We start from the raw sequence: 230,686 nt of genomic DNA on the forward strand, positions 1-230,686 counted from the left end.
GTGGCGTGGCCGATTACTCGCTGGATGTCGAGGTCGGCCTGCGCTACAAGGTCACCGACTGGGCATCGCTGAACGTCAAGGCCGGGCGCGACATCATCAGCGGATCCAACGACGGTGATATCAACAAGACCCGCTACACCGCAGGTTTTGGGGTGACCTGGTAATACATCATTCGGGCGATGCCGGTGTCAGATCCGCATTGCCCCATCCACCTCCAGCACCCGCCCGCTGAAATAGTCATTTTCCAGAATGAACGCCACTGAGCGGGCGATCTCTTCGGGCTTGCCCATCCGCTTGAGCGGGATGGCCGAGGTCATCTTCTCCAGGGCCTCGGGTTTCATGCTGGCAGTCATTTCAGTCTCGATAAAGCCCGGCGCCACTGCGGCAACGCGAATACCGAAACGCGCCAGTTCCCTGGCCCAGGTCACGGTGGCGGCCACCACGCCGGCTTTGGAGGCGGCATAATTGGTCTGGCCAATGTTGCCGGCACGCGAGATTGAAGAAATATTCACGATCGCGCCCTGGCTCTGCTGTTCGACCATTTTTGCCGCCACCTCGCGGGTGCACAGGAATACACCGGTCAGGTTGACGTCGATCACCGATTGCCACTGGGCCAGGCTCATGGTGCTGATCTGTCCGTCCTTGACCTTGAGTAGCATGCCGTCGCGCAAAATCCCGGCGTTGTTCACCAGGCCATGAATCGGGCCGAAGTCTTCTGCAATCCGCGCGACGGTGTCGATGACCTGCGCCTCGTTGGCGACGTTACACAGGTAAGCGCGGACCTGCACGCCTTGGGTCGTGAGGCTGGTGACTGCCTGATCGAGTTTGGCCTGATCCAGATCCAGCAGCGCCAGATTCGCGCCGCGCCCGGCCAGGTCGCGGGCCATGGCCAGTCCCAGACCCTGGCATCCACCGGTAATAATGATTAACTTGCCTTTCAGTTCCATAAACGTGCTCACTAGCAAATCATAGTGATGGCATGTCGGCCATGCCGGGGCTCGTGACAGGTATAGCAGCCCTTCGGCACTGCTGACTACCGGACCCGTAATAACTGATAGAGGAGTCATGATGAGCGGCAAAGCATCCAGGTCGGCGCGTGAGCTGTTGTTGCGCGAGTACCGCGGCGTGTTGTCCACGCATTCGAAGTCGATGCCCGGTTTTCCGTTCGGCTCGGTCGTCCCGTATTGCCTGGACGAGCAGGGCAGGCCGCTGATCCTGATCAGCCGCATCGCTCAGCACACTCACAACCTGCTTCAGGACCCCAAGTGTTCGTTGCTGGTGGGCGAGCGTGAGGCGGCCAACGTTCAGGCCGTGGGGCGCATTACCTTGATGGCTGAAGGACACAAGCTGACCGACCCGGCCGCTATCGAGGCGGCCGCGCAGCGCTACTACCGTTACTTCCCGGAGTCGCAGAATTACCATAGCGCCCACGATTTCGATTTCTGGCTGCTGACGCCGGTCCGCTATCGCTATATTGGTGGTTTCGGTGCCATCCACTGGCTCGATGAGGTCGCGCTGGCCAACCCGTTCGCCGGGGCTAGCGAGACCGGTATGGTCGAGCACATGAATCAGGACCATGCGCAGGCCATTGCCCATTATGTGCAACTGGCCGGCCTGCCGCAGACCGAGCCGGCGCAGATGGTCGGCCTGGACAGTGAGGGCATGCACTTGCGCATCGGTCAGGCGCTGTACTGGTTGCCCTTTGCACAGGTTTGCAACACACCGACACAGGTTCGCGAAGCCTTGGTTTATCTGGCCCGCGCGGCAGAATGGCCGGTTCCCGAGTCGCCTGTGGCTTGATTTAACGACTTTCCGACATCACTTAAGGTCTACAGCAAGACGTTCTTGCGTAGAGGAAACTATTCGATGCGTGCTTTTCTGCTGCTGTTTTTATTGTTCCCGGTGCTTGAGCTGTTCGTTCTGGTAAAAGTCGGCATGTCCATTGGTTTTCTGTGGACATTCCTGCTGGTGCTGGCGACCTCGGCACTTGGGTTCTTTGTGATGCGTGTCGCCGGTCTGGCCACCGCCCTGAGTGCGCGTGAGAGCCTGGCTCGCGGTGAATTGCCCGCACAGCAGATGCTGGAGGGGCTGACTGTCGCGGTCGGCGGTGGTCTGTTGCTGCTGCCGGGGTTCATCAGTGACGTGCTGGGCGTGCTGTGTCTGTTGCCGTTCACCCGTCGCCTGCTGATCGGCAAGCTGCGCAAGCGGGCCGAAGACCAGGCCATGCGCCAGCGTGCGTTTGCTGACGACCTGCGTCATCACCAGCATCCCGGCGCCGGCCAGCATGGGGCTATTCATCAGCCAACCCGTGAGCCCGATGTCATCGAAGGTGAGTTCGAGCATCGCGACAAGTAATCCCCCGTGTTCGCTCGATACGGCACCTTCGGGTGCCGTATGCGTTTGAGGCCGTTGTAAAATTTTTTTCGGGCTGCACTTGTAATCACCTGCGGCGCCCTTATCTATGTGTCACCGCAAGGTTTCTGGCTCAGACGCCAGACCGTTTTCTGCGGTTCGCCTATCGAACCGTAACCGGCAAGGCCGGATTTTTAACTCGCCGGTGCCTTCACCGGACTTACAAACACAATCAGGAGATCGACAATGAAGCTTCGTCCTCTGCATGACCGCGTCGTAATCCGTCGCAGCGAAGAAGAAACGAAAACTGCCGGTGGCATCGTGCTGCCAGGTTCGGCTGCCGAGAAGCCAAACCGTGGCGAAATCGTCGCTGCAGGTACCGGCCGTGTTCTGGACAACGGTGAAGTCCGTGCGCTGGCCGTGAAAGTGGGTGACAAAGTCGTATTTGGCCCTTACTCCGGCAGCAACACCGTGAAAGTAGACGGCGAAGACCTGCTGGTAATGAGCGAGAACGAGATTCTCGCGGTTATCGAAGGCTGAGTCTTCCCCGCTCAATTTCCCGCTACTACACAGTATTCAAGGAATAACGATCATGGCTGCTAAAGAAGTTAAATTCGGCGATGCCGGCCGTAAAAAAATGCTCGCAGGCGTTAACGTCCTGGCTGACGCAGTAAAAGCTACCCTGGGCCCGAAAGGCCGTAACGTGATCATCGAGAAGAGCTTCGGTGCTCCTCTGATCACCAAGGACGGCGTATCGGTCGCCAAAGAAATCGAACTGAAAGACCGCTTCGAAAACATGGGCGCGCAACTGGTCAAGGACGTAGCGTCCCGCGCCAACGACGACGCCGGTGACGGTACCACCACCGCTACCGTACTGGCCCAGGCCATCGTCAACGAAGGCCTGAAAGCCGTCGCTGCCGGCATGAACCCGATGGACCTCAAGCGCGGCATCGACAAGGCCACTGCGGCCATCGTTGTTCAGCTCAAGGCGCTGTCCAAGCCTTGCACTGACACCAAGGCAATTGCCCAGGTGGGTACCATCTCGGCCAACTCCGACACTTCCATCGGCGACATCATTGCTGAAGCCATGGAAAAAGTGACCAAAGACGGCGTTATCACCGTCGAGGAAGGCTCGGGCCTGGAAAACGAACTGTCCGTCGTGGAAGGCATGCAGTTCGACCGTGGCTACCTGTCGCCGTACTTCATCAACAAGCCCGACACCATGGTTGCCGAGCTCGACAGCCCGCTGCTGCTGCTGGTTGACAAGAAGATCTCCAACATCCGCGAAATGCTGCCAGTGCTGGAAGCCGTTGCCAAAGCCGGCCGTCCGCTGCTGATCGTTGCTGAAGACGTCGAAGGCGAAGCCCTGGCGACTCTGGTTGTCAACAACATGCGCGGTATCGTCAAGGTTGCTGCGGTCAAGGCCCCAGGCTTCGGCGATCGCCGCAAGGCCATGCTGCAGGACATCGCGGTCCTGACCGGTGGCACCGTGATCTCCGAAGAGATCGGCCTGAGCCTGGAAAGCACCACTCTGGAGCACCTGGGTAACGCCAAGCGCGTTGTACTGAACAAAGAAAATACCACCATCATCGACGGCTCGGGCAACAAGACCGACATCGATGCGCGTATCGCCCAGATCCGTCAGCAGATCGGCGACACCAGCTCCGACTACGACAAAGAGAAACTGCAAGAGCGTCTGGCCAAGCTGTCCGGCGGTGTTGCGGTGATCAAGGTCGGCGCCGGTTCCGAAGTCGAAATGAAAGAGAAGAAAGCCCGCGTTGAAGACGCCCTGCACGCTACCCGTGCAGCCGTTGAAGAAGGCGTGGTTCCTGGCGGTGGCGTGGCACTGGTCCGCTCCCTGCAGGCTATCGAAGGTCTGCAAGGCGACAACGCCGACCAGAACGTCGGTATCGCTCTGCTGCGTCGTGCCGTTGAAGCGCCTCTGCGTCAGATCGTTGCCAACTCCGGCGACGAGCCAAGCGTGGTGGTCGACAAGGTCAAGCAAGGTTCGGGTAACTTCGGTTACAACGCTGCGACCGGTGAATACGGCGACATGATCGACCTGGGTATCCTGGACCCGGCCAAAGTGACTCGTTCGGCTCTGCAAGCGGCTTCGTCGATTGCCAGCCTGATGATCACCACTGAAGCGATGATTGCCGATATCGCTGAAGACAAGCCTGCTGCAGGCGGTATGCCTGACATGGGCGGCATGGGTGGCATGGGCGGCATGATGTAAGCCAGCCTTACCCCTTTGCGTCACCGCAGAACCCCGCCTTGTGCGGGGTTCTTCATTTCTGCTGGCTGAGCCGAAAGCGTTTCAGCAGATTAATCGATACCCGGTGGCGGCTTGCACCGCGTTGGGGTATCTGCCTAAGCTGCGCCAGCCTTAATTGCATGCGGAGAGCCCTATGCGAATTCTTCTGGTCGAGGACAACCGCGATATTCTGGCGAACCTGGCCGACTACCTGAGTATGAAGGGATACACAGTCGATTGTGCCCAGGACGGCCTCTCGGGACTGCATCTGGCGGCGACCGAACACTATGACCTGATCGTGCTGGACATCATGCTTCCGGGCATTGATGGCTACACGCTGTGCAAGCGCCTGCGTGAAGATGCCCGCCGTGATACTCCGGTGATCATGCTCACCGCTCGCGATCAACTGGATGACCGTCTGCAAGGTTTCCGTTCGGGGGCCGACGATTATCTGCTCAAACCTTTTGCCTTGTCTGAACTGGCAGCCCGTATCGAAGCGGTGCTGCGTCGTGCCCAGGGGGGCGGTCGGCGTACCCTCCAGGTCGCTGACCTGGTCTACGACCTTGATACCCTGGAAGTCACCCGCGACGGGCGGATGCTCAAGCTCAACCCGGTGGGCCTCAAGCTGCTGGCGGTGTTGATGCAAAAGAGCCCGCACGTGTTACGTCGGGAAATTCTTGAAGAGGCACTGTGGGGCGACGACTGCCCGGACAGCGACAGCCTGCGCAGCCATGTTCACCAGTTACGCCAGGTGATCGACAAACCCTTTCCTAAAGCCTTGTTGCAGACTGTGCACGGTGTAGGCTATCGGTTGGCCGAGGGCCGGGATGGAGTTTAAGCAAAGTCTTGCCCAACGGATCATCATCGCCTTTGCGCTGATGAGTGCACTGGTGGCCGGATCCTTCGCCGTGGGCATTATCTCCACGGTTCACCTGGTCGAAGAAAAACTCATTTCCGCCGGCCTGGGCGGTGATCTCAATCGGCTGTTGCTGGCCGACAGCGTCAGCGACTGGAGCCATCGTCCGAAACAGGACCAACTGTTCTATTTCAGCAATGGTCCGGGCGATTTCGACCTGCCACAGGACATTCGTCATCTGGAGCCAGGCTTTCACGAAGTGTTTCGCGGACCGTCTTCCTATCACGCGATGATCGAAGTGGTCGACGGTCGGCATTATGCGCTGCTGCAGGACCAGAGCGATTTTGAAGAGCGCGAGCGCGTGCTGTTTGCCGTGGTGCTGGTGGGCTTCGTGCTGGCCCTGGCCCTGGCGGTATTCCTTGGCTGGGTGCTGGCCCGTCGGGTAATGGCACCGGTGGTGCGCCTGGCGCGTCAGGTGCGCCACCGCGACCAGTTGCTGGGCCTGGCTCCGCCGTTGGCACCCGATTATGCCGCCGATGAAGTGGGTGAGCTGGCGGGTGCGTTCGACGCCACACTGGGGCGTTTGCGTCAGGCTCTGACCCGCGAGCGGATGTTCACCAGTGATGTCAGCCATGAATTGCGCACGCCACTGATGGTCCTGGCCAGCTCCTGCGAATTGTTACTGGAGAATCCGGCGCTGGACCAGCGTGCCCGGCGTCAGGTTGAGCGTATCGCACGGGCCTGTGAAGAAATGCGCGACCTGGTGCAGACGTTCCTGATGCTGGCGCGTACCCAGCGTGAAGATCCGACCATGACGCCAAGGGCCACGTTGACCGGCACCGCCGAGCAGCTGATTGCCCAGTGGCGCGGGCCAATCGAAAGCAAAGGGCTGCAACTGATCTACAACCCGCCCGAGCCCGACCAGGTTTCTGATATCAGCTACAACGCGACCTTTCTGTTGGCGGTGATGGGCAACCTGTTGCGTAATGCGCTGCACTACACCGATCAGGGGTTCATCGCTTTGACCCTGCAGGGTGAAGGCTTTATGGTCGAAGACAGCGGCGTGGGCATTCCGGAAGAGAAGCGTGAGGCCATGTTCGAGCCGTTCGTACGGGGCAATGAGCAGCGCGGTGAAGGCCTGGGGCTGGGGTTGTCGCTGGTTCAGCGCATTTGCGCGAACCAGGGCTGGACCGTCAGCCTGAGCCCGATGGAGCCCAACGGCTGCCGGTTCAAGGTCAGCCTGGAGACTGCCAGGCCCTGAGGGACTGGCAGTGTTCTTCAGAGGCTCGTAACTACCTGTAATCTATAGAAACATTCCATGGGCTTGCGCGACTTTTTTTTCACATAAACATGACCTGATGCAGACGGACGGGCACCTATCGTGGCGCCATCTGAATCGGAGACGTTTATGAACAAGCGCATCGAACTGGAGTTTTCCAACAAATACGACGACAGCCACGCCCGCCAATATCTGGAAAAACATCGGAACGGTTTGTGGCGTCGCTTGTCCCATCAGCGCGACGAGCAGTTGGCCCGCAAGGCATTGCGCCTTGCCGGTGACCCTGGTCTGGTTCTGGATTTGCCTTGTGGCGCAGGGCGCTTCTGGCCATTGCTGGCCGAAAAACCAGAGCGTTTGATCATCGGTGCGGACAATTCGGCCGATATGCTCAGAACCGCGCGTCATGCTCAGCCGGAAGATGTCGTACAACGGGTACAACCTTTGCAGACATCAGCCTTTGCCATCGACCTGCCGGACAATGCAGTAGACAGCATCTTTTGCATGCGCTTGTTGCACCATGTTGGTCAGGCGCAGCATCGGGCTGCTCTATTACGGGAGTTTCACCGGGTCTCGCGAGACAGTGTCATCGTCTCGCTGTGGGTCGACGGCAATTTCAAGGCCTGGAAACGCAAGCGTCTTGAGCGCAAGCGCAATGGTTCCGGTACCCCGCAAAGTGGGGCCGACGGTTACCAGAACCGTTTTGTGTTACCGGCAGCAACGGTCGAGAAAGAATTTGAACAGGCAGGTTTCAACATCCAGAAGCGTCTGGACTTCCTGCCGATGTATGCGATGTGGCGAGTCTATCTACTACGCAAACAATAAAAGGATGGGCAGGTAATGGCCGGACAGATGACACTGGAAGTAGCTGACAGCAGCTTCGGACGCTTTTGGGGGCTGCATGGCGAATGGGTTGAGCAGCCCAACGTGCGCCGCGGTGGCGAAAGCGGGGTGCAGCGGGTATGGGCCGATAACGGTCAGCTGTTGTATGTCAAACGTCAGGCCGGGCATGTCTATCGCAGTTGGCGCTACCCTCTGGGCCGGCCTACAGTCCTGCGCGAGCAGGATGCTCTGGAAGGGTTGCGTAGCCTGGGCGTCAGTGTGCCGAACATTGTCTTTTGTGGCGCCGAACGCGACCAACAGGGGCAGTGGCGGGCGCTGCTGGTCACCGAGGCCTTGAACGGATTCGAAGAAATCGATCACTGGTACGCCTCAGGTGGTCGTGAGCGACACGGTGAACAAGTGCACGACCGCCTGCTCCAGGTACTGGCTGAAAGCCTGGCGCGGATGCACCGCGGGCGTTGGCAACATAGTTGCCTGTACAGCAAGCATGTTTTCGTGAAGGTCACCGGCGAAGGCGAGCAGGCCGAGGTCCAGGTGGCCTTGCTTGATCTGGAAAAAGCCCGCAAGCGCCTGACGGCTGGCCGGGCGGCGCGGCATGATCTGCGGCAATTACGACGCCATTCGTCATTTAGCCTCTGCGACTGGGATAAGTTGATCTACTTTTACCAGACAGCGTTTGGCAGCGCTCTCAAGGGGTTAGGTTAATGAAACTAGAAATGGCTAGAGGTTTGTTTCTGGTTGCAGCCTTGGCGACTACCACCATGGCGGTCGCTGCATGGGAGCAACCCTCAACCAGGATACTCAGTACGCCTCATGGTGAAGGCTATTGCCCGTTGCCACGGGCCGCCAAGCCGCTGCAAACGGCGCAGCCCGATCATGACTTTCTGCTGTTGCTGTACAGCTTGCTGCAAGGGACTGGTACGAAAAGCTGAACGCGCAGCTCTAAACACCTGGGCTCTGCGGCGCTACGCGCGCCATCGTAGCGATGCCAATGCAGGTGGTTTTTATAGGGGCCCTCCGAGCCTGTTTTGCGGGACCGTAATCGGTATTACGCTGGCGGTCTCGCCCTGGTTTTTAAAAGTGCTTTCTACTGAGTATTTCACCGGGGTGGTGCTGACTCCGGTGTTTGCCTTGCCTGCCTGCCCCTCATTCTCCGAGTTTTCTTGAAAACCCTCATTGATACGCTGATAGAACGTGTCAAGTTTCCAGTGTCGAGTAAATAACTTTTTACTCTGTGGAATATTCCTACAAATATAAATACTGTTTCTTGCATATTAATAAATTTAAATATGCCATCGTCTTGTCCGGGTTAGTTGCTGATTCCTTTCTTATCTATTGTGTCAGAGCACAAGGAAACTCTCATGGGCCGGATCTGGACGAAACTGCTGATCGCGTTGCGCGGCGGCGCCAATGATACTGCCGAAGCCGTTATGGCTCGTCAGGCATTGCGTATCCTCGATCAGGAAATCTGCGCAGCAGAAGAGCAAGTCGGGGTCGGGCGCTCGAACTTTGCCAATCTGATGACCAAACAGATACTGGCCGCCAGGGAAGCCGAACAGACCCGTGAGCAACTGAACGAACGCACCAGGGTGGTCGGCAACGCGCTGGCAACCGGCGATAAGAATCTGGCCATGGATGTTGCCGGGCAGGTCGGCCGGCTTGAACTGTTGCTGATTGAAGACACCCGGATTGCCAACGAATATGCCAGAAGCGTTGATAATCTGCGTCAGGCACTTGAAATGAATGAAAGCAAACTTCGGGCGCTGAAAAAACAGATCGAACTCTTGCGCGACACCGACTTTGTCCAGCAGGCCCAGACCAGCCTGTCCACATCACGTCGTGAACCGGCAGCACGCCTTCAGGTCGTGGCTGATACCCTCGATTCCATCCGTCAGCAGCAGCAGGAAACCGCAGCCCAGCTTCAGGCAGAAGAGATGCTGTGTTTGCGCGATCAGGATCTGGAGCGCCGCCTGCGCGACGCTTCGGTAATTTACGACCGTAGCAGTGCCAGCGCAGTGCTTGAGCGCATCAAGGCGGGTGCCGGTTTTCAGGTGTCCTGACAGCAGCCTGGATGTTTCGGGGCGGTACGACGCTGCTATCAAGCCAGGTGCAGGTGGTTATCCCAGAACGCGCCAGGCAGCTCCAGTGGCTTGGGCTGCAAGGTTGCCTGACGGCAATCATAGAAACGGCAACGCCCCTGGCCAGAGGTCACCACAAAGCCGTCCTGTACGGCGCCCACGCCAGCACAGTCCGGCATTGAGGCATCCAGCTTCAGGGCGGCGCTGTCCAGGTCCCAGATAAACAGCCGGTTGGCCCGCGGCGCGGTCAGGGCGACCAGCCGCAGTTCGTTATGAATCGCGACACTGGCGGTGTAGTGGTTCATGGCGCGCAATTGCTGTTCGGCCACGGCAAAGGGTTCGAACGGCTGTCCGGGCCGCTTGATCGCCAGCAACTCGGCCAACTCCTGAGAGTCCCCCATGAACTGCTGGCCGGCAACGATGGTGCCATCGCTGGCTACGGCCAGGTGCCGTACGCTGTTCATCTGCTGGCTCAGGGTTTCCTTGCTCAGCAGGGTGCCGTCACGCTGCATCAGCACCAGGCTCGGTTGCATGGCATCGAGGTTCATCTCGACCCGGCTTTCGGCTTCGGTGCGGATACCACCATTGGCGACGATCAGGGTTTCGCCATCCGGCATCCACGAAACCTGATGCGGACCAATACCATGAGTGGAAATTTCGCCACTGTGTTCCAGGCGCTGATTGACGAAACGATAGACCCCCAGCACACCCCGACCAGGATCACGCGTGTCGTTTTCCGTGGCGTACAGCCATTCACCGCTGCTGTGGATCACCGCATGGCCATAGAAGTGCCGGTTCGGCTGTGCGGTGATGGTTTGCAGCAATTTGCCGTCACGCAGGTCAATCAGGTAGCTCTGCGTGCCGGGGCGGCGGGCAATGAACACTGCCAGCGGCAGCTCGGGATGATTGATGATGTCGTGGCAGCGCTGGGCGACTTCAGTGGCGAACACCTGCTTGCCATCAAGCCGATAGCCCACGGCGTAGTGCTTGCCGTCGGCGTCATCGCGGGCGGACAGCAGCAAGGGGCTGCTGCCGTTTTGCCGGAACAGACTCCAGCCACCGAGTGTGAATGCACTGAGCAGCAGGCTGCCTAGCGCCAGAGCCTGGCGTCGCAACATCATCTATCCCCTCTGCGTCAGTCGCCGTCGTTGGCGTTGAAGCCCAACTGAATGCCTAAAGCCTTGGCCAGCTCACCTTCATGCAGACGATGCACGACATTCAAGCTGTCGTAGAACGCATTGAGCTGCTGGCGCCCGGCCTCACTGTCGAGCAGGTCAGCCAGTGGCGGAGTGAGTGCCGAGAGCAGTTTGCGGCTGTTCGCATAGGCAGCGTCGATCTTGTCGGCCAGCGGTTTCTGGTTGGCGGGCAGCAGGCCACGCAAGCCTTTGTTGTCCACCCCGGTCCAGACGCTTTCAGCGCTCAGCAGGCTGGCTTCCAGGCTGCTTAACGAGGCCTTGCTGCGCCACGAGTCGGCCTGGAATGGCTGCGGCACGCCCTTGGACTGACGGCCCAGCGGCGTACCGAGTTTCTTCTTCAGGGTATCGAGGGCTGTGACCTGCACGCGCAGTAGCTCGGCGATCGCCTCGTGGGAGTCGGCATAGCGGTTGTTGGGGAACTTGCTCAACTGCGCGAGCATGCCGTCGTTGCTGTTCCAGCCGTTGAGGATTTCTTCGGCGAGCAGTTTCTGCCGGGCACCAATGGCGGTCAGCAGCGGGCAATAACGGGCTTTGTGTTCGGCGCTGGCCATGTCGATGCCTGCATCGAACAAAATGTATTCATAGGCAGACAGACCCTGAACCACAACGCTGGCCTTGGTCAGCTCTTCAACGCTGACCGACGGCTGCGCAGTGACCAGTTGTTCAACCTGCCGGCCGACCAGGTTTTTCTTGTCAGGCCAGAATTGAACCTGCCAGGAGCGGTTGCCTTCAGCCAGCGGGCCGATCAACAACGGTTGCAGTTCGGCCCAGGTTTTCTGCGCTTTGAGGAAGTCAGCACGGGCAGTCTGCAAATCGGTCTTGCCTTCGCAGAACGCCAAAGCGCTGCTCGCCAGTTGGCGGTCGGCGTCTACCCAGCGACTGTAGGTCGGCAGGATCACCTGTTTGGCGATCGCAGCCGAAGTCACCGCCTGTGGATCGGCAGGTGTACAGGCGCCCAGTGCCAGGGCGGCGAGGCTGGTGAACAACAACTTGGGACGGAACATCTCCGGCTCCTTGAATTAAATTGACACAATCATAATGAATTAAGGAACGCCAGCAAGGCCGCACGTTGTTCTGCGTCGAAAGCCAGCACCTGACGCTGGGCTGCCTGAGCCTCGCCACCGTGCCAGAGAATCGCCTCCAGCACATTGCGGGCACGGCCATCATGCAGCAATTGGGTATGGCCACTGACCGCCTGAGTCAGGCCCAGCCCCCACAATGGTGGGGTGCGCCATTCGCGACCGGTGGCCTGGAACTCGGTACGGTTATCGGCCAGGCCTTCGCCCATGTCATGCAGCAACAGGTCGCTGTACGGGCGAATGACCTGGTTGGCCAACTCCGGCTCGGCGGCATCGGCACGGGTGGTGAATTGCGGGGTGTGGCATTGGTCGCAGCCGGCCTTGAAGAACAGGTTCTTGCCAGCCAGCACCTGCGCATCTTCGACGTCACGCCGGGCCGGTACGCCGAGGTTGCGGGTATAGAACTCCACCAGACGCAGTATGTTGTCGCTGACTTCCGGCTCGCCGTTCGGGCCATTGCCATTTGGCGCCTCCTTGCAGGCAGTTTGCGCCGTTGTACAGTCATCCATGGGACGCAGGTTTGTGGTCAGCCCCAGGTCACCGGAAAACGCATGCACATTCTGTTGGTTCAGGTTGGGCTGGCCGGCTTTCCAGCCGAAACGGCCCAGCGCGACTTGCTGACGGGCATCGTCCCAGACCCAGTTGGGGCGCCCGGAAATGCCGTCGCCATTTTTGTCGTCAGGGTCGGCACCAGCCAGGATCGCCGCCTCGGGGATGGCTTCGAGCAGACCCAGGCCGATCATGGGCGGCGCTATGCGTGCGGAAACATGCGTGTCCGGATGCAACGGGCCGTAGCCCAGATGGGTGATGCTCAGGGTCGGCTGGCGCAGCTCGACCTCGGTGCCGTCACGAAACCTGACTACCAGCGGCTCGTACTTGACCCGGACTTTACCTTCCGGCGGTACACCGGGCACCGCCATATCTTGCAACTGGGTGCCATACACCGGCTCCGGCACTACCCCACCACGCTGCAGCTGCTCTGCAGAGCCTGCGCTGTTGGGGATCGACAGCCTGACCAGCATTGACACCGCATTGCTGTCACCAGGCTCGGGCGGATGACCGCGACCATCGCGAATATGGCAGTTCTGGCAACCATTGGTATTGAATAACGGCCCGAGTCCATCGCGGGCGGTGGTGGTCGACGGTGCGATTACCCAAGGGTTGCGGAAGAAACTGTTGCCAACGCTGAAATCCAGCCGGCGTACCGGTGGCAGGTTGGCCGACGGCAGGGAAAAGGCATTCTGGTCGCTGCGATGCACCGTCGCCGCCCCCCCCGACAACGCCTCGCCGGGCTCCGCCTGAGTGAAACGCGGCGCCTCATCGCACCCGCTCAGAGTCAGGGTCAACAGCAGAGCCAGAGATGTACGCAGTGGCGCAGTCATGTGAAATCTTTAAACAGCCGAAATTCAAGGCGAGCAAGCTTAACAGTCCTGTGGGGCAGGAATAAGAGGAGTTATCGTTAACGAGGGCTGGTGCAATTTGCTGTTACGAATTCTTTGCCGAATGTTGTTTGCGCTTCGTCGGTGCTGGCGCGGACAAGCCTTCAAAGTAATCAACCAATGTCTTGCCCCAGCGCAGCACTTTTTGAACCTCCTGACTCTGCTCCAGCAGTTCAGCACTGGGCTGTTGCCATTGCTCCGGCGGCAACGGCCTGGACCATTGCGCGACCTCACGCGGCAGGCTTTTCCTCGGCAGGCCGTTGATCCAGGCTGCCAGGCGGCAGGGCAGGTGCCAGCCGCTGACGCCCTGGATCAGCACGAAGCCGAGCAGGTAAACGAGGTAATTGTGGTCTCTGCGGTAGACATAGCGGCACAGCTCAAAGTATTCCACCGTCCCTTCTTCGTACTTGGGGTCGATAAAGCGTCCCGGCAAGGCTTCGGGGCCTTCTTCCATATAGACCCGAATCGCCTCCCACTCGGCGATGGCAAAGGCGGGGCTGTAGCAGGCAATGTTGATCCACTTCTGCTGGGTCGCTTCGCTATTGCGCAGGCAAAGCAGCAGTTCGTGGTTTTGCTGAGTGCCATATTTGCTCGGCACGAGACGGCTGCTGAGACAGGCAATCACACTTTCCCAAGGGATGATGCAGGGTTTTTCGCCGCGCTTGGCCACATAGGCCACTTCGCGACGCTGACGGTTGAAGCGGATAGGCGGGATACGGGACAGGACCCAGATGGCGTGGAGGATGGGGAGGCCGGTGATTGATGCTATAAGTGTCAAAATAATCGGAAGGAAATTGCCTCCGGTGAACATAACTACAATGACTTCAAAAAAGGGACGATCCAATGCTATAACGCCGACCAAATCTAAACCCAGCGCAGTCAAGAAATAGAGAAGGCTTACTCCTAAAACGCTGCCTATGAAAAATCTGATGGAAAGCTCAAAAGAAGCTTTGCCTAGAATAAAGTCCATGTAGGTTTGGTTAGCGTTCTTTTGCAGTTCCCTGCCACTGAAAGGTTTGACTCCAGTCGGTAATGGCAGTGGCGCCAGATAAAAAACTTGCTGGTCTGGCTCGTGCTCAGTATCACCGGCACGCGGGAGGCGGTCGTATTTATTATCGGTTGTCATTGATGGGCTTTTCGCGGCTATCTTGGGGGAGATAATCAGGGGCGAGGACGATCGTTATTTGCTTTTTGCGTGACTTCTTTGACGAAGATTTTTTGCTCTTGGTCTCGGGCGGTGCGGACAGTTCTTTAAAGTAATCAACCAAGGTCTTGCCCCGATGCAGCACCTTGTGCACCTCTTTGCTCTGTTCAAGCAGCTCAGCACTGGGCTGTTGCCATTGCTCGGGCGGCAACGGCTTTGACCATTGCGCAACCTCACGCGGCAGGCTTTTCCTCGGCAGGCCGTTGATCCAGGCTGCCAGGCGGCAGGGCAGGTGCCAGCCGCTGACACCCTGGATCAGCACGAAGCCGAGCAGGTAAACGAGGTAGTTGTGGTCTCTGCGGTAGACATGGCGGCACAGCTTAAAGTATTCCACCGTCCCTTCTTCGTACTTGGGGTCGATAAAGCGTCCCGGCAAGGCTTCGGGGCCTTCTTCCATATAGACCCGAATCGCCTCCCACTCGGCGATGGCAAAGGCTGGGCTGTAGCAGGCAATGTTTACCCACATTTGCTGGGTCGCTTCGCTATTGCGCAGGCAAAGCAGCAGTTCGTGGCTTTGCTGAGTGCCATATTTGGTTGGCACGAGACGGCTGCTGAGACAGGCAATCACACTTTCCCAAGGGATGATGCAGGGTTTGTCACCGCGCTTGGCCACATAGGCCACTTCGCGACGCTGACGGTTGAAGCGGATGGGCGGGATACGGGACAGAACCCAGATGGCGTGGAGGATGGGGAGACCGGTGATTGACGCTATAAGTGCCAAAATAATTGGAAGGAAATTCCCTCCAGTAAACGCGATAATGATGACCTCAGAGAAAGTTCGATCCCATGCTAAAGAGATGTATAAGTCCAAGACGAGTGCAGTCAAGAAATAGAGCAGGCTTATTCCTAAAATGCTGCCTATGAAAAATCTGATAGAAAGCTCAAAAGAAGCTTTGCCTAGCATAAAGTCCATGTAGGTTTGGTTAGCGTTCTTTTGCAGTTCCCTGCCACTGAACGGTTTGACTCCAGTCGGTAATGGCAGTGGGGCCAGATAAAAAACTTTCTGGCCTGGCTCGTCCTCCGTATCGCCGGCGCGAGGGAGCCGGTCGTATTTATTATCGGTTGTCATTGATAAATTTTCTGGTGATCTGGGTAGGAGGAAGTTCAGCGGTAATACTGGGCGGCACAATCAGTGGGGTGATCGATTTATTGGGCATATCCTGAGTGAGCGTAACGCGATAATTCAGGTAGCCGGTGTCCGCATTAAGGAAGTCTTCGGCCAGCGCAGGCTTTACCGCCAGGCATAACTCCAGAGTTACTTGATGTCCCTGAAGCTCCGTGGGAATGCTGAGTTGTAGAGTCAGTGGCATGACGCCTGCAATGCTCAGCATTTCCCGGAAAAACTCGCTGAACTCTCGTTTGTCCGGGCCGTTCAGCCAGGTGACTCTCCAGCGCAGCGAGTCGCTGTCCAGCATGCCGGGTGTCATTGCTGGCAGGATTAACTGCAAGACCCTGGCCGACTCTTGCGTGGCAGGGTCTTCTGCGATGCCTTTGTCGATGATCGTTGGGCGCAGGGTCGACTCTGCCAGTTTCTGCCGTGATTGAGCATCGCTCCATCCCTGAGGTTGTGTGCCCCATACGCAGCCGACCAGCCAGCGTTGCAAGTGGTCCAGATGGTAGAAGTTATAGAGCGTCTCACCGGCCAGCTGTAGAGCCAGAGCGGCCAGCCCCCAAAGATTCAAGCGAGCAGAGATGCTTAAGAATCTGGTCCCTCGGGTAGCCCACGCCTGATTGGCCACCAGTTTTCGCTGTGACGGATCGGCTTTGAGGACTTCCCTCAGTAATCCCCCAAATTCTTTAACCGCAGCGCCACTTTGAGTTACAGCGACTCCTGAGGCGATCAGGTCGCCACTCAAGCCGATAAACGCAGCGGTGCGTTCTTCCCATGTGCCTGTGGATATTGCATCGCGCCACTTGCTCATATTTTTGCCGAGTATGTAGGCGGAAGGCATGACGTTCAATATGGCCACGCCGCCACCGAGACCCAAGCCAAGTTTGCCTATCTTGACCGCAGGCAGAGCGCCTGCTGAGTGGCTGGCAAGCGTCGCTACTCTTGCCATTGTTCTGTCCAGCATCGCAATCTTGGCCAGTTGGTAGACGGTCAGGCTGCTATTGGTAAAGCTGATAAGCGCGACAAAGATAGGAAGGAAAATTTCATAAGAAAAGCCCTCTTTTTTCGAATCTTTCAGCCCTGTTTCCACGGCCGACTTCAAGTTCATCAGTTGAAAAACGCTCAGTATCGAAGGCACCAACCCACTCTTGAACGCCGCCCGATAAGTTCCCGAAGTACCATATCCGCCAAGCGCCCCCGCCTGTACTCGACGAACCTCATCCTGCAAGGCCATGCGTTGTGACTCTGGCATATCCAGCCTGACCCCTATATACCCACTTGGTAAGGTATTGGTCGGTGATGTCGAGCTGTCGATCAAACGCCCCAACGCCCTTCGTTGATGGCGGACAGTTGAAAGTTTCTGCTGAACAAGGTGCCTTTCCTGTTTTATTTCATACCGCTCTTCAGGTGTCAGTCTTCGGCTCTGGGCGCGTTTTCTCAGACGGTTGGCCGTTCGGCGCAATTGCGTCTCTTCCTCCGTCCACTGATGAAAGCGCACCAAGCGCTGTTTGAACTCTGCGATATCCGACTCGTTGGCGATTTGCAGATGCAGGCCTTCGGTTTGCAGCGCGACCAGCATGCCCAGCCGTTGAGCGCGGTTGGTGGCCTGGGCCATCTTGTCCAGATGCGCTTTCAGGTCCTGGCTGTCGAGCAGTGACTGGGTTTGCGCGTGCCAGTCATTCAGGCTGTTGGCAATGGCGGGGATGTAGCTGGCCAGAACCCCCTGATGCAGCGCCTGCAACTGCGGTGGCAGGTTCAGGCTGGTGGACCAGTGGTTGTTCATGATCCGTTCGATTTGCGCGAGCCGGCTGCTGGCGTCGGCCAGGCCGGAGGTGAAGTTGCGCGTGTCGTCCAGCCACTTGGTCAGGTCGCCCACCTTGGTTTTCAGGTAGCTGACATCCAGCCGGGTCTGAAAAGCCGGCAAGATGAAATGCGGATTGTTGTCAAAGAATTCGCCCACCTTGCGCAGGCCTTCGTCAGTGCGGCACAGGTCGCGCATGCAGTTTTGTTCGAGGCTCAGCGCGTGGTGCAGTTGCCCTTTGCGTTCTGCGGGGTTGAAGTACCAGGCGCTGCGATGAAATTCGCCGCTGGCAAACAGTTCGACACGATCTTCGCTCACCTCATCCAGACGCTGCTGCCAGCGCTTGAGGTGGGCACGTTCCTGTTGCAGATAGCTCTGCATCTCTTCATGGCGAACAAGGTCGTGAATACCTCTGGCGCCGATCCCAACACCATTCAAGACGCCCTGACTGGTGTCGTTGAGTGCCTCTATTTCACTTTTCAGGTCCTCATAACGCTGCTTGCCCAGCGCCTTGATCATCTCTTGCTGACGCAGGTCCATGGTTTGTCTGGCCAACTGCGTAGCAGGTGTCTGCATGGGAATGACTTCTCCCCGGTTTGAGTAAGTAATGCCGTGCCGATAGGGCGGTGTCAGGTCCTGGCGGTGTTCCCAGAGCCATTTGTTGCGGGCATTGACCCAGGCATAGATCCGCGTGCGCTCCTGTTCGGTGGTGGCGTGCAGCAGGAGGGGAAGGTCGGCCGGGGTCTTGCGCGCGGTGTGTTCACCCACGGTCATCAGGGTGTCGATGTAGCTGGCGGTGATGTAACGCAGTTCGTTGTCGTGCTCTTCGCGCCAATTGCTGATCCAATCGACGATCGTGTCTTGCTCCTGGGCCAGGTCCTGCAGAATGCCCAGGCTGTCTTCGAGCACCAGGTAGAGATGGTCGTGCTCGTAGCGGCTCACCAGAATCTGCTTCAGCTCACCGATATGGGCCTCACGAAACAGCCTCTGGTGCTCCCAGCAGTAGTCTTCACGCTCCTGTTCAGGCGTACCGGGTACGGCGCACTGGGCCGCAGGTGGTTCAGCGACTTCTGCCAATTGCAGCGCAACCTGCATCTCGACCCGTAGATGCTTGCCGCCATGCTGGCAGTCGGCCTTGGCCAGATGGATTTGTTGCATGAAGTAGTAGCGGTCTGCTGTGCTGTGCAGCACCTGTGAGCACTTGGCGGCGCTCCATTGCAGCTCGGCGTACGCCACATGCAACATGGCGTCTTTGGCGAAAATCAGCTCGGGTTCGCCAACCGGTGTCTGGCGCAGATCCTGAGTGACTTCGCCACCCCGCCACAGACATTCCTCCAATAGCCCGTCGGCAAGGCGGTATTCATGCAGCAGGCGGCTGCTTTCTTCAATGATGTACAGGTAGCCGTCGCGGACCAGGCGCAGACCCAGCGGCCTTTTGAGGTTTCGATAACGCTCGCCGTCGGGTTTGCTGTGCAGGCGCTCCACTCGCCCGTAACGAAGCGGGATCAGTTGCACCTTGTCCCCCGTCAGCGGGCAGGCACTGACGTTGTTCATCACTTCCAGATGACTTTTTGCCCGCGCCTCCCAGTAGGCTTTTTCCAGCGGGCTCAAGGTGGTTTTGCGACTCATGAGAGGGCTCCAGTACGCGCTCGTTCCACCACCAGGGCGTTGGCCTGCTGAATACGTTGGGAGTGAGTCAATGACGACACGTTGAGCACCAGTTGGCGGATATCGGCATGAGCTTCGGGTGGCTGGCGGTCGAGAAACTGGCTGACGTTGGCGTAATGAAACAGATCAATCTCGGTGCTGAAGCCCATTTCGCAGGCTTGCCGGGCAAGCCTGTACAAGTGCTGGTAGCGGTGCGCCAGGCTGGCGTCGGGCAAATAGTCGGGAAAGAACCGGTGCATGTGCTGCTCCAGTTCGACGACCTTGATGCGCAGGTCGGCGTCACCCAAGGCCTGGGTCTGGGCCGGGTTGAGGCAGTACAAGGCAGCGTTATGATCAGATGCCGCGCAGCCCTCACGTATGTGGCGTATCCAGCGCTGATCGATGACGTCGACGGCGTACAACTGGTCGATTGGGCCGAACAGGCGGTTATCCGTGTGCCGGGGATACAGGCCAAACAGGGCGTTGGCGACGAGCGGGTCAGAGATATTCAGATAGGTCGGCTTACGTCCAGGCTCATCGACAAACAGCAGCCAGCGCAGATGCTGGAGCAGGGTGTCTGTCGTTGCCTGGCTGAACAGCAGTAAGCCCCACTCTTTGTCTGCCTGTTCGAGAAACAACTGATAGACCGGATCATGGCTGTCTGTAATCGCCACCAGGTAGGGGGACTTGTCTACCAGGTCCTTGAAGCGGGTCATCAGAAACACCGGATGCGCATCAATATCGCCCCGACACTGGTAAAGCGTTTTGGCCAGTTGTGGGACGTTGACCGCGTTGAACAGCACAAAGGCGTTACAGCTTGACCAGGGAAGATTGGCGGGGCCGGATTCGAGTTCGGACATGGGCGCGGCTTCAAAAAATGCGAGAAGCGCGATAGTCGTCAGGGATGCGCAGGCGGGCAATGGGCTGTAGGTGCTTTAGGAATAGCCCTACAGTATTTGCAGAAAGGTCGCAGCCTGACGCGGCCAGTAAGCGTGTTCACAAACAAAAATGCCGGTCAGCGAACTGACCGGCATTGGATGACGCACCTTGCAACGTGATCAGAATTCGTGATCGGCGTTATCCGGGTTCAGGTCGGTGATGCCCAGCTTGCCAGCGGCTTGCTCGATGGCACCGGTCTGTTTGACCAAGGCTGCGATGGCGTCACGCACCACTTGGTTGCCTTCGGTGTTGCCGGCAGCGATCAACTGGTCGAAATGCTCGCCCTTGTTCGCGCGGTCAACCAGGACCTGCAGTTTGGCCTGGGTGCTGTCCAGGTCGGCGCGCAGGGTGGTGTCGGTGGCTGAATCGGCCTTGGCGACCAGCGACGACAGGCTCGGGCCGCTGATCTTGGTGCCGTCGGTACGGGTGTATTCGCCCAGGTAGACGTTACGGATACCCAGACCATTGTAGTAATGCGAGTTGTGGGTGTTGTCGCTGAAGCAGTCGTGCTCGTCTTCGCTGGAGTTGGCTTCCAGCGCGACTTTCATGCGCTCGCCGGCCAGTTCGCCGAGCGACAGGCTGCCCATGCCGAACAGGATCTTGCGCAGACCGTTTTCGCCGGACTCGCCTTCCAGGGTTGCACGGTAGTTGTCAGCAACGCCCGGCTTCCAGTTGTTGACCATCTCTTCGAGGTCGGTTACCAGCAGCTCGGTCACCGCCTTCAGGTAGGCGCGGCGACGCTCATTGTGGCCGCCGGTGGCGCCAGCGCCTTCGAGGTAATCAGTGGCCGGACGCTCACCGGCACCAGGGCCGTTACCGTGCAGATCCTGACCCCACAGAAGGAATTCGATGGCATGGTAGCCGGTGGCAACGTTGGCCTCCGAACCGCCCAGTTCATTGAGGCTGGCCAGCGTCTCGGCAGTGATTTCCTTGACGTCTACCTTGTCTTCGCCTACCTGAATCTCGGTATTGGCGATGATGTTGGCGGTGGCGCCCGGGTTGCCCAGCGCGTGCTGGTAATCCTTGGCGACGTAGTCGATCAGGCCTTCGTCCAGCGGCCAGGCGTTAACCTGACCCTCCCAGTCATCAATGATGGTGTTGCCGAAGCGGAACACTTCGCTCTGCATGTAAGGCACCCGCGCAGCCAGCCACGCATCGCGAGCGGCCTTGAGGGTCTTGTCGTTCGGGGTGGCGAGGAATTCGTCGATTGCCGTCTGCAGCTTCTTGGCACCGGCTTCGGCGTCGCTGAACACCGCATAAACGATACCGGCGTAGTTGGCGACTACGGCTTTGGCAGCGGTTTCGTCCAGTTGCGAGGCAGAAGCGGCTGCCGGCGCGGCAGCAGGAGTCGCTGCGGCCGGTGCAGTGGCTGGAGCGGGGCTGGCGGCTGGCGCTGCTGCTTTGTCCTTGCCTTCGCCGCAACCGGCGAGAGAGATAGCGATGGCCAGCAGACTGGCATAAGCCAGGGGCGTACGAATCATGACGAAATCCTGCGTCTGGGAAAGGGGGGGAGGGCGCCGGGCGCCCTGAAAACTGCGACATGATGCGAAAGATTTGCATTCGGTGTAAAGGCATAACGCCGGTAAACATTCGTGTTGGTCGCAAACGGATGTAACTAATGTTTACAGGATGGCGGGATACAGTGTGCCAGAGGTGTCTATCAGCGGGACTCAGAACGCTGGCGCACTGCTGCGTCTGGCCTGCTTCAGATAAGCCAGCAACTCACGACTTGGCAGCGGCTTGCTGTAGTAGTAGCCCTGGCCTTCATGGCAACCCTCGGAGATGACGTAAGCTTCCTGCTCGGCGGTTTCCACCCCCTCGGCGATGACCTGCATGCCCAGGCTCTTGCCCAGCTGGATGATGGCGCGCACGATGGTCGCATCATCATCGTCATCGATCAGGTCTTGCACGAAGCTCTTGTCGATCTTGATCTTGTCCAGCGGCAGGCTCTTGAGGTAACTCAGTGATGAGTAACCGGTGCCGAAATCGTCGATGGCAATCAGGGCGCCGGAGCGGCGCAGGCTTAGCAGGTGTTGTGCGGCAGTGTTGATGTCTTCCATCAGGCCGGTTTCGGTGACCTCCAGCTCCAGGCTGCGTGGCGGCAGGCGGTAGATTTGCAGCAGGTTGTTGACCACCCGCGGCAGCTCGCTGTGGTGCAACTGTACGGTCGACAGATTGACTGCCATGCGCAGTTCGCAGAAGCCTTGATCGTGCCATTCACGCAACTGACGGCAGGCCTGGTCGAGCACCCATTCACCGATGGCGATGATCGTGCCGTTCTGTTCCGCCAGCGGAATGAACACATCAGGCGGGACCATGCCGTGTTCCGGGTGCTGCCAGCGGATCAGGGCTTCAACGCCCATGATCGAATGATCGCGATAGCTGACCTGTGGCTGATAGACCAGATACAGCTGGTTGCGCGGCAAGGCTTCGCGCAGGTCTTTTTCCAGTTCGCGGCGACGGCGCATTTCGCTGTCGACACTGGCGATATAGAACTGATAGCGGTTGCGCGAGCGGGTCTTGGCGAGGGTCATGGTCTGTTCGGCTTTTTGCAGCAGCTTTTCAGTGCTGTCGCCATCCTCTGGATAGAGGGTGATGCCGATGGTGGCGCGCAGGCGGATTTCCTGCTGTTCCAGCGCAAAGGGAGCTTCCAGGCCATCGAGAATGTTCTGGGCCAGCTCGGCGGCCTCATAGGGCTGTTCAATATCCGCCTGGACCAGTGCGAACTGGTCGCCGCCCAGCCTGGCCAGTGCCCCCAGCCGACCGCTGTGGGTCCGCAGACGATCAGCCAGGGCCAGCAGTAACTGGTCGCCAGCCTGATAGCTGAATTGCTCGTTGATACCCTTGAAGTCATCCAGGCCGACACAGAGCACCGCCACGCGGTGCTGCTGGCGGCCGGCGGCGTCCAGAATCTGATCCAGTTGCTGCTGCAATTGCAGGCGGTTGGGCAGCCCGGTGAGAAAGTCGTACTGGGCCATGCGTTGCAGGCTGTTTTCCGCCTCATGGCGCAGATGAGTATTGCGCTCTATGGAGGCCAGCAACTGGTTGGCGGTATTGATCCACAGGCCCAGCTCGTTTCTTTCGTGGCCTTTTAATTGAGGAAGCTGATGTTCGCTTGGCCGGTCAGGGTTGATCTCGGTCAGTGCCTCGATAATCTTCGATAGCGGTTTGGTTAGCATCCAGTGATAGACCAGATACAGCACCAACCCCATGGCCAGTGCGCGCAACGTCCCGGAGAGGAAGATGATCAAGGCGCTGGTCAGGAAGCTTTCACCATAGTGGGCGGTGTCAAGGGTGATGCGCAGGTCGCCGTAGTATTCACTGTACGGTGCACGGCCGGTCAGTTGGGTGGTGAAGCTGCGTTCCTGGCCAAGAATCAGGTCAGTCAGCCAACGGCTGGACGAACTTTTGAGGGGGCGTTCCTTTTCGGCCAGCAAGGTCTCGTTGGGGTGGCCGATTGAGGCCTGGCGCACCGAAGCGTCCTGAAACAGACCTTCAATGACCTGCATGCCCATTTCCCGGTCCAGGCTGTACACCGCCTGGGTCGACGGGTCGCGAAACATATCAAGGATGCGTTCGGCATCGGCGGCGACCGTCTGCCGCGTCTTGTAGGCATCGAAGACAATCTGGGCGCAACTCAACACAACGCCTACCAGCAGCGCTGAAAGCAGTACGACGCGCAAGAGCTTCACTGACAGGCTGTGTTTGAGTTCCAGCTTCAAGTGGTCATTCCTTAATCCGTTTCGGGAACCTAGCGTTCTTCGATAACCATTCGAACTGCCTGTGGTTCAAGGAGCGACTCATCAGGCTCGCCCACTCGCGACGTATGCCGACCGGTTTGCGGGAGTCGGGCATATCACTGTGTCGGACACACAGGTATGGAACTTGAGCGGGAACCAGCAAAATACAAAAAGTGACATTACTACGCCATCGCTTTCTGATGAGCTAAAAAGTGTGCCTCTATTCTAGTCTGTGACGGGCTGCTCAATCTTTTTCCCGTTTTTTTCATAACCCGCCTGCCAGAGCGTCCGGCGGTCACCGGTGTGCGCCAAGGCGCAAAAAAGGGTGCCAAAATGCGGACAACAAAAAACCCGGACGCGCCGGGTTTTTTGTTGGGGGAGCGGGGAATCAGGCAGCGTACTGCTGAGCCACGAAGTCCCAGTTGACCAGGTTCCAGAACGCTTCAACGTACTTTGGACGCAGGTTGCGGTAGTCAATGTAGTAAGCGTGTTCCCAGACGTCGCAGGTCAGCAGCGGGGTGTCGCCGTTGGTCAGCGGGTTGCCGGCACCGATGGTGCTGGCCAGCGCCAGGCTGCCGTCGGCTTTCTTGACCAGCCAGCCCCAGCCGGAACCGAAGGTGCCGATGGTGACCTTGCTGAACTCTTCCTTGAATTTTTCGAAAGAGCCGAACGAGCTGTTGATGGCATCGGCCAGTGCGCCGGTAGGCTCGCCGCCGCCATTTGGCGACAGGCATTCCCAGTAGAAAGTATGGTTCCAGACCTGGGCCGCGTTGTTGAAGATACCGCCCGAAGAAGTCTTGATGATTTCTTCCAGGGTCTTGCCTTCGAACTCGGTACCAGGGACCAGGTTGTTCAGGTTCACGACGTAGGTGTTGTGGTGCTTGTCGTGGTGAATTTCCAGGGTTTCAGCGGAAATGTGCGGCAGCAGTGCGTCTTTGGCATACGGCAGCGGCGGCAATTCAAAAGCCATGGTCTATCTCCTTTCAGGTCGAGTGCGTCAATCGCTGGGCCGCTCACGGTGCGGCCGTTCAACAACGTTGCGCCGGGAGTTTTCCACTCTTATGCGGCGCAGGTCCCGGATCATAGCACCGGGCCTGCGGCTTAACCACGTAACAACTGTATGGAATAGAGGTTCCGCTGGCGTATCCAACGCACCCTTTAATCGATTCAAACATTGCGTATCAGTTGTATGGCGACACTGAACATCATCACCGCGACCATCAGGTCGACCAGCCGCCAGGTCGTTGGGCGGGCCAGCCAGGGCGCCAGCCATGCAGCCCCGATCGCCAGTGCGGAAAACCACATCAGCGATGCGCTGGCAGCGCCGGCAACATAAGCGCCCGGCACACTCTGCTGGGCCCCTAGCGAGCCGATCAACAGTACGGTATCGAGATACACATGGGGGTTAAGCAGTGTCACGGCCAGCGCGCTGAGCAGCACTGCCCGCCGCGAGCGCGTCCCCTGACCGGCACCGTGCGCCAGGCTCTGTCGGGCGCAGGCGCGGCGCAAGGCTTGCAAACCATACCAGGTGAGAAACAACACCCCGCCCCAACGGGCGACGGTCAGCAGGGTGGGGTTCTGCATCAGTACGCTGGCCAGACCGAATACGCCGACGGCGACCAGCACCGCATCGCAGAAGATGCACAGCAATGCCACCGGCACATGGTGCTCACGGCGCAATCCCTGGGCCAGAACAAAGGCATTCTGGGTGCCGATCGCCATGATCAGGCCGAGGGCGACCAGCAGGCCGTTAAAATAGCTTTGCCACATGATGAGAGTGTCCAGATCCGGGTTTTGACTGGCGATTCTGCGCAGATTGCCTGTATAAGAAAAATCAATCATCGTCATCACTCATTAGGAAAAATGATGTTCGATTACAAGCTTCTCGCGGCGCTGGCAGCAGTGGTCGAACAAGCCGGCTTCGAGCGCGCAGCGCAGGTGTTGGGGTTATCCCAGTCAGCTGTTTCACAACGCATCAAGCTGCTGGAGGCGCGCGTCGGTCAGCCGGTGCTGGTGCGCACTACGCCGCCGGGGCCAACCGATATAGGCCGGCGCCTGCTCAACCATGTCCAGCAGGTGCGCTTGCTGGAGCGCGACCTGCAAGGCCAGGTTCCCAGCCTGGATGAAGACGGCCTGCCCGAGCGGCTGCGTATCGCACTCAATGCCGATAGCCTGGCCACCTGGTGGGCGGCGGCGGTTGGTGAGTTCTGTATCGCCCATCGGTTGATGCTGGACCTGGTGGTCGAGGACCAGGAGGTGGGCCTCAAACGCATGCGCGCCGGCGAAGTGGCAGCCTGTGTGTGTGCCAGCGAGCGGCCGGTGGCCGGTGCCCGCAGCCTGCGGCTGGGTTCAATGCGCTACCTGGCGTTGGCCAGCCCGCGCTTTATCGCCCGGCATTTTCCCGATGGCATCGAAGCGGCGAAGCTGATTCAGGCACCGGTGCTGGTCTTCGGCCCTGACGATACCTTGCAGCATCGCTATCTGGCCTCACTTGGTCTGCACGACAGTTTCGAGCATCATTTGTGCCCGTCCTCGGAAGGCTTCGTGCGTATGCTGGAGGCCGGACTGGGGTGGGGGCTGGTGCCTGATCTGCAAGTGGTCGAACAGTTGCGCGGCGGGCAACTGGTGGATCTGTTGCCCGGGCACAGTATCGAAGTGCCGCTGTACTGGCATCACTGGCGCAATGGCGGCCAGTTTCTGAACCGGCTTACCGAGCATCTGGCCCGACAGTCTGGCCAGTGGCTGGTGCCGTGATGGCGTTATAGAGCGTCACTGCACCCTTGTTTGAGGTTTCTCTCCAGGTTTGGGTTGAAAGGATAGGTAGATGAAGATTCTGGTCACCGGCGCGGGCGGCTTCATTGGCGGGCGCTTTGCGCGGTTCGCTCTGGAGCAGGGGCTCGACGTACGGGTCACTGCCAGGCGCAGTGAGGCCGTTGAGCAACTGATCAGCCTGGGGGCCGAGTTCATGCCCGCTGATCTGGCTGATGCCGAGCGGGTCAGGGCGCTGTGCAAGGAGGTCGATAGCGTTGTGCATTGCGCCGGTGCGGTGGGCTTCTGGGGGCGGCGCCAGGCGTTCATGCAGGCCAACGTGCAATTGACCGAAAATGTGGTCGAAGCCTGCCTGAAAGAAAAAGTCCGGCGGCTGGTCCATCTGTCTTCGCCGTCGATCTGTTTTGATGGGCGCTCGCACCGCGGTCTCAAGGAAGATCAGGTGCCGCGGCGGTTTGCCAATGCCTATGCCGCCACCAAGTACCTGGCGGAGCAAAAGGTCTTCGGCGCCCAAGAGTTTGGTTTGCAGACCATCGCCCTGCGTCCCCGGCTGGTGACGGGCGCTGGCGATCACAGTATCTTTGCGCGACTGATAAAAATGCAGGCCAAGAACCGCCTGGCGATCGTCGGTAACGGTTTGAACGTGGCGGATTTCACCAGCATCGGCAACCTCAACCAGGCATTGCTGCGTTGCCTTGAGGTCGGCAATGCGGCCCTGGGGCAGGTCTACAACATCAGCAACGGTCAGCCGGTGCCGCTCTGGGATGCGATCAACTACGTCATGCGCCAGATGCAGTTACCGCAGGTCAGGCGCTACCGCGCTGTCTGCCTTGCCAGCAGTATGGCGATGCTCAACGAGGCCGTGTGCCTGCTTTGGCCTGGCCAGCCGGAACCCACGATGTCACGTCTGGGGGTGCAGATGATGAGCAAGGATTTCACCCTGGATATCAGCCGTGCCCGGCATTATCTGGGTTATGACCCGCAGATCAGCCTGTGGTCGGCGCTCGATGAGTTCTGTGCCTGGTCAAAGGCGGGGCATCTGTATCAAGGCTATTAACCGTAGCGCCGTATTCGGGCATTTATACTGCCTCGGGCTGGACCACTTTAAGGATTGAGTATGCGTAACGATCCACACGACGACATCGATGACATCCCCAGCCTGAGTGCCAGGGATGATGACGATGACGACTTCGTAACGGCCAAAGGCGCCCGTGAGCGCACCACGGTGTATTCCCGCGACACGCCAGTGGTCAAGGTCAGGCCCGCCAGCACCGGTGCGCTTTGGGCGCTGATCGGCGCGCTGGTGATTGCTTTTTGTGGCCTGGGTTGGTGGAGCTTTCAGCAGATTTCGCTGATGGAGCAGCAACTGGTGGCAACCCAGGAGAGCTTTGCCAGGATCAGCGAAGACGCGGCAGGCCGCCTGCAGGACATCTCCGGCAAGATGGTGGCCACCGAAGCGCTGAGCAGCGATGGCGAAGTCCTCAAGCAGCGTCTGGGCCTGCTGGAAGCGCAACTGCAAGACCAGGAAAAACAGCGCGAAAGCACCGAGGGCCAGCAGGGCAGCCTGGACAAGCGCCTTGAGCAGCTAGGTGGCCAAGCGACCCAGCAGCAGAGCGAACTGAGCCAGTTGCAGGAGCAGCTCAAGACGTTGCTGGCCGAACTCAACGCGTTCAAAACGGCCCTGCCTGAACAGCTCAAGGCGGCGCAGGGCGAGCAGGGTAAGCTCGATACCCAGCTCAAGGCGTTGGCTGCCGACGTTGCGGCGTTGAAGAAGCAGGGCAATTCCACGGCTGCCATCGAGCGTCTGGAGCAGGAACTGCTGGTGCTCAAGAGCGAGCAGGAAAACCGTCCGGCGCCGAGCGCTGGCAATGGTCCGAATAACGCCGAGTTCGATGCGTTCCGCACCCAGGTCACCCGTAACATCAATGCCTTGACCAGCCAGGTGCAGAATCTGTCGCAGCGCATCGGGTCCAGCCAGTGATGGGCCCGCAGGCGTTGAATTGATTGCAGTAATTGGCGGTGCGTTACATATGTAGCGCACCGTGTCAGACAGGGTGTTTTATCGTGCGGCCATCCTCAACCAGATGGAGTTTCACGATGAAAGGACCCAGTGCAATCAATAGCTTCAATAAACGCCTCGCCCCGCGCATACCACCTGGCAAGCCCAAACCGTCTGTTTCGCCGACGCCTGCGCCGCCCAAACCCGGGGCTGCGACCGGCCAGCCGCCCAGGCCCCTGCCGCCAGGGGGCAGGCCAACCCCAGGCACTCAGCGTCCTGGTATCCAGACGCCAGGTCCAGGTTCCGTTACTGCCGGTACCCGCCCTGTGATCCCGCCAAAACCTGCCGCAAAGGCCCCTGAGCCTGCCCCGCGCAAGCCATCACCTGGCGCGGTTACCGCACCGGGCATGCTGCCCATGCTCAGCGGTACGCCGCGTAACCGGCTGGATGCCTCGACGCTGCCTGAATTGCCTGCCCGCCCGGCGCCGCTGGAAAACGTTCTGAACGTTACCGGTATCCTGGCCAATGTAGCGACAGTGGGCGGCGTGTTGTATCCGGTTGGCAGTGTCTTTCCTGACCGCGACACCGCGGTGTTACCCGATGGTGTCGTCATCGACAAGCAGGCTCAGGCCGCCATCCACCCCAATGGGGCGGTGCAGTATGCCGACGGCACCCTCCTGCACCCCGACGGGGTCAGGCAGTACCCCAATGGTGATATCGAAAATCCGGACGGTTCCTGGCGCAAGCAGGACGGGCCGATCTTTTACCCGGATGCCAATGGCCAGGAGCGCTGGCTGTACCCGGACGGCACCGTGACCGATACCGAGGGCAATGAGCTGGGGGTGATCGACCCTACCCAGGTGGCAGCCCTGTTCGAGGCTGTCGTGTGATCAAAGGCGCGGGTAGTCGATATAGCCAACCGGCCCTTTACCGTAGAAAGTCTGCGGGTTGGCCTGGTTTAGCGGGGCATCCTGCGCCAGCCGCTCGGTCAGGTCCGGGTTGGCGATAAACGGCACACCAAAGGCCACGGCATCCGCCTTGCCGCTTTCGAGCCAGGCGGTGGCGCTGGCTTTGGTGAATTTCTCATTGGCGATGTACACCCCGCCAAAATCCTTTTTCAGGCGCGGCCCCAGGCTGTCGGCAGCTTCGTGCTCGCGCGAGCAGATAAAGGCGATGCCGCGCTTGCCCAGTTCTTTCGCCACATAGCTGAAGGTTTCGGTCAGGTTGTCATCGCCCATGTCGTGAGCATCGGCACGCGGTGCCAGATGCACACCGACCCGGCCTGCGCCCCAGACTTCGATCAGCGCATCGGTGACTTCCAGCAGCAGGCGTGCACGATTTTCCAGCGAACCGCCGTAGCGATCAGTGCGCAGGTTGGTTCTGGTTTGCAGGAACTGGTCGATCAGGTAACCGTTGGCGGCATGCAGTTCGACACCGTCAAAGCCTGCGGCCTTGGCGTTCTCTGCACCACTGCGATAGGCGTCGATGATGTCGCCGATTTCGGCCAGTTCCAGGGCGCGCGGTGTCGGGTAGTCTGCCTGCGGGCGTAACAGGCTCACATGGCCGGCTGGCTGAACCGCGCTGGGCGCCACCGGGGCTTCACCATTCAGATAAGAGGGGTGCGAGATGCGCCCGACATGCCACAACTGCACCACGATACGGCCACCGGCGCCGTGCACCGCTTTGGTGATATTGCTCCAGCCGCGCACCTGGTCGCTGGACCAGATGCCGGGGGTGTCAGGGTAGCCCACGCCCATCGGCGTTACGGAAGTGGCTTCGCTGATGATCAGGCCCGCCGAGGCCCGCTGCACGTAATACTCGGCCATCATTGCATTGGGTACCCGGCCTTCGTCGGCGCGGCAACGGGTCAATGGGGCCATGATGATGCGGTTGGGCAGTTGCAGCTCGCCCACGGTGATCGGGTCAAAGAGTGTAGTCATGCACGAAACCCTCTAATGGTTAATCTGTTGGTTTTTCAAAACACGCTGTTCAGCACGGGTTGTCGAGCTCTTGAACCAACGCGGCAATGAACGCCTGGATGGTGTCTTCATTGCGTTTGAAGAAATGCCACTGGCCGGCCTTTTTGCTGATGATCAGGCCGGCGCGTTGCAAGGTGGCAAGGTGCGCAGACACGGTCGATTGCGAAAGCCCGGTGCGCTGATCGATTTGCCCGGCGCATACGCCATGCTCATGGCAATGTTGCTGGGACGGAAAAAACGCCTCGGGGGTCTTGAGCCACACGAGAATGTCGCGGCGGACCGGGTGGGCCAGGGCTTTGATGATTTCGTCGAGGTCGATGTTCAGGGTCATTTTGAGAGTGCTGCGGTGCGTCTCGGTAGCGAGAACCATATATCGTTGTATCGCGATGTACAAATATCCAGAGTGACTAAGTACGGCATAAATCGGTATATCGGGTTATGACGATATAGAGGTGACCCTGGCGCTAAACCGGCGTAGGCTTGCAGCCATGAACTACCTGGCACATCTTCATGTTGGCGGTCAGCGTCCAGCGCAACTGCTTGGCAGCCTGTACGGTGATTTCGTCAAAGGAACCCTGGCCGGGCGTTTTGCTCCGGAGCTGGAGGCTTCGATTCGCCTGCATCGACGCATCGATGTCTTTACTGACCAGCACCCTTTGATCAAGGCAGCATTGGCCCGGTTCACTGAAGGCAATCGGCGCTATGCCGGGATCGCGCTGGATGTGTTCTTCGACCATTGCCTGGCCCGCGATTGGGCTCAGTATGCCGATGAGTCGCTGGATGACTTTACCGGCAAGGTCTATGGTCTGTTGGCTGCCGAGCCTGACTTGCCAGAGCGGCTGGCGTTGGTGGCACCGCGCATGGCGGCGCAGGACTGGCTGGGGTCATATCGCGATTATGAGGTCGTTGAGGCGGCCTTGAGTGGCATCGCCCGGCGCCTGTCGCGGCCTGCGGGCCTTTACGAAGCCATGCGTGAGTTGCCTGGCTTGTACCGGCCCTTGAGCGCCGACTTCAAGACCTTCTACCCATACTTGCAGGCATTTGCTCAGGCCGCTTTGGCCGACGAGGCGGCGACGGTGACGTCTTCGCTGGTCGTACCGAACAGCGCGTGCTGAACCGCCTGTTGCGCCTGGTAGGCCAGGGCGGCACGTTCCTGGCCGCTACTGGCAATCGGCTTGAGCAGGTGAATATGCACGTCGCTCTGTGGGTTGGCGAACAGGCGGCGGATGTGTGACAGCAGGTCATCATCACCGATAAACGGCGCAATCGGATCGGGTTGGCCATCGCGGCGGTATTCAATGGCCACCGGCTGCAGAGCCACTTCAGCTTCTATGGCACTGGCCAGCAAACGACCATGGAAGGTGCGCAAGGCGCGGCCATCGGTGGTGGTGCCCTCCGGGAAAATCATCAGCGGGCTGCCTTGTTGCAGCAAGCCGCTCATCTGGCGTTGCACCAGGCGGCTGTCACCGGCGCCGCGGCGGATGAACAGGGTGCCGGCCTTGAGCGCCAGCCAGCCGGCGATGGGCCAGGTGCGTACCTCGGCCTTGGACAGAAACGACAGCGGGGTCAGTTGGCCCAGCAGTGGAATATCGGTCCATGACACGTGATTGCAGACCCACAGCATCGGCTCGCGGGGCAACTCACCGTGTACCGTCACGCGAAACGGCAGGGCGTTGCTCAGACGTGCCATGAACCAGCGGCTGCAGTTCTGCCGCAGACGCATGGAGCCGCCGAGCCTGAGGCGTTCGAGTGTCGCCACCAGCGTTGCCAGCAGCAGGCCGGCGCCGATCACCAGCAACACCCGGGCCACGCGCGCAAGGCTGCGCAGCCGGCTCATTACACGGCCGCCTTGAAATGGCGGGCGTAGCGCGGGCAGAGCTCATCGCGCTTGAGCAGGATGAACACGTCGGCCACCTGGAAATCCTGATCCCAGCATGGCTCGCCGCAGATCTTCGCGCCCAGCCGCATATAGGCCTTGAGCAAGGGCGGCATTTCGCAGATCACGTTGCCAGGTACATCCATGCTCGGCAGCGGGGTCTTGGGTTCGGCGCGCAGGTGTTCGGTGCACAGGTAGCGCTCGCGCAGCCGCTGCATGATCGCGTGGGCCTGTACGCCGCCGTCCTGCATCGGGATGCTGGCACACCCCATCAGGTAGCTGTAGCCGCCTTCGTTGAGCACTTCGGCCAGTTCGCTCCACAGCACGGCAATAGTGCCGCCGTTGCGGTAGGCCGGGTCGACACAGGTGCGCCCCAGTTCCAGGATCGGGCCTTGCAGATGGGCCAGGCCATGCAGGCTGAATTCTTCTTCGCTGTAGAAGCGTCCCAGCGTGCTGGCGGCTTTGTGATCCAGCAGGCGGGTGGTGGCCACCAGGCGCCCGGTGTTCAAGTCGCGTACGCCGATGTGCATGCAGTGGACATCATAGTCATCAACGTCCAGGCCCTGTTCGGCGCCTTTGAGCCGGGCGTTGAACTCTTCGCTGAATACGCTGAAGCGCAGTGCCTGGGCTTCGAGCAGGGCGCGTGGCCCGGCCAGGCGTTCGGCCTGCAGACGACGTTCGGAACTGTTGTCACGGATGCGGGCGATCTGGGTCATGCGAACTCTCCGGGAGCCAGCCATGCAAGGGGCCGGTCGACTGATTTGTCCAAGCGCATTGCTGTACTTGCAGGCTAGGGAGGTGCCGTGTCATGCCCGTGAAGATTTGGTGATGCTTGTGTTACGGCGCATTTCCTTGTCTTGACGAATCGGTTTTGTCATCAAAAGTTGCTAACGTCGCGCAAACCTCCAGTGGAACATTCCCTCATGGCAGCTCGCCTGGTCAGGCTCGGCCTGCTTCTTGTCTTGAATGTCGCCTGCGCCTTCAGCCATGCCGAGCAGTGGCCAGATGCGCAGTGGAGCCGCGCGCCTGTGGTGGCAACGCCGGCCCTTGGGATGCTTGAGAGCTACGCGTTCCCTGCACGTGACGAGGTTGAGCGCAAAGGCGTGCGCAGCGATGCCTTGCTGGTCATCCGTGACGGGCAGATCGTCTACGAACGTTATGCCGGGGTGACCGGCGTGAACACACCACACCTGACCTGGTCGGTGAGCAAGAGCGTGCTGGCCACCTTGCTGGGCGTGGCATTCGGTGAAGGCCGGTTGCGCTTGCAGGACCCTGTCGCGAGGTTTTATCCGCCGTTCAAGGCGCACCCGGATGTCACGATTGCCGACCTGCTGCATTGGTCATCCGGGCTCGACTGGCAGGAAGACTACGAATACGCGCCGCTCAACTCTTCGGTGGTGGCGATGCTCTACACCCGTGGCCGGCAAGACATGGCCGGTTTTACCGCCAGCCATGCCAAGGCCTGGACGCCAGGCACTGCATGGCGCTACTCCAGTGGTGACAGCAATGTGCTGGCGGCCGCCTTGAAGGGCGTGGTCGGCGAGCAGGCTTACCCCGACTACCCGTGGACGGCGCTGTTCGAGCCGCTGGGCATTAGCAGTGCGGTGTGGGAGCGCGATGCCAGCGGCACCTTTGTCGGTTCGTCCTACCTGTACATGACCGCCCGTGACCTGGCCCGGATCGGCTTGCTGATGCAGCGGTCCGGGCGCTGGCAGCAGCGGCAGCTGGTGCCCCTGGCCTGGGTCGATTTTGTCCTGGCGCCCTTCGCCGGTCACAACGCCGAGGCGGGCAGCGAAGTCATTGGCGGGCACTGGTGGCTCAACCGCACCGCGTCCGGTGCCGCCGGGCCGTGGCCACAGGCACCGGCTGATACCTTTGCCGCGCTGGGGCATTGGGGGCAGGCCTTGTATGTGATCCCCAGTGCCGGGCTGGTAGTGGTGCGTTATGGCGACGACCGGGACGGCAGCTATCAGCACGCTGAACTCTTGAACCATGTACTGGCCGCGTTTGGCCCGCAGGCCCGCCCATGAGCCGTCAGAAAAACCTGATCCGCCGCCATCCGTTATTGAGCATGGTGCTGCCGGTGCTGATCGTGCTGGCGATCTGGGCATGGCAGCATCGGGTCGCGCTCCAGGTGTTTCCCGACATCATCAGTGCCTACACCGCCAAGGAGTACTGTTCGTGCCGCTATGTCACGGGCAACCCTGCGCAATACTGTCGCAGCTACGTGAAACAGTACCTGCCCGCCACCTTGCAGGAAGATCAGGCAACCCGTACCGTGACCGCCAGCGGCCTGGGGCGTAGCAGTCGGGCCATGTGGCTGGGGCAGCGACAGGGCTGTCGTCTGCTGTAGTCCTGCGAACCGGGCGGTTTGCCTGTGGTCTGACAGGCACAGACAAGCCACCTTGTGGTGGCTGTCACTGCCTTTCATTGCGGAGTCTGCATGCTCGAACGCCTTTGCCTTTTGCCCGCCCAGGCCAACGGGTATCCAGACAATCAATCCTTACCGTGGTCATTTACCGCAGGCCTCGATGCGCCGCGTTTCACGATGCCGGTGGGCGCCGTGCTGATGTTCGCGGCGCACTGAGCATGGGCGGTGCGATTTTTCCGTGGCGCAAGGACAATCAGTTCGAACTGCTGATCGACGGTCCGGTATTTTTCCCGCGCATGCTGGCCGCCATCGACAGCGCTGTGCAACAGGTCGATCTGGAGTTGTATCTGGTCGAGTCGGGCGCGTGTGCCGAAACCGTGGTACAGGCGCTGACGGCTGCCGCGCAGCGTGGGGTTATCGTCCGCTGTCTGTTCGATGGCTATGGTGCCCAGGCGTTTGGTAACGGCTTGCGCCAGCGTCTGGAGAGTGCCGGGGTTATCCTGCGCTTTTACAACCCGATCCGCTGGCAGCGCGGTTTGCGTAACCTCTACCGTGATCACCGCAAATTGCTGTTGGTCGACAAGCGTCTGGCGGTAGTCGGTGGGACCGGGGTCACTGATGAGTTCTGGGAGCCGCACAAACCGGTCAGCCAGTGGCATGAGGTGATGGTGCAGGTTCAGGGGCCGCTGGTGATCGACTGGCAGGCGTTGTTCGACCGGCAGTTTCACGTCAACGAACGGCGCACCGCCTGGCGACCCGAGCAGAATTTCGGCCTCACCCATTTACCCAGGGTACCGACCTCCGGGCAGGGCTTGGGGCGGGTGGCCTATGCCGATGCCCGCCAGCACCGTGACATTGTCCAGTCACTGGTCCGCGCCCTGCACAGCGGCCAGCGCCGTATCTGGCTGGCGACGCCGTATTTTCTACCGACCTGGCGCGTACGCCGGGCCTTGCGCAAGGCGGCGCTGCGTGGCGTGGACGTGCGCCTGTTGCTGACCGGGCCGCGCACTGATCATCCTTCGGTACGCTACGCAGGTCATCGTTACTACCCAAGACTGCTGCGCGCCGGGGTGAAAATCTTCGAGTACCAGCCGTGCTTCCTGCACCTGAAAATGGTGTTGATCGACGACTGGACCAGCATTGGCTCGTGCAACTTCGACCACTGGAACCTGCGCTTCAACCTGGAAGCCAACGTCGAAGCCATCGACCCGGTCCTCACCGCACAAGTCAGTGCCAGCTTCACCGCCGACTTTGCCAACAGTACACAGGTCACCCTGGCTGACTGGAAATCCCGGCCATTGTGGCGGCGAGTCAAGCAGCGGGTCTGGGGCTGGCTGGACCGGCTGGTGGTCAATTTGCTGGACCGGCGTGGTTGAACCGAAGTTGCCTGATGAGCTATGCCGTTGCCATCGCCCTCGTTTTTAGAGGTGGCGCGGGAACGCTCCTGCACAGCATTGCAACTGGCAGGTCAATCAATTGAGCCTTCTCCCTCTCGGCATTGCCGATGGCCACCAGTTCACCGATCAAGACACGCCTGACCATGCGCATTGTCCCGAGTGGTCTAGCTGATCGCTTTTGGCAGCAACACCACCAGTGTTGCCAGCACTATCCTGTTGCTCGGTCACACCCGATAACCTGACGGACCTGACCAGAAGGGAGAAGGGCTTGTCGTCCCTGACACTTTTCCAGCACTGCGGCGCCAGTGTGCGGGCTGCCACGGTGCAGGTCTACTGACAGAAATGACAGGCCCTGACGAACGGGCATAAAAAAGCCCGGCCATTTCTGGCCGGGCTCTCCTCTGACGCAGTGCTTACTGCACCTCTACCGCCAGGCTGTCACTGATCTTTTTCTGCCAGATCGCGGGACCGGTGATGTGCACCGACTCACCCTTGCTGTCCACCGCAACGGTGACCGGCATGTCCTTGACCTCGAACTCGTAGATCGCTTCCATGCCCAGCTCGGCGAAGGCAACCACTTTCGACTTGCGGATCGCCTGGGCCACCAGGTAAGCCGCGCCGCCGACCGCCATCAGGTAAACCGCTTTGTGGTCCTTGATCGCGTCGATGGCAGCAGGGCCGCGCTCGGACTTGCCGATCATGCCCAGCAGGCCGGTCTGCTCAAGGATCTGACGGGTGAATTTGTCCATCCGCGTTGCGGTGGTCGGGCCAGCCGGGCCTACCACTTCTTCACGAACCGGGTCGACCGGACCGACGTAGTAAATGAAGCGACCCTTGAGGTCCACCGGCAGGCTCTCGCCCTTGTTGAGCATCTCGACCATGCGCTTGTGCGCGGCATCGCGGCCGGTGAGCATCTTGCCGTTGAGCAGCACAGTTTCGCCTGGCTGCCAGCTCTGTACTTCTTCCGGGGTCAGTGTGTCGAGGTTCACGCGGCGGGCCGACGGGCCAGCTTCCCAGACGATTTCCGGGTAGGCGTCCAGCGACGGGGCTTCCAGTTCGGCCGGGCCGGAACCGTCGAGCACGAAGTGCGCGTGACGGGTGGCGGCGCAGTTGGGGATCATGCACACCGGCAGGGAAGCGGCGTGGGTCGGGTAGTCCATGATCTTGACGTCGAGCACGGTGGTCAGGCCGCCCAGCCCCTGGGCACCGATGCCCAGCTGGTTGACCTTCTCGAACAGCTCCAGGCGGATCTCTTCGATGCGGTTCTGCGGGCCGCGGGCCTTGAGCTCGTGGATGTCGATGGATTCCATCAACACTTCCTTGGCCATCACTGCCGCTTTCTCGGCGGTGCCGCCGATGCCGATACCCAGCATGCCCGGTGGGCACCAGCCAGCACCCATGGTGGGTACGGTTTTCAGGACCCAGTCAACGATCGAGTCGGACGGGTTGAGCATGGCCATCTTCGACTTGTTTTCCGAGCCGCCGCCTTTGGCTGCAACGTCCACCTCGACGGTATTACCCGGCACGATGGAGTAATGAATGACCGCCGGAGTGTTGTCCTTGGTATTTTTGCGGCTACCGGCCGGGTCGGCCAGGATCGAGGCGCGCAGGACGTTTTCCGGCAGGTTGTAGGCGCGGCGTACGCCTTCGTTGATCATGTCGTCGACGCTCAGCGTCGCGCCATCCCAGCGCACGTCCATGCCCACGCGCACAAACACGGTCACGATACCGGTGTCCTGGCAGATCGGCCGGTGGCCGGTGGCGCACATGCGCGAGTTGATCAGGATCTGGGCAATGGAGTCGCGCGCTGCCGGAGACTCTTCACGCAGATAGGCTTCATGCATCGCCTGGATGAAGTCCACGGGATGGTAGTAGGAAATGAACTGCAGGGCGTCGGCAACGCTCTGTATCAGGTCGTCTTGCTTGATCACGGTCATGCAGCGCGCTCCTCTTCAGGGTCGGGAACATTGATTACGCTAATCGGCGTGGCTCTGGCGGCAGGTTAGGGCCGGTCCAGCGCGTTCGGTCTCACGTCGTAGCGGGCGCAAAAGGCGCGGCAGTATAACCCGCCCGGCCAGCCAACCTGTACAATCGCCGATATTTTTACCGGTGGTGTCAGGAATTCTCGATGCCCAATCTGCGAGTTGGTGAGCGGCGCTGGCCGGTCGATGTTGCCAGTAACCTGCTCGATGCACTGCATCAGGCCGGGATTGCCATTCCTTATAGTTGCCGGGCAGGCAGTTGCCATGCCTGCCTGGTGCGCTGCCTTGAAGGCGAGCCGCTGGATGCGCGCCCCGAGGCGCTGGCCGCCGCCAAACGAGAGCAGGGCTGGCGCCTGGCTTGTCAGTGTCGGGTGGTTGCCGACCTTGCCGTGGAAGTCTTCGACCCCTTGAAAGACGGCATACCGGCGCAGGTCATCGGCTGTGACTGGCTCAGCGCCAACCTGTTGCGTCTGCGTCTGGAACCGCAGCGTATGCAGCGCTATCGCGCGGGGCAGCATCAAGTGCTGTGGAGTGCCAACGGCATCGCTCGGCCGTACTCACTGGCCAGCCTGCCCGGCGAAGACCCCTTTCTCGAATTTCATATCGATTGCCGCCATCGCGGGGCTTTTTGTTCGGCTGCGCGCCAGTTGCAGCCTGGCGATCATCTGCGCCTGGGTGAGTTGCGCGGCGGCGCTTTGCACTATGACCTGGACTGGCAGGAGCGACCACTGTTGTTGCTGGCGGGTGGCAGTGGCCTTGGGCCGTTGTGGGGCGTGTTGCGCGAGGCCTTGCGTCAGCAGCATCAAGGCAGCATTCGGCTTATCCATCTGGCGCATGACAGCACCGAGCACTATCTGGCCGGCGATTTGCGCCAGCTTGAGCAGCAGCATCCGCAGCTGCAGGTGCGGCTGGTCACTGCGGTCGAGTTGCAGGCGGCGTTGGCTGAGCTGCGTTTGTTGGCGCGTCAGGCCGTGGCGTTGGTCTGTGGCAGCGCCGTCAGTGCCGAGACCTTTGCCAAGAGTCTTTACCTGGCCGGGGTCGCACGTAACCGGGTACTGACGGATGTGTTTCTGGGGGCGGGCGATACGGTGCGCTGAGCTGAGCACATGAAAAAGCCCCGGTCGCTTACGCGCCGGGGCTTTTTTCTACAACCTGCAGCCGTCTCAGACCAGCGGGTCGCCAACGTGCAGGATCTTCATGCCGTTGGTGCCACCGATGGTGTGGTAGCTGTCGCCCTTGGTCAGGATGACCCAGTCGCCTTGCTCGACCAGCCCGCGCTTGAGCAGCTCGTCTACCGCAGCCTGGCTGACCTGGCCTGGCGGCAGCGAAGCCGGATCGAACGGGATGGTGTACACGCCGCGGAACATGGCCGCACGGGCCTGAGTATCGCGGTGCGGAGAGAAGGCGAAGATCGGTACCGACGAGCGAATCCGCGACATGATCAGCGGGGTGTAGCCGCTTTCGGTCAGGGCGATGATCGCTTTTACGCCAGGGAAATGGTTGGCGGTGTACATCGCGGCCAGCGCGATGCTCTCGTCGCAACGGGTGAAGCTTTCGCCGATACGGTGCTTGGAGCTCTTGCCGGTTGGGTGACGTTCAGCACCCAGGCAGATACGTGCCATGGCCTGGACGGCTTCGACCGGATAGGAGCCGGCGGCACTTTCTGCCGAGAGCATTACCGCGTCGGTGTAGTCGAGCACGGCGTTGGCCACGTCGGAGACTTCAGCGCGGGTCGGCATCGGGCTGGTGATCATCGACTCCATCATTTGCGTGGCGACGATCACAGCCTTGTTGTGGGTGCGCGCATGGGCAATGATTTTCTTCTGCACGCCAACCAGCTCGGCGTCGCCGATTTCAACGCCCAGGTCGCCACGGGCAACCATGACTGCATCGCTGGCGCGAATCAGTGCATCGAGGGTTTCATCGTTGGCAACGGCTTCGGCGCGCTCGATCTTGGCCACCAGCCAGGCAGTGCCGCCGGCTTCATCGCGCAGCTGACGAGCGTATTCCATGTCTGAGGCGTCACGCGGGAACGACACGGCCAGGTAGTCCAGGTCCATCTCGGCGGCCAGCTTGATGTCACGCTTGTCTTTGTCGGTCAGGGCCGGCGCAGTCAGGCCGCCACCGAGGCGGTTGATGCCTTTATGGTCCGAAAGCGGGCCGCCGACCTGTACGGTGCAGTGCAGATCAGTGGCGGTCTGGGTATCGACACGCATGACCACGCGGCCGTCGTCCAGCAGCAGTACGTCACCCACACCACAGTCTTTGACTAGGTCCGGGTAGTCGATACCGACGATTTCCTGGTTGCCATCGGTCAGCGGGTGAGCGGTGGAGAAAGTGAACTTGTCACCGACCTTGAGCTCGATACGCTTGTCGGTAAATTTGGCGATACGAATCTTCGGACCTTGCAGGTCGCCCAGCAGTGCGACGAAGCGGCCGTGTCTGGCAGCGATCTCGCGGATCAGCTTGGCGCGAGCCTTGTGCTCGTCCGGGGTGCCATGGGAGAAGTTGAGGCGGGCAACATCCAGACCCGAGAGGATCAGTTGCTCGATGACTTCCGGCGAGTTACTCGCAGGGCCCAGTGTGGCGACGATTTTGGTACGGCGAACGGTCATGCACAAACTCCTTGATTGAAGCGCAGCGAGAGGCTACTCCTCTCTGGACCTGTAGTCATTGTTCCTTTGCACTACCTTGCTGTCATCAGACAGGGCAATCGTCTGACAGCTGGTTGATCAGGCGGGCTGAAGAAATTTGCATTGCCGCCGATATCAGGCACAGAACAGGAGATGACCCATGCGTATCTTGATGATTATCGTGTTGCTGGCCGCCGTCAGTGGTTGTACCCGTTGGGCGATGAACTCCAACCTCAACAGTGCTTACCGCGCCTATGACCGTGGCGACTGCGACAGTGCGCTGTTGTCCTTGTCCAAGGTGGATCGACAAAGCCGGGCGCGCCGTTATGTGCAGCCTGAGGTGTCGATGCTGCGTGGCCAGTGTCTGGAAAAACAAAAACTGTATGTCGATGCCGCGCAGACCTATCTGTTCATCATCAACCAGTATCCGGGCAACGAATATGCGTTCCGTGCCAGGGCGCGGCTCGATACGCTGGCGCAACTGGGCCACTACCCGCAACGTGAGGCGGCGAAAACTTTTCCTGCTTCACGCTAGTTACACCCGATTGGATGATTGGTACTGTAATCGGGTGGATCTAAATATAAATTGCGCTAGTCTGTGTGTTAACGGAATGAAAGGGCTGAAAAGCCCTGCATCCAGGGATTTTCATGCAGCGGGCCGGGGCACTCGTGCAGCGTTTAGCAACGTCATCATGAATGCCACCCGTGGTCATTGAAGGGGCTGCCATGCTTAAGGACAGAAGAATAGAACGGCACGAGCTGCAGTATTTTCTCCAGGTGTTCAATCGGTATACCGATCGACCCATGGGGTGTCTGGGCAACGTCTCCGAAGATGGATTGATGCTCATCAGCGATTTGCCGATGCTGGTGGGCGGGCGCTTCGACCTGCGTCTGAAAGTGCCGTCGGGCAACGACGGCTTTCGAATGGTCGATGTCAGTGCGACGTGCCAGTGGTGTCACGAGGACGTGACGCCGGGTTGTTATGACTCGGGGTTTCATATCCAGGAAGCGCCGCAGGAGTACTTCGATCTGATGCACAGCCTGCAGCATTATTTCAGCTTCTATCCTCTGGAAGCTTCAGCCTGATCGACAGCAGGCATGGGAGTGCGGCGTTATAGAACGCCGCCTTTCTTCAATCCCAGATAGCGGTTTATAAAATGCGCGCCGAGTTCTTCGGGGCGTACATCGATCACGGGTATCCCTAGCGCTTCGAGACGCTCGTGCAGGCTATTGCGAGCGTTGAGAAAGTCGACCGCACCACAGTAGGCCAGCGCCTGATCGTAGCGCTCGACCTGTTCCTCACGCAGGCGGTCCAGCACACTTTCGCGCAGGCTGGCGATCAGCACCCGGTGACGTTGGCCCAGTTGCCGTACGGCGCACAGCAGTTGCTCATCATCTTCATCGCGCAGGTTGGTGACCAGAATCACCAGGGCGCGGCGTTTCTGCCTGCTCAATAGCTGCTGCACAGCGGCGTTGTAGTCAGCGGGGCGCCGGGTACTCTGCAGGTCGAACAGCGCGTTGAGCAACAGGTTCAACTGGCGCTGGCCCTTGCCGGGCGGCAGGTGGCGTTGCTGTTCGCCGGCAAAGGTCGACAGGCCGACTGCGTCGCCATGGCGCAGGGCGATGTGGCTGAGGAGCAGGCAGGCATTGAGGCCGTGATCGAAGTGCGCCAGCGCATCGTCCTGACTGCGCATGCGCCGTCCGCAATCGAGCATCAGCATGATCTGCTGATCGCGCTCGTCCTGATATTCACGGGCTATCGGTGTGCGATGCCGGGCAGTGGCTTTCCAGTCGATCTGCCGCAGACTGTCGCCTTCACGAAACTCCCGTAACTGATGAAATTCCTGGCCCAGGCCACGGCGCTGCAATTGGCGCACACCGATCTGACTCAACCAGTTTTCGATACCCTGCAGCGGTCCGTCATAAAGACGGGCAAAGTCGGGATAGACCTTGACGGGGTCAGGCAGGGCCAGGTAACGGCGGCTTTCCCAGAGCCGCAGCGGGCTGTGCAGGATCACCTCGCAGCGTTCGAAGTTGAAGCGCCCGCGTTGCAGCGGACGCAAACGCCAGTTCAGGCGTGCCGTCTGCTGAGGGGGCAGGTTCAGGTTTTGTGGCAGGTGTTCAAATTCCAGCCCGTCCGGTACATGGTCGAAGATGCGCAGTTGCATGACTGCGGCGGCGTCGTGTTGCACCTCCAGTTGCACGTCGCTCCAGCGCCCCAGCGCCAGGCTGGCGGGCATGTGCCGCTGCAGCCGCGGGGAGGGCAGGCGCGCAACCCGTACGGCGTCGAGCAAGGCGATGCCAAGCAGCGCCAGCAAGGTCGCCCAGTAGAGGGTGATGGCGAGTTCGGGAACCCTGATCGCCAGCGCAGACAGTATGCCCGGCACCAGAGCCAGGCTTGCCAGCAGGGCAAGCGCGCCCAACAGGCGCAGCGCAGGTCGCAGTCGCTGGGTCATAGGCGCGGAGCCGGGACCTGATCGAATATCTGGCGCAGAACCTGATCCACCGACAAGCCTTCCATGTCCAGTTCCGGAGCCAGGCGTACCCGGTGGCGCAGCACTGCCATGGCGCAGCTCTTGATGTCATCGGGGGTCACAAACTCACCGCCGCGCAGCAAGGCTCTGGCGCGTCCACCGCGTACCAGGGCGATGGAAGCACGCGGGCCGGCGCCCAGCGTCAGGCCTGCCCAGTTACGGGTTGCCCGGGCCAGCCGAACGGCGTATTCGAGCACTTGCTCATCGATTGGCAGGTCGCTGGCAACCTGTTGCAGCGTCTGCACTTCGTGGGGTTGCATCACCACCAGCAGAGGTTGTACGTCGAGCATGTCGGCGCGGCTTGAGCGGGTCACCTGACGAACCATCTCGACCTCTTCATGGGCCTGCGGGTAGTCCATGTGCAACTTGAGCATGAAGCGATCCAGCTCGGCTTCCGGCAACGGGTAGGTGCCTTCCTGTTCGATCGGATTCTGGGTGGCCAGCACCATGAAAGGCTGCGGGATGGGCAGGGTCTTGCCTTCCAGGGTGACTTGCCCCTCCTGCATGGCCTCAAGCAGCGCCGCCTGGGTCTTGGCCGGTGCACGGTTGATTTCGTCGGCCAGCAGCATATGGGTGAACAGCGGACCCTTGCGCAGTTTGAACTGTTCGCTCTGCAGGTCGTACACCGCGTGCCCGGTGACGTCACTGGGCATCAGGTCCGGGGTGAACTGGATCCGGGCGAACTCGCCGCCAAGACAGCGCGCCAGCGCCCGTACCAGCAGGGTCTTGCCCAGTCCGGGAACGCCCTCGATCAGGACGTGGCCACCACCGATCAGGGCGGTGAGTACGTCGTCGATCATGCTGTTCTGGCCAATCAGGGCTTTTTGCAGTTCACGACGCAAGGTCTGCGCCCGCTGGCTCGCCTGTTGGCGTTCAGCCGCTTGGGAAGAGGCTTGCAGCGGTAGCTTGTCAAGGTTTTCAACGGGATCAGACGGTGCGCTGTTGGACTCGCTCATAGGGCATTCCTGAGAGTTTGCAGATGGGCTACCTGACGGGTGAAGTCGGCGCTGGACAGGCGTTGCGCCGGACGCGGGCGCATCGCCAGGCTTATGGCACTGGTTGACTGGCGGCTGAGCCTGGCGAGAACCTGCCACTGTTCGGTGACAACCAGCGTCTCGAAGCCGGGGTGACGTTGACGGGCACGACGCAGGATGTCTTGTTGCAGGTTTTTCAGCAGCGCCTGTTGGCCGCGATGCCTCAGCAGGAAGTCGGCGCTGGCACGCAGGTGTTCGACCAGTTGCCGACGACCGGCAGGTGCCGGCCATTGCAGCGGCCCCTCACGCATTGCCACCCGCCATATGGCGAGCGCCAGCAGCAAGGCCAGGGTCACTATCGCCAGTGGAAAGTGACGCAGCAGCAAGCTCAGCAACGTGTCGTGCCGGGCCTGGGCGATCAGCGTCACGCTGCTGTCCTGGGTCAGGTACCAGAGTAGCCAGGCGTTGTCGTATTCACCGATGCTGTGGTTGGTCCACAGTTGTGAATCGGTGAGTACTGTGACCAGGCCGGCGCCATGCTCGAGTTGCAGCATATGGGTGGCATTGGCACTGTTGGCCCAGTAGGCGGCCAGGTCTTGCGGGTCTTCCAGATGATAGGCCGGGTCGAAGCTCATGTAGGCCGGGGCATCTTCGTTTTCAAGATACAGCCGGGTCAGGTGTGGCCAGGGCGTCTTGGCCGGTGTGGGGCGCGCCATCGGAACGGCCGGTGCGCTGCCTGAGTCCTCCGCTTGTGTCTTGGGCAGGTCGCGGGTCAATGACTGGCGAATCTGCAGACGGTCAAGCAGCAGGTCGCCGCTGCGTTGTTGCTGCTCGTCCCACAGTTGTTCGGCGACCACTACCAGATGACCACCTGCATCGGCCCAGGCCAGCAACGGGTCGACCTGCTCGGGCGTCATGCGCGAGCGATCATCGAGAATCAACAGGGTCTGGCGCTGCGTTGTGGGCTCGGGCAGCTCGGTCCAGGTATCGGCTGAGCGAACCGTTATCGAGCGCTGGAGCAAGAACTGTTCGGCGGCCAGATAGGGGTTGGCCCTGGCTTCTGGCGACGGGCCGCGATCGATGGTTTCCTCGTAAGGTTCCAGCTGCCTGATGAGCAGTACGATCACCACTGCCAGCACAACCGAGACCAGCAAGCCCGGCAGCAGATAGCCGCGCTTCATGGGCGTGCTCCGGTCTCGAACAGGCGGCGCCAGCGTTCACACAGCGCGGGCAGTACATGCGCGGCGGGCAGCCGATGACCATAGGCAAGATTTTGCCAGTGCCCGGTCAGTTCATGACTGAAGTCGTTCAGGGCCGGTTTGTTGAGGCTGGCGATGCGCTGCAGCGCCTGTTGTTCGGTATCGGCGCTTTTCAATGGCAGTTGGTAGTCAGTGATCAAACGACTGAGCAAGGCCCGGTAAAGCAGGCTCAGGGCCTCACGAGGCTGGTCTGGCCAGAGCGCCAGGACAGTGCCTGCGATGTCGTCGGGTAAACTCTGGGCGCTGACTTGCAGACCGAACAGCTGCGCCGGGGGATGGGCAGTGACTGGTTTGGCTCTGCCGGGTGAGGCGATGAACAACCGCAGCCACTGACGGTAGCGCCAGATCACCAGGCCCAGCAGGCCGATGGCCAGGCTCCACAGCAGGATCTCGAACAGATGGGCGAGTACGTTGGCGCCTTTGAGCAGGTGGTTTAGCCAGTCGAACCATGTTGATGGTGCTTGTCCCGCGGTGGGCGGTTGTTCCTGCGCCTCTGGAAGCCGCCAGCCGGTTACGGTTTCTGGGTTCTTGAAGGGCGGCTTCTCCAGCAGCTCAGTGATCGCGGCATGTGATTGCTGGCTGTTAAGCGGCTGGTGCGTCAGGCGCGTGCTCTGGGGCGAGGGCTGTACGGATTCCGGGGCAGGCGAGGCGTAGGCCCGACCGCTGTGCGGTAGCGCGCCCAGCAGCAATAATGCGCCGACCATCAGGGTTGCAGCGCTACCGGCCAGACGCTGGCGCAGGCGTTTGAACACCAGTTCGATATCCCAGGCTTCCAGCCGGGTACGGCGATTGAGGTAGAGCATGAAACCACAAGACACGTAGACCGGCCCCCAGGCGATCAGCGCCACTGCGTACAGGAGGTTGAGCAGATGATCGACCCACAGTAGCTGGTCATCGCTGCCCAATATCAGCAACCAGCTCCAGTCGACATCCATCTGCCGAGGCACGAAGGCGTAGACCAGCATGATCGCTGCGGTGTACAGGACCAGTTCCAGATGCGCGCCTGCCAGCGTCAGGCAGCGCGCAGCACGAGTGTCTGCCTGGCACAGCACCGCCAGACGCAGGCGACGTGCTTGGCCGCTCAGCCCTTCGAGTTGCTGGACCGGCAAGGTGAAGCTGCGCAGCAGGCTCAGGCGGCGCCAGAGCAGGCTTGGCAGCAGCTCGCGCTTGAGCAGGCCGGGCCAGGCCTTGAGCGCTTGCTTGAGGGTCGGCGTTGCGCCAAACAGGGCGCGCGACAGGATCCATAGCGGCAGGCGTTCGTAAAGCGGCTTGAACCACCAGAACAGCGCGATGACCACGCTGGGGTAATCCCATAGCACAAGGCTCAATACGCCAAGAATCGGCAGGGTGACCAATGCCCAGGACAGCATCAGCAGGCTCCGATGCCGGCCGGCCAGCAGGACACCCAGATCCAGGGCTTCCCAGGCCGGGCGCGGGCGGATGGCGATACTGGCGTCAGTCAGGCGCATGGGCGTTTTTTCCGGCAAGTAGCAGCCAGGCGGCCACCAGGCTCCACAAGATCGCGCCCGCCAGGTACTTGATCCATGGCGCAGGCCAGCTCATCGATGACCAGTAGGCTTCGATGAAGGCCGCGATCAGCAGCATGAACATGACCCCGCCCATCATTTGCACGCTTTGCCGGGCTGCGTTACGCAATGCCAAGGCGCGGGTCATGCGTCCCGGTGCCAGCAGCGCCCAGCCGAGTTTGAGGCCTGCTGCGCCAGCGATGACAATGGCGGTTAGTTCGAAGGCGCCATGGCCCGCGACGAATGGCCAGAAGGTCTGACCGTAGCCGATCTGGGTCAGGTGACCGGCCACTGCGCCGATCAGCAACCCGTTATAGACCAGGAAGAACAGGCTGCCCAGGCCAAGCAGCAAGCCGCTGGCGTAGGTCTGAAACGCGATGCCGATATTGTTCATGATGTAGTAGCCGAACATCACCCAGTCTTCGCCGGAGCCGCGTTCTGCCGGCACGCCGATGCGCCTTGAGTCCGGGTCGTACATGCCCTGCATCTGTTGCACCTGCTCCGGGGCGAGCACGCTGTAGACCATTGCAGGAACGGCATGCACGAGCAGGCCCATGCCCAGCAGGCAGGCAAAAAACAGCACGGCCGAGACCGCCACAAACTGCCACTCGGCCCTGACCCTGCGGGGGAAACCTGCCAGTACGAAGGTCAGCATCGTCATCAGCTGATGACTGCGATGCCGGTACAGCTGTTGATGGCCACGCAGTGCCAATTGCTGCAGCGAGTCGACCAGATAACTGCTGTAGCCACGCTCTCTGGCCAACGCGAGATGCTGGCAGATGCGTCGGTAATCCAGGCTGAAGGTCTCGCTGGCCGTGATGGTGCGAGCGTTTTTTTCGAGCAGGGTCAGACGCGTGGCGAAACGCTGCCAGTCGGCCTGATGAAGGTTTTCAAACAGGCTTTGTTTCATGGCGCCCCCAGCAGGCCACGGGCTATGCCGTTGATCCGGCTCGCGGCCTGCCCGGGCGCAACCTGCAGCGGCTCGGCCAGCAAGCCGGCCAGCTCTCGGGTTCGCGAGTCTGACAGCTCGCCCTGGCGCTCGGCAAAATCGAGGATGGCACGTTGTTCGGCCAGTTGCAGAGCGAACGGTGCAATCGCAGCCGGTGCATCGGGCAGCACCGGAGGTTGGCGCAGTGGTTCGTTATAGACCACCAGTGTGGCTGCTGCCAGGTCGCCCAGGCGTTTGAAGTGCGGGTGATTGAGGCATGCGAGGGCGCCTGCGGCATACCCGAAAGGCAGCATGTCGACCACGCGCAACAGATTACGGATCAGCGATGAGGTCCAGCCGACCGGTGTGCCATCATCGTGAATGACTCGCAAGGCCATCATTTGCTTGCCCGGCGTGCGACCCTGATTGAGCACTTCGAACAACACCGGATACCACCAGTTGATCAGGAACAAGCCAATGGCCGACAGCCCCATGCCCAAATCACCGAACAGACTCAGGGCACCATAGCCGGCCAGCAGCAGCAGACCACGCAGCAACAGGTCGATGCTGAACGCCAGGGCGCGTCCTGTCAGGCCGGCCGGACGTAACAGCAAGTCGATGCCTTCTGGCGTTTCAATCCCGAGCCGGGTGTCCAGAGGTGTTGCCTGCCTTGGCGAAACTGGAAACATGATGTGCGGTACTTGAGAGTAAAAGGAGAGGGGTGATTATGCTGCTGCCTGGCGAGGGAGCCTCTAAAAAACCGGGCGATTCCCACATGCAGTGAACCTATCCTGACTGGCTTATCGAGGCAATGGGAATACGTCGATAGACAATGCAGGATATGTCCGTGTTCATTGTTGTAGTTGGCAAATTAGCCATTTATGTGTTGATAGCCCTACACTTTATCGGTCTACCGTTCAGGAATAACCCGTGAATCCCAGCATCTTCTGGCACGACTACGAAACCACCGGCATCAACCCGCGCAGTGACCGACCGTTGCAGATGGCCGGGATCCGTACCGATGCCGAACTCAACGAAATCGGCGCTCCGGTCAATCTGTACTGCCAGCCGAGCGACGATATCCTGCCGCATCCTGCGGCCTGCCTGGTCACAGGGATCACTCCGCAACGTCTGGCAGAGAAGGGCTTGTGCGAAGCCGACTTCATGACTCGTGTGCATGCCGAACTGGCGCAGCCAGGTACTTGTGGTGCGGGTTACAACACGTTGCGTTTCGATGATGAAGTTACCCGTTACAGCTTGTATCGCAATTTCTTTGATCCTTATGGCCGGGAATGGCAGAGCGGTAACAGCCGTTGGGATTTGATTGATGTTGTACGCGCTGCCTGTGCATTGCGCCCGCAAGGCATTGTCTGGCCTGAAGAAGAGGGGCGCATCACGCTCAAACTCGAACGCTTGACCGCTGCCAATGGTATTGAGCATGGTCAGGCTCACGATGCGTTGTCCGATGTGCGCGCCACTATTGCGCTTGCGCGGCTGATCCGTGAGCGTCAGCCAAAACTTTATGACTATCTGTTTACACTGCGCAGTAAGCAAAAGGTTCAAGAGCAGATTCGCTTGCTGCAACCTGTTGTGCATATATCCGGGCGTTTTTCGGCAGCCCGACACTATCTGGGGGTGGTGCTGCCTCTTGCCTGGCATCCGCACAATCGCAATGCGCTGATTGTCTGCGACCTGCACCTGGATCATTCGCCACTGCTGGCACTCGATGCCGATACGCTGCGCGAGCGGCTGTACAAGCGTCGTGAAGAGTTGGCGCAGGGAGAACTACCGGTTCCGCTGAAACTTGTGCATATAAATCGCTGCCCGGTGCTCGCGCCGCTAAGTGTGTTGCGTGAAGAAGACCAGCAACGTTTGCAACTGGACATGACGCTGATTCGTGAACGGGCCACAGCATTGGTGCAGGAGCAGGAACTTTGGCAGCCGCGTTTGCAAAACCTCTATGGGCGTGAAGAGTTCACGGCTCAGCAAGATCCCGAGCAGCAGCTGTATGACGGTTTTATTGGTGACCGTGATCGAAGACTGTGTGAGCAAGTGCGTGAGGCCGAGCCGCAGCAATTGGCGCAACCGGTCTGGCCTTTTGATGACACGCGTTTGCCGGAGCTGTTGTTTCGCTACCGGGCGCGTAACTTTGCCGAAACCCTGAATGCGCAGGAGCAGCAACGCTGGCTGGAGTTTTGCCGGGCACGCCTGACACGCCCGGAGTTTGGCGCTCCCAACACGCTGCAAGGCTTTACCAAGGCGCTGATCGAGTTGTCGCTCAATGCCAGGCCTGAGCAGTTGAAGGTATTGAGTCAGTGGCAGGATTATGTGCAGGTATTGCGAGGCCGGCTGGGGATCTGAAACGGGTCGGCCTTGAGGCGGTGCTTGCCTGAAGCCCGCTGTGAAGTTGAGGGCGCGGGTGAGTTTTCGTACATGCCTTGATGGCTTATCAACAAAAGAGCGGCCCTTAAGCTGTCAGCATATTGAACGTGTCATGATGTTTGTAAAAAGCAGGTAATAAAAAACGCCAGCGAGCTGGCGTTTTGCACTACGAGACGGTGATTAACCCAGCAGGGTCGACCAGCTTTCGACTTCGTCGCCGCCCCACTTGGCTTTCCACTCTTTCAGCGTTTTGTGGTTGCCGCCTTTGGTTTCGATCACTTCGCCATTGTGCGGGTTCTTGTACTGCTTGACTTTACGAGCGCGTTTGGTGCCGGTGGTTTTCACCACGCCACGAGGTGCCTTGTTAACTTTGGCATCCGGATCAAGCAGGGAAATGATGTCACGCAGGGATTTCTGGTACTCGCCCATGAGGGTGCGCAGTTTGCCTTCAAACTCCAGCTCGGCCTGCAATTTGTCATCTTGGGACAGATTTTTCAAACGGGCTTGCAGTTCTTTGATGGCTTCTTCAGTAGCGCGGTATTCGTTGATCAGCGACATGGGGTATACCTATGTTGGGAGGGGCGTCAGGGCTGCAGTCAGGTAATAATAGTCAGTGGACTTGAGCAAGTAAACATCAAATAGTTGTTTTGTCTGAAATAGCAGGTGATATACCGATTTCCTACAGAAAGCGAGAAACTAGGCGGCGGCCTAATTGACCTGAAAAGATGTTGCTTTAAGCAGTATTGGCGCGAGCCTGTGGCGGCTGAGGGCGGCAGAAATACCCGGCATCTTGTTGCATTAGTCTGCACCGGCCCCACCGTGCTGAGGCTCTTTTAAGAATCCTTCATGAATCCCTGAGTGCACGGCTTCAGTGCACGAAAAGTACCGGTTAAATGGCGTTGTTTTCAGTGCTGGCAGAGTCTCGATGCAATGATGGCAAGGTGCAATTTTCGACCGAAGGCCTTTTGCTATCCCTGGCGGTTTTTACATGACGTCATTACTGCAGTTTTGCCGCGTAGCGGCTAGAATGGCCGCCTTTTTTACGTAGTCTGGAGTTTTGCCCATGCGCACTTTTCGCCTGGTGAGTGCTTGCCCGGACCGGGTCGGCATCGTTGCCAAGGTCAGTAACTTTCTGGCGTCCTACAACGGCTGGATTACCGAGTCGAGTCACCACTCTGACAGTCTCAGTGGCTGGTTCTTCATGCGCCACGAAATTCGTGCCGACAGTCTGCCGCTGGACCTGGAAGGCTTGCGTGCAGCATTTGCACCGATTGCCGAAGAGTTCTCGATGGAGTGGCGAATTACTGACTCGGCCCAGAAAAAGCGTGTGGTGCTGATGGCCAGCCGTGAGTCTCACTGCCTGGCGGACCTGCTGCATCGCTGGCACAGCGATGAACTGGACTGCGAGATCGCCTGCGTGATTTCCAACCATCAGGACCTGCGTGGCATGGTCGAGTGGCACGGCATTCCTTATCATCACGTACCTGTGGACCCGGCCAACAAGCAGCCGGCCTTCGCAGAGGTTTCTCGTCTGGTCGGTGAGTATCAGGCTGACGTCGTGGTCCTGGCCCGCTACATGCAAATCCTTCCGCCACAGCTGTGTCAGGAGTACGCCAACCAGGTGATCAACATTCACCACAGCTTCCTGCCATCGTTCGTGGGCGCCAAACCGTACCACCAGGCGGCGATGCGCGGCGTGAAACTGATTGGTGCCACTTGCCACTATGTAACCGAAGAGCTGGATGCCGGCCCTATCATCGAACAGGACGTGGTGCGTATCAGCCACCGTGAAAACATCGAGACGCTGGTGCGTCTGGGACGTGATGTTGAGAAGCTGGTGCTGGCTCGCGGTTTGCGTGCTCACCTGGAAGACCGGGTGATGGTGCACGACAACAAGACCGTGATCTTCGACTGATTGCCGGTAACGCCTCCAGGCTCTGGCCAGTGCTGACTGATCGGTTTAAGGTCTGTCTTCCACTGCCGGAGCCAGGCCATGAGCGATCCGCTGAATAAAGCCACTGCAAGCCCGCCCCCGGTGATCGGCGAAGGTTGCCTGAGCCGTTATGATCCTGATGCCCTGAGCCCCGAGGATGGCGCTGATTTTTCGGCAGCCGCCCAATTGTGGCGTCAGTTGCATGAGGTTTCCAACGTCGCTGGCAACGAGCCTCATTGCGATACCGAAGCCGATATCTGAGCACTCAGCCAGGCGTATTTGGTCTGCGCTACACGACCTTGCTCAAGCAGCCGATGCAGCGCTGCGAGCCAATATCGCCTTGCCAGTTCGTGCTGCATGTCCACCGGATGCAGGCCCAGGCGAATGACCTGAGCCTGGCGCCACTGTGTTTCCTGCCAGCGATTGAACATCCATGAAGCCCCGCGTCGCCAGGCGCTGCGGGCACTCCATACCAGACCCGGAGCCCGCAGCGCAGTGAAGTCTGGCAGGCGGTATAAGTGGTGCGGGCTGCTGGTGTAGCTCAGCGCTCGCTCGCGCAATGCCAGGCGAGTACCGGCGCTCATCAGCCAGGCCGGTGCGACGAATCCGTGCAGCGGCCATGCATGGCGCTGAAAAACGCCAATCCCGGCATCCAGGCGCATCAGTGCCTGATCGTGCGATAACGAGTAGAACTCGCCCTCGCGGGTGTAAACCTGTCGCATCAGGAAATCAGCCGCATGGCGTGGTGGCGGGCCGGTATCGCAATGCTGATAACCATGCAAAACCAATTCATCCCCGCGCGCCAGTCGCGTGTCGAGAAAATCAAGCAGTGCCGGATCGTTGTCCAGAGGATTACGCTGGTGAAAGTCCGGCACCACCAGCCAGGTCATCGCAATGCTGCTCAGTGCATCCACCGCCGCCACGAAAGGCAAGTAGCTGCGCCAGGTGCACGGCGCAACATCGTGCAGCACCAGCAGCAGGGCTGATTGCTCAGCCATTGGCGGTCACTGGCAGGTGGCTGCCCAGCACGGCCTGGTAGTGCGCAAGCAACCCGGCAACTACCCTGTCCCAGTTGTAATGTGCTTCGACATGCCGCCGGGCAATCTGCCCCACAACCCTGACATCGTGTTCGAACAGCTCGCGTACCGCACTGGCCATGGCCTTGGGCTGATTGGCTGTGCACAGCAGGCCGCATTCAGCAGGGACGATCTCGCTGAACGCCCCGGCGTCGACGGCGACCACCGCAATGCCACTGGCCATGGCTTCGAGTATCACCAGGCCGAAGGTTTCCTGATCACCGGCATGCAACAGCACGTCGGCACTGGCCAGCCATTGTGCGACCTCGGTTGCCTTGCAGAAGCGGCCGATCACCGAGACGTTGTCCGGCACCTGAGTCGGCATGTGCGAGCCTATCAGCAGCAAGTGGTAGCGCGGCCCGAGGTGTTTCATGCAGTGCAATAGAACATTGATGTTCTTCTCCCGGGAGCCGCGGCCGGCAAACACCAGTAGCCGGGTATCCGGGCGCAAGCCCAGGCGTTGCCTCAGATCAGGGTCACGCCGGGTGGGGGCGAAGATCTGTAGATCGACACCCAGCGGTTGCACATGGACCTGTTCAAGGCCCATGCCGATCAGTTTGCTGGCCATGACCTGGCTGGGCGCCAGAATGCGGTCGAAATTGCCATACAGCTTGCTGATGTAAGCCTGGGCGCTGCTGTTGATCCACTGGCCCATCCGGTTGCTGATCAGCAGAGGCAGATCAGAGTGGTAAAAACCGATCACCGGCACATCGAGCTGACGCCGTGCATCCAGCGCGGCCCAGGCGGTCAGGTAAGGATCGCCGACCTCAATCAGATCCGGTTTGAGATTGTGCAGCATGGTTCGCCAAGGGCTGACCCGCAGTGGAAAGCGATAACCGTTGCCAAACGGTAATGGGGTGGCCGGAACCTGATGCACGCCGTCGTTGTGGCTGGAGCGCGCGCCAGGAATCAACAGGCTGTGTTGCACGCCTGGATAGTGTTGCAAACGCCGGTGTTTGGCATCCAGATAAGTGCGCACGCCACCGCTGGCCGGTGCGTAGAACATCGTCATGTCGGCGATATGCACGTGAGGGACTCCTCAGGTGAGTGGGCCTCTCCTGCTGACCACCGGCAACTGCGGTTGTTCGTGACGACCGGCTACCGCCCGCCGGATGGCAGCCATCAGCCTCGAAGAGATGACGAAACGGGTCAATACTTGAGCAGATCCTGAACAAGAGGGGTGAAGTCATGCCCGATACTGCGCAACTGGTGCTGGGCGCAGACCCATACGGACAACCGGTAGGCCAGGATCTGCGTCTGGCCAATCGACACGGGCTGATCGCTGGCGCGACCGGCACTGGCAAGACCGTCACTTTGCAGCGTCTGAGCGAAGCCTTCAGTGATGCCGGGGTGGCGGTGTTCGCCGCTGATATCAAGGGCGATCTGTGCGGCCTGGGCGCTGCTGGCAATGCGCAGGGCAAAGTGGCTGAGCGCATTGCCGGCATGCCCTGGCTGGGGCATCGGCCGCAAGGCTATCCTTTGGTACTTTGGGATATCGATGGCAAGTCTGGCCATCCACTGCGTACCACCCTCAGCGAAATGGGACCGTTGTTGCTCGGCAACCTGCTGGCGTTGACCGACAGTCAGCAGTCGGCGCTGTATGCGGCTTTCAAAGTCGCCGACCGGGAAGGTTTGTTGTTGCTGGATCTCAAGGACCTCAAGGCGTTGCTCAATCATCTGCGCGAGCACCCGAACCTGCTGGGCGAAGACGCGGCATTACTGACCGCGCCCTCCAGCCAGGCATTACAGCGCCGTCTGGCAGGGCTTGAGCAGCAGGGCGCCGAGGCGCTGTTTGGTGAACCTGCGTTACAGTTGCAGGACCTTCTGCAACCGGCCAGTGATGGTCGCGGGCGTATTCATTTGCTCGACGCCAGCCGCCTGGTGCACGAGGCACCGAAGGTCTATGCGACCTTTCTGCTCTGGCTGTTGGCCGAGTTGTTCGAGCAATTGCCCGAGCGCGGTGATGCCGATAAACCGGTGCTGGCGTTGTTCTTTGACGAGGCGCATCTGTTGTTTGGCAATACACCGCAGGCGCTGCAGCAGCGGCTGGAGCAGGTGGTGCGGTTGATCCGCTCCAAAGGTGTCGGGGTGTATTTCGTCACTCAGTCGCCCGGTGACTTGCCGGATGCGATTCTTGCTCAGTTGGGGTTGCGCATCCAGCATGGCCTGCGGGCTTTCACCGCCAAAGAACAACGCGCCTTGCGCGCCGTGGCTGAAGGTTTCAGGCCTAACCCGCAGTTCAACAGCCTGTCGGTACTGACGGAGCTGGGCATTGGTGAAGCACTGGTCGGTACGCTGCAGAGCAAGGGCACCCCAGCCATGGTACAGCGAGTATTGATTGCCCCGCCGCAGTCACGCATCGGTCCGCTTAATGAGTCTGAACGAGCGGCATGGGTGCGCCAGTCTCCTTTGGCCGGGCACTATGACCAGGCATTTGATCGCGAGTCTGCCTATGAGCGGCTGGCGGTGCGCAGCGTGGCCGCGCCTGCTGGCGAACCGCCTGAGCCAAAGACATCATCAGGTGCGGATGACTTCGGTGACAAGGCCGGGGCTTTTCTCGGCGGTCTGGCGGGCAGGGCAATGAAAAACGCCATGCGTCAGGCCGCCAATCAGTTGGGCCGTCAGTTGTTGCGTGGGGTCATGGGGTCATTGCTGGGCGCCAGCAAGAAGCGCCGCTGACAGCGAGGCAGGCCCCCAGGCAGAACCTGGGGGCCTGGTGCGTCAGACCAGCGTCTTGGACGCCAGCCAGAACAGGCCGGCGGAAAGGGCGATGGTCGCTGGCAGGGTCAGGACCCAGGCCAGCAGGATGGTACGCACGGTGCTGGACTGCAGACCGCTGCGGTTGGCAACCATGGTACCGGCCACACCCGAAGACAGAATGTGGGTAGTGGAGACTGGCAGGCTGAAGATGTTAGCCAGGCCAATAGCCGTTGCGGTCGTGATCTGGGCCGACATGCCTTGGGCATAGGTCATGCCCTGACGGCCGATTTTCTCGCCGATGGTCAGAACCACCCGTTTCCAGCCGACCATGGTGCCGATGCCCAGCGCCAGGGCGACCGCCAGAATCACCCAGAACGGGGCGTACTCGGTGGTCGCAGTCAGGTCCTTGCGCAACTTGGCGAGGTCGGATTTCTCGCGGGCGGCCAGATCAGGCAGCTTGCTGACCTTGCGCGCAGTATCGTCCAGACACAGCAAGTAGCGGCGCACTTCGATACGGTCTTCAGCGCTCAGTGCCCGGTAGTCGGTCACCCCCTGAAGCTTGGCCAGCAGCGCATCAATGGTCGGTTCGGTCTGCTTGGGATCGCATGCCGCGCTGGAAGGCAGGTCGCCTTTGTCGGTCTTGCCCATGGCGAGGAACTCGCCCAGGGTGGCATGGTTGCGCTGGTAGAACTGGCTCAGATGCAGGGTGGCGTCGCGGGTGCGCTCAATCTGATAAGTGGTGCTGTTCTGGTCGAGCACAAACTGCGCTGGCACGATACCGATCAGCACCAGCATGATCAGGCCGATGCCTTTCTGGCCATCGTTGGAGCCATGCACGAAGCTTACCGCCATGGCGGAAATCACCAGCACCAGGCGATTCCAGAACGGCGGGTGTTTCTTGTCGTCGAGTTCGCGGCGCTGCTCCGGGGTCTTGTGCATTTTCGACAGCGGGCGCCACCACTTCAGTACCAGCAGCACCAGGCCGGCAGCCAGAAAACCACCCAGCGGCGAGAACACCAGAGACATGCCGATATCGGCTGCCTTCTGCCAGTTGACGCCTTCGCTCACCGGGATGCCGTTGATCAGTGCATTGGCAAGGCCGACGCCGAGAATCGAACCGATCAGGGTATGCGAGCTGGAAGCCGGAATACCGAAGTACCAGGTGCCGAGGTTCCAGGCGATGGCGGCGGTCAGCAATGAAAAGACCATCGCCAGCCCGTGGCCGGTGTTGACGTTGATCAGCAACTCCACCGGCAGCAGGTGAACAATCGCATAGGCCACACCGACCCCGCCGAGCAATACCCCCAGGAAGTTGAAGACGCCGGAGGCGAAGACCGCCAGATGCGGTGGCATGGCCTTGGTGTAAATGACTGTCGCTACCGCATTGGCGGTGTCATGAAAGCCATTGATGAACTCGAACGATAGGACGAATGCCAGGGCGAGCAGCAGACTCACAAGCACCCAGGGATCAAGCCCGCTGAATAAATCGATCATGTAGGTTTTCTGATGCGTTCTGAAGGGGGCGAGATTATGACAGAAAAAATACACTTCGACGCACCGACTGCTGGTCGGTATCGATCAGATCTGTTTTGCGGTCATGACATCGCCGGTCCAGCAGGACAGTGGCAAGCATCAGAAAAGCGCCGGCGGCTTACAACAGCCGGACGATCACTGCTCTTCTTTCAGTTCTTTTTCCATGCGTTGCAGTTCTTGCTTGAACGCCTGGTCCTGAACCGTGGCTCTTTTACGCCAGGGTTTGCGTTCCGGGTCCGGTTGTGCGGCGTAGGTAGTGACTTCGCCGCCATAAACCTCCTTGAATCGTTGTTCCTGGCGCTCAAGTTCCGCGCGCATTTCATCTTTAGTCACGATGTTACCTGGTCAAGTCAAATGAACTCTGGTGCAAACGTCAGGCATCGGGAATGTGCACTCGTTCAGTGTCCTTACAGGGCGATTGGCCAAGGGTATTGAACCATCGAGGCCCATTGGACACTTTGAACGTCATGCCACATTCGGTGGCTGGCGGCTACGGGCACCAGAAAAAAACATCTGTCGTAGCGACATGGGTATTTGCGCATCCGCGGGGCGGTTGCCGGGCTGGCTTGTGTCGGATCAACGCAACAGGGAATTGCGTGGCACATCGAAAAGGCGCTCAGGCCCTGAATGACACGATGGGCACCGTCACGGCACAAGGTATTGCCAACCAGATGAAAGCTACTATCTCCAAGAAGTCTGCGGACGTCAACTACAGGCACTGTCGTTTTCAGGATGCTTTGTTAGTGTTCGGCCTATTGAAGTTTATAGCGAACGCATCATGAAAGAACTTTCATGGCATCGAAGGTTGCAGTGAGCCTGCAAAAGAGGCAGAGCGCGGCGCAGCGAAGGGCAGCAGAGGGCAAATAAAAACGGCCTTGCTTCGTGGACAAGGCCGTTGCCTAGGACTTCTCAGTGGGTACCTGACCAGGATTTCCAAGAAGCCACTTCATGGCAGGCCTAAAGGTATAAGTATATTTGTCATGGGTCAATTGCGATTATCGGCCACTTGTTCGATAATCGGACGGTCTGACCTGTGCCCATCTGTAGTGTCCAGGCCTGAAACCGTTGATATACAAGGCCTGCAAGGGTAAGTCCGAGGTGTTGTCATGAATGAAGAACTGCGCAATTCTTTTGTCTCGCTGGCACCTCCGATCGTGGCTTCACCTGCTCGACGTATTCAGGCGCTGACCGGCGATCCTGACTTCATGACCTCGCTGGCTCGCGGCCTGGCGGTCATTCATGCCTTTCAAGAGCGCAAGCGTCACCTGACCATTGCCCAGATCAGCCACCGTACCGAGATCCCGCGTGCGGCAGTCAGGCGTTGTCTGCACACGCTGATCAAGCTCGGCTACGCAACGACGGACGGTCGCACTTACTCGCTGTTGCCTAAAGTCCTGACGCTGGGGCATGCCTACCTGTCGTCCACCCCGCTGGCGGTGTCTTCGCAACCTTATCTGGACCGCATGAGCGATCAGTTGCATGAGGCCTGCAATATGGCCACGCTGGAGGGCGAGGACATTTTGTATATCGCCCGCTCAGCGACCACTCAGCGCTTGATCTCGGTAGACCTCTCGGTGGGTGGGCGACTGCCGGCCTATTGCACGTCCATGGGGCGGATTCTGCTGGCAGCACTCGACGACGTGTCGCTGCGCGAATACCTTGACCATGTCGACCTGCAACCCAAAACCAGCCGGACCATCCGTACTGTTGAAGCGCTTTATGAATGCCTGCAGCAGGTTCGTCAGCAAGGCTGGTGCATTGTCGATCAGGAACTGGAGCAAGGCCTGCGCTCCATCGCTGTGCCGGTGTATGACGCTTCCGGCCAGGTACTGGCGGCGCTGAACGTCAGCACCAGTGCCGCGCGAGTGGCGCGCAGCGAACTGGAACAGCGCTTTTTACCGATCATGCTCGACGCCAGTCGGGAACTGAGCGCGCAGATTTTCACCTGATTCGGTCAATCAAATTCGTTCGATTATCGAACGAATAATCGATTATCGGATTGTTTGCCTGGGCTCCTCGCGCATAACCTCATGTCCATCGCGGCGCGAATCAACGCGCCGATCATTGAACGTGATGTTTGGGTTCGGGAGCACCTCATGGCTGAAATCATGTCTTTACGCGATGCGGTGAAACAACTGGTCAACGATGGCGACACCGTTGCGCTGGAAGGTTTCACTCATCTGATCCCCTCGGCAGCGGGCCACGAAATCATTCGCCAGGGCAAGCGTGAGCTGACTCTGGTGCGGATGACTCCCGACCTGATCTACGACCAGTTGATCGGTGCCGGTTGCGTCAAGCGCCTGGTGTTTTCCTGGGGCGGTAACCCTGGGGTCGGTTCGCTGCACCGCCTGCGTGATGCCGTCGAAAAACAGTGGCCGCGGCCGTTGGAACTTGAAGAGCACAGCCATGCCGACCTGGCCAACGCTTACGTCGCCGGCGCCTCGGGGCTGCCGTTCGCGGTACTGCGCGCCTACGCCGGTTCCGACCTGCCCAAAGTCAACCCGTTGATCAAGACAGTCACCTGTCCGTTCACCGGTGAAGTGCTGGCCGCCGTGCCTTCGGTGCGTCCGGATGTCACCGTGATCCACGCGCAAAAGGCCGACCGCAAAGGCAATGTGTTGGTCTGGGGCATTCTCGGTTCGCAGAAGGAGGCGGCCCTGGCGGCCAAGCGCTGCATCGTCACCGTCGAGGAGATCGTCGACGACCTGCAGGCGCCGATGAACGCCTGCGTGCTGCCAACCTGGGCGCTGAGTGCGGTCTGCCTGGTACCCGGTGGTGCGCATCCGTCCTACGCCCACGGCTACTACGAGCGTGACAACCGCTTCTATCAGGACTGGGACCCGATCGCCCGTGACCGTGAGACGTTCCAGGCCTGGATTGACCAATACATCCATGGCACAGCGGATTTCAGTGAATTTCAACGCAAGCTGGCCAGCGCCGCGGAGGCAAAGCAATGACTTACTCGACCAGTGAAATGATGACCATTGCCGCCGCGCGTCGTCTCAATAACGGCAGCGTATGCTTCGTGGGCATCGGCCTGCCGTCCAAAGCCGCCAACCTGGCGCGCCTGACTTCCAGCCCTGATGTGGTGTTGATCTACGAGTCAGGCCCGATTGGCGCCAAGCCGAGCGTGCTGCCGCTGTCGATCGGCGACGGTGAACTGGCCGAAACGGCTGACACCGTGGTGTCGACCAGTGAAATTTTCCGCTACTGGCTGCAAGGTGGCCGGGTCGACGTGGGGTTCCTTGGCGCGGCGCAGGTCGACCGCTTCGGCAATATCAACACCACGGTGGTCGGTGACTACCACGCACCGAAAGTTCGCTTGCCGGGCGCAGGCGGTGCACCGGAGATCGCAGGTTCTGCCAAGTCGGTGCTGATCATTCTCAAGCAGTCACCGCGTTCGTTCGTCGAACGTCTGGATTTCATCACCTCCGTAGGCCATGGCGAAGGCGGCGACTCGCGCAAGCGTCTGGGGCTGCCAGGTGCCGGCCCGGTGGGGATCATCACCGACCTGTGCATCATGGAGCCGGAGCAGGGGAGCAACGAATTCGTGGTTACTACCCTGCATCCAGGCGTAACCCGTGAGCAGGTGGTTGCGGCCACTGGCTGGCCGGTGCGCTTTGCTGAAAACGTAACAGTGTCTGGCGAGCCGACCGAGGTTGAACTGGCCGCCCTGCGTGACCTGGAAGCCCGGACTGCGGCTGCTCATGGTCAAGTGGCAGGAGAAGCCTGATGCGTGATGTATTCATCTGCGATGCCATCCGCACGCCGATTGGCCGCTTCGGTGGCGGGCTGGCCGGCGTACGCGCTGACGATCTGGCAGCCGTTCCGATCAAGGCATTGATCGAGCGTAATCAGTCGGTCAACTGGCAGGAGGTCGACGAAGTGTTTTTCGGCTGCGCCAACCAGGCCGGCGAAGACAACCGCAACGTGGCGCGCATGGCAGCGTTGCTGGCCGGCCTGCCGCCAAGCATTCCTGGGGTGACCCTCAATCGCCTGTGCGCATCCGGTATGGATGCTATCGGTACCGCTTTTCGGGCCATCGCTGCCGGTGAAATGGAGCTGGTGATTGCCGGTGGCGTGGAATCGATGTCCCGTGCGCCATTCGTAATGGGCAAGGCCGATGCGGCCTATTCGCGAGGCATGAAGCTGGAAGACACCACCATTGGCTGGCGCTTCATCAACCCGTTGATGAAGGCCCAGTACGGTGTCGATGCTATGCCGGAAACCGCCGATAACGTGGCTGACGATTACAACATTTCCCGCGCCGACCAGGACGCTTTTGCCTTGCGCAGCCAGCAACGTACGGCTGCGGCGCAGGCGGCAGGTTACTTTGCCGAGGAAATAGTGCCGGTACGCATTGCCCACAAAAAGGGCGAGACCATTGTCGACACCGATGAACACCCGCGTGCCGAAACCACGCTGGAGGCGCTGGCCCGGCTCAAGCCGGTCAACGGTCCGGACAAGACCGTCACCGCCGGTAATGCTTCAGGGGTCAACGACGGTGCAGCGGCGTTGATCCTGGCGTCCGCCGAAGCGGTCAAGAAACATGGCCTGACCCCGCGTGCGCGGATTCTCGGTATGGCCAGTGCTGGTGTCGAACCCCGGGTCATGGGGATCGGCCCGGTACCTGCGGTGCGCAAACTGGTCGAGCGTCTGGGCATTGCGGTGACTGACTTTGACGTCATCGAACTGAACGAAGCCTTTGCCAGCCAGGGCCTGGCGGTGCTGCGCGAGCTGGGTCTGGCTGACGATGCGGCGCAGGTCAACCCTAACGGCGGCGCCATCGCCTTGGGCCATCCGTTGGGCATGAGTGGCGCGCGTCTGGTGCTGACGGCCTTGCATCATCTGGAAAAGACCGGTGGCCGCAAAGGTCTGGCGACCATGTGTGTCGGCGTGGGCCAAGGCTTGGCACTGGCCATCGAGCGCTGAGTTTCACGTTTCACCCGGCAATCCTCCAGATCCGGCCCTGGCTCCACGAACAGGCAGGCTCCGGGGCTGGCGGATTGCCCTTTCTGTTGGACTCCTCCTTCCTCAACGCAGGCTCTGGCCTGCGCTTTTTCCCGCCGGGATAGCTGCTCGCATTGAACTTTAGGTTCGATGAATGTGACCAATTGTTTCAGGGGTAGCCTCGTCTGCTCAGGGATGACGCTGCCGATATCACACGGGGAGACCAGCCAATGGCAACCACCATGCATTACACCGGCGAAGAGCGCCGCAAACGAATCTTCGCTATCGTGGGGGCCTCTTCGGGCAACCTGGTCGAATGGTTCGACTTCTATATCTACGCTTTTTGCGCCATCTACTTTGCGCCGGCGTTCTTTCCCTCCGACGACCCTACCGTGCAGTTGCTCAATACCGCTGGTGTCTTCGCTGCCGGATTTCTGATGCGGCCGATTGGCGGCTGGCTGTTTGGCCGGGTCGCCGACAAGCACGGGCGCAAGAACTCCATGCTGATTTCGGTGAGCATGATGTGTGCAGGCTCGCTGGTGATCGCCTGTTTGCCGACCTATGCCTCCATCGGCGCTTGGGCACCGGCCTTGCTATTGGTCGCGCGCCTGATCCAGGGATTGTCGGTCGGTGGTGAATACGGCACCACGGCAACTTACATGAGTGAAGTGGCCCTGCGCGGGCAGCGCGGCTTCTTTGCCTCGTTCCAGTACGTGACGCTGATTGGCGGTCAGTTGCTGGCGGTGCTGACGGTGGTCATTCTTCAGCAGTTTCTCAGCACCGAGGAACTGCGTGCCTACGGCTGGCGGATTCCGTTCGTGATCGGTGCCTGTGCGGCAGTCATTGCGCTGTTGCTGCGCCGCAGCCTGAACGAAACCACCACCGCCGAAAGCCGCGATGACAAAGACGCCGGCAGCGTGGCTGCGTTGTTCAAACACCATAAAGCAGCGTTTATCACGGTATTGGGTTACACCGCCGGTGGTTCGCTGATTTTCTATACCTTCACCACTTACATGCAGAAGTACCTGGTCAACACCGGTGGAATGGAGCCCAAGACCGCCAGCTTCATCATGACCGGGGTGCTGTTTTTGTACATGTGCATGCAGCCGCTGTTCGGCATGCTGGCCGATCGTATTGGCCGACGTAACTCGATGCTGTGGTTCGGCGCGTTGGGGACCCTGTGCACGCTGCCGATTCTGACCGCGTTGAAAAGCGTCGAAAGCCCGTTCATGGCGTTCGTGTTGATTACCCTGGCGTTGGCCATTGTCAGTTTCTATACGTCGATCAGCGGCCTGGTCAAAGCGGAGATGTTCCCGCCTCAGGTACGTGCGCTGGGGGTTGGCCTGGCTTATGCCGTGGCCAATGCAGTGTTTGGTGGCTCGGCGGAATATGTGGCGCTGAACTTCAAGAGCCAGGGGGTGGAAAACTACTTCTACTGGTATGTGACGATCATGATGGCCGTGGCGTTTCTGTTCAGCCTGCGGCTGCCGAAACAACCGGCCTATTTGCATCATGATCATTGATTTGCAGTGTGCTGTGGCGTGAGCGATCCGCTACATGCCTTCAGAAAAAACAAACCCGCCTTCAAAGGCGGGTTTGTTTCACAACCATAAACAACTTAGAACAACTGCACCGAAGGTTTTTCCTTGGCCAGCGGCTGAATCTGCCCGCTGTTCTCGTACCAGCCGCCACCGAGCGCCTTGTACAGATTGACCTCACTGGTCAGCTGCGACAGACGATCAGTAATCAGCGTCTGCTGGGCACTGAACAACGAACGTTGCGAGTCCAGGAACGTCAGGTTGCTGTCGATCCCGATCCGGTAGCGACGTTCTGCGAGACGATAGTAATCCTGGCTGGCAGCCACGTAGTCACGCTGCGCCTGTAACTGTTCGTCATAGGTCTTGCGCGCTGCCAGGCCATCGGACACTTCCTGGAATGCCGTCTGAATCGCCTTCTCATAGTTGGCGACGTTGATCTCTTTCTGGATTTTCGAGTAATCCAGGCTGGCCCGCAGGTTGCCAGCGTTGAAGATCGGCAGGTTGATACTCGGCTGGAACAACCAGGTACCCGAGCCACCCTTGAACAGCCCCGACAGGTCAGGACTGATTGATCCGGCATTGGCGGTCAGGCTGATGCTTGGGAAGAACGCTGCACGGGCGGCACCGATATTGGCGTTGGCCGCCTTGAGGTTATGCTCGGCCTGGAGAATATCCGGGCGGCGTTGCAGCAGATCCGATGGCAGGCCGGCCGGCATTTCGCTGAGCAGGTCGGCACTCAATGGCTGGGCTTCAGGCAGGTTGGCTGGCAGGCCGGTGCCCAACAGCAGGGTCAGGTTGTTCTGATCCTGGGCAACCAGACGCTGATACTGGGCCAGCCGTGCCTTGGCGCTTTCCACCGACGTACGCGCCTGGCTCAGGTCCAGCGCCGAGGCCACACCCACTTCATTGCTACGGCTGGTCAGACGCAGGCTTTCCTCATAGGTCTTGAGGGTGTCCTGGGTCAGCTTGAGCAGTTCCTTGTCGGCCTGCCAGGTCAGGTAGGCGTTGGCAACGCTGGCGACCAGGCTGATCTGGGTCGAGCGTCGCGCTTCTTCGCTGGCGAAGTAGGTCTGCAAGGCCTGTTCACTGAGGCTGCGCACCCGACCGAACAGGTCCAGCTCATAGGCGCTGACGCCCAGGGTGGCCGAATAGCTGCTGGTGATGCTCGACTGGCCGGTGCTGGACATGTCGGCCGGCATGCGCTGGCGACTGCCGCTGCCGGTGGCCGAGACCGCCGGGAACAGGTCAGAACGCTGAATGCGGTACTGCGCGCGATAAGCATCGATGTTCAACGCCGCGACGCGCAGGTCGCGGTTGTTTTCCAGCGAGGTCTGGATCAGTTGCTGCAACGCAGGGTCGCGGAAGAACTGCCGCCAGCCTTGTTCGGCTGCTGCCATGTTGGCCGCTTCGGCCGGCCCATAAGCCGGACCTTGCGGGTATTGCGCGGCCACCGGAGCGGCCGGCTGCTGATATTCGGGAATCAGCGAGCAGCCGCCGAGAATGAACGCGGTGACTGCCAGAGAGATCAGGGACTTGCTCATTGGCCAGCCTCATGCTGTGGAATGTTTTTCTGTTTGCTCTTGAACAGCCCCGAAATCGAGACAAAGAACAGCGGCACCCAGAAGATCGCCAGAACGACGGCGGTAATCATACCGCCAATTACGCCAGTACCAATCGAATGCTGGCTACCCGAGCCTGCGCCGCTGGCAATGACCAGTGGTACAACACCAAGAATAAACGCCATCGAGGTCATGATGATCGGGCGCAAACGCATCCGGCAGGCTTCGATTGTAGCCTCTACCAGGCCTTTGCCCTGTTCGTGCAGTTCCTTGGCGAACTCGACGATCAGAATGGCGTTCTTCGCTGCCAGACCCACTGTCACCAATAGCCCGACCTGGAAGAACACGTCATTGGACAAGCCGCGCAAGCTGGTTGCCATCAGTGCACCGATAACCCCCAGCGGTACGACCAGCATGACCGCAATCGGGATCGACCAGCTCTCATACAGGGCCGCCAGGCAGAGGAACACGACCAGCAGCGACAGGGCATAGAGGGCCGGTGCCTGAGAGCCGGACAAGCGTTCTTCGTACGACAGGCCGGTCCAGGAGATGCCGATGCCCGGAGGCAGATCCTTGGCCAGCCGCTCGATCTCGGCCATGGCCTGGCCGGTACTGTAGCCCGGTGCCGGAGTACCCAGTACTTCCTCGGCAGGTACACCGTTGTAACGCGACAGTTTTGGCGAACCAAACACCCACTCGCCGCTGCTGAACGCCGAGAACGGCACCATTTGCCCGGCGCCATTGCGCACGTACCACTTGTTCAGATCTTCAGGGTTCATGCGCGCATCGGCATTACCCTGCAGGTAAACCTTCTTGACCCGGCCACGATCAATGAAGTCGTTTACGTAGCTACTACCGAAAGCAATCGACAGGGTGCTGTTAATGTCCGCCAGGCTGATGCCCAAGGCGCGGGCGCGCTCGTCATCAATGCTGAGCTGATATTGCGGCTCATCGTTCAGGCCGTTGGGGCGTACACCCGCGAGGATTTTGCTTTGCGCTGCTGCCCCGAGCAACTGATTGCGTGCCTGCATGAGTTTGTCATGGCCGACACCGCCCTGGTCCTGCAGGTAGACGTCGAAACCGGTGGCGTTACCCAGTTCCAGTACCGAAGGCGGGACCACTGCGAACACCATTGCATCGCGCAGGGTAAAGAAGTAGCCCTGCGCACGCTTGGCCAGCTCGAACACGCTGTTGTGCGCGCCTTCGCGCTCACCCCACGGTTTAAGCAATACGAAGGCGATACCCGAGTTCTGGCCCCGGCCTGCAAAGTTGAAGCCGTTGACGGTAAACACCGACTGTACCGAATCGGATTCCTTGCTCAGCAAGTGCTCACGCATGGTGTCCATGACCTGCTGGGTGCGCTCGGCAGTGGAACCGGCCGGGGTCTGCACCTGCACGAACATCACGCCCTGGTCTTCCTCTGGCAGGAACGCGGCCGGGATGCGGTTGAACATCCAGACCATGCCGACGCAGATCAGGACGTAGCCCAGGTAGGCTGGCCACTTGTGCTTGAGCATCCCGGCCACGCCGCGCTCGTAACCGTGAACGCCACGGTCGAAGGTGCGGTTGAACCAGCCGAAGAACCCGCGTTTCTCCAGATCGTGGGAGTGGTCGATGGGTTTGAGCATGGTGGCGCACAGCGCCGGGGTGAAGATCAGTGCCACGATCACCGACAGGGCCATGGCCGAGACGATGGTGATCGAGAACTGCTTATAGATGACCCCGGTGGATCCACCGAAGAACGCCATGGGCAGCAGTACTGCCGACAGCACCAGGGCAATACCTACCAGCGCGCCCTGAATCTGCTCCATGGAGCGGATCGTCGCATCGCGTGGTGAGAGTTTATCTTCGATCATCACCCGTTCGACGTTTTCCACCACAACGATGGCATCGTCCACCAGCAAGCCGATGGCCAGTACCATACCGAACATGGTCAGGGTGTTGATGGTGAAGCCGAATGCCGCGAGGATACCGAAGGTGCCCAGCAGTACCACCGGCACAGTCAGGGTGGTAATCACCGTGGCGCGGAAGTTCTGCAGGAACAGGTACATCACCAGAAACACCAGAACCACGGCTTCGAGCAGGGTGTGGACTACGCCGGAGATCGACTCGCTGACCACCGGGGTGGTGTCATACGGGAATACGACCTTCATGCCCGGCGGAAAGAACGGCTCCAGCGAGCTCACGGTCGCACGGATCGCTTTGGCCGTGTCCAGGGCGTTGGCACCCGGTGCCAGTTTGATCGCCAGACCAGAGGCCGGTTTACCGTTGAACTGCGAGTCGACGCTATAGTTCTGTGCACCCAGGCCCACGGTCGCGACATCTTTCAAGCGTACTTGAGAGCCGTCGGTGTTGACCTTGAGCAGGATGTTTTCAAATTGCTCGGCAGTCTGCAGGCGGGTCTTGCCAATAATGGTCGCGTTGAGTTGCTGGCCCTGAACGGCTGGCAGGCCGCCCAACTGGCCGGAAGCAACCTGGACGTTCTGGGCACTGACCGCAGTCCTGACATCATCCGGGGTCAACTGAAAGTTGTTCAGCTTGGCCGGGTCGAGCCAGATCCGCATCGCATACTGGGCACCGAATACCTGGAAGTCGCCTACCCCTGAGGTCCGCGAAATAGGGTCCTGCATGTTGGAGACGATGTAGTTGGCCAGGTCTTCCTTGGTCAGGCTGCCGTCTTCAGATACCAGACCGATCACCATCAGGAAGTTTTTCACGGCCTTGGTAACGCGAATACCCTGTTGCTGCACTTCCTGCGGCAACAGAGGCGTGGCCAGGTTCAGCTTGTTCTGCACCTGAACCTGGGCGGTGTCAGGGTTGGTGCCTTGTTCGAAGGTCACGGTAATGGTCATGCTGCCGTCGGAGGTACTTTCCGAACTCACATAACGCAGGTTGTCGATGCCGTTGAGCTGCTGCTCAATGACCTGAACCACCGTATCCTGGACCGTCTGCGCCGAGGCACCCGGATAGGTGACCTGAATGGCGATGGCCGGCGGGGCGATGCTCGGGTACTGGTTGATCGGCAGCTTGAGAATCGACAGGCCGCCCACCAGCATGATCACCAAGGCGATCACCCAGGCAAAAATAGGGCGATCAATAAAGAATTTCGACATGGGTTACTCCCCTTGGCTGCCAGCGGCTTTGTCGGTGGCCGCAGCAGGTGCCGGGTTGGCGCCTTTGACGTTGGTCGCTTCGGATACTTTGACTTCGGCGCCAGGCTTGACGTACTGCAGGCCCTCGGTGATTACCCGGTCACCTTCGCTCAGGCCTTTTTCGATCAGCCACTTGTCGCCCACGGTGCGGTTGGCCACCAGGGTGCGCAGCTCGACCTTGTTGTCCTGGTTGACGACCAGTGCGGTCGGCGTGCCTTTTTGGTCGCGGGTCACGCCCTGCTGCGGCGCGAGAATGGCCTTGGCGTTAGTGCCAGCCTGTAACTGGGCGTGGACGAACATGCCCGGCAGCAGACGATGCTCAGGGTTGGGGAACACGGCACGTAAGGTGACCGAGCCGGTACCCTGGTCGACCGACACCTCGGAAAACTCAAGCGTGCCTTCCTGCGGGTAGGCGCTGTTGTCTTCCAGGGTCAGCTTGACCTTGGCGGCATTGCTGCCGACTTTCTGCAACTTGCCGCTTTCCAGATCCGAACGCAGCTTGAGCATTTCGGCGGAGGACTGCACTACATCCACATAAATCGGGTCGAGCTGCTGGATGGTCGCCATGGCTTCGGTTTGCGCATTGCTGACCAGCGCACCTTCCGTCACCGAAGAGCGACCGATACGCCCGGAGATCGGCGCCAGGACCTTGGTGTAGCGCAGGTTGATCTCGGCGGTTTGCAGCGACGCCTGGGCTTCGCGGCTGGTGGCCACGGCCTGGTCGTATTCCTGGCGGCTGACGGCTTGCTCGTTGACCAGCAATTTGTAGCGGTCGGCCAGCGATTTGGCCGATTGCAGGGTGGCACGGGCGCTGTTGGCCGTGGCCTCGTACATGGCCGGATCAATCTGATAAAGCTGCTGGCCAGCCTTGACGTCGCCGCCCTCGGTGAACAGACGCTTGAGAATGATGCCGTTGACCTGTGGGCGTACTTCGGCCACCCGGAACGCGGTGGTGCGGCCTGGCAGCTCGGTGGTCAGGGTGTAGGGCTGCGCTTTGAGGGTAACAACGCCGACCTGAGGAGTCTGAGCGGGCGGAGCCGCTTCTTCCTTCTTGCTACAACCGCTGAGCAGTGTTGCCAGGGCGACGGCAGTGACCAGAACGGGAACAGCTGGCTTGAATTGCATGAAGATCCTCGGGGGCCGAAAGCCTTGATTGCTCAAGAAAGTAAAGGTGTAAAAAAATTTTGCAGCTAGATACGTAGCATGCTAATAAATATACTTACATTCACGGCTGTTTGTAAACAACCTGCCACTACGCTTCATGAAGCTGTAATCGCGATCGGGACAAGGCGTAACAAAGGCCGCCCGACCACATCTCCAGGCCACGTGCAGCAAGGGCTGGAGCATTTTTAGAGGTTTTATGCCATGGTTCGTCGTACCAAAGAGGAAGCCCAAGTTACCCGCGCCCAGATTCTCGAGGCCGCCGAACAGGCGTTCTATGAGCGCGGCGTGGCGCGTACCACCCTGGCCGATATCGCCACCCTGGCCGGTGTGACGCGCGGTGCCATTTACTGGCATTTCACCAACAAGGCCGAACTGGTACAGGCCATGCTCGACAGCTTGCACGAGCCTCTTGAAGAAATGTCCCAGGCCAGTCTGAGCGAGGACGAGACCGACCCGTTGGGTTGCATGAAAAAGCTGCTGATTCATTTGTTTCGCCAGGTTTCCAGAGACCCTAAAACCCGGCGCATCAATGAGATCCTTTTCCATAAGTGCGAGTTCACCGATGAAATGTGCGACTTCCGCCGTCAGCGACGTGATAACGCTTTGTGGTGTAACGAACGTATCGGTCTTTCATTAAGCAATGCCGTGCGCAAGGGCCAGCTCCCGGCGGAACTGGACATCGACAAAGCCGCCATCGGCCTGCATGCCTTTGTCGATGGCATCCTTGCCCAGTGGTTACTGATACCTGAAGGTTTCTCGCTGGACCAGCAGGCTGAGCAATGGGTCGATGTGTGCATGGACATGCTGCGCTTCAGCCCCGCGTTGCGTATTGCTAAGGTAGCCCCGGCAGTATTATCGGCCGGTTAACGGTTATAGCCGTTGTTGGCCAGCCTGTCATGGCACATAGATGTCATTCACGGCCACGCAGCATCTGATTGGGCATGGCCAGTGCGGCGGCCAGGCCCAGCAGGGCGATTGCCGCACTGACCATCAGCAACTGCCGGAAGGTCACCGCCAGCTCGGCCCGCAAAGCTTCAAGGGCCGGCCCGCTACTGGCGTTAAGGCTGTCGAGCAGGGCATTACCCGACTGTCCCTCGCCACCCAGGCTGCCAGCCCCCATATGTCCGAGCCCGGTATCCTGCAGCATGGCCAGCAGCAGTGCCGACATCAATGCCACGCCCAGTGCCCCGCCCAATGAGCGGAACAGGTTGCTGGTGCTGGTCGCCACCCCGATATCCTTGGCCTGTACGGCGTTCTGGCTACCCACCAGCGAGGTGGGAAACTGCATGCCGGTGGCGATGCCGGTCAGGATCATGAACAGGCTGGTCAGCAGGACATCCTGCGGTGCACTGAAGGCCATGCCCATGATCGTCAGTGGCATCAGCAAGGCGCCACTGACAATCAGCGGTTTGTAGCGGCCGCTCAAGGAGGTATGACGCCCGGCACAGTAGGCGCCCAACGGCATGCCCATGGCCAGCGGCAGCAAATGCAGCGCTGCGCTGTCGGCGCCTGAGCCGGTCAGCGTCTGATAGCGCAGCGGCATCAGGACGCTGAGGGAGATCGACTGGAAGCTGGCAAAAAATACGGTGATCCAGCACAGCACTGCGCTGCGGCTGGCGAACAGATGCATCGGCAGCACCGGCTCGATGGCTTTGCGTTCGTAAGCAATGAACAGCGCCAGGCTCAGCAAGGCTATGCCGAGTAACCACTGCACCGGGCGGTCGCTCAGCGCGTGGCCCTGGCCGATCTGGGTGATGCCCAGTAACAGCGCGCTGAGGCCGATGATCATCAACATGCTGCCCAGATAATCGATCACCGGTTTGCGCTGCGGCGTCGGCAGACCCTTGAGGGTGCGCCGGGCGACCAGCCAGGCGGCGATGCCCAGCGGCAGGTTGATGAGAAACACCCAGCGCCACGACAGATACTCAGTCATCAGCCCGCCCAATACCGGGCCTGCGACGCTGGCCAAGGCGTACATACTGCTGAAATAACCCTGGTAGCGGCCGCGTTCACGAGGCGGGATTATGTCACCGATGATTGCCTGACTGACCGATACCATGCCGCCGGCGCCTATACCTTGCAGCACCCGGGCCAGCACCAGTTGTTCCATATTTTGCGCCAGCGCGCAAAACAACGAGGCGAGGGTGAATAGCGCAAGGCCGGTAAGCATCAGACGCCTGCGCCCATAGAGGTCGCCCAGCTTGCCGTAGATCGGCACGGCGACGGTCATGGCCACCAGATAACCCGAGATCACCCAGGCCAGCAGCTCGACATCGTGCAATTGGCTGGAAATGGCAGGCAACGAAACGGCAACGATGGTTTGATCCAGCGCACTGAGAAAGATCGCCAGCATCAGGGCGAACAGAATGCTGCGAATTCCCGGCGTGGTTGCAGGTGTCGATGGGCTAGGGCAGGTCACGGCAAAACCTGAAGGCTGTTGTGCCCGCAGTCTATTGCGTTAGCTTGCTAATCGATAGCCCTGCGAAGTCATGCGTAGGTCGTCATCGCAATACCACGAGGGAGGCGTGTGCCGGGGCGCAGTGGCCGAACATACAGACCACGCTATGTGGCGACATGCGCGCCAGTTCGATGCGGTAGGCGCCTGCTGCGTAAAGCGCGACGACGGCGACAAGACCCAGTGCAGCCAAGCATTTTCTTGTTGTGACTCTCATAAGGCACCCCTTGGATCAACCGTGGAGTAGAGGAAGAGTTACTTAGAGTCTAGGTCATGCTGGCAAACCTGCTGGCACCGCAGGTTAGAATTGCGGCCCGATTTCCAGGACAGGCAAAAGATCCATGGCACGCAAGGTTTTCGAGTATTACGAAGCGGTCACCGCGATGATCCCGACCCAGGGCGGCTATCAGGCCGCAATCGCTGTCAAATCGCTGGAGGGCGGCGGTGCGCCGCGTTTTTATGCGGTGTTGCCGGGTCAGCTGTTCAAGACTGCAGATGACGCTGACCAGGCTGCCAGCGACGAGCTGGAGCGCTTGCTCGACGTGGACGCTGACGCCGAACTGGTGTGGCGTCAGGTTTCCTGAGTCCGGGCTCAGACCACCGGGCGGTGCATCTTGAACAACGCTTCAGGGCCCAGTTGGAAGTAGTCCGCCGGTCCACCGCCACGCAGAATCGGCTCGGCGGCAGCCGTGTCATAAATGCCGTCCTTGAGTAGCCAGCTGGCGATATGGACGGCCACCACCTCGCCGAGAATCAGCCAACTGGGCACCGGCTCCTGATCTGCACGTTTGAGCTGGATGATTTGTGTCACCTTGCATTCGAATGACACCGGCGTCTCTTTGACTCTGGGCGTCGAGATCACCTGTGAAGGCAGGGGCGTCAGGCCGGCGAGACGAAATTCGTCGACCTCGGCCGGTACTGCTGCGCAGCTCTGATTCATGGCCTCGGCCAGTGAGCGTGTGGCCAGGTTCCAGACGAACTCACCGGTCTGTTCGATGTTGTTCAGGCTGTCTTTGCGGCCCACGCTGCTGAAGCCGATGATCGGCGGAGTGTAGTTGAAGGCATTGAAGAAGCTGTATGGCGCCAGGTTCAGAACCCCCTGGGCATCCTTAGAAGAAATCCAGCCGATGGGCCGAGGGCCGACGATGGCGTTGAACGGGTCGTGCGGCAGGCCATGGCCTTTAGCGGGTTCGTAAGAGTAAATCTCGTCTGACATGGCGGGTTTCCTTGCTGCCGGAGGACTGGTAAAGCCTATGGATTATCGCCTCACAGAGCCTGTCGAGGACAGGCACCGTGTTGGTATAAGCGTGCCCGATACTGTAGTACCGCAGAGTTTCATCAGTTCAGTTCTCGTGAAAGCCCGAAGCCAAAAAAAATGCCAGTCAGGGGGCTGACTGGCATACAAGGAGCATCAAGGGAGGAGGATGAAGCGATGAAGCAAATCAGATCAGGCGGTTAGCACCGACACGGTCAGCGCCATCGGCGGCCAGGCGGTTGGCGCCTACGTGGTCAGCACCGTCGGAGGTGAGGCGGTTGGCGCCTACGTGGTCGGCACCGTCGGCGGCCAGGCGGTTGGCGCCTACGTGGTCGGCACCGTCGGAGGTGAGGCGGTTGGCGCCTACATGGTCTGCACCGTCGGCGGCCAGGCGGTTGGCGCCTACGTGGTCAGCACCGTCGGAGGTCAGGCGGTTGGCGCCCACGTGGTCGGCACCGTCAGCAGCCAGGCCTTGATCGGCGCTGCTATTGGTGTCCAGAACTGGCTGGCGGTTAGGGCCAACGTTGTCCGAGCCATCGGCTGCGATGTAGTCAGCGCTCAGAGGTTGTTGAACGGCATCAGTCACCGGCAGGGCGAAAGCGCTGGTAGCCATTACGGAGAAAGCGATGCTGGCAAACAGAGTGGTCTTTTTCATGATGGTAGCTCCAATTCGGGAAGTCGGTTCGGGTTCAGTTGTGTTCCCGGTATGGAGGCCATGTTACGTGTCCAAGGATTATTAAGAAGTTAATAGGGTTGTTAGCGATCATTGCTGAAAATGATAGTTGGCCTCGATGCCCGGTTTTCGGGCCTTGTACAAGAAATCGAACGCTTGACGTGCATTTTTCGGGATATCTCACGGGAAAGCACCTTGACAAATCAAGAAGCACTATTAAATCAAGGCCTGCGGGTTCAGCGCCGGCTCGTGCAGTGGCTGCTCGCTGAACGAAAAAGGGGCAGCCCACGTTAGTGGACTGCCCCCTGATATCACTGTGACGCTAGATCAGTCGGTCTCGATCCGCGAGTGCTTACGGGTGTCCTTCATAAAGATGTACACCAGCAGCGAGCAGGAAATGCACGCAGTGACGTACCAGTAGTAGCCGCTTTCCATACCGATGCTCTTGAACCACAGGGCGATGAATTCGGCAGTGCCGCCAAACAGCGAGACGGTCAGGGCGTAAGGCAGGCCGACACCCAGGGCACGGATTTCGGCAGGGAACAGCTCAGCCTTGACCACGGCATTGATCGAGGTATAGCCACTGACGATGATCAGTGCGCCCATGATCAGGAAGAACGCGCCCCACCAGGTCTGGATGGTCTGCAGAGTGGTGAGGATCGGTACGGTGCACAGAGTCCCCAGTACGCCGAAGGCGATCAGGATTGGACGGCGGCCGATCTTGTCGGACAGCGCGCCGACCAGCGGCTGCAGACACATGAACAGGAACAGCGTCGCGGCCGAGATCATGGTCGAGTCGCTTTTGCTCATGCCTACGGTGTTGGCCAGGTACTTCTGCATGTAGGTGGTGTAGGTGTAGAACGCCAGGGTGCCGCCCATGGTCAGGCCGACCACGGTCGCCAGCTCTTTGGGATGACGCATCAGGGTGCGCATCAGGCTTTCCTTGGGTTCCTGTTTCTTCGCCTTGGTGAACGACTCGGTTTCTTCCATGCCGCGACGCAGGTACAGAGCTACCACCGCACACAGGGCACCGATGATGAACGGAATACGCCAGCCCCAGGAGTACAGCTGTTCCTCGGTCAGCGTCTGTTGCAGAACGATCAATACAGCCAGGGCGATGAGCTGGCCGGAAATCAGGGTCACATACTGGAAGCTGGAGAAGAACCCGCGACGCTCCTTGGTCGCCATCTCGCTGAGGTAGGTGGCCGAGGTGCCGTACTCGCCCCCGACCGACAGGCCTTGAAGCAGACGGGCGATGATCAACAGGATCGGCGCACCGATGCCGATGGTTTCATAACTTGGGGTCAGGGCAATGACCAGTGAGCCGAAGCACATCAGGATGACCGAGGCCATCAGTGCGGCCTTGCGGCCTTTGCGGTCAGCGTAGAGGCCCATCAGCCAACCGCCGATCGGGCGCATCAGGAAGCCTACGGCGAAGATCGCGGCGGTGTTGAGCAACTGTGCGGTCGTGTCGCCAGCAGGGAAAAAAGCCTTGGCAAAATACAGCGAAAAGGCCGCATAGACATACCAGTCGTACCATTCGACCATGTTGCCTACTGAACCACTGAAAATCGACTTCAGGCGCGAGGAGGTGGTTTTTTCGGAGGCAGAGGTGCCAGCCGACTCTGAGAGGGAGTTGGGGAGGGCCATAGTGATCCTTGTCAGGTCATTGTTTTTAGAAAGCCGTCGTGCAGCCTTATGACCCTTTTGCAGAACCTGTGCCACATAGAGAAAGCCCGGAATAGAGCCGTTATGGCAGTCCGGATAAGCAAGAATCCGCTTATTGACCGGCCAGCCATAAGCGGATTCTTGCTTATAAAAGCCTCAGCGACGGTGACGCTGCACGCAGCTATGCAGTCGTGCGCTGAGCTCTTCAACCCGGTAGGGCTTTGGCAACAAGTCAAAGCGCTCAGCCTGCTCATGGCTGACGTCGACAAACTCGGTGCTGTAACCGGTGGTGAGGATTACCGGCAGGTCTGGCCATTGGCGATGGATCTGTGCGCAGAGTTCGAGGCCGCTCATGCCGGGCATGGCGATATCGGAAAACACCACATGGAAATGTTCCGGGCGATTCTTCAGCTCCTGCAAGGCTTCACGGGCGCCAGGCACCCATAAGACTTTGAAGCCGGACTGTTCAAGCATGGCCGAAGTGTAGGTGCCGATCTCCGGGTTGTCCTCGACCATCAGCACCTGCAAACCACTTTCGCCAGCCGTGACGGTCGCCGGTTGGCGTGGGCGAGGCTGCGGGGCCTGGCGGGCACTGGGCAGGTAAAGCGTGAAGCGACTGCCATGGCCCAGCTCGCTGTCGACCACCACTTCGCCGCCAGACTGCTTGGCGAAGCCGAACACCTGTGACAGGCCAAGACCGGTGCCTTGGCCGGCGGCCTTGGTGGTGTAGAAGGGCTCGAAGATCAGGCTGAGTTGATCTGCAGCAATCCCGGCACCGGTGTCGGTCAGCGTGATGGTCACGTAATCGCCTTCGGCCAGGTCGGGTAATGGCGAGTCAGTCCGTGCATGCAGCCGTTCGACCTGAATCGTCAGTTGGCCCACGCCGGTCATGGCGTCGCGGGCATTGACCACCATGTTGACCAGCGCTGTGTCGAACTGGCTCTGATCGGCATAGATATAACAAGGCTCGGCGGGCAGCTCGATAGACACCTGAATGCGTGAACCGGTCAGGGTGTCCATCATTTCGCCAATGCGCGACACACATTCGTTGATGTCGAAGACTTCCGGTTGCAGCGCTTGACGGCGGGCGAAAGCCAGTAACTGGCCGGTCAGCCGGGCGGCGCGATCCACGGTACTGGAAATGGCCTGGACGTACTTGACCCGCTTGGCTGGCGAAAGCTGCGGCGATTTCAACAGGTCGGTACAGGACTTGATAATGGTCAGCAAATTATTGAAGTCATGGGCCACGCCACCGGTCAACTGGCCGATGGCTTCGAGCTTCTGGGCCTGGCGCAAGGCTTCCTCGGAGATGCGCAAGGCCTCGCCTGCTTCTTCCTGATTCTGGATATCCCGGCCCACGGCATGGATGAATTGCTGGTCGGGTACAGCCGTCCAGGCAATGGTGCGATAAGCGCCATCGGCGCGCCGGTAGCGGTTCTTGAAGTCGGAAATGCTCTGCCCGCTCATGAGCTGAGCCATGGCCTCACGGGTGCCGGGCTGATCCTCAGGGTGCACCAGCGCCATAAAGTCGCTGCCCAGCAGTTGCTCTGGACTCCAGTTCAGCGCCGTATTCCAGGCAGGGTTGAGCGCATGGATGGTGCCGTCAAAGCGCGCTACCAGCATCAGGTCGGTAGACAGGCGCCAGATCCTGTCGTGCTCACGGGTGCGCTCCTGCACTTGCTGCTCAAGGGATTCATTAAGAGTACGCAGCGCTTCTTCAGCTTGGTACAAGGGCGTCATGTCACGTGAGACGCTGAGGATTTTTTCTGGCTTGCCGTCTCTGCCAAACACCGGGCTGACTTGAACGTGCCACCACTTCTCGCTGCCGCCCATGGTGCGGGCCAATCCACTGAAGCTGGAGCTCTGGCCATTGCACGCGGCGCTGATTGCCAGACGCACATCTGCCTGGCCCTGACCTTCCCAGAAATCCGGCCATGGGCAACCGCGGATGGCATTGAAGTCGCTGACCTCCATCAACCGCTGGCCACCTTCGTTCATGTAGCTCAGCCGTCCATCGAGGTCCATGAGTTTGATGCAATCATTGAGGCTGGCCAGCACCCTCTGCGAGAAGGCCAACTCTTCCTGCAGGCGAGTCTGAGCCTGGCGTTGTGCCGTTACGTCATGCACCACACAGAAGGCGCCGAGAACCTGGCCATCAGCATCGGCAACTGGCGAGCAGGACAGTGACCAGCAAGCGGGTACGGGGCAGTGGATCTGCAGCGATTCGCAACGGCTGGCCTGGCCAGTCAGGCTCTGGGCAATGAGCGGTTCGAGGTTGCCCCACGGCAGTTGGGGCAGCGCTGCGGCGGGATGGCCCAGGGCCTGTTGCGCGGTCAGGCCCAGCAACGCGCAGCCAGCATCATTGGCCAACAGCAGATGCTGTGCGCCCCAGAACAGCAGCATCGGTTGTGGCGAACAAAGAATCAGGTTCAGGCTGGCGGGCAGGGCGGGCGGCCAGTGTTCCTTTGGCCCCAGCGTGCTGGCGCTCCAGTCATGTTCGCGGATAAAACGTCCGGCAGATGCATTCGCCATGGAGCTATTCAGGGAGGTGGTCACGGCAGGCACAGTCTCGAATCCAGCGCTATTGGCAGCAAGGCATTATCAGGTAACGGATAGTGGCATTATGCTTTGTCATTGGCTGTTGCCGCGACTGAAGGTGCCTTAAAGAAACATATCGCGCACCAGCCCATGCCTCTGCATCTTCTCGTTCAGAGTACGCCGCGGCAGTTGTAGTTCATTGAGCACCGCCTTGATGTCGCCTTTATGTCGGCTCAAGGCAGCCCGCAGGCACTGGGCCTCAAAGGCCTCCTGCTGGTCGGCAAGCGATTGTGCCACCGCTTCGCTTGGCTGTGGATTGAGTCCCAGCGTTTCGCGCTCGGCGGCGTTGGCCAGTTCGCGGACATTGCCTGGCCAGTCGTGGCTGAGCAGGTTACCAAGCTGCTGGCCGCTGAGTTGCGGTGCCGGGCGGCTCAGCCGTTCGGCTGCGCTCTGGGCGAAATGATTGAATAACAGGGCGATGTCTTCGCGGCGTTCACGCAAGGGCGGCAGGCGCAACTCGGCGACGTTCAGGCGATAGGCCAGGTCCTCGCGAAAACGTCCGGCCCGTGCCTCTTCAAGCAAGTCTGGCTTGGTTGCGGCGATGATCCGCACATCCACGGCAATGTTCTGGTTCGAGCCCAGACGTTGCAGTTGTCGGTCTTGCAGGACCCGCAGCAACTTGGCTTGTTGCGCCAGCGGCATGCTTTCGATCTCATCGAGAAACAGCGTACCGCCATGGGCATATTCGAGGCGGCCTATGCGTTTACCCTGGGCGCCGGTAAAGGCACCGCTTTCATGGCCGAACAGTTCGGCCTCGAACAGGTGCTCCGGGATGGCAGCGCAGTTCAGAGCGACGAACGGTTGAGCTGCCCGCGAGCCAAAGTCGTGCAGGCAGCGGGCAACCAGTTCCTTGCCGCTGCCGGTTTCGCCACGGATCAGCACATTGACCGGCATGTCGGCCAGTTCCAGCACCTGGCGGCGCAGCGTCTGCAGCCCTGGCGAGACGCCCAGCAGCGTGGCTTCAAGCTGAGCCCGGGCGTCGGCCTGTTCGTGCAGGCGGCGATTTTCGAGGACCAGTTGGCGTTTTTCCAACGCACGGCGCAGGGTGTCGAGCAACGCCTGAGGGCTGAAGGGCTTTTCCAGAAAATCGTAGGCGCCGTTACGCATGGCTTCCACCGCCATGGGCACATCACCGTGGCCGGTCAGCAGAATCACTGGCAAGTCCTTGTCTCGCGCGCGCAGGCGTGACAACAACTCAAGGCCGTCCATGCCGGGCATCCGTACATCGCTGAGCACCACACCTGGAAAGTGTTCCGGCAACTGGGCCAGGCATTCTTCGCCGCGCGGGTGCAGGCGCACTTCAAATCCTGAAAGCGTCAACCAAGGCTCGATGGCCTGGCGAATCGCGGCTTCATCATCCACGACAATCACTGAGTTGAGACTCATGGCTCCGACTCCAGAAAGTCATTGGGCAGGCTGAAACTGAACATGGCACCGCCAGCGACATTGCGCGCGCTCAGTTGCCCGCCCAGGCTGTGAATAATGGCGTAAGACACCGCCAGACCCAGACCCAGGCCGTCACCGACAGGCTTGGTCGTGAAAAACGGATCGAACAGGCTGGACAGGTGCGCGCTGTCGATCCCGGTCCCGGTGTCGGTCACACTCAGTTGCCATTGCTCACCGACCGCTTCGATCTTTACTTCCAGGCGCTTGCGTGGCCGCTCGCGCATGGCATCGAGCGCGTTGCGCAACAGGTTGATCAGCACTTGCTCAAGGCGAATGGCATCGCCGCGTACCCAGGCCGGTCGGGCCAGATGCAGGACGCATTCGATCTGTTCTTCGCGCAGGCGGGTGTCGAGCAGCAGCAGTGCCTGATCGACCACATGGGCCAGGTCCAGGCGTTCGCGCAGCCCGTCCGGGCTTTTGCGGGCAAAGGTTTTCAAGTGCCCGGTCAAGGCGGCCATACGGGTCAGTTGCTGATCGAGCAGCGCCAGCGCCTGATTGGCATCCTCGATACGACCCTGGTCGAGCAGCAGGCGCAACGTTGCCAGTTGCATGCGCTGGGCGGTCAGCGGCTGGTTGATTTCGTGGGCCAACGCCGCCGACATCTGCCCCAGGGCGGCGAGCTTGGTCGATTGCACCAGGCCTTCCTGGGCCGTGCGCAGGTCACGGGTACGCTCTTGCACCAGTTGCTCCAGTTCATCGCGGCTACGCTCACGCAGGCGTGCCATGCGCCAGCGCTGGGAGAGGAACAGGCACAGGAACACCAGCGTCAGCCACAGCCCGGCGGCGGCCAGTGCGGCATTGCGCACATCTTCATTGGCGGCTTCAGGCTTGCGCAGCAGGTGCAGGGTCCAGTTTTCATCCGGCAGGCTCATGGACTGCCAGAGATAATCGGCCGTACCTGATGGTGCTTCGACCCGGCTCAGGTGGCTGTTCGGTCCGAAGCTTTGCAGCACGCGGCTGCGCAGTGGCGACAAGGGTTTTTTGTCGTACTGGCGGGTGCTGAGCAATTCGGCGCGGTCTTCAACCGAAATCGGCAGCAGCTCGCGGTAGCGCCATTCAGGCTGGTTGGCCAGAAACGCAATGCCTTTGGTGTCGCTGACCATCAACAGGTCAGTGGTATTGAGTGCCCATTCGCGTTCCAGACTCGGGAACTCCAGCTTGACCACCATGGCGCCCATGAATTCGCCGTGGTCGTCGAGCACCGCGTTGGACAGGAAGTAACCCGGAATGCCGGTGGTCACGCCAACGGCATAGAAACGGCCCACGCCTTTGGCGCGGGCTTGTGAAAAGTACGGACGAAAGCCGTAGTTGTTGCCGACGTAGCTCTGTGGCGTGCGCCAGTTACTGGCGCCCACTGCAACGCCATGGCGGTCCATCAGTTCAAGTGTCGATGAGTGGGCGGCGCCGTTGATGCTTTCCAGCTTGCGGTTGAGTTCGGCTTGCGCCTGCTCGCTGAGCGGACCACTGACGGCTGCCCGGATCTCGCTGTCCAGCGCCAGCACCGCCGGCAGGGCGCGATAGCGTTCGATCAGCGTGTGCAGGGTATTGGCATACAACGACAGTTGCAGGTTGGCGCGGCGGGCCTCTTCGCTCAAAACATGCTGCTGCGCCTGGTGCATTGCCAGCCCCGCGCACAGCACCGCGCCGCTGACGATGATCAGGACATAGATGAACAGGCGCAGGGTACGCTGGGTAGAGGTCATGGACGGACTGCCTTGGCAAGGAACACTGGCAGCCAGGCTGCCAGTGTTTCGTCAAACGTCTTACAGCAGGGTGAAGCTGGCCTCTTTGACGTCGGCCGAATCCAGGCCGATCATCACTTTGAATTCACCGGCTTCGGCAGCGTACTTGAGTTTCTGGTCATAGAACTTCAGGTCGTTTTCGCTCAACGTGAAGGTCACGACTTTTTCTTCGCCCGGCTCCAGGCTGACTTTCTCGAACCCCTTGAGCGCCTTGACCGGCTGGCTGACCGAAGCGGCGACGTCATGCAGGTACAGCTGCACGACGGTGGCGCCGGCGACCTTGCCGGTGTTTTTCAGGGTCACGCTGGCAGTCAGCTTGTCCTGACGCTTGAGCCTGGCGGTGGACAACTTGACGTCAGACAGCTCAAAGCGGGTGTAGCTCAAGCCGTAGCCGAACGGGAACAGCGGGCCCTGGGTCTGCTCCTCGAAGTACTGCGAGGTGTAGTTGCCCGGGTGGCCTGGAGTATAAGGACGGCCGGTGTTCAGGTGCGCGTAATACAGAGGCAATTGACCCACCGAACGCGGGAAGGTCATCGGCAGTTTACCGGATGGGTTGTAGTCACCGAACAGCACATCGGCAATCGCGTTGCCGCCTTCGGTGCCGGAGAACCAGGTCTCCAGCATCGCGTCAGCCTGCTGCAGCTCTTCACCCAGCGCCAGCGGGCGGCCGTTCATCAACACCAGCACCAGTGGCTTGCCGGTTGCCTTGAGCGCCTTGATCAGGTCGCGCTGCTTGCCCGGAATATCCAGCGTGCTGCGGCTGGCCGATTCATGGGACATACCACGTGATTCACCGACCACCGCGACAATCACATCGGACTGCTCGGCGACCTTGACCGCTTCGTCGATCATTTCCTGGGCCGGACGCGGGTCGACTTCGATTTCTTTTTCGATGAAGTTCAGGTAATCGAGAACATACTCTTTGTCACTGACGTTGGCGCCACGTGCGTAAACCAGTTTGGCCTTGTCACCCACAGCGTTGCTCAGGCCTTCGTAGATCGTGACCGACTGGTGGGGGCGACCGGCCGCCGACCAACTGCCGAGCATGTCGAGTTTGCTTTGCGCCAGGCTGCCGATCACGGCAATGGTGCCCTGCTTTTTGAGTGGCAGCGTGTCGTTCTGGTTCTTCAGCAGAACCATGGTCTTGCGCGCCACATCGCGGGCTTCGGCGCGGTGCAGGCGGTCGTCCGAGTAGGTGTCGGCAGGATCGTCGGCAGCGTTGCCAATGCGCCGGTACGGGTCAGCGAACAGTCCCATGTCGTACTTGGCACCCAGCACTTCGCGCACTGCGTTGTCGATTTCCGTGATCGAGACTTCGCCGTCCTTGACCAGGCCTGGCAAGTGCTCGCCGTAGGCTTCATCGTTCATGCTCAGGTCGACACCGGCCTTGATCGCCAGCTTGGCCGCTTCACGCTCGTCCTTGGCCACACCGTGCTTGATCAGCTCGCCGATTGCGCCATGGTCGCTGATGGTCACGCCCTTGAAGCCCCAGTCCTTGCGCAGCAGGTCTTGCATCAACCACAGGTTGGCGCTGGAGGGCACGCCATTGATCGAGTTAAGGGCGACCATCACGCCACCGGCGCCGGCATCGAGACCGGCACGATACGGCGGCAGGTAGTCCTGGTACATGCGCGTCGGGCTCATGTCCACGGTGTTGTAGTCACGGCCGCCTTCAACGGCGCCATACAGGGCGAAGTGCTTGACCGCTGCCATGATGCTGGTCTTTTCAGCCGGGTCCTTGCTCTGGAATGAGCGGACCATCACCTCGGAAATTTTCGACACCAGGTGGGTATCTTCACCGAAGCCTTCAGAGCTGCGGCCCCAGCGCGCGTCGCGGGAAATATCGACCATCGGCGCAAAGGTCATGTCGATGCCGTCGGCGGCCGCTTCCTTGGCCGAAATACGCCCACTCAGGGCGATGGCGTCCATGTCCCAGCTGGCCGCCATACCCAGGCTGATCGGGAAAATGGTGCGATGGCCGTGGACCACGTCGTAGGCAAAGAACATCGGAATTTTCAGCCGGCTCTTGGCCACTGCCGCTTCCTGCAGCGGGCGGTTTTCCGCGCGGGTGATGGAGTTGAACGTGCTGCCAATGCGGCCGGCGGCAATTTCCTTGAGAATCTTCGGTTGCGGCATCTCTTTGCTGATGCTGATCAGCCGCAGTTGACCGATTTTTTCATCCAGGGTCATTTGCTTCATCAGGTCATTGATGAAAGCATTCTTGGCTTGCAAAGGTGTTTGCTGCGAAGCTCTGGCCGGTGTAGCTGCCAGCGCCGTTTGACTGGTCAGAGCGACCGCCAGACCTATTAGGCACAACTTGTTCATGAATGATTTCTCAAGGCTTTTGCCGACAACTTGCATTGAATACCAGGCTTGCAGGTGGGGAATCTGAACCTTTGGCGTTATTGTCCGGACAGAGTGCAGGGTAGTCGTTGGGCTAATTGTTGCATCATGCTTCGCATAGACAACGGTTTTTGCCTGATACTCCGTGGTAGGCGCCAGATTATGCCGGGGAACTTGCCGTTTGGCTAAGGCACGTCGTTTCATGAAACGTAAAAACTACAAGAGGAGACCCGCCAGGATGCATCCAGAGGGTGACGCAAGTACCTCGAAACTGTGCTGCAAAGCGGCAAGCGGCCCTGCACTGGTATACGATGTCCGGCTATGCGGGTCGTGTGTGCGGGTGAAGCCTTGAAGTTTGTGCTGGGATGGGTGCTGTGGTGCTGCATGTGCAGCCAGGTGGTACGGGCCGATGAGCCCGCTTTGTTGTTTCCGCCGCTGACCGGTCGGGTGGTGGATGCTGCCCAGTTGCTTGACATGCCGACCACCGCACGGTTGTCGCAGATGTTCCAGGAGCATGAACAGGCGACCGGCGAACAGATCGTGGTGGTTACCCTGGTTGATCTGCAAGGCGCGACCATCGAAGAGTATGGCGTGCGGCTGGCCAAGACCTGGTCGATCGGCCAGAAGGGTAAACACGATGGTGTCCTGCTGATCGTCTCGCGGGATAACCGCAAGGTCCGCATCGAGGCCAGCAGTGGTCTGCGCGACCAGCTCAGTGATGCCCAGTCGGCGCTGATCATCAACATGCTGGTGACTCCCCAGTTCCGTGAGGGCAATTTTGCCACTGGCATCGAGCTAGGCTCGCAGGCCATCGTCACGGCATTGGGCGGGCATGTGCCGGACGGGCCTGAACCCGTTTCCGACAACCTTTATCCAGGGCAACCTGCCAGCACCTTATGGCCGGCATTGCTGGCACTGGCAGCGCTGGTGCTGATGATGTCGACCTGCGCCATGACCAATCTGGGCCGGCGCATGCGTTTGAAAGGCAGCAGTGCGGCAACCCGGCATGATGACGATCAGGGGTTTGGCGGCGGTGGTGCCTCCGGCAACTGGTGAGTGTGACTCTGAAAGAGGGATACATGGCTTTACTCAGTGAGGATGAACAGCGGCAGGTCGCCGAGGCGATTGCCCGCGTTGAACAGCGCACCGATGCCGAACTGGTCACTGTGCTGGCGGCCAAGGCTGATGATTACGCTTACGTGCCGTTGGTATGGGCCGGAGCCATGGCGCTGCTGGGGCCGGGTGTCTTCAACTATGTCACTGACTGGTTCAACGCCAGCCAGTTGGTGCTGGCCCAATTGGTCACATTTCTGCTGGTTGCGCTGATGTGCCGTATTCCTCCGGTCACCAGCCGCCTGGTACCGTCTTCAGTGCGCCGCTGGCGGGCAGGTAATCTGGCCCGCCGGCAGTTTCTTGAACAGAACCTGCATACCGCGCCGGGCGGTACAGGAATTCTGCTGTTTGTCTGTGAAGCCGAACGTTATGTCGAAATTCTCGTCGATCATGGCATTTCCAGTCGTCTCAACGACCAGACCTGGAAAGCCATGATCAACGTCTTTACCCAGCAGATACGCAACGGCCAGAACCTGAATGGGTTTCTAGGCTGTATCCATGCCTGTGGCGAGTTGCTGGCCGATCATCTGCCCTCGACCCGTAGCGTCCCTGAAAAGTCCAGGCGGCTGGTGGTGCTTGACTGATAAAGGGGTGTTTCATCTGTTGATCAGGCAACGCGCCAGACGCCCTGAAACGACGCCAGATAATGCTTGAGGCTATCCAGATCTGCCTGGCCTGGCAGCCGTTCAGCGGTTCGCGACAGGTAGGTTTCAAAATAGGCGTACAGCGAATCAGGCGCTTTGCGCGCTTCAAGTAGCCAGGTGTTTCTGGCGTTGTTCAGGTTGGACACTGCGCTGATTTGTGCGAGCTTGCCAGCCAGGGCTCCGGCCTGACCGGCAATGTTCCGGAACTGGGCAAGGCTCTCGGTGTGGCGCTGTGTGAGCTTGTCACGCTCGTCGAGAAGTTGCTGATAGGTGATGCTGTCGCCGATCTTGCCAAGCAGAGCTTTCAGCCTGGACAGCCCGGCTTGCAGCAGCGCGATTTTTGGGTTCGGCAGGGTCAGCGCGGAAAGTTCTTCTGGTGTTGGCAATAGCGCCTGCAGGTTGTTGAGCAAATTGCTTTGCTCATACGTTTTGATCATCTCATTCAACAGGTGCCGGTCTTCGGCAATTGTCATCAGTTTTTTGTCCAGTTCGCTCTTGTCCTTAGTTAAAGCGTCCAGTTGTTGTCGCAGGCTGTTTTGCAGGGTGTTGTCGTGCAGTTCCAGAGTGATCTTTTCCACGTCATCAATCCGTCGCTCCAGCATCTGTGCTGCGGTGAGCAGGGTTGCCTTGAGCTCGGCCAGTCGAGTGTTGTATCGCTCAGTAACGCGGGCCAGGGCCTCGGCTTTTCGTTCGGCGCTCAGCGAGATATCGGCTTCCACCCGATCTTTGATGCGGGCGATGCTGTCCAGATCGGTATTGCGTACCAAGGCCAGCAACTTGCCCAGGTATTCATTAAACGTCTGATCGGCCAGTATCACGGTGCTTTGCAAACGGGGAAGTTTTTCCTGAAGGTAGGGAAGCCAGTCGAGTTGCAGCGAATTGATCTGCGCGTGGATCAAAGCCCATGCGCTCTTCATGATGTCTGGTTGGGGGGCGGTAAATACAGAACTGTGGGTTGCCGTCATGATCGTATCCTTGGTCGTTGTTGAATGCCTTGGGTTTTGTACGAAAACTGCCTTCGCTCGCCGATTTTTCGTACAGAACTTAGTGGCGGTTGAATTGCTCAAGCGCTTCGCGATAGGTTTGCAACATGGGCGCCACAATGTTTTTAACGTTGGCCCAGGGCTTTACAACGGAGGAAAAGTAATAGGCGAAGTCGAACAGCTCCTGGCTGTTGTTGACCTTTTTAAGTTGTTCAGCTGACTCGGTAATTTCATAAGCCAGTGCGGCCCAGAGGTTTTGCAGATTCTTGGCACTGGCCTGGGCGTCGGCCATTCGGTATTCCATGTTTTGCAGATTCAGCTCCAGCTCTGCAACGGCGCTACTGAGTGAATTGAGGCGGCGCAGCTCATCAACCTTGATCGCTTTTCGGTCAATATGGTCTTTTTGCCTGGCACGCAGTTCCTGGGCCTGTTTGCCGGTAATGTCATCTGCAATCAGAAAACCCACCAACCCGCCAAACAATCCCCACCAACGGTTGTTGCGGGTGTTTTTTATCCCGGCGGTGAGTTCATCGATGTAGCCGGTCAACCGTTGGATATCGTCTTCGAGCTCTCTGGTTTTTTTATCCAGACCAGCGTTCCTTGCCAACACCGTCTTGTGCTTTACGTCAGGTATCAGAACTGTGGAAAGGGCGTTGGCAAAGGATTCGATGTCGTTCGCGAGCCGTTTCGCACTCTGCTCATGTTCCTTGATGGTGGTCGCTATATTCTCCAGCCATTCGGCGAGCCGAATGACAATACGCTGGTCCTGTTCACTCAAGGGGTTACCCGGCGTATTTTTCACGATGTCCAGCGTCAGATCGGCGACCGTCAGATCAAACTGGTCGATGATCTCCATACGATCGACAGCCTGTATGATCCGGCTACCCTGAAGGGTGAAGCTTTCTGCAAAACTCTCGATATCCAGGCCCACTGTGGTCATCGAGTTTTCAATACCTGACCAGCTTCTGGCGTGCTGGTTGATGGCTTGATAGGTCTGTAGAAGGTCAGTTGACGTCAAGCCAGACACCGCGCTGTCACGAAGGCGCAGCCGATCTTCGAGGTCTTTCAGGGTGATCGGCAGATCCAGGCTATGGCGTTCATAACGCTTGATATTGAAAATATCTTCTGCGGTTACATACAGAGCGGGTGGGCGCCCTCCATAGTGTTCATCTTCGGCAGCGGTGATCAGATAATCTACAAACAGGACAGAGATATCCCGTCCTTCCAAAGGTTGCAAGGCGATATTCATTGTCACTTTCCTTGTGGTACAGCAGTGAGTGGCGGCGACGTTGGTCGTCTGAAATGAGGGGGTGCTGTTGTCGAACTGTGTTGGGTAGTTAATAGGTGCGCCGTTCACGTCGGCGATCAACTTGTTCAAGTGCGTGCAAGTAAGTGTTCAGTAACTGCGACAGGATGTTTTTTATCCGGCGCCAGGGGGTTAAAACGGATGAAAGATAATGGGCGAGATCGAAAGGGGCCGGCGTGGAGTTGATGGTTTTTATTTCGCTGGCCGATTGATTGATGGTATGGGAGCGCTTGCGCCACTGTGCTTGCAGTGCCGACACGCTGTTATGAGTTTGGCTCATTAGAAATGCTGTATTGCCAAGCCGGTTTTGCCAGGCGTCCAGCGCACCCGATAGCGAAACGGCTGGTTGCGTCCGTTCCAGAATGACAGTGGAGATGAGGGGGCACATCTGATTTTCAGCGATCATGACTACGTCCTTGTAGTGCGTTTTTCAAACAATTGAATCGGGCTGGTCCCGTAGGTATTGCTGTGTATCGAACTGACGGGGCAATTAGTAACACGGACTTTTTACGTGCTTCAAACCAAATGGCTTTTATAGTTGTAGCTGTGTGTTGGTAATTGTTATTTGATTTTTCTTTCGGAACATAACGGCTGCATTTGCTGAACAGTCTGACAAAATTGTCCCCCTTTTCCGCTTGCCAAGCCTAAAATGCGCCTTTGATTTTCACGTCCCATCGGGACACCCGAGGCGTTTCAAATGTCAGTTTCCAACGATGCCGCTACCGGCTCTGTAGTGGATCAGCGTGCCCAATTCTTCACCTTGCTGGACGATTGCCTGGCGCAGAGTGCGCTGGTCAAGCTGGTCCTGGCCCGCTATGTCGGTGCCGAGACCGACCTGCAGCGTATCCTCATCGCGCCGGTGACCCTCAAGGGCCAGGCCTGCCTGTCGTTCGTGTACCGTTACAAGACCCGCGACATCACCAAGAATCATCCGCTGGCTGAGGCTGTGGCGCTGATCGCCGATCTGCTGCCAGGCTCGTTTCGCAATGCTCACCTGCTGTCGCTCAGCGATGAAGTGCAGCTGGAGTTCAGCAAGAAGGGCAAGGCCAATCTGTCACGCAGCCAGGCCGGGCCATCGCGTGTTGCGCCTGCGGCGGCCCATGATCGGGAGAAAAAACGCTACCTGGAGCTGACCCGGCCGTTTCTCACCGACCTGGGCGTTACCAACCGCCAGCATGAATTGATTCCTGCCATGTCACGCAAGTGGAAGCAGATCAACAAGTTCATCGAAGTGTTCTCCCATGCCCTGGCTAGCTCGGCTATCCGCCTGGACAAGCCGGTGCGGGTGGCCGACTTTGGCTCCGGCAAAGGCTATCTGACCTTCGCGATCCACGATTACCTGCGCAATACCTTGCAGGTGCAGGGCGAGGTCACCGGTGTTGAGTTGCGCGAAGACATGGTCACCCTGTGCAACAACGCGGCCGCACGGCTGGAGCATCCGGGCCTGGTGTTTCGCTGTGGTGACGTGCGCAGTGTGGCGCCCAGCGAGCTGGAGGTGATGATCGCTTTGCATGCCTGCGATATCGCCACTGACTATGCGATTCACACTGGCATCCGCTCCGGGGCGGCGATCATCATGTGCTCGCCTTGCTGCCACAAGCAGATTCGCCAGCAGATTCAGAGCCCGGGCCTGCTGCAACCGATGCTGCAATATGGTTTGCACATGGGCCAGCAGGCCGAGATGGTCACCGACAGCCTGCGTGCCTTGCTGCTGGAGGCCTGTGGCTACGAGACCAAGGTCTTTGAGTTCATTTCGCTGGAGCACACCAACAAGAACAAGATGATCCTGGCCGTCAAACGCGCCGGGCCGGTTGATCCGGCGTCCATCCTGGCGCGCATTGGCGAACTGAAAAGCTTCTACGCCATCGACGAGCAGTGCCTGGAAACTCTGTTGCGGGCTGACGGCTACTTTAGCTGAGCTTCACTGTCGTAGCGGGCGCACTGACTACCGTAGTCTTGCGCCCGAGAATCACCGTACCGACCACCGCGGCGGCGAAAATCCAGGTCACCGGCTCGACCTGTTCGCCGAACAGCAGGGCCGACAGGGCGATGGTGAAGAAAATCTGCAGCAACTGAATCTGGCTGACCCGCGAGATGCCGCCCATTGCCAGCCCCGAATACCAGGCAAAAAAGCCCAGAAATTGCGAAAACAAGGTGACGTAACCGAACGCCCACCAGGCTTGCGGCGAAATCGCGCCCTGGTGCTGGCTGGCCAGCCAGGCCACTGGCCCCAGCAGAAGCGGGAACGACAGCACCAATGCCCAGCAGATCACCTGCCAGCCGCCCATCTGTCGTGCCAGCCGACCACCTTCGGCATAGCCCAGGCCACCGACGGCCACTGCAGCTAACATCCACAGGTCGCCCAGCTGGATGCTGCCGGCACCATTGATCAATGCGTAGCCCAACACCAGAGCACTGCCCAGCGCCGCGCAGCTCCAGAACGAGCGTGATGGACGTTCGTGAGCCAGCCAGGCGGCATAGAGGGCGACGAACAAGGGCTGGATGCCATTAACCAGCGCGGCATGCGAGGCCGGCAGGCTCTGCATGGCCCAGGCCGACAGCACCGGAAAGCCGACAATCACCCCCAGCACCACCAGCAGCAGGCCTTTGAGCTGGGCGAAGGTGGGCAGCTTTTCGCGGCGCCACAACAGCAGCAGTGCCGCCGGAATCGCCGCCAGCAAGGCGCGGCCCATGCCGTTGAGCAGTGGATGGATGTCCTGAACCACGATGCGTGTCATCGGCAGGGTCAGGCTGAAAATGATCACGCCCAGCAGGCCCAGGGCCATACCGGTATTTTCACGAGAAGACATGGGAAACGCCAAATGCCAGAAGAGAACAGGATCGTCATCAGGCCATAGAACCGGCGGCCGTGCCTTCTACAGCTAGCGGCAGATTGAGCAGTACAGTTAGGAGCTCTGGTTGGCGAGCGGGAAACTGTTCATTGAGCTGAATCAATACCTTTGTCATGCACTACGGCAATGCTGGAGGCCTGTCACGTCAGGAGAGTCAGCATGAGCAGCACCTTTTTTATTCCAGCAGTGAACCTGATCGGTGCCGGCTGTATAAATGAGGCTATGGACGCGATCGGTAAATACGGTTTGCTCAAGGCGTTGATCGTGACCGATGCGGGGCTGGCCAAGGCCGGCGTGGCCAGTCGGGTCGCGGGTCTGTTGGTCGAGCAGGGGATTGATTCGGTGATCTATGATGGCGCCCGGCCCAACCCGACCATTGCCAATGTTGAGCAAGGTCTGGCGCTGCTCCAGCAACACGGGTGTGATTTCGTCATTTCTCTGGGAGGCGGCTCGCCCCACGACTGTGCCAAAGGCATTGCCCTGTGTGCCAGCAATGGCGGGCATATCAGCGATTACGAAGGCGTTGACCGTTCTGCACGTGCGCAGTTACCGCTGGTGGCGATCAACACCACCGCCGGTACAGCCAGTGAAATGACGCGGTTCTGCATCATTACTGACCAGACCCGGCACGTGAAAATGGCGATCATCGACCGCAATGTCACGCCGATCCTGTCGGTCAATGATCCGCAAATGATGGTGGGTATGCCGCCAGCGCTGACGGCCGCCACCGGCATGGATGCGCTGACCCATGCAATCGAAGCGTACGTTTCCACGGCTGCCACGCCGATTACCGACGCTTGTGCCTTGAAAGCCATCGGCCTGATTGCAGGTAACCTGCTGCGTGCCGTAGAGCAGGGCGATGACCTGCCGGCGCGGGAGAACATGGCCTATGCCCAGTTTCTCGCTGGTATGGCATTCAACAACGCCTCGCTGGGGTATGTGCATGCCATGGCGCACCAGTTGGGCGGCTACTATGATTTGCCCCACGGAGTGTGCAATGCGGTCTTGCTGCCCCATGTGCAGCGCTTCAATGCCTCGGTCAGCGCTGTGCGATTGACTGATGTGGCGCACGCCATGGGCGAAAGCATTCGCGGTTTGTCCCCCGAAGCCGGTGCCCAGGCGGCGATCCGGGCGATCAGCGAGTTGTCTGCCAGCGTCGGCATACCTGCCGGGCTGAGCGAGCTGGGGGCATTGGCAGCCGACATCCCGATTCTGGCCGCCAACGCGCTGAAGGACGCCTGCGGGCTGACCAATCCACGACCTGCCGATCAGCAGCAGATCGAAGACATTTTCCGCCAGGCCCTGTGACCTTACCGGCAGCCGGTGGCGGGTTCAAACCACGGCCGGGTGCCCTGCAAGAGGGATTCTTGATGAGCATAACCTCCATGGACATTTGCCAGGCCGCCGAACGACTCGAAGGCTTTGTTGGCTATCACCGCAAGATCCAGACATATATCGTGCGCTTCAGCGAAGACTCGTTCGGCATGGATGTCGATGAACACAGCATCACACCAGTGCGTGAGTTCGTCTGGACGGGCGCTGAAGGCTCGCCCATGACGCTGGACCGCGAACGGCTGCAGATGCTGGTCAACCAGAACATCGACAGCCGCCTGGGCATCACTGAACCACTGCGTGTCTATCTGCACCGCCATGACCTGCCACCGATTCGCGCCGAGCGTTTGCTAAAGGCGGGCTGAGCAGTTTAATGAAGCGCCTGCTGGGTCTGGCGCACCAGAGCCAACAGGTAAGGTGCTCCCTGCTGGCTGATGGCCTGGCGCAGAACCTTTTCCGAAACCGTGGCGCCGTTGTGGCTGGCGGCGCGGCAGTAGCGATAGACCCGGTCGACGATCTGTTGCTGGTCAGGTGCTTCAGGCAGCGCCGCAGCGGCCTGTACCAGTAACAGATAGCGCAGGGCGAGGGTGCGGATTGCCAGGGTCGCAGCCCATTCGACCAGGGTCACACCATAATCCTGACCGGCGCTGGTGGTGGAAATGAAGGGAAAACCGGTGCGGGTCATCTCGGCAGCCATAAAGCGTTTGAGTACCGGTTCCAGCGCTGCGCCTGCCGCGCTGTAGGCCAGTTCGCGTACCTGCGGTTTGAGGTTCACGCGGTTGTGTTGCGGGGTTTGGCCAGCTTCGATATCGATGGCGGCCATCACGCTCTGGCGCAAACTGTCTGGCACGAACGGTGCTTGAGTGATTTCGAACAGCACCAGCAACAGTGGATCGGTGACGATGAGGGCCGGATCGGCGGCCGGTAACTGGTAGCCCCGAGTCAGCGGCGCAGCCGCTTCGCCCCATTGTGCATAAGGCACCTGGTTCAGTTGCCCGACCAGCTCATACAGTTGCACGAGAACATCACCGGCGGATCGCTGCGAACCGAGCACCAGCTCATTGAAGAAATTGACCGTGCTGACCCAACCCTGATCATCGAGGCCGTCAAAGGTGCTCGGGCTGCTGGCTGAAGAGCGATAGTCATCCTCAAGCTGTTCTTCGAGCTGGAACGGTGCGTCACTGAACAGCACCAACCGGGTCACCTCCGGGCAGCTCATGGTTGCCGACTTGACGGTCAGCTCATTGATGCGCCGGTACATGCGCGGGTAGGTCGAGCAGATGTCCGGCAAGGCCGGTTCACCGCGTGCCGCATGAATCGAGCAACGACCGTGCTGCAGGGCCAGGCACTGATTGTGGTCATTTTTCTTTATCCGGTAGTCGTCATGCTCCCGGGCGATCAGGTTGAGCAATTCGGGCGCCGTCTGGCCTGCGCGTTCAATCCAGCGCGGTGTCACGGCAATCGGCCAGTTCTGACAGCACGTGTCTTCACAACGCTCGGCCAGACAGGAAAACGACTGGATGTACTGGAACGCCTTGACGGGCAGAGTGGCCATACACACCTCAAGCAGAAGGATCGCTTAAAGCCCCTTGAGTGGCGTGGCGGGGCTGGTGGTTCCATGGGGCTGGCGGTTTAATCACCAGTCTTCTGAGGCTGGCAGTAGGGATTACTGTTATGAACTACCTGGTTATCAAGACTCACCGCAGCGAATACCCGGATCCCATCACTTTCGAGCGGGGTGAGTCGCTATCGGTGGGGGAGCGCTACGAGGGACCTGAAGGTTGGGATGACTGGTTCTTTTGCACCAATGCCCGGCAGGTGGGTGGTTGGGTTCCCGGTCAATTGATCCAGTGGGTAGACGATACGACTGCGCTGGCGCTGGAGGATTACAGCGCCCATGAACTGGATGTAGAGCAAGGCGAATCGCTGACAGGGTTGAGGCAGCTTAACGCTTGGGTCTGGTGTGTGCGGCGCAGTACCTTGGAACAAGGTTGGGTGCCGTTGCTTAACCTGCGCAGGGATTCGTCAAGGCGGCCATAAGCAACTTGCTTGTCGATGACATATTGAAAGCGGCTTGATGGCGAGTTGAATCAACCGCTTTGCGGCCTGGCCTGATGGCATCTCAGGCACCAGACCACGCCTGTCACCAGCAGGACAATGGCTGACCACTGCATTGCATCCGGCCAGTGCCCCTCCCACACAAAGCCCAGCAGTAACGCGGCCAGGGTTTCGATGACCAGCACCTGGCCACTGAGTGCCAGTGGCAGCAGGCGACTGGCCTGATTCCACAGTGCCCCGCCAAGCAGCGAAGCGAGCAGGGCCACGCCGCCGGCAACCATCAGATGGCTGAGCCACTTCTGGGGATCATGGTGGGTTATCTCCGGCCCCAACAGGGGAATGGCCAGCAGCAGGGACTGGGCGCCGGTCATGACGCCGGCCAGTAACGCCCAATCGTAGGCTGATACGCCCGGCATGCGATTCAGGCGTCGGGCATTGCTGACCGCGAACCAGCTCCAGGTCAGCAATGCGCCGAAGGCACAGAGCAGGCCGGGGCCGATATGGGCTGACTGGCCAGCAGCGCCGGTTTGCAGGGTGTGCAGGCTGATCAGCGCCGCTCCCGCACCGGCGCAGCACAGTGATGGTGCCAGACGACGCAGGGGGACGGCCTGGTCATCATTGCGCCCGGCCAGCGCAACCAGCACTGGAATCAAGCCGACGATCAGTGATGTGGTGGCGACTCCGGCCAGTTGTACGCCGCTGCCGACCAGTGTGTAGTACAGCAGATTGCCGATCAGGCTCAGCCAGAATAACGAAATCCAGTCTTCGCGACGCAATGCGGCGTACGCGATGCGCCAGCGCGGTGTCAGCAACACGGCGCAAATCAGGCCGTAGCAAAGAAAACGCAGGATGGCGAACTGGGCGCCAGACAGTTCCGGTGCGAGCTTGGGGCCGAGAAATATCACCCCCCAGCATAATCCGGCGCCAACCCCATAAAACATGCCCTTGAGCACAACCCGATCTGCCAGCATGAGCCTGTCGCCTTATTCAAATGCAAGGCTGCGAGTCTAGGTGGGGGGAGCGGGTGGATATTGCTCGAAAATTCCGGATTTTTTACCCAGGCTGTTTTTACCGGGGTGATTTCATGCCAGTGGTTTTGCGCCAGACGGCCGGTGTGGTACCGCACTGCCGGCTCATTGCTCTGGTCAGCGCTGCCTGGTCGCAAAAGCCGCAGCGCAGGGCAATCTCGGCAATCGGCAGGTGCGTATCGGTCAACCAGCGCTGGGCCTGGCGCAAGCGAACCTGAGTCAGCCAGGCTTGCGGGGTGGTATCGAGCAGTTCACGAAAGCGCAGGTGTAATTGGCTCAGGCTGACGGCCGCGAGGCTCGCCATAGCTTCATTGCTCCAGGCTGCGGCCGGATTGGCCTGTACTTGCGCAAGCAGGCGCTGGAGACCTCCAGTTGCCGATTGAGGCCCGGCGACGAGTGCGGACACTAGCAGCGGTGCGAGTTGCTCGGCGTGGTTGATCAGGGCTTGACTGCCTGCCAGCTCGGCAAATTCAATCAGTCGTCTGGCGGCTGGCGAAACAGGCACATAAATGCGTTGGGCCAACGTATCGAGGGCTTTGTCCTGCAACCAACTGCTCGGGCAGTCGAGCACCAGAAAACAGCTGTCTGCATCCGCCTGTTGCGCGTGTGCCATGCCGGGTGCCACCAGTGCTGCCGTTGAGGTGTCGAGCCTGGCGCCATGACCTTGTACTTCTATTTCCATCCGCCCATGGATCGGCAGCACCAGTTGCGTAAATGCGTGCTGGTGGTGAGGGGATTCACCCTGATAACGGCGAATGGTGAGAACTGGGCTCATGGCACCCTGTTGCAGATAGTCAAAAGTCTGGTTGGCTGAATTTACCATAGCCATCTGCCTGATGGTTCCGGTTCCGCCATGAGCGGCCGGCCGGCTCTTCCCACTTGGTCCGCAGTGCTTGTCTGAACAATATTAGGCTTACCCGCGAATCTGCTTCCACTCCAGCCCGTAGCGCGCCAGGTATTTGCGCAACCGGTCGGCGTCGTTGGGGTTGGCCTTGCCCTGGCGGGACACGTCGAACAGTTTGCGTCCGGCATCGGACAGGCTGCCTGCGTGGCGGCAGACGTCGATCACTGCCTTGAGTTGCAGACGATCGAACAGGTCCAGCTCAAGGTCGTCTTGCAGCAGCGGTTGCAGGTCGTCCTGTTCGGCAACCAGGCCCCAGGCATAGCTCAGGCGCTGGATTTCTTCCTCGACCTGGCTCTGGTCGATGCGCCCGCTGTCGGCCAGGGTCGCCATGCGCGTGATCGACGCTGAAAGCTCACGGAAATTGCCCAGCCAGGCGGCTTGGCTGGAACTGGCGAAATCCAGGTAGCGGCGCCGCGCTTCAAGGTTGAAGCGAACCAGTCGGCCCTGCTCGCGGGCATGACGTTCCAGTTCGAAGTCGATGTTCGGCTCTATGTCTTCGCGGCGGCCGCTCAGGCCAGGGAGGTTGAAGGTCCACAGGTTGATCCGCGCATACAGGTCCTCACGAAACAGCCCTTGGGCCACCCGCTCGCGCAGATCGCGGTGGGTGCCGGCGATGATCAGAAAGTCGCTGTCGACCTCTTTGTCCGAGCCCATGGGGAAGAAGCGTTTTTCTTCGATGGCTTTGAGCAGCATGGCCTGTTCATCGGCGCCCAGTTCGCCGATCTCGTCGAGAAACAGCATACCGCCGTCTGCCGCACGCAGCAGGCCGTCGCGGGCATTCTGGGCGCCGGTGAACGCGCCCTTGATATGACCGAACAGTGCCGACATGGCGCCGTCGCCGCGCAAGGTCGCGCAGTTCACTTCCACAAAACGGCCCTGCACCTGATGCCGGCTGCGCTTGAGCTCAAAGATGCGCCGGGCCAGAAACGACTTGCCGGCGCCGGTCGGGCCGATCAGCAGCATCGGTGCGGTGGAGCGCAGCGCGACCCGCTCGATCTGTTCGATGGTTCGGTTGAAGGTGGTGCTGCGGGTGGCGATGCCTGACTTGAGAAACGCCAGGCCTTCCAGGCGCTTGCCGGCGAAGCGCGAAGCGATGTGGTCGTAGCGCGACAGATCCAGGTCGATGATCGAGTGGGTACCCGGTGCGCGCAGGTCCGGTTCCAGACGGCGGGCAGGTGAGGTCTGCACCAGGCGCGCCGGCAGGTAGCGAGCCTCAGTGAGCAGAAACCAGCAGATCTGCGCCACGTGGGTGCCAGTGGTGATGTGGATCAGGTAGTCCTCATGCTCGGTGTCGAAGGCATACGCTGCGGCGAAGTCATGCAGGGCGCCATACACCTCCTGAAAGTCCCAGGGATTTTTCAGGTCCATCGGCTGCAGACGGACTTCAGTCTCCGGCGAGACCTGACGGATATCATCGGCCACGCGCTGGGCCAGGCTAACGTCACGGGCGTCGATGCTGTGGATCAGCTCCAGGCGATCAATCAGCAGGTCTGGTTGCTGGCACAGGCCGACAGTAGGCCGCCAGACGGACCAGCGGTTGGCGCCTTTGCCGACCCGGTCGAGCTTGGAGCCGATAAACCCTATAGCCACAGTACGCTTGCCTGACATTTTTATCCTTTGAGATAAATTACGATAGCAAAGGATAATTTTTGCCAATGGTTTTGTCTTGCTGATCGACCTGTAAAATTCAGAATTTAAAATTAATTTGTTATTAATCAAATAGTTATAAATTTATTTGGAGTGATTTACGAAAGCTGGCACAGCGGCTGCAATACCTCTGATAACAACGGAACATCAGAGCGAGACGCCAAGATGGCCAACTTCAAACTGTTCAATCGCCAGGCGGCGACCTTACCGGTCACTGACACTGTCAATGCAAGCCAGGCGCCGGCCTATGCCTACAACGCCCGTCACAAGCTGGCACAACTGGCGGTGACCGGTTGCCTGAACCAGACCTTCCATGCCTCGGCCCAGGCCCAGCTTGACAGCGTGCTGCAACTGGTCGCTGAGCTGGACAGCCGCTACGTGGCCAAGGCGGCGGTGTATGCCCGCCAGCGAGGACACATGAAGGACATGCCGGCACTGCTGTTGGCTGCGCTGGTGGCTCAGCGCTCGGCGCTGGTGCCCGAACTGTTCGCTCAGGTGGTGGACAGCGGCAAGATGCTGCGCACCTTCGTGCAGATTCTGCGCAGCGGCGTGACCGGGCGTCGCTCCCTGGGCTCGCAGCCCAAGCGTCTGGTGCAGGACTGGCTGAACAATGCCAGCGAGTACCAGTTGTTGCAGGCATCGGTAGGCACGCAGCCTTCGCTGGCTGATGTGGTGAAGATGGTCCACCCCAAACCTGCCGAAGCCTGGCGTGCCGCGTTCTTTGCCTGGTTGCTCGGCAAACCGGTGGATGTGCAGGCCTTGCCGGAGCTGACCCGTGACTTGCTGGCGTTTCGCAGCGGTGCCACGACCGAGGTGCCAGCGGTGCCATTGCAGTTGCTCGGCAATGAAACCCTCAGTGCCGAACAATGGGCTGAACAGGCCCGATACATGGGCTGGCAGGCATTGCGGATGAACCTCAATACCCTGGCGCGGCATGCTGCGTTCCAGGTGCCGGGATGCGCTGAGCAAGTGGCGGCGCGGCTGGCCGATGCTGCACAGGTGGCCAAGGCGCGGGTCTATCCGTACCAGTTGTTGGCCGCTTACCGAATGGCCGGCGACGAAGTCCCGCAGGTGGTGCGTGAGGCTTTGCAAGAGGCGCTGGAGTTATCGCTGGCCAACGTGCCGACGCTGCCGGGCGCGGTGGTGGTCTGCCCGGATGTGTCCGGTTCGATGCACAGCCCGGTCACCGGCTATCGGCAGGGCGCGACCACGGCGGTGCGTTGCATTGATGTGGCCGCACTGGTCGCCGCCGCCGTGCTGCGCAAGCAGCCCAAGGCCCGGGTGTTGCCGTTTGAGTTCGAGGTGGTCAAGGTCAGGCTCAACCCGCGTGACAGCGTGATGAGCAACGCACAGAAGCTGGCCTCGATTGGCGGTGGCGGCACCAATTGTTCGGCACCGCTGGCGCGCCTGGCTGATGAAAAGGCCAGGGTCGATACGCTGATCCTGGTCTCGGACAACGAGTCATGGATCGATGCGCGGCGCCATGGTGCCACCGAGACCATGCGCCAATGGGAGCGCATCAAGCGGATCAATCCGCAGGCGCGGCTGGTGTGCATCGACATGCAGCCCGGCGCGACCACCCAGGCGCCAGAGCGTGAGGATATCCTCAATGTCGGCGGCTTCAGTGATGCGGTGTTCGATGTGATCGAGCAGTTCGCCCTGGGCCAATATGCTGCCCGGCACTGGGTGCGGGCCATCGAAACCTGCGGGACCGGCTTGGGCCGGAAATGAGTTTTTTGCTTCACCGGTGCTGAATGCTGACGGGACTACATTCCAAGACGTCTCGTCAAACCCTGGTCAGCGCCTGTGAACGGCACGAATGCCGGTGGCTGTACATCTGGTTTAGCCGGTTCGATTCCGGCAGCAGGTCCTGGACCTGCTTTCAGTCACCCCCTTTAGTCGTGCCACTTTTTTGAATTTGCCCGGCGAATGCCGGTGGAACTACAGGATGCCGAGGTCGCGGGTTCGATCCCCGCCCGCCGTGAGGCGGTAGCTCAATGGCAGAGCGCGGTACATGTTTCACCCCCTTTTGTCGCCTTGAGGCTGTGAATAGACGCCGAGTAATCGGCCAATTAGAGAAGAACCCGATCATGCAAGAGAAAACCTTTCAGCTACTCGAAGTCGCCAACGGCAAGCCCATCAAGATGTGGACCCAGGGCGTACCGGTAGAAAGCGAAGCCCGTGAGCAGTTGATGAACACCGCGAAGATGCCGTTCATCTTCAAGCACCTGGCGGTGATGCCGGATGTGCACCTGGGCAAGGGCTCGACCATCGGCAGTGTGATCCCCACGGTCGGGGCGATCATTCCTGCGGCAGTCGGTGTGGACATCGGCTGCGGCATGATTGCCGCGCGCACCACGCTGACTGCCCAGGACCTGCCGGATAACCTGCATGGCTTGCGCAGTGCGATCGAGAAGGCCGTGCCGCACGGGCGTACTTCCGGTCGCGGAGGACGCGACAAAGGCGCCTGGGAAAATGTGCCGCAGCAGGCCGATGACGCCTGGGGTGCGCTGGCCAGCCGCTTCAAGTTGATCACCGACAAGAACCCGCAACTGAGCAAGACCAATAACCGTAACCACCTGGGAACCCTGGGCGGCGGTAACCACTTTGTCGAGGTGTGCCTTGATGAGGCCAACCGGGTCTGGTTCATGTTGCACAGTGGCTCGCGCGGGGTGGGCAATGCCATCGGCAACCTGTTCATCCACAAGGCTCAGGAGGATATGCGTCAGCACATCGCCAATTTGCCGGACCGTGACCTGGCGTATTTCGAGGAAGGCAGCCAGCACTTCGACGATTACGTCGAGGCGGTGGGGTGGGCCCAGGATTTCGCCCGGCAGAACCGTGCGCTGATGATGCAGGCGGTGATCCATGCCACCCGGCAGGTCATCAGCAAGCCCTTTGAGGTGGCACTGGAGGCGGTGAACTGCCACCACAACTATGTGCAGAAAGAGCGGCACTTTGGCCAGGACGTGTTTATCACCCGTAAAGGCGCGGTATCAGCGAAAAAGGGCGAGTTGGGCATCATTCCAGGCTCGATGGGCGCCAAGAGCTTCATTGTCCGCGGTCTGGGTAACGAGGAGGCGTTTTGCTCGTGCAGCCACGGCGCCGGGCGAACCATGAGCCGTACCAAAGCCAAAAAGCTCTTCACCGTCGAGGACCAGATTCGCGCCACCGCCCATGTCGAGTGCCGCAAGGATGCCGATGTGATCGATGAGATTCCGATGGCCTACAAGGACATCGACCAGGTCATGGACGCCCAGCGCGAACTGGTGCAAGTGCTGCACACCCTGCGTCAGGTGGTGTGCGTGAAAGGGTGAGCTGGGCTCATGAAATGCACCGCACCGAGCGCCACTCGCGTTGCCGCCAGATGCCTGAGCGGCACGCCCGGGCTGCCGGCTTGGGTAAAGGCCGGCGGCCTTGATCGAATCAGAGGGAACGATGAAACACGTCATTGAACTGGACGGCGCGATCGGCGGCGGGCAGGTGCTGCGCAGTGCCTTGAGCCTGTCGATGATCACCGGCCAACCGCTGCATATCCACAATATCCGCGCCCGGCGCAGTCGGCCAGGACTGTTGCGTCAGCATCTGACAGCGGTGCTGGCAGCGGCCGAGATTTGCACTGCACACACCGAGGGTGCGCAGTTGCATTCTCAATCGCTGAGCTTTGTACCCGGCCCGGTCCGTGGCGGTGATTACCGCTTCAGCATCGGCACTGCCGGCAGTTGCAGCCTGGTATTGCAGACCCTTTTGCCTGCGCTGTTACAGGCACCAGCACCCAGCCGGGTGAATGTCACGGGCGGCACCCACAACCCGCTGGCACCACCGGCGGATTTTCTCCAGCGGGCCTTTGTGCCGTTGTTGCAACGTATGGGCGCGCAGGTCGAGCTTGAGTTGCTGCGCCATGGTTTTGTGCCGGCCGGTGGTGGTGAGCTACAGGCAATCATTCAGCCTTCGGCGTTGCAGCCGCTGCACCTGAACGAGCGTGGTCGCGTGCTGGCGCGGCGTGCCACGGCGCTCAGTGCCGCAGTGGCCGGGCATGTGGCCGAACGTGAACTGGGGCGGGCGGCCAGGCGGCTGGACCTGCAGCCGGCAGAGTTGTTGCGCCAGGTGCTGGATGCCGAACGCGGACCGGGCAATGCCCTGTTGCTGGAGTTCACCTGCGAGCACCTGACTGAGCTGTTCAGTGCGCTGGGTCAGGCCAGCCTGCGGGCCGAGAAGGTCGCTGACCTGGCGGTGGACGGCGCACGGCGCTGGCTGGCCAGTGAGGCGGCGGTGGCTGAGCATCTGGCTGATCAATTGCTGTTGCCCATGGCGCTGGCCGGTGGCGGCAGCTTTACCACCACACATGTGAGCGAGCACTTGCAGAGCAATATCAGCGTGATCGAGTGTTTCTTGCCGGTACGTTTCGAATGCAGGGAATTGTCCAGCGACTTGTTGCAGGTGCAATGCTTGAAGACCACCGGCACTTGACCCATGCCTGATCGGCGCTAAAGTGTGGCGCTTGTTTCCTCCGATTGAGGTGTTCGTCCGATGCGCCATTGATGCCGCCGTCCTTTGACGGCTCGTTTAACTAGCCCGCTTTGCTGCGGGGTGTTTTCGGCATCTGTGGAGTTCATATGACGGGCCCTTGTCTGACGCTTGATAGCGTTTGTTTTGTGTTGCCTGATGGCAGACCGCTTTTTACACATCTCAGTGCACAGTTCGACCAGCAGCCGACCGGGCTGGTGGGGCGCAATGGTGTCGGCAAAAGCATGCTGGCGCGGATTCTTGCCGGCCAGCTTCAACCTGCCAGTGGCCGTTGCCTGCGCAGCGGGCGGGTGCATTACCTGGCCCAGCAGGCCAATGGCGCCTGTGTCGCCGAACTGGCCGGTGTGCAGACGGTGCTGGAGGCTTTGCAGCGCATTGAGGCCGGTAGCACGGCCATTGAGGATTTCGACGCCGTCGGCGAGCGTTGGGATATTCGTCAGCGCCTGGAGCAGGCGTTGCAATCGGTTGGCCTTGGGCATCTGCAAGCCACCACCCCGGCGTCTGAGCTCAGCGGGGGCCAAGCCATGCGCGTGGCGCTGCTGGGCGCGATGTTGTCGCAGGCTGATTTTCTGATTCTCGATGAGCCGAGCACCCACCTTGATGCGTCGAGCCGAGCGGCGCTGAACGAGCAACTGCAACGCTGGCCGGGCGGTTTGCTGGTGATCAGTCACGACCGGCAGTTGCTGGGGGCCATGCAGCGCATCGTCGAGCTGACCCCCTCGGGGCTGCACAGCTATGGCGGCGATTACCCGCACTACGTCCGCTGCAAGGCCGCCGAACAGCACGGTGCCGAACAGCACTTGCAACAGCGGCGTCTGGAGCTCAAACGCGGCCAGCAAGCGCTGCGTGAGCAGCAGCAATGCCAGCAGCGCCGTCAGGCGCAAGGCCAGCGCCAGGGGCGCGAGGCCAATCAGGCCAGGATCCTGCTGGGCCGCCAGAAGCAGCGCAGCGAACAGTCGGCAGGTCGACAACAGCAACGGCAGCTGGACGAGACCGCCCGCCTGGCAGCCAATGTCCGTGAGGCCGCCAGGCAATTGGACGACGAGCGGCTGATCAACCTGCACGTTGCGCCGGTCGATACGCCGCCGCAACGTTGGGTGGCCGAGTTGCTTGATGTCGAACTGGCGCATGTTCCGGTCAGGCAACAGATCAACCTGGCCCTGCGCAGCGGTCAGCGGCTGGCAATCAGCGGGCCGAACGGTTGCGGCAAATCCAGTCTGTTACGCCTGCTGGCCGGTCAGCAGGCACCGCTGGCAGGGCATTGTCGGGTGTCAGTCGCCAGCGTGCTGCTGGATCAGCCACTGAGCCTGTTGCTGCCGCATCGTTCGGTGCTTGAGCAATTGCAAGCGCTGAACCGGCGCGAGCCGCAAGCTGTGCTGCGCATGCGTCTGGCGCAGTTGGGGCTTGATGCGCAACAGATCCTGATGCCCAGCGCCCGGCTCAGCGGTGGCGAACAGGTCAAGGCCGCGCTGGCGTTGGCCCTGTACGCCGAGACGCCCGCGCAACTGCTGTTGCTCGACGAACCGGGCAATCACCTGGACCTGCCGTCCCTTCAGGCGTTGGAAGCCATGCTGCGGGCTTATACCGGGACACTGGTGGTGGTCTCCCATGACCCGGTTTTCAAGGCAGCACTGGCATTGGACAGTGAGTTTATGGCGAGCACTGACGGCTGGCAGATGGGTTAGCGGTGGTGTATATAAAAGAGATTCACAAATGATATTTGTTTCTATTTAATACGCGCACTCCGCCTATTTCTCCTCTTCAGGTACACCCGCATGCGGCATTTTTCACGTCCCCTCGTCTCGGCTGCCCGTGGTACGGCCATTGGTTTACTGGCTATCAGCCCGGCGGTCATGGCCGACAACAGCCCGACGTCGGCTGGCCAGGCACTGGAGCTGCCCGATACCACTGTCCAGTCCAGCTATGAACAGACCTCCAGCACCGCCCCGTTCACCGGTTACAAGGCTGACCGCGCGCAAAGTGCGACCAAGACCAATACCCCGCTGAACGAAACGCCGCAAACGGTGAGTGTGATCGGCAGCGAGCAGTTGCGTGACCAGAACGCCCAGTCGCTGGCCGAGAGCCTGCGCTATACCGCCGGGGTCAATGCCGGCCAGCGCGGGCGCCGGGGGCTGGATGACTTTATCGTGCGCGGCTTCGTCCAGAGTGCCTACAAGTTCGTTGATGGCATGCGCATGGATTCGGACATGTGGATCCAGAGCGACCCGTTTGCCTTCGAACGCATTGAAGTGCTCAAGGGGCCGGCCTCGATTCTGTATGGCCAGATCGCACCGGGCGGGGTGATCAACCAGGTCAGCAAGCGGCCCACCGATCAGCCACAGGCCGAAGTGGGCATGGGCCTGGGTAACTACGGCCAGCGCAAATACACCGCCGATCTGTCTGACAGCCTCAATGCCGATGCCAGCCTGCGCTATCGTCTGGTGGCGCTGTACTCCTCCAGCGATGACATCGTCGATCACGTCGACCGCGACCGCAGTTACATCGCCCCGTCGCTGACCTGGGACATCAATGACGACACCAGCGTGACCCTGCTGGCCAGTTACCAGAAGAGCCACTACGTGCCGATCCGTGGCCTGCCGGCTGAGGGCACCGTGCTCGCTAACCCCAACGGCAAGATCGACCGCGACCGTTTTGTCGGGGTGCCGGGCATCGACAACTACACCACCGAGCAGCGGATGTTCGGCTATGAGCTGGAGCATCGGTTCGCACCCAACGTCAGCTTCCGCCAGAAGCTGCGCTACAACGAATACGACCTGGACGGCGCGTTCGCCAGCCCCACCTCGCTGGCCGCCAACAAGCGCAACTACAACCGCCAGATCCAGTGGCGAGATGTCAAAGGTGAAGTGTTCACCATGGATAACCAGCTCAACGTGCAGTTCGACAGTGGCCCGCTGAGCCACGACGTATTGGTTGGGCTGGACTGGTTCGACTTCCATACCGATGACACCCGTCACACCTCGACTCTGGCGGCGATCGACCTGTACAACCCGTCTTACAACGTGACGCCCGGAGCAAAGACTTTTCAGGCTGCCACCAGCGGCACCGAAGACCTGCTGCAGCGCGGCCTGTACCTGCAAGACCAGATCAAGTTCGGTGACGGCTGGAACCTGCTGCTGGGCTTGCGCCACGATGACTCGGAACTCAAGTCCCATCGCGGCACGACCCGCACCACCACTGACGAGAACGCCACCACCGGCCGGGTGGGGCTGTTGTACGCCTTCGAGAGCGGCTGGTCGCCGTACATCAGCTATAGCGAGTCGTTCGTGCCGGTCACTGGCAGTGATGTCAGTGGCAAGGCCTTCGAGCCGGAAACCGGTGAACAGGTCGAGGCCGGCATCAAGTACCAGTCGCCGAGCAAGGCCTTCGATGTGACGTTCGCGGTGTATGACCTCAAGCGCCAGAACGTCACCACCACCGACCCGAACAACAGCGGTTTCAGTGTGCAGGTGGGTGAACAGCGCCACCGCGGCGCTGAAGTCGAGTTGCATGGCCAGTTGACCGATAAGCTCGACCTGGTGGCGACCTATAGCTATATCGACGCCGAAATCACCAAGAGCAACGATGACTTCCAGGGCAATCGCCCGGTGCAAGTGCCCGAACACATGGCCAATGCCTGGCTGCGTTATGACCTCTCCAGCCTGCTGCCGGGCCTGGGAGTCGGTGCCGGAGTACGTTACATCGGTGAACAGGCCGGCGATCAGGCCAACAGCTTCAATTCGCCCGAGTACACCCTGTACGACATGATGGTCGACTACAAGACCGGCCCATGGCGCTTTGCGGTCAATGGCAGCAACCTGAGCAACAAGGATTACACCGCCAGCTGTGCCAGTACCTCGCAGTGCTTCCCGGGTGATCCGCGCATGCTGATGTTCAGCACCAGCTACCGCTTCAGGTAATTGCCGGGGAGGGGGCGGTTACATGCTGTGGGTGCAAGCAGCGCCGCGTGACAGTTTGCCGGTTTACCGGGCCTGATCGGAAACATAGCCTGCCGGGCGCTTCACTATGAAGTGCCCGCATGCAGTTTCATCAGATCAAGGACCTTTCATGAAAACCACCCGTTCACTGCTGCTCGGCCTGTTGGCCCTGTTCGGCGCCACGACTGCCGTAGCTCAGGTCAAATTCGCCAATTCCGGTGCCAGCGGCTTTCCCATTTCCGATGCTGTCCAGGTTGGCAATACCCTCTATCTGTCTGGCCAGTTGGGGATGCTGCCAGGCACCGGCAAGCTGGCCAGCGGCGGCATCGAAGCCGAGTCGCGCCAAGCCATGGATAACATCCAGCGTATCCTGCAAAGCCATGGCCACAGCATGCAGGACGTCGTCAAATGCACGGTGTTTCTGGCCGATATTGCCGAGTTCGGCCAGTTCAACGAGGTCTACACCCGCTACTTCGAAGCTGACCGTTATCCGTCCAGAAGTGCTTTGGGCGGTATCAGTCTGGTGAAGGATGCGCGGGTAGAAGTGGAGTGTCTCGCCGCCAAGGGGTGAGCCACCGTCAGCCGCGCCGCCTGGTCGGTGCGGCTCAAGCGCTTTTCAGACCGGTGCCGGGCGGTTGATTTCCACCGTCACATGCACCAGCTCTTGATGGATCGACAAGGCATTGCGCACCGTTTCTGCTTCCAGTGGCTCGTTACAGGCCAGGCTCAGCATGCAGGCGTACTGGTCCTTGCCGACCCGCCACACATGCAGGTCTGTCAATGTCGAGCTGACCGGCAACTGTTCGATCACCTCGCGCACCTCGGCCACCACCGGTGCCTGCATTTCTGCATCCAGCAGCACCCGTGCGGTGTCACGCAACAAGCCTTTGGCCCATACCCCCACCAGTATCGCGCCGACAATGCCCATTACCGGGTCCAGCCAGCCGGCTGCCCAGAATTTGCCGGCCAGCAGGGCGATGATCGCCAGCACCGAGGTCGCTGCATCGGCCAGGACATGCAGATAGGCCGAGCGCAGGTTCAGGTCGTGGTGATGCTGGCCGTGGTCATGAGGGTGGTCATGGCCGTGATGGTGATGGTCGTCACGCAGCAACCAGGCGCACAGCAGATTCACTGCCAGCCCCGCCACGGCAATGACGATGGCTTCGTCGTAGTGGATTGGCCCGGGATACAGCAGCCGCTCGACGGACTGAAAGACCATCAGCCCGGCCACGCCGAGCAACAGGATGGCACTGGTGTAGCCACCCAGAATCTCGATTTTCCAGGTGCCGAAGGTGAAGCGCGGGTCACTGGCCAGCCGTCGCGAGGCCGCATAGGCGAACAGCGACAGGCCCAGTGCCAGGGTATGGGAACTCATGTGCCAGCCATCGGCGAGCAATGCCATAGAATTGAATTGCCAACCACCCACGATTTCCACGAGCATCATCACTGCCGTGATCCACATGGCGATTCGCGTCTTGCGTTCGGCTGACAGATCGGGCTGGTGAAACTCATGCGAATGCAGGCAATGCCCGGTGTCACGAGTGATCATGAGCAGCGTGCTCCAGAAATGAAGTTTTATACTATACCCCAGTATAGTTTTAGGAAGGCTAATGGCTCATACCGTAAAGGGCAAGAAGCAGTTGCTGACCCGGGTCCGCAAGATCCGTGGCCAGGCCAATGCATTGGAAACTGCGCTGGAAGATGAAAAAGACTGTATGGCGATCCTGCAGCAGATTGCGGCGATTCGCGGCGCGGTCAACGGCTTGATGGCCGAGGTGATGGATGGGCACATTCGCGACCACCTCGGCGATGCCGAGCTGAGCGCTGAACAACGTCAGGTCGAAATCGAGCAGATTTCCACGTTGTTGCGTTCGTATCTGAAATGAACTGAAGCCAATCTGCGCAAGCAAGTTAAAGGAATAACAATGCAAACGATTTTCCTGAATCTGGGCCGGCTGATTCCCGTCTGGCTGTTTTTCGGTGTGCTGTTCACGGCGCTTGGTTATCCCGGCTACAGCCATCTCGACCAAGCCATGAGTCAACTGGGTGCGCAGGGCGCTGCTACTCACGGCTACTCGCCATGGGTCAACAACTACCCGCTTGGCGTGTTGTTCGTGCTGTTTGCCTTGGGTGTGAGCCAACGTTTTCGCGGGTCGCGTCTGGCGCAGCTGAGCGCCGCGCTGATTGCGCTGCATGGTCTGGCCAGTTTTGCCACCGGCTACTTTGCCTGTGATCAGGGCTGTGCACCTGAGCAGCCGTCCTCATCCCAACAACTGCACAACCTGGCCGGGCTGGTCATGTTCCTGTCGCTGACCCTGGCCAGTGCCCTCTGGATCTTGCTGGGCAAGCGGCTGCTGCACTCTCGCGGCTTTGGCGGTTATTCCGCGCTCTGTACCGTGCTGGCGCTTGTCAGTGTGGCGTTTATGGCTCAAGCGCTGGAGGCCGGGCATCTATTTGGTCTGTATCAGCGGCTCAACTACGGCGTGTCGGTCCTGTGGTTGGCGGGCCTGGCGCACATGGCACTGGGTTCGAAGCGGCCCGGTTTAAAGTTCGATATCCGCCGGTCAGCCTGAAGCCGGGCTTGTTGATCAGGACATTTGCCAATCCGGGCGGCGGCAGGCAGCATGCGCGGCGTGACCGATCCAACGGCGCCTGAGCTGAGGTTGAAGATGTTCTTGAAGTGGACGCAGAGGCTGCTATTGCCTCTGGCATTGATGTCGATCCCGGTGCTCGCTGCCGAGCAAACCGTGCAGGTCCCAGGTCCTTTGGGGGCGCTCTCGGGCAGCCTTGTTGCTGTCGCCGACCCGCAGGCCCCGGTGGTGCTGATCGTGCCAGGCGCAGGCCCGACTGACCGCGACGGTAACAATCCGCTGGGCATTCGTGCCGCCACCTACCGGCTGCTGGCCCAAGGGCTGGCCGGGCAAGGCATCAGCAGCTTGCGCATCGACAAGCGCGGGCTGTTTGGCAGCCGCGCAGCGATTGCCAATCCCAATCAGGTGACCGTTCAGGACTACGCCAGCGATGTGCGCTTATGGATGAGCTATCTGGCCCAGCGTGAACGCTATCGCTGCGTCTGGTTGCTGGGCCACAGTGAGGGGGGCCTGGTCGCCATGTTGGCGGCGCAGAACAACCCGGACCTGTGCGGGGTGATCCTGCTGGCCGCCCCCGGCCGACCGATGGGGCAGGTGCTGCGCAGCCAACTGGCCCGCAACCCGGTCGAGCGCAAGCAACTGGACGCCGCGCTGGCGGTGATCGACTCGCTGGAGCGCGGGGTGCCGGTGGCTGAAGTGCCGGGCGTGTTGCAACCGTTGCTAAGACCTGAGGTGCAGAGCTTTCTGATCAGTGGCTTCGCGCTCGACCCGGCGCAGTTGCTGTCGCGGGTCAACAAGCCAGTGCTGATCCTGCAGGGTAACAGCGACCTGCAGGTCGGGATCAACGACGCCGAGGCGCTGCATGCGGCCCGGCCGGGCTCGGTGTTGCGTATCCTGGCGGGCGTCAATCATGTGTTCAAGGCGGTACCGCAAGGCGATCATGAAGCCAATGTCGCGGCCTATGGCGACCCTGATCTGCCACTGGCCAGTGGCGTGATCGAGCCCATTGTGCAGGTGATCCATGGCGCCGCGCACTGATTGGGTCGTGCACAGCGGTCACTCGTCCAGGGTCGAGCGCATCGAGGCGTTTTTCGGTGGTCACGGTTACGACCCGCACCGCCACGATACCTACGCGATTGGCCGTACCTTGTCAGGGGTGCAGAGTTTTCTGTACCGCAAAAGCCTGTGTCACAGCCTGCCGGGCGGCACCATGGTGTTGCATCCCGATGAATTGCACGACGGCATGGCGGGCACCGAAGAGGGCTTTCATTACCGGATGATTTATATCGAGCCGGTGTTGATCCAGCAGATTCTAGGCGGCCAGCCATTGCCGTTTATCAAGGGCGGCCTGTCGACCGATCCGCGTTTGTACCGGGCCAACGAAACGTTCATGCAGGCCATGGATTGCCCGCTGGAGCCGCTGCAAGAACAGGACGCGCTGTTCGACCTGGCCCAGGCGCTGCAAGCGGTGTCCGGTCACCCCAAGGGCCGACGCAGTTTCGATTATCAGGCCGCCGAGCGCGCTCGCGAGTACATCCATGATTGTCAGGGCGGCCAGGTGAGCATGGATGAACTGGAGCGGGTCAGCGGCCGCGAGCGCTGGAGTCTGTCGCGCGACTTTCGTGCGCTGTACGGCACCAGCCCCTATCGCTACGTGACCCAGCGCCGCCTGGCGCTATGTCGGCAACTGCTGCGCTCGGGTTTTACCCTGGTCGATGCGGCGCTGGCGGCCGGCTTCTTCGACCAGAGCCATATGACCCGGCACTTTGTACAGTGTTATGGGTTGTCGCCGTCGCGCTGGTTGAAGATGCAAGGCTGAGGTTGCAGGATCGTACAAGAAGCCAGCGTCCTGGCCTCATTAAGCTGACACCACTCAATCAGCCAGGAGTGTCAGTCCATGAATCCGCTCAACACGCAATCGATCAACCTGCTGCACAAGGTCTCGCTACTCAACGAGCAGTGGTCACCCCGAGTGGTGGCCGAGATGAACGACTACCAGTTCAAGGTGGTGCGCATTCAGGGCGAGTTCATCTGGCATTGCCATGCCGAGACCGACGAAACCTTTCTGGTGCTCGACGGTAATCTGCGCATCGATTTTCGTGACGGGCATGTGCTGTTGGGCACCGGCGAGCTGTACGTGGTGGCTAAAGGTGTCGAGCATAAACCGTACGCCGAGCACGAGGTCAAACTGCTGCTCATCGAACCTCGCGGGGTGCTCAACACCGGGCATGAAGGTGGCGAGCGCACCGCGCAGAACGACGTGTGGATCTGAGGGGTCACCTCAATACTGTTCGATTAGGCGCTTTATGTCCCCGGTGGGAGCTACCTTGGTAGCGAAGAGGCCAGTAAAGTCACAGCATCTGCTGCGAATGTGCCGCCGTCTTCGCCAGCAAGCTGGCTCCCACTGGTCTAACTGACAAGTATTGGATTTAACCTCGGTTCAGGGTGGCGTTGGCATGGCGGATGAATTCGTCAGCGCTTACTTCACCGGTGATGCGCGCCTCGCGGCGTTCCTTGCCATCCGGGCCGATCCACAGCAGGGTCGGCGGCCCCAGTACTTCAAAGCGCTTGAGCAGCGCCTGGCTGGCGGTATCGGCGCGGGTGACATCAGGTTTTACGATGCGCACGCCACTGAGACTGGCCTGTACCTCAGGGTTGGCGAACACCTTGGCTTCCATGGTTTTACAAGACACGCACCAGTCGGCGTAATAGTCGACCAGCACCCACTGGCCCTGATTACGCGCTTGAGCCAGTTGCTCTTCAAGCGCCTGCAGTGAGTCGAGTTTTTGACTGGCAGGCGCACTGCTGAGCAGCGGCGCGCTGCGGCCGGCATACACCGAAAGTGGCTGCCAAGGATCACTCGCGCCGCCCGCAGCGCCGACCAGCATCAGCACGCCCCACACCCCCAATACACCGGCAGCGGCGCGGCCTGCTGCTCGGCGAGCGCTGCGCTGCCTGGCCAGATCGCGCAGCCAGGCTGCGAGCATGATTGCCAGCACGCCCCACAGCCCCAACCACAAGGTATCAGCCAGCAGCGGGCGGGCGACCAGCAGTGCGGTGGCAAGAAACACATAGCCGAACAGCGCCTTGAGCTGTTCCATCCACGCCCCAGGCTTGGGCAGCAAGCGATTGCCTACGGTGACCAGCAACAGCAGCGGCAGGCCCATCCCCAGACCCAGCGCAAACAACACCAGGCCACCGTGCAGGGCACTGCCGCTTTGCGCAATGAACAGCAGCGCGGCGGCCAAGGGGGCGGTCATGCACGGGCCGATCATCAGCCCGGAAAACAGCCCGAGCAGGCCGGCACTCAACACACTGCCGCCGCGTTGCTGCTGGCTGGCACTGTCGAGCCGGTCACGCAAGAAGGCGGGCAGTTGCAGTTCGAACAGACCAAACATCGGTAAGGCCAGGATGACGAACAGCAGGGCAAAACTGCCCAGCACCCAGGGTTGTTGCAGCGCCGCCTGCAGGTTGGCGCCGAGCAATGCTGCCGCCACGCCCATGGCGGCGTACACCAGTGCCATGCTCAACACATAGACACCGGCCAGCAACAACCCCCGACCGGCTCCAGTGCCTTTGCCGACCACAATCGCGGCCAGGATCGGCAGCATGGGCAGTGAGCAGGGCGTGAAGGCCAGCAACAGGCCCAGGCCGAAGAATATCAACAGGCTCCAGCTCAGGGTCTGCTGCTCCAGCATTCCGGACAGTGCCTGATCTGTGGCCTGCAATGGCGGTTTTTCAGCCGGGTCTACCTGCAAGGCCACTTCCCGGCTTTGCGGCGGGTAACACAGGCCGGCGTCTGCGCAGCCCTGCCAGCTCAGCTTGACCAAACTGGCCGAACCCGGCGGGATGCTCAGGCTTAAGCTGTGACGATAGACCTCGCTGTCGCCAAAGTAGTCATCATGATGAGCCTCGCCTTCTGGCAACGAAGGCATTTGCTCAGGCGTCAGCCCAGAGAATTGCAGGCGCTGCTTGTACAGGTAATAGCCCGGGGTTATTCGCCAGTACAGCTGGGTCGAACCATCGGCTTGCGCATCGATACTCAAGGCAAAGGCCTGGTCGGCGGGCAAAAACTCAGCCTGCCGGCTGCCCAGCAACCCGTTGGCCGATACCACGCTAGAAAACAGCAGCACGATCAGCAACATCAATGTACGCATGGGAGCCCCTGTTTCAGTCACGGTGGACGGGCAGCATGCGAGTGAGGCATTAACAGCGGGTTAATAGCGGGCGATGCAGTGTTTTACGGCGCGGACATGTCCGATAATGCCGTCTTAATCGAAATGGCCGATGATTGGCTGATATTGATACCGGAGTTGCCCCATGCACGTATTGCTGATCGAAGACGATGCGCTGATCGCCAGTGGTATCGTGGCCGGGCTCAATGCCATGAGTCTTACCGTGACCCATGTGGCCGATGCACGCAGCGCCGAGGCCAGCCTGCGCATGGGGCATTTCGACGTGTTGATTCTCGATCTGGGCCTGCCCGATGAAGACGGCATACGTCTGCTGCAACGCCTGCGCCAGCAGGGCATGGAGTTGCCGGTGCTGATCCTCACAGCACGCGATGCGGTCACCGACCGGGTCACCGGTCTGCAGGCCGGTGGCGATGATTATCTGCTCAAACCCTTCGACCTGCGCGAACTGGCAGCGCGCCTGCATACGCTGGTGCGCCGTGCCGCCGGGCGCAGTGTGAACATCGTCGAGCATGGCCCGTTACGCTTCGATCCGGGGACGTGCCAGGCCTGGCTTGACAGTGAGCCGGTGCATTTGCCACGCCGTGAACTGGCACTCTTGCAGGTGCTGCTCAACAACCCGACCCGGGTGCTCAGCAGCGACAACCTCAAAGATGCCCTGTACGGCTTCAGCGAAGACGTCGAGAGTAACGCGCTGAACGTGCACATCCATCATCTGCGGCGCAAGCTCGGCAACAGCATTATCGAAACCGTGCGCGGGCTGGGCTATCGATTAGGCCCGGCCGGTCGAGAAGTGGAGTCATGAGTCTGCGCCTGCGCCTGACCCTCATGCTGGGCTCGTTTTTCGTGCTGCTCTGGCTGTTGGCGGCAGCCTGGATGTTACAGAACCTGCACGGGCAGATGATGCGCTCGCTCGATGGCCGGCTGGAGGCATCGGCGCATATGGTCGCGAGTCTGTTTGCCCAGTTGCCCCATATTCAGGATAAGGACGGTTCGCGCGTGCCGATCAGTGCCGAGCAACTGGCGGTGGCCAACGGTATGGCCTGCCAGGTCAGCTCCTTGCGTGGTGAGGTGCTGCTCAGCAGCCAGACCGCTCCTGATCAGGCCCTTGAGCCCGAGGCTCACGGTTTTAGCCAGCAGGTGATCGAAGACGTCGTATGGCGCACCTTCACCCTGGTCGCGGGGAATTTACGCATCACCACAGCTGACAAACTCAATGACCGCGACCATCTCAATCGCTCGGTGCTGTTCGCCGCCGCCTTGCCGGTCCTGGTCGCCTTGCTGGGCAGTCTGGCGCTGTTGTGGTTCTGTGTCGGGCAGGGACTCAAGCCTTTGCAGGTCATGCGCGAAGCCTTGACCCGGCGCGACGCCGACTCGTTACACCCCTTGCAGATGGGCGCTCTGGCCGGTGAACTGCAACCGCTGGTCGACACCCAGAACCAATTGTTTGCGCGCATTGCCCAGACCATCGAGCGCGAGCGGCGTTTCAGCGGCGATGCGGCCCATGAGTTGCGCAGCCCGCTGACCGCGATCAAGACCCACCTGCAAGTGGCAAGGATGGTGCACGGCGAAGACGACCCGTCGTTGGCCCATGCCGAGGCTGGAGCCGATCGCCTGCAACGCACCCTTGAGCAATTGCTGTTGCTGGCACGGGTCGAAGGCAGCCAGGACTTTAACGATGGCATGCAGGGTTCGGCCGAGGACGTGGCACGCATGGCCATTGCCGATATCGACCCGGCGCAGCGCCCGCGAGTGGTCCTGCAACTGGCGGCCGACTTGCCCGCCGCGCCGATTCAGGCGCCGGTCACGCTGGTGGTGTCGGCGCTGCGCAACCTGCTGGAAAACGCCCTGCGGCACTCCTCGGCGCAAAGCCCGGTCGAGTTTTGGGTGCGTCACAGCGAGGCGGGGTTGCAGTTCTGCGTGTCTGACCGGGGACCGGGAATGGCGCAAGAGCAGATCCCCAACATGACCCGGCGCTTCTGGCGCAAGACCGGCAGTGACGGCAGTGGCCTTGGCCTGTCGATCGTCGAAGCCATTGCCGAGCGTTGCGGCGGCAGTCTGGTGTTCAGCAATCGGGCCGATGGGCTGGAGGTGACGTTCAGCCTGCCTGAGTCGTTGACTGCCAAGGATTATTGAAGTCGCCTTTCCAGCATACATTTTGGTTGATGAATCAATTCATCAATTGCTTCAATTTATGACATGTCATGCCGATAGCCTCTCAATATCAATCGAAGGGATCGGCAATGATGGGACTGCGTAACTTTGGTATTGCACCACGAGCGTCGATTTTTTTCGGCATCATGGCGTTGCTGGTCCTTTTTTTGGGGCTGATGAGCCTCAATAAAATGTCCAGCCTTTACGACGCCACGACGAGTATTGCTCAGGACAGCCTGAAGCCGACTCGGATCCTCGGTGAGCTGGCCGATACCACCACCCGCTTGCGTACTGTTTCGTACGTTATCCAGGCAGGTCGCTCGCAGGCAGACATTGATAAAGGCGAAGCGCGTCTTGAGGTGCTGACCAAAAAGGTCAACGCCAGCATGGACGAGTATGCGCCTTTGGTAGGCAGTGCCGAAGAGGCCGATAAATTTCGTCAGCTCAAAGAAGCTCTCGCTAATTATCTGCTTGCGCAGGACACGCTGCGCAAAGCATCCATTGACAAGCGTGACGGAGAAATTCTGGGCCTGATCAATGGTGATCTGAAGCGTTACTCCGATCAGATGGCGCCGTTGATTCAATGGTTGCTGGACGTGAATCGTCAGGATTCTGACAAGGCTGTTGCCGATGCCGCTGACCAGTATCTATCGGCGCGTAATATTGTTATCACCGTGCTGGTGCTGGCTGCGATCATGACGGCCCTGCTCGCGGTGATTTTTACCCGCAGCATTGTGCGTCCTCTGGATGAAGCCGTGCAGGCCGCCGAAACAGTGGCCAGCGGCGATCTGACGCAAACTGTCGAGCCCGATGGCCATGATGAGGTTTCGCGCTTGCAGCAGGCATTGCGGAAGATGCAAATGAATCTGCGCGATACCTTGCAGCAGATTTCCGGGTCGGCAACGCAGGTGGCTTCTGCTGCCGAAGAACTCAATGCCGTCACCGAGGAAGGGTCACGTTCGTTGCAGCAGCAAAGCAACGAGATAGAGCAAGCGGCTACCGCGGTAAATGAAATGACGGCAGCGGTCGAAGAAGTGGCCGGCAACGCGGTCAGCACCTCTACGGCGTCGCAACAATCCAGTACCTCTGCGTTGCATGGCCGTCAACGTGTGCAAGAGACCGTCACTGCCATCCAGAAAATGAACGAAGACGTTGGCAACACCGCTGATCAGATACGCAACCTCGCGGAACAGACGCGTGACATCGGTAAAGTACTGGATGTCATCCGGGCCATTGCCGAACAAACCAACCTGTTGGCACTCAACGCGGCTATCGAAGCGGCAAGGGCGGGGGAAGCCGGGCGCGGTTTCGCGGTCGTCGCCGATGAAGTGAGGGCTCTTGCCCATCGTACTCAGCAGTCGACCCAAGAGATCGAGGTGATGGTCGGGGGCATCCAGCAAGGCAGCAGCCAGGCGGTCGTTTCGATGCAGAACAGCAACGCTCGTGCTCAGGCCACTCTGGATGCCGCTCGAAGTGCTGGCGAGGCTCTTGAGGAGATTACCAAGAGCGTCAACCTGATCTCCGATCGCAACCTGGTGATCGCCAGTGCAGCTGAAGAGCAGGCACAGGTATCGCGAGAGGTTGATCGTAACCTGGTCAATATCCGTGACCTGTCGCTGCAATCTTCGGCCGGAGCCAAACAAACCAACTCCGCCAGCCAGGAATTGTCGCGGTTGGCTGTCGATCTCAATCAAATGGTGGGTCGCTTCAAACTTTGAAGTTGTCCAGTACCGGAGCGGGGCGTGTAAACCTTCTGGCACTCTGTTGCTTGAATCCATCAACAACAGGGGATTATTGCTATGGTGATCCTACCGTGCCATGCCAGAAGGAAATCCCATGAGTTTTTCGCTGCTCAGTCGTTATGCGTTCTTTGTCTGCTGCGTCGTGTTCACCCTGGCGACCCTGCCGTTCGTGCACCAGCATGAATGGCTCTGGATATTCACCCTGGTGCTGGGGTTGTTGAGCCTGCAGGGCATCTTTGATCTTTTACAGTCGCGTCATGCTGTACGGCGCAACTACCCGATCCTTGGCAACATCCGCTACCTGATCGAAGGCATCCGCCCGGAGATTCGCCAGTATCTGCTTGAAGCCGACGACGAGGCCACGCCGTTTTCCCGCGCCCAGCGCGCGCTGGTTTACTCTCGGGCCAAAAGCGAAGCCTCGGACAAACCGTTCGGCACCTTGATGAACGTCTACCAGACCGGCTACGAATTCATCAGCCATTCGATGCGCCCCGCGCCCTTGTCAGACCCTGAAAGTTTTCGGGTCGAGATCGGCGGGCCGCAATGCACGCAGCCTTACTCGGCTTCGGTATTCAACATCTCGGCCATGAGCTTCGGCTCGCTCAGCGCCAATGCGATTCGCTCGTTGAACAAAGGCGCGAAGATGGGCCATTTTTCCCATGACACCGGTGAGGGCAGCATCAGCCCTTACCACCGCGAACACGGTGGTGATCTGGTCTGGGAACTGGGCAGTGGCTACTTCGGCTGCCGGACAGACGACGGCAAGTTCGATGCCGAGAAATTCGCCCGCCAGGCCGGCGACCCCCAGGTGAAGATGATCGAGATCAAGCTCAGCCAGGGCGCCAAGCCCGGCCATGGCGGGATCTTGCCCAAGCACAAGGTTACCCAGGAAATCGCCAGCACCCGTGGCGTGCCGATGGGCCAGGATTGCATCTCGCCATCGAGCCACAGCGCCTTCTCCACGCCGCTGGAACTGATGCACTTCATTGCCCGGCTGCGTGAGTTGTCCGGCGGCAAACCCGTGGGTTTCAAGCTGTGCCTGGGCCACCCCTGGGAGTTCATGGGCATCGCCAAGGCCATGCTGGAAACCGGCATCCTGCCAGACTTCATCGTGATCGATGGTGCAGAGGGCGGCACTGGCGCCGCGCCAGTGGAGTTCACCGACCACCTTGGCGTGCCGATGCGCGAAGGCCTGTTGTTCGTGCACAACACCCTGGTGGGCATCAACCTGCGCGACAAAATCAAACTCGGCGCCAGCGGCAAGATCATCAGCGCCTTCGATATTGCCAGTGTCCTGGCCATCGGCGCCGACTGGGGCAACGCCGCACGCGGCTTCATGTTCGCCATCGGCTGCATCCAGTCCCAGTCGTGCCACACCAACAAATGCCCGACCGGTGTCGCCACCCAGGACCCGCTGCGCCAGCGCGCGCTGGTGGTCGAAGACAAAGCGACCCGGGTTTATAACTTCCACCGCAGTACCTTGAAGGCCCTGGCCGAAATGCTCGCCGCCGCCGGTTTGACCCATCCACGGCAACTGACGGCACGGCATCTGGTCCGGCGCATGTCTGCCACAGAGGTCAAGCTGTTCTCGCAAATGCATGTGTTCCTCAAGCCCGGAGCATTGCTTGGCGGCCACGTTGAGGGTGAGTTTTACGAGAGGATGTGGCGGGCGGCGCGGGCCGACAGCTTTGATCCGATGCCGGCCGATGAAACGGCGATGGAGCCTACGCTGGTGGGGCAGGCGCGGGCCTGACCGGCGGCTTTTTCCGGATCAGTTGTTGTCCTGAACTGATCGGCCTTGGCCCTGCATGCTGCACTGCCCGTGGTGTTTACCTGATGAACCACGGGCAGTCGCAGGGTTTAATTGCCGCGGTTAAGGGGTGTCTCGGCTTTGGGTAAAGCAGGCTTAACTGGCGTGGAGACTTCGTTCCCCGTGCCCTTGATGCCGGGGTTGGCATTGTCGTTCATGACCACCGTCGGGTAGTTCTTCTGGGTCCAGGTACGCCAGCTGGAAACGCCAATCATCATCTGCAGCGAGTAATCCAGTGAGTTGAATCCTGGCGTAAAAGGCTCGCCGGACTTGAGGTTACGGTAGAAAGGCGCTACCGCCGCTTCATTGACCTTGCAGCCGGCCACGCGCTCGTAGGTTTCATTGTCGCTGCCGGGAAGCGCGACTGCTCTGAGGCAGCTATCCGGGTAGCTGGGGTTGAACTCTGGTGCACGTTCGCCCCGAGTGTCCATGGCTCGGCCGTGGCAGCTCATGCAGCTGGACAGTGGACTGTCGACCGGGCCGTTCATGCGGCCCAGGTAACCCATCTGGTCATCGGGTGCACGCTTGGCGAACATGCTCTTGGCTGCGGGGTTGATCCAGCTCTCTTCAGGACGTTTGCCGGCCTGGTAATCGGCGTAGGTCAGGTTCGGCGAGTTGCCCCATTCCAGACCCACAGCAATCAGATTATCCCAATAGTTGGCCGCTTTACGGTCGCCGTTGAATACAAAGGTACCGAACACCCAGCCGCTATGGGTCGCGTCTGCCTGTTCCTTGACCGCGATATCCATTTGCAGCAGGCGGACTGCCCTTGGCTGGCCGTTACCATCGATGTCGGCTTTCCATACCAGGTTGTTACCCTTGAGATAGGGCGCTTCGCTATCGGTGGCATCGGTGAACAACAGCTTGGCGGTGACCGTGCCTACAGGGAAAAGCGTGTTGGTGGTTACGGGCCGTGCCGGGTCTGCCCATACGTTGCCGAAGGTACTGGCACCCAATTCGTTGTAGAACCCTACCGCCCAGTTATTCGCCCGCCGTGTCTGGTTGGGGCCCAATTCATGAAAGCGGCTGCGCCTTTCCATGGTCAGTCCATGGACCGGTTCGCGTTTATCGTGCATCCAGGGGGCGTGGTACCAAGGGCGTACGGCGTTGTTCTGCAATTGCCAATCAACTTCGGTATTACCTTCGACAACATAGCTCAGGACCGCGGCCATGTACTTCTCTGGTTCGGTTTTGTAATCAATGCCGCTCCAGGGGAACGCCGCGACAGAAGCGGGCGGTTGCCGGGGGTATTGATTGCTGATGCTGAAGCAGGGGAAATCGCTGATGCAGGGCGCTTTGGCGGAGGTATTGAACTGTTCTATGGCGGCCTTTTCGTAGCCGCTATCGCTGGACAGGGCATGAGCGTTAAGCCCATAGACAGTGGCCACCGCTGTTATGACTGAACACACTATATGCTTATATGACATCGCGCACTCCTTGGGCTTTTTTTCATCACGTGTTGCTGATCAAGTGTTGTTTTAATAAGTGTTAATCGCGCGGATCGATGCAAGTTGATCAATCAGGTGCTCGCTAACGACGTCCGCGTCCAATACGCGAAAATGTCTTTGAGCCGAATCTGGATTAGCCGGCTGCCGGGATATCGCAGAACGGATGCAACGCCTGGCGAGTCATTGGCGTGCTGAGCGCACTCAAGGCCAGGGGCCCAATAGAAAGCCTGCGTGTTGCTTGGGCTGCGACCTGGATTGCTTGCTGATATGAATCATCCTGATGCCTTCCCTGGATTCGTGGCGCTCGCGTAATACCGCTGCGCGACGGTGATGTACCGATTGATTGAGTCGAAAGACTTTTGCTTGGAACCGGCTTCGGATTCAAACCGGGCTTCACGAGTTCGGAAATGTACTCTGGATCTGATGACGGAAAAACGAATATTTAGCACATTGCCATCATTTCTTGGGGGCCGTGCTTTTTGTTGCAGGTAGCCGTCGATATTGGATCGGGAGGGGGATGATGCAGGCAGTCGCTGCGCACGTTCATTCGACGGCGCTATGGCTGGTTTGGATGGCAGGGATAGGAAGGTTGCGATGCTTATCGCGAATAGCCAAAGCCAGTTACTGCTTGGCTTTGAGGCTATCGTCGGTGAGCGATGGTCACCGGAGGAAGAGTGGAGCGGGTGAAGGGAATCGAACCCTCGTTATCAGCTTGGGAAGCTGGAGTAATGCCATTATACGACACCCGCTTTGCGCGCCTGACTTTGTACCAGATAGAGCGGGTTAAATGAAGCGTTGATTTACTGACCGATCATTCAGGCAACATTCGCCGAGAGGCTTTGGTGGGCATCGGCGAATGTATGTGCTTGGTTGGGGCCGGGTACGGCAGGTTTCAAAGAGCAAATGCGTGAGTTCCCTGTGGCTGGTGGTAGGCATGGCGGGTATTGCTGGCAGACACCGCACCTGGCTGCAGAAATCCCAGCAGGGCGTGTTTCGAGTCGCGGCAGGCGGCCTTGTTTTCCATGTCGAGGAAATGACCGGCGTCCTGGATGGTGCTGAAGCTGCAGTCTTGCACGTACTTGGTGAAATGGTGGACATCCTGGCCACTGGTGTATTCGTCCAGCGCACCGTTCATGAACAGGACGGGGATTTTGATATTGCTCGCGGCTGCCAGGTAGTTCTGCGGGTCGACTGCCAGCACCTGGGTGATGTGATGATGCATCTGGTCGTATTCGTGCAGGTCCAGACTGCTGACATGCCGATAGTTGAAGCGTTTGAACAACGAGGGCAGGTGCTTGCCGATGGTGTCGTTGATCAGGTGACCGACTTCGTAACGGTTACGTTCGCCCAGGTGTTTCACGCCGCGCAGCAGATAGTCCTGCATGGCGTCGTTGATGACCGGCGAGAACGAACTGACAACGGCTTTCTCGATGCGCTTGGGACGCTGCGCCAAGGCCAGCAGGGTTGCCACCCCGCCCCATGAAAAGGACATGACATGATCGGCATGGAAGTGCTCGATCAGTTCCAGCAGCAGATGGGCTTCTATCTCACGGCTCAGCGGTGCTTCGTGGGTGTTGTGCGGTTTGGAACGACCGGCGTACGGCTGGTCGAACAGGACGATGTTGAACTGTGGGTACAGGTTACGTACGGTCTGCGCATAGGACGCGGTGGTGGCCAGTGAGCCATTGACCATGATGATGGTCTTTTCCGCGGCGTCTGCACGATAGAATTCCGTGTAAACCCTGAACAGTCCTTGTATATCAAGCACAGCGATTTCTGGGCTCATATGTCTTCTCCTGGCGTAGACAAGGGTTACCAAGCAGTCGAAAACGGCCGGCGTTTTTCAACGGCTTGTTACGCGCAAATCAATTTGCACGAGTTTCGTGACAGGTAGGCATATGCCTTGGTTAAAAGCCCATGTCGATCCGAACCATCTGTCCGACAGGTATTGTTATTAGGCGGGCGATTTGTCGTGGGCCTGAATGGCCCTGGTACGGCAAAAAGGTTTCTTAGAATGCGGGTATGACTTGTCGGTCACATGTGGACCGACGTCTGGATTCAAGCAGTCGATCCGGGAACCCGCAAGTGCCGTTCGTATGAAGTCACATTTCGTGGGGTGTGGGCCGACTGACGGTCAGATCGAGTCGACTTCCTGGGCCGTCAGTGCGCGAAACCGGCCCGGTTTCAACCGCTCATCCAGTAGCAAAGGGCCCATGCTTTCGCGGTGCAGGCGCATCACTTTGTTATCGAAGTGGCCGAACATCCGCTTTACCTGATGATAGCGGCCCTCGACGATACTCAGCCGTGCCTGGCGTGGGCCGAGCAGGGTCAGGTGAGCGGGCTGGGTGGTGAGGTTTTCGAAGGCGAAATAGAACCCTTCAGCGAAGCGCGCCACATACCGTTCGTCGATTACCTGCTCGGTTTCAACGTAATACACCTTGGGCAGTTTGGTCTGCGGCTGGGTCAGTCGCCGCGACCACTGGCCGTCATTGGTCAGCAGCATCAGGCCGGTGGTATTGAAGTCCAGGCGCCCGGCGATGTGCAGTTCATGCCGGTCCGGCACATCCAGCAGGTCGAGCACCGTCGGATGCCGATCATCCTGGGTCGCACTCACGCAGCCCATCGGTTTGTGCAGCATGAAGTAACGCGCCGGCTTGCCTGCCTGTAACACCTCGTCGTCCAGTTGCACGAGGCTGAACTCGCGGACCTCGTGCAGCGGGTCACGGGTGGTGTTGCCATCGACCCGGACCCGGCCAGCAATCAAGAGCAGCCGCACTTGCTTGCGGCTGAACTGGGGCAGGTTGCCAAGGAAGCGATCCAGGCGCATGGTCAGGCGCCGTCCTGCGCCAGGGTATCGACAATCCCTGCGCAGCGCGGGCACAGGCAGGCTTTATTGCGCAGGTCATCGGGCAGGGCGGCGAGGCGGGCAGGGTCGATGCTGACACTGAAGCACCAGCAAGCCTGGGCGGCGGTACGCGGATCGGCCAGCGAGCAGTCGTTGCTGTAGCCGCATAATGGGCAGCGTTGGGCGATGGCGCTGCTCTGCGGTATTGCACTCATACCGGTACTGCCCGCTCGACGCACACTTGATTGCGGCCGCTTAGCTTGGCCTGATACAGCGCCCGGTCAGCGCGGGCGATCAGATCGTGCAGGTTGTCGTTGGGCAGGCGCTCGGTCAGGCCGACGCTGACGGTGACCTGCAGCATGCTTCCGGAAAAAAAGTAATCGTGTTGCTCAGCCAACCGGCGAATCTGCTCGGCCACGCGCTGGCCGCCGGCCAGGTCGCTGTCTTTGAGCAACACGATGAATTCTTCGCCACCCCAGCGGCAAATCACGTCGGACTGGCGCAGGCAACTCTTGAGGTCTTCCGCGAAGCCCGCCAGCACTGCATCGCCTGCCAAATGGCCATGGGTGTCGTTGAGGTGTTTGAAGTGGTCCAGGTCCAGTAGCAGGGCGGTCACCGGGCCGGGGCTGTCCAGGGTATTGCTGGCCAGCAGATTGAAACCGCGACGGTTGGGCAGGCCGGTCAGGGGGTCGAGCGTGGCCTGGGCTTCCAGGCGGCTCTGGTAGCGGTGTAGGGTCTTGTTCAGTAACAGCATGACGATCAGGGTCACCGCCAGGCAGATCGCCAGGTTCAGGTAGAGTGAATGGCGGATGCCGTCCAGCGCGCCGTTTTCCTTTTTGGTGACGAACAGGAACCAGTTCAGTTCAGGGATGAAGCGCACATTGACGAAGCTGTCAGCGCCTTCGGCGGTGTACTCGTAGCTATCGCTGTTGGCCTGGGGCAGTTTTTCCATGAGCGTGCCCAGGCCGGGCAGGTCCAGCAGCGTCTGGCCGGCCTGCGGATCGTGCGGGCTGCTGCTGGTGCCGGTGAGCACCACAACGCCGCGGGTGTCGACGAAAAATACGCCGCGATCATAGCGCTGCTGGTAGCGGTCGATCAGCTTGACCACTGCATCAACGGTCAGCCCGACCCCGGCGGCGCCGATGAAGCGATTGTTGTAGTCGAACACCTTGTAGTTGATGAAGAAGCTCGGCCGGTCCTGGTTGGCCATGTCCGGATCGAAGCTGATCTCGTAGGGCTCGCTCATGTCCCGAACCCGGTAGTACCAGGCATCGCGGGGTTCGCCGGGCTTGATGGTCTTGAGGATGCCCTTGGCCTGGTAGTAGATCCCGGTCTTTTCGGAAATGAAAAATGAGGTATAGGCGCCGTAGTGATCATGCACCTCGCGCAGGTAGCGGATGATCTGCTCGGGGTTGTTCTCGCCGCTCACCACCCAGTCGCGCATGAAGGTGTCACGCGACATCATTGAGGCGATCAGGGTTGGGCGCACCAGGTCCTTCTGGATTTCCGAGTAAACCGTGTCGGAGGTCAGTGGCAGCTCGGTATGAATGATGTTGTCGCGGATCGAGCTGCGCGAGGCGTAATAGCTCAGCAACGAGGTGACCAGAAAACCGCCTGCCAATAGCAATGCCAAGGTGAACAACAAGGTGCGCTGTGAGGTGATGGCATTGGGAAAAGGCATAACGATTCCGGGTGGCTGGTAAACCGCTGAGGGCGGCATAGTAGACGAAACCCATTGCTGTGCTCTATCACTGCGTGGCCAGCATTTATCGGGCCAGATTGCTTCACGGGCTGATCGGGCGTCCCGGCAGCCGTGCAGGCACAGTGTAGACCGGTGCCTGGCCGATCAGCCCTTGCAGCGCGGCGCAGCGGCAATGCACCAGAAGTATCCGGTCGTAATGAATGCCCTGCTGAAAAAGATTACCGAACAACTCGTCCAGCGTCGCCGGCAGGCGGCCAAACCGGTTGCGTACCGTCAGCACGTCCATCGGGGTCGGTGGCAGTTGTCCGGAGAAAAAGCCGCTGTTGCTGTTGCGCACTGTCCGGCCGACATCGTCGTAACTTTCTGCACCGGCACTCTGGTATTTCGCCAGCGTGTAATTTTTCAGGCGACCCGGCAGCGAGGTGCCGGCCAAGAGTTTGTCGGTGGCGACCAACGGCGGCAGCGCGGGTGTGTGACCGGCCGGGCTGGAAATGGCAAACGGGCTGACCCGCTGGCTGACCACCCGGTGCAATCCGGGATCGATCAATATATGGCCGTGAGGCGCATAGGTGTGGATTTGCGTGCCGTTCGGGATTTTCACGGTTTTGCTCCACGGCAGGTAGTAGCCATGGGTGCTCACCACCAAGGTGCGCGCCTGGCCGCGGTCTGAGGTCCAAAGCAGGAACTTGCGGCCCAGCTTCCACACATGCACTGGCAATTGGCCGTACTGCGGGCCGCTGAAGGTCCAGCGTTTGAGCAGGCCGCCGTTATGAAAGAACGGCTCCAGGCGGGTCTGGCGGGGCATGGTCGGGCCGCCGATCCGTTGTCCGGGCGCCCGTGCCTGGGCGGCGGTGCGCAACACGCGCCGGCCGTTGTCGAGGAGCTTACGCTGGGCGTCCAGTACCCGGACAGTGGCCGGGCCCACGCGCCAAAGAGCGAAGCTCAAAAGCGATGTCAGTGCCTGTTGCTTTTCCGGGTAGCGACGGCCGGGCAGGTTGGCCATGGCGATCTCAGTACCTAGCACCCCCAGTTCGGTCGCCAGGGCCGCGACGGCCGCCGGTGTCAGGACCAGTGACATGGGCGCCAGCAGCCATTGCAGATGACGCAATTGCCCGCTCCAGTAGCGCAGGGTCTGTTGCGTAGGGGTGACAATCTGCTGACGGGCGTGCTCCAGCGCGTTGGCCCTGAGGGTCTGGCACATGTAGGCAAACGGTTGCCCGGCTGGCAGCGGCTGTTCGTACAGTGACTGATCATGGCGTTGGTGGCGATCGGGCTGATACAGAATGTCGGACCAGGGGCGCAGAATCGAGGGCGGTGTCTGCAGCGGTGCCTGGCTGGTCCAGAACCTGAACAGATAATCCAGGCGTTGCTGATGCCGGTCTGGTACGTAACGCATTACCGTCGTGCGCCAGTCGGAATCAGCCATCGCGTTGAGCAGGTAGCGGTTCATCTGATCGGCGTCGGCGAACTCGATAAAGCCGTTGGCCTGCCCGGCCTGGTACAACACCCGCTGCTTGAGTTGGGCCGGTGCCAGCATCAACAGGCTGCAGCACGGTTGCTGCTCAAGGCCTTCGATGAACGAACTCTGCACTTCAAAGCCCAGTACGCTCCAGCTGGCGGCCGGGTCGCTCAGGGCCTCGACCACGCGGTCGAAGCCGCCACGCTGCAAATTGCCCTGCTTGAGCGCGACGATCGCCTGGCTGATCAGTGCGGCGCGCAAGGCGTGTTCCACCTGGGCTTGCTGTTGTGTCCAGAATGTTTCAATGCGCCGGCTGACCAGTGTCAGGAAGTCAGTTCGCTCGATGTGCCCGGCCAGTTGTCGGGCACTGAGCGGCAGTTGTTTATCCGCTTGCCACTGACCCTTACCAGTAGGGTCGTGCCAGATTGCCCACTTGCCACCTTCATCGATGTAGCCCTCGGGCTGTTCAGCCTGATAGCGGCTGATCAATGCCTTGGCGATGTTCATCGGCCGGGTTTCGGGCGTATGAATACGATTGCCAGCCTGACGTACATGGCCCAGCGGGGTTCGTCGTTGGCCAGGGCGCCAGGCGACGAACACCTGGCGTGGGTTGAGATCAAGCCCGTGCTGCTTGTGCAGCCAGTCGCGCATCAGGCCGGTGGCGATGTTCATTGGCGCGGGCAGGCTGTCGAGAATGGCTGGCCGTGCCTGCCACAGCTCTGCGGCGCCGGCCAGTGCCAGCGCCGGTCTGGCTGGCTGCCACATGAATGCGTCGCTGCCGGTCCGCGTAAAAGACTCGGCAGCGCGCTGGCTGGCCCGTTGCAGGGCGTGCATCGGGTCCCCCACATACAGGCGTGCTTCGATCTGGCCGGGTTGTTGGTGATACAACCAATGGCGGTGGATGGCAGAGTCGTTAAGTTCGCCCAGCAGACGTTCGGTCATGTAGCTGGCGTTGTCGCTGATGTATTCGACAGGGCGCCGTCCTGAACCCGGCTGGTGGATGAAGCAGTGTGCAGTCAACGGCGAGCGTACCTGAAACAGCCCAGGCACTACCTCATCACCAAAATGCAACAGCCAGATCTGCGCACTGCGCGACGGACCAGTGTCGAGCATTGCCTGAGGCGTATCGGGCGGCTGGGTATAACCCAGTGCATCGAGGGCAAGGTAATAACCCTCGCGGTGCAGGTACTTGCGCTTGAATTGCCGGGCCAGTTCATCCAGCCAGGACAACCGGGCCAGTTGACGCCAGGTGTCAGCGTGGTGGCGCCAGAACCTGTCAAGCTGTTGTTGGTAGTCGTCTGCCCAGGGTTGGTCGATGATGTTGCGCAGCAGGTCGCTGCGCTTGAATGACGGCAGTTCCGCCAGCGGCGCATCGTCAATCGCTTTGGCCCGCACCAGATACGGCAGCTCAGACCGATCACCGGCCGTCACCGCCAACTGGCTCAGGCTCAATTCCAGGCTTTGCTGGTCTGGATCGACGCCGCTATGGGGGCTCTCGATGCGCAGCCGTAGCGTGTCCGGGTCCAACGGTTTGCCTGCGGTTTCATGCAGCCAGTCAGTCAGACGCTTGCGCACATAGCGCGGCCAGGCCGCAGGGGCGTCCATGTCCAGTTGCAGGCTGCGCAGCAGCAGTACCGAGTCGGCCAGCAAGGCATAGCCTGGGCGTCTGCGCAGACGGGCCAGTTGCTCAAGGCGCCGGGCATTCAAAAGCCGGGTATCGTCGGTGGCCGGTTCTGGCTCGGGCTGAGGGAGGCGGATATCGAAAAACGGTGAAGTCGCAAAGGCATTGGCAGCGGGCAAACTGTCGGTGCGTTCCTGATCCTGACCGGCAAGCAGTATCGGTCTGGGAGGGATGAAACCGGGATCATGCATGGCAGAGACTCGAATGAGAAAAGCCACGCACTATGTCGTTGTTGTCAGTGCCGATGAGGGTAATTATTTATGGATCGCGCAGAATAACGGTTATGAAATTTTTTGTTGCATTGTCACGAAGCGCCGAGAGGCCGATGGCGTGGGATGCGCGGCACTTTCAGGCGGTTTTCGACGGCCTGGCGACGAATGCTTACCGCACCAGAATCGGTTTTTCCGGTCTTATGTAACGTCCCCCAGAATCGGGCGGATACGCGATCAGCGGCGCTGATTCGCGACCACTCGCGGTCCAGGAGGCCGCCATGTATCGACGATCCCTGCTTGTTCTGTTGGTTCTTTCACTGGCCGGCTGTTATGGAGGCGCCGGTTACTATGAATCGGATGTCTATACCCAGCCTACGGTCGCACGCGGCTATTACGACGGCCCAGGCTACTACCAGGAGCGACGCATCTATGTAGCACCCCCGCCGCGCTATTACGGTCCGCCACCGCCCCGTTATTACGCTCCACAGCCGCGTTATTACGGGCCGCCACCGGGGCCGCGGCTCTATGTACCCGGCCGCCCGCCGGGCCAGGCCTGGGAGCATCGTGGCCGCGATTATGACCGCCATCCTGATCGTAACCGCTGGGATGACCGGCGTGATCGTAACCGCTGGGACGATCGTCGCGACCGCAACCGTTGGGATGATCACCGCCAGCGTGACAACAACCGCTGGGATAACCGGCGCTAACCTTGCCTGATGACTGACGGCGCCTGATGCGGCGCCGTTTTCAGGGCGGCGGCGATCAGGTGCATTTGACTTTGCCTGCGAGCTTTTCTAGTGTCCGCGCAACGTTTTTAGCAGGCACCTTCATGACAAGCGACGACCGGATCAAACTCGAACCCAGCTGGAAGCACGCACTGCGTGAAGAGTTCGAAAAACCCTACATGGCTGAGCTGCGCGAGTTCCTGCGGCAGGAGCATGCCGCCGGCAAGCAGATCTTTCCGCCAGGGCCGCTGATTTTCAATGCGCTGAACTCAACCCCGCTGGACAACGTGAAAGTGGTGATTCTCGGCCAGGATCCGTACCACGGTCCGGGCCAGGCCCACGGCTTGTGCTTCTCGGTACAGCCGGGCGTGGCGACGCCGCCGTCGCTGGTCAATATCTATAAAGAGCTGCACCGCGACCTGAACATCGACATACCCAACCATGGTTGCCTGCAATCCTGGGCAGACCAGGGCGTGCTGCTGCTTAATACCACCCTTACAGTCGAGCGGGCCAATGCCGCTTCACACGCCGGGCGTGGCTGGCAGCATTTCACTGACAAAGTGATTGAAGTGGTCAGTGCTCATCAGCCCAACCTGGTATTCCTGCTCTGGGGCGCGCATGCACAGGGCAAGCGCAAGCTGATAGACGCCACCAAACACCTGATCCTCACCTCGGTGCATCCGTCACCGTTGTCGGCTTACAAAGGCTTTATCGGCAATGGCCATTTCGGGCGGACCAACAAGTTTCTCGAACAGAACGGCCTGACGCCGATTGACTGGCGGCTGCCGGTGCTTTGAGCTGGGCCACATGAACGGGGTTTCGTAGGGGGAATGCCGATCAGTTAAGGGAATTGGCTCATTGTTGCCGTTGATTTTGATCTTCGAGCCGAGATGGCACAAACGACGCCGAACGCGACTTGGGTGCAGGCCGAGGGTAGGCGTCGATTCGGGGGAGAAACCGACATGGATGTCGGTTTCAGGTGCGCTGGGCAGGACGCCCATCGCGCCGGCCCCCGAATCGGCGCCGGACGGAGGGAAGTCTGCCCGCAGGGCGGACCCAAACCAGGAGCAAGCGGTTTTTCCCCATTTTGCCGCTTTCAAAATGGGGTCGCCCAGCAGGGCGAAACCTGCGGTTCAGGCAGCTCGGTAATGGATTTTCCATTGCTCAAAAGAGCGCCGGAGATCGGCGCTACTCTCCTGCGGCTAAGCGCTGTTGCTAACCCAGCGCCTATACAGCGGCTCGGCCAGAAACAGCACGAACAGCAAGCGCATGACCTGCATGGCGGTGACCAGCGGCACCGACAGTTGCAACACCTCCGCAGTCAGGCTCATTTCGGCTATCCCGCCGGGCATCATGCCCAGCGTCAGCGAGCGCACATCCAGATGGGTGAGGGCGCCCAAGCCAATGGCCGCGAGGCTGGCGGCCAGCATCATCAGTGACGTGCCCAACAGGGTGCGCGCCAGAAATGATGGCGCGCGACGAAAGAATGCCCGGTTGAAGTGACAGCCCAGGCCACTGCCGATCAGCAGTTGCCCCAGTTGGCTGGCGCCGTTGGGCAGGCCCAGTTGCAGGTCACAACTGATGCTTGCCACCGAGGTAAGCAGCAACGGCCCGAACAGCCAGGGGTTGGGTTGTTTCAGGCGTTGCCATAACCACGCGACCACTGCGCCGCCGAGGCTCAGGCCCAGCAGCCAGCGCCAGTCGACGCTGACCGGATGGCTGAGCAGCGCGCCATCACCTACCAGGTATTTGAAGATGGCCGGTACGCATAGCACGACAGCCAGTACCCGCAAGCTTTGCGCTGCCGCCACGCTACTGAGGGTGGCGCCGTTACGCGCGCCAAGGTTGACCATTTCCTGCGAGCCGCCTGGCATGCTGGAAAAGAATGCGGTAGGCCGGTCTTCGCCGGTGCGCAGCATCAGCCACACACCGATCAGGCAAGACAGGCCCGTGATCAGCGCGCCGCTGAGGATCAGACCAAAATGGGCGATGACCTGCTCGACCACGGCGGGGTTGAAGTGCAGGCCAATGCCCACGCCGATGATCAGTTGCCCGAACTTGCGCCCGCCCGGCACCGGGCCCAGTTGCCACGGCGTCAGGCAGCGCACCAGGATGACCGCCAGCAGCGAGCCGACCATCCATGGCAATGGCCAGCCGATCAGGCTGGTCAGGTAGCCACCCGCTACCGCTACAAACGGGGTGGCCCACCAGTTGCGAAAGGCGCTATCAGGCATCAGCCACTGCTGCACGTTGTTTGGCGCGCTTGCGCCAGATGCGGTACAGCGGGAACAGCAGCATGAACACTGTGAGCACCCAGACGCCCATAGTGATCGGGCTGTTCCACAGAATGCCCAGCTCGCCATTGGAGATCGACAGCGCCCGGCGCAGGTTCTGCTCCATCAGACCACCGAGGATGAAGCCCAGCAGAATCGGTGACAACGGAAAATCCATCTTGCGCAGGATGTAACCGAAGATGCCGATGCCGACCATCAGGAACAGGTCGAAGGTCGTCGCGTGGACGGCATAAACGCCAATCGCGGTGATGATCGCGATCACCGGCACCAGCGCCCAGTTCGGCACGGCGAGGATGCGGGTGAAGATCCGGATCATCGGGATGTTGAGGATCACCAGCATGACGTTAGCAATGAACAGCGAGGCGATCAGGCCCCAGACGATGTCCGGCTGCTGCTGGAACAGCATTGGCCCTGGTGTGATGTTATACAGCGACAGGGCGCCGATCATCACCGCCGTGGTGCCTGAACCCGGCACGCCGAGGGTCAGCATCGGCACCAGCGCGCCGCAGGCGGTCGCACCAATGGCAGTTTCCGGTGCCGCCAGGCCACGCATGTCGCCCTGGCCGAACTTGCCGCTGGCGCCAGCGATGCGTTTCTCGGTCATGTAGGCCACAGCACTGGCCAGGGTCGCGCCGGCCCCCGGCAGCACGCCGAGAATGAAGCCCATCAAGCCACAGCGCAGGTTGACGATGAATACCGCCGCTGCTTCCTTGAAGTTGAACAGCATGCGCCCGGTAGCTTTGACCGCTTCCTGGCCACGATGGGTCTTTTCCAGCAGCAGGAGGATTTCACTGATGGAAAACAGGCCCAGCACCAACACCACAAACTGAATGCCGTCAGTCAGATGGATGTTGTCACCGGTGAAGCGATACACGCCGCTGTTGGCATCGATGCCGACCGCCGACAGGAACAGGCCGATCAGGGCCGCGATAAAGGTTTTCAGCGGTCGGTCACCGGCCATCCCGCCGAGGCAGACAATCGCAAACACCATGAGGACAAAGTATTCGGCCGGGCCGAAAGCGATGGCCCATTTGGCCAGCAATGGGGCGAACAGCACCATGCCGCAGGTGGCAATGAAGGCACCGATGAACGAACTCCAGGCAGACAGCGACAACGCGACACCGGCCATGCCCTTGCGAGCCATCGGGTAGCCGTCGAGGGTGGTCATGACCGTGGAGGCTTCACCCGGAATGTTGAGCAGGATCGAGCTGATCCGCCCGCCGTATTCGCAACCCAGATACACCGCTGCCAGCAGGATCAGCGCCGACTCCGGCGGCAGGCCCAGGGCGAAGGCGATCGGGATCAGCAAGGCCACCCCGTTGATCGGGCCCAGGCCCGGCAGCAGGCCGACGATGGTGCCGATCAGGGTGCCAGACAGAGCGGTGACCAGGTTGTAAGGGGTCAGGGCAACGCCGAAGCCTTGGCCCAGATAGCTGAAAGTATCCATATCAATTCTCCAGAACGCTGAGCAAGCCCAAGGGCAGGGGAACGTCCATGGCTTTATCGAATAGCAAGTAGAGGCCGACGCTCATCAGGGTGACCACCACGGCACCGGGCAGCCAGCGGCCGCCATACAGCCGGGCCATGGGAATGCCGATCAGGACGCTGCTGAGAATGAAGCCCAATGGTTCGAACAGGCCGGCAAACACCAGCAGCAGGCCGATGCACACCGCGATCTTGACCAGGGTTTCACGATCCAGTGGCGGTTCGTCCTCGGTATGGACGATGGGCGTGGGACGAAACAGCATGTACAACAGCGCAGCAGACATCAGCCCCAGCATCAGCAGCGGGAAAGCCCGTGGGCCCACCGGTTCGTAAGAAAATGGCGCCTGATAAGGCCAGGCCATCAGCGCCAGGGCCGCACATACCAATAGCAGCACGGCAGCAAGAAGTCGTTGCAAGACCATGATGATCTCCTGCGTTGCGCCTCTTGAGACGCAACGGCTAGTCAGACAAGTGGGTTCTGATTACTGAATCAGGCCAAATTCCTTGGCCAGCAATTTGTAGTCAGCCACCTGTTTCTTGACGTAGGTATCGAGCTCGGCGCCGGTCATGGCAAACGGGAACAGCTCGCGCTGATCGCGCAGTTTGGCGAAGTCTTCCGAGGCCAGCACTTTGTCGAACGAGGCTTTCCACCAGTTGTAGTCTTCGTCGCTGACTTTCGGGCCGAGGTAGAAGCCACGCACCACCGGCCAGACAATGTCGTAGCCCTGTTCCTTGGCGGTCGGGATGTCTTTCATTTCCGGCTCGTCGATACGCTTGTCGGCGAAGACGGCCAGCAGCCGCATGTCACCGCTGAGGATGTGCGGCATCGAGTCGGAGATGTCGGTACTGCCCACCTGGATGTGGCCGCCGAGCAGTGCCGTGGCGATTTCACCACCGCCTTCGAGAGCGACATAGCGCAGGGCGCGCGGGTTGATACCGGCGGCCTTGGCGATCAGCGCCGTCTGCATCCAGTCCTGGCTGCCGACGGTGCCGCCGGAGCCGATCACGACCTTGCTCGGGTCGGCCTTCAAGGCTTTGACCAGATCGTCGAGGTTCTTGTAGGGCGAGTCACTGCGCACGGCGATGGCGCCATAGCTGGTGCCTACGGCTGCCAGCCAGCGTACAGCGTTTTCATCGAAACGACCGAATTTGCCCTGCGCCAGGTTGAGCAGCGAGCCGCTGGACCAGGCCACCAGCGTACCGGCATCGGCCGGCCGCTGGGCGACCACCGCGTTATAGGCTACCGCACCCACGCCACCCGGCATGTAGGTCACGCGCATCGGCGAGGTGAGAATCTTCTCGTTGATCAGCGCGCTTTGGACCAGCTTGCAGGTCAAGTCAAAGCCGCCGCCGGGGGAGGCCGGTGCGATGCATTCGGGGCGTTTGGGTTCAGCAGCGAACAACTGGCTGGCCATCAGCATGGCGCCGGCCGCGAGGGCAAGATGGTGCAAGGGTCGTTTCATGGGGCAGTCTCCTGAAGCGTTTCTTGTTTTTAAAGGGTGAAGCAGGGCTGCTGAGAAAATCTCAGGCAGCAGCGTGCACCGGTGTCATCACTGGCATCGGAGTTCTGGAAGACGGGGTATAGGCAAGTGGGAGTGGCGTACCGCGAGCGCAGCGCATCGTGCTGTTCGGGTCAATGAGCGCGCAGCCATGCATGGCGTGGTCATGAGTAAATCCTTTTTATTTTTCTTGTTATGCAGATGCTCGTTGGCACCTTGTGGAACGCTCAGTTTTCGGGCGTTTGCGCGATGCTAAATCACCAACCTTTCACTAACCTTTCAATGTTGGTTGCCAAATAAACCAAGCAGCCTCAAATTGTTTCGGGGCTTCACAGCCATGTACGCCCCTGTACACTCCAGCCGACTCACCCCCCAAAGGCATTTCTGGAGACCACGATGCGCGTGCTGTTCGTCGAAGATCATCTGCAACTGGCTGAAAGCGTATCCCGGGCGCTCAGGTTGGCCGGGCTGACCGTCGATGTCCTGCACGACGGTGTGGCGGCAGACCTGGCGCTGAGCAGCGAGGAGTATGCAGCGGTGGTGCTGGATGTCGGCCTGCCGCGCATGGACGGTTTCGAGGTACTCGCCCGCCTGCGCGGACGCGGGCGTCACACACCGGTGCTGATGCTCACCGCGCGCAGCGATGTCAAAGACCGCGTGCACGGCCTGAACCTGGGCGCAGATGATTACCTGGCCAAGCCGTTCGAGCTGTCCGAGCTCGAAGCCCGGGTCAAGGCGCTGCTGCGGCGCAGTGTGCTGGGCGGTGAGCGGCAGCAGCGCTGCGGTGCGCTGGTCTACGACCTGGATACCCGGCGCTTCACCATCAACGGCGAACTGTTGACCCTGACCTCCCGTGAGCAGGCCGTGCTGGAAGTGCTGATTGCCCGCTCGGGAAGGGTGATGAGCAAGGAGCAATTGGCCGGGCAGGTGTTTGGCCTGGATGAAGAAGCCAGTCCGGATGCGATCGAGATCTACATTCATCGGCTGCGCAAAAAGCTGGACGGCCACTCGGTGGCCATCGTGACCTTCCGCGGCCTGGGCTATCTGCTGGAAAGCCGCGATGCGCAATGACAGCCTGCGCTGGCGGTTGCTCTGGAGCCTGGCGCTGCTGCTCACGGTACTGATGCTGGCCAGTGGCATGAGCGCCTACTGGAACGGTCGGGAAGTGGCCGACACCGCCTATGACCGAACCTTGCTGGCCTCGGCGCGGACCATCGCGGCCGGCCTGACCCAGCGTGATGGCACCCTCAGCGCCGAGATTCCCTACGTGGCGCTGGATACCTTCGCCTACGACAGCGAAGGGCGCATCTACTATCAGGTCAATGACATCAACAAGCGTCTGATCTCGGGCTTCGAGAATCTGCCTTCACCGCCGCCCGGCACCTTGCGCACTGATGACTACCCGGCACTGGCCAGCTTCTATAACGGTGTTTATCGTGGGCAGGATGTGCGGGTGGTGAGCCTGCTCAAGCCGGTCAGCGAGCCGGGCATGAACGGCATTGCGGAAATTCGGGTGGCCGAAACCCAGGAGGCGCGGGTCGGCATGGCTCGCAGTCTGATGGCCGATACTTTGTTGCGGCTGGGGATGCTCGGTGCCGGTGCGATGTTGCTGGTGTGGTTCACCGTCAGCGCCGCCTTGCGTCCACTGGAGCGTTTGCGCAGTGCGGTGGAAGACCGTCAGCCGGATGACTTGCGGCCACTGCCGATGGTCGAGGTCCAGCACGAATTGCGCCCGCTGGTCAGCTCGCTGAATCACTTTACCGAACGCCTGCGCCATCAGTTCGAACGCCAGGCGCAGTTCATCGCCGACGCGGCCCATGAGCTGCGCACCCCGCTGGCGGCGCTCAAGGCCAGAGTCGAGCTGGGCCTGCGCGAGCATGACCCGCAGCAGTGGCGCAGCACGCTGGAGTCGGCGGCGCAAAGCACCGACCGGCTCACCCATCTGGCCAATCAGCTGTTGTCGCTGGCGCGAATCGAAAACGGCGCACGGGCGATTGCCGAGGGGGGCGCGCAGACCCTTGATCTCAGCCAGTTGGCCCGTGAGTTGGGCATGGCGCTGGCGCCGCTGGCCCATGCCCGGGGCGTGGCCCTGGCGCTGGAAGCTGACGAGCCGGTCTGGCTGCGTGGCGAACCCACCCTGCTCAACGAATTGCTCAGCAACCTGCTCGACAACGCCATGGCTCACACGCCTGCTGATGGCAACGTCGTGCTGAGGGTCATCGCCCCTGGCATTCTGGAAGTCGAAGACGACGGCCCGGGCATCCCTGAAGCAGACCGTGAGCGGGTATTCGAGCGCTTTTATCGGCGTAATCAGCAGAGCGCCGGAACTGGCCTGGGCCTGGCGATCGTCGGCGAGATCTGCCGGGCGCACCTGGCGCAGATCTCGTTACATGACGGTGCGGAGCGGGGCTTGAAGGTGCGGGTGAGTTTCCCGTAGGAGGGGCCGGGCGGCGATCCGCTTCAGCCGCGAAGCGTTCTCTGTAGCGGCCGCGATGCAGGGTGCGGTCAGTACAGCATCCTGCTGGCCTCATCCATGTGCACGCTCAGTTGTCCGCCAGCCGGGTCAAGCCCTAGCTGGGTAAAGGCCGGAAGGTCGACGATGTCTACCTGCGCCAGTGGATGGCTGGTGCCTCTGTTGATGTGTGCGCTGGCCACTTGTACCAGGTCGATGTAGTCCGCTTTTTTCGATACTCGATCCAGACTCTGGAACTGGCTTGGCACATTGGCCAGTGACTCCTGGAAATCCCAGGTGCATAGCAGGCGTTCGCCGATGGTCGGGTGGATATTGTCGATGACATGGTTGAGGCTGACCGGATCGGCCAGCAGCTCGAAGTGGTCTTCGGCATAGGTCAGGATCGGCAGGATCCCGATCAGGTGTACCAGCCCGGCCAGGGTGGCCTGGTCCGGCTTGAGATGATGATGCCGCTGGCTCAGCGAATAGCAGATGCCGGCCACTTGCAGGCTCTGTTGCCAGATTTCGCGCATCTTCTGTTCGATCACCGGCGACTTGGCGTGGAACATCTGCTCCACTACCAGGCCGATGGCCAGATTGCTGGTGTAATTCACGCCAAGACGGCGAATGGCCGAAACCACGTCGCTGATCTCTACCGCACCACGCAGCATCGGGCTATTGGCGACCCGGATCAGGCGCGCCGACAGTGCTGTGTCATTGCCGATTACCCGGCTGAGTGCGGCCACACTGATCTCGGTATCTTCCGCAGCCTGACGAATCTTCAGAGCTACCTCCGGCAAGGTTGGCAGGAACAAGGCATCCCGTTCAATCGCTCTGATCAGGGCCTTTTGTACCTCGGCAGCCATGTTGCTCATGTCAAATCTCGTAGCTGTGGGCTTTTATATGTATGCGGCGGGCTTGCAGGCCCGCCGGATTGGCTCAGCGCTGGATTTCCAGCTTGCTGTCCAGGCTGTAAGGCAGATCCAGAAGCTCCAGGGCCGGGCCTTCGGCACTGCCCAGGTGAACCTGGCCGCCCTCGATGGCGTTATCCTGCAGTACGGCCAGCAGTTCAACGCCGCTGGCGGCCCGTGCGGCGATCACCACATTGCCTACTGCGCTGGCATGCACCGGTGAAAACAGCGCGGCGCCCGGCTCGGGAATTTCCTCGGCTTGCAGGCTCAGGCGATACAGATGACGCTTGAGCTTGCCCAGGTATTGCATGCGCGCGACGATTTCCTGGCCGGTGTAGCAACCTTTCTTGAAACTGACCCCGCCGACTGCCTGCAGATTGATCATCTGCGGGATGAATTCTTCGCGGGTCGCAGGCATCACCTGGCCAATACCTGCGCGTACCTGGCCCAGCAACCAGTCGTTGAGCGAGCCTTGCGGCAGTTGCGCAACCAGCTGTGCCTGAACCTGCTCGGCCTGTTCAGCCTTGACCCAGAGTTCGGCCCGGCCTGGGCTGACCCGTGTGGCGAGCAGCTCATTGACCTGCACCAGGCTGTCGGTTTCGGCCGGCAGTTCCAGGCCCAGGCTGTTCAACACCTGATCGCCATCTTGCAGGCCGAAGCGCACCCAGGCAGCGCTTTCGTCGGTCAGTTTGGATTTGGAAAACACCGCATACTTGCGCAGGTCCAGCAGTTGCGGCTCGATCAGTTCGCTGGCCATGGCCAGCAGGCAGCCATCGGCTTCAAAGAGGATGCGGAAACTCGACTGCATCCGGCCTTTCTGGGTGCAGCGCGCGCCGAGCCCGGAGCGGGTTGCGCTCAGGTAGTTGATGTTGCAGGTCAGTTGCCCCTGAAGGAACTTGCCGGCGTCTACGCCGCGTACTGCCAGAACGCCCTCATGGGACAACGTGCAGAAAAAAGCTGATTCGGCCATGGTCATCGCAAAATCTAAAAGGAATGACCTACATCATAGTGGTCTGATGACGATAAAGGTATATGCAAGGCTTTTTGACCATCGGGGCGCGACAAGCCCCCGCCGTTCAGGGCGGGGAAGGATAGCGCGGACGGCGTAGCCGTCCTCGGTCGCAGGGGGCGGATGTCAAATAGCCTGATTCGAGCCAGGTCACAAAACCTGTATACTCGCCGCCTGATTTCGAGGAGCGTTTCATGGTCGACGATGTAGAGCTCAATCGCCTGTTCTGGCACAGCCGTCGTGGCATGCTGGAGCTGGACGTACTGCTGGTCCCGTTTGTCCGGGAGGTTTACGCGAGCCTGAACGAGGTCGACCGCGCCTTGTATCGTCGGCTGCTTGAATGCGAAGACCAGGACATGTTCGTCTGGTTCATGCAGCGTGGCGAGTCTGACGATGCCGAGTTGCAGCGCATGGTGCGCATGATCCTGGATCGTGTCCAGCCGAAGTAAAGCTTTCGAATGCCGTTGGCAGACTTCCAGGAGTCTGCTGACGGCTTACCTTGTGGCCCAGACGCTGGCCTGCCTGGCTGTCTGGCTGCTTGATGTTCCCGTTCTGTTGACCCTGCTCGGCTGGCTGGTCTGTGCCGGGCATGCGGCCTGGGTCTTGCCCAGAGCCATTCTGCTCAGCCAAGCCCGTGCATTTCGGGGTGTGCGCCATGCCCACGATGGCTGGCAGGTCTGGAGCCAGGCACGCGGCTGGCAGCCCGTGCAGATCGCTGCCGACAGCCTGGCTTTGCCGCTGATCATTGTCTTGCGCTTTCGTCCGCGAGCAGGGCAGGGTGGTGGCTGGTTGACCCGCTCTGTATGTATTCCCCGTGATGCGCTGGCGCCGGATACCCACCGACGCCTGCGCGTGCTGCTCAAGTTTGCCCGTTACGCTTGAGAGGTGTCCTTGAGTCAGGCGTTGTAGTTGGCAGGGACCAATACGGTATCAAGGGCTTCAGGCAGCAGTTGCGGATAATCCAGCGTGTAATGCAGCCCTCTGGACTCCTTGCGCTCCATCGCGCAGCGGATCATCAGTTCGGCCACCTGGGCGAGGTTGCGCAGTTCGATCAGGTCGCGGCTGACTTTATAGTTGCTGTAAAACTCGTCAATCTCATCGAGCAGCAAGCGTACCCGGTGCTCGGCGCGTTGCAGGCGCTTGTTGGTACGCACAATACCCACGTAGTCCCACATGAAACGCCGCAGCTCATCCCAGTTGTGCGCGATGATCACATCTTCGTCCGAGTCGGTTACCTGGCTGGCATCCCAGCCCGGCAATTGGGCAGGCATATCGATCTGGTCGAGTTGCCCCACGATATCCGCCGCTGCCGAACGGGCGTAGACGAAGCACTCCAGCAGCGAGTTGCTGGCCATGCGGTTGGCGCCGTGCAGGCCGGTACAGCTGGTCTCGCCGATGGCGTACAGGCCGGGGACGTCAGTGCGACCATGGCTGTCAACCACCACGCCACCACAGGTGTAGTGCGCCGCCGGCACCACCGGGATCGGCTCGCGGGTGATGTCGATGGAAAATTTCAGGCAGCGCTCATAAACCGTCGGAAAGTGCGATTTGATGAACTCGGCCGGTTTGTGGCTGATGTCCAGATAAACGCAGTCGACGCCCAGGCGTTTCATCTCGTGGTCGATGGCCCGGGCCACGATGTCGCGAGGCGCCAGTTCGGCTCGCTGGTCGAAACGCGGCATGAAGCGTTCGCCATTGGGCAGCTTGAGCACCGCACCTTCACCGCGCAACGCTTCGGTGACCAGAAAACTCTTGGCCTGCGGGTGATACAGGCACGTGGGGTGGAACTGGTTGAATTCCAGGTTGGCCACCCGGCAGCCGGAGCGCCAGGCCATCGCAATCCCGTCGCCTGAAGCGCTATCCGGGTTGCTGGTATAAAGGTAGACCTTGGCCGCGCCGCCCGAGGCGAGAATGGTGAAGCGCGCTGCATGGGTGTCGACTTCGCCGCTGTTGCGGTTGAGCACGTAAGCGCCCAGGCAGCGTTGGCCTGGCAGGCCCAGGCGCGGCTCGGTGATCAGATCGACGGCCACGCGCTGTTCGAGCAGCTCGATGTTGGGGCGTTGCCGGGACTGTTCCAGCAGGGTCCTGAAAATCGCGGCGCCCGTGGCATCGGCGGCGTGGATGATGCGCCGATGGCTGTGGCCGCCTTCACGGGTCAGGTGAAACTCGAACCCTTGCGGCCGTTCGTCGCCTTCCTCGCCACGGGTAAATGGCACGCCCTGTTCGATCAGCCACTCGATGGCTTCGCGGCTATGCTCGACGGTAAAGCGCACGGCGTCTTCGTTGCACAGTCCGCCACCGGCGTTGAGCGTGTCTTCGACGTGCGACTGCACGGTGTCGGTATCATCGAGCACCGCAGCCACACCGCCCTGGGCCCAGAATGTCGAGCCGTCGGACAGGTCGCCCTTGCTCAAGACGGCAATGCGCAAATGCTCGGGTAAGGTCAGGGCCAGGCTCAATCCTGCCGCGCCGCTGCCAATGATCAGGACATCATGCTGAAAATGTTGGCTCATGTATGAATTCCGCGTAGAGCGGCCACTAGTATAAGTAAGGTGGGATCGGCACAATACCCGCGCTTTCATGGCATTGTGAGACCAGAGGCGGGTCCGGATTGTGCGCCAGACTCCGGGTGCGTGCATACCGTTTTTCAGTGTGGTCGTTGTCGATTGCCTGAGTGTCACTGCATGCAGGCGCTCACGCCTGCGGTTATTGGTGCAACGGGAACTTTTCAATGAGCCACGTGCTCAATAGCAGGATGCCTGTAAAGGGACAGCGTCGGCCATGCGCGAGCAGTATCCGCGGCTGATTCGACGTAAAGATTATTTGGCGCAGCCGGCTTCGTTCGTGCTGCGTTTTTCGTGCGGGGCAGCTCAGTGTCCGCAGGAAACTTTGCCTGAGGGGGGAGAACTTTTGTCAAAAGCCCGAGTCTATGTTTGCAAGCCTGAACGATGGCAGTTGCAACACTCCTTCAGGCTCAATGAGGAGTGTTCATGCTAACCCAGGAAGAGGATCAGCAGCTGGTAGAGCGCGTTCAGCGCGGCGACCGGCGAGCATTTGATCTGTTGGTGCTGAAGTACCAGCACAAGATTCTCGGGTTGATCGTGCGTTTCGTGCACGACACCCATGAAGCTCAAGATGTTGCGCAAGAAGCCTTTATCAAGGCCTACCGCGCGCTCGGCAATTTTCGCGGCGACAGCGCCTTCTACACGTGGCTGTACCGCATCGCCATCAACACGGCGAAAAACTATCTGGTGTCCCGCGGTAGGCGGCCACCGGACAGCGATGTGAAATCTGAAGACGCGGAGTTCTACGATGGCGATCACGGCCTCAAGGACATCGAGTCGCCGGAGCGTGCATTGTTGAGGGATGAGATCGAGGGCACCGTGCATCGAACCATCCAGTTACTCCCGGAAGATTTGCGTACGGCTCTAACTTTGCGCGAATTCGACGGTCTTAGTTATGAGGACATTGCGAGCGTCATGCAATGCCCGGTGGGTACCGTGCGTTCTCGGATTTTCCGCGCTCGGGAAGCCATCGATAAAGCCCTGCAGCCGTTGTTGCAGGAATCCTGAGACAGCGGCGCTAGCCAAGAGAGGAACCCGCCATGAGTCGTGAAGCCCTGCAGGAATCGCTGTCCGCGGTAATGGATAACGAAGCGGACGAACTGGAATTACGTCGGGTATTGAATGCCATTGACGATGCTGAGACTCGCGCCACCTGGTCGCGTTATCAGGTAGCACGTGCAGCGATGCACAAGGAGCTCCTGATGCCTCATCTGGACATCTCGGCGGCTGTATCGGCAGCGATCGCCGATGAGGCCTCGCCACTCAAGCCCGGTCGTGGCCCATGGCGGACTCTCGGTCGCCTGGCTGTCGCCGCATCGGTGACCGTGGCGGTGCTGGCTGGCGTACGTCTGTACAACCAGGATGAGATTACCGGTGCACAACTGGCCCAACAGAACCAGCAGCCAGTGAACCTGTCTGTCGCTCAGCCGCAAGGCCCGGCAGTTCTGGCTGGCTACACCACTGAGCAGGCCGGTCCTGCTGCCAATGGTGCGGTCGAAGGTCAGGCAGGTGCTGATGATCAGCGTGTGCCGGGTTACCTGCGCCAGCACGCACAACAGGCCGCACTGAAAGAAACTGAAAGTGCACTGCCTTATGCCCGCGCAGCGAGTCTGGAAAACCGCTAATACCGCTAAGGAAACCTATGCGAGCCACTCCTCTACTATTACCTTTGTTGTTCAGTGGATGGCTAGCCGTTCCAGCGTATGCTGACAATGCGCAAGATCTGCTCAAGCGTCTTGCGCAAGCCGAGCAGCAGCAAAGCTTTCAAGGGGCCTTCGTCTACGAGCGTAACGGTAGCTTCTCTACCCATCGCATCTGGCACAGGGTCCTTGATGGCAAAGTCCGTGAGCGTCTGCTCCAGCTCGATGGTTCTGCCCAGGAAATCGTGCGTGTCGATGGTCTGACGCAATGCGTCAGCGGCACGCTCGTAGAGGGGCTGGCCAATCTTCCGGACCCTTCGGGCCGGGTTCTCGATGCGCGTAAATTATCTGCCTGGTACGACATGAAAGTCGCTGGAAGCTCTCGGGTTGCCGGGCGGCCTGCCACGATTCTGGTCATGTCGCCCAAGGATCAGCACCGTTACGGTATCGAGCTGCATCTGGATAACCAAACCGGTATGGCCCTCAAATCGCTGTTGCTCAGTGAGCGGGGCGTGTTGCTGGAGCGCTTCCAGTTTGTCGAATACGACGCTGCCAAGCCGATTGAAGACAAGGTCTTGCAGGCCAGCGGGGACTGTCAGCCTCTGCAGGTGGCAAAGAGCAAGCCGGTTGAAAAGCCCGTGGTTTCCAATGCCTGGCACACAGACTGGCTGCCGTCGGGCTTCGAGCTGACCAATCAGTCGGTTCGCGAAGAGCAGGGCAGTCACACGCGGGTCATCAGTCAGCTATACGGCGACGGTCTGGCGCGTTTCTCGGTATTTGTCGAGCCGGTTGACGGTACCCGGTCTTCTGACATTCGTACCCAGTTCGGTCCCACGGCGGTAGTGTCACGTCGTCTGGGCGTCGGGCAGAACGAGGCGATGGTCACTGTGGTCGGCGAGATTCCCGTCGGCACTGCCGAGCGTATCGCGTTGTCGATGCGTCACTCCGATACGCCTGCCAGCAAATGAGTCGAGCGGGCAGCCGTTGCGCAGAATGTAAAAGGTTTCACTTTGCGCCCGGCTGTTCTGCGGCCTACGATTTGCCTGAGCTGGAAATGAATCGCTGAAATGTTTGGTGTGCTTTGCAAGTTGCAATCAAACGCGTTTTTTTCTATAGGTCACAGCTTTGCAGCTCTGGCCTTTGTCGTTTCTGGTGTTGTCAGAAATGAGTCCGGCCGGAATCTGAATCCAGAGCGCGGTGCCTGGGCCTAAGGGCCAGGTTCATGGAACAGTCGCTTTGTATTGCTTAACTTTGCTCGTCAGGAACGGGAGCCGTATGTCGATACTACGCTTGAAATCTTATTTCTCAGTCATGGCTGCTGTGCTGGTGCTGGGTCAGGCTGTTGCTGCTCAGGCCGAGGACCTGCCGGATTTCACAGGGTTGGTCGAGCAAGCTTCGCCAGCGGTGGTGAATATCAGTACCCGCCAGAAAATGCCAGAGCGTGGGATGGCCAGCCAGCAGATGCCGGATCTCGAAGGCCTGCCGCCGATGCTCCGCGAGTTTCTTGAGCGCGGCATGCCGCCGGGGCAGCGTGCGCCGGGGCGTGGCGATCGCCAGCGCGAAGCGCAGTCATTGGGGTCGGGCTTCATCATCTCCAATGACGGTTATGTTCTGACCAACAACCACGTGGTCGATGGCGCCGACGAAATCATTGTCCGCCTGTCTGATCGCAGCGAGCTGAAGGCCAAGCTGGTGGGGACCGACCCGCGCACCGACGTTGCGGTGTTGAAAATCGACGGCAAGGACCTGCCGGTCGCCAAGCTGGGCAGCACCGCCAACCTCAAGGTCGGTGAATGGGTGCTGGCCATCGGCTCACCGTTCGGCTTCGATCACTCGGTGACCAAGGGTATTGTCAGTGCCAAGGGGCGTAGCCTGCCGAACGACACTTACGTGCCGTTCATCCAGACTGACGTAGCGATCAATCCGGGTAACTCCGGCGGTCCGCTGTTCAACATGAAAGGCGAAGTGGTCGGTATCAACTCGCAGATCTTCACCCGTTCCGGTGGTTTCATGGGCTTGTCGTTCGCCATCCCGATCGATGTGGCCATGGATGTTGCCAATCAGCTCAAGGCTACCGGCAAGGTCAATCGCGGCTGGTTGGGCGTAGTGATTCAGGAGGTCAACAAAGACCTGGCGGAGTCTTTCGGGCTTGATCGTCCGGCGGGTGCGCTGGTCGCTCAGGTGCTTGAGGACAGCCCGGCCTCCAAGGGCGGGCTGCGGGTGGGGGATGTGATCCTCAGTGCCAACGGCCAGGCTATTGTCATGTCGGCTGACTTGCCACACCTGATCGGTAACCTCAAGGACGGTAGCAAGGCCGAGCTGGAAGTGATCCGCGACGGCAAGCGTCAGAATCTGACCATCACTGTGGGCGCGCTGCCTGACGAAGGTCAGGAAGAAGGTATCCCGGGCACCGGCGCCGAGCGCAGCAGCAATCGCCTGGGTGTTTCGGTGATCGAGCTGACCGCCGAGCAGAAGAAGAGCCTGGAGCTCAAGGGCGGCGTGGTCATCAAAGAAGTGCAGGGCGGCCCTGCCGCGCTGATCGGCCTGCGTGGCGGAGATGTCATCACCCACCTGAATAATCAGGAAGTGGTGTCGGCCAAGCAGTTTACCGAGGTGGCCAAGAGCCTGCCGAAGAACCGTTCGGTGTCCATGCGCGTATTGCGTCAGGGCCGGGCCAGCTTCATTACCTTCAAGCTTGCGGAGTGATTCACTCAGGCTGAGAAGAAAAGAGGGCGGCGCAAGCCGCCCTTGTCGTGCCTGTAGCCGTCAGACATGGGAGGGCGTTGCGGCAAACGTGACGCCTGCGCTTCGCTTCAGGTACAATTCCCGGCTATTTTTCGGCGGGCGACCTGCCTGCGACTTTTTTGAGTGTTGATCCGTGAGTGATTTGAGTCATATCCGCAATTTCTCCATCATCGCCCACATTGACCATGGCAAGTCGACGCTGGCCGACCGCTTCATCCAGATGTGCGGCGGTCTGTCCGACCGTGAGATGGAAGCTCAGGTCCTTGACTCCATGGACCTGGAACGTGAGCGCGGTATCACCATCAAGGCGCACAGCGTCACCTTGTACTACAAGGCCAAAGATGGCATCACCTATCAGTTGAACTTCATCGACACGCCAGGCCACGTCGACTTCACCTATGAAGTCAGCCGTTCGCTGGCGGCCTGTGAAGGCGCACTGCTGGTGGTCGATGCCGGGCAGGGGGTTGAAGCCCAGTCGGTAGCCAACTGCTACACCGCCATCGAGCAGGGCCTGGAAGTGATGCCGGTCCTCAACAAGATGGACCTGCCGCAGGCCGACCCGGATCGGGTCAAAGACGAAATCGAAAAAATCATCGGTATCGATGCCACCGACGCGGTGGCCTGCAGTGCCAAGAGCGGCATGGGTGTGGATGAAGTGCTCGAACGCCTGGTCGCGACCATCCCGGCGCCCACCGGCGATATCGAGGCGCCGCTGCAAGCCTTGATCATCGACTCCTGGTTCGACAGCTACCTCGGCGTTGTGTCGCTGGTGCGCGTGCGTCAGGGCCGGGTCAAGAAGGGCGACAAGATTCTGGTCAAGTCCACCGGCAAGGTGCACCTGGTCGACAGCGTTGGCGTGTTCAACCCCAAGCACACTGTCACCGCTGATCTGAAGGCCGGTGAAGTGGGCTTCATCATTGCCAGTATCAAGGAAATTCTCGGTGCCCCGGTGGGCGATACGCTGACCCTGAGCACGACCCCTGAGGTCGATGTACTGCCAGGTTTCAAACGTATTCAGCCACAGGTCTATGCCGGCCTGTTCCCGGTCAGCTCCGATGATTTCGAAGATTTTCGCGATGCATTGCAGAAGCTGACCCTCAACGACTCCTCCCTGCAGTACGCGCCGGAAAGCTCCGATGCGTTGGGCTTCGGTTTCCGTTGCGGCTTCCTGGGCATGCTGCACATGGAGATCATCCAGGAGCGTCTGGAGCGCGAGTACGACCTGGACCTGATCACCACCGCGCCAAGCGTGATCTTCGAGCTCAAGCTCAAGACCGGTGAAACCATCTACGTCGACAACCCGTCCAAGCTCCCTGATGTGTCGTCGGTAGAAGATTTCCGTGAGCCGATCGTTCAGGCCACCATTCTTGTGCCGCAAGAGCACCTGGGCAATGTCATCACCCTGTGCATCGAAAAGCGTGGCGTACAGCGCGACATGCAGTTCCTGGGCACCCAGGTACAGGTTCGTTACGACCTGCCGATGAACGAAGTGGTGCTGGATTTCTTCGATCGCCTGAAATCCACCAGCCGTGGCTATGCTTCGCTGGACTATCATTTCGATCGTTACGAATCGGCCAACCTGGTCAAGCTCGATGTTCTGATCAACGGCGACAAGGTCGATGCCCTGGCGTTGATCGTGCACCGTGACAACGCCGCCTACAAAGGCCGTGCGTTGACCGAGAAGATGAAAGAGCTGATCCCGCGGCAGATGTTCGACGTGGCCATCCAGGCTGCCATTGGTGGTCAGGTCATTGCCCGGACAACGGTCAAGGCACTCAGAAAGAACGTATTGGCCAAGTGTTATGGCGGTGACGTCAGTCGTAAGCGCAAGCTGCTGGAGAAGCAGAAGGCCGGTAAGAAACGCATGAAGCAGGTCGGTAACGTGGAGATTCCACAGGAAGCCTTCCTCGCAGTGCTCAGGTTGGAATAGTCAGGGTCCTATGTCGTCACTAAATTTCCCGCTGTTGTTGGTCATCGCTGTATTCGTCTGCGGCATGCTCGCGCTGCTTGATCTGGTCTTCCTGGCGCCGCGGCGCCGGGCGGCCATTTCCAGCTATCAGGGCAGCGTCGGTCAGCCGGACATGGCGGTCGTTGAGCGCTTGAGCAAAGAGCCGCTGCTGGTCGAATACGGCAAGTCGTTCTTTCCGGTGCTGTTCATCGTGCTGGTATTGCGCTCGTTTCTGGTTGAACCCTTCCAGATTCCGTCGGGCTCGATGAAGCCGACCCTCGACGTGGGCGATTTCATTCTGGTCAACAAGTTCTCGTACGGTATCCGCCTGCCGGTGCTCGACAAGAAGGTGATCCCGGTCGGTGATCCGCAGCGTGGCGATGTCATGGTGTTTCGCTACCCGAGTGATCCGAGCGTCAACTACATCAAACGGGTAGTGGGCTTGCCGGGTGACCAGATTCGCTACACCAGCGACAAGCGGCTGTTCGTCAATGGCCAGCCAGTCGCCAGAACCCTGATCGGCAGCGAGCCGGGCACGCTGGGCAGCGCTGAGCTGTACAGCGAGAAACTCGGTGAGGTCGAGCATCAGATCCGTCAGGAAATGAGCCGCTACCGTACGCCACCTGACACCGAGTGGAGTGTGCCGGCCGGGCACTACTTCATGATGGGCGACAACCGTGACAACTCCAACGACAGCCGTTACTGGGATGATCCCAATATTCCCAAAGACGAGCAGGGCATGGTTCCGGACCGCAATATCGTCGGCAAGGCCTTCGCGGTCTGGATGAGCTGGCCTGAGCCCAAGCTCAGCCATTTCCCTACGTTCTCACGGGTAGGGTTGATCAAGTAATTACTGCGGCGCTGTTCGGACAGCGCCGTATGTCATTTGGGTATGTCTGAAGCATCAGTCAGACGGCCTTGGGGAATAACATGACATTCAACAACAGGCAGCACGGGATGTCGCTGATGGGATTGTTGCTGTTGCTGGGGCTGATCGGCCTGGCAGTGACGATGGCACTCAAGACAATTCCTCACTATCTCGACTACTTTTCCTTGAAGAAGAGCATCCAGCTGGCCGGTCATCAGCAAGCCCTTGGTATCGAAACTGTCGATGACTTCTATAGTTATGTCGGTAAGAACATGCAGGTCAATAACATCCAGGATGTAGATTTGAAAAAGGCGTTAAGCGTGAAAGAGGAAGGCGGCAAGTTCAGCGCCCACCTGAATTATGAGCAGCGTGAACATTTGTTTTTCAACCTCGATCTGGTTATCAAGTTCGACGAGCAATTCAGCGTGGCCAAACCGTGAGTGCACCCCTGAGTCGCCTGGAGCGTCAGCTCGGCTATACATTCAAGGACCAGGACCTGATGATCCTGGCATTGACCCATCGCAGCTATGCGGGTCGCAACAATGAGCGCCTGGAGTTCCTTGGGGACGCCATCCTCAACTTCGTCGCGGGTGAGGCGCTGTTCGAGCGGTTCGTACAGGCGCGTGAAGGCCAGTTGTCACGCCTGCGTGCCCGGCTGGTGAAAGGCGAGACCCTGGCGCTGCTGGCCAGGGGCTTTGCCCTGGGCGAGTACCTGCGGCTGGGGTCGGGTGAATTGAAGAGCGGCGGTTTCCGTCGCGAGTCGATTCTGGCCGATGCCCTGGAAGCGCTGATCGGTGCGATCTACCTGGATTCGGACATGGCGACTGCGCGCGAGCGCGTGCTGGCCTGGCTGACCAATGAGTTCGACAGCCTGACGCTGGTCGACACCAATAAGGACCCGAAAACCCGGCTGCAGGAATTTCTCCAGTCGCGGGCCTGTGATCTGCCGCGCTACGAAGTGGTGGATATCCAGGGTGAGCCGCATTGCCGGACCTTCTTCGTCGAGTGCGAAGTGACCTTGTTGAACGAAAAAAGCCGCGGCCAGGGTGTCAGCCGGCGTATTGCAGAGCAGGTCGCCGCCGCCGCGGCCCTTATCGCCCTGGGCGTGGAGAATGGCAATGACTGAAACAAACGTGACCCGTTGTGGCTATGTCGCCATTGTCGGCCGCCCCAATGTGGGCAAATCGACCCTGCTCAACCACATCCTCGGCCAAAAGCTTGCGATCACTTCGCGCAAGCCGCAGACCACCCGTCACACCATGCTCGGGATCAAGACCGAGGGTGATGTACAGGCGATCTACGTCGATACCCCCGGCATGCACAAAAACAGCGACAAAGCGCTGAACCGCTACATGAACAAGACCGCCTCGGCGGCGTTGAAAGACGTCGATGTGGTGATCTTCGTGGTGGACCGCACGCGCTGGACTGACGAAGATCAGATGGTCCTGGAGCGTGTGCAATACATCGAAGGGCCGGTGATCCTGGCGGTCAACAAGACCGACCGTCTTGAAGAAAAAGCCGACCTGATCCCGCACCTGTCATGGTTGCAGGAGCAACTGCCCAACGCTTCGGTGGTGCCGATCTCGGCGCAAAACGGTCACAACCTCGAAGCGCTGGAGGCGGTGATCGCCAAGAACCTGCCCGAGAATGATCACTTCTTCCCGGAAGACCAGATTACCGACCGCAGCAGCCGCTTCCTGGCCGCTGAGCTGGTGCGCGAGAAGATCATGCGTCAGCTCGGTGCCGAACTGCCGTACCAGATCACCGTGGAAATCGAAGAGTTCAAGCAGCAGGGCCATACCCTGCATATCCACGCGCTGATTCTGGTCGAGCGTGACGGGCAGAAGAAAATCATCATTGGTGACAAGGGCGAGCGCATCAAGCGCATCGGCAGTGATGCCCGCCGCGACATGGAAGTGATGTTCGATTCCAAGGTCATGCTCAACCTGTGGGTCAAGGTCAAGGGTGGCTGGTCGGACGACGAACGTGCCCTGCGTTCGCTGGGCTACAACGAGCTTTAACAGGCCGTGCTCCGGCCATGCCCAGTCATGGCCGGCAATCTTCTTCTACGAGCTCTCCCATGAGCAATTCCAACGCTCAACCGGCCTATGTATTGCACAGCCGGGCCTACCGCGAAAACAGCGCACTGGTCGACTTCCTGACGCCGCAAGGCCGGTTGCGCGCCGTGCTGCGCAATGCGCGTGGCAAGGCCGGGACCCTGGCGCGACCGTTTCTGCCGCTCGAAGCCGAGTTTCGCGGCAAGGGCGAACTGAAGAACGTATTGCGTATGGAAGCTGCCGGCGTCGGTAGCTGGATGGTCGGTGAAGCGCTGTTCAGCGGCATGTACCTCAATGAACTGCTGATTCGCCTGCTGCCTGCCGAGGATCCGCATCCGGCGGTCTTCGAGCATTACGCTGCAACCCTGCTGGCGCTGGCCGAGGGCTTGCCGCTGGAGCCGCTGTTGCGTTCGTTTGAATGGCGATTGCTGGACGACCTGGGGTATGGCTTTGCCCTGGACACCGACACCAATGGCGATCCGCTGGAAGCCGGCGGCCTTTATCGGCTGCTGGTCGATGCGGGGCTGGAGCGCGTCTGGTTGCTGCAACCAGGTGTGTTCCAGGGCGCAGAGCTGTTGGCCATGGCGCAGGCCGACTGGAGTGCTCCCGGTACGCTGGCTGCCGCCAAGCGGCTGATGCGTCAGGCGCTGGCGGTGCACTTGGGGGGGCGCCCGCTGGTGAGCCGGGAATTGTTTCGCAAGCCTTGAATAGGCTTTATGCTTTGCGGCCCGCTTCGTCCCATTTTCAGGAGTCCTCCGTGACCCAAAGCTCCCGCATCCTCCTTGGCGTGAACATCGATCACGTGGCCACGCTGCGTCAGGCCCGCGGCACCCGTTACCCAGACCCGGTCAAAGCAGCCCTGGACGCCGAAGAAGCCGGCGCTGATGGCATTACCGTGCACCTGCGCGAAGACCGCCGGCACATCCAGGACCGTGATGTGCTGTTGCTGGCCGAAGTGTTGCAGACTCGCATGAACTTCGAGATGGGTGTCACTGAAGAGATGCTCAGCTTTGCCGAGCGCCTGCGCCCGGCCCACGTATGTCTGGTGCCGGAAACCCGCCAGGAACTGACCACCGAAGGCGGCCTCGATGTCGCAGGTCAAGAGGCTCGTATTCAGGCAGCGGTAGAGCGTCTGGCCAAGGTGGGCTGTGAAGTGTCGCTGTTCATCGATGCCGACGAGCGGCAAATTGCCGCATCCAGGCGTGTAGGGGCGCCGGCTATCGAGCTGCATACCGGCCGTTATGCCGATGCCCAGACGCCAACGGAGGTGGCCGAAGAGCTGCAGCGCATCGCCGACGGTGTGGCTTTTGGGGTGGGGCAGGGGCTGATCGTCAATGCCGGGCATGGGCTGCACTACCACAACGTCGAAGCTGTGGCGGCGATCAAGGGCATCAATGAACTGAACATTGGTCATGCGCTGGTGGCGCACGCACTGTTCGTCGGCTTCAAGGCCGCCGTGGCCGAGATGAAAGCCCTGATCGTGGCGGCCGCCCGTAACTGAGGTGGCTTTGTAGGGGCCGCTTTAGCGGCGAAGGCTTCGCCGCTAAAGCGGCCCCTACGAGGTTTTGTGTCAGGCGGTGGATTATCTTTTTCAGGCGAAAAGTGGCGATCAGGAGCCAGGCTGTTGCTGTTGTGCCGGCGGTGGGGTCTTGTCCACGCCAGGCACGTGCAGGCTGCCCTCGGTGACCTGATTACCTTCCAGTTGCGGTTGGGTCACCCAAGTCAGGATGTCGTAGTAACGCCGGATGTTGGCTACGAAATGCACGGGCTCGCCACCACGGGCGTAGCCGTAGCGAGTCTTGCTGTACCACTTCTTCTGCGACAGGCGCGGCAGCATTTTCTTCACGTCCAGCCAGCGGTTGGGGTTCAGCCCTTCGTTGACCGCCAGCTTGCGCGCATCTTCCAGATGCCCGCTACCCACGTTATAGGCCGCCAAGGCCAGCCAGGTGCGATCAGGCTCCGGCACTTCGCTCAGTTGCTCTTTGACCAGCGCAAAGTACTTGGCGCCGCCCTGAATGCTCTGCCGGGCATCGAGACGGTTGGACACGCCCATGGCCTGGGCGGTGTTCTGGGTCAGCATCATCAGGCCGCGTACGCCGGTCTTGGACGTCACCGTGGGCTGCCACAGCGATTCCTGATAACCAATGGCAGCCAGCAGACGCCAGTCGACTTCTTCTTTCTTGGCTGAGGTCTTGAAGAACTTTTCGTACTTGGGCAAGCGCTCTTGCAAGTGCTGGGCGAAGGTATAGGCGCCGACATAACCCAGTACGTCAACGTGCCCGTAGTAACGGTCCTTGAGGCGCTGCAGCGTGCCGTTCTTCTCTGACTTGACCAGGTACGCGTTGATTTCGTTAAGCAGGCTGTTGTCTTCGCCCGGACCCACGACCCAGCGCTGCTTGCGGGTCTCGCCCAGGTCGAAGGCAACCCGCACGTTGGAGAAATACACCTGGTTCATCGCCAGTTCGTTGGAGTCGACCAGGGTCAGGTCGATCTGGCCTTCATCGACCATGCGCAGCAGGTCGACCACCTCAACCGCATCGGACTCTTCATAGTCCAGGGCCGGGAACTGTTTCTTGATCTCGGCCAGTTGCTCGGCATGGCTACTGCCCTTGAGCACCATGATGCGCTTGCCCACCAGGTCGGCGGGGTCGGTCGGTCGTGACTGGCCGTTGCGGTACACCACCTGTGGGGTGACTTCCAGATACGGATGCGAGAAGCGCGCCTGCTGTTTGCGGTTCGGCGTCTCGATCAGGCCGGCAGCGGCCAGCACCGGGCCGCCGGGCTTGCTCATCTGGTCGAACAGTTCGTCGAGGCTGTCGGCGGTTTCGATCTGCAGTTTCACCCCCAGATCGTCCGCGAAATGCTTCACCAACTCGTATTCGAAGCCGGTTTCGCCGTTGCGGTCCTGAAAATAAGTGGCCGGGCTGTTGCGGGTAATGACGCGCAGGACGCCATCCTCCTTGACTCGCTCCAGTGTGTTGGGTTTATCCACACAGGCGCCGAGCATCAGGAAGAGTCCGGTTGCGATGAGCCATCTGACGCAACGAGTGCGAAAATCAGGTCGGGAGAACATTGGCGCAGTATACGCAAAGCGCACCCGGCGCCATATATCGACAGCAAAGCTCGTGTCTGATAAGCAAAAAGGCTTTTTGACAGCCCGTGACATCCGGGCGCATGCCGTGTAGCCGTTTTGGGTGCCAGAAATGTCGCTTTAGGCTAGAATGCGTGGCCTCAAAGTACACCCCCCTTCCCGAGGCTGTCCCGACGATGTTGATCCTGCGTGGTGCTCCTGCCCTTTCTGCTTTCCGCCACAGCAAATTGCTGGAACAACTGAAACAAAAAGTTTCAGCTGTCAGTGGCCTGTACGCCGAATTCGCTCACTTCGCTGCAGTCACCGGCGCCCTGAGCGACCAGGAACAGCAGGTGCTCGACCGTCTCCTGAAGTACGGCCCGAGCGTGCCGGTTCAAGAGCCTGCCGGTCGCCTGTTTCTGGTAGTGCCGCGTTTCGGCACCATTTCGCCGTGGTCCAGCAAGGCCAGCGACATTGCCCGTAACTGCGGCCTGGAGAAGATCCAGCGCATCGAGCGCGGCATTGCCTTTTATGTACAAGGCCAGTTCGCGGAGTCGGACGCCCAGGCGATTGCCAGCGTCCTGCACGACCGCATGACCCAATTGGTGCTCGGCAGCCTTGAACAGGCCGATGGCCTGTTCAGCAAGGCGCAGCCCAAGCCACTGACCAGCGTCGACGTTCTCGGCGGTGGCCGCGCCGCGCTGGAGCAAGCCAACGTCGAGCTGGGCCTGGCCCTGGCCGAAGACGAAATCGACTACCTGGTGAGCAGTTTCATCGGGCTCAAGCGCAACCCGAACGACATCGAACTGATGATGTTCGCCCAGGCCAACTCCGAGCACTGCCGTCACAAGATCTTCAACGCCAGTTGGGATATCGACGGCCAGAGCCAGGAAAAAAGCCTGTTCGGCATGATCAAGAACACCTACCAGATGCACAGCGAAGGCGTTCTGTCTGCTTATAAAGACAACGCTTCGGTGATCGTCGGCAGCGTGGCCGGCCGCTTCTTCCCGAACCCTGAGACCCGTCAGTACGGCGCGGTGCAGGAGCCGGTGCACATTCTGATGAAGGTCGAGACCCACAACCACCCGACCGCCATCTCGCCATTCTCCGGTGCGTCGACCGGTTCCGGCGGCGAAATCCGCGATGAAGGCGCGACGGGTCGCGGCTCCAAGCCCAAGGCCGGCCTGACCGGTTTTACCGTGTCGAACCTGCACATCCCTGGCTTCGAACAGCCATGGGAAGTCGCTTACGGCAAGCCTGAGCGCATTGTTACCGCACTGGACATCATGATTGACGGCCCGCTCGGTGGCGCGGCGTTCAACAACGAGTTCGGTCGCCCGGCCCTGACCGGCTATTTCCGTACCTTTGAACAAAGCATCCAGACCCCGCACGGCAGCGAAGTGCGCGGTTACCACAAGCCGATCATGCTGGCCGGTGGTCTGGGCAACATCCGTGAAGATCACGTGCAGAAGGGCGAGATCACGGTCGGCGCCAAGCTGATCGTGCTCGGTGGCCCGGCCATGCTCATCGGCCTGGGCGGCGGCGCTGCTTCGTCGGTCGCCACTGGCAGCAGCTCGGCTGATCTGGACTTTGCCTCGGTGCAACGTGAGAACCCGGAAATGGAACGCCGCTGCCAGGAGGTCATCGACCGCTGCTGGCAACTGGGCGACGCCAACCCGATTGCTTTCATCCACGACGTGGGTGCCGGCGGTCTGTCCAACGCTTTCCCGGAGCTGGTCAACGACGGCGGCCGTGGCGGTCGTTTCGAGCTGCGCAACGTGCCTAACGACGAGCCGGGCATGGCGCCGCTGGAAATCTGGAGCAACGAATCCCAGGAACGTTACGTGCTGGCCGTCAGCGTCGAGAACTTCGAGCGCTTCCAGGCCATCTGTGAGCGTGAGCGCTGCCCGTTCGCGGTCGTCGGTGAGGCGACTGAAGAACAACACCTGACCGTGACCGACAGCCACTTCGGCAACAGCCCGGTGGACATGCCACTGGAGGTGCTGCTGGGCAAGGCGCCACGCATGCACCGTTCGGTGCAGCGTGAGGCTGAACTGGGCGACGATTTCGACCCGAGCAGCCTGGACCTGGCCGACAGCGTGCAGCGCGTACTGCGCCACCCGGCTGTGGCCAGCAAGAGCTTCCTGATCACCATCGGCGACCGCAGCATCACAGGCCTGGTGGCCCGTGACCAGATGGTCGGTCCATGGCAAGTGCCGGTGGCCGACTGCGCCGTGACTGCAACCAGCTTCGACGTCAACACCGGTGAAGCCATGGCCATGGGCGAACGTACGCCGCTGGCCCTGCTCGATGCCCCGGCCTCTGGCCGCATGGCCATCGGCGAAACCCTGACCAACCTGGCCGCCTCGCGCATCGCCAGGCTGTCCGACATCAAACTGTCGGCCAACTGGATGTCCGCCGCCGGTCACCCGGGTGAAGACGCCCGCTTGTACGACACGGTCAAAGCCGTCGGCATGGAACTGTGCCCTGAGCTGGGCCTGACCATTCCGGTGGGTAAAGACTCCATGTCGATGAAAACCCGCTGGAGCGACGAGGGCGTCGACAAGAGCGTGACCTCGCCGATGTCGCTGATTGTCAGCGGCTTCGCGCCAGTGGTCGACATCCGTCAGACCCTGACCCCGCAACTGCGCATGGACAAGGGCGAGACCGACCTGATCCTGATCGACCTGGGCCGTGGCCAGAACCGCATGGGCGGCTCGATCCTCGCCCAGGTGCATGGCAAGCTGGGCAGCAGCGCGCCAGACGTGGACGACGCCGAAGACCTCAAGGCCTTCTTTGCCGTCATTCAGGGCCTGAACGCTGATAACCATCTGCTGGCTTACCACGACCGTTCCGATGGCGGCCTGCTGACCACTGTGCTGGAGATGGCCTTTGCCGGTCACTGCGGTCTGCACCTGTCGCTCGATGGCCTGGCCGACAACGCCAGCGAAGTGCAGGGCATCCTGTTCAACGAAGAACTGGGCGCCGTCATTCAGGTTCGCCAGGACTCCACGGCGGGCGTACTGGCCCAGTTCAGTGCTGCCGGCCTGTCTGATTGCGTTTCGGTGATCGGCAAGCCGGTCAACAACGACGAAGTGTCGATCAGCTACAACGGCGCTGCGATCTTCACCGGCCAGCGCCACGCGCTGCACCGCGAGTGGGCGCAGACCAGCTACCAGATCCAGCGTCTGCGTGATAACCCCGAGTGCGCCGACCAGGAATTCGCCCTGCTGCTCGAAGAAGACAATCCGGGTCTGAACGTCAAGCTCGGCTTCGATGTCAACGAAGACATCGCTGCGCCTTACATCAAGACCGGTGTGCGCCCACAGGTTGCCGTGCTGCGTGAGCAGGGCGTCAACGGGCAGGTCGAGATGGCCGCCGCTTTCGACCGCGCCGGCTTCAACGCCATCGACGTGCACATGAGCGATATCCTCGCTGGCCGTGTCGACCTCAACGAGTTCAAGGGCCTGGTGGCCTGCGGTGGTTTCTCGTACGGTGACGTGCTGGGTGCCGGTGAAGGCTGGGCCAAGTCGGCGCTGTTCAACGCCCGTGCCCGGGACGCCTTCCAAGGCTTCTTCGAGCGCAGCGACAGCTTCACCCTGGGGGTGTGCAACGGCTGCCAGATGCTCTCCAATCTGCACGAGCTGATTCCGGGCAGCGAGCTGTGGCCGCACTTTGTGCGTAACCGCTCCGAGCAGTTCGAAGCCCGTGTAGCGCTGGTGCAGATCCAGGAGTCGCCGTCGATCTTCCTGCAGGGCATGGCCGGTTCGCGCATGCCGATCGCCATCGCTCACGGTGAAGGCCATGCGGAGTTCGCCAGCAGCGATGCGCTGCAACAGGCTGATGCGTCCGGCACCGTGGCGCTGCGCTATGTCGACAACCATGGCAAGACCACCGAAGCCTACCCGGCCAACCCGAACGGTTCGCCACGCGGTATCGGCGGCCTGACCACTCGCGACGGTCGCGTGACCATCATGATGCCGCACCCTGAGCGGGTCTTCCGTGCCGTGCAGAACTCCTGGCGTCCTGACGACTGGAACGAAGACGGCGCGCTGATGCGCATGTTCCGCAACGCGCGCGTCTGGGTGAACTGAGCCGGTGTACAAGCTCGCCTTCTTCGTGCCCGCCAGTCATCTGGAGCCGGTGAAGGCGGCAGTCTTCGCCGCTGGCGGCGGGCGCATTGGCGGCTACGACCACTGTGCCTGGCAAACGCTGGGCACCGGCCAGTTCCGCCCGCTGGACGGCAGTCAGCCGTTCATCGGGCAGAGCGGGGTGGTCGAACAGGTTGCTGAATGGAAGGTCGAGCTGGTCGTCGCCGACGAGCTGATGGGTGCGACAGTGGCTGCGCTCAAGCTCAGCCACCCGTATGAAACGCCAGCCTATGAGGTCTGGCGGCTGGAAGACTTCTGACGATTGACCGTCGATCACCTGTGGGAGCGACCTTGGTCGCGAAGGGGCCGGACCAGACGCAGCCCATGTTGTGCCTGGCAAATGGCTTTCGCGAGCAAGCCCACTCCTACAGGCTACCCTTCAGGGCCTGATCTCGATCAGCGTCCCGTCCTTCACCAGATCCCACACCTCGCGCATGTCGTTGTTCTTCAGCGCAATGCAGCCTTCTGTCCAGTCCAGGGTATGGAAATACCACTCCGGGTATTCTTCATCGATGGGCGTGCCATGAATCATGATCATGCTGCCGGGCTTGACGCCCTCCTTGCGGGCGCGCTCGCTGTCAGCTGCATTGGGGTAGGAAATGTGCATCGACAGGTTGTACTTGTTGCTCGGCTTGCGCCAGTCGAGCCAGTAGAAACCCTCAGGGGTGCGTTTGTCGCCTTCCTGCAGCTTGGTGCCCTTGGGATTTTTGCCCAGCGAAACGCGATAGGTCTTCAACGCTTCGCCGTCACTGATCAACTGCAGTTGCCGGGTTGATTTGATCACCAGCACCTTATCGATGCGTCGCTCTGACAATTTGCCGGTGTTGATCACCTTCTCGCCAACGATCTTCTGTTCGCTGCCCTTGGGCACGATGGTCTGGGTGAAGGCCGCCTGGGAGGCGGATGCGAACGACAGGCACACTACAGCGAACAACCAGCGCATTGACGTTTTCCTGAGGCCGCGCAGCTCGCGGGGCCGGGCTTGGGATTATTGAACAGGACGAGAGGGGGGCAGCGCCTGACTATGGACAGGATAGAGCTGTTCGCGCCGGTCTGCGAAGAACCATTCTAGGGTACGCCGGACCGTCATGAAAGCCAGCTCATCCCACGGAATGTCGGCTTCGTCGAACAAGCGCACTTCCAGACTCTCGACCCCGGCGGCATAGCTCTCGCCGACCAGTTCACCACGGTAGAACACATGCACCTGATTGATGTGCGGTACATCGATCATCGAGTACAGGTAAAGCTGCTGCACACTGGCGCAGGCTTCTTCGACGGTTTCACGGCGCGCGGCCTGCTCGACGGTCTCGCCGTTTTCCATGAACCCGGCCGGTAAGGTCCAGTAGCCCAGGCGCGGCTCGATGGCGCGGCGGCACAGCAGCACCTTGCTGCCCGAAGTCACCAGGCAGCCAGCGACGATGTTGGGGTTCTGATAATGAATGGTCTGGCAATGGTCACACACATAGCGCGCGCGGCTGTCGCCTTCGGGGATGCGCAATGTGACCGGTTTGCCGCAGTGACTGCAGAAATTCATGATGGGTGTTCGATCAGTGAAAGCCGACGCTCATCTTGGCCTTTCGTACAGGCAGTCAGCAAGTTTTCATACACAGTTGCTATGAAGAGAGTCCTGCAAAGGCTTGGGCGCATCGCTGCTTTGGTGCATGATGCCGGGTACAACACGATCGAGATTCCCCATGCTGGATGAGCTACTTCGCCGTGTAGGCAGTCACACGCCAGGTGTCCTGGAGACCGATGAGCGCTTTCCTGAGGCGGCGGTTCTGTTACCAGTGACCCGTAGCGCCGAGCCGGAACTGGTGCTGACCCTGCGTGCCAGTGGCTTGTCGACCCACGGCGGTGAAGTGGCGTTTCCCGGTGGCCGGCGCGACCCGGAAGATCCTGACCTGGTGTTCACCGCCCTGCGTGAAGCCGATGAAGAAATCGGCCTGCCGCCGGGGCTGGTCGAAGTGATCGGCCCGCTGACCCCTGTCGTGTCCCGTTACGGCATCAAGGTCACGCCCTATGTGGGCATCATCCCGGATTTTGTCGAATACCAGCCCAATGACGGTGAAATCGCAGCGGTGTTCAGCGTGCCGCTGGAATTCTTCCGCCAGGACGTGCGCGAACACACCCACCGCATCGACTATCAGGGCCGCAGTTGGTACGTACCCAGCTATCGTTATGGCGAGTACAAGATCTGGGGCCTGACCGCGATCATGATCGTCGAGCTGATCAACGTGCTGTACGACGCCAATATCAGCCTGCAACGTCCGCCGCGGCTGTCCGGTTCCTGAACCGCCTATTACAAGAACGCCTGAGGACCTGCCATGAAATACCGCCTGGGATCTGCCCGTGTGCAGACCCACCCTGAAAGCTGGAGCGCGCCCAACGCCACGCTGATCGGCCATGTACGCCTGGAAAAGAACGCCAGCGTCTGGTTCGGCGCGGTGTTGCGCGGTGACAACGAACTGATCCATATCGGTGAAGACAGCAACGTCCAGGACGGCACGGTGATGCACACCGACAAGGGCTGGCCGTTGACCATCGGCAAGGGCGTGACCATCGGCCATAACGCCATGTTGCATGGCTGTACGGTCGACGATTACAGCCTGATCGGCATCAACGCGGTGATCCTCAACGGCGCGAAGATCGGCAAGCACTGCATCATCGGCGCCAATTCATTGATAGGCGAAGGCAAGGTCATTCCGGACGGCTCGCTGGTCATGGGCTCGCCGGGCAAGGTGGTGCGCGAGCTGACCGATGCGCAGAAGAGCATGCTCGAAGCCAGCGCCGCCCACTATGTGCACAATGCGCAGCGTTACGCCAGTGATCTGGCGCTGCAGGATGAAGATGAATACTGAAGCCCCTGCCGAGAAACCGGTGCGTTCACCCTGCGTGAGCATCTGTGCACTGGATGACAACGACATCTGTACCGGCTGTCAGCGCAGCGTCCAGGAAATCACCGGTTGGAGCCGCATGAGCAACCACCAGCGCCGTGAGGTGCTGGTGCTGTGCCATGAGCGGGCCAAGGCCAGCGGGATACTCTGGACGCTCTGAATTGAGCAACTGACCTTAACCCAGCCGTTTTGTCTCATGGCTGCTGCGCCAGCTCAGTGGTGTGATGCCACTGCGGCCGCGACTCGACCCAAAGGTGTTTCGCCTTGTGAGCCTCCAGGGGCGTATCCAGAGTAGCCACCGCTACACTGACCCAGTCTGCGAACTGCCCGCCGCTGTTGCTCCAGAACAGCGTCGAACCACACTGTGAGCAGAACTGCCGGGCCACTGTTGGCGATGATGGGTAAGTGGCAAGCAGGTGGCCACCCCGGTCAATCAGCAAGGCACTGCGCGCCACGCTGGCATAGCTGGCGAACGCCGCGCCATGAGCTTTCTGGCATTGCGTGCAGTGGCAGTGGCTCAAGGCTTTGAGCGGCGCTGATAGCTGGTAGTGGATGGCACCGCACAGGCAGCTGCCTTGGTGGGTCGGTTGCATATTGTAAATTCCCGGTCGATTTGTCGCAGACCAGACGATGTTTCAGCAAGCCCGCAACATCGCTCGTGGTCAGTCCGCCAGTCATGATTTAACGGCGGGTCCTGAACCCAGCCATGACCCGCTGCAACAGCGCCAGTTGTTCAGACAAGTACTTCCCCGAATAGCGATGGATCGACGGGCCGTATGAGCTGCCGGTCTGGCTCGTTGAGCGAGTATCTCTGACGGGTAACTTGTCAGCAGGCGGGCATCCTATACCACGTTGAAGGCCAGCGGCCATGGCTTTGTGACGGCTATGCGGGCAGGCTTTGGTGATGGCAAAAAGGCCGGTTTCTGGCTCGAAAATCCGCCTGATTGCAAGATGCCTCTCTTTCTCTTGAAGGAAATTTCCGAGAAAATCCTGACCGCTTGCGCCTGTGCTCCGGGCTGTCTAGGCTGCCTCGCGTCGCTGCTTTCAGCGGCAGGGCTTGGCCGCCCGATCACACAATCAATAGGCGCAGCATGTCGGAAACCGCACCGTGAATATCGTTTACGGTGCAGCTTCATGGCAACTGCGCGAGGGACACCTTCGGGTGTGCCGGGTTACCTATTGACCGGTCGGCCAACCCTTGTGCAGTTGCCACCCATCCGCTTGGCCGCGGCCTTGGCGGTGACTTTTTATCCATCAATAGGGGTTGCACCATGACCAAAAAACTCGTTCCCGATCCACCGACTTCCAGCCCCGTGCCCATTGCGGCGCACGATCTCAACCACTTCGAAATGCAGCTCAACCAAGTTTACGACGTGCTGCGTTGCGCCACCGCGATTGCCTATGAATGTGCCGATAACCTGCAGGGCCAGCCCCGCGATCTGGCCATGGGCAGCATGCACCTGATCGGCCATGCGCGCAAAATGGTCCATGAACTGCTCGATCAGTTGCAGCCGGTGGTGCCGGACACTGATGGTCTGGCGAGCTGACCTGCCGCTGGTCACTGTAGTGCACGCGGCGAGTGCTTGACCTCGACTTAACTTGAGGTCTGATACTCGCGCTCCTTCACACTAGGAGCTGCCCCATGACTCATCGCGCTGCATTCGAACTGTTCAACCCGCAAGGCCTTTACGACCCCACCGGTAACGGTTATTCCCATGGCGCACGGGTCGAAACCCCGGCGCGCTTTGTGTTTCTGGCCGGGCAGGGCGGTGAAGACAGTCAGGGCCTATTGGCCGACAGTTTCGCCGCCCAGGCTCGTCAGGCGCTGGCCAATGTCCGTATCGCCTTGCAGGCCCAGGGTGCGGACTTCAACGACGTGTTCAAGCTGACCCTGCTGATTGTCGATCACAGCCAGCAGCGGTTGGGTGAGTGGGTGGCGGCCATCGATCAGGCCTGGGGGGTGGCAATGAAACCGGCCTGCACACTGATTCCGGTGCCGCGCCTGGCACTGGACGGCATGCTGGTGGAAATCGAGGCGATGGCGGTGATTGCCGGCGGGCATGGCCCTTCATCGGATGCTGGTGCGATCTACTGAACGCCCCCCGCCAGCAGTGCTCCAACTCCATACAAGGCGGAGTTTCAGTGGTCCCGGTCCTTGCCTGGCAAGCAATAGAGTGCCCGTCACTGCAGAGCTGACGGGCGCTTGGCCGTTGCACTGAGGACACTCACATGAAACCTGAACAACCGCCCGGACCACCCGACCCTGCGCCCATCCAGTTCAGCGCAGCGCCCGCCGTCCAGCCGCGAGCGACTCTGTTGTGCCTGAGCCACCTGCGCTGGGACTTTGTCTGGCAGCGACCGCAACAGTTGATGTCGCGACTGGCCAGTGACTACGAGGTGTGGTTCTTCGAAGAGCCGCTGTTCGACGAGCGACCGGAACCGCATCTGGAGGTGCGTGAGCTGGCCGGCGGTATCACGGTGCTGGTGCCATGGTTGCCGCAGGATCTGGGCGAGCAGCGCATCATCAGCCTGCAGCGGCAACTGCTTGATGGCTGGCTGGCGCAGCATCACCAAGCGCCCCTGCTGTTGTGGTACTTCACCCCCATGGGGCTGCGATTTACCCGGCATCTGGCCGGCCAGGTGGCGGTCTTCGATTGCATGGACGAACTGGCGGCGCTGCGCCATGCCCCGCCGGCCCTGGCGGAGCTGGAGCGACAACTGCTGGAGCGCGCCGATGTGGTGTTTACCGGCGGGCTCAGCCTCTGGGAGTCGCGCCGTGATCGGCATGACAATGTGCACCTGATGCCCGGCAGCGTCGACATCGCGCATTTTGCCCATGCCCGCCTGGCCCAGGCCGAGCCTGCCGATCAGGCCGACATCGGCCGACCGCGGCTGGGGTTTTTCGGCGTGCTCGATGAGCAACTGGACCTCGTGCTGTTGCGCGAGCTGGCCATGCGTCGGCCGCTATGGCAGATCATCCTGATCGGGCCGGTGGCCAGGATCGACCCCGCGAGCCTGCCACGTCAGCCCAACCTGCATTACCTGGGGCCGCGCGACTACCAGACGCTGCCGGCCTATCTGTCAGGTTGGGATGTGGCGCTGATGCCGTTTGCCATCAATGAATCGACACGCTACATCAGCCCGACTCAACCTCTGGAATACCTCGCCGGTGGGCGCCCGGTGGTGTCCACGCCCCTCCACGATGTGGTTGAGTGCTACGCCGACAGCGGCGTGGTGAGCATCGCTGCCACCCCGCAGGCGTTTATCGAAGCCATTGGCCTGGCGCTGGATCTGAGCCGCCATCCTGATCGGCTCCAGGCGTTGGCTGACCGTGCGTTGCAGGGCATGTCGTGGGACCGCACCTGTGAGCGGATCAAGGAGCAGATTGCGTCCCTGCGATAAGCGCTGATGCTGCCAGCGCGGGCCGGTTTCGTCGGTTTTGCCAGGCGCAGGGTGAAATCAGACTGTTGCGCATCTTCAGACTTTCTTAAGACTCGCTGTCGATACTCCTCTCCACACACCGGCTGGGGAGGTGATAGCTGATGCCAACACTTGAGTGGAAATTTTCCGTGCCCTTGTGGTTCGGTCATGCCGGCAGTACGCCGTTAAGGCTTGAGCAGCACTTGCCGGGCGACATTGTACGAGGCGAAGCCGAGCGCTATATCCAGGATCGCTTTCTCGAGGCACATGGCGCTGAGGTCCGACTGTTCATGCCCGAGCTGTGGGCGTTGCGCGGGGCTGACGATGGCCTGTGCGCAACCGCTGGTATACGGCTGGCCGAGCACGACACGCTGTTTCTCGAACACTATCTGGATAACCCCATAGAGCAACTGGCCGCCGGTGTAGCCGGTGGCGAGGTGCCGCGCAGGGTCATCGTTGAAGTCGGCAATCTGGCCGCCAGCAATATCGGCAGTGCGCGCCTGTGCATCATCACCGTGACTTGGCTGTTGGCCCGGCGAGGGCTGGAATGGGTGGTTTTCACCGGTAATGCCGGCCTGGTCAATAGTTTCAATCGATTGGGGTTGCGCCCCGTCACGCTGTGCCTTGCCGACCCGATGCGGCTGGGTGAGCAGCGCCATGAGTGGGGCCGCTACTACCAGACCCGGCCCAGTGTCCACATCGGCAACATCCGCACCGGTTTCGCTCACCTGACCCGTCTGGGGCTTTTCGAGCGGTTCGGCTTACCCCCTCTTTCACAGGTCCACAGCCATGTCGCCTGAACTAAAGGTTTTCAGTGACCGGCTGCTTGAGCATGCCGCCGAGCGTCCCTATACCACGGCCGTCTGGGGCGACGAACTGCGTATCGACTATGCCTCGCTGTACGCTGAAATCGAACTGCGCCGCGAGTTGCTGCGTGACGTGCAGGCCAATTCCATCGCCCTGGCCCTGGACAATACAGCCAACGCGCTGATCTGGGACTTGGCAGCGCTGTTAGAAGAGATTCCCTGCGTTATCCTGCCGCCGTTCTTCAGTGCCGCCCAGCGCCAGCATTGTCTGCAACAGAGCCAGGTGCAAATCGTTCTGGCTGACAGGCCGCATGAGCATGAATTGATTGACGCGGGCTATCAGCAGGCCGGGTTGTTCTGGATTCGTGAGGTCAATGCTACAAGGCTGCCGCCCGGTACGGCCAAGCTGACTTATACCTCCGGCTCGACCGGTGCGCCCAAGGGGGTGTGCCTGAGCGCAGCCGGTATTGTCGAGGTGGCGCTGGCGCTGGTAGCTGCCAGCCAGGCCAGCGCACCGACCCATCATATGGCCTTGCTGCCGCTGGCGGTGCTGCTGGAAAACATCGGCTGCTACGCCGCCCTTTATGCCGGCGCAACCGTCAGCTTGCCCTCGCAAGGCAGTCTGGACATCCAGGGCGCCAGCGCAGTGAATCTCACGACCCTATTGGGTGTTTTGGCCCGGCGCCAGCCCGATAGCTTGATCCTGGTGCCGCAGTTACTCCAGGTGCTGGTTAGCGCCGCCGAGCAGGGCTATTTGAACCCGGCCGGGTTCAGCTTCCTTGCAGTAGGCGGTGCACGGGTCAGCGAGCCACTGTTGCAACGCGCCCGTGACGTGGGCCTGCCGGTCTATGAAGGGTATGGGTTGTCTGAGTGCGCATCGGTGGTCGCGCTCAATCGGCCCGGTGCCCAGCGGCCGGGCAGCGTCGGTCAGCCTTTGGCACACGTGCAACTGCGCCTGGGTGAGGACGGCGAAGTGCTGGTGCGCAACCGGGCCATGCTTGGTTATCTGGATGAACCCAGTGCCCCCGACCAGTGGTGGCCCACTGGCGACCTTGGTTACTTCGATGCGGACGGCTACCTGTTTATCAAGGGCCGCAAAAAAAACCAGTTCATCACCAGTTTCGGGCGCAACGTCAATCCGGAATGGATCGAGGCGCAACTGACCCAAGGTCCGCTGATTGCTCAGGCGTTTGTCTATGGCGAGGCGTTGCCGCGCAATCATGCGCTGCTCTGGCCTCGTCATCCGGCCACCAGCGACGCACAGCTTCAGGAAGCGGTCGAGCAGGCGAACCTGGCCTTGCCCGGTTATGCCCAGGTGCATGGCTGGACCCGGTTGCATCAGCCGTTCAGCACTGACAACGCGATGCTGACGGCCAATGGCCGGCCATGCCGCGACGCCATTCTTTATCACTACCACCATGTGTTCAGCGCCCATTCATCTGCCGAGGACATCGCATCATGAGTTTTTTCCAACAGTTGCAAGCCGCTACGCAAACGGATCGTGACGCGCTGTTTAACCTGCCGATCATTCGCCAGGCGCTGGCCGGCGAGGTCAGCCTGGAGAGTTATCAGGCGTTTCTGACCCAGGCTTTCCACCATGTCCGCCATACCGTACCGCTGATGATGGCCTGTGGTGCCCGTCTGCCTGCCCGGCTGGAATGGCTACGCGGTGCGGTCTGTGAATACATCGAAGAGGAGTACGGTCATGAGCAATGGATCCTCAACGACTTGCGTGCATGTGGCGCTGATGCCGACGCGGTACGTGACGCAATGCCAGGACTGCCGATTGAGCTGATGGTCGCCTACCTGTACGACCTGATTGCCCGGGGCAATCCGGTCGGCCTGTTCGGCATGGTCAATGTACTGGAGGGCACCAGCATCGCTCTGGCTACCCATGCTGCCGGCGCCATCAAGGCTCGTCTGGGGCTGCCTGAGACCGCGTTCAGTTATTTGCAGTCCCATGGCAGCCTGGATATCGGCCATATGGACACCTACCGCCAGCTCATGGACCGTTTGACCGCACCTGAAGATCAAGAGGCGGTGATTCACGCTTCGCGGGTGGTCTACCGACTGTACACCGCCATGTTTGATTCATTGCCAGTCGAGCCCGCTCGGGCCGCCGGGGCCTGCCATGCAGCTGCATGACGCCAGGGTCATCGTTACCGGGGCCAGCGGTGGCATCGGTTTGCAAATAGTGGCCGCGCTGTGTGCCCAAGGCGCCAAAGTGGTGGCCGTGTCACGGCAAGGGCAGGCACTTGGCCCTTTGCTGGCGCTGTATCCGGATCGCTTGTCGTGGCTCGCGGCCGACCTGTGCAACGCTGCGGGTCGTCAGCAAGTGGTCGCTGAGGCCCAGCGCCTGCAAGGTTTCAATTTGTTGGTCAATGCTGCCGGCAGCAATCACTTTTCAATGCTTGAGCAACTGCCTGAACAGGACATTGAGTCCATGCTGCAACTTAACCTGCTGGCGCCGATGTTGTTGGCCCGGCAACTGCTGCCGATGCTCAAGCAGGCTGACAGCGCGATGATCGTCAACGTCGGTTCGACGTATGGATCAATCGGTTATGCCGGCTATACCGCTTACTGTGCAAGCAAGTTTGGTCTGCGCGGTTTTTCCGAAGCGTTGCGCCGTGAACTGGCCGACTCGCGTTGCCGGGTACTTTATGTGGCGCCGCGGGCGACCCGAACCGCGATGAACAGCTCGGCAGCGCAAGCACTCAATGCGGCCCTGAACAGTCAGGTGGACGAACCCGCACACGTGGCCGGTGCAGTGCTTCACGCCATTATCGGTGACCGTAACGAGCTGTATCTGGGCTGGCCAGAGCGGTTGTTCGTGCGGCTCAACAACCTGCTGCCGATGCTGGTCGACCGCGGACTGCGTAAGCACTTGCCGTTGATCCGCCAATACAGTTCTCAAAGCAAACACGAGCGGCCTCGACCATGAAACATTTGTTTATCGCACTGGGCTGTCTGCTCAGCCTGCCGGCCCTGGCGCTGGATAACGCCGATCAACAGCGGCTTGCCGGCATTCAGAACGAGTGGGCCAACATTCAGTATCAGCTTGTACAAGGGCAGCGTGCAGCAGCGTTTGAGCGTCTGTCCGGGCAAACCGAGCGCTTTACCAAGGAACGGCCTGCGGCGGCCGAAGCGTGGATTTGGTCGGGGATTGTGCACAGCAGTTGGGCCGGCGCCCAAGGCGGCTTAGGCGCACTGGGTAAAGCGAAACTGGCCCGTCAGGATTTCGAGAAGGCGTTGGCGATTGACCCTGACGCCTTGCAAGGCTCGGCGTACACCAGCCTGGCCGCCTTGTATGACCGTGTGCCGGGCTGGCCGATCGGGTTCGGTGATGCCGAAAAGGCCGGGCAATTGCTGACAGAGGCGCTACGGATCAATCCTCAAGGCATCGATACCCTGTACTTTTGGGGAGACCACCTGTATCGCCTGGGACGCTATGCTCAAGCCCGTGAGGCCTTGAATAAAGCCTTGCAGGCGCCTGCAAGGCCGGGCCGGGAGGTGGCTGATGCCGGACGACGTGAAGACATCCGGCAACTGCAGGCCGATATCGACAAAAAACTCAAATAAGGAATATGCATGCGGCTGCTGTTGATCGAAGACGATACCGCACTGGGTGACGGTATCCATCAAGCCCTGTTGCGTGACGGCTATACCGTTGACTGGATCAAGGACGGCGCCAGCGCCTTGCATGCGCTGCTCAGTGAGACTTTCGATCTGGCTGTGCTGGACCTGGGTTTGCCTCGTCTGGACGGCCTGCAGGTGTTGGCGAAACTGCGGGCGACCGGCTCGACGCTGCCGGTGCTGATCCTTACTGCCAGAGATGCGACCGGGGACCGCATCGCCGGGCTGGATGCCGGTGCCGACGACTACCTGATCAAACCCTTCGACCTGGCCGAGCTCAAAGCCCGTCTGCGTGCTTTGTTACGTCGCAGCGCCGGGCGGGCTCAGGTGGTGATTGAGCACCGCGGCATTACCCTGAACCCTGGCAACCAGCGCGTGACACTCGACGGTGAAGCGGTCTCGCTGACCCCTAAAGAGTATCAATTGCTGTATGAACTGCTGTCACCGGCCGGCCGGGTGATGACCCGTGAGCGCCTCATGCAGTTGCTGTATGGCTGGAACGAGGAGGCGGAGAGCAACACCCTTGAGGTCCACATCCATAACCTGCGCAAGAAGTTTTTCAGTGATCTGATCCGCACCATTCGCGGCGTAGGTTACATGGTCGAGGTTTGCCCGTGAGGTCGATCAGACGCCGGACTCTGACGCTGATCATCGGCCTGTTATTGGTGGGCTTGCTGGTGCTCACGCTATTTAACGTGCATGACAGCAATCACGAGATCGCGGAAGTCTATGACGCTCAGTTGGCACGTAATGCGCGCCTGCTACAGGGCGTGATGAGCATGCCTCTGGCTTCGGGTGAGCATGAGCAGCTTTACCAGGCCTTCAATAATGCGTTGCAACACATCGACCCACGTGCCGGTGGGCACCCTTACGAAAGCAAGATGGCGTTTCAGGTATGGAGCAGTGACGGCCGGGTGCTGGTGCATACCGCCAGCGCGCCGATTTTTGACCAGCCCCTCAAAACCCCGGGGTTCAGCGCGATCACCGACCCGCGAGGGCGGCAGTGGCGGGCTTTTGTACTGAATGACCAAGAGCACGGCTTCAGCATTTGGGTCGGCGAGCGCGATGACGTCAGGGCTGATCTGGTCGGCCGTATCGTCCACCACACCGTGCTGCCCAACCTGCTTGGCAGCCTGATCCTGCTGGTGGTGGTCTGGATGGCGATAGGTGTGGGCCTAAAACCGCTCGATGACCTTGCCCGTATCTTGCGCAATCGTACTCCTGGCTCGCTGGAGCCGCTGAGCCTGGCGCCGTTGCCAACAGAACTCGAACCCATGCAGGCGGCGCTGAACCGCCTGCTGTCTCAGGTCCAGGAACTGCTGCACCGTGAGCGGCGTTTTATCGCCGATGCCGCACATGAAATGCGTACTCCGCTGGCGGTGCTCAAGGTCCATGCCCAGAACCTGATGGAAGCCTCCAGCGAGCAGGAGAAGCGTAAATCACTGGACTATCTGGTGGTGGGCGTTGATCGCACCACCCGGCTGGTCAACCAACTGCTGACCATCGCCCGTCTGGAGCCTAATGCACCGATCAATCTGGCACCGGTGGATGTGGTCGATGCTACCCGCAATGCCATTGCCCAGTTGACGCCCTGGGTTATCGGTCAGGGCCTCGAATTGTCGTTCCAGTGCGAGGTGTCACACCGTACGGTCAATACAGACATTTCGCTGCTGAGCATCGCACTGCAAAACCTGGTTTCCAACGCTGTGAAGTTTTCCCCGCCGGGAGGTCATGTAGCGGTGTCACTGCAGTTGCAGGAGGCTTCGTTCGCGTTGCTGGTTGAAGACCAGGGACCCGGCATCAGCGATGAGCAACAAACGCGACTGTTCGAGCGTTTCTACAGTCACGGCAACGAGGAGGGGGTAGGGCTGGGTCTGGCCATTGTTCAGGCCATCGCCCAACGACTGCAGGGCAGCATTGACCTGAAGAACCGTGAACAGGGAGGGCTGAGGGCCTGCCTCACGGTACGGGCGTGAGCATTCTGTATTGATTCAAACCGCAGTGCCCATGCGTCTGCGGAAAAAATAACCAGATGATATCAACCCAGTCATTCCAGGCCAGGGATTGCTTGGCTCTGTCTGAAGGGGCTACCCATGAATACACGAAATCTGTTGCTTGGCACCCGTACCATCCTGGCCTTTGGTTGCATCTGCTTGCTGTTGCTGGTCATCGGCATCAGTGCGATCTGGCAGTTGCGCAACATCGACGGGGTGGTGGTCTCTCTGCATGAGAACTGGTTGCCCAGTGTCCGCCAGGCCGGCAAGATCCAGGCAGCAGCGCTGTTGTATCGGGTCGATGCGCGGCGCTTCGCCATGGATGACCAGCGCATGAGCGCCGTTTCGCTGGCGACACTCGACAAACTGCGCAGCCAGCTCAAGACTGAAACCCAGGCCTATGCCGCTATGGTGTCTTCCGATGATGAGCGGCGTCTGTACGAGCAGCTCAGTGCCTATGTTGATGCCTACATACGCGAGATCGACAAGCTTGTGGCAGTCGGTGCCACCGCCAGTGTGAAGGAGCTTGGGGCGATGATTGTGCTTGGCTCCAAGCCGGTCGCCTCCGAGTTGCAGGCCAGCGTGGAAAAGCTGATCGAGATCAACGAGCGCGGAGCCGATGCCTCCAGCCTCGAAGCGCATGATATACAGACCTTCAGCGTCTACCTGATCGGTTCTTTAAGCGCGCTGGCACTGGTGTTGACGGTGCTGATTGCGCGACTGTTCAGCAACAGCATTGTGCGCCCGGTGCGTGCTCTGCTCAGCGCCACCGAACAGATCGCCAGCGGCAACCTGCGCGCTGACATCGATGTGCAGGGCGCCGATGAACTCACGGGGCTGGAAACAGCGACACGGGCGATGCGTGACAACCTGCGTTCGATGATTGACCTGATTGGCCAGTCATCCTCACAACTGAGCAGCGCCGCCGAGCAACTCAGCGCCATCACCCACGAAACCACCGCCAGTGCCCAGCAGCAGAGCCTGGAGACCGACCAGGCGGCCACGGCGGTCAACGAAATGACCGCAGCTGTCGAGGAAGTGGCACGCAATGCCTCGTCAACCTCGCAGTCCAGCCAGCGCTCCGAACAGTCGGCGGTGCTGGGCCAGAGCAAGGTCACTACCACCATCACCTCCATCAAGCGCCTGAGCGACAGCGTGCGCCAGACCCGCAACGACGTCGAAGACCTGGCGCAGAAGAGCCAGGACATCGCCAAGGTGCTGGATGTGATCCGCACCATTGCCGAACAGACCAACCTGCTGGCGCTCAATGCCGCCATCGAGGCGGCGCGGGCCGGCGAGCAGGGCAGGGGGTTTGCCGTGGTCGCTGATGAAGTCCGGGCCCTGGCCCATCGCACCCAGCTCTCGACCCAGGAAATCGAGAAGATGATCGCCGAGATCCGCAGCAACTCCGAAGCCGCCGTCAGCTCCATGCGTCGCAGCGACACCGAAGCCAGCGACACCCTGGCCAGCGCCAACCAGGCCGGCGAAGCCATCGAGCAGATTGCCGAAGCGATCAGCGACATCAACGAACGCAACCTGCTGATCGCCAGCGCCTCGGAACAACAGGCCCAGGTCGCCCGCTCGGTGGACCAAAACCTGGTCAGCATCCGCGATATCTCATTGCGCAGCGCCCAGGCCGCCAGCCAGACCTCCGACGCCAGCCAGGAACTGTCACGTCTGGCGGTGCAACTCAATACGCTGGTGGGCAAGTTTGTGGTTTGAGCCACAGCCAGACGCGGCCAACCCCGTAGGCGCGGATTTATCCGGCGGCTGAAGCAGATCGCCGCCCGGCCGATCCTACGGTGTCGTCCGGCGATGTTAAGCCAGCGGCCCGAAATTCATCGAACATTGCGCAGGACGAGTGACTCTGTCGGCGGTCTGACGGCAATGACGTCAACCTGGATAGAGTCATGACGCTTGCGCGCATCGGTTTCGCTTGTCAGTACCGCCACCCTGAACGCGGCCTCTCGGAGGTCGAAATCAAACGGGTGGAAAGCCCCTTCAACCCACGTACCACCACCTTGCGCTGGATCAACAGCGTCGAGCCCGCCGTGGCCCAGGCCAGGCTGGTTGAGGTGGTTACGCACAATCTGGATGCGCAACTGCGCCTGCTCGATTACGTGGCGCAGTTGCCACCGCCGCTGCGCATGTTGCGGTTGTCGAGCGATCTCTTGCCGTTCTACAGCCATCCGCAACTGCGCGATTTTTACCAGCAGCCGTCCATCCAGCAGTGGCTGGGCAGTTGTTTCGCGGCGATTGGCGAGCGGGCGCGGGCGGCAGACATTCGGCTGTCGTTTCATCCCGGTCAGTTCTGCGTGCTAGGGTCGGACAATGCCTCGGTGGTCGAAAACAGCCTGGCCGAGTTCGAGTATCACGCCGACATGATCCGCATGCTCGGTTATGGCCGGCGCTTTCAGGATTTCAAATGCAACGTGCACATTGCCGGGCGCCTGGGGGCGGAGGGTATTCGTGCGCTGTGGCCGCGTTTGTCTGAGGTGGCGCAGACATGCATCACCTTCGAGAACGAAGAGAAGAGCTATGGCGTTGATGACTGCCTGCAACTGGCCGATCTGGCGCCTGTGGTGCTGGATATTCATCACTGCTGGATCAACGAAGAGCAGTACATCGACCCCTCTGATCCACGGGTCGCGCAGATCATCGACAGTTGGCGCGGGGTGCGCCCGGTGATGCATTACTCACAACCCCCGGAGCGTTTGCAGGCGCTGGGCTTTGCTGCCGAAGACAAACTGGAAATGAGCGAGCTGCTCAAGGTCGTGACCAAGCGTGAACTGTATGGGCACAGCGAGCGGATGTGGAATCACTGGACCAACGGTTATGCGCGGCAGTTTCTTGAGCGTTTCGACATCATGATCGAGGCCAAACACAAGAACCTGGCCAGCCTGGCGCTTTATCGGGAGTGGCTGCCCGGCCCCGCATAAGGGCCGGGCGGTCGGTTACTTGCCTGGAGTCAGGGTCAGGCGTTGCTTGCCATAGCCGCGCTCGTAGTTCTGCTGCTGCACCGGCAGGATGCTGTACTGCGCCTTGAGCCAGGCATCAATGCTGTTGGCATAGAACGGGCTGGCCGGGTTGCCGGACTGGCCGCTGCTGACCACCGCTTGCAATGGCTCGGCCTGGCTGAAATCAACGACCATGCGCAGGCTGGCGCTTGGCAGTACGTCGAAGCTCTGGCCCCAGGCGTAGGCCGCAGGGTTGAGGCTGCTGTGGTCGCCACCTGCAGGCACCGGGCTGCGCTGGAACTGGCCTTCGCCACCCAGGTGGCGGGCCAGCGGGTTACGCGACGGGGCCCAGTCATAGCGGTGCAGCTTGCCCCATTGCCAAGCTTTACGGTCGCTGCCCAATTGGCTTTCACCGGCGCTGATGGCTGCAGCCAGGCTGCGCGCCAGGATCGCTGGTTTGTCTTCTTTTTGCGGGGTTTTGAGGTCGTCCCAGAACGGGCTGTCGTCGCGGCCCAGCAGGTGGTCGGCCTGCGCCGACCACGACGAACGGGCATTCGCCACCAAAGCTTGCCAGGCCGGGCTGTCGGCGCCGCCGAGTTCATCCTGAAAGGTCAGCCGGGCGCTTTCTTGCAGGAACAATTGGTAGATGGCAGCGTCGGCAGAACCTGCGGTCAGGTTGCCGTCGAAGGCCATCAACCGGCTGTAGGCTTCGCGGGCTTTGCCGCGCTCAGCGTCGGGCAGGGCCTCAATGGCCTGCTTGAGCGGCTTGGCCATGCCCGGTGCTTCGAACATGGCTTTGAGTTTGGCGGCAAACAGGGTGCGCTGGTCGTATTGCGCGGCGATGCTGCTGCGCAGGTCCTGCTTGCCGGCGTTGGCCAGCTCCGCGAGGCGTTCGGCGCGCTCCGGGTAGCCCCAGGTGTTGGACAACTGCATGCCGTAGCCTTTGGGGGCTACGCGGTTGTTGGCGGTGCCCAGCCAGCCCTGACGCGGATCCTGGTCGTAAGGGTGGAGCATGGCATCGGCAAAGCCGTCCCAGTCGTAACGGCTGTCCCAGCCCGGTGACGGCAACAGGCCCTGGCCATCACGGCGGTTCGGGTAACGCCCGGTGACCTGCCAGGCGACGTTGCTGGCGTCGGCAAATACCATGTTCAGGCCAATGGCGCGGATTTCCCGGCTGGCATCAAAACCGCGTTCGACGTTGTTGGCGCGCGACAGGTTAAACAGCGCATCAAGGCTCTTGTCGTCCTTGAAGTCCGGGATCTGCAACGCCACGCCCAATGCGCTGGCGGACTCCCCGGCCTGCAACAGCGTGCCGTGGCGGGTGCTGTAGACGGTTTCGCGCACCGGCTGGCTGCCCTTGACCATGAAGGTTTCCTGATGACTCACAGCCGGTTGCCATTTGCCGTCGGCCAGGTACATCAGGCGATTGTTCTCGCGCTTGAGTTTCTCCAGAAACAGGTCCTGATTGTCGCCCTTGAGGTTGCCCATGCTCCAGGCCAGTTTGCCGTTGAACCCACTGAGAAACAGCGGCAGGCCGGCGATGGTGACCCCGGAGGCCTGATACTTGGGCGCGTTGATCTGCACCAGGCTCCAGCCGGATGCGGCGCCCGATGGCACTTGCAGCTCGCTGACCAGCAGGCTTTTGCCGCTGCGGCTGCGTTGCGGGGCGATGGCCCAATTGCTGGAGGCGGCATTGCCCAGCAGGTTGAGGTCGGCCAGTTGCAGGGCCACGCGGTTCAAGTCGTTCAGTTCCTTGCCCTGACCGGCCAGGCTCAAGCCCTTGAGCTTGTCGGCCTCGGCAAACGCGATCGCTTCGTCAGGTGCGCTTGGCAGCAGCCAGGCGAGTTTGTCAGCGCCAACCTTCTGGTTAAGCACCAGCGCTGAGAGTTCTTGTTGCAGGTTGACTGACAGGTTGAAGCTCAGCAGGCTGAAAATCAGCGCCGAGTCTTCCGGCTGCCAGTACTCCAGCCGATAACCGGCGCTGGCCAGGTCGCCCGGCAGCTTGTCGCGATAACGGAACAGGTAGGCGTTGACGCCACGGGCGTAGACCTCGAAGAATTTCTGCAGGCGCGGCGATGAACCCTTGTACAGCTCGCTGGCGCTGCGCTTGAGGTTGGCAGCGCGCATCAGCCGGTCCACCGGCAGCGCTTCGGCACCGACCACCTCGGCCAACCGTCCCTGGGCCAGCAGACGCATGCCGAGCATCTGCCCGACCCGTTCACCGGCATGCAGGTAGCCCAGGCTGAACAACGCATCGTGGAACGAGTGGCTTTCGATCAGCGCCATGCCTTGCGGATTGCGGCGGATCGATACGTTTTGCTCCAGGCCCTTGATGGCCACAGTGCCGGCAGACGGCAGCAGGGTCGAGGCATCCTCACCGCCCAACTGGCAGCCGGCAAGGCCGAGAAAACCGGCGGTCGCGGCGGCAAAACCAAATCGGGAAGACAAACGTGAACGGGCGGGCGAGGCCATGGCGAAACTCCGGCGGCGTGGCAACTGCAAAAAGTTGTTACGTTAGTGAGCGGGCAGGCGCTACGCAAGCCGGGAGGGGAGGAATATTTTCAGGGCGCTACATGCTGGTTTATTTGGGCGGGTTGATCCGCGCAGCCAGCGCATAGGCCCGCTGGGTCGCCGGGCGAGCTTCGATGGCATGGAACCAGCGCTTGAGGTTCGGGAAATCATCCAGGTTCTGCTGCTGGAAACTGTGCGGCACGATCCACGGGTAGATGGCCATGTCGGCAATGCTGTACTGGTCGCCGGCCACAAACTCACGGTCGGCCAGGCGCTTGTCCAGCACACCGTACAGCCGCGCGGTTTCGTCCACATAGCGTTTGATGGCGTAGGGCACTTGCTGCGGTGCAAAGCGGTTGAAATGGTGATTCTGCCCGGCCATCGGCCCCAGGCCGCCCATCTGCCAATACAGCCATTGCAGGGTTTCCTGGCGACCGCGCAAATCGGCAGGCAGGAACCGGCCGGTCTTTTCTGCCAGGTACTGCAAAATGGCGCCTGACTCAAACAGGCTCAGCGGCTCGCCGCCGTCGGCCGGGGTGTGGTCGACAATGGCCGGAATGCGGTTGTTGGGGGCGATCTTCAGAAATGACGGCTCGAACTGCTCGTTGTTGCCGATATTGACCGGGATGATCCGGTGTTCAAGGCCGGTTTCTTCAAGAAACAGAGTGATCTTGTGGCCGTTGGGGGTGGTCCAGTAGTGCAGGTCGATCATTGACAGCTCCATGCGGTTTACCCGAAGACGTCGTTGTACTCCGGCACAGGACCGGCCTGCAAATGAAAACGGCCTGCAAGGCAGGCCGTCAGGTGTGCTTGGCGATCAGGCGCCGTGGCACTTCTTGAATTTCTTGTCGCTGCCGCACGGGCAAGGGTCGTTGCGGCCAACGTCTTTCAGCGCATTGCGCACCGGCTCCTGGTGGCCGTGGTTGCAGTGCGGGCCATGGACATGACCGTCGTGCTCGTGGTGATGATGGTCGTGGTCGTGGTTGCAGTCAGGACCATGGACGTGGGGCTGGTTCATCGGGGTGTGCTCCAAAATTGAATCGGCGGCCATTATATCTCGCCGTCGACCCCAATACGCACGCTGTCGCGAAACAACAGACCAGTCTTGAGTTTGCCCTCAAGGCGATAAGGGATCGGTTGCCCGCGCTGCTTGAGCTTCTGGGCAATTGGTTTGGCGTGGCGCCACAGGTTGGTACGCACCGGCACCACGAAGATTTCATGGCTGTGCCCGGCGACCAGAAACCAGTCGGTGACCTGATCTTCGGCCAGGATCAGCTCACCCAGCATGATTTTGTAGCGCAAACCGCGCACCAGAAGGCGTGAGTCATTGGGGTTGTCGACCTCGAAATGCAGTTTGAAGTCTTGCTGCAATAGCTGCACTTTGACGGTCTCAACCTTGAGCAGGCGCAGTTGTGGTGGCTGCCAGGCACGTGAACCCCACCCGCTTGAGCAGCCGCTCAAGGTGCCGAGCAGCAGGGCCAGCAGCCAGAGTCGTGGGAATGTCAGTGTCATGCCGATGACCGTCAGGGGCGAGAGTATTGGCAGAGTGTAGGCCATCAGGTTGTTCGTGCGGACAAGCCTGCGCCATACTTTGGATACAGGCTTGAAGAGAGGCAGTGATGAGTCTTTACGAAATCGTCTTCAGCGGTCGGCTGGTAGCAGGTGCCCAGCCAGACAAGGTCAAGGCCAATCTGGCGCGGTTGTTCCAGGCCGACGAGCAACGCATGGCGCTGTTGTTCTCCGGACGCCGGCTGGTTCTGAAGAACAACCTCGACGCTCAGGCCGCCGAAAAGTACCGGGCGACGCTGGAGCGTGCCGGTGCGTTGGCCGAGGTGGTGGATATGCATCCGCGCATCGAGGAAGTGGAACTGGCGCCGCCGCCGGATGCGCCGACCTGGCTGAAAAAGCCCAAGCCGGGTGACGGGCGGTTGCAGGTCACGCCCCGCGACCTGTACATGGCGGCATTCGTCGATGTCGATGCCCCCGACCTGCCGCTGGCCGAGGTCGGCAGCGACCTGCAAGATGCCAAACCTGCACCACAGGCGCCGCGACTGGATCTGTCCGGTATCACTCTGGCGCCGGCTGGCAGTGACATGGGCCAGCACAAGCAGCCCCAGGCCAGGCCCGCGCCGGACACTTCACACCTCAAGCTGCTCTGAGCAAGCCTTTGCTACAGCAGGTAGCCGGCACAGCATTTCTTGAATTTCTGCCCGCTGCCGCACGGGCAGTTATCGTTACGGCCCGGCTTGAGCGGCACGGTGGGGTCGATGAAGTACCAGCGCCCCTGATTCTGTACAAAGGCCGAGCGTTCGCGGTGGCTGTGTTCGCCGTGTTCATCGTGCCAGCGTGCGGTGAAGGTCACGAATGCGTGTTCCGGCTTGCCGCCCAACACCTCGGTGTCTTCCACCTCCAGGCCCAGCCAGGTGCTATGCGCGCTCCACTGGGCGATGGCGTTGCGGTCCAGCGCATGTTGTTGGGCCGGCAGCGTGGTGTCGAGCAGGTAATCCACCTGGCTCAAGACATAGGCGCTGTAGCGCGAACGCATCAGCTTTTCCGCGCAGGGTGCCGGCTGGCCGGCATGAAAGCGGCCGCAGCAGGCCAGCAACAGATCCCCGCTGCCGCAGGGGCAACTTGCACTACTCATGCATCACCACCAGTACTTGCCAAAATTTTCCGGGTTGGCCCAGAACTTGGCATTCAGCCAGTCGGGCACCTGTTTGTATTCACGCAAATCGTAAGTAAACAGCGTCAGCACCTGTTCATCGCGGCTGAAGCGTTCGCTGGCTTGCAGGGCCAGGGCGAAGAAGTCGGTTTCCTGCCAGCCGCAGGCCTGCAGGTCAGCCAGCACCGCGATGCGGCTGGCGTTGAGGTTGCGGATGCCGCCAAGCAATTGCAGGCCGTCGCGCCGCGGGATGTGTTCAAGGCAATCGACCACCAGCGCCAGGTCGAAGCGTTGGGCGGCCAGTTCGGTCGGCAGTTGCCCGGGCGCGGCGACGGCCAGTTCGGTGTCCGGGTGCGCCTCACGAAAAGCCTGCAGGGCCGGGAACGTTTCGCTGCCGATCAGCAGCAGGCGTTGCGGGGCGTAGCGGTCGAGCAGGGCGGCCAGCGCCTGTTGCGGTGTGCGGGTGGAGAAAGCAGCGGTCATCATCGTTCCTCTTGACTGTGCAAGCGTAGCGTTATCGGCAACGGGCAAGGCCTGAAAGTTTACTGGATCGGCCGGTAAGGGAAATGGCTTTTCGCCGTATGCCTGCACATCGTCTAGTCTGGACCTTTGCGACGATACCCAGTGTGGCAGGGGACCAAACGCCGGTTCGGCGGGCAATTTAATTGTGCCGGGGCGGTGAACCTTCTCGATTTCGCAAAGGACAAACGGTAGCGCACTGGCAAAGTGCCGTCGCAAAAAACCTCCGCGGCAAACCGGCCGCCCCTCGGGAGTGCAGAACAATGAATATGCTTAGGACAGCGGTACCTTTGATCCTGGTGAGCAGTGTGCTGACCGGTTGTGCGGGCTTGCAGAAAGAAGACTGGCCAAAATGTGCCGCTGGCGGCTTCCTCGGTGGCGCGGCGGTGGGGGCGTTCCAGACCGCAGCGGTGGCGGCCAGCCTCGGCGGCGCAGTGGGCGTGATGGCCGGTGCTTATTGCTGGGTGCATGGCGACGGCGACGATGATGGTGACGGCGTACCGAACAGCCGCGACAAGTGCCCGGATACTCCGCGCGGCACGCCGGTCGATGCCAGCGGTTGCCCGATCGTGGCCGCGCCTGCACCTGAGCCGATTCCCGCTGCGCCAGCGCCACTGCCGCGTGAAGAGGTAATCAACATCAACAAGGAAGTGCTGTTCGAATTCGACTCGGCGCGCCTGACCGCTTCCGACCGCACCAATCTGGACGTGGTTGCCAGCCGTCTGCGTCAGGAAGCCGCTACCGTGCAACTGCGCGTCACTGGCCATACCGACAGCGTCGGCAGCGATGCCTATAACCAGAAGCTCTCTGAGCGTCGTGCGCATTCGGTAACCGATTACCTGATCAGTTCGGGCGTGCCACGCGCTTCGTTCGTGTCGGTGTCCGGTGAAGGCGAGTCGCGTCCTGTCGCGGACAACAAGACCGCTGAAGGCCGCGCGCTGAACCGCCGCGTTGAAGTGAAAATCAACCGCTGATTGACTGCCCTCCCTGTACCGGCCCGGCTATGTTGCCGGGCCGGTTATCTACTGCGCCCCTGCATTTACCTACCGTTACTGGCATTCTGAGCTGGCTTGGCGTTACTGTGCGTGCTGCACAAATGATGCGAAAGCCAAGCGTTCGCATAGACGACACGATCAGGGGCCTGAAATGAAGCTGTTCTGGGGGTTGGGAAAACTGTTGACGCTGGGGTTTTGGGCAGTGGTGTTGATCAACCTGCTGGTTCGCGCTCCCGGCCCTTTTGACGTGGCAATCGACATGGCCGGTTGCCTCATCCTGCTCACCCATCTGCTGGAGCTGGTGCTGTTCAACGCCAGCCTGCGCGGCCGTGCCAACCCTTGGCGTGATCGCGGCAAAATCCTTGTATTCGGTATCTTTCATCTCCAGGCCATCGGCCGTCCACGCGTCGAGGCCCGTCATGCGTAAATTCCTGTTGCTTGCCACCCTGTGCAGCCCCCTGGCCGTGGCCCAGGACATTCAGGTGCAGTCCCATTCGCTGTTGCGCCTGCCGGCCAGTGGCACCGTGTTGCAGGTTCAGCGCCTGGAAGTGGCCGATTACGGCACCTTGCTGGTTCCCGGCGGGGTCACAGACCTGAAGGTCGAACAACTGCTGCTCGGCCACGAAGCCCGGATCGCGATCGTCCCCGGCAGCCAGCCACTGAACGTGCTGATCGGCACGGCGCAACTGGGCACCGGCAGCCAGATCACGGCACGCGGTGCGCCGGGCACTTATCAGAAAGCGCCGACACCGGGACGCAACCTGACCTTGCGTATTCAGGCATTGCAGGCTGAGGAACTCTCGGTGGATGCCCGTGGCGGCACCGGCGCGCCAGGCTACGTGGGCCTGGACGGAGCCAACGGCCAGGCCCCGGGTTGCACCTGGGGCAGTGCCGGGCGGGGTTATGACGGTGATGCCGGTGGTAATGGCCATGCTGGCGCCGCGGGCGGCCAGGTGCGCCTGGAGCTGCCACTGGGCTTTGCCGCCGAGCGCGTCAAGGTTAACGTCGACGGCGGTGCCGGTGGTGCGGCCGGTGAAGGCGGTAAACCAGGCAAGGGCGGTGAGTCCAAGGGCTGCATCGTCTACCGCGCCGATGGCGGCAAGGCCGGCACCGCCGGAGCTGCAGGGCAGGCGGGTGCCGCAGGACCTGCCGGGGTGGTGAACGTACAGCGTTTCTGACCGGCGCCGCCTGGGCGGCTGCGTCGACCTATGACCACAGCGCCGGCCGCGCTGCGGCAAGCGCTACCACCGCCAGGCCGATCAACAGATTGATACCCACCAGCCGGCGGATGCGCCCCAGCACCCCGGCGCCTTCGGCCCACTGTTCGGCTTGCACCGCCTGACGCAGCTCGGGCAACTGTAACGAATGAATGCGCAGAAACACCGCGACCATCACCACATACAGGCCCATCATCGCCTGCACATAACGCGGCGCCAGCTCCAGGCTCGGGTAGTTCAGGCGGGCAAACACCACCCCGGTAACCGGCAAGATCACGATGGCGACCCACACCCAGGTAAAAAATCGCGGAAACACCTGGACCCATAATCTCAGGCGCAGGGGACCCTCAAGTGCTGCAATGATTGCCGGGCGCAGAATCATCCAGGCGAAGAACATGCCGCCGACCCAGACCAGGGCCGCCAGAACATGCAGGGTGTAGGCAAGAGTCGATACGCTCATGAAGGCTCCTGATGGCGATTTGTCCGACCGCTGACGATGCATTTGCTGCGATGCGTTCAGCGCAGATGGCATTAGCGCGCTATGATAGCGCCCACTTTGAAACACTGAAAATTTATCCAGCCTTTTGCCGTATCCCGAGCCAATGATCAGCACCGAACTCAAAGCCCAGATCCAGGGCGCCTATTCGCGCTTCCTCGAAGCCAAGAGCCTCAAGCCTCGTTACGGCCAGCGCCTGATGATCGCGGAGGTCGCCAAGGTGTTGGGCGATGTCGCGACCGACGATGAAGGGCGGCGCAGCGGGGACCCGGCGGTGGTTGCAGTGGAGGCCGGAACCGGCACCGGCAAGACCGTCGCGTATGCCATTGCTTCGATTCCGGCGGCCAAGGCGGCCGGCAAGCGGCTGGTGATCGCCACCGCTACCGTGGCCTTGCAGGAGCAAATCGTTTTCAAGGACTTGCCCGACCTGATGCGCAACAGCGGCCTTAGCTTCAGCTTTGCTCTGGCCAAGGGGCGTGGCCGCTACATGTGCCTGTCCAAGCTCGACCTGCTGTTGCAGGAGGGTAACCAGAACAGCGCCACTGCCCAGTTGTTCGAGGAAGAGGGCTTCAAGATCGAGGTCGATGAAGTCAGCCAGAAGCTGTTCAACAGCATGCTGCAGAAGCTGGCTGGCAACAAATGGGACGGTGACCGCGACAGTTGGCCCCAGGAACTCGACGACCTGACCTGGTCGCGGCTGACCACCGACCATAGCCAGTGCACCAGCCGCCATTGTCCGAACTTTCAGCAGTGCGCCTTCTACAAGGCCCGCGAGGGTATGGGCAAGGTCGATGTGATCGTCACCAACCACGATATGGTCCTTGCCGACCTGGCGCTGGGCGGTGGTGCGGTCTTGCCCGACCCGCGCGACACCGTCTATGTGTTCGACGAAGGTCACCACCTGCCCGACAAAGCCATCGGCCACTTCGCCCATTACACGCGGCTGCGCTCCACCGCCGACTGGCTGGAACAGACCGCCAAGAACCTCACCAAGTTACTGGCCCAGAATCCGCTGCCGGGCGACCTGGGGCGTTATATCGAGCAGGTGCCGGAGCTGGCCCGCGAAGTGAAAAACCAGCAGCAGTTCATGTTCGCGGCCTGCGAGCAACTGGCGGACTTTCGTGCCGGTGAAGACACCGAAGGCCGCGAACGGCCGCGCCACCGCTTCGTCGGTGGAGTGATTCCCGAGCATATCCGCGACATCGGCATCGAGCTGAAAAAGGGCTTCTCGCGGCTCAACGACCTGTTTACCCGCCTGGCTGACCTGCTCAAGGAGGGCATGGACGGCGAGGTGAATATCGGCATCGCCAGCCATCAGGCCGAAGAATGGTATCCCCTGTTCGGTGCCCTGCTGGCCCGTGCCCAGGGCAACTGGGAGCTGTGGACCGCCTTCACTGCCGAAGACCCGGACGAAAGCCCGCCCATGGCGCGCTGGCTGAGCCTGGCCGAGAGTGGCGCGATGTTCGATATCGAGGTCAATGCCAGCCCGATCCTGGCCGCTGAGATGTTGCGCCGCAACCTCTGGAATGTCGCCCATGCCGCGCTGGTCACCTCCGCAACCCTGACCGCGCTGGGCAAGTTCGACCGTTACCGGATGCGCTCCGGCCTGCCCAGAGATGCCGTGACAGCGGTAGTGCCCAGCCCGTTTCACCATGCCGACGCCGGTGTATTGCGGGTCCCGGACCTCAAGGCCGACCCGCGCAATGCCGCCGAGCATACCGCGGCGATCATCCGTGACCTGCCGGAGCTGGTCGAAGGCTCCAAGGGCAGCCTGGTGCTGTTCTCGTCGCGGCGGCAGATGCAGGACGTGTTCGACGGCCTGGACCGCGACTGGCGCAAGCAGGTGTTCATTCAAGGCAACCTGTCCAAGCAGGAAACCCTCAACAAGCACAAGGCGCGGGTCGACGGCGGCGAGTCCAGCGTGCTGTTCGGCCTGGCGAGTTTTGCCGAAGGGGTCGACTTGCCGGGGGCGTACTGTGAGCACGTGGTGATCGCCAAGATTCCTTTTTCGGTACCGGACGACCCGGTTGAGGCGGCACTGGCCGAGTGGATCGAAGCCCGTGGTGGCAACCCGTTCATGGAGATTTCCGTGCCCGACGCCTCGCTGAAACTGATTCAGGCCTGTGGCCGCTTGCTGCGCACCGAGTCTGATCGAGGCACCATTACCTTGCTCGACCGGCGCCTGGTGACCCAGCGTTACGGAAAAGCGATCCTCAATGCCTTGCCACCCTTTCATCGCGAGATTTCATGAAGCGCGGTTCACAACGGCCATGATCGCTGAAACAATGCGCACCGACATTTGACAGGCGCGGCTGAGCCCGCCGTGAAACCGCCAGCCAGGAGCCAAGCGTTGCAGATCCAGGGTCATTTCCAGCTTGAATTCGAAGCCGTACGTGAGGCGTTTGCCGCACTGTTCGACGATCCTCAGGAGCGTGGCGCTGCGCTATGCATCCAGATCGGTGGCGAAACCGTCGTCGATCTGTGGGCCGGCACGGCTGACCAGAGCGGCAGCGAGGCCTGGCACAGCGATACCATCGCCAACCTGTTTTCCTGCACCAAGCCATGGGCGGCAGTCGCTGCATTGCAGTTGGTAGACGAAGGCAAACTGCGCCTCGACGAGCCGGTCGCGCGTTTGTGGCCCGAGTTCGCCGCTGCCGGCAAAGACACCATTACCCTGCGTCAGTTGCTCTGTCATCAGGCCGGCCTGCCGGCGCTGCGTGACCTGCTGCCGGCCGAAGCGCTATATCAGTGGGGCACCATGACCGGCGCCCTGGCGGCCGAAACTCCGTGGTGGACGCCGGGGCAGGGCCATGGCTATGCGGCAATCACCTACGGCTGGCTGGTGGGCGAGATGCTGCGCCGCGCCGATGGCCGCGAGCCAGGTGATGCCATCGTCGGCCGGGTCGCCAAACCGTTGGGGCTGGATTTTCATATCGGCCTGGCCGATGAAGAGTTTCACCGTGTTGCGCACATCGCGCGTGGCAAAGGCAATGCCGGTGACGAAGCCGCGCAGCGCCTGCTGCAAGCCACGATGCGCGAACCGCAGTCGATTACCTGCAAGGCCTTCACCAATCCGCCCTCTATCCTGACCAGTACCAACAAACCTGAGTGGCGGCGCTTCCAGCAACCGGCGGCGAATGGTCATGGCAATGCCCGCAGCCTGGCCGGCTTCTACAGCGGTTTGCTGGATGGCAGCCTGCTCGAATCGGAGCTGCTCGGTGAGATGACCCGTGAGCACAGCCTCGGCCAGGACAAGACCCTGCTGACCTCTACCCGGTTTGGGCTGGGCTGCATGCTCGATCAACCGACGGTCGCCAATGCCACTTATGGCCTGGGGCCCAGGGCGTTCGGTCATCCGGGGGCGGGCGGTTCGGTGGGCTTTGCCGATCCCGATTACGACGTGGCCTTTGGCTTTGTCACCAATACCTTGGGCCCGTACGTGCTAATGGACCCCCGTGCCCAAAAACTGGCGGGTATACTGCGTGAGTCTTTGCAGTAAGTATTGCTCATAAGTGCTTGTTTAATACCGATTGTCAGTTTCTCTGGTAAAAGCCAACCGTAGAACGGTTTCTTTTTCCACTCTGTCTTGATGCGTGTTATACGACGTTGCTCGCGTCCTTTTGTCTGCCACTTTCGTTGTAGGTCGTCCATGTCCTCGAAAAGAACTCTTGCCATTGCTTTGTGCATCGCCGCCCTGACCGGTTGCGCCCAGACCCCGAAAACCGATGCTGCGGCTGACGCCTCCAGCCCATGGTACTGGCCGTTTGGCTCCGAAGCTGCTGCCGATGGCAAAGCTGACGCGGCGGCCGACAAGGTTGCCAGCAAGCCCGAGGACAAACCCGCTGCCAAGCCTGCACCGTCCATGGTGGCCAAGTCCGAGACCGACAGCCGCTGGTGGTGGCCGTTCGGTTCCAGTGACAGCAAGCAAGCCACGCAAGAAGCCAAGGTCTTGCCGATGCCCGACCCGAAGCTGACCCAAGCGTGGCTGGACGAATACGAGCCACGGGTGCGCAGCGCAATCAAGGACAGCAATTTCCAGTTCGAGCGCCGTGACGACCTGCTGGTCATCACCGCCCCGGTCGACTCCTCGTTCAACCCGGATCGGCCGGCCATGCTGCTGCCGGTGACCCTGGGGCCGATTACCCGTCTGGCCAAGGCCGTCGAGGGCGATGCCAAGACTGCCGTGCTGATTCTCGGTCACGCCGACACCAGCGGTGCCAAAGAAACCAACCAGAAGATCAGCCAGGAGCGCGCCCAGTCGGTTGCGGCAATCTTCCGCCTCAGCGGCCTGGAGCGTAACCGCCTGAGCCAGCGCGGCATGGGCGCGGTGATGCCGCGTGCCGCCAACGACAGCACCCAGGGCCGTGCCCTGAACCGCCGCGTCGAAATCCTGCTGACCCGCCAAGACACCATGCGCGCGCTGATGAGCCGCTATGACGTACCGGCGGTCGCGCCGACACTGGTCGCGGTACAGGACGTCAAACCGGCGGCTGCCGCTCCAGCGCCGGCCAAAAAAGCTGCCCCGGCCAAGAAAGACACCGCTAAAAAGGCCGCACCGGCCAAGAAAGAAACCGCCAAAAAGGCAGCCCCAGCCAAGAAAGAAGCGGCCAAGAAAGACACTGCGAAAAAGGCCGAGCCTGCCAAGGCCGTCGCCAAGAAGACCGACGCCCAGGCCAGCAACTGACCTGAGCGGCGACCTGCTGGCGGCCAACATTGACCGCCAGCAGGCCGCCAGCGCTTCAAGCTGTCCTGTGCCGGGCTGTTATGCTTAACTGCCCGGCTCAGCAAAGCCTTGAAGGAGCACCGCCCATGACCTCATCCCTGGCCGATATGCGCCGTGACTACGCCCGCGACGGTCTGACCGAAGCCCAGGCGCCGGATGAACCCTTTGCCCTGTTTCATCAATGGTTCGCTGAAGCGGTGAAGACCGAACAGGCGCCGGTGGAAGCCAATGCCATGACCCTGGCAACGGTGGACGCCGACGGTCGCCCGCATTGTCGGGTGCTGCTGCTCAAGGCTCTGGACAGCCAGGGCTTCACCTTTTTCACCAACTACGACAGCGCCAAGGGCCAACAGATGGCCGGGCAGCCGTTTGCCGCCATGACCTTTTTCTGGCCGACCCTGGAACGTCAGGTACGCATCGAAGGGCGAGTGGCGAAGGTCACCGCGCAAGAGTCCGATGATTATTACCAGGTCCGTCCGCTGGGCAGCCGGCTGGGGGCTTGGGCGTCGCCGCAAAGCAGGGTCATTGCCGACCGCGGCGAGCTTGAGCAACTGCTGCACGCCACTGAACAGCGCTTCGCTGATAGCCAGCCGCAATGCCCTGCACATTGGGGTGGCTACCGTCTGGTGCCCGACCGGATCGAGTTCTGGCAGGGGCGTCCGAGTCGCCTGCATGACCGTTTGAACTATCGTTTAACAAATGATGGCTGGATTCGTGAGCGGCTGGCTCCGTAGGATCGCGACTGAATTATCTCCCGCCGCAGCCGTCTGAATATCACTCGGCGCCTGTCTGTATGGCGCCTGAATGAACTCGATATGCAGCCTGTCTGGCCGTGACGGCATCGCTGGCCGGGAGTCTAATGGTTACTCGATCTTCAGGAGATACCCTCATGCGCAAATCTGTATTGCTGGCTGCTTCGTTCGCTGCGATGGCGTTGACACTGGGCGGCTGTACCTCGAACCTCACTGGCGACTCCTACTCGCGTGACGAAGCGCGGGCGGTGCAGACTGTACGCCTGGGGGTTGTCCAGGCCTTGCGTCCGGTGAAGATCGAAGGCACCAAAACCCCGATTGGCGCCGGTGCAGGTGCGGTGGTCGGTGGGGTAGGCGGCAGCGCGATCGGCGGTGGGCGCGGCAGTGTGGTTGCGGCGGTGATCGGTGCGGTCGCCGGCGGCCTGCTCGGCTCGATGACCGAAGAAGGCCTGACCCGCACCCAGGGCGTCGAAATCACCGTGCGCGAAGACGACGGCAGCATGCGCGCCTATGTTCAGCAGGTGCAGGAAAACGAAATCTTCCGGGTGGGCGACCGGGTACGGGTGATGACCGTCAACGGCACCAGCCGGGTGACCCACTGATCGCAGCTTGATCCGCTTCACAAAAAAACAACCCGATCCGCTGCGATCGGGTTTTTTTTTGCCTGTCAGATTGTTTTCCCGCCAGCCCGCACGTTCGAATGTAAGGTTGATGGCATTATGCTTTTACTGTGCTTTACTCGCTGTGCCAAACCTACATCGGATGGTGACTTTTCTTTCAAGGGAAAACGAAATGGGCGACAGAAGTGGCGACAAGGATATCGTTTACGCAAAGATTCACCCGTCCATTGGCATTGCACGGGTCGGTAATTCAAAGGACGAGTTTTATATCGGACCGCAGGTCGTCGAACCCAAGCCGCAGCCAGCCGGGTTTTATCGCGATAGCACCGGCGCGCTGAAGCGCGAGGTCGCGCAATTTCGGATCTACGGCTATGACGCGCAGGGCAAAGTGGTCCGCGAGCTGTATATGGACAAGGAGGTACAGGTCGAGTGGACGGTGGAACTCGCCAACCACAAGGCTGCCTGGTACAACTTTGAACTGGCGCTGGACATTCCTGAGGCTGCAAGCTTGGCGCCGACCAGGCGCAACGCTGACGTGAAAGCCCCGCAACGCAGTGCGCTGTCGATCTTGCCGGGTGCACGGACGATCAAGTCGCCGAATGCGCAGGGTGATGAGTACCGCTTTGGCGGCGGCAAGTTTTTTGACATCGAGGTCCCGCTGGGCGAACTGCGCACCGACGCCCATGGTCGGTTGCAAGTTTTCGGCGGTCATGGCAAATCCGGCTCCTGCGACGGCAAGGCACCGGTAACCTTCGCCAACAATGATGGCTGGTACGACGATACCAGCGACGGCCCGGTGACCGCCCGCGTGCGACTGGACGGACGCGAGCTGGAGGTCGCTCCGGCCTGGGTGGTCGTTGCGCCACCCAACTACGGACCTCAGCAGAAGTCAGTGCGCACCCTCTATGCGCTGATGACTGATCTGGCGGTCCAGGCAGGGCAACTGCCAGCTCCGCTGCATCCCTCTTTCCGCGATGACATCCTGCCGATCTTCAAGGCCATGTGTGACCTGCAATGGATGAACAGCGGCTTTGCGGCCGGCTTCGGCCATGGCATGGCGCAACATTTCCTGGCGCCGGACTATTTGCACAAGCTGTCGCAGCCGGGCGAGACCTATGCCGAACTGCGCCGCACGGTGGCAAACAGTTTCCGTAACCCGGAAGATGGCGATATTTCGATGAAGCCATGGCCGTGGGTTTACGGTGATGCGATGAATGTGCCGATGCCGCTGTCGCCGCGTGCGATGAATGCACTGAGCACGACGCAGTTGGCTTTGCTGGATCGCTGGGCAGAGGGCAAATTCATTGCCGATTACGATCCCAAGCACGTTCCGGAGTATGAATTCGACAAGATCCCGTTGCAGCAGCAACCGGCCACGCTCGACCGTGCCGCGCTGGAATTCTGTCTGGCCGATGCATTTCACCCCGGTTGTGAAGTGACCTGGCCAGTGCGCCACGCGACCATGTACATGGAACCCTACCGCTGGCGTCACCGCAGTGCCGACAATCCCGAGCCTGACTACGGAGCCAACCTGACGCCGACCAGCGTGGCTTCCTACAATGGCCCACTGTATGCGCAGTTCCCGGGCTCGATCACGCGCTGGATGGCGGTGCCATGGCAGACCGATACCGCCAGTTGCCGCTCCGGCTACGACAAGCAATATGATCCGCACTTGCCGACCTTCTGGCCGGCGCGGGTGCCCAATCAGGTCCTCAGTGCCGATAACTACCGCAAGGTTGTGGATGCCAGCCTGAGCAAGGAAGAGCGGCTGCGGGCCTTCAATGAGCGTTCTGACTGGAACCGTACTCTGGGGATCACGGATCCACTGCAGACGATGGTGGATCACTTTGATCGCCAGGGCATCGTCGAGGTTCGTTATAAGGACCTCAACGATCCGGACTTCCCGGATGTGATGCAGGTGGAGGACCGTGGTGGCGATGATTTGAGTTCCGAAGCGCAGGAGCTGGTTGATCACGACATCCGTGAAATGCTCATCGCCGGGACGCCGAGGGTGTGATCCAGCCAGCACGGTGCGCACCTCAACAGCACTGGGACGTCATCGTGTGCGGCGCCGGGCCTGCGGGCTCGGCGCTGGCGCGTCGACTGGCCGGGCGGCATCGGGTGCTTGTGGTGGATCGTGAATTGCCGTCTGGCTCTACGCGCATGGCGCAGACATGGCGCATCGGTGAATCACTTCCAGGTTCGGCTGCCGTGCTGTTACGGCGGCAAAACCTGCTCGAGCGGTTCCTGGCTGACGGCCATGCCGAGCGCTGTGCCAGTGTCTCGGTCTGGGATAGCGTCGAGCCGGTCTGGTTCGACGCCTTGCGCGACCCGGCAGGTCCAGGCTGGCATCTGGACCGCATGCGTTTTGACGCCATGCTGCGCGACGCTGCGCACCAAGCGGGGGCTGCAAACGCTACGGTACGCGGGCGGCTTGAGGTGCAGTACGATGGCACGCATTGGCAACTGGCTGATGAGCATTCGGGGGCGCAGCATCGCGCCAGGGTGGTCGTCGATGCCACCGGGCGCAATGCAGCGCTGTGCCGCAGCCTGGGTTTGCGCAGGCAGGCGGCGGATGATCTGGTGTGTGTACATGTTCTGTTGGCGGCGCAGGTGGACGATGTCGACCGCAGTACCCGCACTTGTGCAGACCAGGATGGCTGGTGGTACAGCGTGCGTGTGCCGTCAGGTGAACGGGTGCTGGCCTGTCATCTGGATGCCGATGATCCGGCACTGCGTGAGTTGCGTAACGCCAGGGTGTTGCTCGAACGCGCCCGGCGTCTGCCGCTGTTGGCGGCGGTGCTGCCGCCAGATGTCGGGGCTGCGCAGACTCATGTCTGCCCGGCAGGCAGTGTGGCGCTGGACTTGAGCGGGTGCGCGCAGCGGCCAGGCTTCTACGCGGTCGGTGACGCTGTGCTGGCTTTCGATCCGCTGTCGTCGCAAGGTTTATTCCACACGCTGGCGTCGGCTGACAGTGCGGCCAGCGCCATTGAAGGCTATCTGCAAGGCAACGACCTTGCTGCGCACGCCTATTGGTCCGAAATGCAGCAGGTCCAGGACCGTTACTTTACTCATCTGGCGGCCACCTATGCGGGCCCGGTACGTCACCGTGAGCGTCCGTTCTGGGCGCGGCGGCTAGCCTGAACGTGATGAGTGGCGCTGCAGCCTTGTGTAGCGGCCACTCAACTCGGGCTGTTAGCGCTTGCCGCTGGTCATGGCCATCACCGCATAGCCAATCAGCGCGGCCAGCAACGAGCCCGTCAGAATGCCCATTCGGTCTACACCGGCAAACGGGCTGACACCCGGCACAAAGGCCAGTGAGCCAACAAACAGGCTCATGGTGAAGCCAATCCCGCACAGGATCGACACGCCCAGTACCTGACCCCAGTTAGCCTCGCTCGGTAACTTCGCCAGCCCACAAGCCACCACCAGCCAGGTCAGGCCGAATACCCCAAGGGTCTTGCCCAGCAACAGCCCGGCGCTGATGCCCATCGATACCGGGTGGGTGAAGCTTTCCAGGCTTAACCCGGCCAATGGCACGCCGGCATTGGCGAAGGCAAACAGCGGCAGGATGGCGAACGCCACCCAAGGGTGCAGCCCGTGCTCCAGGCTCAACAGCGGCGAGTCTTCACCGGCCTGGGTGCGCAGCGGAATACACATTGCCAGGGCGACCCCGGCCAGGGTCGCGTGTACACCGCTTTTGAGCACGCACACCCACAGCACCAGGCCAACCAGCAGGTAAGGCGCCAGACGCACGACGCCCAAGCGATTGAGGATGATCAGCGTCAGCAATGACAGCGCCGCCAGGCCCAGTGCCAGGTGCGACAGTTCACCTGAATAGAACAGCGCGATGACGATGATCGCGCCCAGATCGTCGATGATCGCCAGGGTCATGAGAAACAGTTTGAGCGACAACGGCACGCGCTTGCCGAGCAGCGCCAGCACGCCAAGTGCGAAGGCAATATCAGTGGCCATGGGGATTGCCCAGCCGCCCAACGCCGTGCTGTTGTTCATATTGAGCAGCACGTAGATGGCGGCTGGCACGACCATGCCGCCGATGGCGGCCGCGCCGGGCAGGATGATCTGTGCAGGGTTGGAAAGATGGCCCTCGAGGATCTCGCGTTTGACCTCCAGGCCAATGACCAGAAAGAACAGCGCCATCAGCCCGTCATTGATCCATAGCAATGCCGGCTTGGCGATTTGCAGGCTGCCGATCTGGGCGACTACCGGGGCCTCGAGAAAGGCATTGTACAGCCAGGACAGTGGCGAATTGTTGATGATCAGCGCCGCGGCAGCGGCGGCGATCAGCAGCAGGCCACCGGCGGCTTCGAGTTGAAAGAAACGGATGATCGTAGTGCGCATGGGCCGGATCGCTCTCCAGAGGGAAGAAAAGACACCGGGTTCGTAACAGCAGGCATTGCGCCAGCATTTTGCACAGCTACGGGGGTGTCCGGAGTTGCGAAAAGTTTAACGGCCCCCCCACAGATTCTGTGGTGGAAGCGTCTCTTAATACTGTAGGACGTTTCTGTAAATTATCGTTGGTCGCGGCTGAGCGGAGAACCGCCCAGCCGCCTGTCATCAATCAGCGAGACCCAGCAGATCTCGCGCTACCGCTTCGGCAATGCGGATACCGTCCACACCTGCCGACAGAATGCCGCCGGCATAGCCTGCGCCTTCACCCGCCGGGTACAGCCCCTTGACGTTGAGGCTCTGCATGTCTTTGCCACGGGTGATGCGCACCGGCGCCGAGGTGCGGGTTTCAAGCCCGGTGAGCACGGCGTCATGCAGGGCGTAGCCCTTGATCTGCCGGTCGAACACCGGCAGTGCTTCGCGGATCGCATCGATGGCGAAGGCCGGCAGGGCCTGGGCCAGGTCCACCAGTTTCACGCCGGGCTTGTAGGACGGCTCGACGCTGCCCAGTGCGGTGGACGCCTTGCCGGCAATGAAATCACCGACCAGTTGCGCCGGGGCTTCATAGTTGCTGCCGCCCAGCTCATAGGCCAGCGACTCCAGGCGCTCCTGGAACTCGATACCCGCCAGTGGTCCGCCGGGGTAGTCACGCTCGGGGTCGATGCCCACCACCAGGCCGGAGTTGGCATTGCGCTCGTTGCGCGAATACTGGCTCATGCCGTTGGTCACGACGCGGTTCGGTTCGGAAGTGGCTGCCACCACCGTGCCGCCCGGGCACATGCAGAAGCTGTAGACCGAACGGTTGTTGCTGGCGTGATACACCAGCTTGTAGTCGGCCGCACCCAGTTTCGGGTGGCCGGCATACTTGCCCAGCCGCGCCTGGTCGATCAGGGTCTGCGGGTGTTCGATCCGAAAACCTACCGAAAACGGTTTGGCTTCCATGTACACGCCCCGCCCGTGCAGCATGCGGAAGGTGTCACGGGCGCTGTGACCCAGCGCCAGCACCACATGTTGCGAGTCGATGCGCTCGCCGTTGGCCAGTTCGACACCTTGTAGCTGGCCGTCTTCGATCAGCAGGTCAGTGACCTTGTGCTCGAAACGCACCTCGCCGCCCAGCGCGATGATTTCGGCGCGCATGTTCTCGACCATGCCGGTCAGGCGGAAGGTGCCGATGTGCGGTTTGCTGACATACAGAATTTCGTCCGGCGCACCGGCCTTGACGAACTCATGCAGCACTTTGCGACCATGAAACAACGGGTCCTTGATCTGGCTGTACAGCTTGCCATCGGAGAACGTGCCGGCGCCGCCTTCGCCAAATTGCACGTTGGACTCGGTGTTGAGGATGCTTTTGCGCCACAGGCCCCACGTATCTTTGGTGCGCTGGCGGACTTCCTTGCCGCGCTCCAGCACGATCGGTTTGAAGCCCATCTGGGCCAGCAGCAGACCGGCAAAGATACCGCACGGGCCGAAACCGATGACCACCGGACGGCGATCGAAACCTTGTGGGGCGTGGCCGACGAACTTATAGCTGACATCTGGCGCCGGACCGATCTGCCGGTCGTTGGCCAGTTTGTCCAGCAGCGCTGCTTCGTCGCGGACCGTGAAGTCCAGGGTGTAGATGAAGAACAGCTCGGTGGATTTCTTGCGCGCATCGTAGCTGCGCTTGAACACGGTGAAATCCAGCAGGTCGCTGTCGGTGATGCCCAGACGCTGGACCAGGGCGGTACGCAGCTCTTCATCAGGGTGATCGAGGGGCAGCTTGAGTTCGTTGATTCGTAACATTGAGGCACATCCGGTTTCGGGCCGCAGGTTCAGCCCGGCAGCACTACAAGAACCGGGCATTATATGCGGCATCGATGCCTAGATGTTATGCGTCAGTCATTTCTTGAACCACCGTAATAGCCACAGCCGCGTACGGCCTGGCCATTGATCCGCAACTCTGCGCTCAGGTGGCGCAGCGCGCCGCTCTTGCTGTCGACACAGCGTTGCGGGGCAACCCACAGCTCGACGCGCTGGCCGTTGGCTTCGCTGCTCAGGTTGAAGCGGCCATCGGGCAGTTGTTCTTCCAGGTAGGGCAGGGCGACCGGTGGTTGGCCCTGGACATCGATGATCATGCCCTTGCCGCTGACATTCACGTTCCATACCGGGTTCTCGCCATCGGCATGCAGGGTCAGGCGCTTGAAGTTCGGGTCTTCGCAGGCCTGGCCTGTGCGTTCAACCCGGTACCACTGATGCAGGTCCAACTGGCCGTCGCCGCCTTCGGCCTTGCTGGCATTGAAGCGGCCGCGCAGATCAGCGAACACTTTGCCTTGGGCATCGGCCAGGCCGGCGGCTTCCTGCAGGATGGCGGTATTGCCCCGGTCCAGCACCACATAGCGGCGCGGCTCGCCGCAGGGCTGGAACAGCAACTTGCCGTTATCGCCAGTGAGGGTGCCCTGCATACGGGTCATGCCGGCGGTTGAAACCTTGACCGGGACGCTGGATTGCAGATTGAGCAGTTGGCAGCCCGCGAACAGCGGCAGCATAGAGAAGAGAAGGGCAAAGCGGAAAGCGGACATGCGACGGCCTCACAGACAGATGCCGACACGTTACGCACAGCGGGGATGGATCTCAAGTGAAGAGCGTCGCCTGCGGAGCAGCCTCCCACCGAGTCGCAGGTGTATCTACTATTTGAGCGCGCCTCCTACAAGGCCTGCGTCGAGCCGGAATCTGGCGAACGACAGGTGCCTGTGGGAGGCGGCTCTGCTGGCGAATGGAACGTCAGCCGCCCAGATAAGCCTCACGCACTTTCGGGTCGACCAGCAGGTCTTCACCGCTGCCCTGCATCACCACCCGGCCATTTTCCAGCACATAGGCGCGGTCAGCGATTTTCAGGGCCTGGTTGGCGTTCTGCTCGACCAGAAACACCGTCACGCCATCACGGCGCAGTTGCTCGATGATGTCGAAGATCTGCTGGATGATGATCGGTGCCAGGCCGAGCGAAGGCTCGTCGAGCAGCAGCAGCTTGGGTTTGCTCATCAGCGCGCGGCCAATGGCAAGCATCTGCTGTTCGCCGCCGGACATGGTGCCGCCGCGTTGGCTGAAGCGCTCCTTGAGGCGCGGGAACAGGTGCAGGACTTTGTCCATCTGTTCCTGATAGTCGCCCTTGTCGGTGAAGAAACCGCCCATGGCCAGGTTTTCTTCGACGGTCAGGCGGGCGAACACCCGGCGGCCTTCCGGCACTACCGCAATGCTCTTGCGCATGATCACCGAGGACTCCTGGCCCACCAGTTCTTCACCCAGGTAGCGGATGCTGCCGCTATGGGCGCGCGGCGAGCCGCACAGGGTCATCAACAGAGTGGATTTGCCGGCGCCGTTGGCACCGATCAGGGTGACGATCTCGCCCTTGCGCACCTCGACATTGACGCTGTGCAGCGCCTGGATCTTGCCGTAGAAGGTAGAAACGTTTTCGAACTGCAGCATTTACGCTTCCCCCAGGTAGGCTTTGATCACGTCGGGATTGTCACGGATTTGCTGTGGCGTGCCGTCAGCCAGCGGCGTGCCCTGATTGATCACGAAGATGTGGTCAGAGATGGTCATGACCAGTTTCATGTCGTGTTCGATCAGCAGCACGGTCGCGTTGTGCTCGTTACGCAAGACACCGATCAGCGCCTTGAGGTCGTCGGTCTCCCGCGGGTTGAGGCCCGCAGCCGGCTCGTCGAGCATCAGGATGCGCGGACGGGTCATCATGCAGCGGGCGATTTCCAGGCGACGCTGCTGACCGTAGGCCAGGGTGCCGGCCGGACGGTTGGCGAACTCCTTGAGGTTGACCGCTTCGAGCCAGTGCTCGGCGTAGTCCATCGCTTCGCTTTCGCTGCGGCGAAACGCCGGGGTCTTGAACAGGCCGGCCAGGAAGTTGGTATTCAGGTGGCGGTGCTGGGCGACCAGCAGGTTTTCCACGGCGGTCATGTCTTTGAACAACCGCACGTTCTGGAAGGTCCGCACCACGCCTTTGCGGGCAATCTGATGGCCGGCCAGGCCATGGATTGCCTCGCCGTCGAGCAGGATGCTGCCGGAAGTCGGCTTGTAGAAACCGGTCAGGCAGTTGAATACCGTGGTCTTGCCGGCGCCGTTGGGGCCGATGATCGACACCACCTGTTTTTCATTGACGGTCAGGGCCACACCATTGACGGCCAGCAGGCCGCCGAAGCGCATGGACAGACCCGAAGCTTGCAGAAGTGGGCGGCTCATTTGCTCGGCTCCGATTTCAATTTCATTTCGGGGCGCTGCATCGGCAGGAAGCCTTGAGGACGCCAGACCATCATCAGCACCATCATGGCGCCGAACATCAACATCCGGTATTCGCTGAACTCGCGCATCAATTCCGGCAGCAGGATCATGACGATTGCTGCCAGGATCACGCCAAGCTGCGAGCCCATGCCACCGAGTACCACAATGGCAAGAATGATCGCCGACTCGATGAAGGTGAACGATTCCGGTGTCACCAGACCCTGGCGGGCGGCAAAGAAGCTACCGGCGAAACCTGCGAACGCAGCGCCCAGGGTGAAGGCGGAAAGCTTGATCACGGTCGGGTTCAGGCCCAGTGCACGGCAGGCGATCTCGTCTTCACGCAACGCTTCCCAGGCGCGGCCGATCGGCATGCGCAGCAGGCGATTGATGACGAACAGAGCGAACAGCGCGAGCATCAGGGCAACCAGATAGAGGAAGATCACCTTGTTGATCGAGTTGTAGGGCAGGCCGAAGAACTCGTGGAAGGTCTGCATCCCCTCAGCCGCCTTGCGTTCGAACGACAGGCCGAAGAAGGTCGGTTTCTCGATGTTGCTGATACCGTTCGGGCCGCCGGTGAAACCGGTCAGGTTACGCAGCAGCAGACGAATGATTTCACCGAAACCCAGGGTCACGATTGCCAGATAGTCACCGCGTAGACGCAGCACCGGAAAGCCCAGCAGGAAGCCGAACAGCGCCGCCATCATGCCGGCAATCGGCAGGCAGACCCAGAAGCTCAGGCCGAAATAGAACGACAGCAGCGCGTAGCTGTAGGCGCCCACGGCGTAAAAGCCCACGTAGCCGAGGTCGAGCAGGCCGGCCAGACCGACCACGATGTTCAGCCCAAGGCCCAGCATCACGTAGATCAGGATCAGGGTGGCGATATCCACCGCGCCGCGTGAGCCGAAGAACGGCCAGACCAGAGCGACCATGACCATCGCCAGGATGATCCAGCGCTGGGTGCTCGGCAGGGTCAGGAAGTTGCTGGCCTTGGCCGGCATCACCGGCAGGCCTGGCGAGGAGCGCCAGGCGGCAGAGATCTGCTCGCTGAACAGTACGCGCAGGAACATTGCCAGTGCTGCACAAAGGATCACCGCGATGGTCGTGCTGCTGGCATTGAGCACCGCCAGATTGACGCCGACGATTTCCAGCTTCAGACCCAGCACCGGGTAGGCCACGGCCAGCACCAGCAAGGCGCTGAAAAACGCCGATTTGAGTTGTTTGCTCATACTTTTTCAACCTCCGGACGGCCCAGCAGACCGGTCGGCCGGAACAGCAGCACCAGAACCAGCAGGCTGAACGCCACAACGTCTTTGTACTGGTCGCCAAAGATATCGGCGCCGAAGGCTTCGGCTACACCCAGTACCAGACCGCCGAGCATTGCGCCCGGAATACTGCCAATACCACCCAATACTGCGGCAGTGAAGGCTTTGATCCCGACCAGAAAGCCCGCGTTGGGGTTGATCACCCCGTATTGCATGCTCAGCAGCACTGCTGCAACGGCGGCCAGGGCGGCACCGATGACGAAGGTCAGAGCGATGATGTTGTTGGTGTTGATACCCAGCAGGTTGGCCATCTTGATGTCTTCGGCGCAGGCACGGCAGGCGCGGCCCAGGCGAGAGCGGGAGATGAACCAGGTCAGGCCCAGCATGGTCAGCACGGTGACGACGAAGATCAGCACCTGCATGTAGGAAATGACCACTTCATGGGTACTGGCCGAGCCGAACACGAAGTTGCCCGGAATCAGGTTGGGAATCGACTTGTCCTTGGAGTCTTGCGCCAGCAGTACCGTGTTCTGCAGGAACAGCGACATGCCGATCGCGGAAATCAGCGGGATCAGACGGTTACTGCCACGCAGCGGTCGATAGGCGACCCGTTCGATGCTGTAACCATAGGCACTGGTCACCACGATACTGGCCACGAAGGCCGCCGTAATGATCAAGGGCAGACTGCCCAGGCCCATCATGGTCAGCCCGGCGATGGCGATGAAGGCCACGTAGGAGCCGATCATGTACACCTCGCCGTGGGCGAAGTTGATCATGCCGATGATGCCGTAGACCATGGTGTAGCCAATGGCGATCAAGGCGTAGGTGCTGCCAATGGTCAGGCCATTAACCAGCTGTTGAAAGAAATGATAGATGTCTATCTCGGGCATTACAGCGCTCCTGAAGGCCTACACTGAGGTTCACTGGCCAATCGTGTCCCCGTTGCGCGTCAAGGTATTGCTCCCGCGTTGACGCAAATCCAGTGAGCCAGTGTGGCTTCGAGTTGTTCAGGTGGCGATGGAGTCTTGTGGAGCCCACGCACCTCGTAAAACAAAGCCCACTGCGGTTGCAGTGGGCTCTGGTGTTGATCGAAGGTGTGAAGTTACTTCACAGGGGCTTCGGTCTTGGTGCCGTCTTTGTGCCAGGTGTAGACCACGAACTTGAAGTTCTTCAGGTCGCCCTTTTCGTCGAACGACAGGTCGCCGGTCGGGGTCTTGAAGGTGTTGGCGCGCAGCACGGCCGCTACCTTGTCGGTGTCTTCACTCTTGGCCTTGCCGATCGCTTCGGCAAGGATCTGAACGGCAGCGTAGGACGGGAACACGAACGGACCGCTCGGGTCTTCTTTCTTGGCCTTGAACGCATCGACCAGTGCCTTGTTGGCCGGGTCCTGGTCAAAGGAAGCTGGCAGGGTCACCAGCAGACCTTCGGAAGCGTCCTGGGCGATCTGCGAGATCGACGCGTTACCCACGCCCTCTGGGCCCATGAAACCGGCTTTCAGGCCTTTTTCCTTGGCCTGGCGCAGGATCAGACCCAGCTCAGGGTGGTAGCCACCGTAGTAGACGAAGTCGACGTTGGCCTGTTTCATTTTGGCGATCAGCGAAGAGAAGTCCTTGTCGCCGGCGTTGATGCCTTCGAACAGGGCGACCTTGACGCCGTCTTTTTCCAGGGTCTGCTTGACCGCGGTGGCGATGCCTTCACCGTATTGCTGCTTGTCGTGGATGACCGCAACGACCTGAGGCTTGACCTGCTTGGCGATGTACTCGCCAGCGGCCGGGCCCTGGGCGCTGTCCAGGCCGATGGTGCGGAACACCAGTTTGTAGCCACGTGCGGTCAGCTCAGGGCTGGTGGCGGCCGGGGTGACCATGATGATGCCTTCGTCTTCGTAGACATCCGAAGCTGGCTGGGCGGAGCTGGAGCACAGGTGACCGATGACGTATTTCACGCCGTCGTTGACCACTTTGTTGGCCACGGCAACGGCTTGCTTGGGATCGCAGGCGTCATCGTATTCGACCGCTTCGAGCTTCTTGCCATCAACGCCGCCTTTGGCATTGAGCTGCTCAATCGCCATCTTGGCGCCACTGAACTGCATGTCGCCGTACTGGGCGACAGCGCCGGTCTTGGGACCCGCAATACCGATCTTGATGGTATCGGCTGCGAACGAATGGCTGGCCACACCGGCCATTACCAGTGCTGCGAACAGCTTGGAAAGCTTCTTGGTACCCTTGATCATGATGCTCCACTCTTGCGTTGTAATTTTTATAATCCTGACGGCCGAGGCTGCAGGACCGAATTGCTCGATACCGGTCCAGACCACCACGCCAACTGTACCGGCACAGTTTAGAGCGCGGCTGGATCGCTTGAAAAGCTGACTGTTCGAGGCTGAACCGATGTATGTCGCCTGATTGACAGAAACTTATAGAATTTCTCTGTAATTCCGCTTTTTTGGCGCTTAAGGGCGCCTGCTTCATGCAATCGTTTGCCTCAGATCGCGCAATGCGCCGCCCGAAGCGGGGCCGGACCAGTATCGGCGGGTTTTTCTCCGGGGTTGGCAGCGCTATGATTGCGCCGATTTTCCCTTCGGTGAGACCCATGAGCCAAGACCCTAGCACCCTCTATGCCAAACTCCTCGGTGAAACGGCGGTTATCCCCTGGCAGCAATTGCAACCATTCTTTGCAAAGGGTGCCCTGTTGTGGGTCGCACCCGATCTGGATCTGATCGCCGTGGCCGAAGCCATGGCCGAAAACGATGCCGCAAAAATCTCTGCCTGGATGGCCGAAGAGCGCGTCAGCAAGCTCTCTGAAACAAGGGCTCTGGACTTTGTCGAACGTGATCCGCAACTGTGGGCGGTGGTCGTCGCACCTTGGGTTGTGATCCAAGAAAGGGCGCTTGCGTGATTTGCGCACAATAACGGTGCATGGTTTTGCGCCGATTCAGGGAGCTGCTTCATCCATAGGCTGGAAGGGTAGCAAAAGGCTATAACGGCATCCATGTCCGGTATTTCAATCCGACCAGCGCGAGCGTTTGGTACGGGTCGGGCTGTTTTGCGAGTAATGGTCCTGGCTGGCGGGCAGCTCGCTGAACAGGTCGAGTGATCGGGGGGCTTCGGCGTCTTGCTGGCGGGCCTGAAGCATCATCGAGGCCGGCCACAGGCTGACGGGATCGCGTTCATTCATCTGTTTGATCATCGGCAGCAGCCGCTCCAGCGGCTGGGGTTTGCTGAACAGATAACCCTGTACGTAATCGCTGGCGTACTGGCTGAGAAAGTCCAGTTGGGCGGGGGTTTCCACGCCTTCGGTGACGACCTTCAGGTGCAGGGTGTGAGCCATGACAATGATTGCGTGGACGATTTCCATGTCCTGGGGTGATTGAGGAATGTCCTGAATGAATGAGCGATCGATCTTCAGGGTGTCCAGCGGCAAGCGCTTGAGATACGCCAGCGAAGAGTAGCCAGTGCCGAAATCGTCGATCGACAGGGATACACCCATGCTGCGAATGCGCTTGAGCAGCAAAATGGTGTTGCTGATGTTACCCATCAAGGCGTTCTCGGTCACCTCCAGTTCCAGACGCCCTGGGACGACATTGGCCTGGCGCAGGGCGTCCTCCACTTCATCGGCAAGCTCATCGCGGCTCAGGTTCAGGGCCGAGCAGTTGAACGCGATGATCAGCTTGTCGAAACCGTCCAGGCGCAGCGCGCCCAGATCCTTGCAGGCGCGGCGCATCACCCAGTTGTCCAGCTCCCAGATCAGGCCGTTGGCTTCGGCGATACCAATGAACCGGTCCGGGCTGAGCAAGCCGTGTTGCGGATGCTCCCAGCGCACCAGCGCTTCGAGCTTGGCTACATGTCCGGTACGCAAGTCGATGATCGGCTGATAGAACACCTGCAGGCCGGTTTCTTCGCGCAGTGCGTTACGCAGTTCTTCTTCAAGATGCAGTTCCAGGCTGGCCCGGGTCTTGAGTGCCGGGCTGAAAAAGTGCGCCCGGTTGCGACCGTTGCCTTTGGACTGGTAGAGGGCCAGGTCGGCATTCTTGAGCAGTTCGTCGCTGGTCTCACCATCGCGTGGAAACACTGCGATACCAATACTGGTGGTCATCACCATGCGTCTGCCAGCCAGGGCGATGGGTTCTTTCATTTTTTGCATGACCCGGTTCGCCAGGTGCCGGGCCTCGTCGTATTCCGGCAGGCTGATCAGAATGCAGAATTCGTCACCACCAAAGCGCGCCACCACATCCTGGGTTCGGGTGGCGCTGCGGATCCGCTCGGCAATCACCTTGAGCAATTCGTCACCGGCATCATGGCCAAGGCTGTCATTGATGCGTTTGAAGTGGTCGATATCGAGAAACATCACCGCCAGCAGAGCGCCGGTTGCACTGTGCTCAATGAGCCGTTCGGTGAACAGCTGGTTGAAACCACGACGGTTGACCAGGTTGGTCAACGGATCGTAATGCGCCACTTGCTGCAGCGAGACCCGCGCCTGGTCAAGCTGTCTGAGCAGGGTGTTGACCCGCTCCAGGTCACGCTCCTTGCTCTGCAGTTTCTTGTCGGCCATAGCGGCGCTGATACTGCCGGCAATGATCAGCAGAGTAATGGCGGCAATCGTCATGCCCAGTTGCTGGCCGTTCTCGGTGCTGGGCAATTGCAGTGGCGCGTCCAGCGGCAGCACCAGCTGCAAGGCTTGCATGCCGGTCATGTGCATCGCCAGGATGCCGGCACCCAGCAGCACGCTGGCAGCATAGCGGTACATCTGATGAAACATGCCGCTGCCTTTGCGCAAACGGCGCGGTATAACCAGCAAAGCGCCGCTGGCCATGATGGCGATCAGAATCGACAGGCTGAACAGCTTCGGTTCGTAATACTGCGAGGCATCCGAGCGCATGGCCGCCATGCCGGTGTAGTGCATGGCGCTGATTGCCAGGCCGATCAAGACGGCACTGGCCAGCCAGTTCAGGGCCGTCAGCCCGGGTCGGCTCAGGCTGCGGATCGCTACGTAGCCGGCAAACATTACAAATGACAGCGATGCCAGGGTAATGCCCAGATCGAAAGTAATCCGCAGCGGCGCTTCGAACGCGAGCATGCTGATGAAATGCATGGCCCACACCCCGCCGGCCAGGCACAACGCGCCCAGTGCGCGCCAGACCCGCTGGTGACGGCGGGTCTCGACATTGACGGTCCGCTCGGCAATTTCCAGGGTCGCGTAGCAGGCGGCGCAGATGACCCCAAAGGCCAGCGCGACCAGAAAGATGTTATGGCTGCAGTTGAGCAGCAATTGACCCGAATCAGGTACGCCAACGTAGACATGCAAACTCGGCCATTCCATAGCGAGCCCTGTGTGTTCACTGCCGGGGTCGCCATGCAGCGGGGGCAATGGCGCGTCGATACCATTATAGAAGCAGAAAAAAAGCTGCCAGTTCCGTCGAAATTTATTTTGCCAAGCAAGTTGTCTGCCGCCATTCGCCTCAAATGGCCGGTTTCAGTAATGAATGTTTACAGACTATGTCCGAGTGCCTCGCCGGATCGTGACTAGTCTGTGTACCACTCGATTCCCTTCGCAAGGATGCCCGGATGAACAAGCCTCTGTCGGATGTTGCCAATCAGGCCGATAACGCCTGGCGGATATTGTTTCTGTTGTTCCTGGCCAACCTGTTCAACTTTTTTGACCGGGCCATCCCGGCCATCGTGGCCGAGCCGATCCGCAAGGAGTGGTCGCTCAGCGATTTTCAGGTGGGCCTGATGGGCACCGCTTTTACCCTGGTCTACGCGATTGCCGGCTTGCCACTGGGGCGTCTGGCCGATACCGGGTCGCGCAAGACCATCATGGGGGTGGGGCTGGCGGTATGGAGCGGGTTGACGGCCGTGAACGGCATGGTCAGTCATTTCTGGAGCTTTGTGTTGGTGCGCATGGGGGTGGGGATTGGTGAGGCCAGTTATGCGCCGGCCGCCAACTCGCTGATTGGCGATCTGTTCCCGGCTCAGCGCCGGGCGCGGGCCATGGGCATCTTCATGCTTGGCCTGCCGCTGGGGCTGCTGTTGGCATTCTTCACCATCGGCTCGATGGTCAAGGCTTTTGACAGTTGGCGCGCACCGTTCTTCATCGCGGCAGTGCCGGGCTTGATCCTGGCGCTGTTCATGTTCTTCATTCGCGAACCGCGACGTGGTGCCGCCGAAAGCGTGGTGGTCAGCGAAGCACCGATCGAGCGGCCTATCCGGCGGCTGTTGAGCATCGCCACCTTCCGTTGGCTGGTGCTGGCCGGGTTGGCCTATAACTTCGCGACTTATGCGTGCAACTCGTTCATGGTGCCGATGCTGCAGCGCTACTTTCAGGTGTCCTTGCAGGAAGCAGCGGTCGCGACCGGTGTGATCGTCGGTGTGACCGGCTTGATCGGCCTGACCCTGGGCGGCGTAGTGGCCGACAAATTACATGAACGCTCGCTCAACGGTCGGTTGTTGTTCGCCGCATTCAGCATGCTGGTGGCAACGCTGGCCACTGCCTATGCCTTGCATGCCGGGCTGGTGGCGATCAGCCTGTTCGTGGCGATGTTCAGCCTGGGCTGGCTGTTTGCCTATAACTTCTATACCTGTGTCTACCCGGCGATTCAGGACGTGGTCGAGCCGCGCTTGCGCGCAACGGCCATGGCGGTGTTCTTTGCCGGATTGTATTTGCTGGGTGGCGGCCTGGGGCCGGTGGTGGTGGGGCTGCTGTCCGATCATTTTGCCCAGCAGGCAATGCTCGCCGCAGGTGCGGGCGAAATGACCGAAGTGTTCAAGGCTGTAGGGCTGCACGGGGCCATGTACCTGATCCCGGTTGCGTTGCTGACGACCCTGATCTTTCTGCTGTTGGCCACTGGCAGCTTTGGCCGGGATGCCGAAGCGATGAAAGTGCGGATGCAGGCGGGGTTATAGAGCTGTTGTTGGTGTTCGCGGCTCGAGCCGCTCCTACAGAGCGTAGGAGCGGCTCGAGCCGCGAAGCATGGAGCGGCGATCAACCCGCGACCCACATACCAGCACCCGAATCGACTCCAGGCGCAGCGCGGCTTTATCCAGCATCGCCAGGCCTTTCTCGCGTAAATCGCGCAAGGCTTGCAGCTCGCTCTCGCGCACGGTCGGGTTGACTGCGCGCAGGGCGGTCAGGCGCGCCAGCTCTTCATCGGTGTCGGCAGCCAGACGGCGTTGTGCCTCGGCGACCCGCTCGGCGTGACGCGGTGCGACCTTGGCTTCGCCGGAGTTGATCTTCGGCGTCAGCACATCGCGCTGGGCCTGGATGAACTTGTTGGCACTGGCCTTGGGTACGCTTTCGAGCTGATCGTTGAGGGTGTTGAACGACACCCGGCCCGACAGGTCGTTGCCGTTGCCGTCCAGCAGGCAGCGCAAGGCGGCCGGTGGCAGGTAGCGGCCCAGTTGCAGGGCGCGCGGGGCGACCACTTCGCTGACGTAGATCAGTTCCAGCAGCACAGTGCCGGGCTTGAGCGCCTTGTTCTTGATCAGGGCCACTGCGGTGTTGCCCATTGAACCGGACAGCACAAGGTCCATGCCGCCCTGCACCATGGGGTGTTCCCAGGTGATGAACTGCATGTCTTCGCGGCTCAGCGCCTGATTGCGGTCATAGGTGATGGTCACGCCTTCGTCGTCGCCAAGCGGGAAGCTGGCATCGAGCATCTTCTCGCTGGGCCTGAGGATCAGGGCGTTCTCTGAATGGTCCTCGCTGTCGATGCCAAAGGCATTGAACAGGGTTTCCATATAAATAGGCAGGGTGAACTGATCGTCTTGCTCCAGGATCGCCTCGACCAGCGCCTCACCTTCGCCGGCACCGCCGGAGTTGAGTTCCAGCAGACGGTCACGGCCGCTATGCAGCTCGCCTTCGAGGCGCTCACGCTCGGTACGCGCCTCGTCGATCAGGGCTTGCCATTGATCATCGTCGCCGCCTTCGAGTTGCGCCAGCAGGCGTGGGCCGAACTGGTGCTGCAAGGCGTTGCCGGTCGGGCAGGTATTGAGGAAGGCATTGAGTGCTTCGTGATACCACTGGAACAGCCGCGCCTGCGGGCTGGTTTCCAGATAGGGCACGTGCAGTTCGATGGTGTGCTTCTGGCCGATCCGGTCCAGACGGCCGATGCGCTGCTCCAGCAGGTCCGGGTGCGAGGGCAGGTCGAACAGCACCAGGTGGTGAGCGAACTGGAAGTTGCGACCCTCACTGCCGATTTCCGAACAGATCAGCACCTGGGCGCCGAACTCTTCATCGGCGAAGTAAGCCGCAGCACGGTCACGTTCCAGGATGTTCATGCCCTCATGGAACACCGTGGCCGGGATGCCTGAACGCACGCGCAAGGCGTCTTCCAGGTCCATGGCGGTCTCGGCGTGGGCGCAGATCACCAGCACTTTGGTGCGTTTGAGCATCTTCAGGGTGTCGATCAGCCACTCGACACGCGGGTCGAAGCGCCACCAGCGGTTCTCGTCGCCGTCTTCGGCCTGGGTCTGGAAGCTGACTTCCGGATACAGCTCGGCATGTTCGCCCAGCGGCAGCTCCATGTACTCCACCGGGTTGGGCAGCGGGTAGGGGTGCAATTGACGCTGAGGAAAACCTTGTACAGCGGCACGGGTGTTACGGAACAGCACCCGGCCGGTGCCATGGCGGTCCAGCAGTTCGCGCACCAGGCGTGCCTTGGCTTCTTCATCGCCCTTGTTGACAGCGCTGATCAGGGTTTCGCCTTCGGCACCGAGCAAGCCCTGGATGGTCTGGGTTGCAGGGGCGGACAGTTTGCCCTGATCCAGCAGTTGCTGAACCGCCTCGGCCACCGGGCGATAGTGTTCGCTCTCGGTGCGGAAGGCAGCCAGGTCGTGGAAACGATGCGGGTCGAGCAGGCGCAGGCGGGCGAAGTGGCTGTCCTGGCCCAGTTGCTCCGGGGTTGCGGTCAGCAGCAGCACACCGGGGATGACTTCAGCCAGTTGCTCGACCAGCGAGTATTCGCGGCTGGCCTTGTCTTCATGCCAGACCAGGTGGTGGGCTTCGTCGACCACCATCAGGTCCCAGCCAGCGGCAAACAGCGCGTCCTGGGCTTTTTCGTCTTCGACCAGCCACTCCAGGGCAACCAGCGCCAATTGGGTGTCTTCGAACGGATTGCCGGCATCGCTTTCGATGAAGCGTTCGCTGTCAAACAGCGCAACCTGCAGGTTGAAGCGGCGACGCATTTCCACCAGCCACTGGTGCTGGAGGTTTTCAGGTACCAGGATCAGCACCCGGCTGGCGCGGCCGGAGAGCAACTGGCGGTGGATCACCAGGCCGGCTTCGATGGTCTTGCCCAGACCCACTTCGTCAGCCAGCAGAACCCGTGGTGCGATACGGTCAGCGACCTCGCGGGCAATGTGCAACTGGTGGGCGATCGGTTGGGCGCGCACCCCGCCCAGGCCCCACAACGAGGACTGCAACTGGCGGCTGGTATGTTCCAGCGTGTTGTAGCGCAGCGAGAACCAAGCCAGCGGGTCGATCTGCCCGGCGAACAGCCGGTCGGTGGCCAGCCGGAACTGGATGAAATTCGACAGCTGCGTCTCTGGCAGCGTCACCAGCTCGTTTTGGCTGTTGAAGCCGTGATAGACCAGCAGGCCGTCGACATCGTCGACTTCGCGGACCGTCATCTTCCAGTTTTCGAAATGGGTGATGACATCGCCCGGCGAGAACCGCACGCGGGTCAATGGAGCGTTACGCAGAGCATACTGGCGGGTCTCGCCAGTGGCCGGGTAGAGCACGGTCAATAAGCGGCCATCCTGTGCCAGAACGGTGCCTAATCCCAGCTCGGCTTCGCTGTCGCTGATCCAGCGTTGCCCCGGTTGATACTGCTGCGCCATGCTGCGTGTCTCCGCGATGAAAAAAGCCGGCTATGGTAACGCAAGCGAACCCTCATGACCAAAGACGGTGAAGAAAAAACGACGCCTTTGGCCCCGTATTTACGGGTGTCTTGCTGCCTGCCGGCACTTATTGCAGAAAACATAGTCGAAAAGCTTCGAACCAAAGCATTAAAGACGACGAAAAGGCCGCCGACAGCCTAAGTAGAGGAGGGCACAATCATGTTGCAACCAATGCTGCCATTAAGTGTGGTGCCTGTGACCTCGCAAATGGACCCTGCCAAGCGTCTGCCAGAGGTTCCCCCTGTCGCGCCGGTGCAACCGAGCTCCAGCGAGAGCACCATTGATCTGCGCCACGAAGATGCCGAGCGTGCAGCGTTGCGCCTGCGTGAAGAGCAAGAGCGCCAGCAGCGCCAGCAACGCGGTGAGCCCCCGATAGAGTTCGAAGAAGAAGCCGAGCAAATAGAAGCCGGGCAACTGGCCGTTCCGGGTGATTCGCTCAACGCCGACAATACAGTGCCGGTGGTGCCACTGATCGACAACGAACCGCGTCAGGGTCTTTGGGTGGATGTCGAGGTCTGATCCGGGCTTGTCCGGCTACCGGTTATTGCGCATCATCGCGGTTGAGCCCGCCCGTTCGAGAACCCAGCGCCATGAGCGATGAAAGCAAGCTGATCGATTTAGGTGCCGAGCGCGCCAAGCGCATCCACGACATCAACGACAAACGCCTGGACGACATGCGTAAAGCCTTCGAGCACGCCATGCCGCTGACCAGCAAAAAGCCAAAGAAAAAGCCCAAAAAACGCTGAAGTATCAAACGCCCCCGGCAATCGGAGGCGCTGCTGCACGCAGGCTGGCTGCCGTCAGCCCGAAAAAACTCTCCATCATTGTGCGCACTGGCCGGATCACTGATCCAGGTCAATGCCTGCCCGTACGCCGGGGATTAATCTAACCCCATCGAACAGCAGCAACCGGAGCAAGCCACCATGTTTTTTCTGGACAACCCACAGACCGTCGTAACCGTGGCCTACGTCAGCGCCAGCATGCTGACCCTGTTCTTCATCAGCATGGGCCTCTTCCTCTGGAAAGACTCGCAGCACTGAGAGTTGCAGCTTTTCACAACGAGCACGCAAGGCATTTTGGGCGACTTCGGTCGCCCATTTTTTTGCGCGCAGGATTTGTGGTCCAAGCCGCTGCCGCTATTTAGCTTCTGCTCTTCGAACCGAGATGGCACAGACGACGCGAATCGCGACTTGGGTGCAGGCCGAGGGTAGGCGTCGATTCGGGGGAGAAACTGGCAGGGAAGCCAGTTTCAGGTGCGCTGGGCAGGACGCCCATCGCGCCGGCCCCCGAATCGGCGCCGGACGGAGGGAAGTCTGCCCGCAGGGCGGACCCAAGCCAGGAGCAAGCGGTTTTCCCCTATTTTGCCAAGCACAAAATAGGGTCGCCCGTCGGGGCGAAACCCACAGTCCAGTCAACCGCGGCAATGATCCTTGCGCAAGACGAAAGGCCAATTCGCGGCTAAAGACGCTACAAAAAACTCAACCAAAAGTAATCTCAGGCAACACTGTCAACTCAACACTCTGCTGCTTGCGCGGTGCCAGAATCTCCGCTTCGCCATCGACCACCAGCTCATCATTCTGGTTGAACACGCGCGTGGCGATACGCACACGGAATTTAGGCAGCTTTTCGAGGATTTCCAGGCGTACAGTCAGGGTGTCGCCCAGCTTGACCGGCTTCTGAAAACTCATGGTCTGGCCAATGTAGATAGTGCCCGGCCCAGGCAGCTCACACGCCACCGCCGCGCTGATCAGCGCGCCACTGAACATACCGTGGGCAATACGCTCCTTGAACATGGTCTTGGCCGCATACTCGGCATCCAGGTGCACCGGGTTATGGTCGCCAGACATGGCAGCGAACAGTTGAATATCGCGTTCTTCGACGGTTTTGCTGTAGCTGGCAGTCTGGCCGACTTCGAGGGCCTCGTAGGGCGTATTGGTGACTTGAGTCATGCGGTTTTCCTGATAATTGAAAAAACGGGCGATTCATTCAGCCCGGTGCGGGCGCGGTTGTTCGAGGGCGAAGTTCAACCATTCGAGCAGGTCACGCGTCACCTCATCACGGTTTGTTTCATTGAACAGCTCATGCCGAGCGTCGGGGTACAGTTTAAGCCTTAATGCACTGTGGCCCACCTCAGACAGCGCATGAGTGAGATGTTTCAGACGCTTGCCATCGCTGACCGGATCACATCCGCCGCCAATAATCAGCAGTGGCAGGCCAGGATCAATCTGCGCCAGCGCGGTGGGCTTGCTGATTTTTTGCAGGCCACCGAGCAGGTCCATCCATAACTGGTTGGTGCAATGGAAACCGCAAAGCGGGTCGCGCAGGTAATTGTCGACCTCCAGCGGGTCGCGGCTCAGCCAGTCGAAACGGGTGCGTGCCGGCTTGAAGCGTTTATTGAAGGTGCCGAAGGACAGCCGGTCGATCAATGCACTGCGCCCCTGCTTGCCTTGGCGCAAACGCTCCAGCCGAGCGATCAGCCGGGCCGCCCGGTACAGGGCCGCAGGCTGGTAGTTCGAGCCACTGAGGATCGCCCCCTGCAAGCTGGCGCCATGATGCATCAGCCAGGCCTGGGCGATGTAGCTGCCCATGCTGTGGCCCAGCAAGAACAGCGGCAATTGCGGATGACGTTCATCGATGGTCTGCGCCAGCGTCGCCAGATCGCCAACCACCTTGCTCCAGCCTTGCTGTTGGGCGAAGTGGCCCAGCGTGCCTTGCGCAGCGGTCTTGCCATGGCCGCGCTGGTCATGGGCATACAGGGCGATGCCGGCCTCGCTCAGCGCGGCGCCGAGCCGGGCATAGCGGCCTGCATGTTCTGCCATGCCATGAGCAAGCATCAGCACCGCCCGAGGTTCGCCGTCGGGTAACCAGGCATACACGTACAGGCGGGTATGATCGGTGGCATCGAGCCAGAAGGAGTGTTGCTGCATGGCACTTACCTGCACAGTGCGAGATAGGAATGAGTGTATACCGAGGGCTCGGTTACGGTCAGATTGCGTGGGCTAATGGTGTAAGGCGTGGATGCTGACGGGAGATTATTTCTCAACGTGTTGTGTATGAAATTTCCGTCAATAATGTGGGACTGAGATGTCGGCGTTTTCGGCAGCGAAAGTGAAGGCGGGCCTGGATTGATCGAGACAGAATTCGCGGGCTGGAGCAAAAATCAAAGATGTGACTAAATTTTACATTTCAGTCGCATTTGTGACCGCAAGTGCCATCTTTGCCTCTAGGCGCTATTTGGCAAAGCTGCTAATCTCGGGCCGTTTTTTGACGCTAAAACGTGAATCGCATAACTCTAATTACGTTCACTCGGCATCGCAGCGCGCGATGTGGAATTCGCTATCGCTAGGAGCAGGCCTGCATGATCGAAACCTTCTGGAAGGATAAATACCCGGCCGGTGTGGCAGCCGAGATCAACCCCGACGAGTATCCGAATGTCCAGAGCGTGCTGAAGCAGTCCTGCCAGCGTTTCGCCGACAAACCTGCTTTCAGTAACCTGGGCAAGACCCTCACTTACGGCGACCTCTACGAATTGTCCGGCGCCTTTGCCGCCTGGATCCAGCAGCATACCGACCTCAAGCCTGGCGATCGCATCGCCGTGCAATTGCCCAATGTCCTGCAATACCCGGTAGCCGTATTCGGGGCCATGCGTGCCGGGCTGATCGTGGTCAATACCAACCCGCTGTACACCGCGCGGGAGATGGAACACCAGTTCAACGACTCCGGAGTCAAAGCCTTGCTGTGCCTGGCCAACATGGCGCATCTGGCTGAAAAGGTACTGCCCAAGACCCAGGTGCGTCATGTGATCATCACGGAGGTGGCAGACTTGTTGCCGCCGCTCAAGCGTCTGTTGATCAACAGCGTCATCAAGTACGTAAAGAAGATGGTCCCGGCCTACAACCTGCCGCAGGCCGTGCGCTTCAACGACGTTCTGGCCAAGGGGCGGGGCCGGTCGGTCAATGAAGCGTCGCCGGCCAGCGATGACGTGGCGGTTCTGCAATACACCGGTGGTACCACCGGGGTGGCCAAGGGGGCGATGCTGACCCACCTCAACCTGATCGCCAACATGCTGCAATGCCGCGAGCTGATGGGCTCGAACCTCAATGAAGGCTGCGAGGTTCTTATCACTCCGTTGCCGCTGTATCACATCTATGCGTTTACCTTTCATTGCATGGCAATGATGCGCTGCGGTAATCACAACGTCCTGATCACCAACCCGCGCGACTTGCCGGCAATGGTCAAGGAACTGTCGAAATGGAAGTTCAGCGGCTTCGTCGGCCTCAATACCCTGTTTGTGGCCCTGTGCAATAACCAGGACTTCCGCAACCTGGACTTCTCCGCCCTCAAGGTCACGTTGTCGGGGGGCATGGCCTTGCAGCAGGCGGTTGCCGAACGCTGGAAAGAGGTTACCCATTGCCCGATCTGTGAAGGCTACGGCATGACTGAAACCAGCCCGGTGGCTACCGTCAACCCGATCCAGAACATCCAGATGGGCACCATCGGCATCCCGGTGCCGTCGACCCTGTGCAAGGTGATCGACGATGCAGGCAACGAGCTGCCGTTTGGCGAGGTCGGTGAGCTGTGCGTCAAAGGTCCGCAGGTGATGAAGGGCTACTGGCAGCGCCAGGAAGCCACCGAGGAGATTCTCGACGCCGAGGGCTGGTTGAAAACCGGCGATATCGCGGTGATCCAGCCGGACGGCTACCTGCGCATCGTTGACCGCAAGAAAGACATGATCCTGATCTCCGGTTTCAACGTGTACCCCAATGAACTGGAAGACGTGCTGGCAACCCTGCCGGGCGTATTGCAGTGTGCGGCCATCGGTATCCCGGACGAGAAATCAGGCGAGTCGATCAAGGTCTTCGTGGTGGTCAAGCCGGGCATGACCCTGACCAAGGATCAGGTCATGGAGCACATGCGGGCCAACCTGACCGGTTACAAGGTGCCGCGTGCGGTTGAGTTCCGCGACGCATTGCCGACTACCAACGTCGGCAAGATCCTGCGCCGTGAGCTGCGTGACGAAGAACTCAAGAAACTCGGCGTCAAGAAGTAACCCCGTTACCCCTGTAGGAGCGGCTTTAGCCGCGAATTCTTTTTTAGCCGCGAATTCTTCGGTCTTCGCAGCTAAAGCAGCTCTTACAAGCCCCGGCCGTTCCCGCAGCCATCCCCTTATCTGCATCAAATCTGCGACAATCCCCGCTTTGCCCCCTTTCGAAAAGACCCTGCGCAGCTGATGACCGCCGAATCGCCTTCTATCGACCAATTGTTGAAAAAACTCGATCACGTCGAAACCCGCGAGCGGCATCGCTTGCGGCGGCAGATCCATGAGTTGCGCAAGCACCCCGACGAAGTGAAGCTGGCGCAGTGGGTCGAGCGTTTGCAGGCGTCCTGCGCGCGGGTCGAGTCGCGCCAGCGCAGTGTGCCGGCGATTCGTTACGACGATAACCTGCCCATCGCGGCCAAGCGCGACGAGATCAAGGCCGCACTGCTCAAGCATCAGGTGCTGATCATTGCCGGTGAAACCGGCTCGGGCAAGACCACCCAGTTGCCGAAGATCTGCCTGGAGATCGGTCGCGGTCAGCATGGCCTGATCGGCCATACCCAGCCACGCCGGATCGCGGCGCGCAGTGTTGCCAGCCGGGTGGCCGAAGAGCTGGGCACACCGCTGGGCGCGCTGGTGGGCTATCAGGTGCGCTTTGAAGATCAGAGCGACGAAAGCACCCTGATCAAGCTGATGACCGATGGCATCCTGCTGGCCGAGACCCAGCATGACCGCTTTCTTGAGCGTTACGACACAATCATTGTCGACGAGGCCCACGAGCGCAGCCTGAACATCGACTTCTTGCTCGGTTTTCTCAAGACCCTGTTGCCGCGTCGCCCGGACCTCAAGGTCATCATCACCTCCGCGACCATCGACCTGCAGCGCTTTTCGGAGCATTTCAACGACGCGCCGATCATCGAGGTTTCCGGGCGCACCTTCCCGGTCGAAACCTGGTACCGGCCGTTGACCAGCGAGCAGGACGAAGAAGGCAACAGCGTCGAGGAAGACCTGACTGTCGATCAGGCGATCCTCGCGACGCTTGACGAGTTGGCCGAGCTGGAACGTCGCGAGCGCAAGACGCCCGGCGACGTGCTGGTGTTTTTGCCGGGTGAGCGCGAGATTCGTGACGCTGCCGAGGTGCTGCGCAAGGCGCAACTGCGCCACACCGAAATCCTGCCGCTGTATGCGCGGCTGTCACCGGCCGAGCAGCAACGGATCTTCCAGTCGCATCCGGGCCGTCGTGTGGTGCTGGCCACCAACGTGGCGGAAACGTCCCTGACCGTGCCGGGCATTCGCTATGTGATCGACATCGGCACTGCACGCATCAGCCGCTACAGCTACCGCGCCAAGGTCCAGCGCCTGCCTATCGAGGCGGTGTCCCAGGCCAGTGCCAACCAGCGCAAGGGGCGCTGTGGCCGGGTCGAGCCAGGGATCTGCATCCGTCTGTACAGCGAAGAAGATTTCCTGTCGCGGCCGGAATTTACCGACCCGGAAATTCTGCGCACCAACCTGGCGGCGGTGATTCTGCAGATGCTTCATCTGCGTCTGGGCGATATCAGCGCATTCCCGTTCATCGAGCCGCCGGATGGCAAGGCGGTCAGTGATGGTTTCAACCTGTTGCAGGAGCTGTCAGCGGTCAACCGCGAGAACCAGCTCACGCCGTTGGGCCGTCAACTGGCACGCCTGCCGGTGGACCCGCGAATGGGCCGGATGCTGCTTGAAGCAGCGAAACAGGGCAGCTTGCAGGAAGTGCTGATCGTCGCCAGTGCGCTGTCGGTGCAGGATGTGCGTGAGCGTCCGCCCGAGCGTCAGCAGGCCGCCGATCAGGCCCATGCGCAATGGAAAGACGCCGATTCCGACTTCGCTGCGCTGGTCAACCTGTGGCGCGGTTTTGAAGAGCAGCGCCAGGCGCTGACGTCCAGCCCGCTGCGTAACTGGTGCCGGCGCAACTTCCTCAATTACCTGCGCTTGCGCGAGTGGCGCGACGCACACCGGCAACTGACCCTTATCTGCCGCGAACTCAAGCTGCCGATCAACCCGGAGCCGGCTGATTATCCGAAATTCCACAAGGCGATTCTCTCCGGCCTGCTGAGCCAGATCGGCCAGAAGACCGAAGAGGGCGATTACCTCGGTGCCCGGCAACGGCGCTTCTGGATTCACCCTTCATCGGGCCTTGGGCGTAAACGGCCACAGTGGGTGATGGCTGCCGAACTGGTGGAAACTACCAAGCTGTACGCGCGTATGGTAGCCAAGGTCGACGTCGACTGGATCGAGCCGCTGGCCGGGCATCTGATCAAGAAAAACCACTTCGAGCCGCACTGGGAGAAAAAGCGCGGGCAAGTGGTGGCGTTTGAGCAGATCACCCTGTACGGCCTGATTGTGGTCGGCCGCCGTGCAGTGCACTACGGGCCTATCGACCCGGTGGTGTCGCGCGAGCTGTTCATTCGCGAAGCGTTGGTGCGCGGCGATATCAACTCGCGGGCCAAGTGCCTGAGCGCCAATGCGCGGTTGCTCGAACAGCTCGACGAACTCGAAGCCAAGGCCCGGCGCCGTGACATTCTTGCCGACGAAGAAACCCTGTACGGCTTCTACGAGGCGCGCCTGCCTGCGGAAATTCATCAGACGGCGACCTTTGACAGCTGGTATCGCATGGGCAGTCAGAAGGACGCGAACCTGCTGATCATGCGCGAAGAAGACGTACTGGCCCGCGAGGCCAAGGAAGTCACGGCCGCGCAGTACCCCGACAGCCTGCGCCTCGGTGAACTGACCCTGCCGCTGAGTTATCACTTCGAGCCTAACCATCCACGCGACGGCGTCACCCTGCGTGCGCCTGCACCTCTGCTGTTGTCGCTGCCGGCCGAGCGCCTGGAGTGGCTGGTGCCGGGTTTGCTGGAAGCCAAGTGCATTGCCCTGGTGCGCAACCTGCCCAAGGCGATCCGCAAAAACTTCGTGCCGGTGCCGGACTTCATCAAGGCTGCTTTGCAGCGCATCAGTTTTGGCGAGGGGTCGCTGCCTGAGGCGCTGGGCCGTGAGTTGCTGCGCATGACCGGCGCCCGGGTGCCGGACGAAGCCTGGATTGAAGCTGCCGAACAGCTCGAAGGGCATCTGAAGATGAACCTGGAGGTGGTCGACGGTAATGGCAAGTTTCTCGGCGAAGGGCGTGATCTGGATACCCTGACCGCCCGCTTTGCCGAAGCCGGCCAGGCCGCCCTGGCGGTGCCGCAGACTGCCAAAAGCCAGCAGCCAGTTGAAGCCAAGGGCTTCGCCAAGGTCGATGAAAAGACCCAGCACAAGGTCGCCGGGCTGTCGATGACGGTGTATCCGGCACTGGTCGAAGAGGGCGGCAACGTCAAGGAAGGCCGCTTTTCGACCCAGGCCGAGGCCGACTACCAGCACCGCCGTGCTTTGCAGCGCTTGTTGTTGCAGCAACTGGGCGATACCGCCAAATTCTTGCGCGGCAAGCTGCCGGGGCAAACTGAACTGGCCCTGCTGCACCGTGACCTGGGCCGTGTCGAGGCGCTGATCGAAGACATTCTGCTGGCCAGCCTGGACAGCTGTGTGCTTGAAGGCGAAGCCAATCTGCCGCGTGACGGCGCCGGGCTGTTGTCGCTGGCCGAGCGCAAGCGCGGCGAGTGGGCCGAGCATGCCGAGCGGCTGGCGCGCCTGACTCTGGAAATCCTCAAGCTATGGCACAGTCTGCAGAAAAGCTTCAAGGGCAAGATCGACCTGGCCCGAGCCGTGGCACTCAACGATGTCAAGGCGCAACTGGGCCGGTTGGTCTACCCAGGCTTTGTCCGCGAGACGCCGGCGCAGTGGTTCAAGGAATTGCCGCGCTACCTCAAGGCCATCGAACTGCGTCTGGAGAAACTCCCGGCCCAGTTGCAGAAGGACCGGGTGTGGAGCATCGAACTGGGCGAGTTGTGGGCGCAGTACCAGGCCCGCGCCGACAAACATGCCCAGGAAGGCAAACGCGATCCGGAACTGACCACTTGGCGCTGGTGGCTGGAAGAGTACCGCGTCTCGCTGTTCGCCCAGCAGCTCGGCACCCGCATTCCGGTTTCCGACAAGCGACTGAGCAAACAATGGAGTCAGGTACAAGGCTAAACGCTGGTAGGAGCGGCCGCGATAGCTCGCAGCCGGGGCGCTGTGGCACACTTCACGCCTTGCGTGCTATTGCCGTGGTGCCCTGCTGACGCCCATTGAGCGCCGCGGGTATTCGCGCTACGCCAGCAAGTTGGTACGCTGGTGCCATTAAGGCCAGCAAGACCCATAATCCAAGAGAGGAACGACCGTGCACAACGTCGTCATCAGCGGCACTGGCCTGTATACCCCGGCCCACAGCATCTCCAATGAAGAGCTGGTGCAATCCTTCAATACCTGGGTGACCCGATTCAACACGGACAACGCGGCAGCCATCGAGCGCGGTGAAGTCCAGGCGCAAGCGCCTTCCGATGCGGCGTTCATCGAGAAAGCCTCGGGCATCAAAAGCCGTTTCGTGATGGACAAGCAGGGCATCCTCGACCCGCAACGCATGAAGCCGCTGCTGGCCGAGCGCAGCAACGACGAGCCGTCGATTCTCTGTGAAATGGGCGTGGCGGCAGCGCGCCAGGCGCTGGAGCGCGCGGGCAAAACCGTAGCGGATGTCGACGGGGTAATCGTCGCCTGTTCCAACCTGCAGCGGGCATACCCGGCGATTTCCATCGAGATTCAGGCGGCTCTGGGGATCGAGGGTTACGGTTTTGACATGAACGTAGCCTGTTCTTCAGCCACCTTCGGTATTCAAAACGCCTACAACAGCGTGCATCTGGGCCAGGCTCGGGCGCTGCTGGTGATCAACCCGGAAATCTGCACCGCGCACCTGAATTTCCGCGACCGCGACAGCCACTTCATCTTCGGTGATGCCGCCACCGCCGTGTTGGTAGAGCGCGCGGACCTGGCTACCTCGGCGCACCAGTTCGAGATTGTCGGCACCCGTTTGCTGACCCAGTTCTCCAACAACATCCGCAACAACTTCGGCTTCCTTAACCGCACTGCCGAAGAGGGCAACGATGCGCGGGACAAGCTGTTCGTGCAGGAAGGCCGCAAGGTGTTCCGTGAGGTGTGCCCCATGGTGGCGCAGCTGATCGGCAGCCATCTGCAGGACAGCGGCCTGAACGTCGCTGACGTGCAGCGCTTCTGGCTGCATCAGGCCAACCTGAGCATGAACCAGTTGATCGTCAAGAAGCTGCTGGGGCGTGATGCCAGCAGTGAAGAAGCGCCGGTGATTCTCGATCGCTACGCCAACACCAGTTCGGCTGGTTCAGTGATCGCCTTCCATAGCCATCAGGATGATTTGCCGCAAGGCGCGCTGGGTGTGCTTAGCTCGTTCGGTGCAGGCTATTCGATTGGCAGTGTGATCCTGCGCAAACGCTGATCCACCGCACCAGGCACAAAAAAACCGGGCGTTCAGGGTATCGTCGGATGATGGGGAACGATACTCAAACGCCCGGTTTAGCACACTCGGGTTGGGCCTCTGGCTGTGCCAGAGGCCCGCTACAGCAGATTAGAACTTGACTTCGGCGTCCAGCTGCAGGACGTCAACGTCTTTGTCGCGGCCAGCACGGCTGGCGAAGTCAGCTTCGGCCATCAGGTAGGTCGCGCCCAGCGAGAAGTTCTTGTCGATTTCGTAACCGACCTTGAACTTGTGGCCGCGCGAACCGGTGGTGCCGTTGGCGAAGTCGGAGTCGGTGAAGGCACCGACTACAGCGTTACGCTGCACGTCGCGGTAGTTGTAGTCCAGGCTGAAGCCGAATGCCTTGGTCTTCACACCGGCCAGCCAGGCAGTATCGTGACCGTCGGTGGACTCGTCGTTGACCACGTACTGACCGTACAGGCCCAGTGGCACGGCCAGGCCGCTGATGTCGATCTGACCGAAACCTTCGTACAGACGGAACTCTTCTGTAGTGTTGCCGTTCACCCGCAGCGCGCAAGGGGTGGTGGTGGCAGTGCCACAGGCGCTGTCAGTGTCGTTGTCGAAGCCGTAGACGCTACCGCCCAGAGTGACTTTCAGGTTGTCCAGCGGGGCGAATTTGACACCGGCCTGGCCAGCGTACAGGCGCAGGTCGTTCTTGAACTCGACGCCGTTGCCGTCCACGTTGTCTTTGAGGGTGTAGTGACCGGCGCTGGTGAACAGCTCGGTCTTGCCTGCCAGTGGCAGCTTGTAGGTCAGGGCCAGACCTTCGGGGTTGATGTCGCTATCCCAGATCACGTCGCCCATGCTCACCCATGGCTGGTTCATCTTGCCGCCGATGATCGACAGGCCGTTGATGGCGTCCGGGTGGTAGTCGATGTAAGCCAGGTCCAGCCAGATGGATTTCTTCGAGAAGTAGCCGTCCAGGTCCTGGTTGGTCGAGCGCGCATCGTTGCCGCCGCCGGTGGCGATACGGATACCGCTGTTAACCTGCGGGTTGATTTCGGTGTAGGCACCCAGGCGGGCACGGATACGCTGACGATCCTTGTCGCGGCCGCCGTTGTCGGCTTCGCCAGCGATGTCGATGTTTTCCTGACGCACACGTACGTCGCCTTTGATCTGCGTCTTGGCAGCCCATGCAACTTTCTTCTCGAAATCGCTCTGCGCAGCAGCAGACTTGGTGGCAGCAGCTTGTTGCTCCTTGGCCAGGTCAGCTTGCAGCTCAGCGTGCTGGGCAGTGCTGATCGAGCCGTTTGCCTTCAGCATGTCGAGCAGTTTGGCGTCGACTGCGGCACTGGCCGGAACGCTCATGGCCAATACCAGACCGCCACACAGGGCTGCCGCAGTACGAGTAGAAACAGGACGCATAAATATCTCCGAGGCTGGGTGCGCCGGCGGCTGCCATGGCGCAGGACATCCCTGACGGGATTTGGTTCAGGTCTTTCAACCGGTTCTAAAAACAGGCGCCAGTATTACTGCCAGGCATTACAGAAAAGTGGCAAAGTGGTGGCATGTGGATGACAATCTCGTTGCATTTGATGGGCTGTAATGCCCGGAATAGAGCGGTCGGTAATGTCTTTCTGGGAAACCGGGCGTGCAATCGGTGATACTGGCGACCTCCACTGGCCAGAGAGAACCCGCAGATGTCCGTACATGTCGTCGATAGCCTGAGCGCGGTTTCTGCGGCTGACTGGGATGCCTTGCTGCCAGATCAGCAGCCGTTTTTACGCCACGCCTTTCTCAGCGCTCTGGAAGACAGCGCCAGCCTGGGGGCCCATTCCGGTTGGCGTGCCGAGCATGTGTTGCATGAGCAGGCGGGGCAGTTGGTCGCAGCCATGCCGGCCTATCGCAAATGGCATTCCTATGGCGAGTACGTGTTCGATCACGGCTGGGCCGATGCCTGTCGCCGCGCGGGCATTGCCTATTACCCCAAGCTGCTGGCCGCCGTGCCGTTCAGCCCGGTCAGCGGTGCACGAATCCTTGCCAGTAGCGCTCAGGCCGGTATGACCTTGCTCGAAGGGCTGCCGGGTTATCTGCATGGCCAAGGGCTGTCCAGTGCCCACGTAAACTTCACCGACCCGGCTGCCGATGCGTTGTTGGCCGAACAGGACGGCTGGCTACAGCGCTACGGCTGCCAGTACCACTGGCACAATCGCGGCTATCGGGATTTTCAGGATTTTCTCGATGCGCTGAGCTCTCGCAAGCGCAAACAGATGCGCAAAGAACGTGAGCAAGTGGCAGGGCAGGGTATCGAGTTCGAATGGCTTAGCGGGTCGCAGATGAGCGAGGCCCTGTGGGATTTTGTCTATGCCTGCTACGCCAATACTTACGCCGTACGCCGCCAGACGCCGTACATGACCCGCGAGTTCTTCAGCCTGTTGGCCGAGCGCATGCCCGAAGCGATTCGAGTGGTCCTGGCCCGGCAAGGCAACCGCCCGGTGGCCATGGCCTTCAGCCTGGTCGGCGGCGACAGTTTCTATGGTCGCTATTGGGGCTGCCTGGCCGAGTTTGACCGGCTGCATTTCGAAACCTGCTTCTATCAGGGCATGGACTACGCCATCGCCCATGGCCTGCAACGCTTCGACGCAGGTGCCCAGGGCGAGCACAAACTGATTCGCGGCTTCGAACCCCAAATCACTCATTCCTGGCACTACCTGCTGCATCCAGGACTCAAAGACGCTGTGGCGGATTTTCTTGAGCAAGAGCGGGTCGGTGTACTGGCCTATGCCGAGGATGCCCGCAACGCGCTGCCGTATCGGCAGGCGTAGACGGACGAACTCGCCCTCCAACACTGCGTTGAGATGTTGTTGATTTTGCTTTTGATCTCCGAGCCGAGATAGCACAGACGACGCAAATCGCGACTTGGGTGCAGGCCGAGGGTAGGCGTCGATTCGGGGGAGAAACCGACATGGATGTCGGTTTCAGGTGCGCTGGGCAGGGATGCCCATCGCGCCGGCCCCCGAATCGATGCCGGACGGAGGGGAGTCTGCCCGCAGGGCGGACCCAAGCCAGGAGCAATGCCTTTTGGTTACTTTTGGGCGAAACCAAAAGTGACCCGCCGTAAGGGCGGAACCTGGCGAATGGACAACAGCGGCAAAGACTCTTGTATCGTGCTAAAGGTCTTCGCGGTTAAAACCGCTCCTACAGCCTCAATCCACCCCCACAAACCCGCCCGTCTGGTGCTGCCACAACCGCGCATACAGCCCGCCCTTGGCCAGCAGCTCGGCATGGTTGCCGATCTCGACAATCCGCCCCTTATCCAGCACCACCAGGCGGTCCATCCGTGCGATGGTCGACAAGCGGTGGGCAATGGCGATCACGGTCTTGCCCTGCATCAGGGTTTCCAGGCTCTCCTGAATCGCCGCCTCAACCTCCGAGTCCAGCGCCGAGGTGGCTTCGTCCATGATCAGAATCGGCGCATCCTTGAGCAGCACCCGGGTAATCGCAATGCGTTGACGCTGGCCGCCAGACAGCTTGACGCCGCGCTCACCCACATGCGCATCGAAGCCGGTACGCCCCTCGGCATCGGACAGCAACGGGATGAATTCATCAGCCTTGGCGCGGTGCACCGCTTCCCAGAGTTGCTCATCCGTGGCGCCGGGATTGCCGTACAGCAGGTTGTCGCGGATCGAACGGTGCAGCAGCGAGGTGTCCTGAGTGATCATGCCGATCTGCGCACGCAGGCTCTCCTGAGTCACCTCGCTAATGTCCTGGCCGTCGATCAGGATGCGCCCGCTTTGTACGTCATACAGACGCAGTAACAGATTGACCAGGGTCGATTTGCCCGCACCGGACGGGCCGATCAGGCCAATTTTCTCGCCGGGCCGGATGTCCAGATCCAGGCCATGGAGGATGCCCCGGCCGTTGCCATAGTGAAAGTCGACCGCAGCGAACTTCACGCCGCCCTGGCCAATCTGCAGTTGCCGGGCATCCGGGCGATCGGTGACCGCCACCGGTTGCGAGATGCTTTCCAGACCATCCTGCACCGTGCCGATGTTCTCGAAAATGCCATTGACCACCCACATGATCCAGCCCGACATATTGACGATACGGATCACCAGGCCCGTGGCCAGAGCGATGGCCCCCATGCTGATCAGCGACTGGGTCCACAGCCACAATGCCAGACCGGTAGTACCGACGATCAACAGGCCGTTCATGCCAGTGATGGTCACGTTCATGGCCGTCAGTACGCGGCCGGCCAGTTGGACCTTCTCGGTGTTCTCGCGGATCGCTTCCTGGGCGTAGCGCTGTTCGTGATTGGTATGGGCGAACAGCTTGAGGGTGGTGATGTTGGTGTAGCCATCGACGATACGCCCCATCAGTCTGGAGCGGGCATCGGAAGCTTCCACTGAACGCTGTTTGACCCTCGGCACGAAGTACCGCAGCGCCAGGACATAGGCAGCGATCCACAGCACCAGCGGGATCACCAGCCGCCAGTCGGCTTCGGCAAACAGCACCAGCGCGCTGATCGAGTAGATCAGCACGTGCCACAGTGCGTCCATGGCCTGCACCGCCGAATCGCGCAGCGAGTTGCCGGTCTGCATGATGCGCTGGGCGATACGCCCGGCAAAGTCGTTCTGGAAGAAGTTGATGCTCTGCTTGAGCACATAGCGGTGGTTCTGCCAGCGGATCATGCTGGTCATGCCGGGGCTGATGGTCTGGTGCACCAACAGGTCATGCAGGGCGACAAAGATCGGTCGCAGCAGCAGGGTGACCACCACCATCCAGAGCAGTTCGTTACGGTGTGCGCTGAAAAACTCGCCAGGCGCGGTGGTCTGTGCCAGGTCGATGATCCGGCTCAGGTAGCTGAACAGCGCCACTTCGATCAGCGAAACCACCAGGCCGACGACCAGCAGGGCAGCGAAGCTGGGCCAGACCTGGCGCAGGTAGTGCAGATAGAAAGGCAGAACCCGATTGGGCGGTGCGGCACCGGGATCGTCCCGGAAGATGTCGATTAATTGCTCGAAACGACGATAAAGCATGGGGTCTGATTCCCGCCGGCAGCGGGCTCTCCTTGAGGGTGGGAAGCGGTCCCGTCCGGCCTGCCCCGCAGGGCAGGCCGGCCCCCGATCACTCCACGCGCTTGGCGGACTTGATCAGGATCGGGTCGACAGGCACGTTCTGCATGCCTTTCTGGTTGGCGGTACGGGCATTGACGATCTGGTCGACCACGTCCATGCCTTTGACTACCTTGCCGAACACCGCGTAACCGAAGTCACGCACACCGTGGTCGAGCATGGCGTTGTCATTGGTGTTGATAAAGAACTGGCTGGTGGCCGAGTTCACGCTGCTGGTGCGGGCCATGGCAATGGTGCCGCGTACGTTGTGCAGGCCGTTGTCGGCTTCGTTCTTGATCGCCGCCTGGGTCGACTTCTGGCTCAGTTGCTGGGTGAAACCACCGCCCTGAATCATGAAGCCGGGAATCACCCGGTGGAAAACCGTGTTGCTGTAAAAATTGCTGTCGACGTAACTCAGAAAGTTCTTGGTGCTGATCGGCGCTTTGTCGTCGGCCAATTCCAGTTCGATCTGGCCGAAGCTGGTGTCGAGCACCACGTGCGTCCTCTTGGCTGGCTCGGCTGCCATCAGGTTGGCCGAGAACATCACGGTGCAGGCGGCGAGGGCGAGAGTCTTGAACATAATGCAGTGAGTCCTTCGGTGGTGGTTGCGACTGAGGTCGGCTAGCAAACCACAGCTAGCCAGGTAAACACCAGTGCAAGCCCGCCTCAGACTTCCTGTGCGGCAATGAATTGCAGCAGGGTACGGTTGAATGCCTCGGGCTGATCCAGCGGTGTGGCATGCCGGGAGTTTTCGATGACCACCAGCCGGGCATTGCGGATCAGCTTCACGTAAGCCTGCTTGACTGCCACCGGGGTGTAATCACGGTCGCCGCTGATCACCAGGGTCGGGCAGCTGATGCGCGACAAGCGCTCCTGCACGCCCCAGCCAACAATCGCGTCAAAACTGGCCAGGTAGGCGCGCTTGTCGTTGCGTGCCCAACGCTCGGCAATCTTGCGCCGCAGATCGGCCTGATCAGGGCGCGGGAACAGCAGTTTGCCCAGCGCCTGGCCGAGGGCCTGCATGCTCAGCAGGCGTGCCAGGCTCCAGCGCTTGAACCACTGCCACACCTCATTGGCGCTGCGCACTTTGACCTGCGGGCCGCTGTTGACGATGCACAGGCTTCTAAGCCATTGCGGATGATCCACTGCCAGTTGAAAGCCGATCATGCCGCCCATCGACAGGCCCACCACATGCACCGGCTCCAGGTGCAGGTGCTCGATCAGGGCTTCGACATCGGCGCTGAAGCCCTTGATGCTGTAACGCTCGCGGGGTTTGTCGGAGCGACCGTGACCGCGAATGTCCAGGGTGATGACCCGGTACTGGGCGGCCAGCGCCGGGATCTGGTATTCCCAGTCCAGGCCGCTGGAGCCCAGACCGTGAAGCAGCAGCACCGGGCTGCCCTGGCCGTACTCCTCGTAGTGCAGTGAACAACCGTCGTGTTCAAAAAAGGCCATGCGTGACTCCTGTCAGGCTTGGGGTGGGGCCGCGAATGGCGCATCCAGCGGCGCGGTATCAAAGGTACGGATCAACTCGATCAGAATTTGCGTTGCCGGACCCAGCGGTTTGTCTTTGGAAGAATAAAGATAGAACGCCGGGTTGCGATTGCCGCCTTTATCCAGCGGCAGCAGTTTGAGGACGCCTTCACGCAGTTCACGCTGGATCATGTGCCGGGGCAGCCAGGCAAAGCCCAGACCGCTGCTGACGAAGGTCGTTGCCGTTCCCAGGCTGCCGACTGTCCAGCGCTGTTCGGCGCCCAGCCAGCCGACGTCACGTGGCTGCTGGCGGCCCGAGTCGCGGATCACCACTTGTAACTGGCTTTCCAGGTCCTGAAAGGTCAGCTCGCGATTGGCCTGATGCAGCGGGTGTTCAGGGTGCGCCACGGCAACGAATTCGACCCGGCTCATTTCCGTGCCGAGATAACCGGGAATGCTCAGCGCGCTGATCGCCAGGTCAGCGACCCCTTCGAGCAGCACTTCTTCGACCCCGGACAACACCTCTTCACGCAGGCGCACCCGGCAGCCGCGGCTTTGCGGCATGAATGCGCTCAGCACGCGGACAATCCGTGCGGTGGGGTAGGCCGCATCGACCACCAGCCGTACTTCGGCTTCCCAGCCCTGCTCCATGTGGTAAGCGAGGTCTTCCAGCTGACTGGCCTGCTTGACCAGTTGCCGTGAGCGGCGCAGCAGCACACCGCCGGCCTCGGTGAGCACGGCCTTGCGCCCGTCGATACGCAGTAGCGGCACGCCCAGTTGCTCCTGCATGCGCGCCACGGTGTAGCTCACCGACGATTGCGAGCGGTGCATGGCTTCTGCTGCCTGGGCGAAGCCGCCGTGGTCGACCACAGCTTGCAGGGTGCGCCATTGATCAAGAGTGACGCGGGGGGCTTTCATCGGCTGTTGCTCCTGTTTATTGTCCGGTCATCACCGGGACACCTCTAAAAACTACCTGCGTGGCCATCGCGTTGTTGAAATCAGGCTCGTGCGCGAGTCCGATCAAAATGCTCATTTACAACATGTAAACTCCGCTTTCTCGCCTGATTTCGCCTAGCGCTGACTGCCTCGCCTACGTTTTTAGAGGCACCCCTGAGTAAGGAGACTGCCCGATGAACCGAATCTGTTGCGTTGTGCTGGCCATGCTGCCGACTGCCGCGCTGGCCTATCCCATCGAAGTGCAGAAAAGCACGCCCGGGGTGCAGGTCGATTACCGCAGCCACGACACCTACCACGACACCGGGTCGCTGACCCTGGACAACTATGGCCAGGTCGACGCGCGTTGCCGGGTGGAATTCATCAATGGCCCGGAAGCGCCGCGTGTCCGCCGTGTCGAGGTCAAGGCCGGGCAAAGTCTCAACGTGGTGTCGAAATTCAATCGCAGCATCATCAAGCTGCGGATCAAGCTGGAATGCGAACCGGCAGCGTAAAGCAATCAAGCAAAATATTCGATTGGTCGTAGCAATTTTTTGCGCTTTTTAACGGATGAGTCGATGATTAAGCTGTGCTCCATCACATCAAATATGACTTCAAGGAGCACAAACCATGTCTCGCGTACTGATCATCGAAAGCAGCGCTCGCCAGGAAGGCTCGGTATCCCGCCAGTTGACCCGGCAGTTCATCGAGCAATGGAAGGCCGCCCACCCACAGGACGCTATCAGCGTCCGTGACCTGGCCGTCGAGCCAGCGCCACACCTGGACGCCACCTTGCTCGGTGGCTGGATGAAGCCCGATGATCAGCGTGATGCCAGCGAGCAGGCCGCCCTTGAGCGCTCCAACCTGCTGACTGATGAATTGGTCGCTGCTGATGTGCTGGTGCTTGCCGCACCGATGTACAACTTCGCCATCCCCAGCACCCTGAAAGCCTGGTTCGACCATGTATTGCGTGCCGGTGTGACCTTCAAATACGGCGAGACCGGCCCGCAGGGTCTGCTGACCGGCAAACGCGCTGTGGTCCTCACCGCCCGGGGTGGCCTGTACACCGGCGGCGCGATGGACCATCAGGAACCCTACCTGCGCCAGGTGCTGGGCTTCATCGGCATCCATGAAGTGACGTTCATCCACGCCGAAGGTTTGAACATGGGTGGTGAGTTCAGCGAAAAAGGCTTGAACCAGGCACTGGCCAAGCTGGCCGAAGTGGCCTGATACCACGCTGTCATACCGCCAACAAGGAACCTCTGTAGGAGCAGCTTCAGCTGCGAAGCTTTCACAGGCTTTCGCGGCTGATGCGGATCACCGCCCGCCGCTGCTACACGGCCCGCGTTGGTGCTCGTCTGGACAGTGCCTCGCCTGACCCGCTATGGTCGCCACCGGTCTACAAGGGGCAATCATGGGTTATCTATTTACCGTCGCGCTGATTCAGGCGCTCTCTTTCAGCCTGATCGGTGTGTATCTGGCCGGGCATGTCGACAGCTATGTCGCCGTGCTGATCCGCGTGCTGCTGGCCGGGCTGGTGTTCATCCCGCTGACCCGCTGGCGCCAGGTCGAACCGGGCGTCATGCGCGGCATGCTGCTGATCGGTGCCCTGCAGTTCGGCATTACCTACGTATGCCTGTACCTGAGTTTCAGGGTGTTGACGGTGCCGGAAGTGTTGCTGTTCACCATCCTGACCCCGTTGCATGTGACCCTGATCGAAGATGCCCTGAACCGGCGTTTCAACCCTTGGGCATTGTTGGCCGCGCTGGTTGCGGTATTGGGGGCCGGGGTCATTCGCTACGATGGCCTGGACGGCGAATTTTTCGGCGGTTTTCTACTGCTGCAATTGGCCAACTTCACCTATGCCGCCGGGCAGGTGTTGTACAAGCATCTGGTCGCCCGTTACCCCAGTGATCTGCCCCATTATCGGCGCTTCGGCTATTTCTTTGTCGGCGCGCTGCTGGTAGTGCTGCCAGCCTGTCTGGCATTCGGCAATCTGCAAAAGCTGCCCGATGCACCACAGCAATGGTTGGTACTGGTGTTCCTCGGCCTGTGTTCCACGGCGCTGGCCATGTACTGGTGGAACAAAGGCGCGTGCCTGGTGCCGGTTGCCAGCCTGGCAGCCATGGGCAATCTGCATGTGCCGCTGGGGCTGTTGATTAACCTGCTGATCTGGAATCAGGACCAGGACTACACCCGGTTACTGATCGGCGGCGGGGTGATCATTGCCTCGGTATGGCTCAGCCGTCTGGGCACCCGTCGCGAGCCGTCAACGCTCAGGTGACGGCTTTGTGCCGTCAAGTAAATAGCGGTTTTGAGGGCGAGAAGACGCTTGGTCGGCGTTGAGTCAAAAATTTGTGGCGGGGTTGATGTGCGTCAACTGGCCACTATGGCGAGCAGGTAGAACGTCGGCCTGCGCCGCGCTGCCTGATGGGTAGGGAGGCTCTGAAATCCCTGTCTCAAGGAACGCCTCATGCCCTCTGAACTGCCAGCCGGCGGCCGTCATATCGAACTTGCTGCCGACGCCAATATTCTTTCCACCACCAACGGCAAAAGCCATATCAGCTATGCCAATGCCGAGTTCATTGATATCAGTGGCTTCACCGAAGCAGAACTGCTCGGGCAGCCGCACAATATCGTGCGGCATCCGGACATGCCCGCGCCGGTGTTCAAACACATGTGGCAAACCCTGGCCAGTGGCCGCTCATGGATGGGACTGGTCAAGAACCGCTGCAAGAACGGCGACTATTACTGGGTCAGTGCCTATGTGACGCCGATCCGGCGTAATGGCCAGATCGTCGAATACCAGTCAGTGCGCAGCAAGCCTGAAACTGCACACTGGCAAGCTGCCGAGCGGTTGTATGAGCGGTTGCGCTGCGGCCCGGTGGCGCTGCGTGCAGGCGGTTTGCGCCGTCGTTCAATGGCCCGAGTGGGAGCCTTGGTCGGCAGCGGGGCCGTGGCCGCAGGTTGGGCATTGGCGTTGCCGCCCAGCGGCGTACTGGTGCTGGGCGGTCTGTGCAGTGCGCTGGCCATGCTCGGGGTGGGCAGTATTTTGAGGCCGGTGCAGCAACTGGCGCAGCACGCCCAGGCCCTGACCGATAATCCGGTCAGTCAGTTGCTCTACACCGGGCGCCGTGACGAACTGGGCCAGATCGAATTTGCCTTGCGCATGCTGCGCAACGAAACCGGCGCAGTGATCGGCCGTATCGCCGATGCCTCGCAAAAGGTTGGTGAGCAAACTCAGGGGTTGCTCGATGAGATCGATGCCAGCAATGCGTTGTCGATGCAACAGCAGGCCGAGACCGATCAGGTGGCGGAGTTGGTCAATTCCGTGGCCAGCAGCACTCTGGAGGTGGCCGGTCATGCGCAAAGCGCCGCCACGCTGGCCAGCCAGGCCGGTGAAGCAACCCTGTGCGGGCAGCGCATCGTGGCGCGCACCTGTGAATCGATTGCCAGTCTGGAAGCGGATATCCAGCGAGCGGTCGAAGTGGTCAATCACCTGCAGAGCCATAGCAGCGAGATCGCCACGGTCCTGGATGTGATTGGTGGCATTGCCGAACAGACCAATCTATTGGCCCTCAATGCCGCCATCGAAGCGGCGCGGGCCGGTGATCAGGGCCGCGGTTTTGCGGTGGTCGCCGATGAAGTCCGCGGCCTGGCAGCGCGCACCCAGCAATCGACCATGGATATTCATCACATGATCGAGGGGTTGCGCAGCAAGGTGCTGAGCGCCGTCAGCGTGATGGACAGCAGCCGCGAACAGGCGGCGGCCAGTGTCGGCCAGGCCAGCCAGGCGACTGATGCGTTGCGCGATATCGGTTTGCGGGTCGAAGCCATCGCCCGCATGAATGCCCAGGTGGCAGCGACCATGCACGAGCAGAGTCGCCGCACCGAGGCGATCAATCACAACATTGGCAGCATTCGCCGGGCGGCGGAGCGCAATGTCGAGGCCAGCGGCAATAACCATGGCCGTGCCAGCCAGGTCCTGCAACTGAGCACCCGCCTGCACGGGCTGGTGCAGCAGTTTCGCAGCGGCGCCAGTCGGCGCCACTGATCGCTGGCAAGCAACAGCGCCGGTTACTCAGCGATAACGCTCAAGCCAGTGGGCATACGGCGCCGGCAGGGTCCAGGAGGCGTTGTCCACGCCCAGCTCCTTGGCGGCGAAGTAGCTCCAGTGCGGGTCGGCCAGGTGCGCACGGCCCACCGAGACCAGATCCAGATGACCGGCCTTCACGGCTTCGTTGGCCAGTTGCGGGGTGCCAAAGCCCCAAGCCGAGGTCACCGCGATACCGGCTTCGCGGCGGACCCGCTCGGCAATCGGCCCCATGAACGCCGGACCCCACGGAATGTTGGTTTCTGCAATGGTGAAGCCAACGCTGACACTCAACAGATCCAGGCCGCCGGCCTTGAACCGGCGGGCCAGTTCGATGGACTCGGTGAGGGTCTGTTCGTCACGGCCGTCGTATTCCAGCACGCCGAAACGCGCGGTCAGCGGCAGGTTCTCTGGCCACACTTCACGCACGGCCGCCAGGGTCTCGAGCAGGAAGCGGCTGCGGTTATCGAAGCTGCCGCCGTAAGCATCCGTGCGCTGGTTGCTGTGTTCGGAGAAAAAGCTCTGGCCCAGATAGCCGTGGGCGAAGTGCAGTTCGATCCATTCAAAGCCGGCGTCACGGGCGCGACGGGCGGCATCGACGAAGTCCTGCTTGACTCGCTGGATGTCCGAGAGGGTCATCTCGCGTGGCACTTTCGGCAGGTGGTGGCCGAAGGCAATGGCCGACGGGGCAATGGTCTGCCAGCCGCGTGGATCGTTTGCTGCGATATGGTCATCACCTTCCCACGGGCGATTGGCGCTGGCCTTGCGGCCGGCGTGGGCAATCTGGATGCCGGGCACGGAGCCAGCCGCCTTGATC

General features: G+C 60.5%; 205 protein-coding genes and 1 tRNA gene (2 of these 206 only partly in view). 113 read left to right on the forward strand and 93 right to left on the reverse strand.

Going from position 1 to position 230,686, the window contains the following annotated elements; translation table 11 throughout:
* A protein-coding gene (locus NJC38_RS08115; protein WP_253113123.1) for a DUF481 domain-containing protein crosses the window boundary here: on the forward strand, positions 1-164 show its final stretch. Its footprint begins 844 nt before the window's first position; 164 of the gene's 1,008 nt are visible here — the last part of the coding sequence; its start codon lies off the left edge, out of view; the stop codon is at positions 162-164.
* Between the two features lie 24 nt (positions 165-188).
* On the opposite strand, the gene NJC38_RS08120 is transcribed toward NJC38_RS08115, so the two are convergent.
* Positions 189-947 (reverse strand): SDR family oxidoreductase, encoded by a 759-nt coding sequence (locus tag NJC38_RS08120; protein ID WP_253113125.1) that lies wholly within the window; start codon positions 945-947, stop codon positions 189-191.
* Positions 948-1,068: 121 nt separating this feature from the next.
* On the opposite strand from NJC38_RS08120, the gene NJC38_RS08125 reads away from it, so the two are divergent.
* The 10 genes from NJC38_RS08125 to NJC38_RS08170 all read left to right on the forward strand — a co-directional run bounded on the left by NJC38_RS08125 (position 1,069) and on the right by NJC38_RS08170 (position 9,641).
* Positions 1,069-1,800 (forward strand): DUF2470 domain-containing protein, encoded by a 732-nt coding sequence (locus NJC38_RS08125; RefSeq protein WP_253113133.1) that lies wholly within the window; start codon positions 1,069-1,071, stop codon positions 1,798-1,800.
* A 66-nt stretch (positions 1,801-1,866) separates the two neighbouring features.
* Complete coding sequence (locus NJC38_RS08130; protein WP_253113136.1) at positions 1,867-2,355, forward strand: FxsA family protein; 489 nt, start codon at positions 1,867-1,869, stop codon at positions 2,353-2,355.
* Positions 2,356-2,598: 243 nt separating this feature from the next.
* Positions 2,599-2,892, forward strand: a complete 294-nt coding sequence (locus tag NJC38_RS08135) for a co-chaperone GroES (RefSeq protein WP_045488088.1) — start codon at positions 2,599-2,601, stop codon at positions 2,890-2,892.
* A 52-nt stretch (positions 2,893-2,944) separates the two neighbouring features.
* Positions 2,945-4,588: a chaperonin GroEL gene (gene groL / locus NJC38_RS08140; protein WP_045488091.1), complete on the forward strand. Its 1,644-nt coding sequence runs from the start codon at positions 2,945-2,947 to the stop codon at positions 4,586-4,588.
* A gap of 172 nt (positions 4,589-4,760) precedes the next feature.
* A complete protein-coding gene (gene colR / locus NJC38_RS08145) occupies positions 4,761-5,444 on the forward strand; it encodes a two-component system response regulator ColR (RefSeq protein ID WP_045488094.1) in 684 nt (227 codons plus the stop codon).
* On the forward strand, positions 5,434-6,723 hold the full coding sequence (locus NJC38_RS08150; protein WP_045488097.1) for a HAMP domain-containing sensor histidine kinase: 1,290 nt from the start codon (positions 5,434-5,436) through the stop codon (positions 6,721-6,723). The genes colR and NJC38_RS08150 overlap by 11 nt, the downstream gene beginning before the upstream one ends.
* Before the next feature lie 147 nt (positions 6,724-6,870).
* Positions 6,871-7,563, forward strand: coding sequence for a class I SAM-dependent methyltransferase (locus NJC38_RS08155; protein ID WP_253113655.1), 693 nt, complete (start codon positions 6,871-6,873; stop codon positions 7,561-7,563).
* 27 nt (positions 7,564-7,590) lie between these two features.
* Positions 7,591-8,286: a lipopolysaccharide kinase InaA family protein gene (locus NJC38_RS08160; RefSeq protein ID WP_253113657.1), complete on the forward strand. Its 696-nt coding sequence runs from the start codon at positions 7,591-7,593 to the stop codon at positions 8,284-8,286.
* A complete protein-coding gene (locus NJC38_RS08165) occupies positions 8,286-8,513 on the forward strand; it encodes a hypothetical protein (protein ID WP_045488108.1) in 228 nt (75 codons plus the stop codon). The genes NJC38_RS08160 and NJC38_RS08165 overlap by 1 nt, the downstream gene beginning before the upstream one ends.
* Positions 8,514-8,942: 429 nt before the next feature.
* Positions 8,943-9,641 (forward strand): PspA/IM30 family protein, encoded by a 699-nt coding sequence (locus NJC38_RS08170; RefSeq protein ID WP_253113139.1) that lies wholly within the window; start codon positions 8,943-8,945, stop codon positions 9,639-9,641.
* Between the two features lie 38 nt (positions 9,642-9,679).
* On the opposite strand, the gene NJC38_RS08175 is transcribed toward NJC38_RS08170, so the two are convergent.
* From NJC38_RS08175 to NJC38_RS08225, 11 genes are all read right to left on the reverse strand, one after another.
* The gene (locus NJC38_RS08175) at positions 9,680-10,777 is read right to left on the reverse strand and encodes a DUF1513 domain-containing protein (protein WP_253113668.1); all 1,098 of its coding nucleotides are present in this window, start codon (positions 10,775-10,777) and stop codon (positions 9,680-9,682) included.
* Between the two features lie 17 nt (positions 10,778-10,794).
* A complete protein-coding gene (locus NJC38_RS08180; RefSeq protein ID WP_045488116.1) occupies positions 10,795-11,859 on the reverse strand; it encodes an imelysin family protein in 1,065 nt (354 codons plus the stop codon).
* Positions 11,860-11,888: 29 nt separating this feature from the next.
* Positions 11,889-13,316 carry a di-heme oxidoredictase family protein gene (locus tag NJC38_RS08185; protein WP_253113142.1) on the reverse strand — a complete coding sequence of 476 codons (1,428 nt, stop codon included), beginning with the start codon at positions 13,314-13,316 and terminating at the stop codon, positions 11,889-11,891.
* Between the two features lie 103 nt (positions 13,317-13,419).
* Positions 13,420-14,499: a hypothetical protein gene (locus NJC38_RS08190; protein WP_253113145.1), complete on the reverse strand. Its 1,080-nt coding sequence runs from the start codon at positions 14,497-14,499 to the stop codon at positions 13,420-13,422.
* Positions 14,486-15,646 (reverse strand): ABC transporter permease, encoded by a 1,161-nt coding sequence (locus NJC38_RS08195; RefSeq protein ID WP_253113147.1) that lies wholly within the window; start codon positions 15,644-15,646, stop codon positions 14,486-14,488. Before NJC38_RS08195 ends, NJC38_RS08190 begins: the two co-directional genes overlap by 14 nt.
* Complete coding sequence (locus tag NJC38_RS08200; RefSeq protein ID WP_253113150.1) at positions 15,633-19,118, reverse strand: toxin VasX; 3,486 nt, start codon at positions 19,116-19,118, stop codon at positions 15,633-15,635. The genes NJC38_RS08195 and NJC38_RS08200 overlap by 14 nt, the downstream gene beginning before the upstream one ends.
* On the reverse strand, positions 19,115-19,996 hold the full coding sequence (locus tag NJC38_RS08205) for a DUF4123 domain-containing protein (RefSeq protein WP_253113153.1): 882 nt from the start codon (positions 19,994-19,996) through the stop codon (positions 19,115-19,117). Before NJC38_RS08205 ends, NJC38_RS08200 begins: the two co-directional genes overlap by 4 nt.
* 198 nt (positions 19,997-20,194) lie before the next feature.
* Entirely contained in the window at positions 20,195-21,556 is a 1,362-nt protein-coding gene (locus NJC38_RS08210; protein WP_253113155.1) for an imelysin family protein, read from the reverse strand.
* Between the two features lie 189 nt (positions 21,557-21,745).
* On the reverse strand, positions 21,746-23,797 hold the full coding sequence (locus NJC38_RS08215; protein ID WP_045488129.1) for a bifunctional diguanylate cyclase/phosphodiesterase: 2,052 nt from the start codon (positions 23,795-23,797) through the stop codon (positions 21,746-21,748).
* 406 nt (positions 23,798-24,203) lie between these two features.
* Positions 24,204-24,785: a Fe-Mn family superoxide dismutase gene (locus tag NJC38_RS08220; protein ID WP_045488132.1), complete on the reverse strand. Its 582-nt coding sequence runs from the start codon at positions 24,783-24,785 to the stop codon at positions 24,204-24,206.
* Positions 24,786-24,982: 197 nt separating this feature from the next.
* The gene (locus NJC38_RS08225) at positions 24,983-25,585 is read right to left on the reverse strand and encodes a LysE/ArgO family amino acid transporter (RefSeq protein WP_045494343.1); all 603 of its coding nucleotides are present in this window, start codon (positions 25,583-25,585) and stop codon (positions 24,983-24,985) included.
* Positions 25,586-25,678: 93 nt separating this feature from the next.
* On the opposite strand from NJC38_RS08225, the gene NJC38_RS08230 reads away from it, so the two are divergent.
* The 4 genes from NJC38_RS08230 (at position 25,679) to NJC38_RS08245 (ending at position 29,473) form a co-directional block, all read left to right on the forward strand.
* Positions 25,679-26,569, forward strand: coding sequence for a LysR family transcriptional regulator ArgP (locus NJC38_RS08230; protein ID WP_253113159.1), 891 nt, complete (start codon positions 25,679-25,681; stop codon positions 26,567-26,569).
* A gap of 70 nt (positions 26,570-26,639) precedes the next feature.
* Entirely contained in the window at positions 26,640-27,641 is a 1,002-nt protein-coding gene (locus tag NJC38_RS08235) for an NAD(P)-dependent oxidoreductase (RefSeq protein WP_253113162.1), read from the forward strand.
* A 60-nt stretch (positions 27,642-27,701) separates the two neighbouring features.
* A complete protein-coding gene (locus NJC38_RS08240) occupies positions 27,702-28,565 on the forward strand; it encodes an ATPase (RefSeq protein ID WP_253113164.1) in 864 nt (287 codons plus the stop codon).
* A gap of 344 nt (positions 28,566-28,909) precedes the next feature.
* The gene (locus NJC38_RS08245) at positions 28,910-29,473 is read left to right on the forward strand and encodes a hypothetical protein (protein ID WP_253113167.1); all 564 of its coding nucleotides are present in this window, start codon (positions 28,910-28,912) and stop codon (positions 29,471-29,473) included.
* On the opposite strand, the gene NJC38_RS08250 is transcribed toward NJC38_RS08245, so the two are convergent.
* Complete coding sequence (locus NJC38_RS08250) at positions 29,474-30,523, reverse strand: alkene reductase (RefSeq protein ID WP_253113169.1); 1,050 nt, start codon at positions 30,521-30,523, stop codon at positions 29,474-29,476. It abuts the gene before it with no gap.
* Between the two features lie 49 nt (positions 30,524-30,572).
* Positions 30,573-30,887 carry a helix-turn-helix transcriptional regulator gene (locus NJC38_RS08255; protein ID WP_045494352.1) on the reverse strand — a complete coding sequence of 105 codons (315 nt, stop codon included), beginning with the start codon at positions 30,885-30,887 and terminating at the stop codon, positions 30,573-30,575.
* Between the two features lie 163 nt (positions 30,888-31,050).
* On the opposite strand from NJC38_RS08255, the gene NJC38_RS08260 reads away from it, so the two are divergent.
* Positions 31,051-31,677, forward strand: coding sequence for an ACP phosphodiesterase (locus NJC38_RS08260; RefSeq protein ID WP_045488143.1), 627 nt, complete (start codon positions 31,051-31,053; stop codon positions 31,675-31,677).
* On the opposite strand, the gene NJC38_RS08265 is transcribed toward NJC38_RS08260, so the two are convergent.
* Positions 31,608-32,399 carry a lysophospholipid acyltransferase family protein gene (locus NJC38_RS08265; protein ID WP_045488146.1) on the reverse strand — a complete coding sequence of 264 codons (792 nt, stop codon included), beginning with the start codon at positions 32,397-32,399 and terminating at the stop codon, positions 31,608-31,610. The two genes, NJC38_RS08260 and NJC38_RS08265, sit on opposite strands and share 70 nt — an antisense overlap.
* Positions 32,399-33,154: an L-ornithine N(alpha)-acyltransferase gene (olsB, locus tag NJC38_RS08270; protein ID WP_045488149.1), complete on the reverse strand. Its 756-nt coding sequence runs from the start codon at positions 33,152-33,154 to the stop codon at positions 32,399-32,401. Before olsB ends, NJC38_RS08265 begins: the two co-directional genes overlap by 1 nt.
* Positions 33,155-33,361: 207 nt before the next feature.
* Here olsB and NJC38_RS08275 point away from each other — a divergent pair, with 207 nt between their 5' ends.
* From NJC38_RS08275 to NJC38_RS08290, 4 genes are all read left to right on the forward strand, one after another.
* Positions 33,362-34,468 (forward strand): serine hydrolase, encoded by a 1,107-nt coding sequence (locus NJC38_RS08275; RefSeq protein WP_253113173.1) that lies wholly within the window; start codon positions 33,362-33,364, stop codon positions 34,466-34,468.
* Complete coding sequence (locus tag NJC38_RS08280; RefSeq protein ID WP_253113176.1) at positions 34,465-34,791, forward strand: amidase; 327 nt, start codon at positions 34,465-34,467, stop codon at positions 34,789-34,791. Before NJC38_RS08275 ends, NJC38_RS08280 begins: the two co-directional genes overlap by 4 nt.
* Positions 34,792-34,881: 90 nt before the next feature.
* A complete protein-coding gene (locus NJC38_RS08285) occupies positions 34,882-35,025 on the forward strand; it encodes a hypothetical protein (RefSeq protein ID WP_253113179.1) in 144 nt (47 codons plus the stop codon).
* A gap of 2 nt (positions 35,026-35,027) precedes the next feature.
* Entirely contained in the window at positions 35,028-36,185 is a 1,158-nt protein-coding gene (locus tag NJC38_RS08290) for a phosphatidylserine/phosphatidylglycerophosphate/cardiolipin synthase family protein (protein WP_253113182.1), read from the forward strand.
* 434 nt (positions 36,186-36,619) lie between these two features.
* On the opposite strand, the gene NJC38_RS08295 is transcribed toward NJC38_RS08290, so the two are convergent.
* Complete coding sequence (locus tag NJC38_RS08295) at positions 36,620-38,143, reverse strand: fumarate hydratase (protein WP_253113185.1); 1,524 nt, start codon at positions 38,141-38,143, stop codon at positions 36,620-36,622.
* 191 nt (positions 38,144-38,334) lie between these two features.
* Between NJC38_RS08295 and NJC38_RS08300 the strand changes: the two genes are divergently transcribed.
* Positions 38,335-39,285 (forward strand): iron-sulfur-binding ferredoxin reductase, encoded by a 951-nt coding sequence (locus NJC38_RS08300; protein ID WP_253113188.1) that lies wholly within the window; start codon positions 38,335-38,337, stop codon positions 39,283-39,285.
* 66 nt (positions 39,286-39,351) lie between these two features.
* Here NJC38_RS08300 and pyk read toward each other — a convergent pair whose 3' ends face one another.
* Complete coding sequence (gene pyk, locus NJC38_RS08305) at positions 39,352-40,803, reverse strand: pyruvate kinase (protein ID WP_045488166.1); 1,452 nt, start codon at positions 40,801-40,803, stop codon at positions 39,352-39,354.
* Positions 40,804-40,981: 178 nt separating this feature from the next.
* Here pyk and NJC38_RS08310 point away from each other — a divergent pair, with 178 nt between their 5' ends.
* Both NJC38_RS08310 and NJC38_RS08315 read left to right on the forward strand, forming a co-directional pair.
* Positions 40,982-41,356 (forward strand): tetratricopeptide repeat protein, encoded by a 375-nt coding sequence (locus tag NJC38_RS08310; RefSeq protein ID WP_253113191.1) that lies wholly within the window; start codon positions 40,982-40,984, stop codon positions 41,354-41,356.
* Positions 41,357-41,547: 191 nt separating this feature from the next.
* Positions 41,548-41,907, forward strand: a complete 360-nt coding sequence (locus tag NJC38_RS08315) for a PilZ domain-containing protein (protein ID WP_045494355.1) — start codon at positions 41,548-41,550, stop codon at positions 41,905-41,907.
* 26 nt (positions 41,908-41,933) lie between these two features.
* On the opposite strand, the gene NJC38_RS08320 is transcribed toward NJC38_RS08315, so the two are convergent.
* Genes NJC38_RS08320 through NJC38_RS08345 form a run of 6 tightly spaced genes read right to left on the reverse strand, consistent with a single transcriptional unit; the run spans position 41,934 to position 48,731 of the window.
* Complete coding sequence (locus NJC38_RS08320; protein WP_253113671.1) at positions 41,934-43,265, reverse strand: DUF58 domain-containing protein; 1,332 nt, start codon at positions 43,263-43,265, stop codon at positions 41,934-41,936.
* Between the two features lie 8 nt (positions 43,266-43,273).
* A complete protein-coding gene (locus NJC38_RS08325; RefSeq protein ID WP_253113194.1) occupies positions 43,274-44,311 on the reverse strand; it encodes a MoxR family ATPase in 1,038 nt (345 codons plus the stop codon).
* The gene (locus NJC38_RS08330; RefSeq protein WP_253113204.1) at positions 44,308-45,510 is read right to left on the reverse strand and encodes a DUF4350 domain-containing protein; all 1,203 of its coding nucleotides are present in this window, start codon (positions 45,508-45,510) and stop codon (positions 44,308-44,310) included. Before NJC38_RS08330 ends, NJC38_RS08325 begins: the two co-directional genes overlap by 4 nt.
* Complete coding sequence (locus NJC38_RS08335; RefSeq protein WP_253113207.1) at positions 45,507-47,057, reverse strand: DUF4129 domain-containing protein; 1,551 nt, start codon at positions 47,055-47,057, stop codon at positions 45,507-45,509. The genes NJC38_RS08330 and NJC38_RS08335 overlap by 4 nt, the downstream gene beginning before the upstream one ends.
* Positions 47,044-48,024: a stage II sporulation protein M gene (locus NJC38_RS08340; RefSeq protein ID WP_253113209.1), complete on the reverse strand. Its 981-nt coding sequence runs from the start codon at positions 48,022-48,024 to the stop codon at positions 47,044-47,046. Before NJC38_RS08340 ends, NJC38_RS08335 begins: the two co-directional genes overlap by 14 nt.
* Positions 48,021-48,731, reverse strand: coding sequence for an RDD family protein (locus NJC38_RS08345; RefSeq protein ID WP_253113210.1), 711 nt, complete (start codon positions 48,729-48,731; stop codon positions 48,021-48,023). Before NJC38_RS08345 ends, NJC38_RS08340 begins: the two co-directional genes overlap by 4 nt.
* 241 nt (positions 48,732-48,972) lie before the next feature.
* Between NJC38_RS08345 and sbcB the strand changes: the two genes are divergently transcribed.
* Positions 48,973-50,403, forward strand: coding sequence for an exodeoxyribonuclease I (gene sbcB, locus NJC38_RS08350; RefSeq protein WP_253113214.1), 1,431 nt, complete (start codon positions 48,973-48,975; stop codon positions 50,401-50,403).
* Between the two features lie 201 nt (positions 50,404-50,604).
* On the opposite strand, the gene mvaT is transcribed toward sbcB, so the two are convergent.
* Positions 50,605-50,982 (reverse strand): histone-like nucleoid-structuring protein MvaT, encoded by a 378-nt coding sequence (gene mvaT, locus NJC38_RS08355; protein ID WP_045488190.1) that lies wholly within the window; start codon positions 50,980-50,982, stop codon positions 50,605-50,607.
* Between the two features lie 505 nt (positions 50,983-51,487).
* Here mvaT and purU point away from each other — a divergent pair.
* Both purU and NJC38_RS08365 read left to right on the forward strand, forming a co-directional pair.
* A complete protein-coding gene (purU, locus tag NJC38_RS08360; protein ID WP_045488193.1) occupies positions 51,488-52,339 on the forward strand; it encodes a formyltetrahydrofolate deformylase in 852 nt (283 codons plus the stop codon).
* A 78-nt stretch (positions 52,340-52,417) separates the two neighbouring features.
* Positions 52,418-52,618 carry a hypothetical protein gene (locus NJC38_RS08365; protein WP_253113216.1) on the forward strand — a complete coding sequence of 67 codons (201 nt, stop codon included), beginning with the start codon at positions 52,418-52,420 and terminating at the stop codon, positions 52,616-52,618.
* Here NJC38_RS08365 and NJC38_RS08370 read toward each other — a convergent pair.
* On the reverse strand, positions 52,591-53,355 hold the full coding sequence (locus NJC38_RS08370) for a DUF2334 domain-containing protein (protein ID WP_253113218.1): 765 nt from the start codon (positions 53,353-53,355) through the stop codon (positions 52,591-52,593). The two genes, NJC38_RS08365 and NJC38_RS08370, sit on opposite strands and share 28 nt — an antisense overlap.
* Positions 53,348-54,445 (reverse strand): glycosyltransferase family 1 protein, encoded by a 1,098-nt coding sequence (locus tag NJC38_RS08375; RefSeq protein WP_253113685.1) that lies wholly within the window; start codon positions 54,443-54,445, stop codon positions 53,348-53,350. Before NJC38_RS08375 ends, NJC38_RS08370 begins: the two co-directional genes overlap by 8 nt.
* A 155-nt stretch (positions 54,446-54,600) precedes the next feature.
* Here NJC38_RS08375 and NJC38_RS08380 point away from each other — a divergent pair, with 155 nt between their 5' ends.
* The gene (locus tag NJC38_RS08380; protein ID WP_366855709.1) at positions 54,601-56,112 is read left to right on the forward strand and encodes a helicase HerA-like domain-containing protein; all 1,512 of its coding nucleotides are present in this window, start codon (positions 54,601-54,603) and stop codon (positions 56,110-56,112) included.
* Positions 56,113-56,154: 42 nt separating this feature from the next.
* Here NJC38_RS08380 and NJC38_RS08385 read toward each other — a convergent pair whose 3' ends face one another.
* Both NJC38_RS08385 and NJC38_RS08390 read right to left on the reverse strand, forming a co-directional pair.
* Positions 56,155-57,627 carry an inorganic phosphate transporter gene (locus NJC38_RS08385; RefSeq protein WP_253113227.1) on the reverse strand — a complete coding sequence of 491 codons (1,473 nt, stop codon included), beginning with the start codon at positions 57,625-57,627 and terminating at the stop codon, positions 56,155-56,157.
* Positions 57,628-57,801: 174 nt separating this feature from the next.
* On the reverse strand, positions 57,802-57,999 hold the full coding sequence (locus NJC38_RS08390) for a hypothetical protein (RefSeq protein WP_045488206.1): 198 nt from the start codon (positions 57,997-57,999) through the stop codon (positions 57,802-57,804).
* 773 nt (positions 58,000-58,772) lie between these two features.
* On the opposite strand from NJC38_RS08390, the gene pcaR reads away from it, so the two are divergent.
* From pcaR to NJC38_RS08415, 5 genes are all read left to right on the forward strand, one after another.
* The gene (gene pcaR / locus NJC38_RS08395; protein ID WP_045488209.1) at positions 58,773-59,615 is read left to right on the forward strand and encodes a pca regulon transcriptional regulator PcaR; all 843 of its coding nucleotides are present in this window, start codon (positions 58,773-58,775) and stop codon (positions 59,613-59,615) included.
* Positions 59,616-59,762: 147 nt separating this feature from the next.
* The gene (locus tag NJC38_RS08400; RefSeq protein WP_253113228.1) at positions 59,763-60,623 is read left to right on the forward strand and encodes a CoA transferase subunit A; all 861 of its coding nucleotides are present in this window, start codon (positions 59,763-59,765) and stop codon (positions 60,621-60,623) included.
* A complete protein-coding gene (locus NJC38_RS08405; RefSeq protein WP_045488215.1) occupies positions 60,620-61,399 on the forward strand; it encodes a CoA-transferase subunit beta in 780 nt (259 codons plus the stop codon). The genes NJC38_RS08400 and NJC38_RS08405 overlap by 4 nt, the downstream gene beginning before the upstream one ends.
* Positions 61,396-62,598, forward strand: a complete 1,203-nt coding sequence (pcaF, locus tag NJC38_RS08410; protein ID WP_173426718.1) for a 3-oxoadipyl-CoA thiolase — start codon at positions 61,396-61,398, stop codon at positions 62,596-62,598. Before NJC38_RS08405 ends, pcaF begins: the two co-directional genes overlap by 4 nt.
* Before the next feature lie 248 nt (positions 62,599-62,846).
* Positions 62,847-64,139, forward strand: a complete 1,293-nt coding sequence (locus NJC38_RS08415) for an MFS family transporter (protein ID WP_045488221.1) — start codon at positions 62,847-62,849, stop codon at positions 64,137-64,139.
* 95 nt (positions 64,140-64,234) lie between these two features.
* On the opposite strand, the gene adeC is transcribed toward NJC38_RS08415, so the two are convergent.
* From adeC to NJC38_RS08430, 3 genes are read right to left on the reverse strand one after another with little or no spacing between them, the layout of a single operon-like run.
* Entirely contained in the window at positions 64,235-65,695 is a 1,461-nt protein-coding gene (adeC, locus tag NJC38_RS08420) for an AdeC/AdeK/OprM family multidrug efflux complex outer membrane factor (protein WP_045488224.1), read from the reverse strand.
* Positions 65,692-68,826 (reverse strand): efflux RND transporter permease subunit, encoded by a 3,135-nt coding sequence (locus NJC38_RS08425; protein WP_253113230.1) that lies wholly within the window; start codon positions 68,824-68,826, stop codon positions 65,692-65,694. Before NJC38_RS08425 ends, adeC begins: the two co-directional genes overlap by 4 nt.
* Before the next feature lie 3 nt (positions 68,827-68,829).
* A complete protein-coding gene (locus tag NJC38_RS08430; RefSeq protein ID WP_253113232.1) occupies positions 68,830-69,990 on the reverse strand; it encodes an efflux RND transporter periplasmic adaptor subunit in 1,161 nt (386 codons plus the stop codon).
* A 240-nt stretch (positions 69,991-70,230) separates the two neighbouring features.
* Between NJC38_RS08430 and NJC38_RS08435 the strand changes: the two genes are divergently transcribed.
* Complete coding sequence (locus NJC38_RS08435; RefSeq protein WP_253113234.1) at positions 70,231-70,896, forward strand: TetR family transcriptional regulator; 666 nt, start codon at positions 70,231-70,233, stop codon at positions 70,894-70,896.
* A 43-nt stretch (positions 70,897-70,939) separates the two neighbouring features.
* Here the strand turns inward: NJC38_RS08435 and NJC38_RS08440 are convergent, their stop codons facing one another.
* Positions 70,940-72,448 (reverse strand): MDR family MFS transporter, encoded by a 1,509-nt coding sequence (locus NJC38_RS08440; protein ID WP_366855668.1) that lies wholly within the window; start codon positions 72,446-72,448, stop codon positions 70,940-70,942.
* Between the two features lie 377 nt (positions 72,449-72,825).
* On the opposite strand from NJC38_RS08440, the gene NJC38_RS08445 reads away from it, so the two are divergent.
* Complete coding sequence (locus NJC38_RS08445; RefSeq protein ID WP_253113236.1) at positions 72,826-73,068, forward strand: hypothetical protein; 243 nt, start codon at positions 72,826-72,828, stop codon at positions 73,066-73,068.
* A gap of 8 nt (positions 73,069-73,076) precedes the next feature.
* Here NJC38_RS08445 and NJC38_RS08450 read toward each other — a convergent pair whose 3' ends face one another.
* From NJC38_RS08450 to bglX, 7 genes are all read right to left on the reverse strand, one after another.
* Positions 73,077-73,700 (reverse strand): flavin reductase family protein, encoded by a 624-nt coding sequence (locus NJC38_RS08450; protein ID WP_253113238.1) that lies wholly within the window; start codon positions 73,698-73,700, stop codon positions 73,077-73,079.
* A 226-nt stretch (positions 73,701-73,926) separates the two neighbouring features.
* Complete coding sequence (locus tag NJC38_RS08455) at positions 73,927-74,394, reverse strand: hypothetical protein (protein WP_253113240.1); 468 nt, start codon at positions 74,392-74,394, stop codon at positions 73,927-73,929.
* Between the two features lie 345 nt (positions 74,395-74,739).
* Positions 74,740-76,062, reverse strand: a complete 1,323-nt coding sequence (locus NJC38_RS08460; RefSeq protein ID WP_045488242.1) for an MFS transporter — start codon at positions 76,060-76,062, stop codon at positions 74,740-74,742.
* Positions 76,063-76,236: 174 nt separating this feature from the next.
* Positions 76,237-78,612: a PAS domain-containing protein gene (locus NJC38_RS08465; protein ID WP_253113243.1), complete on the reverse strand. Its 2,376-nt coding sequence runs from the start codon at positions 78,610-78,612 to the stop codon at positions 76,237-76,239.
* Positions 78,613-78,741: 129 nt separating this feature from the next.
* Positions 78,742-80,064 (reverse strand): sigma-54 dependent transcriptional regulator, encoded by a 1,323-nt coding sequence (locus tag NJC38_RS08470; protein WP_253113246.1) that lies wholly within the window; start codon positions 80,062-80,064, stop codon positions 78,742-78,744.
* Positions 80,061-81,827 (reverse strand): ATP-binding protein, encoded by a 1,767-nt coding sequence (locus tag NJC38_RS08475; RefSeq protein ID WP_253113249.1) that lies wholly within the window; start codon positions 81,825-81,827, stop codon positions 80,061-80,063. Before NJC38_RS08475 ends, NJC38_RS08470 begins: the two co-directional genes overlap by 4 nt.
* Positions 81,828-81,887: 60 nt before the next feature.
* A complete protein-coding gene (gene bglX, locus NJC38_RS08480) occupies positions 81,888-84,191 on the reverse strand; it encodes a beta-glucosidase BglX (protein WP_253113251.1) in 2,304 nt (767 codons plus the stop codon).
* A 339-nt stretch (positions 84,192-84,530) separates the two neighbouring features.
* On the opposite strand from bglX, the gene NJC38_RS08485 reads away from it, so the two are divergent.
* Complete coding sequence (locus NJC38_RS08485; protein ID WP_253113254.1) at positions 84,531-85,265, forward strand: YgcG family protein; 735 nt, start codon at positions 84,531-84,533, stop codon at positions 85,263-85,265.
* 23 nt (positions 85,266-85,288) lie between these two features.
* The gene (locus NJC38_RS08490) at positions 85,289-85,906 is read left to right on the forward strand and encodes a hypothetical protein (protein ID WP_253113256.1); all 618 of its coding nucleotides are present in this window, start codon (positions 85,289-85,291) and stop codon (positions 85,904-85,906) included.
* A gap of 23 nt (positions 85,907-85,929) precedes the next feature.
* Here NJC38_RS08490 and NJC38_RS08495 read toward each other — a convergent pair whose 3' ends face one another.
* The 3 genes from NJC38_RS08495 to NJC38_RS08505 all read right to left on the reverse strand — a co-directional run bounded on the left by NJC38_RS08495 (position 85,930) and on the right by NJC38_RS08505 (position 88,661).
* Positions 85,930-86,931, reverse strand: coding sequence for an alpha-xenorhabdolysin family binary toxin subunit B (locus tag NJC38_RS08495; RefSeq protein WP_253113259.1), 1,002 nt, complete (start codon positions 86,929-86,931; stop codon positions 85,930-85,932).
* Positions 86,932-87,010: 79 nt separating this feature from the next.
* Complete coding sequence (locus NJC38_RS08500) at positions 87,011-88,198, reverse strand: alpha-xenorhabdolysin family binary toxin subunit A (RefSeq protein ID WP_253113260.1); 1,188 nt, start codon at positions 88,196-88,198, stop codon at positions 87,011-87,013.
* A gap of 88 nt (positions 88,199-88,286) precedes the next feature.
* The gene (locus NJC38_RS08505) at positions 88,287-88,661 is read right to left on the reverse strand and encodes a hypothetical protein (protein WP_253113263.1); all 375 of its coding nucleotides are present in this window, start codon (positions 88,659-88,661) and stop codon (positions 88,287-88,289) included.
* A 291-nt stretch (positions 88,662-88,952) separates the two neighbouring features.
* Here NJC38_RS08505 and NJC38_RS08510 point away from each other — a divergent pair, with 291 nt between their 5' ends.
* Positions 88,953-90,173: an SAM-dependent methyltransferase gene (locus NJC38_RS08510; protein ID WP_253113265.1), complete on the forward strand. Its 1,221-nt coding sequence runs from the start codon at positions 88,953-88,955 to the stop codon at positions 90,171-90,173.
* Here NJC38_RS08510 and NJC38_RS08515 read toward each other — a convergent pair.
* The gene (locus NJC38_RS08515) at positions 90,166-91,065 is read right to left on the reverse strand and encodes a DMT family transporter (RefSeq protein ID WP_253113267.1); all 900 of its coding nucleotides are present in this window, start codon (positions 91,063-91,065) and stop codon (positions 90,166-90,168) included. The genes NJC38_RS08510 and NJC38_RS08515 overlap by 8 nt on opposite strands.
* Before the next feature lie 201 nt (positions 91,066-91,266).
* On the opposite strand from NJC38_RS08515, the gene yiaY reads away from it, so the two are divergent.
* On the forward strand, positions 91,267-92,415 hold the full coding sequence (gene yiaY / locus NJC38_RS08520) for an L-threonine dehydrogenase (protein ID WP_253113270.1): 1,149 nt from the start codon (positions 91,267-91,269) through the stop codon (positions 92,413-92,415).
* Between the two features lie 62 nt (positions 92,416-92,477).
* Positions 92,478-92,804, forward strand: a complete 327-nt coding sequence (locus tag NJC38_RS08525) for a DUF2025 family protein (RefSeq protein WP_253113272.1) — start codon at positions 92,478-92,480, stop codon at positions 92,802-92,804.
* 5 nt (positions 92,805-92,809) lie between these two features.
* Here the strand turns inward: NJC38_RS08525 and fliB are convergent, their stop codons facing one another.
* Positions 92,810-93,994 carry a flagellin lysine-N-methylase gene (fliB, locus tag NJC38_RS08530; protein WP_253113274.1) on the reverse strand — a complete coding sequence of 395 codons (1,185 nt, stop codon included), beginning with the start codon at positions 93,992-93,994 and terminating at the stop codon, positions 92,810-92,812.
* Positions 93,995-94,113: 119 nt separating this feature from the next.
* Here fliB and NJC38_RS08535 point away from each other — a divergent pair, with 119 nt between their 5' ends.
* Positions 94,114-94,479, forward strand: coding sequence for an SH3 domain-containing protein (locus tag NJC38_RS08535; protein ID WP_253113289.1), 366 nt, complete (start codon positions 94,114-94,116; stop codon positions 94,477-94,479).
* A gap of 50 nt (positions 94,480-94,529) precedes the next feature.
* On the opposite strand, the gene NJC38_RS08540 is transcribed toward NJC38_RS08535, so the two are convergent.
* The 3 genes from NJC38_RS08540 to rtcR form a co-directional block, all read right to left on the reverse strand.
* Positions 94,530-95,468, reverse strand: a complete 939-nt coding sequence (locus NJC38_RS08540; protein WP_253113291.1) for a DMT family transporter — start codon at positions 95,466-95,468, stop codon at positions 94,530-94,532.
* A gap of 97 nt (positions 95,469-95,565) precedes the next feature.
* The gene (locus tag NJC38_RS08545; RefSeq protein WP_253113294.1) at positions 95,566-96,300 is read right to left on the reverse strand and encodes an AraC family transcriptional regulator; all 735 of its coding nucleotides are present in this window, start codon (positions 96,298-96,300) and stop codon (positions 95,566-95,568) included.
* Positions 96,301-96,438: 138 nt separating this feature from the next.
* Positions 96,439-98,037 (reverse strand): RNA repair transcriptional activator RtcR, encoded by a 1,599-nt coding sequence (rtcR, locus tag NJC38_RS08550; protein WP_253113309.1) that lies wholly within the window; start codon positions 98,035-98,037, stop codon positions 96,439-96,441.
* A gap of 204 nt (positions 98,038-98,241) precedes the next feature.
* Between rtcR and NJC38_RS08555 the strand changes: the two genes are divergently transcribed.
* The 6 genes from NJC38_RS08555 (at position 98,242) to NJC38_RS08580 (ending at position 107,109) form a co-directional block, all read left to right on the forward strand.
* Positions 98,242-99,807 (forward strand): RNA-binding protein, encoded by a 1,566-nt coding sequence (locus tag NJC38_RS08555; protein WP_253113313.1) that lies wholly within the window; start codon positions 98,242-98,244, stop codon positions 99,805-99,807.
* 359 nt (positions 99,808-100,166) lie between these two features.
* A complete protein-coding gene (locus NJC38_RS08560) occupies positions 100,167-101,393 on the forward strand; it encodes an RtcB family protein (RefSeq protein ID WP_253113321.1) in 1,227 nt (408 codons plus the stop codon).
* A 121-nt stretch (positions 101,394-101,514) separates the two neighbouring features.
* Positions 101,515-102,546: an RNA 3'-terminal phosphate cyclase gene (rtcA, locus tag NJC38_RS08565; protein WP_253113324.1), complete on the forward strand. Its 1,032-nt coding sequence runs from the start codon at positions 101,515-101,517 to the stop codon at positions 102,544-102,546.
* A 146-nt stretch (positions 102,547-102,692) separates the two neighbouring features.
* Entirely contained in the window at positions 102,693-104,288 is a 1,596-nt protein-coding gene (locus NJC38_RS08570) for an ATP-binding cassette domain-containing protein (RefSeq protein ID WP_253113327.1), read from the forward strand.
* 90 nt (positions 104,289-104,378) lie between these two features.
* Positions 104,379-106,520, forward strand: coding sequence for a TonB-dependent siderophore receptor (locus tag NJC38_RS08575; RefSeq protein ID WP_253113330.1), 2,142 nt, complete (start codon positions 104,379-104,381; stop codon positions 106,518-106,520).
* A gap of 148 nt (positions 106,521-106,668) precedes the next feature.
* Positions 106,669-107,109, forward strand: a complete 441-nt coding sequence (locus NJC38_RS08580; RefSeq protein WP_045488299.1) for a Rid family detoxifying hydrolase — start codon at positions 106,669-106,671, stop codon at positions 107,107-107,109.
* 45 nt (positions 107,110-107,154) lie between these two features.
* Here the strand turns inward: NJC38_RS08580 and dmeF are convergent, their stop codons facing one another.
* Positions 107,155-108,087, reverse strand: a complete 933-nt coding sequence (gene dmeF, locus NJC38_RS08585; RefSeq protein WP_045488302.1) for a CDF family Co(II)/Ni(II) efflux transporter DmeF — start codon at positions 108,085-108,087, stop codon at positions 107,155-107,157.
* 61 nt (positions 108,088-108,148) lie between these two features.
* Here dmeF and NJC38_RS08590 point away from each other — a divergent pair, with 61 nt between their 5' ends.
* From NJC38_RS08590 to NJC38_RS08610, 5 genes are all read left to right on the forward strand, one after another.
* The gene (locus tag NJC38_RS08590) at positions 108,149-108,424 is read left to right on the forward strand and encodes a metal/formaldehyde-sensitive transcriptional repressor (protein WP_045488305.1); all 276 of its coding nucleotides are present in this window, start codon (positions 108,149-108,151) and stop codon (positions 108,422-108,424) included.
* Between the two features lie 39 nt (positions 108,425-108,463).
* Entirely contained in the window at positions 108,464-109,111 is a 648-nt protein-coding gene (locus NJC38_RS08595) for a DUF998 domain-containing protein (RefSeq protein WP_045488307.1), read from the forward strand.
* A gap of 96 nt (positions 109,112-109,207) precedes the next feature.
* Complete coding sequence (locus NJC38_RS08600; RefSeq protein ID WP_084710240.1) at positions 109,208-110,167, forward strand: alpha/beta fold hydrolase; 960 nt, start codon at positions 109,208-109,210, stop codon at positions 110,165-110,167.
* Positions 110,151-110,948, forward strand: coding sequence for an AraC family transcriptional regulator (locus NJC38_RS08605; protein WP_253113333.1), 798 nt, complete (start codon positions 110,151-110,153; stop codon positions 110,946-110,948). The genes NJC38_RS08600 and NJC38_RS08605 overlap by 17 nt, the downstream gene beginning before the upstream one ends.
* A gap of 78 nt (positions 110,949-111,026) precedes the next feature.
* The gene (locus NJC38_RS08610; protein ID WP_253113336.1) at positions 111,027-111,401 is read left to right on the forward strand and encodes a cupin domain-containing protein; all 375 of its coding nucleotides are present in this window, start codon (positions 111,027-111,029) and stop codon (positions 111,399-111,401) included.
* Between the two features lie 157 nt (positions 111,402-111,558).
* On the opposite strand, the gene dsbD is transcribed toward NJC38_RS08610, so the two are convergent.
* A complete protein-coding gene (gene dsbD, locus NJC38_RS08615) occupies positions 111,559-113,286 on the reverse strand; it encodes a protein-disulfide reductase DsbD (protein ID WP_253113339.1) in 1,728 nt (575 codons plus the stop codon).
* Between the two features lie 163 nt (positions 113,287-113,449).
* Here dsbD and NJC38_RS08620 point away from each other — a divergent pair, with 163 nt between their 5' ends.
* From NJC38_RS08620 to NJC38_RS08635, 4 genes are all read left to right on the forward strand, one after another.
* Positions 113,450-114,127: a response regulator gene (locus NJC38_RS08620; RefSeq protein ID WP_045488315.1), complete on the forward strand. Its 678-nt coding sequence runs from the start codon at positions 113,450-113,452 to the stop codon at positions 114,125-114,127.
* Positions 114,124-115,458, forward strand: a complete 1,335-nt coding sequence (locus tag NJC38_RS08625; RefSeq protein WP_045488318.1) for an ATP-binding protein — start codon at positions 114,124-114,126, stop codon at positions 115,456-115,458. Before NJC38_RS08620 ends, NJC38_RS08625 begins: the two co-directional genes overlap by 4 nt.
* Before the next feature lie 110 nt (positions 115,459-115,568).
* Positions 115,569-117,194, forward strand: a complete 1,626-nt coding sequence (locus tag NJC38_RS08630; protein ID WP_253113691.1) for a methyl-accepting chemotaxis protein — start codon at positions 115,569-115,571, stop codon at positions 117,192-117,194.
* Positions 117,195-117,312: 118 nt separating this feature from the next.
* The gene (locus tag NJC38_RS08635) at positions 117,313-118,971 is read left to right on the forward strand and encodes an FMN-binding glutamate synthase family protein (protein WP_253113342.1); all 1,659 of its coding nucleotides are present in this window, start codon (positions 117,313-117,315) and stop codon (positions 118,969-118,971) included.
* 107 nt (positions 118,972-119,078) lie between these two features.
* Here the strand turns inward: NJC38_RS08635 and NJC38_RS08640 are convergent, their stop codons facing one another.
* A complete protein-coding gene (locus tag NJC38_RS08640; protein ID WP_253113345.1) occupies positions 119,079-120,068 on the reverse strand; it encodes a hypothetical protein in 990 nt (329 codons plus the stop codon).
* Positions 120,069-120,077: 9 nt separating this feature from the next.
* On the opposite strand from NJC38_RS08640, the gene NJC38_RS08645 reads away from it, so the two are divergent.
* The gene (locus NJC38_RS08645) at positions 120,078-120,431 is read left to right on the forward strand and encodes a hypothetical protein (RefSeq protein WP_253113348.1); all 354 of its coding nucleotides are present in this window, start codon (positions 120,078-120,080) and stop codon (positions 120,429-120,431) included.
* 720 nt (positions 120,432-121,151) lie between these two features.
* On the opposite strand, the gene NJC38_RS08650 is transcribed toward NJC38_RS08645, so the two are convergent.
* The 6 genes from NJC38_RS08650 to NJC38_RS08675 form a co-directional block, all read right to left on the reverse strand.
* Positions 121,152-121,225 (reverse strand) — tRNA-Gly (locus NJC38_RS08650).
* Between the two features lie 143 nt (positions 121,226-121,368).
* Positions 121,369-122,262 carry an alpha/beta hydrolase gene (locus NJC38_RS08655; protein ID WP_045488363.1) on the reverse strand — a complete coding sequence of 298 codons (894 nt, stop codon included), beginning with the start codon at positions 122,260-122,262 and terminating at the stop codon, positions 121,369-121,371.
* Between the two features lie 348 nt (positions 122,263-122,610).
* Positions 122,611-123,303, reverse strand: coding sequence for a pseudouridine synthase (locus NJC38_RS08660; protein ID WP_253113351.1), 693 nt, complete (start codon positions 123,301-123,303; stop codon positions 122,611-122,613).
* Between the two features lie 2 nt (positions 123,304-123,305).
* The gene (locus tag NJC38_RS08665; protein WP_045488369.1) at positions 123,306-123,536 is read right to left on the reverse strand and encodes a cysteine-rich CWC family protein; all 231 of its coding nucleotides are present in this window, start codon (positions 123,534-123,536) and stop codon (positions 123,306-123,308) included.
* Complete coding sequence (locus tag NJC38_RS08670; protein ID WP_045488371.1) at positions 123,533-125,002, reverse strand: sensor domain-containing diguanylate cyclase; 1,470 nt, start codon at positions 125,000-125,002, stop codon at positions 123,533-123,535. Before NJC38_RS08670 ends, NJC38_RS08665 begins: the two co-directional genes overlap by 4 nt.
* A gap of 103 nt (positions 125,003-125,105) precedes the next feature.
* Positions 125,106-128,354 (reverse strand): DUF6543 domain-containing protein, encoded by a 3,249-nt coding sequence (locus NJC38_RS08675; protein WP_253113354.1) that lies wholly within the window; start codon positions 128,352-128,354, stop codon positions 125,106-125,108.
* 299 nt (positions 128,355-128,653) lie between these two features.
* Between NJC38_RS08675 and NJC38_RS08680 the strand changes: the two genes are divergently transcribed.
* Positions 128,654-129,082: a hypothetical protein gene (locus NJC38_RS08680; RefSeq protein ID WP_253113356.1), complete on the forward strand. Its 429-nt coding sequence runs from the start codon at positions 128,654-128,656 to the stop codon at positions 129,080-129,082.
* A 122-nt stretch (positions 129,083-129,204) separates the two neighbouring features.
* Positions 129,205-129,897 (forward strand): uracil-DNA glycosylase, encoded by a 693-nt coding sequence (ung, locus tag NJC38_RS08685; RefSeq protein WP_045488380.1) that lies wholly within the window; start codon positions 129,205-129,207, stop codon positions 129,895-129,897.
* 405 nt (positions 129,898-130,302) lie between these two features.
* Here the strand turns inward: ung and NJC38_RS08690 are convergent, their stop codons facing one another.
* From NJC38_RS08690 to NJC38_RS08705, 4 genes are read right to left on the reverse strand one after another with little or no spacing between them, the layout of a single operon-like run.
* A complete protein-coding gene (locus NJC38_RS08690; RefSeq protein WP_253113359.1) occupies positions 130,303-131,334 on the reverse strand; it encodes an AbrB family transcriptional regulator in 1,032 nt (343 codons plus the stop codon).
* Positions 131,327-132,841, reverse strand: coding sequence for a tripartite tricarboxylate transporter permease (locus NJC38_RS08695; protein WP_253113362.1), 1,515 nt, complete (start codon positions 132,839-132,841; stop codon positions 131,327-131,329). The genes NJC38_RS08690 and NJC38_RS08695 overlap by 8 nt, the downstream gene beginning before the upstream one ends.
* A gap of 1 nt (position 132,842) precedes the next feature.
* A complete protein-coding gene (locus NJC38_RS08700; protein WP_253113364.1) occupies positions 132,843-133,301 on the reverse strand; it encodes a tripartite tricarboxylate transporter TctB family protein in 459 nt (152 codons plus the stop codon).
* Positions 133,302-133,361: 60 nt separating this feature from the next.
* Positions 133,362-134,300: a tripartite tricarboxylate transporter substrate binding protein gene (locus NJC38_RS08705; protein ID WP_231906593.1), complete on the reverse strand. Its 939-nt coding sequence runs from the start codon at positions 134,298-134,300 to the stop codon at positions 133,362-133,364.
* A gap of 474 nt (positions 134,301-134,774) precedes the next feature.
* Between NJC38_RS08705 and NJC38_RS08710 the strand changes: the two genes are divergently transcribed.
* Positions 134,775-135,449: a response regulator gene (locus tag NJC38_RS08710; protein WP_045488390.1), complete on the forward strand. Its 675-nt coding sequence runs from the start codon at positions 134,775-134,777 to the stop codon at positions 135,447-135,449.
* The gene (locus NJC38_RS08715) at positions 135,439-136,815 is read left to right on the forward strand and encodes a sensor histidine kinase (RefSeq protein ID WP_253113366.1); all 1,377 of its coding nucleotides are present in this window, start codon (positions 135,439-135,441) and stop codon (positions 136,813-136,815) included. Before NJC38_RS08710 ends, NJC38_RS08715 begins: the two co-directional genes overlap by 11 nt.
* 68 nt (positions 136,816-136,883) lie before the next feature.
* Here NJC38_RS08715 and NJC38_RS08720 read toward each other — a convergent pair whose 3' ends face one another.
* Together NJC38_RS08720 and NJC38_RS08725 are read right to left on the reverse strand one after the other, a co-directional pair.
* Entirely contained in the window at positions 136,884-137,705 is an 822-nt protein-coding gene (locus tag NJC38_RS08720; protein ID WP_253113367.1) for an HDOD domain-containing protein, read from the reverse strand.
* A gap of 64 nt (positions 137,706-137,769) precedes the next feature.
* Positions 137,770-138,711 carry a folate-binding protein YgfZ gene (locus tag NJC38_RS08725; RefSeq protein ID WP_045494396.1) on the reverse strand — a complete coding sequence of 314 codons (942 nt, stop codon included), beginning with the start codon at positions 138,709-138,711 and terminating at the stop codon, positions 137,770-137,772.
* Positions 138,712-138,944: 233 nt separating this feature from the next.
* Between NJC38_RS08725 and NJC38_RS08730 the strand changes: the two genes are divergently transcribed.
* Together NJC38_RS08730 and NJC38_RS08735 are read left to right on the forward strand one after the other, a co-directional pair.
* Entirely contained in the window at positions 138,945-139,199 is a 255-nt protein-coding gene (locus NJC38_RS08730; protein WP_045488395.1) for a succinate dehydrogenase assembly factor 2, read from the forward strand.
* The gene (locus tag NJC38_RS08735; protein ID WP_253113368.1) at positions 139,183-139,632 is read left to right on the forward strand and encodes a protein YgfX; all 450 of its coding nucleotides are present in this window, start codon (positions 139,183-139,185) and stop codon (positions 139,630-139,632) included. Before NJC38_RS08730 ends, NJC38_RS08735 begins: the two co-directional genes overlap by 17 nt.
* Positions 139,633-139,646: 14 nt before the next feature.
* Here NJC38_RS08735 and nadB read toward each other — a convergent pair whose 3' ends face one another.
* Positions 139,647-141,263, reverse strand: coding sequence for an L-aspartate oxidase (gene nadB, locus NJC38_RS08740; RefSeq protein WP_253113369.1), 1,617 nt, complete (start codon positions 141,261-141,263; stop codon positions 139,647-139,649).
* 477 nt (positions 141,264-141,740) lie between these two features.
* Here nadB and rpoE point away from each other — a divergent pair, with 477 nt between their 5' ends.
* From rpoE to pdxJ, 11 genes are all read left to right on the forward strand, one after another.
* Positions 141,741-142,322, forward strand: a complete 582-nt coding sequence (rpoE, locus tag NJC38_RS08745) for an RNA polymerase sigma factor RpoE (RefSeq protein ID WP_045488402.1) — start codon at positions 141,741-141,743, stop codon at positions 142,320-142,322.
* 32 nt (positions 142,323-142,354) lie between these two features.
* Complete coding sequence (locus NJC38_RS08750; protein WP_045488405.1) at positions 142,355-142,939, forward strand: RseA family anti-sigma factor; 585 nt, start codon at positions 142,355-142,357, stop codon at positions 142,937-142,939.
* A gap of 17 nt (positions 142,940-142,956) precedes the next feature.
* A complete protein-coding gene (locus NJC38_RS08755; RefSeq protein ID WP_253113370.1) occupies positions 142,957-143,922 on the forward strand; it encodes a MucB/RseB C-terminal domain-containing protein in 966 nt (321 codons plus the stop codon).
* Between the two features lie 307 nt (positions 143,923-144,229).
* Complete coding sequence (locus NJC38_RS08760) at positions 144,230-145,660, forward strand: DegQ family serine endoprotease (RefSeq protein WP_253113372.1); 1,431 nt, start codon at positions 144,230-144,232, stop codon at positions 145,658-145,660.
* A 172-nt stretch (positions 145,661-145,832) separates the two neighbouring features.
* Complete coding sequence (lepA, locus tag NJC38_RS08765) at positions 145,833-147,629, forward strand: translation elongation factor 4 (protein ID WP_253113378.1); 1,797 nt, start codon at positions 145,833-145,835, stop codon at positions 147,627-147,629.
* Positions 147,630-147,639: 10 nt separating this feature from the next.
* Positions 147,640-148,497: a signal peptidase I gene (gene lepB / locus NJC38_RS08770; protein ID WP_253113381.1), complete on the forward strand. Its 858-nt coding sequence runs from the start codon at positions 147,640-147,642 to the stop codon at positions 148,495-148,497.
* 80 nt (positions 148,498-148,577) lie between these two features.
* A complete protein-coding gene (locus NJC38_RS08775; RefSeq protein ID WP_253113384.1) occupies positions 148,578-148,955 on the forward strand; it encodes a DUF4845 domain-containing protein in 378 nt (125 codons plus the stop codon).
* On the forward strand, positions 148,952-149,641 hold the full coding sequence (gene rnc / locus NJC38_RS08780) for a ribonuclease III (RefSeq protein WP_045488424.1): 690 nt from the start codon (positions 148,952-148,954) through the stop codon (positions 149,639-149,641). The genes NJC38_RS08775 and rnc overlap by 4 nt, the downstream gene beginning before the upstream one ends.
* Positions 149,634-150,536, forward strand: coding sequence for a GTPase Era (era, locus tag NJC38_RS08785; protein WP_045488427.1), 903 nt, complete (start codon positions 149,634-149,636; stop codon positions 150,534-150,536). Before rnc ends, era begins: the two co-directional genes overlap by 8 nt.
* Positions 150,537-150,595: 59 nt before the next feature.
* Positions 150,596-151,279: a DNA repair protein RecO gene (gene recO / locus NJC38_RS08790; RefSeq protein WP_045488430.1), complete on the forward strand. Its 684-nt coding sequence runs from the start codon at positions 150,596-150,598 to the stop codon at positions 151,277-151,279.
* Between the two features lie 50 nt (positions 151,280-151,329).
* On the forward strand, positions 151,330-152,073 hold the full coding sequence (pdxJ, locus tag NJC38_RS08795) for a pyridoxine 5'-phosphate synthase (protein WP_045488433.1): 744 nt from the start codon (positions 151,330-151,332) through the stop codon (positions 152,071-152,073).
* A 108-nt stretch (positions 152,074-152,181) separates the two neighbouring features.
* Here pdxJ and mltF read toward each other — a convergent pair whose 3' ends face one another.
* Positions 152,182-153,645, reverse strand: a complete 1,464-nt coding sequence (mltF, locus tag NJC38_RS08800) for a membrane-bound lytic murein transglycosylase MltF (protein WP_052483407.1) — start codon at positions 153,643-153,645, stop codon at positions 152,182-152,184.
* A 194-nt stretch (positions 153,646-153,839) separates the two neighbouring features.
* Here mltF and purL point away from each other — a divergent pair, with 194 nt between their 5' ends.
* On the forward strand, positions 153,840-157,736 hold the full coding sequence (gene purL, locus NJC38_RS08805) for a phosphoribosylformylglycinamidine synthase (protein ID WP_045488438.1): 3,897 nt from the start codon (positions 153,840-153,842) through the stop codon (positions 157,734-157,736).
* A 4-nt stretch (positions 157,737-157,740) separates the two neighbouring features.
* Positions 157,741-158,052: a YqfO family protein gene (locus tag NJC38_RS08810; RefSeq protein WP_253113386.1), complete on the forward strand. Its 312-nt coding sequence runs from the start codon at positions 157,741-157,743 to the stop codon at positions 158,050-158,052.
* Between the two features lie 120 nt (positions 158,053-158,172).
* On the opposite strand, the gene NJC38_RS08815 is transcribed toward NJC38_RS08810, so the two are convergent.
* Entirely contained in the window at positions 158,173-158,736 is a 564-nt protein-coding gene (locus NJC38_RS08815; RefSeq protein WP_045488443.1) for a L,D-transpeptidase family protein, read from the reverse strand.
* Between the two features lie 45 nt (positions 158,737-158,781).
* Complete coding sequence (locus tag NJC38_RS08820) at positions 158,782-159,327, reverse strand: NUDIX hydrolase (protein WP_045488446.1); 546 nt, start codon at positions 159,325-159,327, stop codon at positions 158,782-158,784.
* Positions 159,328-159,487: 160 nt separating this feature from the next.
* On the opposite strand from NJC38_RS08820, the gene NJC38_RS08825 reads away from it, so the two are divergent.
* Genes NJC38_RS08825 through NJC38_RS08835 form a run of 3 tightly spaced genes read left to right on the forward strand, consistent with a single transcriptional unit; the run spans position 159,488 to position 160,847 of the window.
* Positions 159,488-160,084 carry a CoA pyrophosphatase gene (locus NJC38_RS08825; RefSeq protein WP_045488449.1) on the forward strand — a complete coding sequence of 199 codons (597 nt, stop codon included), beginning with the start codon at positions 159,488-159,490 and terminating at the stop codon, positions 160,082-160,084.
* Positions 160,085-160,117: 33 nt separating this feature from the next.
* Positions 160,118-160,651, forward strand: a complete 534-nt coding sequence (locus NJC38_RS08830; RefSeq protein WP_253113388.1) for a gamma carbonic anhydrase family protein — start codon at positions 160,118-160,120, stop codon at positions 160,649-160,651.
* Complete coding sequence (locus tag NJC38_RS08835; RefSeq protein WP_045488454.1) at positions 160,641-160,847, forward strand: DUF1289 domain-containing protein; 207 nt, start codon at positions 160,641-160,643, stop codon at positions 160,845-160,847. Before NJC38_RS08830 ends, NJC38_RS08835 begins: the two co-directional genes overlap by 11 nt.
* Before the next feature lie 34 nt (positions 160,848-160,881).
* Here the strand turns inward: NJC38_RS08835 and NJC38_RS08840 are convergent, their stop codons facing one another.
* Positions 160,882-161,280, reverse strand: coding sequence for a GFA family protein (locus NJC38_RS08840; protein ID WP_253113390.1), 399 nt, complete (start codon positions 161,278-161,280; stop codon positions 160,882-160,884).
* Between the two features lie 678 nt (positions 161,281-161,958).
* On the opposite strand from NJC38_RS08840, the gene NJC38_RS08845 reads away from it, so the two are divergent.
* The 12 genes from NJC38_RS08845 to NJC38_RS08900 all read left to right on the forward strand — a co-directional run bounded on the left by NJC38_RS08845 (position 161,959) and on the right by NJC38_RS08900 (position 173,479).
* Positions 161,959-162,234, forward strand: a complete 276-nt coding sequence (locus tag NJC38_RS08845; protein WP_253113392.1) for a hypothetical protein — start codon at positions 161,959-161,961, stop codon at positions 162,232-162,234.
* A 95-nt stretch (positions 162,235-162,329) separates the two neighbouring features.
* Positions 162,330-162,782: a RidA family protein gene (locus tag NJC38_RS08850; protein ID WP_253113397.1), complete on the forward strand. Its 453-nt coding sequence runs from the start codon at positions 162,330-162,332 to the stop codon at positions 162,780-162,782.
* 134 nt (positions 162,783-162,916) lie between these two features.
* Positions 162,917-164,089 carry a glycosyltransferase gene (locus NJC38_RS08855; protein WP_253113408.1) on the forward strand — a complete coding sequence of 391 codons (1,173 nt, stop codon included), beginning with the start codon at positions 162,917-162,919 and terminating at the stop codon, positions 164,087-164,089.
* A 140-nt stretch (positions 164,090-164,229) separates the two neighbouring features.
* Entirely contained in the window at positions 164,230-164,907 is a 678-nt protein-coding gene (locus tag NJC38_RS08860; RefSeq protein ID WP_253113446.1) for a thermostable hemolysin, read from the forward strand.
* On the forward strand, positions 164,897-166,375 hold the full coding sequence (locus tag NJC38_RS08865) for an AMP-binding protein (protein WP_253113449.1): 1,479 nt from the start codon (positions 164,897-164,899) through the stop codon (positions 166,373-166,375). Before NJC38_RS08860 ends, NJC38_RS08865 begins: the two co-directional genes overlap by 11 nt.
* Positions 166,372-167,058 (forward strand): iron-containing redox enzyme family protein, encoded by a 687-nt coding sequence (locus tag NJC38_RS08870; RefSeq protein WP_253113451.1) that lies wholly within the window; start codon positions 166,372-166,374, stop codon positions 167,056-167,058. The genes NJC38_RS08865 and NJC38_RS08870 overlap by 4 nt, the downstream gene beginning before the upstream one ends.
* Complete coding sequence (locus tag NJC38_RS08875) at positions 167,045-167,854, forward strand: SDR family oxidoreductase (RefSeq protein ID WP_253113454.1); 810 nt, start codon at positions 167,045-167,047, stop codon at positions 167,852-167,854. Before NJC38_RS08870 ends, NJC38_RS08875 begins: the two co-directional genes overlap by 14 nt.
* Entirely contained in the window at positions 167,851-168,492 is a 642-nt protein-coding gene (locus NJC38_RS08880) for a tetratricopeptide repeat protein (RefSeq protein WP_253113457.1), read from the forward strand. The genes NJC38_RS08875 and NJC38_RS08880 overlap by 4 nt, the downstream gene beginning before the upstream one ends.
* A 9-nt stretch (positions 168,493-168,501) precedes the next feature.
* A complete protein-coding gene (locus NJC38_RS08885; RefSeq protein ID WP_253113460.1) occupies positions 168,502-169,164 on the forward strand; it encodes a response regulator in 663 nt (220 codons plus the stop codon).
* The gene (locus NJC38_RS08890) at positions 169,161-170,522 is read left to right on the forward strand and encodes an ATP-binding protein (protein ID WP_253113463.1); all 1,362 of its coding nucleotides are present in this window, start codon (positions 169,161-169,163) and stop codon (positions 170,520-170,522) included. The genes NJC38_RS08885 and NJC38_RS08890 overlap by 4 nt, the downstream gene beginning before the upstream one ends.
* A gap of 117 nt (positions 170,523-170,639) precedes the next feature.
* A complete protein-coding gene (locus NJC38_RS08895; RefSeq protein ID WP_253113466.1) occupies positions 170,640-172,262 on the forward strand; it encodes a methyl-accepting chemotaxis protein in 1,623 nt (540 codons plus the stop codon).
* Between the two features lie 188 nt (positions 172,263-172,450).
* On the forward strand, positions 172,451-173,479 hold the full coding sequence (locus tag NJC38_RS08900) for a UV damage endonuclease UvsE (RefSeq protein WP_253113469.1): 1,029 nt from the start codon (positions 172,451-172,453) through the stop codon (positions 173,477-173,479).
* 15 nt (positions 173,480-173,494) lie between these two features.
* Here NJC38_RS08900 and NJC38_RS08905 read toward each other — a convergent pair whose 3' ends face one another.
* The 4 genes from NJC38_RS08905 to NJC38_RS08920 all read right to left on the reverse strand — a co-directional run bounded on the left by NJC38_RS08905 (position 173,495) and on the right by NJC38_RS08920 (position 177,520).
* A complete protein-coding gene (locus tag NJC38_RS08905) occupies positions 173,495-175,969 on the reverse strand; it encodes a penicillin acylase family protein (RefSeq protein ID WP_253113472.1) in 2,475 nt (824 codons plus the stop codon).
* 109 nt (positions 175,970-176,078) lie between these two features.
* Positions 176,079-176,720, reverse strand: coding sequence for a glutathione binding-like protein (locus NJC38_RS08910; RefSeq protein ID WP_045488474.1), 642 nt, complete (start codon positions 176,718-176,720; stop codon positions 176,079-176,081).
* A gap of 105 nt (positions 176,721-176,825) precedes the next feature.
* Positions 176,826-177,026, reverse strand: a complete 201-nt coding sequence (locus NJC38_RS08915) for an SEC-C metal-binding domain-containing protein (protein ID WP_084710242.1) — start codon at positions 177,024-177,026, stop codon at positions 176,826-176,828.
* A gap of 32 nt (positions 177,027-177,058) precedes the next feature.
* Complete coding sequence (locus NJC38_RS08920; protein ID WP_045488476.1) at positions 177,059-177,520, reverse strand: LEA type 2 family protein; 462 nt, start codon at positions 177,518-177,520, stop codon at positions 177,059-177,061.
* A 107-nt stretch (positions 177,521-177,627) separates the two neighbouring features.
* Between NJC38_RS08920 and NJC38_RS08925 the strand changes: the two genes are divergently transcribed.
* Positions 177,628-178,167, forward strand: coding sequence for a hypothetical protein (locus tag NJC38_RS08925; RefSeq protein ID WP_045488479.1), 540 nt, complete (start codon positions 177,628-177,630; stop codon positions 178,165-178,167).
* 11 nt (positions 178,168-178,178) lie between these two features.
* Here the strand turns inward: NJC38_RS08925 and NJC38_RS08930 are convergent, their stop codons facing one another.
* Together NJC38_RS08930 and NJC38_RS08935 are read right to left on the reverse strand one after the other, a co-directional pair.
* Complete coding sequence (locus NJC38_RS08930; protein WP_045488481.1) at positions 178,179-178,652, reverse strand: YchJ family protein; 474 nt, start codon at positions 178,650-178,652, stop codon at positions 178,179-178,181.
* A gap of 3 nt (positions 178,653-178,655) precedes the next feature.
* Complete coding sequence (locus tag NJC38_RS08935; RefSeq protein ID WP_045488483.1) at positions 178,656-179,153, reverse strand: DUF6231 family protein; 498 nt, start codon at positions 179,151-179,153, stop codon at positions 178,656-178,658.
* Positions 179,154-179,452: 299 nt separating this feature from the next.
* On the opposite strand from NJC38_RS08935, the gene NJC38_RS08940 reads away from it, so the two are divergent.
* The 3 genes from NJC38_RS08940 (at position 179,453) to NJC38_RS08950 (ending at position 181,362) form a co-directional block, all read left to right on the forward strand.
* Positions 179,453-180,163 carry an OmpA family protein gene (locus tag NJC38_RS08940; RefSeq protein WP_253113474.1) on the forward strand — a complete coding sequence of 237 codons (711 nt, stop codon included), beginning with the start codon at positions 179,453-179,455 and terminating at the stop codon, positions 180,161-180,163.
* A gap of 172 nt (positions 180,164-180,335) precedes the next feature.
* Positions 180,336-180,611 (forward strand): DUF1145 domain-containing protein, encoded by a 276-nt coding sequence (locus NJC38_RS08945; RefSeq protein ID WP_253113477.1) that lies wholly within the window; start codon positions 180,336-180,338, stop codon positions 180,609-180,611.
* Positions 180,604-181,362 carry a collagen-like protein gene (locus NJC38_RS08950; protein ID WP_253113479.1) on the forward strand — a complete coding sequence of 253 codons (759 nt, stop codon included), beginning with the start codon at positions 180,604-180,606 and terminating at the stop codon, positions 181,360-181,362. The genes NJC38_RS08945 and NJC38_RS08950 overlap by 8 nt, the downstream gene beginning before the upstream one ends.
* 28 nt (positions 181,363-181,390) lie before the next feature.
* On the opposite strand, the gene NJC38_RS08955 is transcribed toward NJC38_RS08950, so the two are convergent.
* Positions 181,391-181,861 (reverse strand): DUF2269 family protein, encoded by a 471-nt coding sequence (locus NJC38_RS08955; protein WP_253113481.1) that lies wholly within the window; start codon positions 181,859-181,861, stop codon positions 181,391-181,393.
* A gap of 142 nt (positions 181,862-182,003) precedes the next feature.
* On the opposite strand from NJC38_RS08955, the gene dinG reads away from it, so the two are divergent.
* From dinG to NJC38_RS08990, 7 genes are all read left to right on the forward strand, one after another.
* Positions 182,004-184,148 (forward strand): ATP-dependent DNA helicase DinG, encoded by a 2,145-nt coding sequence (gene dinG, locus NJC38_RS08960; RefSeq protein ID WP_045488493.1) that lies wholly within the window; start codon positions 182,004-182,006, stop codon positions 184,146-184,148.
* A 99-nt stretch (positions 184,149-184,247) separates the two neighbouring features.
* Complete coding sequence (locus tag NJC38_RS08965) at positions 184,248-185,396, forward strand: serine hydrolase domain-containing protein (protein WP_253113484.1); 1,149 nt, start codon at positions 184,248-184,250, stop codon at positions 185,394-185,396.
* Between the two features lie 150 nt (positions 185,397-185,546).
* Positions 185,547-186,581 carry an OmpA family protein gene (locus NJC38_RS08970; RefSeq protein ID WP_045488497.1) on the forward strand — a complete coding sequence of 345 codons (1,035 nt, stop codon included), beginning with the start codon at positions 185,547-185,549 and terminating at the stop codon, positions 186,579-186,581.
* Positions 186,582-186,706: 125 nt separating this feature from the next.
* A complete protein-coding gene (gene pdxH, locus NJC38_RS08975) occupies positions 186,707-187,354 on the forward strand; it encodes a pyridoxamine 5'-phosphate oxidase (protein ID WP_253113498.1) in 648 nt (215 codons plus the stop codon).
* Positions 187,355-187,509: 155 nt separating this feature from the next.
* On the forward strand, positions 187,510-187,974 hold the full coding sequence (locus NJC38_RS08980) for a glycine zipper 2TM domain-containing protein (RefSeq protein ID WP_253113499.1): 465 nt from the start codon (positions 187,510-187,512) through the stop codon (positions 187,972-187,974).
* 190 nt (positions 187,975-188,164) lie between these two features.
* The gene (locus tag NJC38_RS08985; RefSeq protein WP_253113502.1) at positions 188,165-190,009 is read left to right on the forward strand and encodes a LodA/GoxA family CTQ-dependent oxidase; all 1,845 of its coding nucleotides are present in this window, start codon (positions 188,165-188,167) and stop codon (positions 190,007-190,009) included.
* Positions 190,006-191,136 (forward strand): tryptophan 7-halogenase, encoded by a 1,131-nt coding sequence (locus tag NJC38_RS08990; protein WP_253113504.1) that lies wholly within the window; start codon positions 190,006-190,008, stop codon positions 191,134-191,136. Before NJC38_RS08985 ends, NJC38_RS08990 begins: the two co-directional genes overlap by 4 nt.
* Positions 191,137-191,187: 51 nt before the next feature.
* Here NJC38_RS08990 and nhaA read toward each other — a convergent pair whose 3' ends face one another.
* From nhaA to NJC38_RS09030, 8 genes are all read right to left on the reverse strand, one after another.
* On the reverse strand, positions 191,188-192,354 hold the full coding sequence (nhaA, locus tag NJC38_RS08995; protein ID WP_253113506.1) for a Na+/H+ antiporter NhaA: 1,167 nt from the start codon (positions 192,352-192,354) through the stop codon (positions 191,188-191,190).
* A 216-nt stretch (positions 192,355-192,570) separates the two neighbouring features.
* Positions 192,571-194,184, reverse strand: a complete 1,614-nt coding sequence (locus NJC38_RS09000) for an NAD(P)/FAD-dependent oxidoreductase (protein WP_253113508.1) — start codon at positions 194,182-194,184, stop codon at positions 192,571-192,573.
* 92 nt (positions 194,185-194,276) lie between these two features.
* The gene (locus tag NJC38_RS09005; RefSeq protein WP_253113511.1) at positions 194,277-194,960 is read right to left on the reverse strand and encodes a hypothetical protein; all 684 of its coding nucleotides are present in this window, start codon (positions 194,958-194,960) and stop codon (positions 194,277-194,279) included.
* A 202-nt stretch (positions 194,961-195,162) separates the two neighbouring features.
* Positions 195,163-195,864: an ABC transporter ATP-binding protein gene (locus NJC38_RS09010; RefSeq protein ID WP_045488514.1), complete on the reverse strand. Its 702-nt coding sequence runs from the start codon at positions 195,862-195,864 to the stop codon at positions 195,163-195,165.
* Positions 195,865-196,632 (reverse strand): high-affinity branched-chain amino acid ABC transporter ATP-binding protein LivG, encoded by a 768-nt coding sequence (gene livG, locus NJC38_RS09015; RefSeq protein WP_045488516.1) that lies wholly within the window; start codon positions 196,630-196,632, stop codon positions 195,865-195,867.
* Positions 196,629-197,897 carry a high-affinity branched-chain amino acid ABC transporter permease LivM gene (locus NJC38_RS09020; protein ID WP_045488518.1) on the reverse strand — a complete coding sequence of 423 codons (1,269 nt, stop codon included), beginning with the start codon at positions 197,895-197,897 and terminating at the stop codon, positions 196,629-196,631. Before NJC38_RS09020 ends, livG begins: the two co-directional genes overlap by 4 nt.
* Positions 197,894-198,823, reverse strand: a complete 930-nt coding sequence (gene livH / locus NJC38_RS09025; protein ID WP_253113514.1) for a high-affinity branched-chain amino acid ABC transporter permease LivH — start codon at positions 198,821-198,823, stop codon at positions 197,894-197,896. The genes NJC38_RS09020 and livH overlap by 4 nt, the downstream gene beginning before the upstream one ends.
* A gap of 212 nt (positions 198,824-199,035) precedes the next feature.
* Entirely contained in the window at positions 199,036-200,163 is a 1,128-nt protein-coding gene (locus NJC38_RS09030; protein WP_253113531.1) for a branched-chain amino acid ABC transporter substrate-binding protein, read from the reverse strand.
* A 359-nt stretch (positions 200,164-200,522) separates the two neighbouring features.
* Here NJC38_RS09030 and NJC38_RS09035 point away from each other — a divergent pair, with 359 nt between their 5' ends.
* The gene (locus tag NJC38_RS09035) at positions 200,523-200,828 is read left to right on the forward strand and encodes a DUF2288 family protein (protein ID WP_045494410.1); all 306 of its coding nucleotides are present in this window, start codon (positions 200,523-200,525) and stop codon (positions 200,826-200,828) included.
* Positions 200,829-200,933: 105 nt separating this feature from the next.
* On the opposite strand, the gene NJC38_RS09040 is transcribed toward NJC38_RS09035, so the two are convergent.
* Complete coding sequence (locus NJC38_RS09040; RefSeq protein WP_253113534.1) at positions 200,934-203,249, reverse strand: bifunctional diguanylate cyclase/phosphodiesterase; 2,316 nt, start codon at positions 203,247-203,249, stop codon at positions 200,934-200,936.
* 245 nt (positions 203,250-203,494) lie between these two features.
* On the opposite strand from NJC38_RS09040, the gene NJC38_RS09045 reads away from it, so the two are divergent.
* Positions 203,495-204,832 (forward strand): MFS transporter, encoded by a 1,338-nt coding sequence (locus NJC38_RS09045; RefSeq protein WP_253113537.1) that lies wholly within the window; start codon positions 203,495-203,497, stop codon positions 204,830-204,832.
* Between the two features lie 33 nt (positions 204,833-204,865).
* On the opposite strand, the gene rapA is transcribed toward NJC38_RS09045, so the two are convergent.
* Positions 204,866-207,766, reverse strand: a complete 2,901-nt coding sequence (gene rapA, locus NJC38_RS09050) for an RNA polymerase-associated protein RapA (RefSeq protein ID WP_253113538.1) — start codon at positions 207,764-207,766, stop codon at positions 204,866-204,868.
* 219 nt (positions 207,767-207,985) lie between these two features.
* On the opposite strand from rapA, the gene NJC38_RS09055 reads away from it, so the two are divergent.
* Complete coding sequence (locus NJC38_RS09055) at positions 207,986-208,345, forward strand: hypothetical protein (RefSeq protein WP_045488530.1); 360 nt, start codon at positions 207,986-207,988, stop codon at positions 208,343-208,345.
* A 71-nt stretch (positions 208,346-208,416) separates the two neighbouring features.
* Positions 208,417-208,572, forward strand: a complete 156-nt coding sequence (locus NJC38_RS09060) for a hypothetical protein (protein ID WP_173426688.1) — start codon at positions 208,417-208,419, stop codon at positions 208,570-208,572.
* Between the two features lie 732 nt (positions 208,573-209,304).
* Here NJC38_RS09060 and NJC38_RS09065 read toward each other — a convergent pair.
* Together NJC38_RS09065 and NJC38_RS09070 are read right to left on the reverse strand one after the other, a co-directional pair.
* The gene (locus tag NJC38_RS09065) at positions 209,305-209,775 is read right to left on the reverse strand and encodes a MaoC family dehydratase (protein ID WP_045488532.1); all 471 of its coding nucleotides are present in this window, start codon (positions 209,773-209,775) and stop codon (positions 209,305-209,307) included.
* A 33-nt stretch (positions 209,776-209,808) separates the two neighbouring features.
* Positions 209,809-210,753: an alpha/beta hydrolase gene (locus NJC38_RS09070; protein ID WP_253113541.1), complete on the reverse strand. Its 945-nt coding sequence runs from the start codon at positions 210,751-210,753 to the stop codon at positions 209,809-209,811.
* A gap of 431 nt (positions 210,754-211,184) precedes the next feature.
* Here NJC38_RS09070 and fadD1 point away from each other — a divergent pair, with 431 nt between their 5' ends.
* From fadD1 to NJC38_RS09085, 3 genes are all read left to right on the forward strand, one after another.
* Positions 211,185-212,876 (forward strand): long-chain-fatty-acid--CoA ligase FadD1, encoded by a 1,692-nt coding sequence (fadD1, locus tag NJC38_RS09075; protein WP_253113543.1) that lies wholly within the window; start codon positions 211,185-211,187, stop codon positions 212,874-212,876.
* Between the two features lie 180 nt (positions 212,877-213,056).
* Positions 213,057-216,968, forward strand: coding sequence for an ATP-dependent RNA helicase HrpA (hrpA, locus tag NJC38_RS09080; RefSeq protein ID WP_253113573.1), 3,912 nt, complete (start codon positions 213,057-213,059; stop codon positions 216,966-216,968).
* Between the two features lie 187 nt (positions 216,969-217,155).
* Positions 217,156-218,277 carry a beta-ketoacyl-ACP synthase III gene (locus tag NJC38_RS09085; protein WP_253113575.1) on the forward strand — a complete coding sequence of 374 codons (1,122 nt, stop codon included), beginning with the start codon at positions 217,156-217,158 and terminating at the stop codon, positions 218,275-218,277.
* 129 nt (positions 218,278-218,406) lie between these two features.
* Here NJC38_RS09085 and NJC38_RS09090 read toward each other — a convergent pair whose 3' ends face one another.
* Positions 218,407-219,681 (reverse strand): putative porin, encoded by a 1,275-nt coding sequence (locus tag NJC38_RS09090; protein ID WP_045488546.1) that lies wholly within the window; start codon positions 219,679-219,681, stop codon positions 218,407-218,409.
* 275 nt (positions 219,682-219,956) lie between these two features.
* Between NJC38_RS09090 and NJC38_RS09095 the strand changes: the two genes are divergently transcribed.
* On the forward strand, positions 219,957-221,081 hold the full coding sequence (locus tag NJC38_RS09095; protein WP_253113577.1) for a GNAT family N-acetyltransferase: 1,125 nt from the start codon (positions 219,957-219,959) through the stop codon (positions 221,079-221,081).
* Positions 221,082-221,462: 381 nt separating this feature from the next.
* Here NJC38_RS09095 and NJC38_RS09100 read toward each other — a convergent pair whose 3' ends face one another.
* The 4 genes from NJC38_RS09100 to NJC38_RS09115 form a co-directional block, all read right to left on the reverse strand.
* Entirely contained in the window at positions 221,463-223,295 is a 1,833-nt protein-coding gene (locus tag NJC38_RS09100) for an ABC transporter ATP-binding protein (protein WP_253113579.1), read from the reverse strand.
* Positions 223,296-223,383: 88 nt separating this feature from the next.
* Entirely contained in the window at positions 223,384-223,950 is a 567-nt protein-coding gene (locus NJC38_RS09105; RefSeq protein ID WP_045488555.1) for a peptidylprolyl isomerase, read from the reverse strand.
* Positions 223,951-224,036: 86 nt separating this feature from the next.
* Positions 224,037-224,825 carry an alpha/beta hydrolase gene (locus NJC38_RS09110; protein WP_253113591.1) on the reverse strand — a complete coding sequence of 263 codons (789 nt, stop codon included), beginning with the start codon at positions 224,823-224,825 and terminating at the stop codon, positions 224,037-224,039.
* 12 nt (positions 224,826-224,837) lie between these two features.
* Positions 224,838-225,761 carry a LysR family transcriptional regulator gene (locus tag NJC38_RS09115; RefSeq protein WP_045488560.1) on the reverse strand — a complete coding sequence of 308 codons (924 nt, stop codon included), beginning with the start codon at positions 225,759-225,761 and terminating at the stop codon, positions 224,838-224,840.
* A gap of 212 nt (positions 225,762-225,973) precedes the next feature.
* Here NJC38_RS09115 and NJC38_RS09120 point away from each other — a divergent pair, with 212 nt between their 5' ends.
* The 4 genes from NJC38_RS09120 to NJC38_RS09135 all read left to right on the forward strand — a co-directional run bounded on the left by NJC38_RS09120 (position 225,974) and on the right by NJC38_RS09135 (position 229,830).
* Positions 225,974-226,291: a 3-phosphoglycerate kinase gene (locus tag NJC38_RS09120; protein WP_253113606.1), complete on the forward strand. Its 318-nt coding sequence runs from the start codon at positions 225,974-225,976 to the stop codon at positions 226,289-226,291.
* A 115-nt stretch (positions 226,292-226,406) separates the two neighbouring features.
* Positions 226,407-227,006 (forward strand): FMN-dependent NADH-azoreductase, encoded by a 600-nt coding sequence (locus tag NJC38_RS09125; protein WP_045488566.1) that lies wholly within the window; start codon positions 226,407-226,409, stop codon positions 227,004-227,006.
* 184 nt (positions 227,007-227,190) lie between these two features.
* The gene (locus NJC38_RS09130) at positions 227,191-228,060 is read left to right on the forward strand and encodes a carboxylate/amino acid/amine transporter (RefSeq protein ID WP_253113609.1); all 870 of its coding nucleotides are present in this window, start codon (positions 227,191-227,193) and stop codon (positions 228,058-228,060) included.
* 189 nt (positions 228,061-228,249) lie between these two features.
* A complete protein-coding gene (locus tag NJC38_RS09135) occupies positions 228,250-229,830 on the forward strand; it encodes a PAS domain-containing methyl-accepting chemotaxis protein (protein WP_253113619.1) in 1,581 nt (526 codons plus the stop codon).
* A 27-nt stretch (positions 229,831-229,857) separates the two neighbouring features.
* Here the strand turns inward: NJC38_RS09135 and NJC38_RS09140 are convergent, their stop codons facing one another.
* On the reverse strand, positions 229,858-230,686 hold the 3' portion of the coding sequence (locus NJC38_RS09140) for an NADH:flavin oxidoreductase/NADH oxidase (RefSeq protein WP_045488572.1). Its footprint extends 263 nt past the window's final position; the window shows 829 of its 1,092 coding nt (coding positions 264-1,092); the start codon falls outside the window, past its right edge; it ends in the stop codon at positions 229,858-229,860.

This window comes from Pseudomonas sp. 21LCFQ010 (assembly GCF_024129905.1).
In the GTDB taxonomy this organism is placed as follows: domain Bacteria; phylum Pseudomonadota; class Gammaproteobacteria; order Pseudomonadales; family Pseudomonadaceae; genus Aquipseudomonas.

Coding starts and splice junctions, on each gene's coding strand:
- rtcR (WP_253113309.1), bottom strand. CDS start 98,037: ATGTCAGGCAAGCGTACTGTGGCTATAGGGTTTATCGGCTCCAAGCTC.
- NJC38_RS09120 (WP_253113606.1), top strand. CDS start 225,974: ATGAACCGAATCTGTTGCGTTGTGCTGGCCATGCTGCCGACTGCCGCG.
- NJC38_RS08240 (WP_253113164.1), top strand. CDS start 27,702: ATGCGTAACGATCCACACGACGACATCGATGACATCCCCAGCCTGAGT.
- NJC38_RS08670 (WP_045488371.1), bottom strand. CDS start 125,002: ATGCCTTTTCCCAATGCCATCACCTCACAGCGCACCTTGTTGTTCACC.
- NJC38_RS08290 (WP_253113182.1), top strand. CDS start 35,028: ATGGGCGGTGCGATTTTTCCGTGGCGCAAGGACAATCAGTTCGAACTG.
- NJC38_RS08895 (WP_253113466.1), top strand. CDS start 170,640: ATGAATACACGAAATCTGTTGCTTGGCACCCGTACCATCCTGGCCTTT.
- hrpA (WP_253113573.1), top strand. CDS start 213,057: ATGACCGCCGAATCGCCTTCTATCGACCAATTGTTGAAAAAACTCGAT.
- dmeF (WP_045488302.1), bottom strand. CDS start 108,087: ATGATCACTCGTGACACCGGGCATTGCCTGCATTCGCATGAGTTTCAC.
- NJC38_RS08590 (WP_045488305.1), top strand. CDS start 108,149: ATGGCTCATACCGTAAAGGGCAAGAAGCAGTTGCTGACCCGGGTCCGC.
- NJC38_RS08250 (WP_253113169.1), bottom strand. CDS start 30,523: ATGACTACACTCTTTGACCCGATCACCGTGGGCGAGCTGCAACTGCCC.
- NJC38_RS09100 (WP_253113579.1), bottom strand. CDS start 223,295: ATGCTTTATCGTCGTTTCGAGCAATTAATCGACATCTTCCGGGACGAT.
- NJC38_RS08470 (WP_253113246.1), bottom strand. CDS start 80,064: ATGAGTCTCAACTCAGTGATTGTCGTGGATGATGAAGCCGCGATTCGC.
- NJC38_RS08950 (WP_253113479.1), top strand. CDS start 180,604: ATGCGTAAATTCCTGTTGCTTGCCACCCTGTGCAGCCCCCTGGCCGTG.
- NJC38_RS08275 (WP_253113173.1), top strand. CDS start 33,362: ATGGCAGCTCGCCTGGTCAGGCTCGGCCTGCTTCTTGTCTTGAATGTC.
- NJC38_RS08500 (WP_253113260.1), bottom strand. CDS start 88,198: ATGAATATCGCCTTGCAACCTTTGGAAGGACGGGATATCTCTGTCCTG.
- NJC38_RS09045 (WP_253113537.1), top strand. CDS start 203,495: ATGAACAAGCCTCTGTCGGATGTTGCCAATCAGGCCGATAACGCCTGG.
- NJC38_RS08545 (WP_253113294.1), bottom strand. CDS start 96,300: ATGAGCCCAGTTCTCACCATTCGCCGTTATCAGGGTGAATCCCCTCAC.
- NJC38_RS08985 (WP_253113502.1), top strand. CDS start 188,165: ATGGGCGACAGAAGTGGCGACAAGGATATCGTTTACGCAAAGATTCAC.
- NJC38_RS08930 (WP_045488481.1), bottom strand. CDS start 178,652: ATGAGTAGTGCAAGTTGCCCCTGCGGCAGCGGGGATCTGTTGCTGGCC.
- NJC38_RS08415 (WP_045488221.1), top strand. CDS start 62,847: ATGGCAACCACCATGCATTACACCGGCGAAGAGCGCCGCAAACGAATC.
- NJC38_RS09060 (WP_173426688.1), top strand. CDS start 208,417: ATGAGCGATGAAAGCAAGCTGATCGATTTAGGTGCCGAGCGCGCCAAG.
- NJC38_RS08755 (WP_253113370.1), top strand. CDS start 142,957: ATGCGAGCCACTCCTCTACTATTACCTTTGTTGTTCAGTGGATGGCTA.
- NJC38_RS08155 (WP_253113655.1), top strand. CDS start 6,871: ATGAACAAGCGCATCGAACTGGAGTTTTCCAACAAATACGACGACAGC.
- NJC38_RS08715 (WP_253113366.1), top strand. CDS start 135,439: ATGCGCAATGACAGCCTGCGCTGGCGGTTGCTCTGGAGCCTGGCGCTG.
- NJC38_RS08490 (WP_253113256.1), top strand. CDS start 85,289: ATGGCTTTACTCAGTGAGGATGAACAGCGGCAGGTCGCCGAGGCGATT.
- colR (WP_045488094.1), top strand. CDS start 4,761: ATGCGAATTCTTCTGGTCGAGGACAACCGCGATATTCTGGCGAACCTG.
- NJC38_RS08125 (WP_253113133.1), top strand. CDS start 1,069: ATGAGCGGCAAAGCATCCAGGTCGGCGCGTGAGCTGTTGTTGCGCGAG.
- pyk (WP_045488166.1), bottom strand. CDS start 40,803: ATGACCGTTCGCCGTACCAAAATCGTCGCCACACTGGGCCCTGCGAGT.
- NJC38_RS08435 (WP_253113234.1), top strand. CDS start 70,231: ATGGTTCGTCGTACCAAAGAGGAAGCCCAAGTTACCCGCGCCCAGATT.
- NJC38_RS08920 (WP_045488476.1), bottom strand. CDS start 177,520: ATGACACTGACATTCCCACGACTCTGGCTGCTGGCCCTGCTGCTCGGC.
- NJC38_RS08505 (WP_253113263.1), bottom strand. CDS start 88,661: ATGATCGCTGAAAATCAGATGTGCCCCCTCATCTCCACTGTCATTCTG.
- NJC38_RS08230 (WP_253113159.1), top strand. CDS start 25,679: ATGATGTTCGATTACAAGCTTCTCGCGGCGCTGGCAGCAGTGGTCGAA.
- NJC38_RS09040 (WP_253113534.1), bottom strand. CDS start 203,249: ATGGAATGGCCGAGTTTGCATGTCTACGTTGGCGTACCTGATTCGGGT.
- NJC38_RS08555 (WP_253113313.1), top strand. CDS start 98,242: ATGGCCAACTTCAAACTGTTCAATCGCCAGGCGGCGACCTTACCGGTC.
- NJC38_RS08190 (WP_253113145.1), bottom strand. CDS start 14,499: ATGACAACCGATAATAAATACGACCGCCTCCCGCGTGCCGGTGATACT.
- yiaY (WP_253113270.1), top strand. CDS start 91,267: ATGAGCAGCACCTTTTTTATTCCAGCAGTGAACCTGATCGGTGCCGGC.
- NJC38_RS08135 (WP_045488088.1), top strand. CDS start 2,599: ATGAAGCTTCGTCCTCTGCATGACCGCGTCGTAATCCGTCGCAGCGAA.
- pdxH (WP_253113498.1), top strand. CDS start 186,707: ATGACCTCATCCCTGGCCGATATGCGCCGTGACTACGCCCGCGACGGT.
- NJC38_RS08485 (WP_253113254.1), top strand. CDS start 84,531: ATGCGGGTCGTGTGTGCGGGTGAAGCCTTGAAGTTTGTGCTGGGATGG.
- NJC38_RS08695 (WP_253113362.1), bottom strand. CDS start 132,841: ATGGATACTTTCAGCTATCTGGGCCAAGGCTTCGGCGTTGCCCTGACC.
- NJC38_RS08815 (WP_045488443.1), bottom strand. CDS start 158,736: ATGCGCTGGTTGTTCGCTGTAGTGTGCCTGTCGTTCGCATCCGCCTCC.
- NJC38_RS08195 (WP_253113147.1), bottom strand. CDS start 15,646: ATGACAACCGATAATAAATACGACCGGCTCCCTCGCGCCGGCGATACG.
- rpoE (WP_045488402.1), top strand. CDS start 141,741: ATGCTAACCCAGGAAGAGGATCAGCAGCTGGTAGAGCGCGTTCAGCGC.
- NJC38_RS08120 (WP_253113125.1), bottom strand. CDS start 947: ATGGAACTGAAAGGCAAGTTAATCATTATTACCGGTGGATGCCAGGGT.
- NJC38_RS08665 (WP_045488369.1), bottom strand. CDS start 123,536: ATGAGTGCAATACCGCAGAGCAGCGCCATCGCCCAACGCTGCCCATTA.
- NJC38_RS09105 (WP_045488555.1), bottom strand. CDS start 223,950: ATGTTCAAGACTCTCGCCCTCGCCGCCTGCACCGTGATGTTCTCGGCC.
- NJC38_RS09035 (WP_045494410.1), top strand. CDS start 200,523: ATGAGCCAAGACCCTAGCACCCTCTATGCCAAACTCCTCGGTGAAACG.
- NJC38_RS08515 (WP_253113267.1), bottom strand. CDS start 91,065: ATGTCTTCTCGTGAAAATACCGGTATGGCCCTGGGCCTGCTGGGCGTG.
- NJC38_RS08400 (WP_253113228.1), top strand. CDS start 59,763: ATGGCTGAAATCATGTCTTTACGCGATGCGGTGAAACAACTGGTCAAC.
- NJC38_RS08540 (WP_253113291.1), bottom strand. CDS start 95,468: ATGCTGGCAGATCGGGTTGTGCTCAAGGGCATGTTTTATGGGGTTGGC.
- NJC38_RS08335 (WP_253113207.1), bottom strand. CDS start 47,057: ATGCGCCTGACTGACGCCAGTATCGCCATCCGCCCGCGCCCGGCCTGG.
- NJC38_RS08875 (WP_253113454.1), top strand. CDS start 167,045: ATGCAGCTGCATGACGCCAGGGTCATCGTTACCGGGGCCAGCGGTGGC.
- NJC38_RS08870 (WP_253113451.1), top strand. CDS start 166,372: ATGAGTTTTTTCCAACAGTTGCAAGCCGCTACGCAAACGGATCGTGAC.
- purL (WP_045488438.1), top strand. CDS start 153,840: ATGTTGATCCTGCGTGGTGCTCCTGCCCTTTCTGCTTTCCGCCACAGC.
- NJC38_RS08910 (WP_045488474.1), bottom strand. CDS start 176,720: ATGATCGACCTGCACTACTGGACCACCCCCAACGGCCACAAGATCACT.
- NJC38_RS08620 (WP_045488315.1), top strand. CDS start 113,450: ATGCACGTATTGCTGATCGAAGACGATGCGCTGATCGCCAGTGGTATC.
- NJC38_RS08345 (WP_253113210.1), bottom strand. CDS start 48,731: ATGTTTCCAGTTTCGCCAAGGCAGGCAACACCTCTGGACACCCGGCTC.
- NJC38_RS08465 (WP_253113243.1), bottom strand. CDS start 78,612: ATGGCGAATGCATCTGCCGGACGTTTTATCCGCGAACATGACTGGAGC.
- nhaA (WP_253113506.1), bottom strand. CDS start 192,354: ATGCGCACTACGATCATCCGTTTCTTTCAACTCGAAGCCGCCGGTGGC.
- NJC38_RS09055 (WP_045488530.1), top strand. CDS start 207,986: ATGTTGCAACCAATGCTGCCATTAAGTGTGGTGCCTGTGACCTCGCAA.
- NJC38_RS08265 (WP_045488146.1), bottom strand. CDS start 32,399: ATGAGCCGGCTGCGCAGCCTTGCGCGCGTGGCCCGGGTGTTGCTGGTG.
- NJC38_RS09115 (WP_045488560.1), bottom strand. CDS start 225,761: ATGAAAGCCCCCCGCGTCACTCTTGATCAATGGCGCACCCTGCAAGCT.
- NJC38_RS08150 (WP_045488097.1), top strand. CDS start 5,434: ATGGAGTTTAAGCAAAGTCTTGCCCAACGGATCATCATCGCCTTTGCG.
- NJC38_RS08600 (WP_084710240.1), top strand. CDS start 109,208: ATGTTCTTGAAGTGGACGCAGAGGCTGCTATTGCCTCTGGCATTGATG.
- NJC38_RS08855 (WP_253113408.1), top strand. CDS start 162,917: ATGAAACCTGAACAACCGCCCGGACCACCCGACCCTGCGCCCATCCAG.
- NJC38_RS08900 (WP_253113469.1), top strand. CDS start 172,451: ATGACGCTTGCGCGCATCGGTTTCGCTTGTCAGTACCGCCACCCTGAA.
- NJC38_RS09000 (WP_253113508.1), bottom strand. CDS start 194,184: ATGTTACGAATCAACGAACTCAAGCTGCCCCTCGATCACCCTGATGAA.
- NJC38_RS08940 (WP_253113474.1), top strand. CDS start 179,453: ATGAATATGCTTAGGACAGCGGTACCTTTGATCCTGGTGAGCAGTGTG.
- NJC38_RS08680 (WP_253113356.1), top strand. CDS start 128,654: ATGTATCGACGATCCCTGCTTGTTCTGTTGGTTCTTTCACTGGCCGGC.
- NJC38_RS09065 (WP_045488532.1), bottom strand. CDS start 209,775: ATGACTCAAGTCACCAATACGCCCTACGAGGCCCTCGAAGTCGGCCAG.
- purU (WP_045488193.1), top strand. CDS start 51,488: ATGCGCACTTTTCGCCTGGTGAGTGCTTGCCCGGACCGGGTCGGCATC.
- NJC38_RS08450 (WP_253113238.1), bottom strand. CDS start 73,700: ATGTCAGACGAGATTTACTCTTACGAACCCGCTAAAGGCCATGGCCTG.
- NJC38_RS08865 (WP_253113449.1), top strand. CDS start 164,897: ATGTCGCCTGAACTAAAGGTTTTCAGTGACCGGCTGCTTGAGCATGCC.
- NJC38_RS09020 (WP_045488518.1), bottom strand. CDS start 197,897: ATGAGCAAACAACTCAAATCGGCGTTTTTCAGCGCCTTGCTGGTGCTG.
- NJC38_RS08210 (WP_253113155.1), bottom strand. CDS start 21,556: ATGATTCGTACGCCCCTGGCTTATGCCAGTCTGCTGGCCATCGCTATC.
- NJC38_RS08885 (WP_253113460.1), top strand. CDS start 168,502: ATGCGGCTGCTGTTGATCGAAGACGATACCGCACTGGGTGACGGTATC.
- NJC38_RS08325 (WP_253113194.1), bottom strand. CDS start 44,311: ATGAGCGAGTCCAACAGCGCACCGTCTGATCCCGTTGAAAACCTTGAC.
- NJC38_RS08300 (WP_253113188.1), top strand. CDS start 38,335: ATGCCCAATCTGCGAGTTGGTGAGCGGCGCTGGCCGGTCGATGTTGCC.
- fliB (WP_253113274.1), bottom strand. CDS start 93,994: ATGGCCACTCTGCCCGTCAAGGCGTTCCAGTACATCCAGTCGTTTTCC.
- dinG (WP_045488493.1), top strand. CDS start 182,004: ATGATCAGCACCGAACTCAAAGCCCAGATCCAGGGCGCCTATTCGCGC.
- NJC38_RS08375 (WP_253113685.1), bottom strand. CDS start 54,445: ATGACGATGTTCTACGCACCGGCCAGCGGTGGCGTGCGCACTTATCTG.
- NJC38_RS08690 (WP_253113359.1), bottom strand. CDS start 131,334: ATGCCTGATAGCGCCTTTCGCAACTGGTGGGCCACCCCGTTTGTAGCG.
- NJC38_RS08130 (WP_253113136.1), top strand. CDS start 1,867: ATGCGTGCTTTTCTGCTGCTGTTTTTATTGTTCCCGGTGCTTGAGCTG.
- NJC38_RS08570 (WP_253113327.1), top strand. CDS start 102,693: ATGACGGGCCCTTGTCTGACGCTTGATAGCGTTTGTTTTGTGTTGCCT.
- NJC38_RS08595 (WP_045488307.1), top strand. CDS start 108,464: ATGCAAACGATTTTCCTGAATCTGGGCCGGCTGATTCCCGTCTGGCTG.
- NJC38_RS08850 (WP_253113397.1), top strand. CDS start 162,330: ATGACTCATCGCGCTGCATTCGAACTGTTCAACCCGCAAGGCCTTTAC.
- NJC38_RS08720 (WP_253113367.1), bottom strand. CDS start 137,705: ATGAGCAACATGGCTGCCGAGGTACAAAAGGCCCTGATCAGAGCGATT.
- ung (WP_045488380.1), top strand. CDS start 129,205: ATGACAAGCGACGACCGGATCAAACTCGAACCCAGCTGGAAGCACGCA.
- NJC38_RS08235 (WP_253113162.1), top strand. CDS start 26,640: ATGAAGATTCTGGTCACCGGCGCGGGCGGCTTCATTGGCGGGCGCTTT.
- rtcA (WP_253113324.1), top strand. CDS start 101,515: ATGAAACACGTCATTGAACTGGACGGCGCGATCGGCGGCGGGCAGGTG.
- lepB (WP_253113381.1), top strand. CDS start 147,640: ATGTCGTCACTAAATTTCCCGCTGTTGTTGGTCATCGCTGTATTCGTC.
- NJC38_RS08880 (WP_253113457.1), top strand. CDS start 167,851: ATGAAACATTTGTTTATCGCACTGGGCTGTCTGCTCAGCCTGCCGGCC.
- NJC38_RS08955 (WP_253113481.1), bottom strand. CDS start 181,861: ATGAGCGTATCGACTCTTGCCTACACCCTGCATGTTCTGGCGGCCCTG.
- NJC38_RS08760 (WP_253113372.1), top strand. CDS start 144,230: ATGTCGATACTACGCTTGAAATCTTATTTCTCAGTCATGGCTGCTGTG.
- NJC38_RS09110 (WP_253113591.1), bottom strand. CDS start 224,825: ATGGCCTTTTTTGAACACGACGGTTGTTCACTGCACTACGAGGAGTAC.
- NJC38_RS08180 (WP_045488116.1), bottom strand. CDS start 11,859: ATGTTCCGTCCCAAGTTGTTGTTCACCAGCCTCGCCGCCCTGGCACTG.
- NJC38_RS08425 (WP_253113230.1), bottom strand. CDS start 68,826: ATGTCGAAATTCTTTATTGATCGCCCTATTTTTGCCTGGGTGATCGCC.
- NJC38_RS09030 (WP_253113531.1), bottom strand. CDS start 200,163: ATGATCAAGGGTACCAAGAAGCTTTCCAAGCTGTTCGCAGCACTGGTA.
- NJC38_RS08835 (WP_045488454.1), top strand. CDS start 160,641: ATGAATACTGAAGCCCCTGCCGAGAAACCGGTGCGTTCACCCTGCGTG.
- NJC38_RS09070 (WP_253113541.1), bottom strand. CDS start 210,753: ATGCAGCAACACTCCTTCTGGCTCGATGCCACCGATCATACCCGCCTG.
- livG (WP_045488516.1), bottom strand. CDS start 196,632: ATGAGCCGCCCACTTCTGCAAGCTTCGGGTCTGTCCATGCGCTTCGGC.
- NJC38_RS09135 (WP_253113619.1), top strand. CDS start 228,250: ATGCCCTCTGAACTGCCAGCCGGCGGCCGTCATATCGAACTTGCTGCC.
- NJC38_RS08535 (WP_253113289.1), top strand. CDS start 94,114: ATGAACTACCTGGTTATCAAGACTCACCGCAGCGAATACCCGGATCCC.
- NJC38_RS08200 (WP_253113150.1), bottom strand. CDS start 19,118: ATGAGTCGCAAAACCACCTTGAGCCCGCTGGAAAAAGCCTACTGGGAG.
- NJC38_RS09090 (WP_045488546.1), bottom strand. CDS start 219,681: ATGCGTCCTGTTTCTACTCGTACTGCGGCAGCCCTGTGTGGCGGTCTG.
- NJC38_RS08925 (WP_045488479.1), top strand. CDS start 177,628: ATGAGTCTTTACGAAATCGTCTTCAGCGGTCGGCTGGTAGCAGGTGCC.
- NJC38_RS08310 (WP_253113191.1), top strand. CDS start 40,982: ATGCGTATCTTGATGATTATCGTGTTGCTGGCCGCCGTCAGTGGTTGT.
- NJC38_RS08750 (WP_045488405.1), top strand. CDS start 142,355: ATGAGTCGTGAAGCCCTGCAGGAATCGCTGTCCGCGGTAATGGATAAC.
- NJC38_RS08460 (WP_045488242.1), bottom strand. CDS start 76,062: ATGGCCCTCCCCAACTCCCTCTCAGAGTCGGCTGGCACCTCTGCCTCC.
- adeC (WP_045488224.1), bottom strand. CDS start 65,695: ATGAGCAAGTCCCTGATCTCTCTGGCAGTCACCGCGTTCATTCTCGGC.
- NJC38_RS08915 (WP_084710242.1), bottom strand. CDS start 177,026: ATGAACCAGCCCCACGTCCATGGTCCTGACTGCAACCACGACCACGAC.
- NJC38_RS08730 (WP_045488395.1), top strand. CDS start 138,945: ATGGTCGACGATGTAGAGCTCAATCGCCTGTTCTGGCACAGCCGTCGT.
- NJC38_RS08175 (WP_253113668.1), bottom strand. CDS start 10,777: ATGTTGCGACGCCAGGCTCTGGCGCTAGGCAGCCTGCTGCTCAGTGCA.
- NJC38_RS08830 (WP_253113388.1), top strand. CDS start 160,118: ATGAAATACCGCCTGGGATCTGCCCGTGTGCAGACCCACCCTGAAAGC.
- NJC38_RS08205 (WP_253113153.1), bottom strand. CDS start 19,996: ATGTCCGAACTCGAATCCGGCCCCGCCAATCTTCCCTGGTCAAGCTGT.
- NJC38_RS08820 (WP_045488446.1), bottom strand. CDS start 159,327: ATGAATTTCTGCAGTCACTGCGGCAAACCGGTCACATTGCGCATCCCC.
- olsB (WP_045488149.1), bottom strand. CDS start 33,154: ATGACCCAGATCGCCCGCATCCGTGACAACAGTTCCGAACGTCGTCTG.
- nadB (WP_253113369.1), bottom strand. CDS start 141,263: ATGAGCCAACATTTTCAGCATGATGTCCTGATCATTGGCAGCGGCGCG.
- bglX (WP_253113251.1), bottom strand. CDS start 84,191: ATGAACAAGTTGTGCCTAATAGGTCTGGCGGTCGCTCTGACCAGTCAA.
- NJC38_RS08495 (WP_253113259.1), bottom strand. CDS start 86,931: ATGACGGCAACCCACAGTTCTGTATTTACCGCCCCCCAACCAGACATC.
- NJC38_RS08775 (WP_253113384.1), top strand. CDS start 148,578: ATGACATTCAACAACAGGCAGCACGGGATGTCGCTGATGGGATTGTTG.
- NJC38_RS09125 (WP_045488566.1), top strand. CDS start 226,407: ATGTCTCGCGTACTGATCATCGAAAGCAGCGCTCGCCAGGAAGGCTCG.
- NJC38_RS08405 (WP_045488215.1), top strand. CDS start 60,620: ATGACTTACTCGACCAGTGAAATGATGACCATTGCCGCCGCGCGTCGT.
- NJC38_RS08605 (WP_253113333.1), top strand. CDS start 110,151: ATGGCGCCGCGCACTGATTGGGTCGTGCACAGCGGTCACTCGTCCAGG.
- NJC38_RS08710 (WP_045488390.1), top strand. CDS start 134,775: ATGCGCGTGCTGTTCGTCGAAGATCATCTGCAACTGGCTGAAAGCGTA.
- NJC38_RS08340 (WP_253113209.1), bottom strand. CDS start 48,024: ATGAAACAAAGCCTGTTTGAAAACCTTCATCAGGCCGACTGGCAGCGT.
- NJC38_RS08370 (WP_253113218.1), bottom strand. CDS start 53,355: ATGGCTGAGCAATCAGCCCTGCTGCTGGTGCTGCACGATGTTGCGCCG.
- NJC38_RS08655 (WP_045488363.1), bottom strand. CDS start 122,262: ATGAGCCCAGAAATCGCTGTGCTTGATATACAAGGACTGTTCAGGGTT.
- NJC38_RS08575 (WP_253113330.1), top strand. CDS start 104,379: ATGCGGCATTTTTCACGTCCCCTCGTCTCGGCTGCCCGTGGTACGGCC.
- NJC38_RS08645 (WP_253113348.1), top strand. CDS start 120,078: ATGGACCGGTTCGCGTTTATCGTGCATCCAGGGGGCGTGGTACCAAGG.
- pcaR (WP_045488209.1), top strand. CDS start 58,773: ATGAATGAAGAACTGCGCAATTCTTTTGTCTCGCTGGCACCTCCGATC.
- NJC38_RS08610 (WP_253113336.1), top strand. CDS start 111,027: ATGAATCCGCTCAACACGCAATCGATCAACCTGCTGCACAAGGTCTCG.
- NJC38_RS08640 (WP_253113345.1), bottom strand. CDS start 120,068: ATGGAAAGGCGCAGCCGCTTTCATGAATTGGGCCCCAACCAGACACGG.
- NJC38_RS08970 (WP_045488497.1), top strand. CDS start 185,547: ATGTCCTCGAAAAGAACTCTTGCCATTGCTTTGTGCATCGCCGCCCTG.
- NJC38_RS08385 (WP_253113227.1), bottom strand. CDS start 57,627: ATGATCGATTTATTCAGCGGGCTTGATCCCTGGGTGCTTGTGAGTCTG.
- NJC38_RS09130 (WP_253113609.1), top strand. CDS start 227,191: ATGGGTTATCTATTTACCGTCGCGCTGATTCAGGCGCTCTCTTTCAGC.
- NJC38_RS08280 (WP_253113176.1), top strand. CDS start 34,465: ATGAGCCGTCAGAAAAACCTGATCCGCCGCCATCCGTTATTGAGCATG.
- NJC38_RS08705 (WP_231906593.1), bottom strand. CDS start 134,300: ATGCTGATGGCCAGCCAGTTGTTCGCTGCTGAACCCAAACGCCCCGAA.
- rapA (WP_253113538.1), bottom strand. CDS start 207,766: ATGGCGCAGCAGTATCAACCGGGGCAACGCTGGATCAGCGACAGCGAA.
- NJC38_RS08225 (WP_045494343.1), bottom strand. CDS start 25,585: ATGTGGCAAAGCTATTTTAACGGCCTGCTGGTCGCCCTCGGCCTGATC.
- NJC38_RS08700 (WP_253113364.1), bottom strand. CDS start 133,301: ATGGTCTTGCAACGACTTCTTGCTGCCGTGCTGCTATTGGTATGTGCG.
- NJC38_RS08365 (WP_253113216.1), top strand. CDS start 52,418: ATGAGCGATCCGCTGAATAAAGCCACTGCAAGCCCGCCCCCGGTGATC.
- NJC38_RS09010 (WP_045488514.1), bottom strand. CDS start 195,864: ATGCTGCAGTTCGAAAACGTTTCTACCTTCTACGGCAAGATCCAGGCG.
- NJC38_RS08725 (WP_045494396.1), bottom strand. CDS start 138,711: ATGGCCGAATCAGCTTTTTTCTGCACGTTGTCCCATGAGGGCGTTCTG.
- NJC38_RS08170 (WP_253113139.1), top strand. CDS start 8,943: ATGGGCCGGATCTGGACGAAACTGCTGATCGCGTTGCGCGGCGGCGCC.
- NJC38_RS08825 (WP_045488449.1), top strand. CDS start 159,488: ATGCTGGATGAGCTACTTCGCCGTGTAGGCAGTCACACGCCAGGTGTC.
- NJC38_RS09005 (WP_253113511.1), bottom strand. CDS start 194,960: ATGTCCGCTTTCCGCTTTGCCCTTCTCTTCTCTATGCTGCCGCTGTTC.
- recO (WP_045488430.1), top strand. CDS start 150,596: ATGAGCAATTCCAACGCTCAACCGGCCTATGTATTGCACAGCCGGGCC.
- fadD1 (WP_253113543.1), top strand. CDS start 211,185: ATGATCGAAACCTTCTGGAAGGATAAATACCCGGCCGGTGTGGCAGCC.
- NJC38_RS08220 (WP_045488132.1), bottom strand. CDS start 24,785: ATGGCTTTTGAATTGCCGCCGCTGCCGTATGCCAAAGACGCACTGCTG.
- NJC38_RS08580 (WP_045488299.1), top strand. CDS start 106,669: ATGAAAACCACCCGTTCACTGCTGCTCGGCCTGTTGGCCCTGTTCGGC.
- mvaT (WP_045488190.1), bottom strand. CDS start 50,982: ATGTCGCTGATCAACGAATACCGCGCTACTGAAGAAGCCATCAAAGAA.
- NJC38_RS08675 (WP_253113354.1), bottom strand. CDS start 128,354: ATGCATGATCCCGGTTTCATCCCTCCCAGACCGATACTGCTTGCCGGT.
- livH (WP_253113514.1), bottom strand. CDS start 198,823: ATGCCCGAGATAGACATCTATCATTTCTTTCAACAGCTGGTTAATGGC.
- NJC38_RS08430 (WP_253113232.1), bottom strand. CDS start 69,990: ATGCAATTCAAGCCAGCTGTTCCCGTTCTGGTCACTGCCGTCGCCCTG.
- NJC38_RS08330 (WP_253113204.1), bottom strand. CDS start 45,510: ATGAAGCGCGGCTATCTGCTGCCGGGCTTGCTGGTCTCGGTTGTGCTG.
- NJC38_RS08560 (WP_253113321.1), top strand. CDS start 100,167: ATGCAAGAGAAAACCTTTCAGCTACTCGAAGTCGCCAACGGCAAGCCC.
- NJC38_RS08285 (WP_253113179.1), top strand. CDS start 34,882: ATGCTCGAACGCCTTTGCCTTTTGCCCGCCCAGGCCAACGGGTATCCA.
- NJC38_RS08510 (WP_253113265.1), top strand. CDS start 88,953: ATGTCAGTTTCCAACGATGCCGCTACCGGCTCTGTAGTGGATCAGCGT.
- NJC38_RS08160 (WP_253113657.1), top strand. CDS start 7,591: ATGACACTGGAAGTAGCTGACAGCAGCTTCGGACGCTTTTGGGGGCTG.
- mltF (WP_052483407.1), bottom strand. CDS start 153,645: ATGTTCTCCCGACCTGATTTTCGCACTCGTTGCGTCAGATGGCTCATC.
- NJC38_RS08315 (WP_045494355.1), top strand. CDS start 41,548: ATGCTTAAGGACAGAAGAATAGAACGGCACGAGCTGCAGTATTTTCTC.
- NJC38_RS08845 (WP_253113392.1), top strand. CDS start 161,959: ATGACCAAAAAACTCGTTCCCGATCCACCGACTTCCAGCCCCGTGCCC.
- NJC38_RS08295 (WP_253113185.1), bottom strand. CDS start 38,143: ATGACCGTGATCAAGCAAGACGACCTGATACAGAGCGTTGCCGACGCC.
- NJC38_RS08445 (WP_253113236.1), top strand. CDS start 72,826: ATGGCACGCAAGGTTTTCGAGTATTACGAAGCGGTCACCGCGATGATC.
- NJC38_RS08455 (WP_253113240.1), bottom strand. CDS start 74,394: ATGAAAAAGACCACTCTGTTTGCCAGCATCGCTTTCTCCGTAATGGCT.
- NJC38_RS08165 (WP_045488108.1), top strand. CDS start 8,286: ATGAAACTAGAAATGGCTAGAGGTTTGTTTCTGGTTGCAGCCTTGGCG.
- NJC38_RS08475 (WP_253113249.1), bottom strand. CDS start 81,827: ATGACCTCTACCCAGCGTACCCTGCGCCTGTTCATCTATGTCCTGATC.
- NJC38_RS08635 (WP_253113342.1), top strand. CDS start 117,313: ATGAGTTTTTCGCTGCTCAGTCGTTATGCGTTCTTTGTCTGCTGCGTC.
- NJC38_RS08840 (WP_253113390.1), bottom strand. CDS start 161,280: ATGCAACCGACCCACCAAGGCAGCTGCCTGTGCGGTGCCATCCACTAC.
- NJC38_RS08625 (WP_045488318.1), top strand. CDS start 114,124: ATGAGTCTGCGCCTGCGCCTGACCCTCATGCTGGGCTCGTTTTTCGTG.
- era (WP_045488427.1), top strand. CDS start 149,634: ATGACTGAAACAAACGTGACCCGTTGTGGCTATGTCGCCATTGTCGGC.
- NJC38_RS08630 (WP_253113691.1), top strand. CDS start 115,569: ATGGGACTGCGTAACTTTGGTATTGCACCACGAGCGTCGATTTTTTTC.
- NJC38_RS08260 (WP_045488143.1), top strand. CDS start 31,051: ATGAACTACCTGGCACATCTTCATGTTGGCGGTCAGCGTCCAGCGCAA.
- groL (WP_045488091.1), top strand. CDS start 2,945: ATGGCTGCTAAAGAAGTTAAATTCGGCGATGCCGGCCGTAAAAAAATG.
- NJC38_RS08185 (WP_253113142.1), bottom strand. CDS start 13,316: ATGACTGCGCCACTGCGTACATCTCTGGCTCTGCTGTTGACCCTGACT.
- NJC38_RS08935 (WP_045488483.1), bottom strand. CDS start 179,153: ATGACCGCTGCTTTCTCCACCCGCACACCGCAACAGGCGCTGGCCGCC.
- NJC38_RS08525 (WP_253113272.1), top strand. CDS start 92,478: ATGAGCATAACCTCCATGGACATTTGCCAGGCCGCCGAACGACTCGAA.
- NJC38_RS09095 (WP_253113577.1), top strand. CDS start 219,957: ATGTCCGTACATGTCGTCGATAGCCTGAGCGCGGTTTCTGCGGCTGAC.
- NJC38_RS08945 (WP_253113477.1), top strand. CDS start 180,336: ATGAAGCTGTTCTGGGGGTTGGGAAAACTGTTGACGCTGGGGTTTTGG.
- NJC38_RS08905 (WP_253113472.1), bottom strand. CDS start 175,969: ATGGCCTCGCCCGCCCGTTCACGTTTGTCTTCCCGATTTGGTTTTGCC.
- NJC38_RS08860 (WP_253113446.1), top strand. CDS start 164,230: ATGCCAACACTTGAGTGGAAATTTTCCGTGCCCTTGTGGTTCGGTCAT.
- NJC38_RS08660 (WP_253113351.1), bottom strand. CDS start 123,303: ATGCGCCTGGATCGCTTCCTTGGCAACCTGCCCCAGTTCAGCCGCAAG.
- dsbD (WP_253113339.1), bottom strand. CDS start 113,286: ATGCGTACATTGATGTTGCTGATCGTGCTGCTGTTTTCTAGCGTGGTA.
- NJC38_RS08980 (WP_253113499.1), top strand. CDS start 187,510: ATGCGCAAATCTGTATTGCTGGCTGCTTCGTTCGCTGCGATGGCGTTG.